At 59.9% G+C, this 230,686-nt stretch carries 191 protein-coding genes, 2 tRNA genes and 2 pseudogenes (1 of these 195 cut by a window edge); 93 read left to right on the top strand and 102 right to left on the bottom strand.

The annotated features are described in order from the left end of the window. The 5 genes in view from ACOQFT_RS16720 to ACOQFT_RS16700 are tightly spaced (each overlapping or abutting the next) and all read left to right on the top strand, a layout consistent with a single transcriptional unit that may run on beyond the window. A protein-coding gene (locus ACOQFT_RS16720; RefSeq protein WP_421599024.1) for an 8-amino-7-oxononanoate synthase crosses the window boundary here: on the top strand, positions 1-130 show its 3' end. It extends 1,004 nt beyond the left edge of the window; 130 of the gene's 1,134 nt are visible here — the last part of the coding sequence; its start codon lies beyond the left edge, outside the window; the stop codon is at positions 128-130. After that, positions 127-747: a dethiobiotin synthase gene (gene bioD, locus ACOQFT_RS16715; RefSeq protein WP_421599023.1), complete on the top strand. Its 621-nt coding sequence runs from the start codon at positions 127-129 to the stop codon at positions 745-747. Before ACOQFT_RS16720 ends, bioD begins: the two co-directional genes overlap by 4 nt. Continuing rightward, positions 744-2,030 (top strand): adenosylmethionine--8-amino-7-oxononanoate transaminase, encoded by a 1,287-nt coding sequence (gene bioA, locus ACOQFT_RS16710; protein WP_421599022.1) that lies wholly within the window; start codon positions 744-746, stop codon positions 2,028-2,030. The genes bioD and bioA overlap by 4 nt, the downstream gene beginning before the upstream one ends. Further along, positions 2,027-2,647, top strand: coding sequence for a pimeloyl-ACP methyl esterase BioG family protein (locus ACOQFT_RS16705; protein ID WP_421599021.1), 621 nt, complete (start codon positions 2,027-2,029; stop codon positions 2,645-2,647). Before bioA ends, ACOQFT_RS16705 begins: the two co-directional genes overlap by 4 nt. After that, positions 2,644-3,402: a methyltransferase domain-containing protein gene (locus tag ACOQFT_RS16700; RefSeq protein ID WP_421599020.1), complete on the top strand. Its 759-nt coding sequence runs from the start codon at positions 2,644-2,646 to the stop codon at positions 3,400-3,402. Before ACOQFT_RS16705 ends, ACOQFT_RS16700 begins: the two co-directional genes overlap by 4 nt. 6 nt (positions 3,403-3,408) lie before the next feature. Here the strand turns inward: ACOQFT_RS16700 and ACOQFT_RS16695 are convergent, their stop codons facing one another. After that, complete coding sequence (locus ACOQFT_RS16695) at positions 3,409-4,017, bottom strand: GntR family transcriptional regulator (protein WP_421599019.1); 609 nt, start codon at positions 4,015-4,017, stop codon at positions 3,409-3,411. A gap of 209 nt (positions 4,018-4,226) precedes the next feature. Here ACOQFT_RS16695 and ACOQFT_RS16690 point away from each other — a divergent pair, with 209 nt between their 5' ends. Next, complete coding sequence (locus tag ACOQFT_RS16690; RefSeq protein ID WP_421599018.1) at positions 4,227-5,468, top strand: acyl-CoA dehydrogenase family protein; 1,242 nt, start codon at positions 4,227-4,229, stop codon at positions 5,466-5,468. Between the two features lie 4 nt (positions 5,469-5,472). On the opposite strand, the gene ACOQFT_RS16685 is transcribed toward ACOQFT_RS16690, so the two are convergent. From ACOQFT_RS16685 to ACOQFT_RS16675, 3 genes are all read right to left on the bottom strand, one after another. Then, positions 5,473-6,252, bottom strand: a complete 780-nt coding sequence (locus tag ACOQFT_RS16685; RefSeq protein ID WP_421599017.1) for a carnitinyl-CoA dehydratase — start codon at positions 6,250-6,252, stop codon at positions 5,473-5,475. A gap of 3 nt (positions 6,253-6,255) precedes the next feature. Then, a complete protein-coding gene (locus ACOQFT_RS16680; RefSeq protein ID WP_421599016.1) occupies positions 6,256-8,271 on the bottom strand; it encodes an acetate--CoA ligase family protein in 2,016 nt (671 codons plus the stop codon). Positions 8,272-8,372: 101 nt separating this feature from the next. Beyond that, complete coding sequence (locus tag ACOQFT_RS16675) at positions 8,373-9,533, bottom strand: acyl-CoA dehydrogenase family protein (RefSeq protein ID WP_421599015.1); 1,161 nt, start codon at positions 9,531-9,533, stop codon at positions 8,373-8,375. Between the two features lie 98 nt (positions 9,534-9,631). On the opposite strand from ACOQFT_RS16675, the gene ACOQFT_RS16670 reads away from it, so the two are divergent. Continuing rightward, positions 9,632-10,549, top strand: a complete 918-nt coding sequence (locus ACOQFT_RS16670; protein ID WP_421599014.1) for a GlxA family transcriptional regulator — start codon at positions 9,632-9,634, stop codon at positions 10,547-10,549. A gap of 91 nt (positions 10,550-10,640) precedes the next feature. Then, positions 10,641-11,675, top strand: a complete 1,035-nt coding sequence (locus ACOQFT_RS16665; protein ID WP_421599013.1) for an NADP-dependent oxidoreductase — start codon at positions 10,641-10,643, stop codon at positions 11,673-11,675. Positions 11,676-11,742: 67 nt separating this feature from the next. Here ACOQFT_RS16665 and ACOQFT_RS16660 read toward each other — a convergent pair whose 3' ends face one another. The 8 genes from ACOQFT_RS16660 to napF are packed head-to-tail and all read right to left on the bottom strand — an operon-like array spanning position 11,743 to position 18,247. Next, on the bottom strand, positions 11,743-12,000 hold the full coding sequence (locus ACOQFT_RS16660) for a hypothetical protein (protein WP_421599012.1): 258 nt from the start codon (positions 11,998-12,000) through the stop codon (positions 11,743-11,745). A gap of 11 nt (positions 12,001-12,011) precedes the next feature. Then, positions 12,012-12,713, bottom strand: coding sequence for a NapC/NirT family cytochrome c (locus ACOQFT_RS16655; RefSeq protein WP_170446676.1), 702 nt, complete (start codon positions 12,711-12,713; stop codon positions 12,012-12,014). A gap of 29 nt (positions 12,714-12,742) precedes the next feature. Further along, entirely contained in the window at positions 12,743-13,180 is a 438-nt protein-coding gene (locus ACOQFT_RS16650; protein WP_421599011.1) for a nitrate reductase cytochrome c-type subunit, read from the bottom strand. Between the two features lie 12 nt (positions 13,181-13,192). Beyond that, the gene (napH, locus tag ACOQFT_RS16645) at positions 13,193-14,110 is read right to left on the bottom strand and encodes a quinol dehydrogenase ferredoxin subunit NapH (protein WP_421599010.1); all 918 of its coding nucleotides are present in this window, start codon (positions 14,108-14,110) and stop codon (positions 13,193-13,195) included. Continuing rightward, positions 14,107-14,925, bottom strand: a complete 819-nt coding sequence (napG, locus tag ACOQFT_RS16640) for a ferredoxin-type protein NapG (RefSeq protein ID WP_421599009.1) — start codon at positions 14,923-14,925, stop codon at positions 14,107-14,109. Before napG ends, napH begins: the two co-directional genes overlap by 4 nt. Positions 14,926-14,952: 27 nt before the next feature. Beyond that, entirely contained in the window at positions 14,953-17,445 is a 2,493-nt protein-coding gene (napA, locus tag ACOQFT_RS16635; RefSeq protein WP_421599008.1) for a nitrate reductase catalytic subunit NapA, read from the bottom strand. After that, a complete protein-coding gene (locus ACOQFT_RS16630; RefSeq protein WP_421599007.1) occupies positions 17,442-17,735 on the bottom strand; it encodes a chaperone NapD in 294 nt (97 codons plus the stop codon). Before ACOQFT_RS16630 ends, napA begins: the two co-directional genes overlap by 4 nt. Further along, positions 17,732-18,247 (bottom strand): ferredoxin-type protein NapF, encoded by a 516-nt coding sequence (gene napF, locus ACOQFT_RS16625; protein ID WP_421599006.1) that lies wholly within the window; start codon positions 18,245-18,247, stop codon positions 17,732-17,734. Before napF ends, ACOQFT_RS16630 begins: the two co-directional genes overlap by 4 nt. Positions 18,248-18,663: 416 nt before the next feature. Between napF and ACOQFT_RS16620 the strand changes: the two genes are divergently transcribed. The 3 genes from ACOQFT_RS16620 to ACOQFT_RS16610 are packed head-to-tail and all read left to right on the top strand — an operon-like array spanning position 18,664 to position 23,640. After that, positions 18,664-21,087 carry a DUF3141 domain-containing protein gene (locus ACOQFT_RS16620; protein ID WP_421599005.1) on the top strand — a complete coding sequence of 808 codons (2,424 nt, stop codon included), beginning with the start codon at positions 18,664-18,666 and terminating at the stop codon, positions 21,085-21,087. Next, positions 21,084-22,478: a bifunctional enoyl-CoA hydratase/phosphate acetyltransferase gene (locus tag ACOQFT_RS16615; RefSeq protein ID WP_421599004.1), complete on the top strand. Its 1,395-nt coding sequence runs from the start codon at positions 21,084-21,086 to the stop codon at positions 22,476-22,478. The genes ACOQFT_RS16620 and ACOQFT_RS16615 overlap by 4 nt, the downstream gene beginning before the upstream one ends. Continuing rightward, positions 22,471-23,640 carry an acetate/propionate family kinase gene (locus ACOQFT_RS16610; RefSeq protein WP_421599003.1) on the top strand — a complete coding sequence of 390 codons (1,170 nt, stop codon included), beginning with the start codon at positions 22,471-22,473 and terminating at the stop codon, positions 23,638-23,640. The genes ACOQFT_RS16615 and ACOQFT_RS16610 overlap by 8 nt, the downstream gene beginning before the upstream one ends. Before the next feature lie 6 nt (positions 23,641-23,646). Here ACOQFT_RS16610 and ACOQFT_RS16605 read toward each other — a convergent pair whose 3' ends face one another. The 5 genes from ACOQFT_RS16605 to ACOQFT_RS16585 form a co-directional block, all read right to left on the bottom strand. Further along, the gene (locus tag ACOQFT_RS16605) at positions 23,647-24,120 is read right to left on the bottom strand and encodes a hypothetical protein (protein ID WP_421599002.1); all 474 of its coding nucleotides are present in this window, start codon (positions 24,118-24,120) and stop codon (positions 23,647-23,649) included. 10 nt (positions 24,121-24,130) lie between these two features. Further along, positions 24,131-24,388, bottom strand: a complete 258-nt coding sequence (locus tag ACOQFT_RS16600) for a hypothetical protein (protein ID WP_421599001.1) — start codon at positions 24,386-24,388, stop codon at positions 24,131-24,133. Positions 24,389-24,503: 115 nt separating this feature from the next. Then, a complete protein-coding gene (locus ACOQFT_RS16595) occupies positions 24,504-25,175 on the bottom strand; it encodes a D-lyxose/D-mannose family sugar isomerase (RefSeq protein ID WP_421599000.1) in 672 nt (223 codons plus the stop codon). 16 nt (positions 25,176-25,191) lie between these two features. After that, positions 25,192-26,118 carry a carbohydrate kinase family protein gene (locus ACOQFT_RS16590; protein ID WP_421598999.1) on the bottom strand — a complete coding sequence of 309 codons (927 nt, stop codon included), beginning with the start codon at positions 26,116-26,118 and terminating at the stop codon, positions 25,192-25,194. Between the two features lie 18 nt (positions 26,119-26,136). Then, positions 26,137-28,116, bottom strand: a complete 1,980-nt coding sequence (locus tag ACOQFT_RS16585; RefSeq protein WP_421598998.1) for a family 1 glycosylhydrolase — start codon at positions 28,114-28,116, stop codon at positions 26,137-26,139. Between the two features lie 333 nt (positions 28,117-28,449). On the opposite strand from ACOQFT_RS16585, the gene ACOQFT_RS16580 reads away from it, so the two are divergent. The 9 genes from ACOQFT_RS16580 (at position 28,450) to ACOQFT_RS16540 (ending at position 39,387) form a co-directional block, all read left to right on the top strand. Beyond that, the gene (locus tag ACOQFT_RS16580) at positions 28,450-29,157 is read left to right on the top strand and encodes a sugar phosphate isomerase/epimerase family protein (RefSeq protein ID WP_421598997.1); all 708 of its coding nucleotides are present in this window, start codon (positions 28,450-28,452) and stop codon (positions 29,155-29,157) included. Continuing rightward, positions 29,157-30,203 carry a LacI family DNA-binding transcriptional regulator gene (locus tag ACOQFT_RS16575; protein ID WP_421598996.1) on the top strand — a complete coding sequence of 349 codons (1,047 nt, stop codon included), beginning with the start codon at positions 29,157-29,159 and terminating at the stop codon, positions 30,201-30,203. Before ACOQFT_RS16580 ends, ACOQFT_RS16575 begins: the two co-directional genes overlap by 1 nt. A 22-nt stretch (positions 30,204-30,225) precedes the next feature. Next, complete coding sequence (locus ACOQFT_RS16570) at positions 30,226-30,975, top strand: basic amino acid ABC transporter substrate-binding protein (protein ID WP_421598995.1); 750 nt, start codon at positions 30,226-30,228, stop codon at positions 30,973-30,975. 65 nt (positions 30,976-31,040) lie between these two features. Then, the gene (locus ACOQFT_RS16565) at positions 31,041-32,684 is read left to right on the top strand and encodes an amino acid ABC transporter permease (RefSeq protein WP_421598994.1); all 1,644 of its coding nucleotides are present in this window, start codon (positions 31,041-31,043) and stop codon (positions 32,682-32,684) included. Then, positions 32,681-34,645: a beta-galactosidase gene (locus tag ACOQFT_RS16560; protein ID WP_421598993.1), complete on the top strand. Its 1,965-nt coding sequence runs from the start codon at positions 32,681-32,683 to the stop codon at positions 34,643-34,645. The genes ACOQFT_RS16565 and ACOQFT_RS16560 overlap by 4 nt, the downstream gene beginning before the upstream one ends. Before the next feature lie 149 nt (positions 34,646-34,794). Continuing rightward, the gene (locus ACOQFT_RS16555) at positions 34,795-35,919 is read left to right on the top strand and encodes an extracellular solute-binding protein (RefSeq protein WP_421598992.1); all 1,125 of its coding nucleotides are present in this window, start codon (positions 34,795-34,797) and stop codon (positions 35,917-35,919) included. A gap of 118 nt (positions 35,920-36,037) precedes the next feature. Continuing rightward, the gene (locus tag ACOQFT_RS16550; RefSeq protein ID WP_421598991.1) at positions 36,038-37,150 is read left to right on the top strand and encodes an ABC transporter ATP-binding protein; all 1,113 of its coding nucleotides are present in this window, start codon (positions 36,038-36,040) and stop codon (positions 37,148-37,150) included. 12 nt (positions 37,151-37,162) lie between these two features. Then, a complete protein-coding gene (locus ACOQFT_RS16545; RefSeq protein ID WP_421598990.1) occupies positions 37,163-38,083 on the top strand; it encodes an ABC transporter permease in 921 nt (306 codons plus the stop codon). Beyond that, positions 38,080-39,387, top strand: a complete 1,308-nt coding sequence (locus tag ACOQFT_RS16540) for an ABC transporter permease (protein ID WP_421598989.1) — start codon at positions 38,080-38,082, stop codon at positions 39,385-39,387. The genes ACOQFT_RS16545 and ACOQFT_RS16540 overlap by 4 nt, the downstream gene beginning before the upstream one ends. Positions 39,388-39,400: 13 nt before the next feature. Here ACOQFT_RS16540 and ACOQFT_RS16535 read toward each other — a convergent pair whose 3' ends face one another. The 10 genes from ACOQFT_RS16535 to ACOQFT_RS16490 all read right to left on the bottom strand — a co-directional run bounded on the left by ACOQFT_RS16535 (position 39,401) and on the right by ACOQFT_RS16490 (position 50,685). Next, entirely contained in the window at positions 39,401-41,332 is a 1,932-nt protein-coding gene (locus tag ACOQFT_RS16535) for a beta-galactosidase (RefSeq protein WP_421598988.1), read from the bottom strand. Beyond that, complete coding sequence (locus tag ACOQFT_RS16530) at positions 41,329-42,189, bottom strand: SMP-30/gluconolactonase/LRE family protein (RefSeq protein WP_421598987.1); 861 nt, start codon at positions 42,187-42,189, stop codon at positions 41,329-41,331. Before ACOQFT_RS16530 ends, ACOQFT_RS16535 begins: the two co-directional genes overlap by 4 nt. Next, complete coding sequence (locus tag ACOQFT_RS16525; protein WP_421598986.1) at positions 42,186-42,791, bottom strand: 2-dehydro-3-deoxy-6-phosphogalactonate aldolase; 606 nt, start codon at positions 42,789-42,791, stop codon at positions 42,186-42,188. Before ACOQFT_RS16525 ends, ACOQFT_RS16530 begins: the two co-directional genes overlap by 4 nt. Then, entirely contained in the window at positions 42,788-43,681 is an 894-nt protein-coding gene (locus tag ACOQFT_RS16520; RefSeq protein ID WP_421598985.1) for a 2-dehydro-3-deoxygalactonokinase, read from the bottom strand. Before ACOQFT_RS16520 ends, ACOQFT_RS16525 begins: the two co-directional genes overlap by 4 nt. Positions 43,682-43,685: 4 nt before the next feature. Next, on the bottom strand, positions 43,686-44,453 hold the full coding sequence (locus ACOQFT_RS16515) for an SDR family NAD(P)-dependent oxidoreductase (RefSeq protein ID WP_421598984.1): 768 nt from the start codon (positions 44,451-44,453) through the stop codon (positions 43,686-43,688). After that, the gene (locus ACOQFT_RS16510; protein ID WP_421598983.1) at positions 44,453-46,159 is read right to left on the bottom strand and encodes an IlvD/Edd family dehydratase; all 1,707 of its coding nucleotides are present in this window, start codon (positions 46,157-46,159) and stop codon (positions 44,453-44,455) included. Before ACOQFT_RS16510 ends, ACOQFT_RS16515 begins: the two co-directional genes overlap by 1 nt. 58 nt (positions 46,160-46,217) lie before the next feature. After that, a complete protein-coding gene (locus tag ACOQFT_RS16505) occupies positions 46,218-47,558 on the bottom strand; it encodes an alpha-glucosidase/alpha-galactosidase (RefSeq protein WP_421598982.1) in 1,341 nt (446 codons plus the stop codon). Next, positions 47,555-48,403 carry a carbohydrate ABC transporter permease gene (locus ACOQFT_RS16500; protein WP_299948950.1) on the bottom strand — a complete coding sequence of 283 codons (849 nt, stop codon included), beginning with the start codon at positions 48,401-48,403 and terminating at the stop codon, positions 47,555-47,557. The genes ACOQFT_RS16505 and ACOQFT_RS16500 overlap by 4 nt, the downstream gene beginning before the upstream one ends. Before the next feature lies 1 nt (position 48,404). Continuing rightward, positions 48,405-49,328 (bottom strand): carbohydrate ABC transporter permease, encoded by a 924-nt coding sequence (locus ACOQFT_RS16495; protein WP_421598981.1) that lies wholly within the window; start codon positions 49,326-49,328, stop codon positions 48,405-48,407. Between the two features lie 97 nt (positions 49,329-49,425). Then, positions 49,426-50,685, bottom strand: coding sequence for an ABC transporter substrate-binding protein (locus ACOQFT_RS16490; RefSeq protein ID WP_421598980.1), 1,260 nt, complete (start codon positions 50,683-50,685; stop codon positions 49,426-49,428). A 150-nt stretch (positions 50,686-50,835) separates the two neighbouring features. Here ACOQFT_RS16490 and ACOQFT_RS16485 point away from each other — a divergent pair, with 150 nt between their 5' ends. From ACOQFT_RS16485 to ACOQFT_RS16450, 8 genes are all read left to right on the top strand, one after another. Further along, positions 50,836-51,642 (top strand): IclR family transcriptional regulator, encoded by an 807-nt coding sequence (locus ACOQFT_RS16485; protein WP_421598979.1) that lies wholly within the window; start codon positions 50,836-50,838, stop codon positions 51,640-51,642. After that, the gene (locus ACOQFT_RS16480) at positions 51,639-52,697 is read left to right on the top strand and encodes an ABC transporter ATP-binding protein (protein ID WP_421598978.1); all 1,059 of its coding nucleotides are present in this window, start codon (positions 51,639-51,641) and stop codon (positions 52,695-52,697) included. Before ACOQFT_RS16485 ends, ACOQFT_RS16480 begins: the two co-directional genes overlap by 4 nt. A gap of 159 nt (positions 52,698-52,856) precedes the next feature. Beyond that, positions 52,857-53,816 (top strand): dihydrodipicolinate synthase family protein, encoded by a 960-nt coding sequence (locus ACOQFT_RS16475; RefSeq protein WP_421598977.1) that lies wholly within the window; start codon positions 52,857-52,859, stop codon positions 53,814-53,816. Continuing rightward, entirely contained in the window at positions 53,807-54,739 is a 933-nt protein-coding gene (locus tag ACOQFT_RS16470) for a proline racemase family protein (RefSeq protein ID WP_421598976.1), read from the top strand. The genes ACOQFT_RS16475 and ACOQFT_RS16470 overlap by 10 nt, the downstream gene beginning before the upstream one ends. After that, positions 54,736-55,974 (top strand): NAD(P)/FAD-dependent oxidoreductase, encoded by a 1,239-nt coding sequence (locus ACOQFT_RS16465; RefSeq protein WP_421598975.1) that lies wholly within the window; start codon positions 54,736-54,738, stop codon positions 55,972-55,974. Before ACOQFT_RS16470 ends, ACOQFT_RS16465 begins: the two co-directional genes overlap by 4 nt. Positions 55,975-55,983: 9 nt before the next feature. Further along, the gene (locus ACOQFT_RS16460) at positions 55,984-57,009 is read left to right on the top strand and encodes a trans-3-hydroxy-L-proline dehydratase (protein WP_421598974.1); all 1,026 of its coding nucleotides are present in this window, start codon (positions 55,984-55,986) and stop codon (positions 57,007-57,009) included. Positions 57,010-57,083: 74 nt separating this feature from the next. Further along, complete coding sequence (locus ACOQFT_RS16455) at positions 57,084-58,205, top strand: tetratricopeptide repeat protein (protein ID WP_421598973.1); 1,122 nt, start codon at positions 57,084-57,086, stop codon at positions 58,203-58,205. A gap of 245 nt (positions 58,206-58,450) precedes the next feature. Beyond that, a complete protein-coding gene (locus ACOQFT_RS16450; RefSeq protein WP_421598972.1) occupies positions 58,451-60,664 on the top strand; it encodes an NADP-dependent isocitrate dehydrogenase in 2,214 nt (737 codons plus the stop codon). A gap of 272 nt (positions 60,665-60,936) precedes the next feature. Here ACOQFT_RS16450 and ACOQFT_RS16445 read toward each other — a convergent pair whose 3' ends face one another. From ACOQFT_RS16445 to ACOQFT_RS16390, 12 genes are all read right to left on the bottom strand, one after another. After that, on the bottom strand, positions 60,937-62,046 hold the full coding sequence (locus ACOQFT_RS16445) for a peptidoglycan-binding protein LysM (protein ID WP_421598971.1): 1,110 nt from the start codon (positions 62,044-62,046) through the stop codon (positions 60,937-60,939). 44 nt (positions 62,047-62,090) lie between these two features. Beyond that, positions 62,091-63,341: a peptidoglycan-binding protein LysM gene (locus ACOQFT_RS16440; RefSeq protein ID WP_421598970.1), complete on the bottom strand. Its 1,251-nt coding sequence runs from the start codon at positions 63,339-63,341 to the stop codon at positions 62,091-62,093. A gap of 22 nt (positions 63,342-63,363) precedes the next feature. Next, positions 63,364-64,149 (bottom strand): PP2C family protein-serine/threonine phosphatase, encoded by a 786-nt coding sequence (locus ACOQFT_RS16435; protein WP_421598969.1) that lies wholly within the window; start codon positions 64,147-64,149, stop codon positions 63,364-63,366. A gap of 3 nt (positions 64,150-64,152) precedes the next feature. After that, a complete protein-coding gene (locus tag ACOQFT_RS16430; RefSeq protein WP_421598968.1) occupies positions 64,153-65,175 on the bottom strand; it encodes an FHA domain-containing protein in 1,023 nt (340 codons plus the stop codon). A gap of 180 nt (positions 65,176-65,355) precedes the next feature. Continuing rightward, positions 65,356-67,482, bottom strand: a complete 2,127-nt coding sequence (locus tag ACOQFT_RS16425; protein WP_421598967.1) for a protein kinase domain-containing protein — start codon at positions 67,480-67,482, stop codon at positions 65,356-65,358. 339 nt (positions 67,483-67,821) lie between these two features. Next, positions 67,822-69,108 (bottom strand): dynamin family protein, encoded by a 1,287-nt coding sequence (locus ACOQFT_RS16420; RefSeq protein WP_421598966.1) that lies wholly within the window; start codon positions 69,106-69,108, stop codon positions 67,822-67,824. Then, positions 69,105-71,147: a dynamin family protein gene (locus ACOQFT_RS16415; protein ID WP_421598965.1), complete on the bottom strand. Its 2,043-nt coding sequence runs from the start codon at positions 71,145-71,147 to the stop codon at positions 69,105-69,107. The genes ACOQFT_RS16420 and ACOQFT_RS16415 overlap by 4 nt, the downstream gene beginning before the upstream one ends. A gap of 67 nt (positions 71,148-71,214) precedes the next feature. Then, positions 71,215-72,084, bottom strand: a complete 870-nt coding sequence (locus ACOQFT_RS16410; RefSeq protein WP_421598964.1) for a hypothetical protein — start codon at positions 72,082-72,084, stop codon at positions 71,215-71,217. 23 nt (positions 72,085-72,107) lie between these two features. After that, positions 72,108-72,509 carry a hypothetical protein gene (locus ACOQFT_RS16405; RefSeq protein ID WP_421598963.1) on the bottom strand — a complete coding sequence of 134 codons (402 nt, stop codon included), beginning with the start codon at positions 72,507-72,509 and terminating at the stop codon, positions 72,108-72,110. Between the two features lie 22 nt (positions 72,510-72,531). Further along, positions 72,532-74,262 (bottom strand): dynamin family protein, encoded by a 1,731-nt coding sequence (locus ACOQFT_RS16400; protein WP_421598962.1) that lies wholly within the window; start codon positions 74,260-74,262, stop codon positions 72,532-72,534. Positions 74,263-74,270: 8 nt separating this feature from the next. Beyond that, positions 74,271-76,280, bottom strand: coding sequence for a dynamin family protein (locus ACOQFT_RS16395; protein WP_421598961.1), 2,010 nt, complete (start codon positions 76,278-76,280; stop codon positions 74,271-74,273). 2 nt (positions 76,281-76,282) lie between these two features. Further along, positions 76,283-76,690, bottom strand: coding sequence for a hypothetical protein (locus tag ACOQFT_RS16390; protein ID WP_421599050.1), 408 nt, complete (start codon positions 76,688-76,690; stop codon positions 76,283-76,285). A gap of 741 nt (positions 76,691-77,431) precedes the next feature. On the opposite strand from ACOQFT_RS16390, the gene ACOQFT_RS16385 reads away from it, so the two are divergent. After that, positions 77,432-77,516 (top strand) — tRNA-Leu (locus ACOQFT_RS16385). 190 nt (positions 77,517-77,706) lie between these two features. After that, positions 77,707-77,904: a hypothetical protein gene (locus ACOQFT_RS16380; protein WP_421598960.1), complete on the top strand. Its 198-nt coding sequence runs from the start codon at positions 77,707-77,709 to the stop codon at positions 77,902-77,904. A gap of 49 nt (positions 77,905-77,953) precedes the next feature. Here ACOQFT_RS16380 and ACOQFT_RS16375 read toward each other — a convergent pair whose 3' ends face one another. Both ACOQFT_RS16375 and betI read right to left on the bottom strand, forming a co-directional pair. Beyond that, positions 77,954-79,057 (bottom strand): Hint domain-containing protein, encoded by a 1,104-nt coding sequence (locus ACOQFT_RS16375; protein WP_421598959.1) that lies wholly within the window; start codon positions 79,055-79,057, stop codon positions 77,954-77,956. A 172-nt stretch (positions 79,058-79,229) separates the two neighbouring features. Next, positions 79,230-79,961 (bottom strand): transcriptional regulator BetI, encoded by a 732-nt coding sequence (gene betI, locus ACOQFT_RS16370; protein ID WP_421598958.1) that lies wholly within the window; start codon positions 79,959-79,961, stop codon positions 79,230-79,232. Positions 79,962-80,057: 96 nt separating this feature from the next. On the opposite strand from betI, the gene ACOQFT_RS16365 reads away from it, so the two are divergent. From ACOQFT_RS16365 to ACOQFT_RS16355, 3 genes are read left to right on the top strand one after another with little or no spacing between them, the layout of a single operon-like run. Beyond that, a complete protein-coding gene (locus ACOQFT_RS16365; RefSeq protein WP_421598957.1) occupies positions 80,058-80,993 on the top strand; it encodes an ABC transporter substrate-binding protein in 936 nt (311 codons plus the stop codon). A 59-nt stretch (positions 80,994-81,052) separates the two neighbouring features. Further along, a complete protein-coding gene (locus ACOQFT_RS16360; protein ID WP_421598956.1) occupies positions 81,053-82,132 on the top strand; it encodes a quaternary amine ABC transporter ATP-binding protein in 1,080 nt (359 codons plus the stop codon). A gap of 4 nt (positions 82,133-82,136) precedes the next feature. Further along, positions 82,137-84,200, top strand: a complete 2,064-nt coding sequence (locus ACOQFT_RS16355; RefSeq protein ID WP_421598955.1) for an ABC transporter permease — start codon at positions 82,137-82,139, stop codon at positions 84,198-84,200. Between the two features lie 421 nt (positions 84,201-84,621). Here ACOQFT_RS16355 and ACOQFT_RS16350 read toward each other — a convergent pair whose 3' ends face one another. Then, a complete protein-coding gene (locus tag ACOQFT_RS16350) occupies positions 84,622-86,994 on the bottom strand; it encodes a 1-deoxy-D-xylulose-5-phosphate synthase N-terminal domain-containing protein (protein ID WP_421598954.1) in 2,373 nt (790 codons plus the stop codon). A gap of 14 nt (positions 86,995-87,008) precedes the next feature. Beyond that, the gene (locus tag ACOQFT_RS16345) at positions 87,009-88,208 is read right to left on the bottom strand and encodes a methionine gamma-lyase (protein WP_421598953.1); all 1,200 of its coding nucleotides are present in this window, start codon (positions 88,206-88,208) and stop codon (positions 87,009-87,011) included. A gap of 115 nt (positions 88,209-88,323) precedes the next feature. Between ACOQFT_RS16345 and ACOQFT_RS16340 the strand changes: the two genes are divergently transcribed. Further along, entirely contained in the window at positions 88,324-88,779 is a 456-nt protein-coding gene (locus tag ACOQFT_RS16340) for an Lrp/AsnC family transcriptional regulator (protein WP_421598952.1), read from the top strand. Positions 88,780-89,818: 1,039 nt separating this feature from the next. Here the strand turns inward: ACOQFT_RS16340 and ACOQFT_RS16335 are convergent. Beyond that, positions 89,819-89,895, bottom strand: a tRNA-Pro gene (locus ACOQFT_RS16335). A gap of 99 nt (positions 89,896-89,994) precedes the next feature. Continuing rightward, positions 89,995-91,110, bottom strand: a complete 1,116-nt coding sequence (locus tag ACOQFT_RS16330; protein ID WP_421598951.1) for a THUMP domain-containing class I SAM-dependent RNA methyltransferase — start codon at positions 91,108-91,110, stop codon at positions 89,995-89,997. A gap of 288 nt (positions 91,111-91,398) precedes the next feature. Here ACOQFT_RS16330 and ACOQFT_RS16325 point away from each other — a divergent pair, with 288 nt between their 5' ends. Genes ACOQFT_RS16325 through nqrF form a run of 6 tightly spaced genes read left to right on the top strand, consistent with a single transcriptional unit; the run spans position 91,399 to position 97,259 of the window. Next, complete coding sequence (locus ACOQFT_RS16325; protein WP_421598950.1) at positions 91,399-92,742, top strand: Na(+)-translocating NADH-quinone reductase subunit A; 1,344 nt, start codon at positions 91,399-91,401, stop codon at positions 92,740-92,742. A gap of 5 nt (positions 92,743-92,747) precedes the next feature. Continuing rightward, a complete protein-coding gene (locus ACOQFT_RS16320) occupies positions 92,748-93,956 on the top strand; it encodes an NADH:ubiquinone reductase (Na(+)-transporting) subunit B (RefSeq protein ID WP_421598949.1) in 1,209 nt (402 codons plus the stop codon). Further along, a complete protein-coding gene (locus tag ACOQFT_RS16315; protein ID WP_421598948.1) occupies positions 93,949-94,764 on the top strand; it encodes a Na(+)-translocating NADH-quinone reductase subunit C in 816 nt (271 codons plus the stop codon). The genes ACOQFT_RS16320 and ACOQFT_RS16315 overlap by 8 nt, the downstream gene beginning before the upstream one ends. Then, entirely contained in the window at positions 94,764-95,417 is a 654-nt protein-coding gene (locus ACOQFT_RS16310; protein WP_170326472.1) for an NADH:ubiquinone reductase (Na(+)-transporting) subunit D, read from the top strand. Before ACOQFT_RS16315 ends, ACOQFT_RS16310 begins: the two co-directional genes overlap by 1 nt. Next, on the top strand, positions 95,417-96,025 hold the full coding sequence (gene nqrE / locus ACOQFT_RS16305) for an NADH:ubiquinone reductase (Na(+)-transporting) subunit E (protein ID WP_039526851.1): 609 nt from the start codon (positions 95,417-95,419) through the stop codon (positions 96,023-96,025). The genes ACOQFT_RS16310 and nqrE overlap by 1 nt, the downstream gene beginning before the upstream one ends. A gap of 10 nt (positions 96,026-96,035) precedes the next feature. Next, complete coding sequence (nqrF, locus tag ACOQFT_RS16300) at positions 96,036-97,259, top strand: NADH:ubiquinone reductase (Na(+)-transporting) subunit F (RefSeq protein WP_421598947.1); 1,224 nt, start codon at positions 96,036-96,038, stop codon at positions 97,257-97,259. Positions 97,260-97,294: 35 nt separating this feature from the next. Here nqrF and tviB read toward each other — a convergent pair whose 3' ends face one another. The 3 genes from tviB to ACOQFT_RS16285 form a co-directional block, all read right to left on the bottom strand. Next, complete coding sequence (gene tviB / locus ACOQFT_RS16295; protein WP_421598946.1) at positions 97,295-98,578, bottom strand: Vi polysaccharide biosynthesis UDP-N-acetylglucosamine C-6 dehydrogenase TviB; 1,284 nt, start codon at positions 98,576-98,578, stop codon at positions 97,295-97,297. A gap of 14 nt (positions 98,579-98,592) precedes the next feature. Next, positions 98,593-99,606, bottom strand: a complete 1,014-nt coding sequence (locus ACOQFT_RS16290) for a GDP-mannose 4,6-dehydratase (RefSeq protein ID WP_421598945.1) — start codon at positions 99,604-99,606, stop codon at positions 98,593-98,595. A gap of 84 nt (positions 99,607-99,690) precedes the next feature. Continuing rightward, positions 99,691-100,215, bottom strand: coding sequence for a CBS domain-containing protein (locus tag ACOQFT_RS16285; protein ID WP_421598944.1), 525 nt, complete (start codon positions 100,213-100,215; stop codon positions 99,691-99,693). A 124-nt stretch (positions 100,216-100,339) separates the two neighbouring features. Here ACOQFT_RS16285 and ACOQFT_RS16280 point away from each other — a divergent pair, with 124 nt between their 5' ends. The 7 genes from ACOQFT_RS16280 (at position 100,340) to ACOQFT_RS16250 (ending at position 107,704) form a co-directional block, all read left to right on the top strand. Further along, complete coding sequence (locus ACOQFT_RS16280) at positions 100,340-100,525, top strand: hypothetical protein (protein WP_170401628.1); 186 nt, start codon at positions 100,340-100,342, stop codon at positions 100,523-100,525. A gap of 65 nt (positions 100,526-100,590) precedes the next feature. Next, positions 100,591-101,616 (top strand): FAD:protein FMN transferase, encoded by a 1,026-nt coding sequence (locus tag ACOQFT_RS16275; protein ID WP_421598943.1) that lies wholly within the window; start codon positions 100,591-100,593, stop codon positions 101,614-101,616. A 15-nt stretch (positions 101,617-101,631) separates the two neighbouring features. Next, positions 101,632-101,874, top strand: a complete 243-nt coding sequence (gene nqrM, locus ACOQFT_RS16270) for a (Na+)-NQR maturation NqrM (RefSeq protein ID WP_170326465.1) — start codon at positions 101,632-101,634, stop codon at positions 101,872-101,874. A 61-nt stretch (positions 101,875-101,935) separates the two neighbouring features. Next, entirely contained in the window at positions 101,936-103,615 is a 1,680-nt protein-coding gene (locus ACOQFT_RS16265) for a sulfatase-like hydrolase/transferase (protein ID WP_421598942.1), read from the top strand. Positions 103,616-103,712: 97 nt separating this feature from the next. Beyond that, a complete protein-coding gene (gene gpmI, locus ACOQFT_RS16260) occupies positions 103,713-105,230 on the top strand; it encodes a 2,3-bisphosphoglycerate-independent phosphoglycerate mutase (protein WP_421598940.1) in 1,518 nt (505 codons plus the stop codon). Further along, a complete protein-coding gene (locus ACOQFT_RS16255; protein WP_421598938.1) occupies positions 105,227-106,357 on the top strand; it encodes a murein hydrolase activator EnvC family protein in 1,131 nt (376 codons plus the stop codon). The genes gpmI and ACOQFT_RS16255 overlap by 4 nt, the downstream gene beginning before the upstream one ends. Before the next feature lie 6 nt (positions 106,358-106,363). After that, a complete protein-coding gene (locus tag ACOQFT_RS16250) occupies positions 106,364-107,704 on the top strand; it encodes a S41 family peptidase (RefSeq protein WP_421598937.1) in 1,341 nt (446 codons plus the stop codon). Positions 107,705-107,819: 115 nt separating this feature from the next. Here the strand turns inward: ACOQFT_RS16250 and ACOQFT_RS16245 are convergent, their stop codons facing one another. The 5 genes from ACOQFT_RS16245 to ACOQFT_RS16225 form a co-directional block, all read right to left on the bottom strand. Beyond that, positions 107,820-108,206 (bottom strand): type II toxin-antitoxin system death-on-curing family toxin, encoded by a 387-nt coding sequence (locus ACOQFT_RS16245; RefSeq protein WP_421598935.1) that lies wholly within the window; start codon positions 108,204-108,206, stop codon positions 107,820-107,822. After that, complete coding sequence (locus ACOQFT_RS16240; RefSeq protein ID WP_421598934.1) at positions 108,203-108,427, bottom strand: transcriptional regulator/antitoxin MazE; 225 nt, start codon at positions 108,425-108,427, stop codon at positions 108,203-108,205. Before ACOQFT_RS16240 ends, ACOQFT_RS16245 begins: the two co-directional genes overlap by 4 nt. Positions 108,428-108,523: 96 nt before the next feature. Beyond that, the gene (locus ACOQFT_RS16235; RefSeq protein WP_421598933.1) at positions 108,524-110,050 is read right to left on the bottom strand and encodes an MFS transporter; all 1,527 of its coding nucleotides are present in this window, start codon (positions 110,048-110,050) and stop codon (positions 108,524-108,526) included. Positions 110,051-110,128: 78 nt separating this feature from the next. Beyond that, entirely contained in the window at positions 110,129-110,488 is a 360-nt protein-coding gene (locus tag ACOQFT_RS16230) for a hypothetical protein (RefSeq protein ID WP_421598932.1), read from the bottom strand. An 11-nt stretch (positions 110,489-110,499) separates the two neighbouring features. After that, on the bottom strand, positions 110,500-111,261 hold the full coding sequence (locus ACOQFT_RS16225; protein WP_421598931.1) for a DUF6478 family protein: 762 nt from the start codon (positions 111,259-111,261) through the stop codon (positions 110,500-110,502). Between the two features lie 241 nt (positions 111,262-111,502). Here ACOQFT_RS16225 and ACOQFT_RS16220 point away from each other — a divergent pair, with 241 nt between their 5' ends. Genes ACOQFT_RS16220 through ACOQFT_RS16205 form a run of 4 tightly spaced genes read left to right on the top strand, consistent with a single transcriptional unit; the run spans position 111,503 to position 117,756 of the window. Continuing rightward, positions 111,503-114,610: an ABC transporter transmembrane domain-containing protein gene (locus tag ACOQFT_RS16220; protein WP_421598930.1), complete on the top strand. Its 3,108-nt coding sequence runs from the start codon at positions 111,503-111,505 to the stop codon at positions 114,608-114,610. Next, the gene (locus tag ACOQFT_RS16215) at positions 114,603-115,493 is read left to right on the top strand and encodes a CPBP family intramembrane glutamic endopeptidase (RefSeq protein ID WP_421598929.1); all 891 of its coding nucleotides are present in this window, start codon (positions 114,603-114,605) and stop codon (positions 115,491-115,493) included. The genes ACOQFT_RS16220 and ACOQFT_RS16215 overlap by 8 nt, the downstream gene beginning before the upstream one ends. Before the next feature lie 59 nt (positions 115,494-115,552). Beyond that, positions 115,553-116,485 (top strand): acetyl-CoA carboxylase, carboxyltransferase subunit beta, encoded by a 933-nt coding sequence (gene accD / locus ACOQFT_RS16210; protein ID WP_421598928.1) that lies wholly within the window; start codon positions 115,553-115,555, stop codon positions 116,483-116,485. Then, positions 116,482-117,756 (top strand): bifunctional folylpolyglutamate synthase/dihydrofolate synthase, encoded by a 1,275-nt coding sequence (locus ACOQFT_RS16205; RefSeq protein ID WP_421598927.1) that lies wholly within the window; start codon positions 116,482-116,484, stop codon positions 117,754-117,756. Before accD ends, ACOQFT_RS16205 begins: the two co-directional genes overlap by 4 nt. Positions 117,757-117,831: 75 nt before the next feature. Here ACOQFT_RS16205 and zapE read toward each other — a convergent pair whose 3' ends face one another. Continuing rightward, positions 117,832-118,890: a cell division protein ZapE gene (zapE, locus tag ACOQFT_RS16200; protein WP_421598926.1), complete on the bottom strand. Its 1,059-nt coding sequence runs from the start codon at positions 118,888-118,890 to the stop codon at positions 117,832-117,834. A gap of 148 nt (positions 118,891-119,038) precedes the next feature. Here zapE and ACOQFT_RS16195 point away from each other — a divergent pair, with 148 nt between their 5' ends. Further along, positions 119,039-120,277 carry an MFS transporter gene (locus ACOQFT_RS16195; RefSeq protein WP_421598924.1) on the top strand — a complete coding sequence of 413 codons (1,239 nt, stop codon included), beginning with the start codon at positions 119,039-119,041 and terminating at the stop codon, positions 120,275-120,277. Here ACOQFT_RS16195 and ACOQFT_RS16190 read toward each other — a convergent pair whose 3' ends face one another. The 6 genes from ACOQFT_RS16190 to ACOQFT_RS16165 all read right to left on the bottom strand — a co-directional run bounded on the left by ACOQFT_RS16190 (position 120,278) and on the right by ACOQFT_RS16165 (position 125,726). Further along, the gene (locus tag ACOQFT_RS16190; protein WP_421598923.1) at positions 120,278-121,186 is read right to left on the bottom strand and encodes an ornithine cyclodeaminase family protein; all 909 of its coding nucleotides are present in this window, start codon (positions 121,184-121,186) and stop codon (positions 120,278-120,280) included. It lies immediately after the preceding gene. After that, entirely contained in the window at positions 121,183-121,803 is a 621-nt protein-coding gene (locus tag ACOQFT_RS16185) for an HAD family hydrolase (RefSeq protein ID WP_421598922.1), read from the bottom strand. Before ACOQFT_RS16185 ends, ACOQFT_RS16190 begins: the two co-directional genes overlap by 4 nt. Before the next feature lie 144 nt (positions 121,804-121,947). Further along, positions 121,948-122,403, bottom strand: a complete 456-nt coding sequence (locus tag ACOQFT_RS16180) for a YaiI/YqxD family protein (RefSeq protein ID WP_421598921.1) — start codon at positions 122,401-122,403, stop codon at positions 121,948-121,950. Next, positions 122,400-123,857, bottom strand: a complete 1,458-nt coding sequence (gene sthA, locus ACOQFT_RS16175; protein ID WP_421598920.1) for a Si-specific NAD(P)(+) transhydrogenase — start codon at positions 123,855-123,857, stop codon at positions 122,400-122,402. Before sthA ends, ACOQFT_RS16180 begins: the two co-directional genes overlap by 4 nt. A gap of 3 nt (positions 123,858-123,860) precedes the next feature. Continuing rightward, on the bottom strand, positions 123,861-124,694 hold the full coding sequence (fghA, locus tag ACOQFT_RS16170; RefSeq protein ID WP_421598918.1) for an S-formylglutathione hydrolase: 834 nt from the start codon (positions 124,692-124,694) through the stop codon (positions 123,861-123,863). Between the two features lie 102 nt (positions 124,695-124,796). Next, positions 124,797-125,726, bottom strand: coding sequence for an AEC family transporter (locus ACOQFT_RS16165; protein WP_421598916.1), 930 nt, complete (start codon positions 125,724-125,726; stop codon positions 124,797-124,799). A 183-nt stretch (positions 125,727-125,909) separates the two neighbouring features. Here ACOQFT_RS16165 and ACOQFT_RS16160 point away from each other — a divergent pair, with 183 nt between their 5' ends. Continuing rightward, positions 125,910-126,527, top strand: coding sequence for a TetR/AcrR family transcriptional regulator (locus tag ACOQFT_RS16160; protein ID WP_421598915.1), 618 nt, complete (start codon positions 125,910-125,912; stop codon positions 126,525-126,527). Positions 126,528-126,813: 286 nt separating this feature from the next. Further along, positions 126,814-127,464: pseudogene (locus tag ACOQFT_RS16155) on the top strand (alpha-amylase); the annotation flags it as partial. On the opposite strand, the pseudogene ACOQFT_RS16150 reads toward ACOQFT_RS16155, so the two are convergent. The 5 genes and pseudogenes from ACOQFT_RS16150 to ACOQFT_RS16130 all read right to left on the bottom strand — a co-directional run. Beyond that, positions 127,448-127,816 (bottom strand): annotated as a pseudogene (locus ACOQFT_RS16150) (glycosyl transferase); the annotation flags it as partial. The pseudogenes ACOQFT_RS16155 and ACOQFT_RS16150 sit on opposite strands and share 17 nt — an antisense overlap. 229 nt (positions 127,817-128,045) lie before the next feature. Then, on the bottom strand, positions 128,046-128,771 hold the full coding sequence (locus ACOQFT_RS16145; RefSeq protein ID WP_421598914.1) for an HAD-IIB family hydrolase: 726 nt from the start codon (positions 128,769-128,771) through the stop codon (positions 128,046-128,048). A 99-nt stretch (positions 128,772-128,870) separates the two neighbouring features. Beyond that, positions 128,871-130,241 carry an HlyD family type I secretion periplasmic adaptor subunit gene (locus ACOQFT_RS16140; protein WP_421598913.1) on the bottom strand — a complete coding sequence of 457 codons (1,371 nt, stop codon included), beginning with the start codon at positions 130,239-130,241 and terminating at the stop codon, positions 128,871-128,873. Next, positions 130,238-131,968: a type I secretion system permease/ATPase gene (locus ACOQFT_RS16135; protein WP_421598912.1), complete on the bottom strand. Its 1,731-nt coding sequence runs from the start codon at positions 131,966-131,968 to the stop codon at positions 130,238-130,240. The genes ACOQFT_RS16140 and ACOQFT_RS16135 overlap by 4 nt, the downstream gene beginning before the upstream one ends. A gap of 62 nt (positions 131,969-132,030) precedes the next feature. Further along, complete coding sequence (locus tag ACOQFT_RS16130) at positions 132,031-134,589, bottom strand: beta strand repeat-containing protein (RefSeq protein ID WP_421598911.1); 2,559 nt, start codon at positions 134,587-134,589, stop codon at positions 132,031-132,033. A gap of 338 nt (positions 134,590-134,927) precedes the next feature. On the opposite strand from ACOQFT_RS16130, the gene ACOQFT_RS16125 reads away from it, so the two are divergent. The 7 genes from ACOQFT_RS16125 (at position 134,928) to ACOQFT_RS16095 (ending at position 142,761) form a co-directional block, all read left to right on the top strand. Then, entirely contained in the window at positions 134,928-135,848 is a 921-nt protein-coding gene (locus ACOQFT_RS16125) for a LysR family transcriptional regulator (protein WP_421598910.1), read from the top strand. 325 nt (positions 135,849-136,173) lie between these two features. Next, entirely contained in the window at positions 136,174-137,757 is a 1,584-nt protein-coding gene (locus tag ACOQFT_RS16120; protein ID WP_421598909.1) for an ABC transporter substrate-binding protein, read from the top strand. 65 nt (positions 137,758-137,822) lie between these two features. Continuing rightward, positions 137,823-138,917 carry a M24 family metallopeptidase gene (locus tag ACOQFT_RS16115; protein ID WP_421598908.1) on the top strand — a complete coding sequence of 365 codons (1,095 nt, stop codon included), beginning with the start codon at positions 137,823-137,825 and terminating at the stop codon, positions 138,915-138,917. Beyond that, positions 138,917-139,924 (top strand): ABC transporter permease subunit, encoded by a 1,008-nt coding sequence (locus ACOQFT_RS16110; RefSeq protein WP_421598907.1) that lies wholly within the window; start codon positions 138,917-138,919, stop codon positions 139,922-139,924. Before ACOQFT_RS16115 ends, ACOQFT_RS16110 begins: the two co-directional genes overlap by 1 nt. Continuing rightward, a complete protein-coding gene (locus ACOQFT_RS16105) occupies positions 139,924-140,826 on the top strand; it encodes an ABC transporter permease subunit (protein WP_170446482.1) in 903 nt (300 codons plus the stop codon). Before ACOQFT_RS16110 ends, ACOQFT_RS16105 begins: the two co-directional genes overlap by 1 nt. A 4-nt stretch (positions 140,827-140,830) precedes the next feature. Next, the gene (locus ACOQFT_RS16100; RefSeq protein ID WP_421598906.1) at positions 140,831-141,808 is read left to right on the top strand and encodes an ABC transporter ATP-binding protein; all 978 of its coding nucleotides are present in this window, start codon (positions 140,831-140,833) and stop codon (positions 141,806-141,808) included. Further along, positions 141,805-142,761 (top strand): ABC transporter ATP-binding protein, encoded by a 957-nt coding sequence (locus ACOQFT_RS16095; protein WP_421598905.1) that lies wholly within the window; start codon positions 141,805-141,807, stop codon positions 142,759-142,761. The genes ACOQFT_RS16100 and ACOQFT_RS16095 overlap by 4 nt, the downstream gene beginning before the upstream one ends. 6 nt (positions 142,762-142,767) lie before the next feature. On the opposite strand, the gene ACOQFT_RS16090 is transcribed toward ACOQFT_RS16095, so the two are convergent. The 9 genes from ACOQFT_RS16090 to ACOQFT_RS16050 all read right to left on the bottom strand — a co-directional run bounded on the left by ACOQFT_RS16090 (position 142,768) and on the right by ACOQFT_RS16050 (position 150,374). Further along, positions 142,768-143,442, bottom strand: a complete 675-nt coding sequence (locus ACOQFT_RS16090; protein ID WP_421598904.1) for a GntR family transcriptional regulator — start codon at positions 143,440-143,442, stop codon at positions 142,768-142,770. 257 nt (positions 143,443-143,699) lie between these two features. Beyond that, positions 143,700-144,542 (bottom strand): fumarylacetoacetate hydrolase family protein, encoded by an 843-nt coding sequence (locus ACOQFT_RS16085; RefSeq protein ID WP_421598903.1) that lies wholly within the window; start codon positions 144,540-144,542, stop codon positions 143,700-143,702. Between the two features lie 18 nt (positions 144,543-144,560). After that, a complete protein-coding gene (locus ACOQFT_RS16080; RefSeq protein WP_421598902.1) occupies positions 144,561-144,704 on the bottom strand; it encodes a hypothetical protein in 144 nt (47 codons plus the stop codon). Positions 144,705-144,712: 8 nt separating this feature from the next. Then, the gene (locus tag ACOQFT_RS16075; protein WP_421598901.1) at positions 144,713-146,215 is read right to left on the bottom strand and encodes an aldehyde dehydrogenase (NADP(+)); all 1,503 of its coding nucleotides are present in this window, start codon (positions 146,213-146,215) and stop codon (positions 144,713-144,715) included. 13 nt (positions 146,216-146,228) lie between these two features. Further along, positions 146,229-147,341, bottom strand: coding sequence for a fumarylacetoacetate hydrolase family protein (locus tag ACOQFT_RS16070; RefSeq protein ID WP_421598900.1), 1,113 nt, complete (start codon positions 147,339-147,341; stop codon positions 146,229-146,231). A 1-nt stretch (position 147,342) separates the two neighbouring features. Beyond that, positions 147,343-148,173: an amidohydrolase family protein gene (locus ACOQFT_RS16065; protein ID WP_421598899.1), complete on the bottom strand. Its 831-nt coding sequence runs from the start codon at positions 148,171-148,173 to the stop codon at positions 147,343-147,345. Beyond that, positions 148,170-148,598, bottom strand: a complete 429-nt coding sequence (locus ACOQFT_RS16060; protein ID WP_421598898.1) for an RbsD/FucU family protein — start codon at positions 148,596-148,598, stop codon at positions 148,170-148,172. Before ACOQFT_RS16060 ends, ACOQFT_RS16065 begins: the two co-directional genes overlap by 4 nt. After that, positions 148,588-149,640, bottom strand: coding sequence for an aldo/keto reductase (locus ACOQFT_RS16055; protein ID WP_421598897.1), 1,053 nt, complete (start codon positions 149,638-149,640; stop codon positions 148,588-148,590). The genes ACOQFT_RS16060 and ACOQFT_RS16055 overlap by 11 nt, the downstream gene beginning before the upstream one ends. Beyond that, positions 149,637-150,374 carry a GntR family transcriptional regulator gene (locus ACOQFT_RS16050; RefSeq protein WP_421598896.1) on the bottom strand — a complete coding sequence of 246 codons (738 nt, stop codon included), beginning with the start codon at positions 150,372-150,374 and terminating at the stop codon, positions 149,637-149,639. The genes ACOQFT_RS16055 and ACOQFT_RS16050 overlap by 4 nt, the downstream gene beginning before the upstream one ends. Before the next feature lie 82 nt (positions 150,375-150,456). On the opposite strand from ACOQFT_RS16050, the gene ACOQFT_RS16045 reads away from it, so the two are divergent. From ACOQFT_RS16045 to ACOQFT_RS16020, 6 genes are all read left to right on the top strand, one after another. Further along, on the top strand, positions 150,457-152,010 hold the full coding sequence (locus ACOQFT_RS16045) for a UxaA family hydrolase (protein ID WP_421598895.1): 1,554 nt from the start codon (positions 150,457-150,459) through the stop codon (positions 152,008-152,010). A gap of 41 nt (positions 152,011-152,051) precedes the next feature. Beyond that, the gene (locus tag ACOQFT_RS16040) at positions 152,052-153,578 is read left to right on the top strand and encodes a sugar ABC transporter ATP-binding protein (RefSeq protein ID WP_421598894.1); all 1,527 of its coding nucleotides are present in this window, start codon (positions 152,052-152,054) and stop codon (positions 153,576-153,578) included. Next, positions 153,575-154,582, top strand: coding sequence for an ABC transporter permease (locus ACOQFT_RS16035; RefSeq protein ID WP_421598893.1), 1,008 nt, complete (start codon positions 153,575-153,577; stop codon positions 154,580-154,582). Before ACOQFT_RS16040 ends, ACOQFT_RS16035 begins: the two co-directional genes overlap by 4 nt. A 36-nt stretch (positions 154,583-154,618) precedes the next feature. Beyond that, the gene (locus ACOQFT_RS16030; RefSeq protein ID WP_421598892.1) at positions 154,619-155,563 is read left to right on the top strand and encodes an ABC transporter substrate-binding protein; all 945 of its coding nucleotides are present in this window, start codon (positions 154,619-154,621) and stop codon (positions 155,561-155,563) included. A gap of 190 nt (positions 155,564-155,753) precedes the next feature. Continuing rightward, positions 155,754-156,398: a GNAT family N-acetyltransferase gene (locus tag ACOQFT_RS16025; RefSeq protein WP_421598891.1), complete on the top strand. Its 645-nt coding sequence runs from the start codon at positions 155,754-155,756 to the stop codon at positions 156,396-156,398. A gap of 143 nt (positions 156,399-156,541) precedes the next feature. Then, complete coding sequence (locus tag ACOQFT_RS16020; RefSeq protein ID WP_421598890.1) at positions 156,542-158,260, top strand: tetratricopeptide repeat protein; 1,719 nt, start codon at positions 156,542-156,544, stop codon at positions 158,258-158,260. A 69-nt stretch (positions 158,261-158,329) separates the two neighbouring features. Here the strand turns inward: ACOQFT_RS16020 and ACOQFT_RS16015 are convergent, their stop codons facing one another. The 5 genes from ACOQFT_RS16015 to ACOQFT_RS15995 form a co-directional block, all read right to left on the bottom strand. Then, on the bottom strand, positions 158,330-158,905 hold the full coding sequence (locus ACOQFT_RS16015) for a hypothetical protein (RefSeq protein WP_170446838.1): 576 nt from the start codon (positions 158,903-158,905) through the stop codon (positions 158,330-158,332). A 147-nt stretch (positions 158,906-159,052) separates the two neighbouring features. Continuing rightward, positions 159,053-160,345, bottom strand: a complete 1,293-nt coding sequence (locus tag ACOQFT_RS16010; protein WP_421598889.1) for a hypothetical protein — start codon at positions 160,343-160,345, stop codon at positions 159,053-159,055. Positions 160,346-160,388: 43 nt separating this feature from the next. Beyond that, complete coding sequence (locus ACOQFT_RS16005; protein WP_421598888.1) at positions 160,389-161,699, bottom strand: TfuA-like protein; 1,311 nt, start codon at positions 161,697-161,699, stop codon at positions 160,389-160,391. Next, a complete protein-coding gene (locus ACOQFT_RS16000; RefSeq protein WP_421598887.1) occupies positions 161,696-162,901 on the bottom strand; it encodes a YcaO-like family protein in 1,206 nt (401 codons plus the stop codon). The genes ACOQFT_RS16005 and ACOQFT_RS16000 overlap by 4 nt, the downstream gene beginning before the upstream one ends. Before the next feature lie 94 nt (positions 162,902-162,995). Further along, the gene (locus ACOQFT_RS15995) at positions 162,996-163,964 is read right to left on the bottom strand and encodes an aldose epimerase family protein (protein WP_421598886.1); all 969 of its coding nucleotides are present in this window, start codon (positions 163,962-163,964) and stop codon (positions 162,996-162,998) included. 589 nt (positions 163,965-164,553) lie between these two features. Here ACOQFT_RS15995 and ACOQFT_RS15990 point away from each other — a divergent pair. Next, entirely contained in the window at positions 164,554-165,867 is a 1,314-nt protein-coding gene (locus ACOQFT_RS15990) for a hypothetical protein (protein ID WP_421598885.1), read from the top strand. Between the two features lie 47 nt (positions 165,868-165,914). On the opposite strand, the gene ACOQFT_RS15985 is transcribed toward ACOQFT_RS15990, so the two are convergent. Beyond that, positions 165,915-168,620, bottom strand: a complete 2,706-nt coding sequence (locus tag ACOQFT_RS15985) for a DUF6493 family protein (protein WP_421598884.1) — start codon at positions 168,618-168,620, stop codon at positions 165,915-165,917. Continuing rightward, a complete protein-coding gene (locus tag ACOQFT_RS15980) occupies positions 168,617-169,951 on the bottom strand; it encodes an SWIM zinc finger family protein (RefSeq protein ID WP_421598883.1) in 1,335 nt (444 codons plus the stop codon). The genes ACOQFT_RS15985 and ACOQFT_RS15980 overlap by 4 nt, the downstream gene beginning before the upstream one ends. A 322-nt stretch (positions 169,952-170,273) precedes the next feature. Between ACOQFT_RS15980 and ACOQFT_RS15975 the strand changes: the two genes are divergently transcribed. Then, positions 170,274-172,004, top strand: a complete 1,731-nt coding sequence (locus ACOQFT_RS15975; RefSeq protein ID WP_421599049.1) for a type I secretion system permease/ATPase — start codon at positions 170,274-170,276, stop codon at positions 172,002-172,004. Next, entirely contained in the window at positions 171,994-173,310 is a 1,317-nt protein-coding gene (locus ACOQFT_RS15970; RefSeq protein ID WP_421598882.1) for an HlyD family type I secretion periplasmic adaptor subunit, read from the top strand. Before ACOQFT_RS15975 ends, ACOQFT_RS15970 begins: the two co-directional genes overlap by 11 nt. 15 nt (positions 173,311-173,325) lie before the next feature. Here ACOQFT_RS15970 and ACOQFT_RS15965 read toward each other — a convergent pair whose 3' ends face one another. Further along, complete coding sequence (locus ACOQFT_RS15965) at positions 173,326-175,365, bottom strand: dockerin type I domain-containing protein (RefSeq protein WP_421598881.1); 2,040 nt, start codon at positions 175,363-175,365, stop codon at positions 173,326-173,328. A gap of 156 nt (positions 175,366-175,521) precedes the next feature. On the opposite strand from ACOQFT_RS15965, the gene ACOQFT_RS15960 reads away from it, so the two are divergent. From ACOQFT_RS15960 to ACOQFT_RS15940, 5 genes are read left to right on the top strand one after another with little or no spacing between them, the layout of a single operon-like run. Further along, entirely contained in the window at positions 175,522-179,409 is a 3,888-nt protein-coding gene (locus ACOQFT_RS15960; protein ID WP_421598880.1) for an Ig-like domain-containing protein, read from the top strand. A gap of 60 nt (positions 179,410-179,469) precedes the next feature. Then, positions 179,470-180,288 (top strand): SapC family protein, encoded by an 819-nt coding sequence (locus ACOQFT_RS15955; RefSeq protein WP_421598879.1) that lies wholly within the window; start codon positions 179,470-179,472, stop codon positions 180,286-180,288. A 7-nt stretch (positions 180,289-180,295) separates the two neighbouring features. Continuing rightward, positions 180,296-181,639, top strand: coding sequence for a TolC family protein (locus ACOQFT_RS15950; RefSeq protein ID WP_421598878.1), 1,344 nt, complete (start codon positions 180,296-180,298; stop codon positions 181,637-181,639). Continuing rightward, a complete protein-coding gene (locus ACOQFT_RS15945) occupies positions 181,636-183,783 on the top strand; it encodes a type I secretion system permease/ATPase (protein WP_421598876.1) in 2,148 nt (715 codons plus the stop codon). Before ACOQFT_RS15950 ends, ACOQFT_RS15945 begins: the two co-directional genes overlap by 4 nt. Beyond that, positions 183,767-185,077, top strand: a complete 1,311-nt coding sequence (locus ACOQFT_RS15940) for an HlyD family type I secretion periplasmic adaptor subunit (protein WP_421598875.1) — start codon at positions 183,767-183,769, stop codon at positions 185,075-185,077. The genes ACOQFT_RS15945 and ACOQFT_RS15940 overlap by 17 nt, the downstream gene beginning before the upstream one ends. Before the next feature lie 60 nt (positions 185,078-185,137). Here ACOQFT_RS15940 and ACOQFT_RS15935 read toward each other — a convergent pair whose 3' ends face one another. The 4 genes from ACOQFT_RS15935 to ACOQFT_RS15920 all read right to left on the bottom strand — a co-directional run bounded on the left by ACOQFT_RS15935 (position 185,138) and on the right by ACOQFT_RS15920 (position 191,414). Beyond that, a complete protein-coding gene (locus tag ACOQFT_RS15935; protein ID WP_421598874.1) occupies positions 185,138-186,925 on the bottom strand; it encodes an ABC transporter ATP-binding protein in 1,788 nt (595 codons plus the stop codon). Between the two features lie 284 nt (positions 186,926-187,209). Beyond that, complete coding sequence (locus tag ACOQFT_RS15930; protein WP_170446807.1) at positions 187,210-187,911, bottom strand: response regulator transcription factor; 702 nt, start codon at positions 187,909-187,911, stop codon at positions 187,210-187,212. Beyond that, positions 187,911-189,806, bottom strand: a complete 1,896-nt coding sequence (locus ACOQFT_RS15925; protein WP_421598873.1) for a PAS-domain containing protein — start codon at positions 189,804-189,806, stop codon at positions 187,911-187,913. Before ACOQFT_RS15925 ends, ACOQFT_RS15930 begins: the two co-directional genes overlap by 1 nt. Before the next feature lie 75 nt (positions 189,807-189,881). Next, positions 189,882-191,414 carry a sulfatase-like hydrolase/transferase gene (locus tag ACOQFT_RS15920; RefSeq protein ID WP_421598872.1) on the bottom strand — a complete coding sequence of 511 codons (1,533 nt, stop codon included), beginning with the start codon at positions 191,412-191,414 and terminating at the stop codon, positions 189,882-189,884. 274 nt (positions 191,415-191,688) lie between these two features. Here ACOQFT_RS15920 and ACOQFT_RS15915 point away from each other — a divergent pair, with 274 nt between their 5' ends. The 4 genes from ACOQFT_RS15915 to ACOQFT_RS15900 are packed head-to-tail and all read left to right on the top strand — an operon-like array spanning position 191,689 to position 195,587. Then, on the top strand, positions 191,689-192,801 hold the full coding sequence (locus ACOQFT_RS15915) for an ABC transporter permease (protein WP_421598871.1): 1,113 nt from the start codon (positions 191,689-191,691) through the stop codon (positions 192,799-192,801). 1 nt (position 192,802) lies between these two features. Then, a complete protein-coding gene (locus tag ACOQFT_RS15910) occupies positions 192,803-193,618 on the top strand; it encodes an ABC transporter ATP-binding protein (RefSeq protein ID WP_421598870.1) in 816 nt (271 codons plus the stop codon). Positions 193,619-193,623: 5 nt separating this feature from the next. Further along, positions 193,624-194,940, top strand: a complete 1,317-nt coding sequence (locus ACOQFT_RS15905; protein WP_421598869.1) for an MlaD family protein — start codon at positions 193,624-193,626, stop codon at positions 194,938-194,940. Continuing rightward, complete coding sequence (locus ACOQFT_RS15900; RefSeq protein ID WP_421598868.1) at positions 194,937-195,587, top strand: ABC-type transport auxiliary lipoprotein family protein; 651 nt, start codon at positions 194,937-194,939, stop codon at positions 195,585-195,587. Before ACOQFT_RS15905 ends, ACOQFT_RS15900 begins: the two co-directional genes overlap by 4 nt. Before the next feature lie 48 nt (positions 195,588-195,635). Here ACOQFT_RS15900 and ACOQFT_RS15895 read toward each other — a convergent pair whose 3' ends face one another. The 3 genes from ACOQFT_RS15895 to ACOQFT_RS15885 all read right to left on the bottom strand — a co-directional run bounded on the left by ACOQFT_RS15895 (position 195,636) and on the right by ACOQFT_RS15885 (position 199,799). Next, a complete protein-coding gene (locus tag ACOQFT_RS15895) occupies positions 195,636-197,489 on the bottom strand; it encodes a vWA domain-containing protein (protein WP_421599048.1) in 1,854 nt (617 codons plus the stop codon). 128 nt (positions 197,490-197,617) lie between these two features. Then, positions 197,618-198,157: an RNA polymerase sigma factor gene (locus tag ACOQFT_RS15890; RefSeq protein WP_421598866.1), complete on the bottom strand. Its 540-nt coding sequence runs from the start codon at positions 198,155-198,157 to the stop codon at positions 197,618-197,620. Positions 198,158-198,218: 61 nt separating this feature from the next. Beyond that, positions 198,219-199,799, bottom strand: a complete 1,581-nt coding sequence (locus tag ACOQFT_RS15885; RefSeq protein ID WP_421598865.1) for an FMN-binding glutamate synthase family protein — start codon at positions 199,797-199,799, stop codon at positions 198,219-198,221. A 198-nt stretch (positions 199,800-199,997) separates the two neighbouring features. Here ACOQFT_RS15885 and ACOQFT_RS15880 point away from each other — a divergent pair, with 198 nt between their 5' ends. Together ACOQFT_RS15880 and crcB are read left to right on the top strand one after the other, a co-directional pair. After that, the gene (locus ACOQFT_RS15880; RefSeq protein ID WP_421598864.1) at positions 199,998-200,405 is read left to right on the top strand and encodes a fluoride efflux transporter FluC; all 408 of its coding nucleotides are present in this window, start codon (positions 199,998-200,000) and stop codon (positions 200,403-200,405) included. Next, complete coding sequence (gene crcB, locus ACOQFT_RS15875) at positions 200,402-200,764, top strand: fluoride efflux transporter CrcB (RefSeq protein ID WP_421598863.1); 363 nt, start codon at positions 200,402-200,404, stop codon at positions 200,762-200,764. The genes ACOQFT_RS15880 and crcB overlap by 4 nt, the downstream gene beginning before the upstream one ends. Here the strand turns inward: crcB and ACOQFT_RS15870 are convergent. The 6 genes from ACOQFT_RS15870 to ACOQFT_RS15845 are packed head-to-tail and all read right to left on the bottom strand — an operon-like array spanning position 200,761 to position 207,278. Then, complete coding sequence (locus ACOQFT_RS15870; RefSeq protein ID WP_421598862.1) at positions 200,761-202,284, bottom strand: DHA2 family efflux MFS transporter permease subunit; 1,524 nt, start codon at positions 202,282-202,284, stop codon at positions 200,761-200,763. The genes crcB and ACOQFT_RS15870 overlap by 4 nt on opposite strands. Further along, on the bottom strand, positions 202,281-203,264 hold the full coding sequence (locus ACOQFT_RS15865) for an HlyD family secretion protein (RefSeq protein WP_421598860.1): 984 nt from the start codon (positions 203,262-203,264) through the stop codon (positions 202,281-202,283). The genes ACOQFT_RS15870 and ACOQFT_RS15865 overlap by 4 nt, the downstream gene beginning before the upstream one ends. Before the next feature lie 22 nt (positions 203,265-203,286). Then, the gene (locus ACOQFT_RS15860) at positions 203,287-203,613 is read right to left on the bottom strand and encodes a cytochrome C oxidase subunit IV family protein (protein WP_170446781.1); all 327 of its coding nucleotides are present in this window, start codon (positions 203,611-203,613) and stop codon (positions 203,287-203,289) included. Further along, positions 203,606-204,238, bottom strand: a complete 633-nt coding sequence (locus ACOQFT_RS15855) for a cytochrome c oxidase subunit 3 (protein WP_421598859.1) — start codon at positions 204,236-204,238, stop codon at positions 203,606-203,608. Before ACOQFT_RS15855 ends, ACOQFT_RS15860 begins: the two co-directional genes overlap by 8 nt. Then, complete coding sequence (locus ACOQFT_RS15850) at positions 204,235-206,319, bottom strand: cbb3-type cytochrome c oxidase subunit I (RefSeq protein ID WP_421598858.1); 2,085 nt, start codon at positions 206,317-206,319, stop codon at positions 204,235-204,237. The genes ACOQFT_RS15855 and ACOQFT_RS15850 overlap by 4 nt, the downstream gene beginning before the upstream one ends. Then, on the bottom strand, positions 206,316-207,278 hold the full coding sequence (locus ACOQFT_RS15845; RefSeq protein WP_421598857.1) for a cytochrome ubiquinol oxidase subunit II: 963 nt from the start codon (positions 207,276-207,278) through the stop codon (positions 206,316-206,318). The genes ACOQFT_RS15850 and ACOQFT_RS15845 overlap by 4 nt, the downstream gene beginning before the upstream one ends. Before the next feature lie 173 nt (positions 207,279-207,451). Here ACOQFT_RS15845 and ACOQFT_RS15840 point away from each other — a divergent pair, with 173 nt between their 5' ends. From ACOQFT_RS15840 to ACOQFT_RS15810, 7 genes are all read left to right on the top strand, one after another. Beyond that, a complete protein-coding gene (locus ACOQFT_RS15840) occupies positions 207,452-208,687 on the top strand; it encodes a lytic murein transglycosylase (RefSeq protein ID WP_421598856.1) in 1,236 nt (411 codons plus the stop codon). 400 nt (positions 208,688-209,087) lie between these two features. Beyond that, a complete protein-coding gene (locus ACOQFT_RS15835) occupies positions 209,088-210,716 on the top strand; it encodes a peptide ABC transporter substrate-binding protein (protein ID WP_421598855.1) in 1,629 nt (542 codons plus the stop codon). A gap of 66 nt (positions 210,717-210,782) precedes the next feature. Continuing rightward, the gene (gene oppB, locus ACOQFT_RS15830) at positions 210,783-211,706 is read left to right on the top strand and encodes an oligopeptide ABC transporter permease OppB (RefSeq protein WP_421598854.1); all 924 of its coding nucleotides are present in this window, start codon (positions 210,783-210,785) and stop codon (positions 211,704-211,706) included. A 10-nt stretch (positions 211,707-211,716) separates the two neighbouring features. Continuing rightward, positions 211,717-212,646 (top strand): ABC transporter permease subunit, encoded by a 930-nt coding sequence (locus ACOQFT_RS15825; protein ID WP_421598853.1) that lies wholly within the window; start codon positions 211,717-211,719, stop codon positions 212,644-212,646. Between the two features lies 1 nt (position 212,647). Beyond that, positions 212,648-214,453 (top strand): dipeptide ABC transporter ATP-binding protein, encoded by a 1,806-nt coding sequence (locus tag ACOQFT_RS15820; protein WP_421598852.1) that lies wholly within the window; start codon positions 212,648-212,650, stop codon positions 214,451-214,453. A gap of 292 nt (positions 214,454-214,745) precedes the next feature. Continuing rightward, positions 214,746-215,639: a UTP--glucose-1-phosphate uridylyltransferase GalU gene (galU, locus tag ACOQFT_RS15815; protein WP_421598851.1), complete on the top strand. Its 894-nt coding sequence runs from the start codon at positions 214,746-214,748 to the stop codon at positions 215,637-215,639. 184 nt (positions 215,640-215,823) lie between these two features. Beyond that, the gene (locus tag ACOQFT_RS15810; RefSeq protein ID WP_421598850.1) at positions 215,824-216,897 is read left to right on the top strand and encodes a DUF2793 domain-containing protein; all 1,074 of its coding nucleotides are present in this window, start codon (positions 215,824-215,826) and stop codon (positions 216,895-216,897) included. A 31-nt stretch (positions 216,898-216,928) separates the two neighbouring features. On the opposite strand, the gene fcl is transcribed toward ACOQFT_RS15810, so the two are convergent. From fcl to ACOQFT_RS15795, 3 genes are all read right to left on the bottom strand, one after another. Then, on the bottom strand, positions 216,929-217,906 hold the full coding sequence (gene fcl, locus ACOQFT_RS15805; protein WP_421598849.1) for a GDP-L-fucose synthase: 978 nt from the start codon (positions 217,904-217,906) through the stop codon (positions 216,929-216,931). A 10-nt stretch (positions 217,907-217,916) separates the two neighbouring features. Continuing rightward, positions 217,917-219,041 carry a GDP-mannose 4,6-dehydratase gene (gene gmd, locus ACOQFT_RS15800; RefSeq protein ID WP_421598848.1) on the bottom strand — a complete coding sequence of 375 codons (1,125 nt, stop codon included), beginning with the start codon at positions 219,039-219,041 and terminating at the stop codon, positions 217,917-217,919. 206 nt (positions 219,042-219,247) lie between these two features. Next, on the bottom strand, positions 219,248-220,132 hold the full coding sequence (locus ACOQFT_RS15795; RefSeq protein ID WP_421598847.1) for a phytanoyl-CoA dioxygenase family protein: 885 nt from the start codon (positions 220,130-220,132) through the stop codon (positions 219,248-219,250). A 103-nt stretch (positions 220,133-220,235) separates the two neighbouring features. On the opposite strand from ACOQFT_RS15795, the gene ACOQFT_RS15790 reads away from it, so the two are divergent. Further along, positions 220,236-221,126, top strand: a complete 891-nt coding sequence (locus tag ACOQFT_RS15790; protein WP_421598845.1) for a LysR substrate-binding domain-containing protein — start codon at positions 220,236-220,238, stop codon at positions 221,124-221,126. On the opposite strand, the gene ACOQFT_RS15785 is transcribed toward ACOQFT_RS15790, so the two are convergent. The 3 genes from ACOQFT_RS15785 to ACOQFT_RS15775 are packed head-to-tail and all read right to left on the bottom strand — an operon-like array spanning position 221,099 to position 223,546. Next, on the bottom strand, positions 221,099-222,178 hold the full coding sequence (locus ACOQFT_RS15785; RefSeq protein ID WP_421598844.1) for a helix-turn-helix domain-containing protein: 1,080 nt from the start codon (positions 222,176-222,178) through the stop codon (positions 221,099-221,101). The two genes, ACOQFT_RS15790 and ACOQFT_RS15785, sit on opposite strands and share 28 nt — an antisense overlap. Before the next feature lie 58 nt (positions 222,179-222,236). Further along, positions 222,237-222,983 (bottom strand): hypothetical protein, encoded by a 747-nt coding sequence (locus ACOQFT_RS15780; RefSeq protein ID WP_421598843.1) that lies wholly within the window; start codon positions 222,981-222,983, stop codon positions 222,237-222,239. Then, positions 222,980-223,546 (bottom strand): RNA polymerase sigma factor, encoded by a 567-nt coding sequence (locus ACOQFT_RS15775; RefSeq protein WP_421598842.1) that lies wholly within the window; start codon positions 223,544-223,546, stop codon positions 222,980-222,982. The genes ACOQFT_RS15780 and ACOQFT_RS15775 overlap by 4 nt, the downstream gene beginning before the upstream one ends. A gap of 53 nt (positions 223,547-223,599) precedes the next feature. Between ACOQFT_RS15775 and ACOQFT_RS15770 the strand changes: the two genes are divergently transcribed. Beyond that, on the top strand, positions 223,600-223,737 hold the full coding sequence (locus tag ACOQFT_RS15770; protein WP_421598841.1) for a hypothetical protein: 138 nt from the start codon (positions 223,600-223,602) through the stop codon (positions 223,735-223,737). 93 nt (positions 223,738-223,830) lie between these two features. Continuing rightward, positions 223,831-226,137, top strand: coding sequence for a Tex family protein (locus tag ACOQFT_RS15765; protein WP_421598840.1), 2,307 nt, complete (start codon positions 223,831-223,833; stop codon positions 226,135-226,137). A 38-nt stretch (positions 226,138-226,175) separates the two neighbouring features. Here ACOQFT_RS15765 and ACOQFT_RS15760 read toward each other — a convergent pair whose 3' ends face one another. Then, positions 226,176-227,435 (bottom strand): replication initiation protein, encoded by a 1,260-nt coding sequence (locus ACOQFT_RS15760; protein ID WP_421598839.1) that lies wholly within the window; start codon positions 227,433-227,435, stop codon positions 226,176-226,178. A 581-nt stretch (positions 227,436-228,016) separates the two neighbouring features. Between ACOQFT_RS15760 and ACOQFT_RS15755 the strand changes: the two genes are divergently transcribed. Both ACOQFT_RS15755 and ACOQFT_RS15750 read left to right on the top strand, forming a co-directional pair. Then, positions 228,017-229,402 (top strand): AAA family ATPase, encoded by a 1,386-nt coding sequence (locus ACOQFT_RS15755; RefSeq protein WP_421598838.1) that lies wholly within the window; start codon positions 228,017-228,019, stop codon positions 229,400-229,402. Next, a complete protein-coding gene (locus ACOQFT_RS15750) occupies positions 229,395-230,480 on the top strand; it encodes a ParB/RepB/Spo0J family partition protein (RefSeq protein WP_421598837.1) in 1,086 nt (361 codons plus the stop codon). Before ACOQFT_RS15755 ends, ACOQFT_RS15750 begins: the two co-directional genes overlap by 8 nt. The last annotated feature ends 206 nt before the right edge of the window (positions 230,481-230,686 follow it).

Here is a 230,686-nt window from a genome sequence, read left to right as displayed (position 1 = left end):
GGGTATCCGCCCGCCGACGGTTCCGCGTGGCACCTCGCGACTTCGGATCTCGGTCACCGGCAATGTGACCAACGCCGATATCAGCGCCCTGTTCGAAACGCTTGCCCAGCATCAAAGTGAGGCCGCATGAGTACCGTTATTGTTGTCGGCACAGATACTGGCATCGGCAAAACCGTCTTTGCTGCGGGTCTGACTGCCGCCCTCGGCGCGCGGTATTGGAAGCCTGTGCAGTCGGGGCTGGAGGACGCAACGGATTCGGAAATCGTCGCCGAACTGACCGGGGCCGAGGTGCTGCCCGAGGCCTATCGTCTGAACATGCCCGCCTCGCCGCATCTGTCGGCCGAAGATATGGGCATCGAGATTGACCCGGCCCGTCTGACCCCGCCGAGTGTGTCCGGCCCTCTGGTGGTCGAAGGCGCGGGCGGGCTGATGGTGCCGCTGAACCGCAAGGTGTTTTTCCTCGACGTGATCGCGCAATGGCAGGCCCCGGTTGTGCTGGTGGCGCGCACCGCTCTGGGTACGATCAACCACACGACGCTGTCTCTGATGGCGCTGCGCAATGCCGGTTGCAATGTGGTCGGCGTGGCGTTTGTGGGCGATGCCGAGCCGGATGTCGAACAGACCATCGCCCAGATGGGCAACACCCGGCATCTGGGCCGTTTGCCCATTCTCGATACCCTGTCCCGCGACACGCTGACCGACGCCTTTACCGCCATCGACGTCGATACCATCCGGAGCGCCCTGTGACCCCGCTTGAGTTCGACGCCCGCCATCTGTGGCACCCCTATACCAACGTGCTGAAGCCTGGCCCGATGCACCTGATCACCGGGGCTGAGGGCGTTTGGTTAACGGCCGAGGACGGGACGCAGATGATTGACGCCATGTCCTCGTGGTGGTGCGCGGTGCATGGGCACCGTCACCCGGCCATCATCGCGGCGATGCAGGCGCAGTTGGATCAGATGCCGCATGTGATGTTCGGCGGGCTCACGCATTCACCAGCGATCGAGCTGGGCCGCAGAATGATCGACCTTCTGCCCGATGGGCTGGACCGTATTTTCTACAGCGACAGCGGCTCGGTGGCCATCGAAGTGGCGCTGAAAATGGCGGTGCAATACCAGATGGCGCAGGGCCGCACCGGGCGCACGCAGTTTGCCACAATTCGCGGCGGCTATCACGGCGACACCTGGAAAGCGATGAGCGTTTGTGACCCGGTCAACGGGATGCACGGGCTGTTCGCGGGGGCTTTGTCCGTTCAGCATTTCCTGCCGCGTCCGCAGATCGCCTTTGGGCAGGATTGGTCCGAGGATGGTGACCTGAACGGCCTGAATGCGCTGGAAGAATTACTGGAAACCAAGGCCGACCAGATCGCGGGTCTGGTCCTTGAGCCGGTCGTTCAGGGTGCGGGCGGGATGTATTTCTATCACCCTACATGGCTGCAGCGGGCGCATGAGCTGTGCAAAGCCCATGATGTGCTGATCATCTTCGATGAGATTGCCACAGGTTTCGGCCGTACCGGAGAGCTGTTTGCGCTGCATCACGCTGGGGTCGTGCCGGATATCCTGTGCCTGGGCAAGGCGCTGACCGGCGGACATATCACGTTGGCCGCCACCGTAACGTCCGAGACCGTCGCGCGCCGCATTGGCGAAAGCGAGGCTGGCGTCATGATGCATGGCCCGACCTATATGGCCAACCCGCTGGCCTGCGCGGCAGCAGTTGCCAGTCTGGAGCAGCTATTCGTCAGGGATTGGCGGACCGAAGTGGCCAGGATTGCCGACCAGATGGCGCAGGAACTGGCCCCCGCGCGCGGATTGCCCGGGGTCTCGGATGTGCGTGTTCTGGGTGCTATTGGCGTCATTGAGATGGAGGATTGGGTCGATCCGTCCGTTGCACATGGATTGGCACCAGAAACCGGCGTCTGGCTGCGGCCCTTTGCGCGGAACATCTATTGCATGCCGCCCTACATCATCTCTGTAGATGAACTGAGCCGAGTGACTTCGGCCATGGTTTCACTGGCGAAAGGCGCGTCATGAAACAGCAGTGGCTGTCCCGCTCGGGCACTGAAAAGGTGCTGTTGGTCTTCGGAGGCTGGGCGCTTGGACCCGCGCCTTTCAAAGGCCTTTCGGGCGATGCGGATGTCCTGTTCGTGGATGACTACACCCGGCTGGACAACCCGCTGAGCGACCTCGCGCAATATGACCGGGTCACCCTGATCGCCTTTTCCTTTGGCGTGGCGTCGGCCGCGCATTGGTTGTCGCAGACTGGGATTCAACCTGCGCGACGGGTCGCCGTCAGCGGCACCCTGTCCCCAGCCGACGCCGAACACGGCATCGCGCCGGATATGATCCGCGCTACGGCGGATCAGTTGAACACCGCCAGTTTCGCCAAGTTCTGCCGCCGTGCTGGGTTGGCGGGGCCAGCCCCCGAAATCGATATCGATGCCGCGCGGGCCGAGCTTTTTGCGGTGATCGCGCGCGGCGCGGCGCCGGACCACAAGTTCGACCGCATCTGGATTCCACAGCGGGACCGGATTATCCCCACCCGCGCGCAACAGGCCGCATGGGCCGGGCAGCAGGTTGCGGTGCGCGAGATTTCCGCGCCGCATGTTCCCTTTGCCGCCGGTCAAAACTGGAAGGAGTGGATCGCATGAACGCCCAGTTGACCGACCGCGTCCAGCGCAGCTTCAGCCGCAGTTTCATGACTTATCACGACTCGGCGGGTCAGCAGGCCAAGATTGCGGATCGTCTGGTGCAGGATTTGCGCGACGGCGGCGCGCCCCGGCACTTCGCCTCGGCGTTGGAGTTCGGCTGTGGCACCGGCCACCTGACGCAGCACCTTTGCGAGCATTTCGCGTTCGATACGCTCACGATCAACGACCTTTCGCCCGAGGCAGATGAAACCGCTTCCACCCATGGGGCCGAATTTCTATGTGGGGACGCCGAGACTGTCGCCTGGCCCGCGCAGCCGCATCTGATTGCGTCTGCCTCGATGATCCAGTGGCTGCCCGATCCCGCCGCTTTCCTGCGCCGGGCCGCGATGGCATTGGCGCCCGGTGGCTGGCTGGCCATTTCGGGGTTTGGGTCGCAGCAATACCATGAGTTGGTCCAAGTCGGCTCGGCGTCGAAAGCGCCCGGACTGTGTGGGCCGGACGTATTGACCGCTGCTGTCGAAGGGATCGTGGATGTTGTCTCTGCCGGAGAGGTGGAACAGCAAGTGCATTTTTCGTCGCCCCGAAAAGTGCTGGAACACTTGCGACGGACCGGCGTAAACGGGCGGGCGCAAAAAATCTGGACCAAATCAAGCCTTATGGTCTTTTCCAATGACTATGTCCGTCAGTTCGGGGGCGAGTCCGGTGTTTCGCTGACCTATCACCCGACATGGATCATCGCCCGCAAACCCGGCTGAACCGGTTTAGGCCAATCGTGTCAGGTGGCGCTGCATCACCGAATGGGCCTTGGCCGCGTCGCGATCCTTGATGGCGGCCAGAATGGCGGCATGGTCGGGATCGGCGCGCTGACGCCATTTGGCGGTGTGCAGATTGTTGAAATGCCACGTATACAGCACTTGCAGATTTCTGATCTCGGCGATCATGCGCGGCATGTTGCAGGCGGCGATGACGGCCATGTGAAAGCGCTGATTGGCGTCCTCCCAATCATCCGCCGTGGTAGCCCCGTCGCATTCGTCGTGAATCTGTTCAATCCGAGCGATCTGACGGGTAGTCAGGTTAGGCACGGAATGCAGCAACGCTACCGGCTCCAGCGCGCGCCGCATCACCCGAAGTTCCTGAATGGCGTTCTGATCCATCGGGGCCACGCACATCCCCCGGCGCGGAACGGCAACCGCCAGCCCTTTTGAGGCCAGGTTCAGAAGGGCTTCGCGTATGGTCACCTGACTGACTCCGAACTCACGGGCAATCAGGTCCTGCCGCAGCTTTTCACCGGGCTTCAACACCCCCTGAACAATTCGCGTTGACAGCTTGTCAGCGATGTCATCCGATTTCTTGATCTGCTGCTCGGACACCTGACCCTCGGTTCATTGCACGTGTTCACAGACGCTTACCGTTATGGAGAGGGTTGGGCAACAGAGCTGTGAACAGGTGGGTTTTTGCGGCGACCAAAGTGACCTCGCGGCACTTGCGGCTTAGACCCCGCACGTAGGTTTCACAAACGCCGGTCGCACGGCTAGGGTACGAGGGACAGTCTGCCGTAACAGCCTGAAAAGGGATCACCATGGATTTCGCCCCATCGCCGCGCGCTATGGAATTCCGCGACCAACTGAAACGCTTTATGGAGGCGCATATCTATCCGCGCATCCGCGACCACAAGGAAGAGATCGAGGCGGGTAATTTCCCGGTGTCCTTCATCGAGGACCTCAAGGCGCTGGCCCGGTCCGAGGGGTTGTGGAACCTGTTCCTGCCCTCTTTGCGCGACGACGAACCCGGCACGCGGCTGAGCAATCTGGAATACGCCCCGCTGGCCGAGCTGATGGGGCAGGTGACGTGGTCGTCCGAAGTGTTCAACTGCAGCGCGCCGGACACCGGCAACATGGAGCTGTTGCACATGTTCGCCACGTCCGAGCAGCGCGAGGAATGGCTGGTGCCTCTGCTCAATGGCGAAATCCGGTCGTCCTTTGCGATGACCGAGCCGGATGTAGCCAGCTCGGACGCGACCAATATCACCACCTCGATCCGGCGTGAGGGCGATGACTATGTCATCAACGGCCGCAAGTGGTTCATCACCAATGCGTGCCATCCGAACACAAAGATGTTCATCGTGATGGGCAAGACCGATCCGAACGCGGACCGGCACAAGCAACAGAGCATGGTGATCGTGCCCAAGGACACGCTCGGTCTTGAGATCGTACGCAATCCCACGATCCTGAACATGCACGATCCCGAGGGCCATGCCGAGCTGGTCTTCAAGGATGTGCGCGTATCGGCCACCAATCTGCTGGGGGAAGAGGGCAGCGGTTTTACTCTGGCGCAGGCGCGACTGGGGCCGGGGCGTATCCACCACTGTATGCGCTCGGTCGGCGCGGCCGAGATGGCGCTGTCGCTGATGGTCGAGCGCGCGCAGGAACGGAAGACCTTTGGTAAACAGCTTTCAGAGCAGGGCGTGATCCGGGAATGGATCGCGAAATCGCGGCTTGAGATTGATCAGGCGCGGTTGCTGACCCTGCAGGCGGCGTGGAAGATTGATCAGGTCGGCGCCAAGGCGGCACGGCGCGAGATTTCGCTGATCAAGGTGGTGGCGCCCAATGTGCACGCAACTGTGACCGACCGCGCGATGCAGGTCTTTGGAGCGATGGGCATGACGCCGGATACGCCACTGGCCAACAGCTATACCTGGGCGCGGGCACTGCGCTATGCGGATGGCCCGGATGAGGTGCATCTGCAGGCCATCGCAAAGCAAGAGCTGAAAGAGTCGAACTTCGGCATGTCGGCGCAATGGCTGACACCGCCGAAGCGTTGATCTCTTATTTGCCCTTCCAGACCGGGTCGCGTTTTTCCGCAAAGGCGCGGGCGCCTTCCAGCTGGTCTTCGCTGGCGTAAAGCACGTCGACGGTGCGCAACTGGCGCTTGGTGATGCGGTTCATCGCGTCCTGGAACTTGCTGTCTTCGGCATCGCGGACGACCTCTTTGATCGCGGCGTAGACCAGCGGCGGTCCCGAGGCCAGCAGACTCGCCAGCTCCCATGCGCGGTCCATCAGCTGATCGGCGGCAACGATCTCGTTCACCAGGCCCCAGCGGTTGGCTTCCTCTGCATCGAACCAGCGGCCGGTCAGCAGCAGCTCCATCGCGATGTGATAGGGGATACGCTTGGGTAACTTGACGCTGGCCGCATCGGCCACGGTGCCCGAGCGGATTTCCGGCAGAGCGAAGGTGGCGTGTTCTGCGGCCAGGATCATGTCGGCCGAGATCGCCAGTTCCAGCCCGCCGCCGCAGGCGATGCCGTTTACCGCCGCGATGACCGGCTTGTTCAGATCGCGCAGTTCCTGCAGGCCGCCAAAGCCGCCCACGCCATAGTCGCCATCAACCGCGTCACCGCCGGCGGCAGCCTTCAGGTCCCAGCCGGGGCAAAAGAACTTCTCGCCCGCGCCGGTCAGAATGGCCACGCGCAGGTCCGGGTCATCGCGGAATTCGGCAAAGACTTCGCCCATTCTGCGGCTGGTGGTCAGGTCGATGGCATTGGCCTTGGGCCGGTCCAGCGTCACCTCAAGGATCGCCCCTTCGCGGCGGGTTTTGATCGGGTCCATATCTCAGGCCTTTCTGATGAGGGCATCCACCGCAACCGCCTTGTCGGGCGTGCAGAGGAGCGGGTTAATCTCGACCTCGCCAAGCGTGTCGGCATTTTGCATGACATAGGCCTGAACGGCCTCTACGGCAGTGATGATCGCATCCATATCAGCCGCAGGTTGGCCGCGATAGCCTGCCAGCAGCGGTGCGATTTTCAGCTTGCCAAGCGCGGCGCGGATGTCGTCAGCGGAGCTGGGCACCAGCAGGGATGCGGTGTCGCGCAGAACCTCGGTCAGAACGCCGCCGGCGCCCAGGGTCAGCACAAAGCCGTGGGCCGGATCGCGAACCACACCCACCAGCAGTTCGGCGACGGTTCCGGTGACCATCTCTTCGACCAGAATCTCGTTGGTTCCGATGTCGGTGGCAACATCTGCCACATCTTCGGCCTGAATGCCCAGTCGTACGGCGGAGTGTTCAGATTTATGGGCAAGACCAACGCCTTTGACGGCGAAAGGAGCGTCCATTTCCTGTGCTGCCGCTTGGGCTTCCTCCGGGCCGCGTACGGTGCGATTTTGTGGGACGCGCAACCCGCAATCGGCCAGAGCTTGTTTGGATTCGCCTTCGGTCAGGGTCCGGTTGGCCTCGGCGATGCCCGGCAGCCAGATCGGATGCGTGGACGGTGCCCTGATCTGAGCCGCAGCGCGGGTGGCGGCCAGTGCTTCGCGCAGACCCATAAAGGGCACAACGCCCCCGGCCATCAGCTCTTGTGCGACGTCTTCAGGCAGAAGTTCCGGCAATGTCGCCGCGATCGCGAACCGCGCGCCGGTTTCGGCGCGGACTTTTATCGCCGCACGCGAGGCGCTGGCCCATTCGGTCGCGTCCGTGGTCGGGTAGTCGACGATCGAGAAGGTCAGGTCGATATCGTCGCCGGTCATGCCCGACCACGCCTTGGCCATCGCCTCTTCGTCGCGCCAGATATAGGTGTGATAATCCAGCGGGTTATTCAGCGCGACCATCGGCCCGAGCGCGTCACGAAGGTGGGCTTTCTTATCGTCGGTCAGTCGCGGGAAGGTCAGACCCGTGCCCATGGCCATGTCCGCGATCAGACTGGCCTCGCCCCCCGAACAGCTGATCGAGGCGATGTTGCTGCCCGGCAGCGGGCCATAGCAATGCAGCAGCTTCAGCGTTTCGAGAAAATCGGGCAGGGCCGACAGGCGCGGGATACCCAGACGTTCCAACAAGGCCTGAGCCCCGGCATCGCTGCCCGCCAGCGACGCGGTATGGGATATGGTCGCCGCCTGTGCCTGTTCCGATGCACCGACTTTGAGCGCCACCAGCGGGACGCCTTTGCTACGCGCTTTGGCCGCCAGCGCTTCCCATTCTCGAATATCCTTGAAGCCTTCGATATGGAGGCCCACGGCAGTCACACGCGGATCGTCGATCAGGGCCGAAGCGATCTCGGCCTGGCTGGTCTGCGCCATGTTCCCGCAGGTCACCATGTAAGCAATCGGCAGGCCGCGTTTCTGCATGGTCAGGTTGATCGAGATGTTCGAGCTTTGCGTCAGGATCGCTACGCCCTTTTCGACCGGGGTTGCCCCATGCTGATCCGGCCACAACAGCGCGCCGTCCAGCGCGTTGATGAAGCCATAGCAGTTCGGCCCCAGAATGGGCATGTCCCCGGCGCCTGCGATCAACCGGTCCTGCAGGTCTCCGCCCGTGTCATCCTCGGCCGCAGCCTCGGAAAAGCCCGAGGCAAAGCAGACGGCGCCACCAGCGCCCATGCTGGACAGGATATGAACCGCCTCGATCGTGGCGTGGCGGTTGATGCCGATGAACACCGCGTCGGGGGCTTCGGGAAGGTCTTCGAGGTGCCCATAGACCGAATAGCCCGCGATCTCCGTCGCCTTGGGGTGCACTGGCCAGATTTGACCCGCATAGCCCATGCGTTCCGATTGCAGAATAACCTGTTGGCACCAGGCGCCGCCCCCAATGACGGCAATGGTTTTCGGGCGCAACAGTCGGGTAAGATCTTTGTTCATCGACGATCCTGATCGTGTCTTTGGAAATAAACGACGGAGAGCGGACCCTGGTGGGGTGAGAGCATTTGATGCCAGAGCCCGCCCACCGCGGTAACGTGGTCTTACGCGCCGAGGGGACGCAGAAGATCGCGGCTGATGATGTGACGCTGAATCTCGCTGGTGCCGTCCCAGATGCGTTCTACGCGGGCATCGCGCCAGAAGCGTTCGATCGGGAAGTCATGCATCAACCCCATGCCGCCATAGATCTGCAGCGTGGTGTCGGTGACCCGTGCCAGCATCTCGGACGCGTACAGCTTGGCCGAGGCGATCTCGCGGTTCGACGGCAGGTTCTCGTCCAGACGCCATGCGGCGGACAGGGTCAGCCAATCGGCAGCGTCGATCTCGGTGATCATGTCGGCGATCTGGAAGCCGATACCCTGGAATTTTCCGATGGGCTGACCGAACTGTTTGCGCTCGGCGGCGTAATTCAACGCATAGTCAAAACACCTGCGCGCACGCCCGACCGAGAAGGCCGCAACCGTCAGGCGGGTGGCGTAGAGCCATTCGTTCATCACGGCAAAGCCACCATCGACCTCACCCAGAACCTGCGCGTCGGGCAGGCGGCAATTGTCGAAATACAGGATGTAGTTCTTGTAGCCCTTGTGGCTGACCGAGTTGTAGCCCTCGCGCACCTCGAAGCCGGGTGTGCCGCGATCGACCAGGAAAGTGGTGATACGCTTTTTGGGGCCTTTCGGGGTCTCATCCACACCGGTGGCGATGAAGACGATGAAGAAATCCGCGTGTTCCGCGCCCGAGATGAAGTGTTTGGAGCCGTTAACAACCCAGTCACCGCCATCACGCACCGCCTGACATTTCATACCGCGCACGTCTGACCCTGCGTCCGGTTCGGTCATTGCCAGCGCGTCCATTTTCTCACCCCGCACGGCGGGCAGCAGGTAGCGTTCACGCTGCTCGTCGTTACAGGCCATCAGGATGTTCTGCGGACGGCCAAAGAAGTGCGTCAGCGCCATCGAACCACGGCCCAACTCGCGTTCGACCAGAGTAAAGTCCAAATGCGACAGACCGGCGCCGCCGACCTCTTCGGGGAAGTTGCAGGCGTAAAAGCCCAAATCGATGCATTTCTGCTTGATCTGCTCGCCCAGCTCATGCGGAACCTGACCGGTGCGTTCAACCTCGGCCTCGTGCGGATAGATTTCGTTTTCGACGAAGCTGCGAACAGTCGAAACGATCATTTCCTGTTCTTCTGACAGACCAAACTGCATGGCGCGTATCCTTAGATAGGTGATTGACGCAGGAAACGGCATTGCGCAGTGTCGCGACATGCAGAGTTGGCGAAGAATCGTGCAGAGTTGGAAAAAATTTGACCCGGCAATACAACATTTTGCTGTTCGATGGGTTCTCGAACCACTGCTTGGCCAACATGGTCGAGCCGTTGCGCGCCGCAAATACATTGTCACGGCAGGCCCTGTACGCGTGGCGGTTCTGTTCGATTGATGGAGGGGTGGTTGAAAGCTCCAGCGGCCTTGCCGTCACGCCGAACGGTGCCTTGAGTGATCAGCGCGGGGATGTGCTGGTGGTTATGCCGTCTTATGGTTTTCTCGAACTGGATACGCGCGAAACCACCCGCGCGGTGCTGATGGCCGCGGGAAAACACACGCAGCTGGCGGGTCTGGACACGGGCAGTTGGCTGTTGGCGCGGGCCGGGTTGCTGAACGATCATCGGGCAACTATTCACTGGGATGAGCTGGTCCGGTTCGAAGAGACCTTTCCTTCCGTCGACGCGGTCCAGGAGCGGTTTGTCATCGACGGCGACCGGTTGACCTGTTCCGGGGCGATGGCGGCGTTTGATCTGGCCTCGGCCCTTATTCGCCGCGATCACGGGCCACTGCTGTCGATGGAGGTGGCGCATCTGCTGATGAGCCGGGGCGGTGCGGATCACTATGCGCTGCCGCTGAAATCGGAAGACACTGTGGTCAATCGGGCGCTGACCGTGATGCAGGCCAATCTGGAAACGCCGCTGCCGATCAAAGAGGTAGCGCGTAAGATCGGATGTTCCCAAAAGCGCATCGAGGCGCGGATTCAGGCCGAACTGGAAACCACGCCGCAGGCGCTGTACCGGCGTCTGCGCCTGAACCTTGCGCGCAAGTTGGCGGAAGAGACGGAACAGTCCATCGCCGAAATCGCCGGGCGCTGCGGTTATGAGAACGCCAGTGCCATGACCCGCGCGTTCAAGGCCGAGTTCGGGCAAACGCCAACCGCGTTCCGCAGCGGCAGTTGAAGTATAGGACGTTGCGGACCCTTACGCTTTCTGCACAGTAGCAAAGCAAACCGAAGTCGCAGAACGAGACCCAGAACAAAGGATTCAGAACATGGCCCAATCCCCAGACGTCAACCGACAGATCGTTCTGAACGAACGCCCCAGCGGCCAGCCCGACGAAAACACGCTGCGCCTGACCACGGCTGAGGTTCCGACCCCCGGACCGAATGAGATGCTGGTGCGTACGGTTTACCTGTCTCTCGACCCCTACATGCGCGGGCGTATGAACGATGCCAAATCCTATGCCGAACCCGTGGCCTTAGGTGGTGTCATGACCGCTCAGGTCGTGGGGCAGGTGGTGACGTCGAATTTGGATGGGTTCGAAGCCGGAGATTATGTCCTGTCGGGCAGCGGATGGCAGGACTATGCGATTTCCGACGGAACCGAGGTGATGAACCTTGGAAAATCACCGCAAAACCCGTCATGGGCATTGGGAATCCTTGGGATGCCCGGCTATACCGCCTATGCCGGTCTGCTGAAAATCGGTGAGCCAAAGCCGGGTGAAACCGTGGTGGTTGCGGCCGCTGCCGGGCCTGTGGGGGCCACCGTTGGGCAAATCGCAAAGCTCAAAGGCTGCCGGGTTGTCGGCGTCGCGGGTGGTGCGGAGAAATGCGCGCATATCGTTGAGAATTTGGGATTCGACGCCTGTATCGACCACAAGGCGCCGGATTTTGCCGAGCAGTTGAAACAGGCCTGCCCGGACGGGATCGACGTCTATTTCGAAAACGTCGGCGGCAAGGTGCTGTATGCAGTGTTGCCGCTGCTGAACCCGTTTGCGCGGGTGCCGGTTTGTGGCGTTGTCGCGTGGTACAATCTGCCGGGTTTGCCCGAAGGTCCGGACATGGGGCCCGCAATCATGGGCACATTGCTGCGCATGAAGGTGAAAATGCAGGGCTTTATCATTTTCGACAGCTTCACGCGCGAAGTTTATGAGGAATTCCGCCGCGACATGACCGGATGGATTGCCGATGGGTCGATCCAGTACAAGGAACACATGGTCGACGGGCTGGAAAACGCGCCGGACGCGCTGAACCAACTGCTGAGCGGCGGCAATTTCGGGAAAATGGTGGTCAATGTAGGGGCGTGATACTGCGCCCGGAAAACACGTTCACCCGACGCAGGGCGCCGGGTGAACAATTCTCGGGCCAGAAAATTTACGCGGTCGTGCCCTTGATGCGGATGGCCGAGCCCAGCGAACCGGCGCACAGACCGACAACCACGGCAATCAAAAGCTCGATCGTTTCGACATTGGCAAAGTTCCAATGGGCAAAGACCAGCGTTTCCATCACACCGACCGCACCGCCCATCAGGCCGCCCAGCCACACACGCCGTGTCATCATCCCCAGCGCAAGTCCCAGAATACCCGGCAGGCTGATGATGTTGGCCCCGATTGTTCCAAGAAATTCCAACATGTCTTGCCCCCTTATTCCGCCTGATCGGCCAGGAATGACCGGATTTCGGCGCTGCCATCCGCCACCTGTTGCTGCAGCTTGCCCGAGGGTTCGCCGGCCAGTTCCTCGGTAATTTCCTGATAGGTCTCAAGGTAGTTCGGCGGCAGAGTGTGCGCGATACCCTGGTGACAGTCGATGCAGGTCATGTTGTTGTCGATCGCGCGCTGGTGTTCAGACGCGGCGCGGGTTTCCTGAATGGTAAAATCCATATAGTCGAAGTTGTGGCAATTGCGGCATTCGCGGCTGTCAGACGCCTTCATCTTTTTCCACACGGCCGAGGCCATGCTCAGCCGGTGTTCTTCGTATTTTTCAGGCGTGCTGATGGTTCCGGCCAGCTCGTGATACACGTCCTTGACGGCCATGATCTTGGCCTTGATCTTGTGGTTCCACTCGTGCGGCACGTGGCAGTCGGAACAGATCGCGCGCACGCCCGAGTGGTTGTTGTAGTGGATCGTCTCGCGATATTCGCCCAGATTGGTTTCCATCGTGTGGCACGAGGTACAGAATTCCTCGGTATTGGTCAGTTCAAGGGTCCAGTGGAACCCGCCCCAGAACAGGATACCGGCCAGAAAACCTGCCAACACCAGAAAGCCCGAGCTGAACATGACAGCCGGTGTCCAGATTGCGTTCCAGATGCGGCCTATCCATCCGCGTTTTTCGGGGGAGTCTGCCATGTCGGTGCTCCTTTCAGACTTGCGTTGGATTAGTTGCCGGATGAGGGTTCAAACACGTTGTCGACCAACGCAGGAGCATCCGCCTGAGGCACGTGGCACTGATTGCAGAAATACCGGGTGCCTGCCACTTGGTCCAACTCGTTGCCGTCGCGATCCAGGTAGTGGGTCATCGACAGGGTTGGCGCGTTGCGGTCGCCGGCCTTGGTCCAGTCGTGGCAGGACAGGCACTGGTTGGTGCGCACATCGATCTGGTACTGCTCGACCGAATGCGGGATCAGCGGCGGTTGCTGGCGATAGTTGCGCTGCATCCGTCCTTCGATATTTCTGTGAATCTGATCAAGGGGAATGGGTTCATCCACCTCCGCCCCGCGCAGGGTTTCCACCTGGGCTGACTGGGCAAGGGCGAACCCGCTCAGGAGCAAAACGGGGATCAGGGCAATTCCGCCTGTCACGATTGATTTTTTCATCTTGGCACTCCCTTAGATAGGTCTGGCTTCGCGCGGCTCGGGCGCGGGAACTGGATCGGAAGGTGCGACGACATGATCGTCGAACCGGTGAGTAAATTGGAAAACATCGACGGCGCAGACATCGATGCAGCGGCCGCAATTGGTGCAGTCCGGCGACAGGATCAGCGGTGTCGTGCCGGGCTTGCCCTTCAATGCGGGCGAAATGATCTGGTTTTCGGGGCAAACTGCGTAGCAGTCCATGCAATCGTCACAGGCCGTCCGGTTGGCGGCGCTGACCCGCAGCAGGCTTTTGCTGCCGATCAGGCCATAGAAGGCGCCCACCGGGCAGATATGGCCGCACCAGCCGTGGCGCGCGACGATCAGATCAAAGATGAAGATTGCAGCAATCAGAGCCCAGACAAAACCGGCGCCAAAGATCAGCCCGCGGTGCAGCATGGTGATCGGGTTGACCAACTCCCACGCGATCACGCCGGTCAGGCCCGAGACGATCAGAACCGTCGCCAGTACCCAGAGGCGGGTGTTGCGTTTTGGCTGCCAGCCTTTTGGCAGGTCCAGCCGACGGTGCAGCCAGTTTGCCGCATCGGTCACCGGGTTGATCGGGCAGACCCAGGAACAATAGACCCGGCCGCCGATCAGCGCATAGGCGACGAGAACGATCACCCCGCCGATCAGCGCGGTCAGTTCGGGCCAATGCCCGGCCATAAGGCTTTGCAACAGAACCAGAGGATCTGTCAGAGGCAACGCGCCCAGGGTCAGAGACCCCGCCAGCGTGCCCTGAACGATCCAGATGCCGAACCAGGGGCCCAGCAGGAACAACGCCAGAAAGAACAGCTGACTTGTGCGGCGCAGCAGCAAGAAACGGTGCGCGCCGATCCAGCCTTTGGTGGCTACGGCCTCTTGTCCGACCGGCAGAAGGGTACGGGCGCTCATTGTCCCACCCCCGGCAGGTCGTAAGACGGCGCGAAACCGCCCGGAGTGGCCAGATTGTCCGTGCCCGGCCCCGGCAAACGGTCGGGCAGGTCGATCAGACCGTCCACAAGCGGACCGCCATGGCTTTCTTTTTCTTCCCAGCCTTTGCGGTAGTGATCTGCGCTGCTGCCGCGCGCCAGTCTGGCGGGCAGCACCTTGATCGCGGCTTCGGGCAGAACGCAGCTTTTCTCGCACATGCCACAGCCGGTGCAGCGGTCGGCATGGACGGTCGGGATGAACATCGCATGGTGACCCGAGCGGTTGTTGTGTGCGGTTTCCAGCGTGATTGCCTCGTCGATGACGGGGCAGACGCGGTAGCAGACATCGCAGCGCAGGCCGAGGAAATTCAGGCAGTTTTCCTGATCGACCAGAACCGCCACGCCCATCTTGGCATCGTCGATATTGTTCAGCCCCGGATCCAGAGCACCGGTGGGGCAGGCGGCGACGCAGGGTATGTCATCGCACATCTCACACGGCACATCGCGCGCCGTGAAATAGGGCGTGCCGGTCGCAACGGCATCAACCCCAAGTTCAGCCAGTTTCAAGGTGTCGTAAGGGCAGTCCCGCACGCAGAGCCCGCAACGGATGCAGGCCGACAGGAAATCCTCTTCCGGCAACGCGCCGGGCGGGCGCAATGCCTCGGCCGGCAGCGCGCGGGCATCGCGGGCCAACCAGGCCAGCATTGACCCGGCGACTACGCAGCCGCCAGCCGCACGCGCCGAATCCTGCAGGAACCGGCGCCGTTGCGGCGAAAGAGGAGTACCGGTCAGGGACATGGGGACTACCTGTGCGATCCTTCCCGGTTACGCGCGTTCAACCTTGCACGCGCATTTCTTGAAGTCGGTCTCTTTCGACAGCGGGCAGGTTGCGTCCAGAGTCAGCTTGTTGGTCAGCTGATGCTCGTCGAACCAGGGCATGAAGACCAGACCGCGCGGCACCTTGTTGCGTCCGCGGGTCTCGACCCGGCTGGTGACTTCGCCGCGACGGGTGGACAGAACGATCTCTTGTCCACGGCGCAGACCCCGATCCTTGGCGTCCTGCGGGTGCATGTAGACGACGGCCGACGGGAAGGCGCGGTGCAACTCTGGCACCCGGCGGGTCATCGAGCCCGAGTGCCAGTGTTCCAGTACGCGACCGGTGGACAGCCACAGATCATATTCTTCATCCGGCTCTTCAGCGGCGGGCTCATAGGGGGCAAAGATGATGCTCGCCTTGCCGTCGGGTTTGCCGTAGAACTTCACGCCCGCGCCTTCGGGCACATAGGGGTCATAGCCTTCGCGGAAACGATAGAGCGTTTCTTTCCCGTCCACGACCGGCCAGCGCATACCGCGCGCCTCGTGGTACATCTCGAACGGTGCCAGATCGTGCGCATGACCGCGACCGAAGTCGGCATATTCCTCGAACAGACCTTTCTGGACGTAGTAACCGAAATGCTCGGCATCGTCATTGTCGAAGCCCTCGGCTGTTTCGGACAGCGGGAACTGGTCGATTTTGCCGTTGGCATAAAGCACGTCATACATGGTCTTGCCGCGGTGCTCGGGCATCTTGGCCAGCAGCTCTTCGCCCCAGACCTCTTCGACGGTGAAGCGTTTCGAGAACTCCATCAGCTGCCACAGGTCCGATTTCGCCTCGCCCGGCGCATGCACCTGCTGCCGCCAGAACTGGGTGCGGCGCTCGGCGTTGCCATAGGCGCCTTCCTTTTCGACCCACATGGCGGTGGGTAGGATCAGGTCGGCGGACACCGCCGTGACCGTCGGATAGGGGTCGGACACGGTGATGAAGTTTTCCGGGTTGCGATAGCCGGGATAGCCTTCTTCGTTGATATTGGGCGCGGCCTGCATGTTGTTGTTGCACTGCACCCAATAGGCGTTCAGATCGCCGTCTTTCAACTTGCGATGCTGCAGCACGGCGTGGAAGCCGGGTTTCGCCGGAATGGTGCCGGCGGGTACGTTCCATGCGGTTTCGCAAATCTCGCGGTGCTTGTCGTTCATCACCACCATGTCGGCGGGCAGACGGTGGGCAAAGGTGCCGACTTCACGCGCCGTGCCACAGGCCGAGGGCTGACCGGTCAGCGAAAACGGCGAGTTGCCGGGTTCCGAGATTTTACCCACCAGCAGGTGGACGTTATACATCAGCGAGTTCACCCAGGACCCGCGGGTGTGCTGGTTGAAGCCCATGGTCCACAGGCTCATGACCTTGCGGTTGGGGTCGGCGTATTGCTTGGCCAGACGCTCCAGCTTGTCGGCGGGCACACCGGACAGTTCCGAGGTGTATTCCAGCGTGTATTTCGAAACCGCCTCGGCATATTCCTCAAAGCTGATCGGTTCCATCTTGCCGACATTGGGGTTTTCGGCAGCTTCCTGCAGCGGGTGGTTGTCGCGCAGGCCGTAGCCGATATCGGTGGCGGTTTTGGTGATGTTGACGTGGTTCTTGACGAACTCTTCGTTCACCGCACCGTTCTGGATAATGTAGTTGGCGATATAGTTCAGGATCGCCAGATCGGTTTGTGGCGCAAAGACGATGCCATTGTCGGCCAGCTCGAACGAGCGGTGTTCGAAGGTGGACAGGACGTGCACCTCGCAACCCGGCTTGGTCAGGCGGGTATCGGTCAGGCGCGACCACAGGATCGGGTGCATTTCGGCCATGTTCGACCCCCACAGCACAAATGTATCCGCTTGTTCCAGGTCGTCATAGCAGCCCATCGGCTCATCGATGCCGAAAGTGCGGATAAAGCCTACAACCGCCGAGGCCATGCAGTGCCGCGCGTTGGGGTCGATGTTGTTCGACCGGAACCCGGCCTTCATCAGCTTGGAGGCCGCGTAACCTTCCCAGACCGTCCACTGGCCAGAGCCGAACATGCCAACGCTGGTCGGGCCTTTCTTGGCCAGCGCCTCTTTCCATTTCTCGGCCATGACGTCGAAGGCTTCGTCCCAGCTGACCGGCTCGAATTCACCGTTCTTGTCGTAGACACCGTTCGATTTGCGCAGCAGCGGCGTGGTCAGGCGGTCCTTGCCGTACATGATCTTGGACAGGAAATAGCCCTTGATGCAGTTCAGACCGCGGTTGACCGGGGCGTCCGGGTCGCCTTGGGTGGCGACAACGCGGCCGTCCTTGGTGCCGACCAGAACCGAGCAGCCGGTGCCGCAGAACCGGCAGGCCGCCTTGTCCCAGCGGATATCGGGAGCACCGGTTTGCGCAACGGCCTGACCGGTGGCCAGAGGGATGCCTGCGGCGGACGCAGTGGCAGCGGCCGCTGAGGCCTTGAGAAAAGTCCGGCGAGATTCTGAAGTAGTCATAGCGTGAGCCTCCGGCTGGTGGTTTGGCTTGGGGCCTCGGGATGCGGAGCGCTTTCCGCGAGATCCTCGAAATGGTGATAAGTCAGCGTCAGTGAGATCACTCCGGGGATCTGATGCAGATCCATGATGATCTCGGACGCAAGGCGGTCGGGTGTATCTTCGACAACGATGACGAAACGGCCATCGTCGGCCTGGGCATGAACTTCGACGCCCGGCGTGTCCCGCATGGTTTGCGCCGCGGCGTCGGTCTGTTCTTGTGCAACATGTGCAAGGCAACCGCAGATATTCATTGAACCGTTTCCGTTTGAGTTATGGGCCGACGTTCAAACGCGACAGCATCGGCAGGGCAGAGCGCCACGCAGGCACCGCATCCGTTGCAGGTATCAGCATCCAGCGACGGTTCGGCCCGTCCGCCCAGCTGCAGCCTGAACCGGATGGCGTCCTGTTCGCAATTGTCCTGGCAGACGCGGCAGCTGACGCCGTTTGAGGACAGGCACGAGGCCTCCTGAATGGCGGCCCGCCATGGCCAGTCGGTCAGACGTTCGATTTGCAGAGCGTCCGTCGGACAGGCCTTGGCGCAATCGCCGCAGAACGTGCAGGGATCGTCGCCGGGTTGAAACACCGGGAAACCATCCTGGTCAATGGCGATCACGTTTTCGGGGCAGGCCTCGGCGCAGTCGCCGCATTTGGTGCACTGCTCCACAAAGCCCGGCACAACCGAGCCCGGAGGTCGGACGGTATTGCTGTCCTCCCGGAACATGCTGGCGCTTAGAAACGCCCTGCGGCTCGTCATCTGGCTCATGTGGCTGGACTGTTCGCGTTTGATTCTTCTTTTACGATACCTCATTAGCGCTTCTAAAGTTGATGAATTTTGATCCAGATCATAGATGAGAGCTTTATTTTTCATCGCTTTGCGTACCCCTGAATGATCAGAACAGCCAACCCGGCTGCGGGGACAGAACGGATCAACAGTTTGGCGCTGTTTTTAGGCGTAAAACGCACCAAATTGGCCCGTGCGGCGGGCCAAAGTCCTGTTGTTACATTTTCTTGCTATGCGGCGTTGCAGCACCGAAATTGAGTCCCATATCGAAACTCGGAACGCTGCACTGCAGAATTCGCGAGAGGATCGGCCCAAATGTTCAGTCTGGACGGGACCAATCATCCGACTGAGGCGCAAGCTGCCGATGCCGGGAATCAGGGTGGGTAAAGGACAGGATCATGTTCTCAAATGTTCAGAAGACTTCGCTTAAACTTGGTTCCGAGATGGCGCAGGATGCGGCCGCGGTTCAGGACCGGACGTTTGACATTGTGACCCGCGCGCTGGACCAGTCCGGCGTACAGTGGCACCTGCTGGCCCAATCGGCCCGATTGCAGTCGGAAAAGATCGCCGAAACCCACTCGGAACGCACCCGGTACCTGATGCAGGGGGTTGCCGATGCGACCCAACGCCTTATGCGGTCGCAGTCCATGGCGAAAGACTGGGCGAGCTACCTGAAGGACGCCTCGCAACGGGTGGTGCTGACCATGGATGCGCTGCGCGAACGCGGCGACGTGTTTCTGGAGCATGAGGCAGCGGGCTGCCCTCCGGTGCTGGTCTATGACGACGAGGTCATCGTTGATGGGAAGACCTTGAAACGCGCCTGCAACTACCAGTTGCTACGTATTCTGCCGCCCGAAGGTATGGCGGTGGATGACAAAAGACGCCCCTATATCATCATCGATCCGCGCGCGGGGCACGGCGGAGGGATCGGGGGTTTCAAGCCGGACAGTCAGGTGGGCGTGGCCCTGTCCAAGGGGCATCCGGTGTATTTCGTCAGTTTCGGACGTGATCCAGTGCCCGGCCAGACCCTTGCCGATGTCATGCACGCCGAGGCCGGGTTCGTGCGCACCGTGCGGGCGCGCCACCCGAACAGCCCGCAGCCCGTGGTGACCGGAAATTGTCAGGGCGGGTGGGCGACCTTGCTGATGGCTGCTTGCAACCCGGACCTGACCGGGCCGCTGATCCTGAACGGCGCACCGGTTGCACCGTGGTCGGGTGAGGTGGGTGAAAACCCGATGCGCTATAACGCCGGTGTCCTGGGGGGCACATGGCAGCCGATGTTCTGGTCCGATCTGGGCGCGGGCAAGTTCGACGGCGCCAATCTGGTGATGAATTTCGAACAGCTGAACCCCGGTCGCAACTATTTCGGAAAGTATTTCGATCTGTATCGCGACCCCGAAGCGGGCCGGAAACGCTTCATCGATTTCGAGCGCTGGTGGGGCGGCTATTTCATTCTGAACGAGGCCGAGATCCATTGGATTGTCGAGCAGCTGTTTGTCGGCAATCAGCTGGTCAAGAACACCGCTCAGCTGGAACCCGGCGTACCGGTGGATATCAAGGCCATCAAAGGTCCGATCTTTGTCTTTGCCAGCCAGGGCGACAACATCACGCCACCGCAGCAGGCGCTGAACTGGATTGCTGCAACCTATGCGGACGAAGAGGAAATCCGCCTGCGCGGGCAGCGGATCATCTACATGCTGCATGACGAGGTCGGCCATCTGGGCATTTTCGTCTCGTCCAAAGTGGCGCGGAAGGAGCATACCGAGCTGGCCTCGACCCTGGAAACGGTCGAGGCGATGGCACCGGGCCTTTATGAGATGGTGATCGAAAAAATCGAAGGCGAAGGTCAGAACAAGCGGTTCGAGGTCCGGTTCTATGACCGGAACCTTGACGACCTGGCCGCATTGGATGACGGTCAGGAGGACGAAGCCAGCTTTGCCGCCGTCGCGCATATGTCCGAGGTTCAGGCCAACATCTATGAAACCTTCGGGCGCCCCGTTGTGCGGTCCCTGTCAACGCCGATGGGCGCAAAAGCCCTGCGCGATCTGCATCCGCTGCGGGTTCAGCGGGTTGCCATGTCATCGGCGAACCCGGTGATGAAGGGCGTGGAGCATCTGGCCGATACGGTGCGCGAACAGCGCGCGCCCGCCGCGCCGGACAATCCTTTCCTTGGGCTTGAGAAACTGACGGCCGATTGGATCGAACAGGTCATGGACCTGAACCGCGACCTGCGCGATGCGTGGTACGAGGCCACGTTCTTCACGCTTTGGGGCGGGCCGCTGGCTGTGTGGTTCGGCAAGAAATACGCAGCGCACCGGACCTTGCCCGATCCCGAATCCCTGCGTTCTCTGCCGCAGGTCGAGGCCGCGCTGGCGCATATGAAACAGGGCGGGCTGCCCGAGGCGGTGATCCGTCTTTTGATCCTGCTAGGCAACAGCAATCAAAGCTTCAGGGCCGAGATTCTGCATCGCTGGGCGCATGTGTTCCGCAATGAGGCGCCTTTCAAGGACCTGACTGTCGAACAACGCCAGCGGCTGCTGCACGAACAGACCGTGATCGTGACCTTTGACGAACGGGGCGCGATGGGCTCGTTGCCCGATTTGCTGCCGCGCGCCTCGGAAAGAAAACAGGCGGTGGATCTGATCAAACGTGTCTTGGGCGATATCCCGAACCCGTCACCCGAACTTGTAGAGATGGCGCAGGCGCTGTACGAGACACTCGATCTTGCTGAGGTCGAACAGAAATCCGATGCACCGGCCAAACCTGCCCCCAAATCCCGGGCGCGCAAGGCTGCCGCAGTGAACAAGGCCAAGCCGCTATGAAGATAGAACAAAACCGCACTTACGCGCAGGTGGAGGTCGGGGACGAAGCGCAGGTGACACGCCTGTGCACAATCGACGATCTTTATGCCTTTGCGTCAGCCTCGGGTGATCACAACCCGTTGCATCTGGCGGGATATGACGGCGATGGCGATGGTCGCCCCGAGGCAGTCGCCCCGGCCCTGTGGCCAGCTGGTCTGATTGCGGCTGTTCTGGGCAATATCCTGCCCGGCGCGGGGACCCAGGCCCGTTCGGCCAATCTGACCTTCCATCTTCCCGTGGTGGCGGGTGACGAAGTCACCGCCTTTGTCACCGTGATCGAAAAACGCGCGGATGGTGACTTGCTGTGTGCCGCCAAGGTGCGCCGCGTCGGTGACAACGCGCTGGTCCTCAGCGGTGAGGTGCAGGTCACCCCGCCGGCCAAGCAGATGGTCTTCGATTCGGTCGAAGTTCCCGGCCTGATCGTCCAGCGCCACCGTCACTTCGACGCGTTGATCGCAAAAGCCGAGCCGATGGACCCGTTGCCCACCGCAGTGGTCGCGCCGGAAGAACCGAATTCGCTGGGCGGTGCGCTGCTGGGCAAGGCCAGGGGTATCATCACGCCGATCCTGTTGGGTGACCCGGACAAGATCGCCGCTGCTGCGGCTGAACTCGGCGCCGATCTGTCGGGGATCGAAATTATCAAGGCCGACAGCCACGAGATCGCCGCCCACCGCGCGGTCGACCTTGTGGTCGAAGGCAAGGCTGAGACCCTGATGAAGGGGCATCTGCATACGGATGTATTGCTGCACGCGGTATTGCGCCGGGACAGGGGGCTGCGGACCGGGCGGCGCCTGTCGCATGTGTTCGTGATGGACGTTCCGGGCATGTCGCGACCGATCATGGTGACGGATGCGGCGGTCAACATTGCTCCGGACCTCGAAACCAAGGCCGATATCGTGCAGAACGCCATCCATCTGGCGCATTCCATCGGGATCGAAACGCCCAAGGTGGGCGTATTGTCGGCGGTTGAGACGATCAACCCGCATATGCCCTCGTCCGTCGATGCGGCGCTGCTGTCGAAAATGGCCGAGCGGGGCCAGATCACCGGCGGTCTGGTTGATGGCCCTCTGGCGATGGACAACGCGGTCGATCTGAACGCGGCGCGCACCAAGGGGATCACCTCTGAGGTTGCAGGGGTGGCCGATATCCTGGTGGCGCCGAATATCGAGGCGGGCAACATGGTGGCGAAACAGCTGACATTTATCTCACATGCCGAGGCAGCTGGGATCGTTGTTGGCGCCACCGTGCCGATCATTCTGACATCGCGGTCGGATGACGATGCGTCGCGTCTGGCCTCGTGCGCGGTGGCGGCGCTGCACGTGCAGGCGAACAAAGGTAAATTTCATGGCTGACTATGTTCTGGCGCTGAACGCCGGATCTTCTTCGTTGAAATTCGGATTGTATGAACTGGCCGAAAGCAACCGACCCAGTATGCGCTGGCGTGGCCAGATTGAACGCCTTGGCGACGCGCCCAGGTTGCTGGCGCAATCTGCCGGAGGGCGCTCGGTCGACCGGCCGCTCACCAATGCCAAAAGCCATGATGAGGCCATTCAGGCCTTTTTGGAAATGGCCCAAGAGTATCTGCCGAACATCAACATCCGCGCGATTGGCCACCGGGTCGTGCATGGCGGGACGGTGTATTCCGAGCCTGTGCTGATCGATGACAAGGTCATTGAAACCCTGACCGGGTTCATCCCCTTTGCGCCGCTGCACCAACCCTACAGCCTGGCCGGTATCCGCGCCGCCAGCGCCGCCTTTCCCGGCACCGTTCAGGTTGCCTGTTTCGACACCGCGTTCCACCGCACGCATCCATGGGTCAACGACACATTCGCCCTGCCGCAAGGCTACTATGAAAAAGGCGTGCGCCGGTACGGCTTTCACGGTCTGAGCTACGATTTTATCTCGCAGAAACTGAAAGAGATCGCCCCGGGGCTTTATGACGGCCGCGTGGTCATCGCGCATCTGGGCAACGGGGCTTCGATGTGTGCTGTCTCAGGCGGCCGGGCCGTGGCGTCGACCATGGGCTTTTCGGCGCTGGACGGTTTGCCGATGGGCACCCGCAGCGGTCAGCTGGACCCCGGCGTTGTGCTGTATATGATGCAACAGGAAGGCATGTCGGCGGACGAAATCGCCGAGATGCTCTATCGCAAATCCGGCTTGCTCGGTCTTTCGGGTATTTCATCGGATATGCGTACCCTGTTGGCGGCTGACACGCCCGACGCGCGCAAGGCCATCGACTATTACGTGTTCCGCATCCGCCGCGAACTGGGCGCGCTGTCAGCCGCGCTGGAAGGCATCGACGCGCTGGTCTTTACCGGCGGGGTTGGCGAGAACTCGGCCCAGATCCGTCAGCAGGTTTGTGACGGGATGCGCTGGATCGGGATTGACATGGATCACAACAGAAATGCCGATGGCGGCACGGTTCTGTCGACCGATTTCAGCCGCGTTCGGATTCTGACGATCCCCACGAACGAAGAGATGGTGATCGCCCGCGCCGCGGCGCAGATGATGTAACCGCCGCTACTGGTCCGGCTTGTTTTTACGCCGCCGGGCATACCGGACCAACGTCCCCAGGATCGCGCTGATGACATCAGGCGTCAGCGCGCCCAGCGGATCGCGGCGGAGGCCCGTCACGGTGCCGCGCACCTCGGACAGGGCGTCTGTTACCTCGGTTTCGATGTCCTGCAGGGCCATGTCGCGCAGTTCAACTGCCGCTGTCGTATCGGCCTGTGCACTCTGCGTGTTGGCCAGCAGGGCAAGGATCAGCGCCAGCAGTAGGTTGGCCCCGGCCATGATCAGCGCCGCCAGCGGTTTCGACAGGCTTGCCGACAGCCAGAAGAACCCGGCCACGTTCAGCATGATGACAGCCAACCCGACGGCCAGCCCTGCAGCGGCGTAGAACCCGGTGCGCCGCGCAGCCACCGCCACATGGCGTTGCGCAATCAACCGTTCGGCGCGCAGGACGATTGAAATATTGCGGGAAATGCGGCTCATGATCGGGCTCCTACCGGGATCGGCCTAGCAGATAGCCAAGCGTGAAAATGCCAAGGGCAAACAGGATCGGCCGTTTGTGGGGCAGGTCTTCCAGCTCGGTCAGGGCTTCTTCCAACTGACCGGACCAGTTGTCGAAATTCTCGGCTATCTTGTCGGCCACCGTGTCATGCGGTTCGGGCTCGGGTGCCTGTCGGCTGGCCGCGGTTTGCTCGGCCAGCTGGCGGCGCAGTTCGGCGACCTGGGCTTCAAGCTCGGCTTTCGTGACCATTGTACCGGTCCTCTCACGGTTGTTGTCCCGGAGGGGTGAGGTCAGCACCTCACCCCCGGTATTGAGGACCATGTTAATGCGCTTTTCCGGTTTTAGAAAAGGGACTTATCTTTTTTCACGCATAGTAATCCGCAACCAACAGGAAATCGGGCGCGATGTCTTCCTCGATGGTGGCGTAACGGGGGATCGGGTCTTCGAAGACATTGTCGGTTCGGTCGTCATTCACGGTCGACACCTCGCCGATCAGGCAATCGCCCTTTTCGGCCCAGAACGCGTGCCAGATGCCGGGCATCAGGGTGACGCTTTCCCCAGGCTTCAGGCGCAGCAGTTCACCGGGTTTGATCGTGACCGGGCAGCCATCGCTGGGCACGACAACGGGGTTGTCGCGGTCTATGCCGCCTTCGGAGTCCGAGGCATAGATCTCCATCACCAGAGCGCCGCCGCCCCGATTGATGATATCCTCGGCCTTGACGATATGACGGTGCATCGGCGACAGCTGTCTGTCGCGCGAAACCAGCAGCTTTTCGGCATAGAGCATACCGCGACCGCTGTTCAAATCCCGCACATCGCCATTGCGCAGGGTGAACAGGAACAGACCCAGCTCGTCAAAGCGGCCCTGCCCATAATCGGTGATATCCCAACCCAACCCGCGTTCGCGAATGCCAGCGGCTTTGTCGCTGCGCATCTGATCCGGTGACCAGTTGGCAAAGGGTGGCAGCACCGCGCCGAACGAACGGATAAAGTCTTCGGCCTCGGTCTTGATGGCGTTGATGTCGGATCGTTTCATGTCGGTCTCTTATGGGTCAAAGCTCGTGCGACCAGGGCGGGTTTGCCCCGGCGCGGGAGACGGTAACGGCGGCAACCTCAGCCCCTTTGGCGAGGGCGGACCGCAGCTGGCCCGAGGTCAGGGCGCGCAGGGCAGGTTTGCTCAGATGCCCCGCGCGTTCGAGCTCTGCCAGAACGCCAGCGTTGAAGGTGTCGCCTGCTCCGACCGTATCGACCACTTCGACAGGTGGAACAGGGACCGACGTCTCGGACCCATCCGCCAGATAGCCGGACGCACCGTCGCTGCCCCGTGTCACGATGACAACCGCAGGCCCCGCCTGTAACAGCAGTGGTACTTTCTCGGCGATGGTTTCCGGGCCGGGGACGATCCAGTCCAGATCCTCATCCGAGACCTTCACGATATCCGCCTGCGCGATCATGCCGTTCAGACGGGTGCGATAGCGGGTCTGGTCCTTGATGAAATCCGGCCGGATATTCGGGTCGATCATCACTGCCCGATCCGCCCCATGCTTGTCCAGCAGCGCGGCATAGGCGTCGGCGCAGGGTTCACAGGCCAGACTGATCCCGCCGAAATACAGCGCCGACACGGCGGGCAACTGGTCGGGCATATCCTCGGGCATCAACATCCGCCCGGCCGAGTTCTCATCCATGAAGCTGTAGGTCGCGTGCCCATCCTTCAACTGCACAAAGGCCAGTGTTGTGGGGCGGTCCGCGCGGATCACATGGCTGTCTTCCACATGGCTGGCCTGCAGGGCCTCGGCCAACTGTTCCCCGAACATATCCGAAGACAGTCCCGTCAGCAGCCCGGCCGGAGCCCCCAATCGCCCCAACGCAATGGCCGTGTTAAAGATGGCGCCGCCGGAATGGGGCACGAACCCTTTTCCGCCCGAAACGGTCGGGGTGGGGATCATGTCGATCAGGGCTTCACCGCAGCACAGAATCATGCCGTGGTCCTTTCTGTTTCATGGGGTCGGGCGCGCATTCTGCCGCGCGAGCACACTTTTGCAGAAATTGTTAGCGCCAACAATGCCAAATTCTTCCTGTTCCGAGACATAGAGGTTGAACGATCGCCGCAAATCGCTGAATCGCCCTCCGGCGTTGAAAGCGTCGCGAAATGCATCCTTGAACAGCCAGCGGTTCTTTTCGGCGACGCCGCCCACAAGGAACACACCGCCCGAAGGTATGAGGACGACGGCCAAATCGCCCATCACCGCGCCCAGATGAGTGGTGAACATATGCGCTGTTTTCACTGCGACCGGGTCGGTTTGCGTGCGAGCGTCTTCCAGAATGTCCCGGGCGCTGCGCTGTGGTGTATTGGCCTGCCCGGCGGCCATTCCGGCGGCCTGATAGAGGATCGGTAGACCCGTGCCGCTGAGAAACATTTCGGCTTCAAGCACCAGAGTGTCGTCAAAAAAGCAATCCGGCGCGATGTGGCGGGCGGCGCGGAAAATCTCGACCTCATCCAGATGGCGGGGCGACAAGCCGACATGGCCGCCTTCGCCCGATGCGGTGTGGTAGCGGCCATCGGAAAAGAGCAGGGCGCCGACGCCAAGCCCGGTGCCAGGCCCCACCACCAGCCTGGTGCCGGGGGGCGGGGTTGCGATGCCTTGCAGAACCTCGACATCATTGCCGGTGACCTCGGCAACCGACCAGGCGGCGGCGGTGAAGTCATTAATTACAAAGGTGTGCTGCGCGCCGGTTGCCCTGCCGATATCACCCTCGGACAGATCGAGATTGGCGTTGGTCAGGCGGATCGTCCCGTCTTTTACCGGTCCGGCGCCGGCAGCAACCACGGCGCGCGGATCGGTGCCGATCTCGTCGCGCAGGCCGTGAAACGCCGCGAGCAATTCGGGCAGGGTCCCTGTCGGGTATTTGCGCAAGTCGGTCAGCTTACCATTCGAGATTACACCCAGCCGTGTATTGGTGCCGCCGATATCGGCAACCAGATTCCAATGCTCGCGCATGGCACCGGCAGGCTGCGCAAGGGGCAGAGACACCGTGCTTCCTCTCAATTTGGTTTCCATAGCAGGAAGATCTTCAATCCCTGATGCGTGGATGAACAGGGCTTTCAGCTGCACGCCCTGGTCCAGAGCCTTGTGCGCGGTCTGCAGGGTCTGGCTGAACCGGGCAGGATCCTTCTGGCGTTCCGAGTTGCCGTTTTCGATGAGATAAAGGGGCAGGTCTTTGGTGAAGCCTTGCGCGATGCGGGTCAAGACTGCGGCGTCAGTTGGTCCGCGGGCATCGCAATGCATACCGCACCAGTCAACCGAAGTACGGATGATGTCGAAATCGTCCTGCCAGCCAATCGGCAAGTATGGTTCCAATCGCCCCAACGCGTTTTCGGCGTAGGCATTGTTGAATAGGCTGCCTAACAGGTCAGCGGAACACGAGTCGTTCTCGGCCTTTCCCAAAGGGATTTCCACGCCCAGTTTGGTCATGCCCAGCCCGCGCATCGCCTCAATCGAGCGGCCATGGCCCAGTAGCATGTGATGCATCCTGCGTGTGGTGGTCCGGACGTCGCGCAAATTCGGGTCGCCCAGCCATGCAGGCCCGTCAATCGGGGCAACGCTGAACATGCGGTCACCGATACGGCTCATGAGGGTTTCGGCAAAATCGGCAAACCAGCCCGCAACATCGCGGTTTCGCCACCCACCCAGATCGTCCAGCGTCAGGGGAAGGTCGTGGCCACAAAGCGTTACACAAGGGCGCATACCATGCTCCAGCAAGGCATCGGCCAGCCGGTCGTAATGGTCCAGCCCGGTGTGGTTCACCGGTCCCCGGCCTTCGGGCAGGACATGCGCCCAACGGGTCAAAAAACGATAGCAATCAAACCCGGCCATTTGCACCGGACCAAGGTTCAGCGGTTCAGAAGCGTGATGACCGCCAGAGGTCGCAAAGCCAAAGAGGAAATCTTTGGGAAAATCAGCGCGGATATCTTGCATGATCAGTACCTGTTGGCGCGGGACCGGTAGGATCGCCACCTATCAGCTTGGCCTCCGGCATTCCAGTTTGATGCGGGTTTCGTGGCGTTATTGGGCAGTCCGGTTCTGTTTCATGAGAGCGGCGATATCAGGAAATGATAGCGCTAACAACACCTGAATCCTGACCGTTTGCCGGGTAAGGCGGGTCGCAAAGTGACGCTAAGTGTGTTGTTGAACCCTTTTCTTGACAAATGCGGTCGTGCTGTTTCAACCTGATTGAAACGTTTCAAATTGGGATAATTCCGGGATATGCGAATAGCGGCGCAGCTATATACCGTCCGGCAGGTTGGGGATTTGGCATCCCAGCTTGATCTGGTTGGCGCTTGCGGCTTTGCAGATATTGAGACGATTGGATTCCACGAGCTGACCCCTCGGGAGATGGCAAAACAGGTGGCGCGAACAGGTCTGGCCGTACAATCGGCACATTTCGACTGGGCCGAGTTTGAAAAGCGGTTCGACGATATCGTGGAGCTGTTGCGTCTTTTGCACTGCCCTGTGGCTGTCATGCCATGGCTGGAGCCCGAGGAACGGCCTGCCACGCCCAGGGAATGGGCTGCCATGGCGGATCGGTTGGCGGGCTGGGCGAGGCAGCTTGCAGCACGGGGTATTCGTCTGGCCTATCATAATCATGATTTCGATCTGGTGGGCGATCCCGGCGAAACGCCTCTGGACTTGATCCTGTCACATGACAACCTGTACTGGCAGCCCGATATCGGGTGGCTGCAGGTATCGCAGCAAGATCCGGAAAAGCTGCTGCTGCGCTATGCCGACCGAATCGTTTCGGTGCACGCCAAGGACGCGGACCCGTCAGCAGGGAAAGGCGACGAGCGCTGGCGCAACCTGGGTCAGGGCGTGGTGGACTGGCCCCGCGTGCTGCGCATTCTGGCTGGCAGCCCGTGCAGCGATCTGTTCGTCGAACATGACGAAACGCCCAACCACGCCGAGACCTTGCGGACAGGGCGGAGCTTTTTGATGCATCAGCTTGCGGCGGAGGTCGGATAATGGCGCGCGCGACGATCAAGTCCATCGCGAAAGAGACCGGCTATTCCGTCGGTACTGTCTCGAACGCATTGCGCAGGGCGGCGTCGGTCCGCGAAGAGACGCGGCAGGAGATTCAGGCCGCCGCCACCCGGCTTGGCTATCGCGTCAACATGGACGGGTTGAAGCTGCGCACCAACAAATCCTTCCGCATCGCGGTTCTGGTCAGCGTGTCGCCGGACGCGGCAGAGGAATGGGAAGGGGTCGAGTTCACCCGCATTCTGGCCGGAATCTCTGCGGCGCTGCAGGATTCGCGGTATGAAATGAGTGTGTTCAACGTGGCCGATATTCCGGACGCCATGACGGTATTGGCGCGGATCGTTCAGGATGGGCTGGCCGATGGGGTCATATTCTCGGGCACGCTGCACGATGATCCGCGCATCGCGTATCTGCAACAAAACGCGTTCCCCTTCGTGACCATGGGGATGAGCGACAGCGAAACGCCCCATGCCTTTGTCGATTTCGACAGTCAGGCCGCTGCGTTCGACGCCACTACGCGGCTGGTGCGGCTGGGCCACCGGCGCATTGCTTTGGTCAACCCTCCGACCGGGTTGATCTATGCGCGCCAGCGTCAAACCGGATACGAACAAGCGTTGGCCAATGCCTGGATTGCGCCGGACCCGGCCTTGATCTTCAACGGCCCGACTACGGCGCGCACCGGGCAGCGCAGCTTTGACGCGCTGATGCGGCTGCCGGACCGCCCCACGGCCTGTATCTGCGCGAATGAGGCAATGACATTGGGCGTGCTGTCCGCCGCCCACGCCGCCGGGGTTCGAGTTGGCCGCGATCTGGTGGTGATTTCCACCGACGATTTGCAGCTCAGCCGCTATTTCGTGCCGCCGCCCAGCACCTATTATGTGCCGATCGATGAGACCAGCCGCCTGCTGGGCGAATACATGTTGAAAGCTTTGGATGGGGCCGACCCGTCCGAGACCCAGAAAAAGATCAGGGCCACACTTATCGAGCGCCAACCTGACACCCCTGCGCCGCAAACGGCGCCCGTCAAATAGACCAACAGAAGGAGAAATGAAGATGTTCAAGAACCTACTGGCCGCTGCCGCTCTGACCGCGCTGGCCGCGCCTATGGCCTTTGCCGCCGACCTGGAAGGGCGGGTGCTGAAAATCGGAACCGACGCCACCTATCCGCCGATGGAAACGGTCGATGAAACAACTGGTGAGATCGTGGGCTTTGACGTCGATGTGATGACTGCGATCTGCGAAAAGGTAAATTGCGTTCCGAACTTCGTGAACACCGCCTGGGACGGCATCTTTGCCGCGCTTCAGCAGGGGGAATTCGACCTCGTGATCTCGGGCGTGTCGATCACGCCGGAACGCGAAGAGACGATGGATTTCTCGGAGCCCTACATCGTGGTCAGTCAGGCGATTCTGCTGCAGGTCGACAATAGCGACATGACGCTGGACGACTTCAAGGCCGGTGGTCAGAAACTGGCGGCGCAAACCGGCACCACCAACGCGCAACTGGCCGAGGATCTGGTCGGACGTGAGAATGTCAACCTGTACGACAATTTCTCGGCCGCCATCCTGGCGCTGCAGAACGCAGACGTGCAGGGTGTGATCATCGACGGCACCTCGGCCGCAGCCTATGAACAGGAATTCGCGGGTGAGTTGACCGTGGGGATCACCGGGCTGCAATCCGACCCGCTGGGCATCGTGTTTCAGGAAGGCGACGCCACCGTGGACGCCATCAACGAGGGGCTGGCGGCGATCCGGGCCGACGGCACTCTGGACACGTTGATCGGCAAATATTGGGGCACCGAATAACCCGGTCTGGCCCTTAACGGCCCGGCGCCACCGGTGGCCGGGCCGCATATCTGCAGAGAGGTACCATGTCGCGCCTAAGCTCGATCCGCCCGAGCAACCTTGTGTTGCTCGCCGCTGCTCCGTTCATCATCTACTTGTTTGCCACCTCGTCGAAATACCTGCGCTCGCTGATTGCGATCTTGGGGATCGGCAACAACGCGGGGCCGATCTTTGTCGGGTTTCTGATCATCCTTGCGGTGGCCATCTTGGGCTATCTCTGCGCCCGCAAAGCGCGGTTCCAGACCGCGCCGGGGTGGTTGCGCATTTCGGCGCGGGCGGCATTGCCTGCGGCTCTGGCCCTGATGGTTCTGGGTTTCGTTGCGCCGCAGGTGCTGATGCCATTCGCCGAATCCGCGTTTTTTCACGCGCTCAGCGAGAACACATCGACCCTGATTGACCGATCCGCGCAGACCTGGGTGCTGTTCCCGGAGGTGGTTGAGAAGGTTCAAACCGGCTTGCAGATCGTGCTGGTGGTCTACGCGCTTGTTATTGCCGCCATCCTTTTGTCTTTGCGCCTGCCGAATGGGTCGCAGGGCTATGTGCAGTTGGGGTTCGAAATCCTGACTGGCGCGGTGCTGTTCTACCTGATGTTCATGGCGCACTGGCAGTTTGCCACGGGCGTGGCGATCACGTTCCGCGCGGCCATCTTCGCCTATATTTTTGCGGCCATTCTGGGTCTGATCTGGGTTGGGCTGCAATCGTTCAAACCCAAGGCCCGCACGACCGTCACCTATGGCTGTATCAGCCTGACCTTGCTGGCCATCTCGGCGTTTTTCTTCATGCAGCCTCAAGTGAAATACGAACTTGTCGGTACGTTGGACGCCCGCATCGCCATCGTGCGCGGCACCCCGCAAGCGCAGGCCGACATGATCCGCTTTGGCGAGTTTCAGGAAGGCGAAAGCCAGCAATACCGCATCCGCAGCGCCCCGGACGCGGCCAGCGCGCTGGAACAGATAGAAACTGTGGACAGCGTGTCCGGTGCCTTTGTTCCAGTTGGCACCAACACCAAAGGGTATCCAGTGATCTGGCAGACACAATTCCTGCCGGACAAATACCGCAACCCGGCACTGGCTTTTGCCGTCTTTGGCTTTCTGCTGCTGACCCTGACGGTGGGCGGTGCCCAGCATAAATTGCACCCGCTGGCCGTGGGGGCCGAGTTCTTTGTCGACACGATCCGCGGCATTCCGATGCTGGTGATCATTCTCTATATCGGCCTGCCTCTGGCGGGGGCGGTCAAGGACGCCACCGGCGGCGGCATCGACATGACCAACATGACACGGGGGATCATCGCCATTTCCGTAGGCTATTCCGCGTATATGGCCGAGATTTTCCGATCCGGTATCGAGGCCATCCCGCGCGGGCAGATCGAAGCGGGCGGCTCTCTGGGTCTGTCGCGCTGGCAAACCGCGCGGCTGATCATCCTGCCGCAGGCGTTGCGCATCGTGACGCCGCCCCTGGGCAATGAATTCATTGCGATGATCAAGGACACCTCGCTGCTGTCGATCCTGTCGGTCCGTGACATGACCCAACGGATGCGAGAGTTTCAGGCGGCCAGCTTCCTGCCGTTTGCACCGTTTAACACCGCGGCCATCCTCTATGTCGTGATCACGCTGGGCTGCGCCAGCTTCCTGAAATGGATCGAACGCCGCACGGCAAGGGACGACCGATGAGTAAACTGGAACTGGGGGTCTGCTACTACCCCGAACAATGGGATCGGTCGCTTTGGCGCGAGGATGCGAAACGGATGGTCGAGATGGGCCTCGACTGGGTGCGCATTGCCGAATTCACCTGGGGCCTGATTGAACCCGAGCGCGGCCGGTTCCAGTGGGGCTGGCTGGATGAGGTGATAGACATTCTGGGCAACGCGGGTCTTCGTGTAATGATGTCCACGCCAACGGCCGCGCCGCCGAAATGGCTGATCGATGAGCACCCCGAAATTCTGCCGGTCGGCCCGGATGGGCGTGTCAGGGGGTTCGGATCCCGCCGGCACTATTGCTTTTCCAGCGAGGTCTATCTGGCCGAGTCGCGCCGGATCGCCACCGAATATGCCCGCCGCTATGGTGAAAACCCTCATGTCCACGCCTGGCAGATCGACAATGAGTATAACGATCACGACACGGTGCTCAGCTACTCGGACGCGGCGCGCGACGGGTTCAGGCGCTGGTTGGAACAGCGTTACGGCACCATCGACAACCTGAACCGGACATGGGGCACCGTGTTCTGGGCATCCGGCTATACCAGCTTTGACCAGATTGAGCTGCCCAATGGGCTGGTGGCCAGCCCCAACCCGACCCATGCGTTGGATTTCATGCGCTATTCCTCGGACCGGGTGCGGCTGTTCCACCGGGCGCAGGTGGACATCCTGCGGCAGCATTCTCCGGGCCGGGATATCACGCATAACTTCATGGCGGGCAGTTTCGAGTTCGACCATCATGCGGTGGCGGCCGATCTGGATATCGTGGGTTTCGACAGCTATCCGCTGGGCAATCTGCTGGGCTCGGCCCTGTCCGATGAGGACAAACACCGATACCTGCGCACCGGCGCGCCGGATTATCAGGGGTTTCACTGCGATCTCTACCGGTCACAGGGCAAAGGGCGCATGTGGGTGCTGGAACAGCAACCCGGCCCGGTGGATTGGGCGGAAAAGAACCCATCCCCTGCGGATGGCATGGTTCGGCTATGGGCTTGGGCCGCCTATGCGCATGGGGCGCAGGCGGTGATGTTCTTCCGGTGGCGGCAGGCCAAATGCGCGCAAGAGCAGTTTCACACCGCCCTGTTGCGCTCGGACGGCAGCCCGGATCAGGCGGCGCTGGAATTGGCTCAGGTGGTTGAGGAGCGGGCGGCATTGCCGCCGGCGGCGCGCCAGCGGGCGTCGGTGGCGATCCTGCTGGATTACACGTCTATCTGGGCTGCGGATATCCTGCCACATGATGACGCGTTCCCGAATGCTCAGATATTCCGTGAATGGTATGCCGGGTTACGGTCCCTTGGCGTTGATCTGGATTTTGTCGGGCCAGAGGATGATCTGACCGGCTATGCGCTGATCGTTTTACCGCAAAGCATGATCGTTTCACCGGATCTTGCGGAGCGGCTGCGGGACGGTCAGGCAAACCTGCTGATCGGGGCGCGCGCGGGCAGCAAGACCGCCGACATGCACACGCCGCATAACCTTGCCCCCGGCGATCTTGCCGATCTGGCTGGTGTCCGGGTACTGAGGGTCGAATCATTGCCCGATCTGGCCCGGGAATCGGTGCGTCTGCAGGACGGCACCCAGCATGAATTCACCGGTTGGCGCGAAATCATCGAGACCGCACATCCGGTAACAGCCCGTTTTTCCAGCGCTTACCGCGATGGCAGCCCGGCGATGGTGCAGTCGGATCGGGCGATGTACCTGGCGATGATCCCGCGCGGGCCTTTGTTGCAGGCTGTTCTGGCTGAGGCGCTGAACTGGGCGGGCATCACCGCGACGGAAAACAACCGGGATATGCGCGTCACGCGCCGGGGTGAGCTGTTTTTCGCCTTCAATTTCAGCGCAACACCGCAGGTCTTGTCCGGTTCTGAAGACCGGCAATATCTGGTTGGTGGTTCTGAAGTTGCGGCCTATGGTGTCTCAATCTGGGCAGAACCGTGACCTGATCCCGGTTCTGACGGACGTGATCGCAAACTGGACCTATTAAATTTGGCAACTGTCACTTTTGGACTGACAGCTCTGCATCGAAGGTCTAACCTGTATTTACAAAACAAAAAGAACACAAAGTCCAACAACGGGAGAAACGAAAAATGGCTGAACGGAAAACGCTTTCCAGACGCTCTGTCCTGAAAGGCGCAGGTGCTGCGGCGCTGGCGGCACCACTTTACAGCAAAAGCGCGCTGGCGTCTTCGGGTGAGATCAACATTCTGATGTGGTCGGACTACCTGCCGCCCAGCTTCATTCAGGAGTTCGAGACCCTGACCGGGATCAAGGTGAACTACACCGGTATCGGATCGAACGAAGAAATCATCAACAAGATGAAGGCCACCAAGGGTCAGGGTTTCGACATCGTGTCGCCGACCAACAACCGCTCGTTGCAGTGGGAGCCGCTGGAACTGCTGCAACCCTTCGACATGAACAAGGTTCCGATCGATCTGGTGAACCCGGCGATGGCTGCAATCGGTACGGATGCATGGAACTTCGGTGACAGCGGCGTGCACTGGCTGCCGCATATCTGGGGCACCGAGGGTATCGCCTATCGCACCGACCTGTGGCTGCCCGAGGGTGACGCGCCGTCTTATGGCGATGTCTGGTCCGAGGAAAACGCGGGCAAGACCATGGGCCGCGCGCATTCGATGATGCTGGGTGCGGGCCTCTATATGGAACGCGCCGGAGAGATGGAGCCGGGCTCGGTCTGGGCCGCGTATGGCGACGAAGAGACCATGCGCAAGGTCTGGGGTCAGATCACTGACTGGTGCATCGAACGCAAGAACCGGATCAAGCTGATCTGGAATGACGCCGACACCCAGAAAAATGGCCTGCTGAACGAAGGCGTTGTTGTTGGTCAGACCTGGGACGGCCCACCGCTTGCACTGAAATCTGCGGGTGAGCCGGTGCACTATCAGGCCCCGGTCGAAGGTGCGATGGCCTGGGTCGACGGTATGGCAATGCCGACGGGCGCGGCCAATATCGATCAGGTCTATGCCTTCATCGATTTCGCCTTTCAGGCGAAACCGGCCGGTGTGGCGATTGACAGCCACGGCTACAACTCGCCGGTTCTGGGTGCCGACCAGTATTCCGGTGACACCTACAAGAAGAACTTTGCCGAGGCCTATCCGGGAGACTCGCTGGCGAACCTCAACCCGTGGCCGGCCGAAGCGCCATGGTATGCGGAAACCCGTACCGAGTTCGTCAACAAGTTCAAAAGCGCCTGATTGCTTTGAAACGCTGCCCTCCGCCACTGTGCGGGGGGCCATCCATCCGCGCGCCGTTCCGGCGTGACGGACCCTATTGTGGTGCGGTCGGCAGCCGTGCCTGACGGAGATACCAAAAATGAGTGCAGGGGTCGGTGTAGATCTTGAAAATCTGTGGATCCGTTTCGGTGACTTTGTCGCCGTGCGGGACGCCAATGTGAACATCAACGGGGGCGATTTCTTTTCGTTCCTGGGCCCGTCGGGCTGCGGCAAGACGACGATCCTGCGCGCGGTGTCGGGCTTCCTGGACCCAAGCGAGGGCCGGGTTCTGATCGGTGGCAACGACATGCAGGGCATCGGCCCGAACAAGCGTCCGACCGCTCTGATCTTTCAGAATCTGGCGCTGTTCCCGCTGATGAAAGTGTGGGAGAACATCACCTTCTCGATGGAGATCAAAGGGGCCAGCTCTGCCGAACGTCGCAAGCGCGCCGATGAGCTGCTGGACATGATCGCTTTGCCCGGGCAGGGCAACAAGCTGCCCAGCGAATTGTCAGGTGGTCAGCGTCAGCGTGTGGCCATTGCCCGTGCTTTGTGCGCCGAACCGGATGTGCTGTTGTTGGACGAGCCCCTGTCGGCACTGGACCTCAAGCTGCGCCAGCATATGCGGACCGAGCTGCGGGAAATTCAGCAGCGTGTTGGCATCACCTTCATCTACATCACTCACGACCAGGGTGAGGCGCTGACAATGTCGGACAACATCGCCGTCATGCGGGCCGGGGTGATTGACCAGATCGCGGATGGCAAGACGATCTATAACGACCCAAACACGGCCTTTGCGGCCTCATTCGTGGGCGAAAACAACGTGTTCCGTGGTAAGATCAAGCAGGTCATGGGCGGTGAGGCCCTGATCGAGACCAACCGTTCGGGCGATCTGGTTGCGCGGATTTCGACCGCCAATCAGGGCAAGATGAAAGTGGGCGACGACGCCATGATGTTCATCCGCCCCGAAGCCCTGGCCATCGCGCCCGATGGGGCCTCTGGCGACCACTTTGTCACCGCACGGGTGAACCACGAGGAATTCGAAGGCAACGTCTTCAACATTTTCACCGAAGGTGAGGGCGGCAAAGAGATCAAAGTGTCGATCCCGAACCATGGTCAGTCCTTCAAGGATCACACCGGTCAGAACATCACGCTGGAATACGAGACCCACAATGCGGTTCTGGTCCCGGCGGGTGAACTGGCCGCGGAATAGGGGGACAAACACATGCCCCGCTTTCTGAAAGAGTTTTTCAACCGCAACGGCACCGGCATGGGGCTGGCGATATTGGGTTTGGTCCTGTTCTGGACCATCGGCCTGATCATTCTGCCACAGCTGTCGATGCTGGATTTCTCATTCCGTCCGAACCTGCCCCCGCCTGAGATCGGCGGGCCAAAGGACGTCTACACGCTGGAGAACTACAAATACCTGATTTACGGCCCGGAAGGCGGCAGTCAGGACTATAACGCGGTCGATCTGCGCGTGTTTTTCCGCACGCTGGTCGCAGCGGTCTGCGTGACGATCTTCAACCTGATCCTCTGTTATCCGATTGCCTATTATCTGGGTCAGTCCAAGGGCAGCCATATCCGCATTTTCGCGATCATGCTGATCATCCCGTACTGGATCAACGAAATCCTGCGGGCCTTTGCGCTGCGGATCATCTTTGGCGAAACCGGCGTTCTGAACACCCTGTTCATGGGGCTGGGCATCTGGGACACGCCGTTCGACTTCATCCGCAATGACATCGCGCTCTATGCGGGTCTGGGCTATGCCTACATCCTGCTGATGATCTTCCCGATCTATAACGTGATCGAAAGTCTGGACGGCAACCAGATCGAGGCCGCACGTGATCTGGGAGCGCCCTGGTGGCGGATTCATTGGCGGGTGGTCATTCCTTACGCCAAGCCGGGCATCAGCTCGGGCTGCACAATGGTCTTCATGCTGTCCGCAGGCGCGCTGGCCGCACCGCAAATTCTGGGCGGGCCGTCCAGCTTGTGGTTTACGCAACTGATCTACCAGCAGTTTAACGACAACAATGACTGGCCTCAGGGGGCCGCCTACGCCATCGTGCTGCTGGTGACCTGTATCCTGTTCGTGCTGGCGATGATGCGCCTGTTCAAAGTGAACATGGGGGATATCGGGAAATGAACAATTCCTTCCTTCGTGTAAGTATCTGGGTCTATCTGGCGATCTTCTTCCTGTACCTGCTGGGCCCGCTGGTGATCATGTCGGTCACGGCGTTCAACTCTTCGGCTTTCCCGAGGATGACGCCGTGGGAATGCCTGACCTTCCAGTGGTTCGGAGAGCTGTTTCAGGATCAGCGTATCCTGAACGGCATCAAGAACTCGCTGATCATTGGCGCCGGGACGGTTGTGTTGTCGGTGGCGATGGGATTGGCGGGTGCGCTGATGCTAACGCAGATCTGGCCCAAGCTGCGTGCGACATACTATACGGTGATCATTGCGCCGATCCTGATCCCGGGCGTGGTTCTGGGTATCTCGACGCTGGTGTTCTGGGACCGGATCAACCGGATGCTGGGGCTGGGCGCGGACAGTTTCCTGTCGAACGGGATTTTCCTGACGGTGATCGGCCAATCCACCTTTATCGCCAGCTATTGTATGCTGGTGTTGGTGGCGCGGTTGCAGCGTTATGACATAGCCCTGACCGAGGCTGCATTGGACCTCGGCGCATCTCACGCGCAGGCGTTCCGCAAGATCCTGCTGCCGTTCATGCGTCCGGCGATTGCGTCGGCGGCGGTGCTGGCGTTTCTCGCCTCGTTCGAGAACTACAACACCACCACCTTCACCTTTGGTGAGTATCCGACGCTGACCATCGAACTGGCGCAAAAGGTGCGGTACGGCATCACGCCATCGATCTCGGCGCTGGCCTTCATCATCGTGGCATTGACCGTGTTCTTTGCCCTGCTGAACGAGGCCAAGCTGAAACGGCAGGAACTGGTTTCCGCCGCGCGCAGGAATGCCACGGTCGAGGAACTGGCAGGCAAGATCAAGCTGCCCAGCTTTTTCTCGGGCAACATGGCCGCGGTTCTGGTGGTTGTATTTGCCGTGGCCACGATCACCGTGATCGGCACCGCGACGGCTTACAATCCGGGGCAATGCATCGCCAACGTGCGAGAGCAGAAGCAACTGGAAGCTCAGCAGCGTATCGACGAACTGCGCAAGCAGCGCGAAGAACAGCGCAGACAGCGTGAGGAAGAACGCAAGCAGCGCTTTGAAGGCGTGTTTGAGCCCGGTGATCTGCAACCCGGAACAACGCAAGAGGATGCGGAGCCCGACACCGGCACCGATAACTCAGGTTTCGGAAACGTGTTTGCTCCGAACACCTTGGGCGGTGACAGTGACGAGGGCGAACCGGAACCAGAAACACCGCCTGCCGGCAATGGCGGCTTCGGCGGGGCTTTTGACCCAAACAGCCTGCAAAAAGACCAGTAAGCTTAATGCCTGTCTAGAAATCTGCGCGCCCGGAGAGTTTCCTCTCTTCGGGCGCATGCTTTTGCAGAATGAGCACATCGCAGGCATCAATCTCATGGCCGTTCCATGATACGGGGGCAGAATTGTAGTTGATCAAAAACACGTGCTGTTCGGTCTCTCGCCGCCGCAATCCTTCGGGCAGCGGATGCAAGGTCAGCCCAACCTTTTGCGCCGCCAGTGCGATCACCCGGTCCCAAAGGGCCTCATCCGGGAAACCGGACAGATACCAGACCCCGTTTTCACCCTTCAGGGCAGATGTCCCGTCGGCATAGGTCAGCAGATCCGGGGCGCTGCCGGACAGGCGATCGATCCAGTGCTGAGCGGCGCCGCCGCCTATCACGTCACGTTGCACGTTCGGGGGCAGGGTCTCGACCAGGTCGACTTCGCAATCCAGTTCACGCAGGCCGGGGCGCGATTCCGGAATCTGAAAATCACGTGTGATGGCACCGCTGCGGGGACCATAGAGTGTCAACTCGCCCGCGCGCCGTTCTATCTCATCGTCCAACGTGGCCAGGCCGGGGGCGAGGATCAGTTTGTACGCAGCCTTGGGCGTTTCGGACGCCGAGAGGATATCTACCGACAACCCGGCCCGTCGCAGCGCCCGATAGGCCGAGAAGACCAGCCGGAAATAGTTGAATCCAGCCCCCTGCGGTTGCGTCGCCCACGCCCAATCCGAGGCATAATCGAACAGAATGGCCACATCCGCCTGTGTTTGGGTGACCGCGCCCAGTTCTGCCAGTTCATCGGCGGTCTGACGAGCCTCGGCCAAGGCCGGTGCGGGGGCGTTGTTCGGCGCCAGTAACCCTGCGTGCATTTGTTCCTGCGCGAAGGGGGCCTGCCGCCAGCGAAAGTAGCTGACCACCTCGGCCCCATGCGCCACTGCCTCAAGCGACCACAGGCGCACCATGCCGGGCAGGGGGGCGGGATTATAAGGTGCCCAGTTCACTGGGCCGGGCTGTTGCTCCATCACCCACCAGCGACCGCGTCCAACGGCGCGGTAGAGGTCGTGGTGAAAGGCCTGCATGTCCGGGTCGCCCTGCTGCAGGAACGCGGTTTTATGTGCCTCGTCGGCCTCGAGCCGGTCGGACAGGAACCCGATCGGATAGCTGTCCCACGTCGCAATATCCAGATCCTGACCGATCCTGAAATGGTCGAAATCCAGTACCCGCCCCATATAGTTGTGCAGCAGCGGCGCATCGGTCAGCGGCCGCAGCACATCCACTTGCGCCTTGTTGAACACCGCCACCTGACCCGAGCTGAAGCGGCGAAAGGCCAAAACATGGGCGGGGTTGGGCTCGGTCACCGTCAGGTTGGGCAGGTCAATCTGATCAAAGCTGTCGTATTCCATTGACCAGAACACATTGCCCCAAGCCGCATTCAGAGCGTCGATGAACCCATACTGATCAACCAGCCACTGCCGAAACGCCTGCAAGGCCGGTTGGCTGTAGCTGACCGTAGTCTCGTGGCAGCCATATTCGTTGTCGATCTGCCATGCCGCGATATGCGGGTTGCGCCCGTAGCGGCACCCCATGATCCGGGCAATCCGCTCACACTCGGCGATATAGCCCTGATGGCTAAAGCAATAATGCCTGCGCGACCCGAACTTGCGCGGCTGCCCCTGCGCATCCACGGCCAGCATGTCAGGGTGTTTGTCCAGCATCCAACGGGGCGGCGTCGCCGTTGGCGTGCCCAGCACCACCTTCAACCCCGCAGCCCCCAGCACCTCGATCGCACGGTCCAGCCAGTCGAATTGCAGATCGCCCGGCGTGGGCTCCATCCGGCTCCAGGCAAACTCGCCGATCCGCACCCAGCTCAGGCCGGTTTCAACCATGCGGGCGGCATCCTCGGCCCACATCTCTTCGGGCCAGTGTTCGGGATAGTAGCAGACGCCAAGTTCGGGCTTCATAGAAGGACTCTGTGTTCGGCCTGCCCCTTGCCTGCGCCGGGGGCGGCAAAGGTCATACCGTTGGTTGGGTGATTGTCCAAAGTCTCTGCATCCAGCCCCTCGCGTGCGGTGGTGCAGAACAAAGTTGTCAGGTCTTCGTCGCCGAATGCGGGGCAGGAAGTATGCGCGGCCTCAAAGACGACCGCCGTCAGGACCTGACCCGCAGGGGTATAGGCGGCCACACGGCTTGCGCCCCATTGGGCGATCCAGATGTTGCCGTCGATGTCAACGACCGCCCCATCCGGGTTCAGGCCATCGATGCGGAAGTCCAGAAAAACCGAGCTTTCGCCCTCGGGCCAGCCGGTTTCCGGGTTCAAAGGCCAGCGCATGACCTGTTTCGTGACCGTATCCGCGTAATAGGCGCAGGATCGATCCGGAGCGAAACAGATCGCATTCGAGATCGTGACATCCGGCACCAGATGCCGTAATTCGCCTTGCCAGTACCGATAAATCGCACCTGCGCCGGGTTCGGCATTTTTGCCCATCGTTCCGATCCAGAACCCGCCCCAGGGGTCCGCGCGCCCGTCATTCGAGCGGGTGATCGGGTTGCCCGCCTCAAGTGGCGAGATCAGGTTTTTCTGCCCGGTCTTCAGGCTGAACCGCCAAAGCCCGGTTTCAGAGGCGATCAACAGCGTGTCCCGGTCGACCCAGCCCGCGGCCGAGACATGTTCGTCGAACTGCCAGCTATGCTGTTCGCCGTTTTCCCGCGTCATCAGGCGTTTGCCGACGATATCAAACCAGAAAAGCTGTTGCCGCTCGGGGTGCCAAAGCGGCCCCTCGCCCAGCTCGCAGGGGCGGTTGTCGTAGACGATGCTCATCCGGCGGCCTCATCATAAGCGGCCACGACCCGCACGGCGAGGTCTGCGACCTCAGAGATGGCCATGCCGGGCTTGAACAAGGCCGATCCGATGCCGAACCCATCGGCGCTGGCCTTGATCCACTGGCCGAAATTCTCAGGCCCCGCGCCGCCGACAGCATAGACCAGCGTTCCTTTCGGCAGCACCGCACGCAGGGCGGCCAGCCCCGCCGGACCGGCCAGAGCGCCGGGGAACAGTTTCAGGCCAGTAGCGCCAGCTTTGAGGGCGGCAAACGCCTCGGTCGGGGTGAAGATGCCGGGCCAGCTTTCCAGACCCAGCCGGTGGGTGTGCGAGATGACATCCGGGTCGCAATTCGGCGACACGATCAGCCTGCCGCCAACGTTGGCCACCGCGTCCACCTGATCCGTGGTCAGAACGGTGCCTGCGCCGATCAGGGCGCGGTCGCCGAATTCCGCAGCCAGAACACCGATCGAATCCAGCGGATCGGGCGAGTTTAGCGGCACTTCGATCTTGTCGATCCCGGCGTTGACCAGGGCCTGACCGGTGGTGGCAGCGTCAGACGGGTGCAGACCGCGCAGAATGGCGATGATGGGACGGCTCATGCGGATTGCCTCGTCAGATTGCGGGCCTGCAGCAGGCCGGCCAGAGTGCAGTGTGTGCTGTTGGCGGTTTCGACAAACGCGCCTTGTTGTTGCAGGGCCTTGGTGTAGATGCCGGACAAACCCTCGGCTCCGATGATCGCCAGTTGCTGGCCCAGCCAATAGGGGCGGGTCGCAGCCAGTTCCGCGCCGATCAGAAAGCCTGAAAGCTGCGCCCTCGTGATACCGCCATCCTGACCCAGTAAAAGATCGGCGGCGCGCAAGCCAAACAGTCGCGCGGCCAGTTGTTCGGGTTTGGACAGGGTATCTGCGGCAGCCTCGGCAAAAGCGGCGTCGTCCCAGCCCTGACCAACCGAGTGCTTCAGCACTGATTGACCGGCCAGCAGATCGAACATCTCTCCGGTCATGAAGGTGCGGAAGCTGACGACCTCTCCGGCGCTGACCTGCACCCATTTGGTATGGGTGCCGGGCAGGCAGATCACGCCGTCCCAGTTCTGATGCGCGGCCAGAAACCCCGCGATCTGGGTTTCCTCGCCGCGCATGACATCCGGCGGTGCGGTCTGCTTCAGACCGGGCACCACGAAGGCGCGAATGCGGGGGTCGGTGCCGGGAACACGAAACGGCGCAACAGGCGTCGGCTCACACGGGACGGCGGAATAAGGGGCTTCGACCCAGCCTTGCCGCGCACCCACCATTCCACAGGCGATCACGTCAATCGGAGCGCTGCCCAGCCAGCCTTCGATCAGTTCGAACAATGCGGATTGAAACCCGTCCTTGTCCACCCGCGCCATGCCTTTGCCCGACTGCGCCTGATCCAGCACGGTATCGCCCTGCATGGCCCAGGCCCGCAGATGCGAGGTTCCCCAATCGACTGCAATCCATTCCGTACTCATGGCTTTACCCCGTTACGACAACGCCGCCATCGACGGCCATGCATTGCCCGGTCATTGCGCGGCTGGCGTCTGAGGCCAGGAACAAGGTCGGCGCGATCATGTCCTCGGGCGTCAGATGTTCTTTCAGGCACTGGCGATCCAGATGGGCGGCCAGATCCTCGGGCGTGGCCCACATGTCCAGCTGTTTTTGGGTCAGTACCCAACCGGGGGCCAGTGCATTGACCCGGATGTTCCGCGGTCCAAGCTCACGCGCCAAAGACCGTGTCATCCCGGTGATTCCGGCATTCGAAGTGGTGTAAATCGGATAGCCCGCATTGCCCATCATATAGCTGATCGAACTGAAATTGACGATCGCCCCGCCTTTGCCCTGCATCTGCCGGGCGGCCTCCTGACAGGCGAAGTAATAGGCCTTTAGGTTCACCTCGACCATCCAGTCCCAGAATTCGGTCGTGGTTTCCTCAAGCGAGTGACGTTTGTCGTTGGCGGCGTTGTTGATCAGTACCTTCAGGGGGCCATGCGCCTCGGCGGCCTTTTGCATTGTGGCGTGCAGCAGTTCGGTATCCGTCATGTCGCCCTGCATGAACAGCGGCGCGCGGCCGTGTTTGTCGCGCATTTCCTCGACAAACCCGCTGGCGTCGGACCGGCCGATAAAAGCAACATTGGCGCCTTGGGCCAGAAACCCATCTGTCAGTGCAGCACCAACGCCCGAGCCACCGCCGGTGATATAGACAGAAGCCCCGTTGAGATCGCGGAAAGTAGCGGGTTGATCCATCAGTGGCTCTCTCTGGTCACAAGGCGGGTGTCTTTGCCGACAAGGAAATCAAGGTCCGCGCCCTGATCGGCCTGCAGCACGTGGTCGATATAGAGTTTCGCATAACCCCGGGTATAGTGCGGGTCGTCCGGTTGCCACGCGGCGCGGCGGGCGTCCAGTTCCTTTTCATCGACCAACAGCTCCAGTTCTCCATTGCTGGCCGACACGCGGATACGATCACCGGTTTTGACCAACGCCAGCGTGCCGCCCGCCTGCGCCTCGGGGCTGACATGCAGGATGACGGTGCCATAGGCGGTGCCGGACATGCGCGCGTCCGAGATGCGGATCATGTCGCGCACACCTTCCTTCACCAGCTTGGCCGGGATCGGCATGTTTCCGACTTCGGGCATGCCGGGATAGCCCTTGGGGCCGCAGCCTTTCAGCACCAGAATAGTCTCGGGCGTGACCGGCAGGTCGTCGCGGTCGATATTGGCTTTCAGGTCTTCGATGTTTTCGAAAACATACGCCTCGGCCTCGGTTTCCAGCAGAGCGTTCGTCGCCGCCGAAGGCTTTACGATGGCGCCGTTTGGCGCGAGATTGCCACGCAGAACACGCAGCCCGGCTGCCGGTTTCACCGGATCATCAAAGGGGCGGATGACGTCGGTGTTGAAACACTCGGCCCCTTCGAAATGGGCCGATATGTCCTTGTTCAGCACGGTTTTTGCCGGGCGCAGGAAGGGTTTGAGTTCGTTCAGCACGACCGGCACGCCACCAGCGTAGCAGAAATCTTCCATCAGGTACTTGCCCGAGGGCATACAGTTGACGAGTAGTGGGATTTCCGACCCGATTTCGAAATCCTTCAGCGTCAGGTCCACGCCTACACGGCCCGCAAGAGCCAGCAGATGCACCACCGCATTGGTCGAGCCGCCCACGGCGGCATTGGTCAGGATGGCATTTTCGAATGCTTCCTTGGTCAGAATGTCCGATGGCTTGAGGTCTTCATCCACCATCTCGACGATCCGCTTGCCGGTCAGATGCGCCAGCGCCATGCGGCGGGCATCGACAGCGGGCAGAGCAGCGTTGGTGGGCAGGGACATGCCCATCGCCTCGACCAGTGAAGCCATGGTGCTGGCGGTCCCCATGGTCATGCAGACACCCGCGCTGCGGGACATGCCGGACTCGGCGTTCATGAAGTCCTGCAGGGTCATTTCTCCGGCCCGTACGGCCTCGGAGAATTTCCAGACATCCGTGCCCGAGCCGATATCCTTGCCGCGGAACTTGCCGTTCAGCATCGGGCCGGAGCTGACAACGATCGACGGCAGATCGAACGAAGCCGCGCCCATCAATTGCCCGGGGGTGGTCTTGTCGCAACCGCCCAGCAGGACAACGCCGTCGATTCCATAGGCGCGGATCGATTCCTCGACATCCATCGCCAGCAGGTTGCGGAACAGCATGGCGGTCGGCTTCATCTGGGTCTCGCCCAGCGACATGACGGGGAATTCGACCGGGAAACCTCCGGCTTCCCAAACACCGCGTTTGACGCCCTCGGCCAGATCGCGCAGGCCCGAGTTGCAGGGGGTGAGTTCCGACCACGTGTTGCAGATGCCGATGATGGGACGCCCGTCGAAGGCGTGGTCCGGAAAACCCTGGTTCTTCATCCACGAGCGGTGGATGAACCCGTCTTTGTCGAGCTTTCCATACCAGTGTTGTGAGCGGCGTTTTTTCATTTCTGGCTGTGCTTTTCGTGGCTGGGGTTGGAAATGAGTATTTGGAAAAAGATGAAGATCAGGCGGCGCGGGCGGGTCGGCACCAGTCAGGCAACCAGTCAGAATGTGCGGTCAGGAGGTCTGTCACCATACTGCGGATTTGGCGCAGATCCAGCTCGGCTGCGGTGTGCGGGTCCATCATCGCGGCGTGATAGATGTATTCCGGGTTCTGGTCGACCAGCGCCCGAACGGTCAGTTCCTGCACATTGATCTGGGTCCGTATCAAGGCCACCAGTTGCGGCGGGATATCGGTGACGACCGAGGGCTGCACGCCGTTGCCGTCCACCAGGCAGGGGGTTTCAACCGCTGCGCCCAAGGGCAATTGCGGTATCTGTCCTGTATTCGGCAGGTTGCCATAGGCGACGTAGGGCGCGTCGGTTACGATGGCATTCATCAGATCGGCAGCGAATTCATGGCTACGCGTCACCTTGATTTCGCGACCGTCAGTCAGGGTCTTGGCCTGTTCCTTCCAATTGGCGACCTGTTCCACGCAGCGGGTCGGGTATTCGTCCAGCGGAATCGAGAACTGTTCGATCAGGTCCTGCCGTCCGTCCTTGATGAACCACGGGACGTATTCGGCCAGATGTTCCGAGCTTTCGGTGCAGAAATAGCCCAGATGGTCCATGACCTCATAGCGCACCTTGTTGGGGCAGCGTGGCATCAGAAGCGGGGCCTTGGGGAACTGGCCGCTGGCATATCCCTGCCGCAGCGCGGGGTAGAGATCGCGGCCCTGATGTTCGAGCCGCAGGAAGAAGGCGACGTGATTGACGCCCGCCACCCTGTAGCGGATGTCTGCCTTGGGCAGGTCCAGATCGTGGGCCAGTTCCTCGACCGTGTTCTGGACCGAATGGCACAGGCCCACATGTTTCAGCGCCGGAAATCGCTCGGCCAGCGCCCAGGTGTTGATTGCCATGGGGTTGACGTATTGCAGCAGCGTTGCGTTGGGGCAGAGCTGCATCATGTCCTGTGCTACGCCCCACAGAACCGGAACCGTGCGCAGGCCGCGCATTATTCCTCCGATCCCCAACGTATCGGCGATGGTCTGGCGCAGGCCGTACTGTTTGGGGATTTCGAAGTCGGTCACCGTGCAAGGTTGATAGCCACCGACCTGAAAGGCAGTAATGACGAAATCAGCCCCGTCCAGCGCTGCGCGGCGGTCGGTATGGGTGGAAACGGTCGCGCCCGTTCCAACCGAGCGGATCATGGTGCGGGCCACGGTCTCGCTTTCGGCCAGACGCTCGGGGTCGATATCCATCAGCGCAAAGTGGCTGTCGGCCAGGGCCGGGGTCAGCAGGGCATCGCCCAGGATGTTCTGCATGAAGATCGTGGAGCCTGCGCCGATAAAGGAAATTTTGGTCATTTGACAGCTCCGAGGGTCAGACCCGCGATGAAGTGTTTCTGCATCAGGAAGAACATGGCCACCGGCGGCAGTGCTGCAACGATGGAGCCCGCACTCATCAACTGATAGGCGGCCCGGAATTGGGCGTTGAAGCTGGTGATCCCTGCGGTGACGGGTTGGCTTTCGGCGCCCTGGGTCAGGACCACGGCCCAGAAATAGTCGTTCCAGATGAAGGTGAAGATCAGCACGCTGAGCGCGGCGATGGCTGGCTTCATCAGCGGCAGGACCACGTACCAGAAAATGCGCCATTCGCTGATGCCTTCGACGCGGGCGGCCTCGATCAACTCAAAGGGCAGCGCGCGGATGAAGTTGCGCATGAACAGCGTGCAGAATCCGGTCTGGAAGGCGATGTGGAACAGAACCAGACCTGTTTTGGTGTTGTAGAGGCCAAGCTGCAGGGTCAGGTCGCGCACCGGCACCATCAGAATCTGGAAGGGCACGAAGTTGCCTGCCACGAACATGAAGAAGATCCAGAGGTTCGATTTGAACTTGTAGATGCCAAGCGCGAAGCCGGTCATGCAGCTAAGCGCGACGGCTCCGATCACGGTCGGCACGGTGATCAGGAACGAGTTCAACAGATAGCGCGGCATGTCCGAATTGAAGAACACTTGCCCGTAGTTGAACGCGCCTTCAAAGCTGGACGGCATCCCCCAGTAGTTTGCATTGGTGAAATCCGCCGCCGGTTTGACCGAGAACAGCGCGACCGCCAGCAGCGGCCCAAGCCAAAGCAGCAGCGCGAGAGGCAGCATGGCCTGATAGGTGATTTGCGCCGCGCGCGGTTGTTTTTCGATGGGTTTGGGAAACATCTCAGTGCCCCTTCTCTTCGCGATACATCGACCGCAGGAAATAGGCGATGAAGCAGAGCATGATCAGGAACAGGATCACCGCGATGGCGGCGCCGTAGCCCATGCGGAAACCGTATTCGGACAGGGCGACCTCGAACATGTAGTAGGCCAGTACGCGAGATGAACCGAACGGGCCGCCCTGGGTCATGATCGAGATCAGGTCGAAGCTGCGCAGCGCGCCGATGATGGTCACAACAAAGGCGATGAAGGTGGCAGGGCGCAGTTGCGGCAGGATGATGTGCCACAGCATCCGCAGGCCCTTGGCACCGTCCAGACGTCCGGCCTCGATCTGTTCGGGGTCCACCGCGTTCAGGCCGGTGAGGTAGAGGATCATGCAATAGGCTGTTTGCGGCCAGAGGCCTGCGAAGATGATGCCATAGGTCACAAAGCGTTCGTCGCCCAAGACATTCAGCGGGCCCATGCCGAACAGGCCGAGGAATTCGTTCAGCAGGCCGAAGGTCGGGTCGTAGAACCAGGTGAACACGAGGCCGACAACGACCTGAGAAATAACGAAGGGGAAGAAAAACAGTGATTTATAGAGGCGAATCCCCCAGACCGTCTGGTTCAGGAAAAGTGCGATGAAGAGGCCCGCCGGGATCGCAGCGAGGTAGAGGATCAGCCAGATCAGGTTGTTTTTCAGCGAGATGTAGAATGCATCCCGGTCCACCCATTCCCAATAGAGATCTTCGTAGTTGCGAACACCGACATATTCGGCGGCCCCAAGCCCGTCCCATTCGTACAAAGACAGGTTGAAGGACTGGAACACCGGAATGATCACATAGACCATGAAGAACAGCAGGCCGGGGGCCAGAAACAGCCAGGGCGCGATACGTTGTTGGTTGCGGTGGAACCAGCTTTCGTGTTCGGGGGCTTCTACAGCTGACATGCGGACACTCGGGGTTCAGGTAAAAGGGGTAAGACGGGTTATCACCCGCCTTACGCAGGATGAGGTGCAGGCCGGGCTTGTGCCCGGCCTGACCGAATTAGTTCTCGTAGATACGCTGACGGGCGCGTTCCAGCTTGGCCAGGATGCGATCCAGATTGTCGGGCTTGACCATGAACTCCTGGAACCCCTCCATCGACACTTTGGCCATTTCGGCGGGCGCGTCGCGGTCCCAGAACTGGGCGACGCCGCCGGGGCTGTTGGACGACAGCATCGCAAAGCCCTGCTGCAGGAACTTGTCGTCGCCCACGGCCGAATTGGCGTTCACCGGCAACTGGCCTAGATTTTCGCCGTTGTTGATCACAGTCTGTTCGTCCGCCGAGACGACGAAGCGCAGAAACTCACGCGCGGCTTCCTTGTTCGATGCGTTGGCCGGAATGTGGAACGTGTCGGTTGGCGCGTCTTCGGCCAGTTCAACGTCGGGGTTGATGGCGACGAATTGGTAGAAGTCCAGTTGATCGTCGGTCAGGCCAGCCTCGCGCAGCGGAGCGACGGCGAAGTTGCCCATCAGGTAGGCCGTGGCATCGCCGTTGACCATGAAAGGCAGGGCCTCTTGCCAGCTGTAGGTCTGGTGGTTGTCGATGAACGCACCCATGTCGATCAGCTGTTTCCAGTTGGCGAAGGTCTGCTTGACGCGATCGTCCTCCCAGCTGATTTCGCCATTGGCAAGTTGGTTGTGGAAGTCGAAGCCGTTGGTGCGCATGTTCAAGTAGTCGAACCAGCCGCCTGCGGTCCACAGGAATTTGGTGCCGATAGTATAGCAAGCACGGCCGGAATCGACGATCTTCTGGCAGTTGGCGAGCTCTTCTTCCCAGGTGGTCGGCTCGGTCAGGCCCAGTTCGTCAAAGATGTCTTTGCGGTAGTAAACACCCCATTGGTAGTAGGTATAGGGTACGCCCCATTGCTTGCCGTCGATGGTCAACGCACCTTTGGTCGATGCGAGGTTGTCGGCAATTTCAGGCTCGGCCCACAGGTCCGAGACGTCTTCGAACAGGCCGGCCTCGACATAAGGTTTCATGCGGTTGGCCGCGTACCAGTTGGCAACGTCCGGCGTGTCCGCGGTCAGAAAATTGCGGATTTGTGTCTTGTAGGCTTCGCGGTCGATCACGGTGGTTTCGATCTCCAGCCCCGGGTGCTGGGCCGCGAACCGCTCGATCATCGCTTCCATCGTCGCGCGTGGCGCCGGGTTCGATGTGTCGAGGAAAATTCGCAACTCGCCGGTCAGTTCTGCCGCAACAGGCGCGGCAAGTGCCACACTGGCCGCCAGCGCCACCGCTGTGCGCTTGAACATGGAATGCATGGTTTCCTCCCTTAGCTTCCATTTGTAGCTAAAAAGGTTCCAAATAATGAAACCGTGTTTTACATATTGAAAACTACACATCGTTTCGGTTAGTCTTGTCAAGACCCTCGTTGCGATGGCGATGGGTCAAAGGGAGGAGAACAGGCACACGTGGCTGGTGACGGAACAATAGGAAAAGCATGTGACGTGCTGGATCAGGTGGCGGCTTTTGCCCGCCCGGTCCGATTCGCGGAACTGTTGGACAGCAGCGATTTTCCCAAGGCGACGCTGTATCGGTTCCTGCAGACGCTGACCAATCAGGGGATGCTGTCTTATGATCCCGAGCGGCAGACATACGCGCCGGGATTGCGGTTGGTGCGGCTGGCCCATGCGGCGTGGACGCAAAGTTCTCTGGCGCCGATTGCGCGGCCGTTCTTGGATGCGCTCAGCCGGGAGACAGGGGAAACGGTGCATCTGGCGCAGCTTGATTCCAGCCAGGTGCTGTATGTCGACAAGCGTAACGCTGCCCAGCCCGTCGAGATGTATTCGCAGGCCGGCAAGGTTGGCCCGGCCTATTGTACCGGTGTGGGCAAGGCGATGATGGCGTTTCTGGACGAGGCGGCGCTGAACCGCGCCGTGTCGCAGCAGAGCTATCACCGGTTTACCGACAAGACGCTGACCACAGAGGTTGCGCTGCGCACTGACCTCGAACTGATTCGCAGCCGCGGCTATGCCATCGACGATGAAGAGCATGAGCCCGGTATCATCTGCATTGCCTGTCCGATCCTGACTTCGGGTGGGCGGATGCTGGGGGCGATTTCCGTAACCGGATCGACCGAGCGGATGAATTTCGAGCAATTGGAAACCTGGGTTCCCCGAGTTCGCCGTGTGGCGGAACAGATCGGAGCCGAAGCACAGGCCTGGCGGTTCCCCGAGACTTGTCCAAGCGCCGATACAGACAGGATGCAAGCAACATGACGGGTGTGACTCTGAACCAGGCAATCAAGCGGTACGGTGAAACGCAGGTGATTCACGGCGTTGATCTGGACATCGAGGATGGAGAGTTCTGCGTCTTCGTTGGCCCTTCGGGGTGCGGCAAATCCACCTTGCTGCGGATGATCGCAGGGCTGGAAGAGACCACTGAAGGGCAGATCCATATCGGCGCCCGCGACGTCACCCATATGGACCCCGCCAAGCGCGGCGTGGCGATGGTGTTTCAGACCTATGCGCTGTACCCGCATATGACCGTGGCCGAGAATATGGGCTTTGGCCTGCGCATGAACGGGGTCGCCAAATCCGAGATCGATCAGAAGGTGCAGCAGGCGTCGAATATCCTGAAACTGGATCAATACCTCAAACGCAAGCCCAAGGCGCTGTCCGGCGGTCAGCGTCAGCGGGTGGCCATTGGGCGTGCCATCGTGCGGGGGCCTGAGGTGTTTCTGTTCGACGAACCGCTGTCCAACCTCGACGCTGAACTGCGCGTCGAGATGCGGGTTGAGATCGCGCGGCTGCACAATGAAATCGGTGCCACGATGATCTATGTGACCCATGATCAGGTCGAGGCGATGACCATGGCCGACAAGATCGTGGTGCTTCGGGATGGCCGGATCGAACAGGTCGGCGCGCCGATGGATCTGTATCGTGATCCGGACAACCGGTTTGTGGCGGGGTTCATTGGCTCGCCGGCGATGAACTTCCTTGAATGCGATTTTGCGGACGGGAAGGTCTCGCACCCGGCGCTTGGCGCACCACTGGAGGTGACGGCCAATGTGCCTGCAGGGCAGAGCAAGGTCACGCTGGGCATCCGCCCGGAACATATCGAGGTCGACCGCGCGGGTGACACCTGCACCGTTGATTTGACCGAGGCGCTTGGTGGGGTGAGTTATTCATACCTTCTGACGCCGAATGGCGACAAACTGATCGTCGAAGAACGCGAAGATCAACGCAGCAAGCAAGGGGAGCGGATCGGTCTTGTCGTTCGACCGGAACGCGCGATGCTGTTCGATTCGGAGACCGGTCAGCGGTTCCGATAGCCGACACACAACAACCCAAATCAAGCGCGCCGATCCTTCGATCTGGCGCGTTTTTTCTTGGCTTCAATTTTTCTGGATTTTGTATCCAATATCCGTTATGGCGGGTTGAAAGGGCCCATTCCGCCCGTCCCGACCCTGCATTTTCAAAGGATAGAACCGATGTCGAACAACGTTTTCACCGGCACCATGCCTGCGCTCATGACCCCATGTAAGGCGGATCGCACTCCGGATTTCGATGCGTTGGTGCGCAAGGGGAAACAGATGATCGACGCGGGCATGTCGGCGGTCGTCTATTGCGGATCGATGGGCGACTGGCCGCTCTTGACCGACGAGCAGAGGATGGAGGGCGTCGAGCGGTTGGTCGCTGCTGGGTTGCCCGTTGTGGTCGGCACCGGAGCCATCAACACCAAATCCGCTGTGGCCCATGCGGCACATGCGCAGAAGGTTGGCGCGGTCGGCCTTATGGTGATCCCACGCGTGCTGTCGCGCGGCACGTCTCCGGGCGCGCAAAAGAACCATTTCAAGGCGATCCTGTCCGCCGCGCCGGATGTACCTGCGATCATCTACAATAGCCCGTATTACGGTTTTGCCACCCGCGCTGAACTGTTCTTTGCCTTGCGTGCCGAACACCCCAACCTGATCGGCTTCAAGGAATTCGGCGGCAAGGATGACCTGCGCTATGCGGCCGAAAACATCACCTGTCAGGACGATCAGGTGACCCTGATGGTCGGCGTGGACACCGAGGTTTACCACGGCTTCGTCAATTGCGGCGCGACCGGGTCGATCACCGGCATCGGTACCGCCTTACCGCGTGAGGCGCTACTTCTGGCCACGCTGTCTCAAAAAGCCGCTCAAGGGAATGCCGAGGCGCGTCAACGGGCGCAGGAACTGACCGAGGCGATCCAGGTGCTTTCCAGCTTTGACGAAGGCCCCGATCTGGTGCTGTATTACAAGCATCTTCTGGTGCTGAACGGGGAACAGGAATACCGTCTGCACTTCAACGAAACCGATGAGCTGACCGATGCGCAGCGCAACTATTGCGAACAGCAATACGACCTGTTCCGCACATGGTTCGCCGACTGGTCAAAACAGGGTGGAGTGATCGCTGAATGCATGTGATCGACAGCCATACCGGGGGTGAACCGACACGGGTCATCCTCGACGGCGCGCCGGATCTGGGCTCTGGCCCCTTGGCTGAACGCGCCCGCAGGCTGGCGACCGAACATGAAGGGTTTTATCGGTCGATCATGCTGGAGCCACGCGGCCAACCCGCCATGGTCGGCGCCCTGCTGGTCGAGCCGGTTGATCCGTCCTGCGTGACCGGTGTGATCTATTTCGACGTGGACGCCGTGCTGGGCATGTGCGGCCATGGCACCATTGGCCTGACGGTGACGCTGGCGCATATGGGGCGGATTGGTGCCGGCCGTCACAAAATCGAAACCCCCGCCGGGGTCGTGACGGTTGAGCTGCACGATGCCAATACCGTCACCGTCACGAACATCGAAAGCCGCCGGGTCGACAGTGATGTGACATTGGATGTGCCGGGCTATGGCGCGGTGACGGGGGATGTTGCCTATGGTGGCAACTGGTTCTTCATTGTCGATCCCAGCCCGATCCCGGTTGAGAGCGGCAATATCGGCGAGTTGACCGATATGACGATCGCGATCCGTAAGGCCTCGATCGCGCAGAGCATCGGAGGAGAGCAGGGGGAGCCAATCGATCACGTGATCTTTCAGGACGCCTCCCCCGATCCAACGATCCACAGCCGCAACTTTGTGCTGTGCCCAGATGATAACTACGACCGTTCGCCCTGTGGCACCGGCAGTTCAGCGCGGCTGGCGTGTCTGGCAGCGGACGGTGCGCTGGCCCCCGGAGAAGAAATCGTCCAGCACAGCGTCATCGGCAGCGCCTATCGCCTGTCCTATCAATCGGGGCCGAACGGAGGGGTCATCCCCTCGATCACCGGGCAGGCGCATATCATGGCCGAGGCAAAGCTGTTTTTTGACGCAAACGATCCTTTCAAAGAAGGCATAGAGCTATGACCAAGCATGTCGTTGTGATCGGCGCCGGTATCATCGGCATCACAACGGCGCTGGAATTGCAGCGCCGGGGCCACTCCGTTCTGGTTCTGGATCGCGAAGGCGTCGCCGCGCAGGCCTCGGCCGGAAACGCGGGCGCCTTTGCCTTTTCCGAGGTGGAGCCGCTTGCAACCCCAGGCATCATGAAAAAGGCACCGAAATGGCTGCTGGACCCGCTGGGGCCGCTGTCCATTCCACCCACCTATGCATTGAAAATCGCGCCGTGGATGTTCCGCTTTTGGCGCGCCAGCCGTCCAGGCCGTTACAAGGATCTCTTGCGCGCCCAGGCCAGTCTGATGGAACTGTCCAGCGCAGCCCTGACCCGGCTGCTCGCATCGGTGGACGGCGAGGCGATGATGCAGCGCGACGGCCAGATGCAGCTTTACGAAAGCGAGGTCGAGTACCGCGCCAGCCTGCCTACGTGGGAGCTGCGCCGCCACCATGGGATTGAATTTGACCTGTTGGAAAGCCGCGAAGCGATTGCCGAGAGACAACCCGGCCTTAGCCCTCGGTTCACCCATGCCGGGTTCACGCCCAACTGGATCAACACCGTCGACCCGAAGAAATGGGTCGAGCACCTGGCGAAAACGTTTCAGGACCGAGGTGGCCGGATTAACCGCCAGGAAATCCGCGCACTGACTCCCACCGACAGCGGTATGCGGATCACGCTGGCGGAAGGTGGGGTTGAGGCGGACAAGGTCGTGCTGTGCGCCGGTGCATGGTCTCATCACCTTGCGCGAACACTCGGCGATCACATCCCACTGGAAACCGAACGCGGCTATAACACAACCCTTCCCGAAGGCGCGTTTGACCTGCGGATGCACCTGACATTCTCGCGCCACGGCTTTGTCGCCAGCCGGATCAATGGCGGCGTTCGGATCGGCGGCGCGGTTGAGCTGGGGGGGCTGGAACTCCCCCCGAATTTCGAACGGGCTGATACGCTGTTGCAGAAAGCCACGCAGTTTCTGCCCGGTCTGAACACCGAGGGCGGCACGCAATGGATGGGGTTTCGTCCGTCGCTACCCGATAGTCTGCCGGTGATCGGGGCCTCGCCTCAGGCAAGGGACGTGATCTACGCATTCGGCCACGGCCATCTGGGCCTGACCCAATCGGCAGGAACCGCTGAACTGGTCGGCGCGCTGATTGACGATCAACCGGGCCAGATTTCACTGATCCCCTTCTCGGCTTCACGTTTTTGAGGGCAGGTCATGCGCAGCATCAAAACCATTCACGTGATCTCGGCCCATGCTGAAGGTGAGGTAGGCGATGTCATCGTCGGGGGTGTTCAACCGCCACCCGGCGCGACCATCTGGGAGCAACGCGCCTTTGTCGCGCAGGACCAGACCCTGCGAAACTTCGTGCTGAACGAGCCGCGCGGGGGCGTGTTTCGACACGTCAATTTGCTGGTGCCGCCGAAACACCCCGAGGCCGACGCCGCCTTTATAATCATGGAGCCGGAAGACACGCCGCCCATGTCCGGCTCAAACTCGATCTGCGTGTCCACCGTTTTGCTGGATGGCGGGATCATTCCGATGCAAGAGCCCGAGACGCGGATGACGCTTGAGGCCCCCGGTGGGTTGGTGAAAGTCCGGGCCGAATGCCGAAACGGCAAGGCCAAGCGTATTTTCGTGCAGAACCTGCCCAGTTTTGCTGACAAGATATCGGCCCCGCTGGAGGTTCCGGGCATCGGCACCCTGACCGTGGACACGGCCTATGGCGGGGACAGTTTCGTTGTGGTCGATGCGGCGGCGCTGGGGTTCGAGATCGTCGAAGACGAGGCTCGCGACATCGCGCGCATGGGTGTGGCAATCACCAACGCGGCCAATGAACAGCTTGGGTTTGCCCACCCGGAGAACCCGGATTGGGATCACATCTCCTTCTGCGCCTTTTGCGGGCCGCTGGATAAAACCGAAACCGGCCTGACCGGCAAATCCGCGGTCGCCATTCAGCCAGGCAAGGTTGACCGATCCCCCACCGGCACGGCGGTCTCGGCCCGAATGGCCCTGATGGCCGCAAAGGGTCAAATGAGCGTCGGCCAGACCTTCGAGGCGGTCTCGATCATCGGCTCGCGCTTCACCGGACGGATTGTCGGGCAAGCCCAAGTCGGCGACCGCCCCGCCATCATCCCCGAAATCAGCGGCCGAGGCTGGATTACCGGCACGCATCAACACATGCTGGACCCGGATGACCCCTGGCCCGGCGGGTATCGGTTGAGCGACACATGGGGCGTGTAACCGGTTGGGATAGCTTGAATTCGTGGGCGGCGGTTTCTACCTATAGAAGAGCAGATTTCCAAAACCGAGCCTTCATGAAGTTACGCCTTGCCGCCCTGATCATCGTGATTGCGACCGCGATATGGTCGCTGAACCCCATGCCCGACTATGCGGAGATGTCCGCGACCTGCATGGGGAACAAGGGCAGCATGGCCGGCGTTGTTGCCACCTGCTCGGCGCTTATGAAGATCGACGACCTTACCCCGGCGCAGCAGAGCAGGCTGATCTCTGCCCGCGGCTGGGCTTTTTATTCCGGCAAACGCTATGACGAGGCGATCGCGGATTACACTGCGGCGTCCGCCCTTCAGCCCCTGGATGCAACTCCGGTCTTACGGCGGGCTTTGGCGCTGGAGGCCGTAGAGGATGTGGCCGGCTCTGATGCAGCCTATTCCAAAGCGGTCGCCCTTAATCCCAGCAGTGCGCCATCCCGGTACCACAAGGCGCGGTTCGATCAGCGTCAGGGCAATTTTGCGGATGCGATAGAGGGATATGAGAAAACTCTGGAGATTGATCCGGCTTATAACGAAGCGGGTTGGGACCTGGCAAACACGTATTTCGAAGTGGATGGGCTTGGCGCAACGGAAAAGTTTCTGACTCAGGCGGAAAAACGTTGGCCCGATCAGATGTGGGTGCACCTTGGTCGTTTATTGCTTCACCTGAACGGAACAGGTGACGCCGAAAAGGGTCTTGCGGCTGCGAACGGAGTGTCTCGTTTGGAGTCGAACGGAGTCACCAATCTGTTTTTCCCGGCCATGGTTCATCTGAAGATTGGTGATGAGGAGAAAGGCGTGGAATTCGTTGAAGACTACGCCCGATGGACCGCGCAAAGATCCTATGACCGAAAGGGGATTGTCGAAAGATGGGGTCAGAGGGTCGATGAATGGTTGGGCCTGCGCGGGAATCAAGAATGGATAACCCGTGCCCAAACATATGCGGAATTAGGAAGAACTGATCTGGCTCAGCACGAGATTAACATCTTTCTGAAAGATGCCCGGCGTTTTGATCGAGAGTATTTCTTTTGCCTCATTCGAGAAACCGGTGTGTCAGTGTCTCCAGAGGCTGAGGCGGGTTCTGCCAATCATTTGAGTCAAACGATCACGGATTATGTCCAGCAGCTTGCGGCTTCCGGCGGGTATGCGGATTTTGGAGTCCAGTAGAAAAACCCGGACTGCGGTCGGAACGGCCTATCAAACTGGAATTGGCTTGACCCCAATCGTCAACCCCGTGTCAATTTGCGCCCCCACTAGAGGATTGATCCGAAACGCAACCTGATTTATGGGAGGCCCTGTCAAATCAGAGTCACCCTTGGGGCGGTAGGATTCTCGCGCCCCATCCGCAGCCACGAATACGTGGCACACTCTTGGATCGCACGCCCCGAAAGGCTTAAAAAAGGTAAAAGAATATGGCAGAAAAATCGAACTTCGATATATTGTATACCATTGTAGACGAAGCGCCCGAGCTGGCCAGCGCGTCGTTCCTGCCGATCATTCGCAAGTTCGCTGGCGCCGCGGGCGTCAGCGTTGGAACCAAGGATATTTCGCTGGCGGGCCGTATTCTGGCGACCTTTCCGGAAAACCTGACCGAGGCACAGCGTATCACTGACGATCTGGCCGCACTGGGTGAGCTGGTGAAAACGCCCGAGGCCAACGTGATCAAGCTGCCGAACATCTCGGCCTCGGTCCCGCAGCTGGTGGCCGCGATCGAAGAGCTGCAGGCGCAGGGCTACGATATCCCGAACTACCCTGAAGAGCCCGCGAACGACGCCGAAAAGGCGATCCGCGCGCGTTTCGATGCCATCAAGGGCTCGGCCGTGAACCCGGTTCTGCGCGAAGGCAACAGCGACCGCCGCGCGGCAAAGGCCGTTAAAAACTACGCTCAGAACAACCCGCATTCTATGGGCGAGTGGTCCGCAGACAGCAAAACCAAAGTCTCGTCGATGTCGGATAACGATTTCTACGCAAACGAAAAATCGGCGACCATCACTGCGGCGCAGGCTGGTAATGCAAAGATCGAATTCGTCGGCAAAGACGGCAGTGTGACCGTACTGAAAGACGGTTGGACGCTGGACGAAGGCACCGTGGCGGACGCGACCTTCATGTCGGTCAAGGCCCTGTCGGCGTTCCTGGCCGATGCCATCGAAGACACCAGGAAAGACGGCACCATGTTCTCGCTGCATATGAAAGCGACCATGATGAAAGTGTCGGACCCGATCATCTTTGGCTATGCGGTCAAAGCCTGGCTGGCCCCGGTGTTCGAGAAATTCGGCGCCGAGCTGGATGCGCTGGGTGTGAACCCGAACTCGGGTCTGGGTGACCTGCTGGACCGCGTCAAGGACAATGCCGAGATCGTGGCCGCCATTGACGCGCTGAAAGGCGACCGTCCGTCGATGTATATGGTCGACAGCGACAAGGGCATCACCAACCTGCACGTGCCGTCGGACGTGATCATCGACGCCTCGATGCCCGCCGTGATCCGCGCAGGTGGTAAGGGCTGGGATGAGACCGGTGCCAAGGGTGACACCAACTGTGTGATCCCCGACCGCTGCTATGCCGGTGTCTATGACGAGACCGTCAACTTCTTCAAAGCCAATGGCGCGCTGAACCCGGCCACCGCCGGTGCCGTCGCCAACGTTGGTCTGATGGCGCAGAAGGCCGAGGAATATGGCTCGCACCCGACCACGTTCCAAGCGCCTGCCGACGGGACTATCCGTGTCGTCCTGGCCAATGGCGAGACATTGCTCAGCCATGACGTTGAAAAGGGCGATATCTGGCGGTCCTGCACCGTCAAGAAAGCGCCGATCGAGAACTGGATTCAACTGGCGATGGACCGCCAGCGACTGACCGGGTCCGAGGCGATCTTCTGGCTGGACGCAAACCGCGCCCACGATGCCGAGCTGATCAAATACGTCAAACCGGCGCTTGAGGCTGCGGGTGTGGCCGACAAGTTCCAGATCATGGCGCCGCGTGAAGCAACCCGTCAATCGCTGGAAACCATCACAGCTGGCAAGGACTCGATTGCGATCACCGGCAACGTGCTGCGGGATTATCTGACCGACCTGTTCCCGATCCTGGAGCTGGGCACATCGGCCAAGATGCTGTCCATCGTCAAACTGATGAAAGGCGGCGGTCTGTTTGAAACCGGTGCGGGAGGTTCGGCGCCGAAACACGTGCAGCAGCTGGTCGAGGAAAACCACCTGCGTTGGGACTCGATGGGTGAGTTCTGTGCGCTGGGTGAATCGCTGAACTTTTTGGCCGACAGCAAGGGCAACGCCAAGGCCGGTGTTCTGGGTGCCGCGGCCGAGGCCGCAACGCAGGGCATTCTGGACAACAACAAATCGCCCAGCCGCAAGGTAGGCCAGCCCGACAACCGTGACAGCCACTACTGGTTTGCGCGTTACTGGGCCGAAGCTCTGGCGGCACAATCCGACGATGCGGAACTGGCGGCCGAATTCGCGCCCATCGCCAAGGAGCTGGCCGACAACGAAGAGCAGATCCTGGGTGAACTGGCCGCCGCACAAGGCGCGCCTGCCGATCTGGGCGGGTACTATCACACCGATCCCGCCAAGACCGCAGCGGTGATGCGCCCCAGCGCAACTTTGAACGCGATCATCGGCTGATCCGTCAAGGCCACGCCGAAAGGCGTGGCTTTTTGCATTTCAGATCAGTGTGTTGATTAGAAAAAGGGGCTGACCCCCAAAGTCAGCCCCTTTTTGAGTGAGTGGAGAGGCAGAGCCTCACCGGTTAGTTGCTTACAGAATATCACCTCCAGCGCGGCTGGATATTGGGGGATTCCCGTAGGTGCTTTGATTGGTTTGCAGAAACGCAGGGTTCTGGACAAAAAAGGGCCGGTCCTGAGACCAGCCCCTTAGTTGTCAGCTGAACCGAGGGATCAGTTCGACGCTGCCATCAGTTTCTCGTTATGCTCGCGCAGCGTGTCCGAAACGATGGCGTACCATTCGCCGGATTCCCGCATCTCGTTCAGGCCTTTGTTCAGCATCGCCAGATATTGTTTTCCGAACGGATTGCTGCGGTGGCTGATGAAACGCAGTGAGGACAGCGAAGTTACAAACGGGTTTTCCACCAGATCGTTCGAGGTGAGGCCCATTTCCACCATAGTGTCAGAGAAGAGCTGAACCTCGAAGGTTGCAATATCAGCGGTGCCGGTCAGAACAGCGTCAAGGCACTCACGCGCAGTGATCGGCTGCATGAGGGTCATGGTGTCGCCGTTGTGCAGACCTTCTTGTTCGAGGTCGTGGATGAACCACCCATCCATACGGCAGATCGTTGCGCCTTCCAATTCAGTGAACGTGGTGGCGTTTGCGTAGTCGCTTTCCGGCAGGGTGTAGAAACCCACAACGATGTCATAGACGGGCACGGATGCGTCGAACTGGGTGCAGCGCACTTCGGTTTCCCATGACCACTCATAGGTGCGGTTGGTGCAGTCCGGCATGTTCCACGCCATCGACACGTCAAACGCGCCCAACGGCAGCAGCGTTTCCAGGTGCGAGTTCCAATCGTCCACGAAGCTGATCGAATAGTCGCGCGCGTTGCCACCACGCTGCAGCGCTGTTGTGCCCAGACGGGTGATCGCGCCGCCGCCATTCAGCGATTCATCGGCGAACGGCGCCCAGCCATTGCCGGTCACCAGCTTGATCGGCGGCTCGTAGACGCTCGACCGCTTGACGCTGGCGGCGCGTGCTTCCTCGGCCGCGATGATTTCCTGTGCGGACTGGCCATTCGGCAGGCTGCCGTCTTCACAGGGCAGGGCCAGCACAAGACCGGGGGCCAGGGCGTTCGGGTTGGTGATGACGTTGCGGTTTGCGTTGAAGATCGGCTGATAGTTCGAGGTGCCATAGGCCGCGATTGCGATGGTGGCCATCGTATCGCCGTCTTCGACGGTATAATTTGTACAGGCTTCCTGCGCGGCAGCGGCTCCGGCGCTAAGGGCAGTGACGGCGGTGGCCGACATCACGACTTTCTTCAGGTTGAATTCTAACATGTCCACTTCCTCCAGACATTTTTGTTGTCAGGCCGGTTTGGGCCTTAGCCATTTTCCATTTGATGACGCAGAGCGGTTGAAACGATGTCTCGCCACTCTCCAGATTGCTGCATGATCGCCAGACCCTGGTTGAGCGTCTCAAGGATCGCTTCCCCATCCGGATTATCTTTGTGGGTCATGACGTTAAGCGACTTGATCGCCGCCAGGTTGGGGTTTTCGATGATGCGGTGTTCGTATCCCAGCCGCCCGATTGCCTCGACCGCCAGATGGGCCTCGATCGCCACGATATCGGCCGTGCCGTCCATGACCGCATGAAAGCAGTCATCCGGTGAAACCGGGCGCATCAGAGTGATCGCGGGTTCGTAAAGGCCCACCGCGTCCATATGCGACAGCGACCAGCCCTCGGGGCGGCAGATCGTGGTGCCGGCAAAATCGGCATAGGTCAGGGTCTGTTCATAGCCCGAGCCATCACGGGCAAAGAACGTGTCCACAACCTCGTAGAACGGGTTCGAGAAGTTGTAGGTTTCACAACGCTCGCGGTCTTTTTCGGACAGCGCTGCGGCCTCGTCGCAATTCGGGCGCGACCAGGGGAAAGTGGCGTCAAAGGCCAGTGTCGGCATCAGCAGGTCCAGATGCGAGGACCAGTCGTTGACGAACTGGATCTTGTAGTTCTGTTCCGGCGCGGCGCGCAGCATCGCGGTTTCCACCAGATTGGTATAGAGGCCGCGATGGGGCAGGTCCTCGTCGGTGAAGGGCGCATAGTCGCCGCCGGTGATCAGCAGCAACTGGCGGTCCCGGATCTCTGGGCGTTCACCTTCATCCGCGTTGCGGATCAGGGCGGCCCCTTCGGCACGGGCGGCTTCGATTTCCTTTTTGGCCTCGGCTCTGGCTGCGATCACGGCGTCTTCGCTGGCCTTTCTGGCTTCGGCTTCGGCCTCGGCAACCCTGGCTTCGGCGTCGGCGATTGCCTTTTCGGCGCGTTTTTCCGCAGCCTTGACAAGTTCTGCGGCCATTGCTTCGGCTTCTGTTTGCGGCGCTGCCGGCGCGCGCCCGATCTCTTCGAGACAGGGCAGGGTCAGCACATCACCCACCCGGATGACGTTCGGGTTGTTGCCGATCACATCGCGGTTGGCGTCAAAGATGATGCGGAAATCTTCGGTCGAATACACGTCGATGGCCAGCTCGCGCAGGCTATCGCCACGCTGGATTTCATAGGTCGAGCATGCCTCTTGCGCCGAGGCGGCGCCGGCCGCAGCAGCAAGTGCCAGGCTGGATATGAACAGATGGGGTTTCATGGGTCCTGTAGCTTTGCCTTTGTTAGTTTCTTGTAAGTTTCACAACGCCGATCGAGGTATTGTCCTGATCCGGGTCGCCTTTGGTCCGAAGGGCCTGCCACAGCGCGTCGGCGATATCCTGCGCCCAGGCCTGTGCGTTGCCCTGCACGATGGTCTGAATTTCTGCGTCACTGAGGTATTGCAGCCCGTCACTGCCCTGGATCAATACGTCCGATGCGGTCAGTTCCAGCGGTTCTTCGGGGCAATCGACCTTGGGGATCGCGGCCCCCATGACAACCGAGGTCAGTTGGTTGCGATCAGGATGTGCCTGTGCTTCGGCTTCGGTCAGTTTGCCCTCGGCCACCTGTGCGTCGATCACCGGCGCCATCGAGTGATCTTCGTTGATCTGGCGCAGAACCCCGTCGCGGAACAGGTACAGTGGGCTGTCACCGATTGAGATCCAGAACGCGCGGCGACCAAGCAACAGCAGCCCCAACAGGGTCGACCCCATGTTGAACTTGTCGCCTTTGCCTTCGCAATGGGCCGCGATCGCTGCGTTGGCCTGCATCGCCGCCAACGGCAATGCATCGACCGCTGCGGCTTCGGACAGGGGGGTATTTTCAAGTTCGGCGTCCAGGGATTCACGCCAGGCTGCGACGACAAGATCCGAGGCGACCTCGCCCGCCGCGTGGCCGCCCATACCGTCCGCAATCACGACATAGCCTGCATCCGCTGCATCGAACATGCGCGCGGCAATCGCGTCTTCCTGCGTGTCGCGCTGACCCTGATCCAGGATCAGCGCAATATCATATGCCGGTTGCGCCAGCATCTATCAGGCATCCCGCCAGTCAAAGCCGTCATCGCAGAAGGCGGCAAAGCGGATTGAGGTTTCGCTGATGCGGATGAGGTCGCCGCTGGACAGTGCAACAGTGCTGAGAACCGGTTTGCCGTTCAGGCGCACCAGATTGGCCTTGCCGCCGTGTCCCAGATAGCATTTTCGGTCCTCGGGGTCGTAAGCGATCACCGCATGGCTGCTGCGCGAGATGCCGGTGTCGCCAAAGTCCAGCTGAATGGCCTGATCGTCGTTGCGGCCAATCTGCATCAGGCCCTCGGTCAATGTGACACATGCGCCCCGACCCGGACCAGCGGTGACAACCAGCCAGCCAACCGGAAAGGTCTCTTGCGCGGTCTCGGTCTTGGCGACCGGTTCCGTGCTTTCGATCAGGTCCTGAACATGTGTGTCCGCGCGTTCGAACCCCAGGAAGGTGGTCTTGACGCGACCGCGACGGTCTTCGGCAGGGGCTGGGTCTGCGACTGGCTGTTGCGGCTCGGGCTGAACTTCGGGTGTGGGCTCGGCCTGTGCCACAGGTTCCGGTTCCACCGTTTCAACGACCACCTCGACAACCGCTTCGTCCTGAGCGGGCGGTTCCACCGCGGCGTCTTCCTCGGTGGCGACGTGCAGGGTTACGACAGGCTCTTCCGGTTCGGGCTGCGCTTCGGGGGCCTCGAAAATATTGTCGTGATCTTCGGCGACGACCTCGGTCAGAACAACCTCGTCATCTGCGTCGTCGGCTACATCCTCCGAAAACTCGCGCATCCCCTCTTCAGGGATCAGGTCGTCACTGTCCTCGTAGCTTTCGGAAGACATGTTTCCGCCACCCAGGGCGGCGCGCAATGCGTTGAAATCGGCAATCGGCTGGGGCTTTTCAGCCTCGGGCGCGGCGGATTCTGCGACCTCGGTTTCGGTGATTTCGGTTTCGGCTTCGGGTTCCTTGGCTTTGCCAGCACCTTCGAGAAGCCGACTGAGAGGGCTTTTGTACTTGAACATGATGTCGATACCTTTGCTGTCTTTCACAGAACCTGCGTCCTGCGGGGCTGCTATTCACCTCTGCGCGCATCGGCACAACGGCACTTATGATACGGAAATCAAACCAACTTCTATCTGCCGTGGCGGGCCGGTCCCCGTCAGGGTGGCGGATTTCCGGGCACCACCCTCAGCTTTCACATAGCGGCAGATCACTTGCGACCGGTCAGATTACTCCTGCGTCAGCGGCATAAAGGCATCCGTCGGGGTGCCGTCGCGCATCACCGTCAGGCGGGCCTGAGACTGTTTTTCCGCAACCAAAGCGTTCAGCATGGCATCCAGGCTTTCCTGGCCGTCGATGGTCGTCCCGGATTGCGCTTCCGAGATCAGAACATCGCCCCGCTTCAGGCCACCGGCCGCATCGGCAGGCACGGTGGTGACAAGAGTTGTCCAGTTCTGACCATCCTCATTGCGAACGGTAAAGCCGTAGCCGTTTTCCAGCCCGACAACGCGGATTGCAGGCAGCGCCAGCAACCCGTTCTGAGCAAGGGTTTTGCCCAGCGGGCGGTAGCGGGCCGTCACGCGGATATACCCGTCGGGATCAATTGCCAGATCGTCCAGCACCTGTGCAGCAAAGCTTGTGTTTTCGCGGATGGGTTCGCCGTTCAGCGTATAAATCGCGTCACCGCGTTTGACCCAGTCACCGATCACCGACATGTCCTGCGCCGGATTAACTCCGGTCACGGCGATGATGCTGCCGGTCGATGCACGACGTCTGGAGGTCTGGAACGGAATCTCGACATCCCAATGCGAGAACGCAACCTGCGTTTCGGCCGGCGGGGCTGATGCAGCCGGGGCCGGTGAGGTTGGCAGAGTTTCGGCTGTCCGGGCCTGTTCCGGATCAGCCGATTGGTCCTGTGTCTGCTCGACAGGCGCCTGAGTTGGTTCTGCCTTTACTGGTGCCGGATCAGCCTGTTCCGGTGCGTTGTCGGTGGCGGCGACCTGCTCGACAGGTTCTTGCGTTACTGCCACCTGTTCTTCTGTTTCCGGGACTGCAGGTGCTGATGCAACTGCAACATCCTGTGCCGGTTCGTTCTTTTCGCCGGACATCAGGAAATAACCGCCCGCTGCCAGACCAACGGCGATGACAGCTGCGCCGGCAATCAGTTTGCCGCTGCCACCCGATCCGCTTTTGACCACGGTATCGACGGCGACAGCGGCTTCTTCTTTGGCCGTGAACTTGGCAAGTTCATCTTCGTTCTTGTCTTCATTGCCCAAAGCAAGATCGGCATTTCCGGCCAACAGGGCAGTGACCACGGCTTCGGCGTTTTCGCTTTCGGCCTTGATCCGGGCCTTTTCGGCCTCTTCATCTTTGCGGTCCATACCCACGATGACCGAGACCGGGCGATAGTCGAACGTATCGAACATGACGCTGGGGCCGCGGAACATGCGCAGCCAGTCCAGCGCGCTTTGCAGGCGGTCAGTGACGTGCACCTCCATCGCCTTGTCGATCGCCTCTAGGAAACCATCGGGATAGCCTTTGAACTGTCCGGCCAGCGGGGCGTAAGGGTCTTGCCGACCGTTGTTGAAGGCGTTCAGGCGGGTCTGACCGTCAATCGGACGCTCGCCGCTGATGGCGTGATACAGCGTTGCGGCCAGCACATAGAGGTCGCTGCTCGGGCCTTGTTCGGCACCGCGTACGTAGAACTCATGCGGCGAATATCCGTCTTTGATCACGCGCAGGGTCAACAGCGCAGCGGATTGGTTCGCGGCCTGTTCGCGCGCGGCACCAAAATCGATCAGAACCGGATCGCCGTTTTCATCAATCAGGATGTTATCGGGCGAGATATCCCGGTGCAGCATTCCGCTCTGGTGGATGAAAGACACCGCGGACAGCATCTTTTCGGTGACCTGAACGATGAACTCGGGGCCGGTTTTGTTGTCGGTGTTTTCGACATAGTCCAGCAGGTCGCAACCCTTGATGAAATCCATCGCGATATAGGCGGTGTTGTTGTCCTCGAACACCTGATGGACGTCGACGATATTCGGATGGACCAGACGCGCGTGATTTCGGGCTTCTTGAATGAACAGGTCGATGATCGCGCGCAGATCGTCCGTGTGGCCGGGATCGGCCGGTTCGACCAGATCGCCGTTGCGATGACACAGCGCGCCAGGGAAGCACTCTTTGATCACCACGTCCCGGTCCAGACTGTCACGCGCCAGATAGGTAATTCCGAAACCGCCATTGCTGAGGAAACGCAGGATTTCGTACTGTCCGCGCAGCAGCTTTGCGCCGGGTTGAAGTCCTTCGATTTTCGGTTCGTCGTGCGATGCACCGACCGCCTGGTTGTGGCTCATTTCTTTCCGCCCGTTCTGATCGTTTTGCGGTTTTCTTAACTGGGCAAATTCGCCCCTGAACTCGCAACCAAACACAACCGCAGGACACTTGAGACGGTTAGACGTTTCAATTTTGACTTTATTGGGGCCGCCTGATGGCTTCACTATGGATCGTTTTTATGGAATGACTATATATTGTGATTTAGCCCTGCATTGCGTCTATATATTGAAAAACGCTCTGCACAAAATACAGAGGGAACGGCTCTTTGTCTCTGCTTGGTCAACGGAGTCGATACGTTCGAGACCCGATTCCACGGGTCTCGAATCGCCGCATAGCGGCGCAATCTTAACGAGAAGTTGTCAGGTTCCGGTTTTCGGCTGAACCGAATCCACCCGGCTGCCCGCCCAGGCCAGGTTGTCACTGAGCTGCGCCAGAATGCTGATCGCGTCCTTCAGAGGGGCGTGGCCGCTTTCGAATTGCAGCAGCAATAGCAGATCCGTGGCCTTTTCAAACTCGCCCGGTATCCAATCGGCCTTGGGGTCGATCTCTCCGCCTTGCTCAAGACGCTCGGCAAAATCCTCGACGATTTCCTGACACGAATGCAGGAAGGCCGAAGGTTCGATATCGGACGACTCGCGCAGATCTTCGTAGATGCTGGCAATCGCGGCCAGCCAGTCTTCGAGGATCGGATTTTCCAACGGCGGCAAGGCGGATTCCAGCGCGGCGTGTATGGACGCGGTATCCGGCTGCTGCAGATCGACTTCGGGGCCGGACAGCGTTTCCAGAAATGGCAGGAAATCCTGTTTCAGATCGGCGCGTGCGGCCTCCAGATCGGCCAGGCGGCGGTCGGATGCGAGCTGCAGGACCTGTTCGGCCAGATTCTGGCCGCCGCAGGTTTCCCAAAGGGTGAAATCCGGCTCGGGCTCTTGCGCCATGGCGCGCACAGCCACCGGAGTGCCGATCGGCACGACCGTGCGGAACAGGTCACCTTTTTCCTTGTTGAGCCGCGACACAACCCGGTCCAGCGCATCGCGAACCGGTGGCAGGTCGGCATGGGTGACGGCCAGCAGGCTGTTGGCACGCAGCTCCGGCGGGACCCGTGACCAGAGATGCCGTTCGGTCTCGCGCCAGGCGTTGGTGCCGTTGGTGCACCAGATCGCGCAATCCACGAATTTCAGCAGATCGAGCGTTTCCTTGTAGGTATCGTCCAACGCCCCGGTTCCGGGCAGGTCGAACAGCGATATTTCCTGCAGGGCAGGGGTGTTCAGCCCGACCGAGATGAAATCAGGCGCATCCGCGGCGGCTTTTTCCAGCGCGATGCCAGAATAGATCTTGGGTTCTTTGTCCCACCAGCCGACGGTGGTTTCCGGAGTTTCGGAATAGGCGACGATCACCAGAGGCAGCTTCAGGTGCTGCGGTCCGGTGGGCAGAATATCCGCCCCGGCCAGCATGTTGGCGAGGCTGGATTTGCCAGCCCCGAATTCCCCGGCGAAACCGATATTGACCGCGTTGGACAGCCGCCCGGCATGGGCAAGAGCGCGCTCGCGCATCTCGTCCAGCGCCGTGTCGGCTGGCAGGTTTTCGGTCGCGGTCAGAAAGCGCTCAAGTTGTCTGACTTCCTGTTCGGTTCCGGGAAATTCGATCATTCCGCAGCCTCTGTTAATCGTTTGTCTAGTTCATCAGGGCCAAAAATGGCGCCCAGCTCTTCGGTGATGCGCTGCGCGTGGTCAAAGGCCTCTTGTGCCTGTGCGCGCTCATTGGTTTCACCGCTTCCGGCCCGATGTTCAAGATGCCCAGCGAGCAGCGCCAAATAGTGATCCAGAACCGTGTTCAGACGTTCCAGCAGATCGCTGCGCGCGGTGTCCACCAGATCGTCGCCGATCATCTCGAACTCCTGCACGATCATGCGTTCGGCCCGGCTCACAACGCTCTTGCGTGAGATCAGACGCGACAGCCAGGTGACCCGAAGTTCCACCGTTATGCCGCGGGTCAGCGCCGTGGTGTCCGGGCGGAACCAGCGCACGGCGCTGGTGTTCATGCGGTTGTCGGTCGGGTCCTGCCAGCCGGGCAGGGCGCGCAGGGCCGCGTTGCTTTGCATATCGACCGAATACAGCTCGCTCAGCATCCGTTGGCGCACGACCTGCGTGGCACCTTGAACAAGCTCGCGCATACGGTCGCGCAGCGGGGTGAAGTTCAGCTCGGTTTCGCCGCCCTTCGCCAGCAACGGAGAATCCCCGTTCGGACCCCGCACCACGGACGATACGGCCTCGGCCACGGTGTCGTCCATGACGCCGCGCAGATTGGCCAGAATATCGTCCATGTCGTTGACGATTCCGCCCATCTTCTCGGCAACAAGCGCGCGCAGATCCGCCAGGGTCTTGTCATTCTCGTCATTGTTTTCGGCTGTGGGCGTGGATTCGTCCTCGATTGCGCGCAGATGGGCCCTGCTACGCTCGACCTCGCCTTGCGCGAACGTGTTGAGGTGCTGCCACGCCATCCGCAGCTGTTCGTTGCGCGGGCCCTCGGTGAGGGCGCTGGTCACGTGGCGGCGCAGGTCCGGCAGGCCCGAGGCGATCATTGCGGCAAAGCGCAACACGCCCTCGCGGCTGATCGGGCCGGGGCCCTGTTTGATCTCTTCGACACCGTCCAGATATTGCTTCATCTGTGCCGGGTGCGCCCGCAGCCAGGCCAGGACTTCGTCGTGATTGATGCCGGTTTCGTCACCGGTCAGGGCGTAATGCGCCCATTGCGCGCTGCCCATCAATACGTCGATATCCGAGTTTCCAAGGGCTTTTTCCAGGCCGTCCATGACATCGGCCCGGACTTTGCCGGCATCTTCGGCGCCGCCGCCCAGCTCATCGACGCGGTTGATGAAGACCACGATCTGACCCAGTTCCAGCGCCTGCATCAGGCGGAACAGTTTCAGGTCGGCCCGCGACAGGGCCTGATGCGCCGACAGAACCACCACAAAGAAATCGGATTCCTTGAGGTACTGGCGCGAGATCTCTTCGCGAATCAGAAGCGGGTCGTTGACGCCCGGCGTGTCGGTCACCGTCAGCGGATACGGGAAATGGCCGATGTCGAAATAGACCTCGGCCTTGCGGGTGATGTCGCTATAGAGGCCGCGATCCGAACCCGGATCGTGCTCGCCTGCTTCGGTGGGATCATCCCCGGCACAGACATAGCGCGCCAGATCGTCCGAAGTCAGCTCGTCAAGGTCGTGATGCTGCCCCAGCAGGTGTTTGTAGCTTTCGCCCAGGCGCAGCTTGGCGCGGGTTTTCATCGCCTCGACCTGCTCTTCGATCATCTCGCGCTTATAGCTGTCCTCGTCATCGGGGAACATGTTGCGCAGCTCTTCGCCCTCGGCGATCAGCGCCTGCCACTGGCGGTTGTCGAAGAAATGGAACTCGGCCCCCGAGGTCCGCCCCGAGGGGTGGCCGAAATGCATGTCGGTGATCACCGTTGTCCAGGGGTTCACGTCCGACGGCAGGTATTCGGCCTGACCAGTGAAGCCGTTGATCAGACGGGACTTGCCCGCCTTGATCTGCCCGACAAAGGCAATCGAAGGTTTCAGGTTCGTCAGGTCGCTGACGATGCGTGAGATGAACTGGCGGGTCTCATCATTCGAGGCGCCGTTCATGTCTTCGGCAATACGGATTAACTCGCGACGATTGTTTTCACTCATAAACCTTACCCTGGTAACCTGTAATCACGGATCGAATTCATCGAAAAATTGAACGAAAGGGGCGCAATCATCCATCCGGCCTTTTCAGTGTGGCCCACAGATTGACAACGGCGCCCAGCTTGCGTGCCTCGTGTACGGCGATGGCAAAACTCTTACCATCGTTCAGAATGGCCAGCCCGGCGCCCTTGCCGCCAGAGGGCCGCATGACAATCAACTGCGGGTGGTCCATCACGTTGGCCGAGTCGCCATCCCAACCCGCAAGGTCACGGGCGAACCGGGCCAGCAGATCGGAATTCGGGTACAGCGGTTCCCCTTCGTCACAGGTTCCGTCCATGCGCGACGACGCCCCGTTTACGCCTTGGGCCAGAACCCGACCCTGGGCAAACCGTTCCGAACCGTCATAGAACCGCTGCGCCAAGGAGTCGGCGGGTTCTTCTGCCGCTTCCTCCTTGGGGGGGGCAGAGTCCTCGGGTTCGTCCGGGACGATGGAAATGACCGGGTCCGCAGGCAGTTCGATTTTCCCGCAAGCGCTTTCAAGCTCGCTGTAGGTGATGCCCACATCGTCGGCCTCAAGCGCATTGTCGGGCTGTAGCGAAATCATCTCCAACGGTGCAGGGGCCGCCGCAATGTCGGTCACAAGCTGTGCCAGCTTGGCGGCCAGTTCCTCGCGGGGTTCGGTTTCGAAATCCGGAGCGATGCCGGACTGAACCCGGAACACATCGGTGATCCGGGAACTGTTGACCTCGATGGCGAGGCAATCGCCATTGGCAGCAGTGAATTCCAAACGGCGCGGTAGAATGGTGCCGCGAATGGTATCCAACACCTTTTCGCGCCGACCCCGGGCCGTTTCCCCGGGGACCGTGACCGCCGGGTTCAGACGTGCCACAGACAAGCGCCCGATGTCGTCGAGCATCTCGAGTATGTTCGTATCCACCATGCCGTGACCCCCTCTGGTCCCGTCTAAACTGCGGCCGCGACCGGCCCCAGGCTGAGATGCGATTTTGTCAGCGCCAACCCGACATTGGCGCTGCTGCGACAGATGTAGCAGACCACATGATCGGGATATTCCCGGGTCCGCAGAAAGATATTCAGCCGATCATTCGAAAACACCGCGATTTCCCCAAATCCCGGATTTTCGACCTCTTCGGCGCCAGCTTCGCGCAGCAATTCCTCAAAGGCTTTGACACCGCGACCCTGAAACAGGTTAGCCACGGCAAGGGCGAGACTGTCCAGAACGTCGGCGCTGTCTTGGTCCTGGGTGTTGGTCCCAAGCAACATCCCGGTTTCCATATCGACATACCCGGCTGCAATACAGTCGGGTATGGTTTCCATCGCGGTGTTCAGTGCGGCTTCGATCGTCATCGCTTGCTACCTGAGTTTCTGGTCATAACACACGGAATTCTGCCCCGCTGTTTTTCGCTGCATTCGGCACCGGGCGAACCGCCCCCTTGGCATAGCGCGCGAAATGCTCGGCTGCGATCTGGTCGAATTCCTCAAGGAACGCCCCGAACACTCTGGTCATGCCTTCGACATCTTCCGGCAAATCCTCACCGGCGGTGATGTCGCGCCACATGGAGGCCGCGCTGAGCGGTGCGTCGGTCGGAACATTCACCAAGATTTCCTGGTTTTCATCCGTGTCGTCCGACGAGGCGGACTCGTCACTGGCGGAGCCATTGGACATGGGCACAACCTGCATGTTCACGAGACCGCTGGATTCGGGTTCCGGTTCGTATTCATCCTGAGCGCCACTCGACTGTTCAGTCAGCAAGGCGGCAATTGAGGATACCGAAATTTCGGCGCGCTGGTCTTCCGGCTCTTCGACCGGTGCCTGATCCTGTTCGGGCGTGTCTGCCAGCTTGCCTTCCAGCGACGCCATGAAAGGGTCGGAGTCTGCCGGGGCGGGTTCTTCCAAAGTCTCAACGGGTTCTGCCGTCAGGTTGACACCGTCGTCTTCCAGATCGTCCTCATCCAGCAGGTCGAACGGGTCTTCGTCTGCCGGTGTTTCCTTGTATTCCGCCAGATTCAGACTGTTGCTTTCCGTATCCCTGAAAAAGGCGCGCAGATCGTCGCCTTCGGCCTCTGGTTGCGGTTCTGACACCGGCGTTTCGGTGCCCATCTCGGCGCGCAGACGCTCGGCCTCTGCCGCGTCAATGCGCTCTTCGCGGTCGGCATCCTCAGAGCGGCGCTCGACACGGGTCGGGCGCACGGGGAAGCTGGTGACGACCTCGTCTTCCCGGGGGGTCTCGGGAACGGGGTTGACCAGTTTCAGGGGGGCCGGTTGCTCGGCCTGCTCCACCATGCGTTTCGGGCGGATCGGTTGCACGGGTGCGCCGCCGGCCAGACCATTGTCGATCTGATAGCGCGTCAACATATCGGCGCGGTTGTCCATGATCTGTTCGGTGATCTGCAGGAAGCTGTCGACCATTTTGCCGCCGCCGCTGCGCGCCCACTGTTCCGCATCACCGCTCTTGTCGCGGGCAATGATGGCGTCACGGGCCGAGAACAGGATCGACCGGTTGAACAGGTGGCCCGCTTCGCGGTTGACTCGGCGCAGCACCTTTTGCCGATCTTTCGGACCCAGCACGTCGGCCCGGGTCACCAGCAGCAGAGAGTTATGCTGCAACCGTTCCGGCAAAGACACCCAAGTCGCACGTTCGGTCTCGCGCCAGGCCTGGGTCGCATGGGTGCACCACAGAACCCCGTTGGCCTGTCCAACCGCACGGCGCCAGACGTCGTTTGAGATCTTCGGATCAGAGATACCGGGGGTGTCGATCAGGTCCACGGCTTCCAGAATATCGGCCTCAAGAAAGATGCGCACAAACTGGACGTCGTTGACACCGACAGATTCCAGCTGATCCAGAGTGATGTTTTCGCGGGTTCCATCGTGGCGTTGCACATAGGCCGATTTCTTGCCCCAGCTGAACCAGACGGGTGGCAGCTGCGTGGCCGTTACCTGCGTCGGCAGCGCCTGCGAGCGCAGCAAAAAGTTCATCAGCGTCGATTTCCCGGCGCTGAACTCTCCCATCAGCGCAAAGATCGGCTTGCGCCGGGACCACTGCTCGATGCGTTCCCAAGCCTTAGGAGAGACGAAGCGGGTTTGTGTATCTTTTGCCATGTCGCTACTTATGCTGCCTCGTTACTAAGATCTTTCAGGATGTCGCCCAGGATATCGTCGCGCGATTTCTTGGGGGTCATGCCCGCCATCAAAGCCGCCTGGCCCGGATCCTGCTCGGCCGAGGCCGAAATGTTCAGCAGGGTTTCTTTCTGCTCGCGCAGAAAGTCGGACAGGCCCGCCCGAACGTTTTCCAGAACGGCTGCGATCTGGTTTTCCTCAAGGTCCTTGGTGATCGAGTTCGCCTCGGACGCGATCAGGCGCGTGTAGTCCGCGGCATAGGCCTCGAACCCTTTGCGGCGTTGCCACCAGCGGCGCCACCAGGTGCTTTGCAAATCCAACGCGATGGTGCGGCCGATGCCCAGCGGCGGCGGCACGCGGGGCACGATGGGCGCCTCGATGCTGAACTCGCCCAGATGGTTGCCCAGCAGCTTTTGATACAGCGCTTCGACATCTGCTGCAGCAGCGCTGTAAAGCGCCCCGGCGTCTTTGCGCATTGCACGGGCAAAGCTGAAATAGGCGGCCTTTTGCAGGGTGCGCAGACCCGCCGGATCATATTGCCAGGTGCCTTGTTCGCCATTCTGTTCCAGATGCGAAATCAACGAGTCCGTGGCCCGTTTGACAAAGTTCTTCTCGGCTGAATTCAACCGCTCCAACACTTTGTCACGCAGAGAAGTCGCCAATTCGGCGGCCTTCTTTTCATACTCTTCGGTCACCTTGGCGATGGCCTCTTCCGGCGCAACACCGTCAAGATCGCGCACCACGCCCTGACCGTCGGACAGGTTCTTGGCCACCGCGGTTGCCCGAATCTGGCTGGCAATGTTGCGGGCCCGGTGGCGGACGCGGTCCAGCAGGCGATTGCCCGCCCCTTCGGCGATACGTTCATTCATGGCCAGCAGCAGGTCGGGCAGACCCGACAGTGCCCAGATCTTGTCGAGCGAGGGCGCCTGATCACCAAACCCGGCGGCCAGATAGAAGGTGTTCAGGGCCTGACGGGATTCTTCCGACAGGATATCGGGGTTCCCGGTCAGGGCCGCCTCGGCCCAGAGTGCGCTGCCGAACACGACGCTGGTGTTGGTGTCGATATTGTTCTGCTTCAGCGTGTCCTGTATCCGGTCGCGGATCTCGGGCACCTGGTTCACCGGATCGGACAGCTCGTCGATCCGGTTCACAAACAGGATGATCTGGCGGTTTTCGAACTGCGCGATGATCCGCATCAGCGCCATGTCCATTGTGGTCAGCGCCTGGCTCGCCGCAAGCACCACAACGCAAACCTCGGACCCGCGCAGGCTGCGCAGGGTGATCTGCTCGCGCACCATGAAGGTATCGTTGACACCGGGCGTATCGCACAGCTTCAGCGAGATCGGATATTGCGGAATGTCCATGAACAGTTCCGCCGATTTGGTGACATCGGCAAAGCGCCCGGTCTTGGGGTTGATATCCGGGTCATCGTCGTCGCCCAGGCAGACATAGCGCTGGATCAGTTCGTCGTCGAAATAGTCATACTGGTGGCTTTGCCCAAGGATCAGGTCGAAATGCTGACCAAGGCGCGCTTCGGACTTGGCCTTCATCTCGCCGATCTGGCGGCGGATGTCTTCCATCTCGTCATCGGCACCGGCCCGGTTGGCCAGTTCACCCAGACGGCCACCGCCGACCATCAGGTTGTCCCACTCTTCTTGTTCAAAGAAAGTGAATTTGGCCTTTTTGTCGCCTTCAGTGCGGGTATTGATATTCAGCGTGGTCACCACCGAAGTCCACGGGTTCACATCCGAGGGCAACAGGGCAGGGCGCCCCGCAAGGATGTTCACGATCGAGGATTTACCGGCCTTGACCTGCCCGACCAACGTTACGCTGGCCGTGAAGTTCTCCATCCGTGTTTTGAGCGTCGCAAGCCGCGCCGAGGACCGTGCATCTGCCACCTCTGTCAGCTGGTCGATCTGCGTCGTCAGCGCCGTCATCGCCGAAGTCATCGGCGTCAGTGCTTCGTTCCCTACGGACAGAAGGTGGTCGTTACGGGCCATGCTCAGCCTCCGGTTCCAGTAGCAGCGATGTGGGGTTGCACCTGACCATCAGCGGAACTGGTCAGGATATCGATCCGGGCGATCAGGTTCAGCGCATTGCCCAGAATCGCAGCCTCGGCACCCGGCGAAATTTCTTCGTAGGCACCGGAATCGGCAAGCACTTCGATCGAGCTGAACTGTTCACTGTTTTCCAGCAGCGCCAAACGGCGCCCGGTCGGAAAGCCCTGGGATTTGGTTTTCGGCAGTGGCATCCGGGAATTGGCGAGCAGGTAGTGGCCCCCCGAATGCGTGCGTAACGAAACGCCAAAGCCCGTGTTCGGGTGGTCCTGATTCAAGGACTTCAGTTCACCAAGGAAACTTTCACGTGCAAGACCAACAGCGTCTTGCTCAGCAGCAGCAGAGTTCATCATATTGGTCACGGCTAAGACCCCTGTGTTCGAGTTGAGCAAAAAACTCTTACGGCGCCCGAAGGCGGGAAAGACTCATTAATTCCCGCTCTCCATAAATTACTGGCAAGGCGGTGTTATTTTGACGCGAATAAGATATTTTGGCGTTTGAAATGTGGCGCAAATATGGTCGCAGTCCTGCGGCGGCTTTCAACCCATGGTCGCAAGATCAGAGTTCCGGTTATAAACGACCCCGAGCGATGAGTGATTGCGCCGCGTTGCCGAGGCATGGTTCTGATCAAATGCTGTGGGCTAATGTTTTGAATAATAAACAAAAAAAATCCAATTTGGAAGAATTGCGCTGAACCAAATCGATGGGCACTCTGATGTGCTGTTCGTAAAAACAGTTTCAGTGCTTTTTTCGGATCTACGCGTTACTCAACGTAGACGCGTTTAACGTGTGGTGGGTTTTTCCGTGACGTGCCGGGCGGAAAAATCATGCGTCAGGCGGCGTATTCCGAGCATGACACCCTAGCGCTAAAATGCTGGCGGACACGGTTCAGGCAGAATCGGGGGTCGGGGCGCTGGTCATAATTCCGACCGTGATTCCGGGGCCTGATGCTGCGTGCCGGTCGCCACCAATACGTCAGGTTCGATTGCCATGGGGCCGCGCTCAATAATCTTGCGCCCAAGTGAATTTCCCTCTCGCACTCGACCACAGGCTTTGTTATTGAGCACGTCAACCCGGCACTCAGGGCCGGTACTGCGGGTGTGGCGAAATTGGTAGACGCACCAGATTTAGGTTCTGGCGCCGCAAGGCGTGGGGGTTCAAGTCCCTCCACCCGCACCACTATGATTTTCAGCGGAAAAACTGATATTGAAACGGATGCAGCCTTGACACTCTCGGGGATTTCTGTTTGGTCACGGCTCTCACTGTTTTTTGCCGCCATCCGGCTGCGCATCGGCAAGAACTTGATAAACAGGGGGAAAAATCCGGAAACTCGGCTATACTCCTAGTCATCAGTAGACAGGAGATTGCCATGCTTTACCCACTTGCAACGCTTGAGGCCGACAAGCTCAACGCGGTTCAGGCGCTTGAACAGGAAATTGGACGCCCGGTTGTCGCGCTTGCCGCAGTTGAGGCCGATACGGCCAATCTGCCGAAAGACGACCTGAAAAAGTTGCAGGCCCTGGAAGATGAACTTGACGTCGTTCTTGTCGCAGTTCGGCCAAGTTAGGGGTTTTGAAGAACCCGGACGCTTGTGGCCGCGTGCCGTTGCGCAGTCTTTAGGCGGCCCCGACCAATGTGTCAGGTTTCTTGGCCGCCGTTTGCGTGACCAACAGTGACGCCTCAAATGATTTGAGAACCGGGCGGGAGGCTTCATGGCCTTGCCCCGAGGCCAGATCGAGTTCCGGGAACAGGGTCTGAATCTCTGCAATGCTGTCATCATCAAGTGAGGCCATGCCCGTTTTCCCCAAAAAGAGGCTTTCAGACGCGACGCCGTTGGCCCAGACGACCTGATGCTGGTCAAAGAGCATATGGAAATACTCGACTTCTCCACCTTCCCGCACGGACACCCCGCCGCCGTCAACCAGATGAGTGGCGGCGGCAAAAACCTGCGGGCAGGCGAATTGCAACTCGACTTCGACCCCCTGTAACAGGATGCGATGCTGCGGGCTGACTTCCAGCGTCTCCTGCGCGCCAAGAACACCCGCCCGAATTCTGACCGGCGCAAATTTTCCGATGGCGGCCATGGTACGACGACCAATCCAGCGGATCGGTTGCGCGCCATTGTCCATCGTCAGCACCAGATCTCCGGCTTGCAGGTTTTCGATCGCTCGCGGACCGTCGGGGCAGGCGATCATCGCGCCCCGTGCAAAACACAAGGGATTGGAATCGACCCTTACCCCGGTCAGTGAATATCCGGTGTTGAAACCGTTCGCATAAATCGGCGACACCAGTTGAATCGACTGGATCGCGCTTTCCTCGATCGCGTCCTGGTCCGCGTTTTCCTCGAATTCCGGTGCCCAATAGGTGTTGCCGTTGGTGTCTTGAAAAACAACGGCCGTTATGTTGGCGGTGGTGCCGTCGTTATATGTGATGACCGCGTTGAAAATCATCGAGGCGTCAAAGGTCTGGGGCGGGCCTCCATCGATGCTGAACTGATCGTTCGAGATATTGTTGTTCAGATCGTAGGTGTTCGCGTCTCCGCCGCCGAAACCCGCACCCGCCTCGGAAAAGGTCTGCCTGCTGTCATAGAGCGGTTCGCCAGCAGAGCCATAGGTGCCAAGGGCCGCATTAACATTACCGGTCGCAAGGGTTTGGTTGCCTTCGACAGTATCCCAGATCGGCAGGGATCCGAGAGAGAAAACGGTAAAACTGGTCGCCATTATTTACTCTTGAAACAGAAAAATCGTACGGCGTGCACTTAGCCGTCAAGTTCCGGAAATTTCAAGTTTAAATTAGAAAATGGGCACTTGGCAGGTCAAAAGACCCCACACGACCAGCAATCGCGGCGCCTGACCACGGGCGAAACTGCCGCAACCCCCCTGCTGTCTTGCCTCAAATTTTGAAAAGGATTCCGCTGACCTGCGCAATTTTTTCACGCGCCGCCTGCAGGTTCGCACTGTCGACCGCCGTATCACGAAACAACCGATTCAGCGCAAATTCCATATGAGACACGGCCTCGGCCGGGGAAATCGGTTTTGCCTGCAAGGCGGTCCGCATCCATATCCCGTCGATCAGCGTTGTCAGGTTAAAGGCAATCTGTTCGGCCAAGGCCGGTTCAACCAAATGGCGCAGGGCGCTCATCAGGTTGCTGTGCGTTCGGGAATGGATGGCATTTTGTACGCGTAAGTATTGGGCGTTCTGCGGCACCTCTGCGCATAAACTGACCCAGGCACAGCAGAATTCATGCTGAAAAAACGGCGGAGCGAAATAGCCGTATAAGATTGCGTATAGCCGCTCTGACGGTGTGTCACTATGGGCAAGTAACGCGGTCACACAGCGGCGGGCTTTGGCGTTAGTCTCACGCAAAACAGCCTCGAACAAGGCTTCTTTTCCTGGGAAATAGTGCTGCACCACGCCTTTGGATACACCTGCCTCTTTGGCGATCCTGTCAATAGTCGTCCCCGCGATTCCATGAGTTTTGAGAATTTCAAACGCCGCCTCGGTCAATTGCTTGCGACGCATGTTCTTGATGGTCTGCTTTCTCATGTTAGGATCGCTTTCATGCTCAGCGTAATGGATACAAAAGTACCATTCGGGAAGGTGAAAAACAAACGCAGTTGACATAAAATGGTTCAATGCATCAAATTACCTGCAGCTGTACTGTTTTTCGATGCGGGCACAAAAGGCCGAAAACGGCCAACGCACCAACGGAGGTTTACCATGAAATTCTCACGCAAACTGAGGCCCGCTTTGCTGGCTTCCGCTACGCTTATGTTGACGCAGGGCGCGGCGCTTGCTGATCCGATCAAGATTGCCGTCAACGAATGGACGGGCCAGCATATCTCGGCCCATTTCGCGGGCGCACTGTTCGAAGAGCTGGGCCACGAGGTCGAATACGTTACCGCCGGTGCCGTGCCACAGCTGGCTGCGATTGCCGAAGGCAGCCTGCATTATCAGCCCGAACTGTGGACCAATAACGTGGGCGACATCTACCCCAAGGCTGTCGAAGCCGGGGACATCATTGTTGTCGGCGGTCTGGGGCTCGAACCGCAGGAAGGTTGGATTTATCCCCCCTACATGGCCGATCTCTGCCCAGGTCTGCCCGCCTATGAGGCGCTTTATGACTGCGCGCAGGCCTTTGCTGCCGCCGACACATTCCCCGATGGCCGTCTGATCACCTATCCGGCGGACTGGGGGACCCGTTCAGCCGATCTGGTCAAACTGATCGACCTGCCGTTCAAGCCGGTACCCGGTGGCTCGGAGGGCGCGATGCTGGCCGAACTCAAAAGTGCCGTTGCCGCAGAGCAGCCGATTCTGATGATGATGTGGCAGCCGCATTGGGTGTTCGCGGATACCGAGGTTGAATGGGTCGAATGGGACACGCCGCACGGCACCTGCGACGAGGCCAGCCAGAAACGCGGTGAGGCCTGTGGCTTTCAGCAGGCGACCGTCGACAAGATCGTCGCCAAGGATTTCGCCTCGACCTATCCGGATGCGATGAAGATGGTCGAACTGATGAGCATGACCAACGACGTGCAGAACGCCCTGATCCTGGAAGTGGACCAGAACGGGCGCGAAGTGAAAGAGGTCGTGGCCGAGTGGATGGGTACAAACCAGGACGTCTGGCAGCCCTGGGTTGAAGCCGCAAAGCAATAAACACCAACGCTTCCGGTGGAGCGCCATATGCGTGCTCCACCTTTTTCAAGGCTGCCGAAATGACCACACCCTCCCCGACCACCACCCCGAAACTGTCCTGCAAGCATGTCTGGAAGCTTTACGGCAAAGGGGCGGACCAGCATCTGAGCAACGTCGATGTCGCCGGGCAGGGGCCCGACGAAGCCAAGGCGATGGCGCAACGTATTCGGGACAATGGAGGTATCGTCGCTTCGACCGACGTCAGTTTTGACGTCATGCCGGGCGAAATTTTCGTGATCATGGGGCTGTCGGGCTCGGGCAAGTCCACCATCGTGCGCTGCCTGTCCCGTCTGGTCGAACCCACCGCCGGAGAGATTCTGCTGGATGGAGAGGACCTGCTGAAAGTGTCCTCGAAGGAATTGATCGACATTCGACGTCACAAGATGGGGATGGTGTTCCAGAGCTTTGGCCTGATGCCGCATCTGAACGTTCTGGAGAACGTGGCCTTTCCGCTGAAATTACAGGGCCTGGACGACAAGGAACGCTTGGAGAGGGCCGAGCGGGTGATCTCGCTGGTCGGTCTGGAAGGGCGGGAAGACAGCTTCCCCAGCCAGCTTTCCGGCGGACAGCAACAGCGTGTCGGTATTGCCCGTTCGTTGGCTGTAGAGCCCGAGGTCTGGTTCCTTGATGAGCCCTTCAGTGCGCTGGACCCGCTGATCCGGCGCCAGATGCAGGACGAATTCCTGCGGCTTCAGCAGGAACTGCACAAATCCATCGTTTTCATTACCCACGATTTCCTCGAGGCGTTGCGCATCGCCGACCGGATGGCGATCATGAAGGACGGCGCGGTTGTCCAGATCGGCCGTCCGGTGGATCTGATCCTGAACCCGGTCGATGACTATGTCCGCGAATTCACCAATGATGTCCCGTGGGAGCTGATCCTGACCGCAGGCGATGTGGCCTCGGACAACTCGCCGCCCGCCGGGATCAAAGAGGTTCCGGCCTCGACCAATGTGGCCGACCTGCTGCCCTATCTGGCCTCGCATGACACCGGTGTTGCGGTGCGCCGGGACGACAACGCGCTGGTGCACATGACCAGCCAGAACGTGATTGCCGCTTTGGCCAGTGGTGTCTCGGACGCCTCTGCGGTCAAGGACTGACACTATGGGCACAGCTTCGAACAGATCGCTGGTGGTCTGGCTTGCGGTCACGATTCTGGTGGCGGTTTGTGTCGTGTTTGCCAAAAGCCTCGGGCCGCTGGTGACCTATCCCGACGCACTGGTTCTGCCGGTGACCGATCCGATGAACACTGCGATGCGGTGGTTCGTTGTGACCTTCGGGTGGTTCTTCAAGGCCATTTCATGGCTTTTGGACTGGCCGATCCTGCTGGCCAAGACGGTTCTGCACGCGGTGCCCTGGGCGGCTTGGTTTGTTCTGTGGGTATTTCTGGCCTTGCGCGCCGGGGGCAAAGGGCTGGCGATCTTCACCGCGGCCAGCCTGCTTTACATGGTGACGTTTGGGTTCTGGACCCAGTCGATGAACTCTTTCGCTCTGGTGTGTGTATCGATTCCGATGGCGGTTGCTTTGGGGTTCGCGCTGGGAACATGGGGATTTATGTCAGAGCGGGCCTATCGGATCATCATGCCGATCCTCGACCTGATGCAGACAATACCCGCCTTTGCCTATCTGCTGCCGATCCTCTTGCTGTTCGGCTTTGGCACAACGGTTGGTCTGGTCGCCTCGATCCTATTTGCCTTTCCTCCGATGGTGCGCAACACCATCGTCGGCCTGCACGGTGTCCCGGATGAGGTCATCGAGTCCGGCCTCATGAGCGGCGCCACCCCGCCGCAGCTGTTCTGGGGCGTGCGGGTGCCGACGGCACAGCGGCAAATTCTGCTGGGGGTCAACCAGACGACAATGGCATCCCTGTCGATGGTCATCATCGCCTCGATCATCGGGGGCACCAACGATATCGGTTGGGAAGTGCTGTCGACCATGCGCAAGGCGCAGTTCGGAGAAAGCCTGCTGGCCGGGATCGTGATCGCGTTGATGGCGATGGTTCTAGACCGGATCACTTGGGGATTTGCGGTGCAGTCCAACTCGACGCAACGCAAGGCGTCAGGTTGGATAACCTGCGCTGTCCTGTTTGGTGCGGCCTGGTTGCTGGCCCTGGTCTTTTCGCCGCTCAAGGACTGGCCCGATGCATGGGTCCTGAACCCGGCCCCGGCGATGAATGCTGGTCTTGAGTGGGTCTTCGTCGAGTTCCGCACCGTGCTAGAGGCGATCAAGCGGGCGGCGCTGTTCTATCTGATGTTGCCGATCAAGATAGGCCTGACCAAGGCCGTCAGCCCGTTCACCTGGGGCTTTGCCATGACCCCGGCTGTAACCAAGGGTTACGCGCTGATTGTCGCGCTAGTGGCCGGGTATCTGGTCTTCAAACGGCGATTGCTGCCGGCGCTTTGGGTGATCCTGTTTGCTCTGGTTCTGTACTCCGGGCTGACCGGTCTGGCCTGGGTTGCGCTTTGCGCGATCATCATCGCTTTGGCCTGGCAGGCCGGTGGCACGAACCTCGCGCTGTGGGCGCTGGCCGGGGTCGCTTTCCTGTTGCTGACCGGGATATGGCAGCCGTCGGTCGTTTCGCTCTATCTCTGTGGGGTCGGGGTGCTGCTGTCTTTCCTGTTCGGCAGCGCCATCGGCATCTGGGCGTCCGAGAATGACACCGTCTCGCGCATGGTGCGACCTGTCATCGACACGCTGCAGACCATGCCGTTGTTCGTGATCCTCATCCCCTTTGTGATGGTGTTCAAAATCGGTGAGTTCACCGCGCTGCTGGCCATCATCGTCTATGCTATCGTCCCCGCGATCCGCTACACCGAGCACGGTCTGCGCAATCTGCCCCATGACGTGATCGAGGCCGCGACCGCCATCGGGACAACACCCCGACAATCACTTTGGCAGGTAAAGCTGCCGCTGGCGGTGCCGTCGATCATGCTGGGGCTGAACCAGACGATCATGTTCGGTATTTCGATGCTGGTTATCACCGCATTGGTGGGCACGGATGATCTGGGTCAGCAGATTTATATCGGGCTTGGGGACGGTGACTTCGGGGTTGGCATGACCGCCGGGATCGGTATGGCCATCATCGCCATGATTGCCGACCGCATCACGCAAGGCTTCAGCCACCAGATTCAGGCCCGCCACGGTGTGAAACTGGACAACACTATCTGACAATAGGGTAACGCAACGGCTAATCTCGCTACTTCACAAGAAACGCCGGAAAGAGTTTACCGGTCCGGTAGTTCCGACGCGCTAAAGAAAGCCGTCGGGATTATGGGCTCGGAGGTTTGAGGTGGGGTTGCGGTGTTTGGATTCAATGGGTGGAAACGAAATGAGCGCGTGGGGGATTTAAACGTTGCGAAGATCATTTCGTTCAAAAATCCAAAAACAAACAAAGGCGCCCTTGGGCGCCTTGTTTTATTGGTCGGAGTGAGAGGATTCGAACCTCCGACCCCTGCCACGCGAAAATCGGTGCTGGCAGCCAAGTTATTGGTTTTCGTCTATGAAGCACTGTCCACATACCCCTGTAGCTACTTAGGTCTAAGTTCAGGGCTGGTTTGTTCTCTGTTTTCTCTACCCAAATCCAACCCACTTATGCACGGTGAAGAGTCCGGCCATGGGTCAGGCCATTCACTTTCTCCAGGATAGCGTCTGCATCAATGCAATGGTGGCGATATAGATCGCCGATTGTTCCGGTCTGGCCAAAATGCTCGACGCCCATGGGGATGGTCTGATGTCCAAGCACCGCCCCGAGCCAGGAAAGAGTCGCAGGATGACCATCGATAACGGTGACAAGCTTGCAGTGCGGCGGAAGGTCGGACATCAGGGTTTCGATGTGGGAGCGTGCCGCCCGATTTCCACGCGAACGCGCGCGTTGAGCGGCGGTCCAACCGGCATTCAGGCGATCTGCGGATGTCACGGCCAATACACCTATGTCGCGACGGCCTTCGCCGATCATACCGGCGGCCTTGATTGCCTCCGGCGCGACTGCTCCTTGATAGGCGACCACAACTTCGCAATTGGGTCCGGGTTTCCGCAACCAATAGGCCCCATCAATGGCACCTTGGCGGAACTCGTCGTCGACACGTTTGCCGGGCTGTTCAATCGGGTTGGTGGTCAGGCGCAGGTAGACGGACCCTCCGGTTTCATCGCGCAGCCATGTGCGCTCGTCGGGCTGACCTTCGCCATCGCGCTGCAGGTAGTCGAAGGCCCACTCCATGATCACCGCCAGCTCGTCGGCAAAGGCGGGTTCAAATGCGGCCAGCCCGTCCTGGCTCATCCCGATCAGCGGTGTTCCAACGGATTGGTGTGCTCCACCTTCGGGTGCGAGTGTGACACCCGAAGGTGTGCCAACCAGCATAAAGCGCGCGTCCTGATAACAGGCGTAATTCAACGCATCGAGGCCGCGGCTGACAAATGGATCATAGACGGTGCCAATTGGGATCAGCCGCTTACCGAACAGGGAATGCGACAGACCCGCTGCGCCCAGAAGCAGCATGAGGTTCATTTCGGCGATACCAAGCTCGACATGCTGGCCTTCCGGCGTGAATTCCCATTTCGCCGTCGAAGGGATACGGTGTTCTATGAAGGCGTCGGATTGTTCGGATCGGGCAAATAGCTTGCGCCTGTTCACCCAAGGACCAAGGCTTGTCGTGCCTGTCACATCCGGGGAGGTCGTCACTATGCGTTCGGCCAATGGGCTGTCGCCTTTAGACAGATCGTCAAGGATCTTGCCAAACGCCATCTGGGTCGAGATTTCGCGACTGGTGTCGATCCCGATTGGCGGCACATCCAACTTGTCATCAAAATAGCGGCGCGGACCTTTGGCAAAGAAAGGCGTATTTGCAAGGAAACCCTTGAGCTTTTCTGGGTTCTGCACTGTCGCAAGCGGTTCCCATTCTTCGCCCTTCGGCACACCCATATGCGACTGCCACGCGGCGAATTGGCTATTGTTCATCAGCCCGCCGTGATTGTCCTTGTGGCCTGCAATAGGGGTGCCCCATCCTTTGACTGTGTAGGCCAGGAAACATGTTGGGCGATCATGGTCGATGGCAGCAAATGTCTGGGCCATTGTTTCGACGCAGTTGCCGCCGAGGTTCTCCATAAGGGCTGCAAGCTCTGCATCCGTGCGCCGTTCGATCAGAGCGGTCACATCCCCCTGATCCCCCAGATCGTCCAAGAGACGCTGTCGCCAGTTCGCGCCGCCCATGAAGGTCAAAGCGGAGTAGTCCTGGTTGGGGCAGGCGTCGATCCAATCACGCAGGCGGTTGCCGCCGGGCTCCTCAAAGGCCGCGCGTTGCAAGACACCATATTTCACACGAACGACATCCCAACCGAACGCATCGAAAATTTTCTCGATCCGTTCAAACAGCCCTTCCCGGACGATACCGTCCAGTGACTGTCGGTTGTAATCGATAATCCACCACGTGTTTCGCAGGTCGTTCTTCCAGCCTTCCTGCAACGCCTCATAAACGTTGCCTTCGTCCAGTTCGGCATCGCCAACGAGGGCCACCATACGCCCCATTGGGGCGTCGGAGCACCAGCTTTTGGCCTTGATGTAATCCTGAATGATCGAGGCAAACGAGGTGATCGCGACACCCAGACCCACCGACCCGGTCGAGAAATCAACATCGTCGATATCCTTGGTCCGGCTGGGATAACTTTGCACACCGCCAAATCCGCGAAAATTTTCCATCTTTTCACGCGTTTGATTGCCCATCAGATACTGCATCGCATGGAAAACCGGAGAGGCATGGGGTTTGACCGCAACCCGGTCCTCTGGACGCAAGGCCGAGAAATAGAGCGCGGTCATGATCGATACCATCGAAGCAGACGAAGCCTGATGGCCGCCGATCTTGATCCCATCCACCTTCGGTCGGACGTGGTTGGCATGGTGAATCATCCAATGCGACAACCAGAGCAGGCGCTGCTCCACGATCTTCAGTTGGGTGGGATCAATGTGCATGGCGGTCTCCGGGTTCAGGCGGCGCTGCGGGCAGGGTAGGGCAAAGCTTGCTCCAGGTCTGCAAGGATATCTTCGACATCCTCCAGCCCGACGGACAGGCGGATCAGGCCATCGCTGATCCCATGCTCGGCCCGTTCCTCCGGCGTATACGTCGAATGAGTCATCGATGCGGGGTGCTGGATCAGTGTTTCGGCGTCGCCCAACGACACCGCCCGCTGGATCATGTTCAGGCGGTTCATGAATTCAATCCCACCGGACAGGCCGGACTTGATTTCAAACGCGATCATGGCGCCGGGCTGGGACATCTGGCGCTGCGCGACATCGTGCTGGGCGAAACTCTCAAGACCTGGGAAATAAACTTCGCCGACGGCGGGATGTGCTTCGAGGAAGTCCGCGACGACCTTGGCGGACGCGCAGTGACGATCCAGACGCAGGTTCAGTGTCTTCAGACCACGCAGGATCAGCATCGCGTTGAAAGGGGCCATTACCGCGCCGGTCATGTCCTTCATCCCAACAAGGCGAATCTCAGCAATCTGTTCGGCGGTTCCGACAACCAGACCAGCGACCACGTCGCCATGCCCGCCGAGGTATTTGGTCGCGGAGTGCAGAACGATGTCTGCGCCGTGCTCGATCGGGCGGGTCAGATACGGGCTGGCATAAGTGTTATCGACGACAACCGTTGCACCGACCGAATGCGCAATTGCGGCGCTCGCGGCGATGTCCACCAAGCGCATATTCGGGTTGGCCGGAGTTTCGAAATAGACAACGCGGGTTTTGTCGGAAACGGCTGCTTTCAGGTTCTCGGGGTCTGTCATGTCGACATGCGTGATCGTGACCCCCCATTTCGCCAAACCATGACGCATAAAGGCGAAGGTGCAGCCATAGAGCGTTTTGTCCACGATGACTTCGTCACCTGGAGACAGCAGGGTCCAAAACACTGCCGTGATCGCCCCCATGCCGCTTGAGAGAGCTAGCCCAGCCTCGGCGCCTTCAAGCACGGCAATGCGTTGTTCCAGAAGGTCACATGTGGGGTTTGAAATACGGCTGTAGATATGACCTTCACGCTCTCCAGCGAACATTTCTCCACCGGCCTCTGCGGTTTCGAAGGTAAATGTGGACGTCAAATGCAGCGGTGGTGTCAGCGCGCCGTCATTTTCCAGAGGGTTATAAGCGTGGTGAATGGCGCGGGTGGCAAATCCGGTTGAACGAGTCATTGCAAGCTCCTGATACATGTTGGAGCCAGATTGCGCCTTTACTTTGGGCTAATGGTTGCGAATTATACCAATTAGAACGGTGAAATTGGCATATTCTGCCAAGCAAGAGGGTGAAATGGACGCCAAGGACAGGCAAATCATTCGAGCGCTGCAGCGGGACGGGCGCATGACGAACCAGGATCTAGCCGAAGAGGTGAACCTGTCCCCCTCGCCGTGTTTGCGCCGGGTCAAAAACCTGGAAGCCAACGGAGTGATAAAGGGATACAGCGCCGACGTTGACGCTGCCGCGTATGGGATGGCCATTACCGTCTTCGTGCGTATCCGGTTGGAGCGGCACAATGAAACGGACGTTCAGAACTTCGAGAAGCGCGTTCGGATGATCGATGAAGTTCTTGAATGCCACGTGCTGACCGGGGCAATGGACTACCAGTTGCGGGTATTGGTATCGGACCTTGAGGCCTATGAGGAATTTATTCGTCACCGAATTCATCCGATCGGCGGGATAGCCTCAATCGATACCAGCTTTGTCTATGGAACAGTAAAAAAGACCGCTGTTTTTCCGCCCGAATAGATCGACCGAGTTGGAATGGGTTGTTACCATTTGGCTAAACATTTTGGCTGACTAATTTTTTCTCGCCGCAATTTCCCGTTGTCAGCATCGCTATAGAGAAAACATACAGCACGTGCCGTGTCACTTTCGAGAAATAGCGATGGCCAAGAAACCATTCGAAAAAACAAGATTGGCAAAATACGTCGAGCGCCGGGTGCTCGAATTGAAACCGACCTAGAGCAAGGCTGAGATTGTCGCCCAGGCCGACTATGTGAACCAAAACATGATCCCGATGATCAAGCGGGGTCGCTCCAATGTGTGCCCGTTCGCGTCCCGGTGCTGGCGGCTGCACTGGAGACGGGCCCTGCTTTCGTGATGCAACTCGCACTGGAGCAGGCAAATGGTCCGGCGGCAGCAGAATCAGTCGTGGAGGTATTCGGAGAGCCCGTCACAACAAACGAAGTTGGCTGGCTGCAAGCGATCCGTGAGGCTTCCAATAACTCCGACCCCAGGCTGACGAGCAGGTAACAGGCCGCGAACAACGCGATCTCCGGGGATAAAACCATGTGTGGCAAGTATGACGTTCCGACACCTAACGAACGCGCCGGGCTGCGCTTCCTTCGTGATGTTAGCAACGACAGCGACCCCGGCATTACGGCCACGTCCGCCCATCGCCTGGCCATCGAATTTAGCAACTTATGATGCAAAAAATCTAGGAACGCCGATCCGATTTCGCATGATGGCCGGCCAAATGAAGTCTTTCATGGGCCAGATTGGCGGGTTTTGGGCCAGGAACGCACTGATTGGTAAGTTCGGCGCGGTCTTGGCATCACCGAGTTCGCAACACGGTGGGCGTGGCAGAGGCAGGCATCTCGATGGAGGAGATTGCACCGTTTCTCGGCCATTCAGATACTCGGATCATCGCGTTGGTTTTGCGCGCTACAGCCCGGAGCATCTGCGCAAGGCCGCCAGTGCGTTGGAGTTCGACTAACGTTAGGTTCAATGAACCTCTGACACTGTCTTAAAAACAACAAAGGCGCCCTCGGGCGCCTTGTTTTACTGGTCGGAGTGAGAGGATTCGAACCTCCGACCCCTGCCTCCCGAAGACAGTGCTCTACCAGGCTGAGCTACACTCCGACCGTGGCGGGTGATCTATACCCGGGGATTTGGATGTGCAAGAGGGTTTTTGACGCCCCGCGCATGAATTCCAGACGGGCGAGCGACACTGATTTCCCATCAGGGCAAGGGATCGGTTCGGTATAGCCGGATTTTCGTGCCGCCATGATCTACCACGGGTCCCGGAGCCAGCATAGGCAGGCGGGTTGAGCGGGCGAGCGACTGATTGCTGGTCACAATTCCGACACGCCAGCCGCTGAACCGTGAGATCAGAACTTTGCCCAGACTGCCGTACAGAGAGCGCAGACGCTTTTCGTCTCCGATTCTGGCGCCATAGGGCGGGTTGACGATGACCAAACCTGCAGGACCCGCCGGAGGCTTGATGTCACTGACCGACTTGCACTGAAACCGGGTGTGTGCGGCAACTCCGGCCCGGTCGGCGTTGGTGGTGGCTGCGTCCGCAGCGCCGGCGTTTCGGTCTGAGCCATGGAACACCATGTCCGTTTCTGATCGCGCGTCGGTCTGTTGCATCGCGGTCCAGGCTTTCGAATCGAACCCATGCAGGTCTTCGAAGGCAAAATGACGGGACCGGCCGGGGTTCAACCCCAAAGCGATCTCGGCCGCCTCGATGACGAATGTACCCGAACCACACATCGGGTCCAAAACGGGTTCTGACCCGTCGAAGCCGCATTCCCGCAGGAACATCGCCGCCATCGTTTCGCGCATCGGCGCCTTGGCTACTGCCGGTTTATGGCCGCGTTTGTGCAGTGGCTCGCCCGAGGTGTCGACGGACAAGGTGCAAATGTCCTTTTCGATGCGCAGCAAGACGCGCAGGCCCGCATCAGATGAAATCGGTGCCCCCAGCGTTTCCGAGATCGCCCGCTCGATCCTCTGACGGGCGGCGCCAGCGTGATAGATACGCGACTTGCGGCTGGTGGCCTCGACCTTGACCGGAATATCGGGGCGCAGGATATCGGACCACGGAAACTTGCGCGCCCGCTTGTCGAGCTGCGCCAGATGAACCGCGGGAAAGCTGCCCAATCGGACCAGAACCTTGTTGGCCCCCCGCAGACACAGGTTCGCGCGCCAGACTTCGGTCCAGTCACCACGGCAGCTGACCCCGCCGGGTACGATTTTGGCAGCTGCGAATCCCTTCTCGACGGTCTCGGCGTGCAAAGGCGCCTCAAGCCCCGGGGTGGCCACCAGAAAAATCTCAAGATCGCTCGTCTGTTCCATTGGATTTGCTTACACTGGAAGCTTTCCGGGTGCGACACGCAAATTGAGCTGCGACAAAACGTAAATCTTCCGCGGAAAGTGCCATTCAAAGTGCAGTTTTGACGGTAACAGGTTTGCTTTTAGCATCATCCCCGCGTAAAGGGGCCACAATCAGAATTACGCCCGCGGAATTCGGACGCATTTCGACGCTTTTGCGACGACGGTTTGGAAATCCCGCGTTATTGTCTGACCCTGAAAAGGTGTCGGCATGGCTGGCGCAGGTAAAGAGGCTTGGAAGACAGTAGCGACATGCAAACTTTCAAACTGAAAAAAGGGTTGGAGTTGCCGGTGCAGGGCGCACCGGAACAAACCATCCATCCGGGACCGGAATTCAAAACTGTCGGAGTGTTGGGGGGCGATTACCTCGGCCTGAAACCGCGTATGCTGGTTCAGGAAGGTGATGCGGTCCAGCGTGGAACACCGCTGTTTTGCCACAAGGATGTACCCGAGGCGATGATGGTTGCGCCGCTCAGCGGTAAGGTCGTCGCCATCAACCGTGGCGCCCGCCGCGTGCTGCAGAGCGTCGTGATCGAAGTTTCGGACCCGAACGACACGGGTGTTGATTTCTCGGGCGTCGGCAACGGTGACAGTGCCGAAGGTGTGGCCGAGAAGTTGTGCACGGCGGGTCTGTGGACGGCTTTCCGCACGCGCCCCTATTCCAAGATGCCTGTGCCGGGCACCAAACCGGCGGCGATTTTCGTGACCGCGATGGATAGCGAACCGCTTGCGGCCGACGCGGCCGTGATCATTGCCGATGCGGGTGAGGCGTTTGCTGCGGGTCTGGATGTGATTTCCAAGCTGACCGACGGCAAGACCTATTTGTGCCACAAGGAAGGCGATGCCATTCCGGGCGCGGATGTGGCGGGTGTTGAGGCCGCGGCCTTCTCGGGCCCGCACCCCGCAGGTCTGGCTGGCACGCACATCCACTTCCTCGAGCCGCTGGTAGGCGACAAGCAGGTCTGGACCATCGGTTATCAGGACGTGATCGCCATTGGCCGGCTGTTCCAAACCGGGCACCTGGACCCCAACATTGTGATTGCCCTCAGCGGCCCCGGCGCGCGGCAACCGCGTCTGATCCGCACCGTGATGGGCGCCTCGACCGGTGATCTGACCCGCGATGAGGTCGATGTGGACGGCACCGCCCGGATCATTTCGGGCTCGATCCTGTCCGGAACGCAGGCCGACGGTCCGACCGCCTATCTGGGGCGCTTCGCCCGTCAGATCAGCATCATTCGTGAGGATCACGATCAGATCACGATGGGTTGGATTCTTCCGATGCCCTCGAAATTTGCGGTCCAGCCGGTGCTGGGCTCGGCCTTTGCGCGCAAGCTGTACAAACTGACCAGCAACCTGAACGGTGGCCGCCGGGCGATGGTCCCCACGGGCACGTTCGAAGAGCTGATGCCGCAGGATTATCTGCCGACACAGCTGCTGCGGGCGCTGCTGGTGATGGACACCGATACCGCTCAGGCACTGGGTGCGCTGGAGCTGGACGAAGAGGATCTGGGCCTTGTCGGCTTTGCCTGTCCGGCAAAATATGAATACGGGCTGGCGCTGCGCGACTGTCTGACCAAAATTGAAAAGGAGGGCTAATCCGAATGGGTTTGCGCAACTTCTTTGACCGGATCGAGCCGAACTTTACCAAGGGCGGCAAGTACGAGAAGCTTTTCCCCATCTACGAGATGGTCGAAAGCTTCATTTACACTCCGAAAACCGTAACCACCGTCGCGCCACACGCGCGGTCATATGTGGATATGAAGCGAATCATGACTTACGTCGTGATCGCAACGATCCCGTGCATACTGTGGGGGATGTGGAACACCGGCTATCAGGCGAACTCGGCGATCGCTGCCATGGGCGCGGATGCCGCCACTGGTTGGCGGATTGCCCTGTTGCAGATGTTCGGCATTTCTCTGGACTCGTCCAGCATCTTTGCCAATGTCATGCACGGGCTGCTCTACTTCCTGCCGATCTATATCGTGACGCTAGTCGCAGGTGGTATTTTCGAGGTCATCTTCGCCACCGTACGCGGGCACGAGGTAAACGAAGGTTTCCTTGTGACCTCAATGCTATACACGCTGATCATGCCGGCCACCACACCCCTGTGGCAGGTGGCATTGGGCATCATCTTCGGCGTTGTGATCGGCAAAGAGGTGTTTGGCGGCACCGGCAAGAACTTCCTCAACCCCGCGCTGGTGGGCCGGGCGTTCCTGTACTTCGCCTATCCGGCGCAGATGTCAGGTGATGCAGTCTGGACCCCGGTTGACGGGTTCTCGGGCGCAACGGCGCTGGCCGTTTCTGCGGCTGACGGGATGCAGGCGCTGGCCGCCGAGGGTATCACCTGGTGGAGCGCCTTCTACGGCACCATTCAGGGCAGCTTTGGCGAGACCTCAACGCTGGCCTGTATCATCGGTCTGGCCTTCCTGCTGATGACCAAGATTGCCAACTACCGCCTGATCGTGGGCTGTCTGGCCGGGACGATCGTGTTCACCTGGCTGCTGAATCTGATCGGGTCGAACACCAACCCGATGTTTGCGATGCCGTGGTACTGGCATGTTGTGTTGGGCGGCTATGCGTTCGGTCTGGCCTTCATGGTCACCGAACCGGTATCCGCAAGCCACACCAATCTGGGCCGCTATATCTATGGTGCGCTGATCGGTGTCATGGTTGTTCTGATCCGCGTCCTCAACCCGGCTTTCCCCGAAGGCATGATGCTGGCCATCCTGTTCGGCAACGTCTTTGCACCGCTGATCGACTATTTCGTCGTTCAGGCCAACATCAAACGGAGGGCGCGTCGCCATGTCTGATACGCAATCCCAAGAACCCAAGGGCGCGATTGCCAAGTTTCTGGCGGCCTCGCCGGATTCGGTTGGCAAGACGATCTTCATCGCCGTGGCCGTCTGCCTTGTGGCCTCGATGGTTGTGTCCGCCGCTGCGGTCAGCCTGCGCCCGGTGCAGGAAGCCAACGCGCTGAAGGACAAGCAGGTGAACGTTCTGCAGGTGGCGGGCGTTTATGAGCCCGGCATCGACGTCTCCGAAGCCTTCGCCGCGTTCGAGCCGCATGTGCTGGAGCTGTCCACCGGTGACTTCGCCGATGATCAGTTCGACCCGGCTACGTTCGACGACATCGCTGCTGCCAGCGACCCCGAACTGAGCGTCGCACTGGATGATGACCCGGCAGGGATCGGCCGCAAGGCCAAGTACCGCGTGATCTACCTGTTGCGCGACGATGCGGGCGCGCTGGACAAGGTGATCCTGCCGCTGCACGGTTATGGCCTGTGGTCCACTCTCTACGGCTTTATCGCACTGGAAAACAACGGCAACGACATCTACGGCCTGCAGTTCTATCAGCACGGAGAGACCCCGGGCCTCGGCGCCGAGGTGGACAACCCGCGCTGGAAAGCGCTGTGGAGCGGCAAGAAGCTGCGCGATGAGGCTGGCGATCTGCAGATCACCGTCGCCAAATCGCAACCGGCAGCCGGGCCTGATTTCTACGTCGATGCGCTGGCAGGGGCCACGCTGACGTCCGTGGGTGTCGATAACCTGGTGAAATTCTGGATGGGTGACGCGGGCTACGCTCCGTTCCTGGCCAAACTGCAAGCAGGAGAACTCTGATGTCTCAGACCAAGAAAGAGATGCTGGTCGACCCGCTTGTCGACAACAACCCGATCACGCTGCAGGTTCTGGGTATCTGTTCCGCACTGGCGGTGACCTCGTCGCTGCAGGTGGCCTTTGTGATGGCGTTGGCGGTGACCTTCGTGACCGCTTTCTCGTCGATGTTCATCTCGATCCTGCGCAACCAGATCCCGGGCTCGATTCGGATCATCGTGCAGATGGTGATTATCGCCTCGCTGGTGATCCTGGTGGATCAGGTTCTCAAGGCCTATGCCTTTGAGATTTCGAAAACCCTGTCGGTTTTCGTCGGCCTGATCATCACCAACTGTATCGTGATGGGCCGCGCCGAGGCGTTTGCGATGAAGAACCCGCCGATGGCGTCCTTCATCGACGGTGTCGGCAACGGTATGGGCTATGGCCTGATCCTGATGCTGGTTGGCTTCATTCGTGAGTTGTTCGGCGCCGGGTCGCTGTTCGGTGTCACCATTCTGGAGACCATCAACAACGGTGGCTGGTATGTGCCCAACGGCATGCTGCTGCTGCCGCCGTCGGCGTTCTTCATCATCGGTCTGATCATCTGGGCCTTCCGCACATGGAAGCCGAACCAGGTGGAAGAACGTGAATACAAAATTCAGCAGGTAGAGGCCCACTGATGGAAGGTCTGATTTCTCTGGCCGTAAAGGCCATCTTTGTCGAAAACCTTGCGCTCAGCTTCTTCCTGGGGATGTGTACCTTCATCGCCGTGTCGAAAAAGATTTCGACCGCGCTGGGTCTGGGCATCTCGGTCATGGTCGTTCAGGCGATCACTGTGCCTGCCAACAACCTGCTGCTGAACTATCTGCTGAAGCCGGGCGCGCTGGCCTGGGCCGGGTTCCCGGATGTGGACCTGACCTTCCTTGGCCTGATCTCGTATATCGGCGTGATCGCGGCGATGGTTCAGATCCTCGAGATGGTTTTGGACAAGTATTTCCCGCCGCTCTACAACGCTCTGGGGATCTTCCTGCCGCTGATCACGGTGAACTGCGCCATTCTGGGTGGTTCGCTGTTCATGGTGGAACGTGACTACAACTTTGCCGAGGCCACCACCTATGGCCTGTCCTCCGGCTTTGGCTGGGCTCTGGCAATCACCGCGATGGCCGGGGTTCGGGAAAAGCTGAAATACTCGGACATTCCCGACGGGCTGCAAGGTCTGGGCATCACCTTCATCACCGCGGGGCTGATGGCGATGGCCTTCATGTCCTTCTCGGGCGTGAAACTGTAAGGAGGGGCCCATGGAAACGTTTAGCCTTGGCGTAATCCTTTTCACGCTGATCGTTCTGGCGCTGGTCGCCATCATCATGGCCGCGCGCTCGCGTCTGGTCTCGACCGGCAATGTCAACATCACCATCAACGGTGAGAAAACCATCTCGGTGCCCGCAGGCGGCAAGCTGCTGCAGACGTTGGCGGCCGAGAAACTGTTCGTCCCCTCCGCCTGCGGCGGTGGCGGCACCTGCGCGCAATGCCGGGTGAAAGTGCATTCCGGCGGCGGCTCGATCCTGCCGACCGAGGAAAGCCACATCACCAAGCGCGAAGCGTCTTGCGGCGACCGTCTGTCCTGTCAGGTTGCGGTCAAGCAGGACATGGATATCGAAGTTCCCGAAGAGGTCTTTGGCGTCAAGAAGTGGGAATGCACCGTTCGCTCGAACGAGAACGTCGCGACCTTCATCAAGGCGCTGACGCTGGACCTGCCCGAGGGCGAGGATGTGAATTTCCGCGCCGGTGGCTACATCCAGATCGAAGCCCCCGCGCATGCGCTGAAATACACCGATTTCGACGTGGAAGAGGAATACCGCGAGGACTGGGATCGCTTCAATCTGTGGCAGTATGAATCGGTTGTGAACGAACCGATCGAACGCGCCTATTCGATGGCCAACTATCCGGACGAAAAAGGCATGATCATGCTGAACGTCCGCGTGGCCTCACCGCCTCCGGGGTCCGAGGGCATCCCTCCGGGTCAGATGTCGTCGTACATCTTTAACCTGAAGCCGGGCGACAAGGTCACGATCTCGGGTCCGTTTGGCGAATTCTTCGCCCGCGAGACCCAGAAAGAGATGGTATTCATCGGTGGTGGCGCCGGTATGGCGCCGATGCGCAGCCACATCTTTGACCAGCTCAAGCGCCTGGAAAACCGCGATCGCAAGATCAGCTTCTGGTACGGTGCGCGCTCGAAGAAAGAGATGTTCTTTGTCGAGGATTTCGACACCCTGGCCAAGGAATTCGACAATTTCGAATGGCACGTCGCCCTGTCGGATGCGCAGCCCGAGGACGATTGGAAAGGCTATACCGGCTTCATCCACAATGTCCTGTTCGAAGAATACCTCAAGAACCATCCCGCGCCCGAGGATTGCGAGTTCTACATGTGTGGCCCGCCGATCATGAACCAGTCGGTCATCAACATGCTGCTGGATTTGGGCGTGGACCGCGAAGACATCATGCTCGACGATTTCGGCGGGTAAGGAACAAAGAACCGGCGCACCACGCGCCGGTTTTTTTACAGGCGCAGGTCGCTGGCTTCTTTGGGAAGGCAGGATTTGACGTCGAACACGACGCTCTGACCTTTGCCGTAGGCGCGCACCTGCGCAGGATCGAGGTCCAGAAATTCCCGATGCGCCACCGCCAGCACCACGCCATCATAGGTGGCGTTCTGGGGGTCATCGATCAGTGATATCCCATACTCGGCCTCGGCGGCGCGCGGATCGGCATGAGGGTCATAGACGTCCACGGTAACGCCGTAATCCTGCAGCTCTTCGATGATATCAACGACGCGCGTATTGCGCAGGTCCGGGCAGTTTTCCTTGAAGGTCAGCCCCATCACCAAGACCCGCGCCGCGCCCACGTTGATCCCGTCGCGCATCATCCGCTTGACCAATTGTGAAACCACATAGCTGCCCATGCTGTCATTCAACCGCCGCCCGGCCAGAATGATCTGGGGGTGATGGCCGACGGCCTCGGCCTTGTGGGTCAGGTAATAGGGATCGACACCGATACAGTGCCCGCCAACCAGACCGGGCCGGAAGGGCAGGAAGTTCCATTTGGTACCGGCGGCGCGCAAAACGGCGTCCGTGTCGATATCCATACGGCCAAAGATCATCGCCAGCTCATTGACCAGCGCAATGTTCAGATCGCGCTGCGTGTTCTCGATCACCTTTGCGGCCTCGGCCACGCGGATGCTTTCGGCCTTGTGGGTGCCCGCCGCGATGATCCGGGCATAGAGCGCGGCCACCAGATCGGCCACTTCTGGGGTCGAGCCGGAGGTCACCTTGCAGATATCGGATATCCTGTGCGTCCTGTCGCCGGGATTGATCCGCTCGGGGCTGTATCCGGCAAAGAAATCGCGGTTGAAGGTCAGGCCAGATGCGCGTTCCAGAACCGGCACGCAGTCTTCCTCGGTCGCGCCGGGATAGACGGTGGATTCATAGATCACCAGATCACCCGGCTTCAGCAACCCGCCGACCATTTCAGACGCTGCAAGCAAAGGGGACAGGTCCGGCTGCTTGCCGTCTGTGATCGGCGTAGGGACCGTGACGATGTACGTGTCGCATTCGGCCAGGTCGGACCTGTCGGTTGTGAAGACCAGCCCGGAGGCTGCCGTCAGGTCTTCCGGCTCGACCTCTTGCGTTGCATCCAGCCCCACGCGCAAAGCTTCGATCCGGTCCGGGTTGATATCATAGCCCACAACCGGGCCGATCTTGCCGAAGGCCACGGCCAGCGGCAGGCCAACATAGCCCAGTCCAATGACAGCGATCCGACGGGAATTCGGGTTGGTTTCAAGCATCGCAGCCCCTCGGGTCACTTTTGGTGGTAGTCGCGGAACCATTCGACAAAACGTGCGATCCCGTCTTTGAAATCCGTCTGCGGCCGGTAGCCGGTCAGCCGTTGCAACAGGTCGTTGTCGGCCCATGTCGCCGGCACGTCGCCCATCTGCATCGGCATATAGTTGCGGATGGCCTTTTTCCCCAGCGCCTCTTCGATGGCTTCGACAAAGTCCATCAGCCGCACCTTATCGCCGTTGCCGATATTGACCACACGCCACGGCGCCGCGGGGGAAAGGCTGTCGCCTTCCTCGATTTCCTCGGCGCTGGCCGGACGCGCGGGCGGGACATCAATCAGCAGCCTGATCCCGCGCACGAGGTCTTCCACATAGGTGAAATCCCGATGCATGTCGCCGTGGTTGTAGATGTCGATGGGTCGCTCATCCAGAATGGCGTCCACAAACTTGTACAACGCCAGATCGGGCCGGCCCCAGGTTCCGTAGACGGTGAAAAACCGGAACATCGTGGTCGGCAGGTTCCACAGATGGGCATAGGAATGGCCCATCGCCTCATTCGCCTTTTTGGTCGCGGCGTAGATGGTCAGGGGGGTGTCGGCCTTTTCCACTTCGGTAAAGGGCATAACCTCGTTGGCGCCGTAAACCGAGGAGGTGGACGCCATCAAAAGATGCTCGACCTCATGCTGCCGGGCGGCCTCCATCACGTTGAAAGTGCCGACCACGTTCGAGCTGACATAGCTGCGCGGGTCTTCAAGGCTGTAGCGCACCCCGGCCTGCGCAGCGAGGTGGACGATCACCTCGGGCTGGAACTCATCGGCGACCTGCATCAGGCGTTCGTGGTTTTCCAGCAAATCCTCGGTCGCGGAAAAACCCGGCGACTGCAACAGCATCTGGTGGCGGCGCTGTTTCAGGGTGACGTCATAGTAATCCGTCATCCCGTCATACCCATGCACGCGGAACCCTTCGGACAGCAGCAGCTTTGCCAGATGGAACCCGATAAATCCCGCCGTGCCCGTGATCAGAACCCGTTTCATGCAACCCTCGACCTTAACGCAATCTTTGACGCATCAGGGATACTGTCACCGGGGCAAGGTCAAGGGGTTTCTGGGCGAAATCGGTTAGCCGACGATCATCTGCTTCATCCGAAGCGCTTCGTATTCCAGCTCTTTCAGGCGGAAATGCACAACGTCGCCGATGGTGATGATGCCGCAAAGGTTCCCGTCGCGCAGAACCGGCATATGGCGGAACCGGCCTTCGGTCATGGATTTCAGAACATCGTTCAGATAATCATCCGGCGTGCAGGTCTTGACCTCGCGCGTCATCAGGTCTTCGACCGCCTGTGGCAGGGTCTGGCCGGGCGTGTCCGCCATGCGCCGCACGATGTCGCGCTCGGACAGGATGCCCTGCAAAGTGCCGTTCTGGTCGGTCACCAGCACCGCACCAATCCGCTTTTCCTTGAGTGTGTTGACCACGGAATGGATCGTCTCGTTCGGTCGCACCGAAAACACCGCATCCCCTTTACCTTCCAGCAACTTGGCCACGGTTGTCTGCGAGTGCGACAGGTTCGACTCGGTCGATTGGCTGTACGTGGTCTTGTCAGCCTTGTCGCCACGCGATGGCGATTGGTAAGAGGTTGGGGCCATGGGCAATCTCCTTCATGGTTATTGCAAAGTCTTTCCCTTTCACCTTAGCGCAGCTAAACGACCTGTATAGGGTGCATTTGCACTGATCGGCGGAATCCCTCGCCAGCGGAGGAACCTTAAGCCTTTGAACGAGCTGTATCTTACCCCACCCGTGGCCGCGTTGATTTTCTTTGCGGTGGTCGTGTGCGGCCATAATTTCCGCATGGCGTGGAAACAGCAGGCGCCGGGATGGCAGAAACGAGCGTGGCTGTTCGGGGTGCCGGCGGGGATCGGCCTTTTGGTTCTGGGCTTTTTGCCGCTGAAGCTGTGACGCCGGTTTGACTCCGGCATGGGTGGCTGGCATATGCCGGGCACTGAATTTTCGGAGACCACCCCATGCGTCTTGTGCCTGTACTGGCCTTTGCCACACTTCTGTCCGGCTGCCTGTTCGACAAGGAGCCCGAAGTGGTTCGCCTGTCGGGCGAAACGATGGGCACGACGTTCAACATCACCGCCATTGGCGAGGATCTGGACGAGGACGCCTTGGCCGCTGCGGTTCAGGAAACTCTGGCCGAGGTCAACGCCAAGATGTCGAACTGGGACCCGAATTCCGAGGTCTCGACCTTTTCCGCCGCAACCAGCACCGATCCGATGCCGGTATCCGCCGAGTTCGCGCAAGTGATGATGGCGGCGAATGACGTGCATGAGAAAACCGGTGGCATTTTCGACGTCACCCTTGGCCCGCTGATCGAACTGTGGGGCTTTGGCCCGCGCACGCCGGAAGACCCGGTGCCTTCGGATGCTGATATTGAGGCCGCGCTGAGCGGTGTCGGCCAAACCCGGTTGCTGTCCCTGGATGCCGAGGCGGGCACACTGGCGAAATCCGTCCCTGGTGTGGGCATTAATTTGTCCGCCATCGCCAAGGGTTTTGGAATCGACGCCGTCGCCGAGACCCTGCGCGAAGCGGGGATCGAGGACTATCTGGTCGAGATTGGCGGCGATCTGGTCACCAAGGGTCAGAACGACAAGGGCGAAACCTGGCGGATCGGCATCGAAAAACCGCAGGCCGGTGCGCAGACCCCGCAGTTGATCGTATCGGTGGGCGATCTGGGCATGGCCAGCTCGGGCGACTACAAGAATTTCTTCGAACAGGACGGCGTGCGCTATTCGCATATCATCGACCCGACAACGGGCCGTCCGATCACGCACCGGACCACATCGGTCACCGTTCTGGCGGAAACCGCGATGATGGCGGATGCCTGGGCCACGGCGATGCTGGCGCTGGGTCAGGAAAAGGGCCTTGAACTGGCGGAAAAGCATGAACTTGCCGTGTATTTCATCTCGCGGGATGTGACAGGCGGCGAAGAAGCCTATATCACCGTACACAGCACCGCATTCAAAGACGCGCTTGGCGCCAACTAACCGGTAGGACCCACGATGAGCACCTTTATTCTGGCCTTCATTCTGCTGACCCTCGTTGTGGTGGGCATGTCGCTGGGCGTGATGCTGATGGGCAAGACCATCAAGGGCAGCTGCGGTGGTCTGAACGCGATCTCGGGCGCGGACAAATGCGTGGTCTGCCAGAAGGACGTCGATCCGAACTCGCCGCTGCGCGACAAGCTCCAGTGCAAGCGCGCCAGAAAGATGCAGGAGCAGATGGAACGTCAGGCCGAAGCGTAATTTGCACTTCGCCCTAAGCCGGGAATTGGCTAACTAGGTCCCTGAATACTGGGGGTACCGCATGGCCAAAGCCAAAAACATCCTGTTCATCATATTCGACCAGCTGCGCTGGGATTACCTGAGCTGCTACGGCCATCCGCATCTGCATACCCCCAATATTGACCGTCTGGCCGCGCGGGGCGTGCGGTTCGACCGGGCCTATATCCAATCTCCCATCTGCGGCAGTTCGCGAATGTCCACCTATACGGGGCGCTATGTGCATTCGCATGGGGCCTCGTGGAACGGCATCCCGCTGAAGGTGGGTGAGATCACCATGGGCGACCATCTGCGCAAAGCGGGCATGGATTGCTGGCTGGTCGGTAAAACCCATATGAAAGCGGATGCCGAGGGGATGGCGCGGCTGGGGTTGGAGCCCGACAGCCTGATCGGCGCCCGCGTGGCGGAATGCGGGTTCGATGTCTTCGAACGCGACGACGGGATGCGCCCCGAAGGGCCGGATGGGTTCTATGATCCGGGCGGGGCGAAGAACTACAACAAGTACCTCACCGACAAAGGCTATGACAGTGACAACCCGTGGCACGACTTTGCCAATTCCGGGCTGGATGCGGATGGCAACGTATTGTCGGGCTGGTTCCTGAAAAACTCGTCCGAGGCGGCGAATATCGCCGAAGAAGACAGCGAAACCCCCTATCTGACCGGTCGTGGCATTGAATTCATGGAAAGCCATGACGCTCCGTGGTGCTGTCACCTGAGCTTTATCAAGCCGCACTGGCCTTATATCGTGCCGGAACCCTATGCCTCGATGTATGGCCCCGAACATGTGCTGCCGGTCGTTCGATCCGAGGCCGAGCGTGAGAACGCCCACCCGGTTCTGCGCGCATTCATGGACACGAAAATCGGTCAGACCTTCTCGCGTCAGGACGTGCGCGAGGCGGTGATCCCCGCCTATATGGGCCTGATCAAACAGGCCGACGATCAGATGGGCCGCTTGTACGACTGGATGGAGAAAGCCGGACGGATGGAGGACACGATGATCGTGCTGACCTCGGATCACGGCGACTTTCTGGGCGACCACTGGATGGGCGAGAAGACCTTCTTCCACGACGCCTCGACCAAGATACCCCTGATCATCTGCGACCCGTCGCCAGAGGCCGACGCGACGCGCGGCACCGTCAGTGATGCACTGGTCGAATCCATCGACCTCGCCCCGACCTTTGTGGACGTGGCGGGCGGCGATGTCGCCCCTCATATCCTCGAAGGGTATTCGCTGCTGCCGATCCTGCATGGGCAGCAGGATGAAACGCCGCGTAACGTGGTGATCTGCGAATATGATTACTCCGCCTCACCCATCGCCGACATGCTGAACGCCTCGGTCCGGGATGCGGTGATGTTCATGGTCGCCAACAAGAAGTGGAAGCTGATCCATTGCGAAGGCGGCCACCGGCCTATCTTGTTTGATCTGGAAAACGATCCAAACGAGTTGGCCGATCTGGGCGACAGTGCCGACCACGTGAATGTCATCGCGGAAATGTACGACCACCTCTTTGCCTGGACCCGCCGCCCCTCGCAACGCACCACCCGGTCGGAACAGCAACTGATCGAGATGCGCACGAAAAGCCGGGGCAGAGGGGTTGTCTTGGGGATATATGACGAAAACGACGCCCCTCTGGACCTGACTGTCAGATACCGGGGGCGCAAAGCCCGGCCATTTTCTGAATATCTAAGCAAGGGCAAACCCTAGCGTCATTAATTCTGCCCGGCGCAAGCCAAAAGGCGGTTCACCCGCCGTTGGTCAGGCGATACAAGACGGGCCAAGAGCAGAAACCCGGAGAGCCGAAATGACCGCCCCCAAACCTGTTGTCCTGTGCATTCTTGATGGTTGGGGCCTGTCCGAGGACACCAAGGCCAACGCGCCTTATCTGGCCAATACACCGACCTTCGACGCGATCATGGCCGGAGGTCCACACGCAACCCTGATCACCCACGGGCCGGATGTGGGCCTGCCCAGCGGTCAGATGGGCAATTCCGAGGTCGGCCACACCAATATCGGTGCGGGCCGCGTTGTCGCCATGGATCTGGGGCAGATTGACCTGGCCATCGAGGACGGCTCGTTCTTTGACAACGACGCCTTGCAGGGTTTCATTGCCAAGGTGAAGGCTGTGGGTGGCAAGGCGCATCTGATGGGGCTGGTGTCGGACGGGGGGGTACATGGTCACCTGAACCACATCGTTGCGGCGGCCAAAGCGATCACCGACGCGGGCGTGCCGGTCGCACTGCACGCGATCACCGACGGGCGCGACGTGGCGCCAAAATCGGCATTTACCTATATCGCCGAGCTGGAAGATCGCCTGCCTGAAGGCGCACGCATTGTCACCGTTAGCGGGCGCTATTTCGCGATGGATCGCGACAATCGCTGGGAGCGCGTCAGCGAGGCTTATGAGGCGATGATCAAGGGTCAGGGCCGGACAGCTGCGTCTGCGCATGGTGCGATTGACCATGCCTACAACCAGTCGGAAACCGATGAGTTTATCGTGCCCACAGTTCTGGATGGTTTCGACGGCGTGAAAGACGGCGATGGGGTTTTCTGCCTCAACTTCCGCGCCGACCGTGCGCGAGAGATTCTGCGGGCAATTGGCGAGCCCGGTTTTACAGATTTCGACACCGGCCCGCGCCCGCAATTGTCTGCGCTATTGGGCATGGTCGAATACTCGGACGGTCACAATGCCTATATGACCACCGTGTTTCCCAAGCGCGATATCGTAAATACTCTGGGCGAATGGGTCGCCAAACAGGGCCTGCGTCAGTTCCGCCTGGCCGAGACCGAGAAATACCCGCATGTCACATTCTTCCTCAACGGCGGCAAGGAAACGCCCGAGGAGGGCGAGGACCGCTACATGCCGAAATCGCCCAAGGTGGCGACCTATGACCTTCAGCCCGAAATGTCCTCGGCCGAGGTGACCGCCAAATTCGTCGAGGTAATCGAGGCGGGCTATGACCTGATCGTCACCAACTATGCCAACCCGGATATGGTTGGTCACACGGGCGATTTGCGGGCGGCAATCAAGGCCTGTGAGGCCGTGGATCAGGGGTTGGCACAGGTGGTTGCCGCCCTGAAAAAGGCCGGTGGCGCAATGATTGTCACCGCCGACCACGGCAATTGCGAGCTGATGGTCGATCCGGAAACCGGCGCGCCGCATACCGCACACACACTTAACCCGGTCCCCGTTGCATTGGTTGGCGGGCCAAAGGGTGCCACTCTGCGCAACGGGCGTCTGTCCGATCTGGCACCAACCCTGTTGCAACTGATGGGTCTGGAACAGCCGCCGGAAATGACTGGAAAGAGCCTGCTGTCATGACCATGCGCGCGCTTGTTCTGGCGCTGCTGTTTGCGGCCCCGGTCCACGCACAGACCGACCCGTCCACAGCCGCGCTGAATGCGGCGCAGATGCTCGAGGACGCCTCGGTCGCATTGACTGAGGCCGACAGCGCCCGTGATCGTGTACGCGCCCTGACCGAAACCATTCAGGCCTATGAGGCCGGTCTGACCGCCATGCGCGAGGGCCTGCGCCGCGCCGCCACGCGCGAGGCACAGCTGACCGCCGAGCTGCGCACCCGCGAAAAGGATATCGCGCAGTTGCTTGGGGTGTTGCAGACCATCGAAACGACCGCCCCGCCGGTTCTGATGCTGCACCCGTCGGGGCCGCTGGGCTCAGCCCGGGCTGGGATGATGCTGTCCGAAGTCACACCCGGCCTCAACGCACGTGCGCAGGCTTTGGCCCATGATCTGCAAGAGGTGCAGACCCTGCGCCAATTGCAACAGAGTGCCGCGGAAACCCTGACCGAAGGGCTGACGGGCGTCCAAACCGCTCGCACGCGGCTGAGCACCGCGATCGCTGATCGCACGGATTTACCAAGCCGTTTTGTCGAAGACCCTGTGCGGACCGCAATCCTGATCTCGTCCACTGAGACTCTGGAAGGGTTTGCCAGCGGCCTGTCCGAAATTTCCGAAGGCGAAATCACTGAAACCAATGCAGACATCTCGGATAGCAAGGGTGAGATTGCGTTGCCCGCGCAGGGCGTTCTGCTGCACCGCGCAGGGGAAACGGATGCGGCTGGTGTCAAACGCCCCGGTGTGATCCTGGGCACGCGACCCCGCGCGATTGTGACTTCGCCGACAGCCGCCACGATCCGTTATCGCGGACCGCTGCTGGATTTGGGGAATCTGGTGATACTTGAGCCTCAACCCGGGCTTTTGTTCGTGTTTTCGGGCCTGCAAGAGGTTTACGGCAACACCGGACAGGTGATCCCCGAGGGCACTCCGGTCGGGTTGATGCCCGGTGAAACGCCCGAAATCGGCGCTATTTTGTCAACAAGCGGTGATGGCACTGGAACTGACCGGTCAGAAACGCTCTATATAGAGGTAAGACAGGATAACAGCCCCGTGGACCCGGAATCGTGGTTTCGGACCAGCAAGGATGGATGAGTACGTATGAAGAAATTTGTGATGGCCGCTCTGGCCGGAACCGTGGCAGGCGTAATCGCAACCACTCAGATCGCAGGCCCTCTGCTGGCGCAGGAGGCCGAGAACAATGCCACCGTCTATGAGCAGCTGGATCTGTTCGGCGACATTTTCGAACGCATTCGTGCGCAATATGTCGAAGAGGTCGAGCCCGAGGAACTGATCGAAGCCGCGATTGACGGCATGCTGACGTCGCTGGACCCGCATTCCAGCTATCTTTCGCCCGACGATGCCGAGCAGATGCGCGTGCAGACCCGTGGTGAGTTCGGCGGGTTAGGCATCGAGGTTACGCAAGAAGAGGGCTTTGTGAAGGTCGTCTCGCCCATCGACGATACGCCCGCAGATGCGGCCGGGATCGAAGCCGGCGATTTCATCACCCATGTCGATGGCGAAAGCATTCTGGGCCTGACGCTGGACAAGGCGGTTGATCTGATGCGCGGCCCGGTCGGGTCCGAAATCGTGATCACGGTCGTGCGCGAAGGTGAACAGGAACCGTTCGACGTCACCATCATCCGCGACACCATCAAACTGACCGCCGTGCGCGCCCGCACCGAAGGCACCAGTGTCGTGCTGCGGGTCACCACGTTCAACGATCAGACCTTCCCCAACCTTGAGGAAGGTTTGAGCGCTCAGATCGAAGAAGCTGGCGGCATCGAAAAGGTCAACGGCTTTGTTCTGGACCTGCGCAACAACCCGGGTGGTCTGCTGACGCAGGCGATCAAGGTGTCGGATGCGTTCCTGAACGAAGGCGAGATCGTCTCGACCCGCGGTCGCGATCCGGGTGAGGGCGAGCGGTTCAACGCCACCCCCGGCGATTTGGCCGAAGGCAAGCCGATCGTGGTTCTGATCAATGGCGGGTCGGCCTCAGCCTCCGAGATCGTGGCTGGCGCGCTGCAGGATCACCGCCGCGCCATCGTTGTCGGCACCAAGAGCTTTGGCAAAGGCTCGGTGCAGACGGTGATGCCCCTGCGCGGAGACGGTGCGATGCGCCTGACCACATCGCGGTATTACACGCCGTCGGGCCGCTCGATCCAGGCGCTTGGCGTCAGCCCCGACATCATCGTCGAACAGCCGCGCCCGGCACCTGCGACAGATGACGAGGACGCGAACAGCCCGGCCCGGTCCGAAGCTGACCTGCGCGGCAGTCTGAACAATGACAGCCTCAGCGAGGATGAAATCCGTCAGATCGAAGAAGACCGTGCCCGCGCCGAAGCAACTGCGGAACTGCGGGAAGAAGATTATCAGCTGGCCTATGCCATCGACATCCTAAAGGGTCTGTCGGCATTCAACCCGAACGGGCCGTCTCAGTGATATACCGAGGCCGCCTCATGAGGGGCCTCTGATACAGGATATTGAAAGCCCCGCTCGTTTTTCGGCGGGGCTTTCCGTTTGGCTTGGTTTGTCCGGGACGCGTTCTCTGACAGGCTCAGATCGGCTTCCAGCCTGCTTTAACCCAGTTTGCAAACTCTGCTTCATCAATTCGACCTGCCGCCAGACCTTCCATCATCAATACACCCTTGGTTGGATCCGGAAGAAAGGCATGCCCGTTAAGTCGCAGGAAAGTAAGGGCGGTCACAAACGCCGTTCTCTTGTTGCCGTCGACGAAAGCATGCGCCTTGGCGATGCCAAAAGCGTAGGCGGCTGCAATTTCGGCAAGATCGGCATCGGCATAGGCCGCAAGGTTCATGGCCCTTGCGCAGCCCATCTCCAAAAGGGCGCGATCCCGCATTCCGGGGGCGCCGCCATGTCGTGATATCTGTCTGTCGTGAATAGCGACAACCGCCGCCAGAGGGACCCAGGTCAGGGGCTTCACGCAAGCGCCTGAAGCAGATCGCGGTTCTCATCCATGACAACCTCTGCGGCCTCAAGCGCCTCGGCGACCGAAGGGTCATGGGCCATGATTTTCAGCGTGCCATCATCACCGCGCAAGACGAAAAGGGTATCACCCTCTTTGGCATCGAGGATGGTCAGCATCTCGGTGGACAGCGTCATGACGGCCGAGTTTCCGACCTTGCGGATCTTGGTTTCGATCATTGGGTTCTCCCGGTATATATTAATGTATATACCCTTCTGAGGTGAAACTGGCAAGTTTCAACTGACTCATCCGGAATTGACCTTTAGCCAATGGGATCAGCCTTCCACCTTATGCAGCTTTTCCTCATCCAGCATTATTGCCAGCAAGACGCCGACCGAAACGGAAATGGTCGCAAAGATGAAGGCCATGTTCATTCCGGCATCAAACGAAGCGGCGATGGCGGATTTGACCTTTTCGACCTCGGCGGGACTCAGTTTTTCCATAACGGCCTTGGCAGAGGGTGTGGTCAGCGTTCCCCCGTTTATGGCCCTCTGGTTGGCTTCCGAGAGGTCAATCCCGGCGGATGCCAGCCGCTCACCCAGGCTGCGCAGGCTGACAAGGTACATGATCGCAGTGGCGCAGGCGACCGAGATGGCGCCATAGACCAGATGGGTCATGAAACTCAGCCCACCGACCAGACCCGCCCGTTCCGGTTTCACCGCACAGACGGCGGCGGTGCCGGATGGCCCGACCGTCAGCGTCGCGCCCAAACCGATCATCGCCATGCCCGGCAGGATCTGGAAATATCCGAGCCCTGCGGGCATCACCACAACGCTGGCGGCCCCGACTGTGGCACAGAGATACCCCCAGAGCAAAAGCCGTTTGGGGCCGAAATCGTTATACAACCGGCCCGACAGGATGGACCCAACCGCCAGAAGAACCGTCAGCGGTGCCAGCCCAAAAGCCGACTGCAAGGTCGACCAGCCCAGAACCTTTTGCATGTATTGCGGGAAATACATCAGCCCGACAAAGGCGGCCGACACGTTGAACATGTTCAGCCCCAAGGTGATGCGAAATTCGCGGTTCGCCATCATCTGCGGCAGTAACAGCGGCTCTTTCACCCGTTTTTCCACCTGCGGGAATAGAACGAACAACACCGCGCTGACAAAGAACAGCATCAGCAACGGGGCCGAAGTCCAGCCCCAGTCCGCGCCCACATCCAACCCGTAAAGCAACAGCAAGACGGCAAAGGACAGCACGCCCATCCCGGCAAAGTCGATATGCTCCCCTTGCTTGTGCTGGGTTTCGCGCTGCATCAGCAGCAGGGCAGTCACCATCGAGATGGTCGAGAACACCACGTTGGCCAGGAAAAACAGCCGCCAGTCTCCCAGATTGACCACCATTCCGCTGATCAGAGGCCCAAAGACGTTGCCGCAAGTGACGCCCGCCAGGATCAGCCCCATGATCATGGCCCGATGTTCGGGCCGCGAGACCTTAGTCGCACCGAACGCCAGCGTGCAGGGCCAGACGCATCCCGCGCCGATCCCCTGCAAGGCACGGGCAGCAATCAGGAAGTCCAGACTGGGCGAGACAAAGCACATGACGGACGAGAACAGAAAGATCGACAGTCCGATCAGCATCATCTTGCGGTGACCGAACATATCGCCCATGCGCCCTCCGGCGACCATGGTCATGGCGAAGAACAGGGCGTAGATGTTCAGAACCCATTGCGTGCTGGTGATATCCGCATCGAAACTGTTTTCAATGGCCGGAACCAGGATCAGCGCGCCAGTAAAGTCGATGCCGATCCCGAACCCCGTCACCATCAATGCAATGACTTTGACGATGCTGCTGCGATCCATGAGTTTGCCCAGGCTGCTGCGGGTCACCCTAGGATGCACGGAATTCCGGTGAAAAGATAGGGACTTGCCCCGGGCGGATCACTCGGCGCCGCTTTGCGTTCGGCGAAAGGCGCGTTTCAGCATGTCCAGCTCGGCGCGCAAAAGTTCGACCTCGGCGCGTAGGTCATCCGCCGCGGGAGAGCCTGCAATGATGGTGAAATCGCCAAGCTTTTCCGAGGTCGCCGCACCCACGATCACAAAGCAATGCACTCCGTCGGAAAGTGCGGCCACGGGTACGGGAACGCTCAGGTTCCAGCCGTCGTCAGATGCCGAAACCCGCACACCGTCTAGGGTTTCACCCAGATAGCGCACTTCGACCTGGGGCTCGCTGTCGGCCTGCAGATGCCCTTGCCAGAGACCGTTTTCGAACCGGATCGGCGTCAATGTCGGAAGCGTCATGGTCGGAACTCTTATAAATCGGCGCGGTGGTGGCGGCAAAAGGTCAGATCGTGCAGCGTGGCACGGTTCATATGTGGATTGTCAAAGATCAGGTCCAGCCAGATCTTCTCGATCCGCTGCTCGTTCAGGGGCAGGTGGGCCAGATCGAAGTCAACAGAATTGGACGGGGTGGACAGGTCCAGCTTGCGCAGCACCTGTTCGGTATTGGGGCCGTGCTGGATGTTGAGCCGGGCAAACATCTCAAGCGGCTGTTCCAGCTCAACCTGCACGTCAACGCGCATCAGATGCTGCTTGGTCAGCCCCTGCGCGGCCTCGGGCGGCAGCGCAACGGACAGGGACAGGAACGAGCCTGAAAACCCGAACACATCGACCGTCAGTCCGAATGCGGCCAGATCCTTGTCGCGGGAATTCCGGGTCTGCCGCATCCCGATCTCGGCCAAGGGGCAATCGTGGAACAGCGTCACCTGCCGATCCATCTGCGCCCTGCGCGGGGCCGAGGCCACACCGGGGCGCGGCAGCGGCCCACGCCACATATCCGGCCGCCAGCACCAATCCGTACCCAGAGGTTTGGGAAACTGCAGCGACCCGATTCTGGGGCGGGCCAAACGGCCATCGGCTTCATGGATCAGCATGTCCAGCTGGGTGCGCAGCTTGCGGGCTTCGTCACGCTGCAGCCGCAGCTGCGGCTCGGGTGCTTCGTCCGCGCCACTCAGCGCCGCGCGCCAACGCGCTACAACCCGGCGATGAATATAGCGATCCAGAAGTCTGCCCATGGCCCCATCATTCAGAATTTGACCCTGTTTAGTCAAAGACGACACAGGGATTAAAGGTGAATAAACGATTTTGCGGATCAAAATTTTCAAATTCGTGAATGGCTGGGCGGGTGGCCAACCGGGTCGCAATCTGTTACCCCGCCGCATTCTTGCATTCGCCGGAGTCAGTGCGTACCGTCTGTCACCGGATTGCACTGGCTGACCCAAAACGCATCCAATAAATCTGAGGCACGACCGGGGCATGGAACCCACTCTGTTCGCATTCATCTGGAAACATTCCAGGAAACAACAGCTTGTCTTGCTGTTGTTGACGATCCTGTCGTTCCCGTTTCTCTACGCCTCGCTTGAACTGCCCAAGCAGATTATCAACGGTGCCATCGGTGCCCCCGGTGACTCGGTCACAGTTCTGGACTTCACGGTGACCCAGGTGCAGTATCTGATGATCCTGTGCTTTGCCTTTCTGGCCACGGTGATTGCCAGCGGTCTGATGAAGATGCGCATCAACACGATGAAGGGCATTCTGGCCGAGCGTATGCTGCGTCGCCTGCGCTTCACCCTGATCCACCGCACCATGCGATTCCCGAAATCTTATTTCGCCACCACCAGCCAAGGTGAGCTGGTGTCGATGATCACCTCCGAGGCGGAGCCGATGGGCGGGCTGATGGGCGACGCCATCGCCCAACCGGTGTTCCAGTTCGGCCAGATGATGACCATCGTCACCTTCCTGTTCATGCAGAGCGTCTGGTTCGGGCTGGCCAGCATCGCGCTGATCCCGCTGCAGGCATGGTTGATCCCGAAACTGCAACGCCAGATCAACCTGCTGAACAAGGAACGTATTCAGGAGGTGCGCAACCTCAGCTCCGAGATCGGTGAAAGCGCCGCGGGCATCAGCGATCTGCGCACCAATGGCGGCTGGCGGTATCGGCTGGCGCAGTTCAGCCACCGGTTGGGGCTCTTGTTCGAGATCCGGTTCAAGATCTACAACAAGAAATTCTTCATGAAATTCCTCAACAATCTGATCACGCAGATGACACCGTTCCTGTTTTACTCGGTCGGCGGTTATCTGGCGATCAAGGGAGAGGTGACGGTGGGCGCTCTGGTGGCGGCGCTTGGGGCCTACAAGGACCTCAGCGGCCCGTGGAAGGATCTGCTGACCTATTACAATCAGGTTCAGGACATGTCCCTGCGGTGGGAGGTGGTGACCGAACGCTTTGCGCCTTCGAACATGATCCCGGAAGAGCTGTTCGTGGGCAAGCCCGAAGTGATCCCGCATCTGAACGGCGAAATTAAGCTGCGCAACGTGACCGTGCGCGACGAGGACGGCAAGACAGTACTGGAAGATATCGACCTGACCATTCCAAAGGGCGCCCGCGTCGCCATCCGGTCCGGCCAGGCCTCGGAACGCAATGCGCTGGCGCAGGTGCTGACCCGCGAAGTCCTGCCGGTGCAGGGCGAGGTCATCATGGCCGGTCATAACCTGAAAGACCTGCATCAGACCGTGATCGCGGCGCGCATCGGATACGCTTATTCCCGGCCGTACCTGTTTAACGGCACCCTGGGCGACAACCTGTTGATGCCGCTGCGTCCGCATCCGCAACACGAGGCTGAGGCGGAAAAAGCCCCAAAACGTTGGCAAATCGAAGCAGCCCGGGCAGGCAATCCTACGGATTCGCTGGCCGATGAATGGATCGATCCGGATTTGGCCGGGCTGGACGATATCGACGACATCCGGGACTGGTGGTTCAAACTGGTCGAGGCGATGGGGATCGACGAGTTTATGCTGCGGCGCACCCTGCGCACGCGGTTTGACCCGAAACTGCACCCGGTTTTGGCGCAAGGGGTCGTAAATCTGCGCGAAACCGTGGCCCTGCGATTAAAGGAAAAGGGGCTGGACCGCCATGTCTACCGCTTCGACCCTGACCGCTTTAATCCGGCTGTTCCGCTGGGCGGCAACCTGTTGTTTGCCACCCCGTCGCGGGACATCACGCCCGAGACGCTGGCCAGTGACACGCGGTTCAGGAACATGTTCGGAATGCCTGATCTGGCCGGCGATGCCATGACGATGGGCACCACCGTTCTTGAAACCCTGGATCAGGCTTTTGGCCGCGACGGAACGGATCACCCGCTGTTTCTGCGTCTGGGGATGACGAAAGACATGTACCACCGCCTGCTAGACATCAAAGATCGGCTTAAATCCAAAGGGGACGGCGGGATCAGCGACTCGGAACGGTCGCTGCTGCTGACCATCCCGTTCCTGCTGACAGCCGAGCAGATCGGCCCCGATTTCCCCGATGAATACAAGGACAAGATCCTCTCCATCCGCAAAAACCATTCCGAGAGCCTGCGCCGGGCGCTGGGTGAGATGTTCGTGCCGCTGTCTCCGGACAGTTATTTGCCGCGGCTGACGGTGATGGAAAACGCGCTGTACGGGCGGGTGTCGCTGATGGCGGGCGCCCATGCCGAGGAAATCGAGGACGTTGTGGCGCAGGCCATCAACGAGGCCGGGCTGCGACGCCGGGCTGCCTCCACCATGTTCGACCTGCCCACCGGTTTGGGCGGAAACAACCTGCCGACCGTATTTCAGGAACGCGCGGCGTTTTCGCGGGCGGGGATCAAGCGCCCCGATATTCTGATCCTCGACAAGGCGCTGGCCAGCCACGATTCCCAAAGCCGCCTGCGCACGCGTCTGCGACTGCGCGAATTGCTGCCGGATTCGATCATGATCTTCATGGAGGATCACTTTGCCCACCCCGAGGCCTATGATTTGTTCATCGAAATCAAGGATGGGCGCATCGACGGTGTTGCGCGGACCCAAGGCCACCACGAAGAGGGAACCTCGGCCGATCTGAGCCGGAAGTTGCAGATTATCGCCTCGACCGAGCTGTTTTCGGGCATCGACGCGCGCAACCAGCGCCTGCTGGCGTTTTCGGCACAATGGTACGAGGCGGGCGAGGGACAGATGATTTTCTCCCGCGGTCAGGCGCCCGATGCGGCCTATCTGTGCATCAAGGGGCAGGCCAATCTGATCTGGACCGAAGAAGGCGGCGGCACGCGCCCCATCTCGATTGTCGAACCCGGCCGCCTGATCGGTGATCTGTCGATCATCACCGGCGATCTCCGTCAACTGGATCTGGAAGCCATCACGGATTGCACCTTCCTGCGCATCGGCGCCGAGGAATTGCGTGCGGTGATCGAAAGCGACGCCTCGGTCGCGGTTCAGCTGTTGCAGACCGTCGCGGGATATCTGACCACTTTGTCGACTAGGCTGAACGAGGTCCAGAAAACCGCCGATGTCTTCCCGGATTTGCCGCAATCCATCGAAGGCGAGAGCACCGGCAACAATGCGTGAACCCGCCGCCTATTCCGCCCATGAACTGCTTGTGGCCAATGCCCGCGCCCGGCCCGAGCTTTGGCGTCTGCTGGTCGGACTGGTCATTGTCGGCGTGCTGTATGTGACGCTGAATTCGGTTCTGTTCGCTCTCATCGGCGGTCTGATCCCTCCGGATCAGGCGCAGGGTTTTCTGCGCGGCACGTCTGTGGTGGCAACGCTGGTCTTGCTGATGAGTTTCGGATTTCTGACGCTAGGGGTCGCTGTTGCCGCCCGGCAAATGCAACAGCGGTCGCTACGGGCGATTCTTGGGCCGCGCAACCTGTTCCGACAGCAATTTGTTCTTGTGGCGCTGGCCCTGACGGTTCTGGGCGTGGTCATGGCCGTTTTGCCGCCATACGGGATGGGGAAACCGCTGACCCAAAACCTCGCCTTGCCCACATGGCTGTTACTCCTGCCGGTGTCGGCATTTGCAGTACTGATTCAGACCAGCGCCGAGGAAGTGTTGTTTCGAGGGTATATCCAGCAATCCCTTGCGGCCAGATTTCGGTCTCCGGTGATCTGGATGGGCCTGCCCTCGGCTTTGTTTGCCGCCGGGCACTACGCGCCGGGTGTGACCGGGGATAATGCGCTTCTCGTGACGATCTGGGCCTTTGTGTTCGGCCTGCTGGCGGCAGATCTGACCGCAAGATCCGGAACTCTGGGGCCTGCTATTGCTTTGCATTTCCTCAACAATACTGTCGCACTTCTGTTCATTTCGCTGCCTGACACCCTCAGCGGGCTAGCGCTGTACCTGCTGCCATATGAGATGACCGAGACAGGAATGCTGCGACAATGGCTGTTCGTGGATTTCGCGGTGATGATTGTCTGTTGGCTGACAGCGCGTCTTGCGCTCAGGCGTTGATTGCATTTCCTTCCGTTGCGTCTTATTTGACGTCAACGCCGCTCAAGCAAGGTTCCGACATGAACTGGATCACAAACTACGTCCGCCCCCGGATCAACTCGATCTTCTCGCGCCGGGAGGTGCCCGAAAACCTTTGGCACAAGTGCGACGAATGCGGCACGATGCTGTTCCACCGCGAGTTGGCCGAAAACCAGAATGTGTGCACCCAGTGCGATCATCACATGGCGATCACCCCGCGCGATCGGTTCAAGCACCTGTTTGACGGTGGCATTTTCGCCGAAGTCGAGGTGCCCGCACCAAAAGACGACCCGCTGCAATTCCGCGACCAGAAGAAATACCCTGACCGGATGAAAGCAGCGCAGAAAAAAACCGGTGAGAAAGAGGCGATGCTGGTCGCCAGCGGTGAAATTGGCCGCACGCCGATCATCGCCGCCGCGCAGGATTTCTCGTTCATGGGCGGGTCGATGGGCATGTATGTTGGCAACGCCATCATCGCCGCCGCGCAAGAGGCGGTAAAGCTGAAGCGCCCGTTGATCCTGTTCTCGGCCGCGGGCGGCGCGCGGATGCAGGAGGGCATCCTCAGCCTGATGCAAATGCCACGCACCACCGTAGCCGTCGAAATGCTGAAAGAGGCAAACCTGCCTTATATCGTCGTGCTGACTCACCCCACCACCGGAGGCGTTACCGCGTCCTATGCAATGCTGGGTGACGTGCATATCTCGGAACCCAACGCGCTGATCTGTTTTGCCGGGCCGCGCGTGATAGAACAAACTATCCGCGAAAAACTGCCCGAAGGGTTCCAGCGCGCCGAATACCTGCTGGATCACGGGATGCTGGACCGCGTCACCAAACGCACCGAGATGCGCGAGGAGCTGATCACCATCACGCGTATGCTGATGAACCAGCCTCCGGCGGTCAAAGGCGACCTGCCTGCGCCCGAGCCCGAAGAATCCTCTGCTGACGCACCGGCCGAGGACGCGGGCGAGAAATGACCGGCCAGACATCCGACCTCATCCTTGACCGGATGATGGCGCTGCATCCCAAGATCATTGATCTGACCTTGGATCGTGTCTGGCGTCTGCTGGACGCTTTGGACAACCCGCAGACCAAACTGCCACCGGTGATCCATATTGCCGGAACCAATGGCAAAGGCTCGACCCAGGCCATGATCCGGGCCGGTCTTGAAGGGGCAGGGCTGTCAGCCCACGCCTATACCTCTCCGCACTTGGCACGGTTTCACGAACGCATCCGTTTGGCCGGAGAACTGATCTCGGAAACTGACCTGACGGCGGTTCTGGATGAGTGCTACGCCGCGAATAATGGCGAGAACATCACCTATTTCGAGATCACAACCTGCGCTGCCCTGCTTGCCTTTGCCCGGGCGCAGGCGGATTTCACGTTGCTTGAGGTCGGCCTGGGCGGTCGTCTGGATGCAACCAATGTCGTCCACCAACCCGCTGTTACGGTGATCACCCCAATCTCGATCGACCACGAACAGTTTCTGGGCAACACGCTGGGCAAGATTGCCGCAGAAAAGGCAGGCATCATTAAGCCCGGCGTCCCCTGCATTGTCGGCCCGCAACAGGACGAAGCCTTGGAGGTCATCGAGTACACCGCCGCGCGCCTAGGGGCACGGCTGCTGGTCCACGGCCAGCACTGGCACGTGCATGAGGAAAACGGACGCCTGATCTATCAGGACGAAACCGGCCTGCGCGACCTGCCGCTGCCGAACCTGTTGGGCGCGCACCAGATCCAGAACGCCGGCGCCGCGCTGGCGGTTCTGCGCCACCTGAACATGGGCGATGACGCCTATGAGGCCGCCGTGACCAAGGCCGAATGGCCCGCACGGATGCAACGCCTGAAAACTGGACCTCTGGTCAAGGCCGCCCCGCAGGCCGAGCTCTGGCTGGACGGTGGCCACAATGCCGCCGCAGGGATCGCGTTGGCTGACGTACTGGCCAAGCTGCCAGACCGCCCGACCCATATGATCTGCGGTATGCTCAACACCAAGGACGTCACCGGCTATCTGGCTCCGCTGGCGAAGCGCGCCCAAAGCCTGACCGCCGTCTCCATCCCCGGAGAAGCCGCCACGCTCAGCGCCAAGGACACCGCCGCAGCCGCAGCCAGGGTCGATTTGCCCGCCACAACCGCTGACAGCGTCGCTGATGCGCTGGAAACAATAGTGGCGGAAAACCCGCAGGCCCGCGTGCTGATTTGCGGCTCGCTTTATCTGGCTGGCAACATCCTGCGCGAAAACGGCTGAACAAAATCCGCGCAGATTCACCTTTTGAAAAATACTCCGGGGGAGGCGCGCAAAGCGCGGCGGGGGCAGCGCCCCCTATTTCCCCCAATCCTGATCCTGCATTTCCCGAAGGCGCGAGGCGGTGCGTTCAAATTCAAACCTCCCTTCGCCCTCGACATACAGCATTTCGGGTTCGGCTGCGGCAGAACAGATCAGACGCACCTTTGCTTCATACAGCGCATCAATCAGGGTCACGAACCGCTTGGCTTCGTTGAAGTTGTTCCGCGACAGGCGCGGAATATCTTCCAACACCAGAACCTTCAGTTCCTCGGCAATCGCCAGATAATCCGCAGGCCCCAGCATCCGTCCGCACAGATCATAGAACGACGCCCGCGCGACGCCGTTGCGAAAGGCGGGCAACTCAACCGCGCGACCCTTGACCTGCAGGATCAGCGGCTCGGCCTTGCCTCCCGATAGATCGTTCCAGACGCTCCGAACGCTCTGCCGCGCTTCGGGACCGATTGGCGTGAAATAAACCGGCGCCCCTTCCAGCCGGTTCTGGCGATAATCGGTGGGCGAGACCAGCTCCCATACCCGTAGCTGGTCCTTGATATGGGCGATAAAAGGCAGGAACAGCTGCCGGTTCAGCCCGTCCTTATAAAGATCGTCGGGATGCCGGTTCGAGGTCGTCACCACCACAACCCCACCTTCGAACAGCAGGTCGAACAACCGCCCCACGATCATCGCATCGGTGATATCGGTGATCTGCATCTCGTCAAAGGCCAACAGCTTGACCGTCTTAACAACCTCCTGCGCTACCGGGGCCAGTGCATCCTCGACCCCCTCCTGACGGGCCTTGTGCATACCCGCATGGATTTCCTGCATGAAAGCGTGGAAGTGTACGCGCCGCGCGGGCACATCCTGCAACGCATCAACGAACATATCCATCAGCATCGACTTGCCGCGCCCGACACCCCCCCAAAGATACAACCCTTTCGGCGGCGGAGGCGCTTTGCGAAACAATCCGCGCTTGACCGGGGCGGCAAGGGCTGCACGAATGCGCTCGAAATGGGGCAGCACCGCCTCTTGCGCGTCATCCCGTGTCAGGATGCCCTGTGCAACCCGGTCGTTATAAAGCGAAATTAAATCCGTCATGAACCCGAGCCATAGCGCGCCCTTTGAAGCTTGAAAAGCAGCCAAATTGTCGACGCATCAAATTTCCTTAACCCAGACCGCAAATCTGCTGATTTGACGCGGTGTTCAAAACCGCTAATTTTCGCCAAATCCATTCCCCGAGGCCCGAATGCCGCAATCTGCTCGCCTGCTGAACCCGATCCTGATCGTTGGATGTATCATCATCGCGGTCAGTTTCGCCGTGCGCGCCTCATTCGGGGTGTTCCAGATCCCGATTGCCAGCGAGTTTGGCTGGCTGCGCACCGATTTTTCGCTGGCGATTGCGATCCAGAACCTCGCCTGGGGGATCGGGCAACCGATCTTTGCCGCGATCGCCGAAAAGGTCGGGGACCGCAAGGCGATCATTCTGGGCGCGCTGACCTACGCCGCCGGGATGGTGCTGTCGGCCTGGTCGGTCACGCCGTTTGGTCACCAGATGTATGCTTGGCTGGTGGGCTTCGGCATCGCGGGCACCGGGTTCGGCGTGGTGCTGGCCGTGGTTGGGCGCGCATCGTCGGACAAGAACCGCTCGATGTCTCTGGCCATTGTGACGGCGGCGGGCAGTTTCGGTCAGGTGATCGGTGCACCAACGGCCGAGTGGCTGCTGACCTTCCTGCCATGGCAACAGGTTTTCATCGTTTTCGCCGCCGCAATCCTTGCCCTGGTGCTGACGCTGCCCTTCATGCGCGCGCCGCAGCCGGTCAGCAAGGCGGAACTGGAAGAGAGCATGAGCCAAATATTAGGTCGCGCCTTCCGTGACCCGTCTTACGCCATGATCTTTCTGGGCTTTTTCAGCTGCGGTTATCAACTGGCCTTCATCACCGCGCATTTCCCCGCCTTCGTGACCGAGATGTGCGGCCCGATCCAGCCCGGCGGCGTTCTGCATTCGCTGGGCATCACAACCACATCCGCCTTGGGCGCCGTGGCCATCTCGTTGGTGGGATTGGCCAATATCGCCGGTACGCTTCTGGCAGGCTGGGCGGGCAACCATTTCCCCAAGAAATACTTGCTGGCAGCCATTTATACTGGCCGCACTCTTGCGGCCGCCGTCTTCATCATCATGCCGATCACCCCGATGTCGGTCATCGTGTTCTCAATCGTCATGGGCTCGCTCTGGCTGGCCACAGTTCCGCTGACCTCGGGCCTCGTCGCGCATCTCTATGGGCTGCGCTACATGGGCACGCTCTATGGCTTTATCTTCCTCAGCCACCAGATCGGAGGCTTCCTCGGAGTCTGGCTGGGCGGTCGTATGTATGACGTCTACGGCGACTATACGATGGTCTGGTGGATCGGTGTGGCCGTCGGCGCCTTCAGCGCCATCGTCCACCTGCCCATCCGCGAGAACAGACCTCAGATGGCCGTCGCCTGATCACGTCTGGTATTTGCTGATAATGTACTGGCTGGTCATCAGGTCCAGATGCGCCCCGCCGCCATTCTTGAACAGCGTGATCGCGGTTGGATCGGGGGCAAACCGGTCCAGATTGTAGTAGTCGGCCACCAAGTCGCCATGCGTGATCACGCCCTTTTCAATCGGTATCTTGATCTCACCAATATGATCAACGGTCGAATCAAAGCTGTCCATGTAGATACGGGCGCGTTGCAGCGCCAGGTCTTCGGCCTCGCGCATTTCGGGCCGAAAGGCGCCGACAAGATTCAGATGCTGACCCGGGCGCAACCATTCGCCCTTGATGAAAGGCTGGGTGCTCATTGTGGCGGTTACGATAACGTCGGCCCGATCCACCGCATCGGCCAGATCATATTCAACGTCGACGTGTTCCAGCTTCGCGGCCAAAGCCTCGGCGTTGGAATTCGTCCGGTTCCACAACCGAATTGCGGCCTGCGGGAAGCCGGCGGCAAAAGCTTCGCACAGGGATTCGGCAACCGGGCCCGCGCCGACAATCAGAATGTCGCGGCTGTCCGGGTTGGCCAGCCGCAGCGCACCCAGCAGACTATCCGCCGCGGTCTTCCACTTGGTCACCAGGAAAAAGTCGACCAGCGCCGCCAATCGCCCATCTGCGTCGTCATAAACGCATACAGACCCATCGATCGCAGGACGCCCGGCCTGCACATTGCCCGGAAAAATGGTGGTGGATTTCACGGCGATGCCCAACCCATCGACCCAGGCAGACCGCGACAGGAGCGTATCCGCGCCGCGATACAGGAACGTATCTTCTATCTGAGCCTTGGGCCATTGATGTCCTTCGGCGATGGCACGGGTCAGTTCCAACCAGTCCAGATTTGCCTCTCCGTCAGCAAACGGGATCTGTAGCACATTCACCGCGCCTCATCCTCGGTCAACAGGCCCTCGGCGACCAGGCGGTCTGCCCAACCTTGCGGGTCAGTGAAGTGATGCGTCTGCCACCCGCGCGCCCGCGCCGTTTCGATATTGTCGATCCGGTCATCCGCGAACAGAAGAGCCCCGGGTGCGACCCCACAATCAGCCTCGACCATTTCATAGATCGGAACATGCGGTTTTACCGCCTTCATACGACCCGAGACATAGTGGCGATCGAATTCGTTCAGGAACGGATAGACCGTGGTGGCATAGTCGAAATTCTGCACCCCGAAATTGGTCAACGCGAAAACCGGGACATTCCTGGCGCGTAAGGCCCGCTGTAGGCGAACCGAGTGCGGGATTTCTGGTGCGGCTAGCTCGATCCACTTGTCATGCCACATGCGAATCTCGTCGCGCCAATCGGGGTATTTCTCGGCCCAGTCATAGATCGTGTCGGTGAAATGATGCCCCTGATCCACCAGATCGTTCATCCCGTGCAGATCGACCTCGGCGAACATGGCACGGCGGCGCTCTTCCCCGATCACCTTGTCGTAATAGCGTTCGGGCTGCCATTCGATCAGAACGTTCCCGATGTCGAAAATCACGGCTTCAATCGGCATGATGTGCCCCTGTCAAAACAATCCAGCTAGCGCCGACTGAACCAATCCCCGCCCGGATTTACAAGGGCCGAACCGCAGCGCGCAGCGCTGCCCGGCCCAACCGGAGGAGGCGCATCTTTGATGCGTCTCTGACGGGCGGGAGGGTTACGCCCGCAGGGCTGACCTGAGTTCCCGCTCCAGCGCATCCAGAAACCGAGACCGATCTGCCTTGCCAAAGGGTTTGCCACCACCGCCAGCCCCCAACGGGTTGGCCGCCCGCAGATCGGCCATCAAGTCGCGCATCGCCAGTTGTTGGCCGATGTTGGTCGCCGTGAACGCCTCACCATTGGGGCGCAGCACCCGCGCTCCGGCCTCGACACATTTCGCAGCCAAGGGAATGTCCGAGGTCACCACCACATCCCCAAGCCCGCAGCGTTCCGCGATCCACTTGTCCGCCTCGTCCGCGCCTTCCGCCACGATGACGACCTGCACCAGAGGATTCGCCGATGGCCGCAGCCCGCCATTCGAGACCAGGGCCATCGGCACCTTGTGCCGACTCGCCACGCGCTCGGCCTCGGCCTTTACCGGGCAGGCATCACCATCGACATAGAGCGTGGTCACGCCTTCTTGACCTGTTTCTTCGCAGGCTCGGCGGAAGTCTTGCGCACCTTGAACTCTTCGGGGATCGGCATCCGGTTGAATGCGTCCAGACCCGCGATCTTGTAGGCCTCGGCCAGCGTAGGATAGTTAAACGTGTTCTGCACGAAGTAGTCCACCGTACCCTTCAGGTTCAGCACCGCCTGCGCGATGTGGATCAGCTCGGTCGCGCCTTCGCCGACAATCTGCACTCCAAGAACCCGGCGGGTTTTCAGCGAGAACAGCATCTTCAGCATGCCGTGCTCCAACCCCATAATGTGCCCGCGCGAGGTTTCGCGGAACCGCGCCACACCGACCTCATAGGGAATACCGCGTTCCTGCAACTCTTCCTCGGACATGCCGCAGGTGGAGATCTCGGGCACCGAGTAGATGCCGTAGGGATACCACGGGCTTTCGGGCAGAGTGGGCGTCTCCAGCGCGTGACAGGCGGCGACGCGGCCTTGCTGCAGCGAGGTCGAGGCCAGCGACGGGTGCCCGATCACATCACCTGTGGCGTAGATATGCGGTACAGCCGTCTGATAGGTCTTGCGATCCACCTTGATCCGGTTGCGGTGATCCGTTTCCAGCCCGACGGCATCGAGATTCAGCCGGGACGTTGCGCCCATCCGCCCAGCAGCAAACAGCAACATCTCGGCCCGGACATGACGGCCATTTTCCAACGTCAATTCGACATGAGCGCCCGCATCTTCGATCCTTTCGACCGCAGACCCCAACCGCAGGTCAACGCCGTTTTCGCGGATCTGGTGGGTGAAATCATGAATCAGGCGGCTGTCAATGAAATCGAGGAACGTTTCGCGCGGCTCAACCAGCGTTACCCGGACATCCAGCGCCGAAAACATGGTGGCATATTCCACCCCGATCACCCCGGCCCCGATCACGACCAGCGAGCGTGGGATTTCGGCCATTTCCAGAAACTCATCTCCGTCCACGATCGTCTTGCCGTTGAAGGGCACATATTCCGGGCGATAGGTCTTGGTTCCCGTCGCGATCAGGAACTTGGCCGCCGTCAGGCGCGTGGTTTCTCCGGCATCCGTCGCGACCTCAACCTCATGCGGGCCGGTGAATTTGGCCAGCCCGTCCAGCGTTTCCACGTGATTGCGGTTGAACTGGTGCTCTAGCACGTCGACCTCGTGGTCCAGCGTCATGTGCAGGCGCGCCTTGAGGTCCTCGGCGCGGATCTGATCCTTGACCCGGTAGGAGCGGCCGTAAAAGCTGCGCTCGCGCCAGCCGGACAGGTTCAGCACCGTTTCGCGCAGGGTCTTGGACGGGATCGTTCCGGTATGCACCGACACGCCACCGAACCGGTCCTTGCGGTCAATCACCAGAACCCGGCGTTTTAGCTTACCCGCCTGAATCGCCGCCGAACGCCCCGAAGGCCCGGACCCGATGATAATCAGGTCATAGTCGTATTTGCTCATGCCTCAGTCCCCGTACAGTGCTTCGGCGTGGAAGGTGATGTGGTCTTCCATGAAGGTCGACACAAAGAAGTATGAATGGTCATAACCGGGCTGCAGACGATAGGTGGCCTGTTGGCGACGTTCGGCAATTGCTTGCGCCAGTGCCTCGGGGCGCAGAAGATCGATGAACTGGTCATTTGCGCCGGTGTCGATCAGGATGGGGCCGTCGAAGCCCTTTTCCTTCATCATCACCGATGCGTCATGCTTGGCCCACGCGGCCTCATCCCCGCCCAGATAGGCGCTGAGTTGCTTGCGCCCCCAATCCGCCCCGGTCGGGTTCGAAATCGGCGCAAAGGCCGAGACAGACCGGAACCGCCCCGGCAGGTTCATCGCCAGCGTCAGCGCGCCGTGCCCACCCATCGAGTGGCCGGTGACGGCCTGACGGTCCATGTCGATGGCAAAGTTTTCAGCCAGCAGGGCTGGCAGTTCCTCGGCCACGTAGTCCCACATGTTGAAATGCGGCGCCCAAGGGGTTTGCGTTGCGTTCACATAAAACCCCGCGCCCTGGCCCAGATCGTAATCTTCGTGATCCGCCACGCCCTCGCCACGCGGCGAGGTGTCTGGGAACACCACGGCGATGCCCTGTTCCGCCGCCCAGGCCTGCGCGCCGGCCTTGGTCATGGCGTTTTCGTGGGTGCAGGTCAGGCCGGACAGGTACCACAGAACCGGAACCGGGCCATCCTTGGCTTCGGCGGGAAGAAACAGGCCGAAAGTCATGTCGCATTGGCAGGCTGCGGAGGTATGGCGGTAAACGCCCTGCACGCCGCCAAAACAGGCGTTTTCCGAAAGGGTTTCCATCTGGCAGAGTCCTTTGCTTTGGGTCGCGACATGGCTAACCCTCCAACGACGCGGCGTAAAGCCCGCGTGCCTTCGGCGAGAGTATTTTTTAAAAGATGAAGCTCAGAGTGTTGCGACCCAGGCGATCACAACTGGCACGGTCAGGATGCTGGCCGCCGTGGACAGCAGGATGGCGGCGGATGCCCGATGCGGGGCCACGCCGTAGTGGGCGGCCAGCATATAGACATTCCCCGCCACCGGCAGAGCCGCTGCTGAAATGGCGACCGCAGCCGGAAACGCAGCCACCGGGATCAACCAAAGCAGCACCACGGCAACACAGGCCGGATGGATGACCAGTTTGCAAAAGCTCAACCAGGCGGCGACCTGCACGCGTTCGGCCGACTTGGAAGCCAGCGAAGCGCCGATTGCAAACAGCGCCCCCGGTGTAGCGGCCCCGCCCAAAATAGTCAGAAAGTCGTTCAGAGGCCCCGGAACCGGCACCTGAAACGCCGACCACAACATCCCGGCGGAAATTGACACGATCATCGGGTTCTTGATCAATCCCAGCCCGATCAACCGCAGAGTCGCAGGTGTCAGCCGCCCGTCGCGCCCGGCATTGATCAAAATCACGATCAGAGATGAAAACACCACCAGATCGACCGTCAAAACCAGCATCACCGGTCCAATGGCGGCCTCGGACAACAGCAGGGCCAGCATCGGCAGGCCCAGAAAGCCGACATTGCCGATGGCGGCGCATTGGGCCTCGACCGCGGCGGTGGGAATGTCGAGCCCCCGCATCCAGGCCACCAGTGTCGCCAGCACATATACAACGACCGTGCCCAGCAAATAGCCCATGACAAGGCGGCCGTTGAAAATCTCGGCAAAGGGCAGGGTGGCGGCAAAACGGAACAGCATCGCCGACAGCGCAAAGAAGAACACGAATTTGGTCAAGTAGGCCGTTGCTTCTTCGGTAAAAAACCGGCTGCGCCCGGCCCAGTATCCCAGGCCGATAATCGCAAAAAACGGAAGCGTGCGTAGAAAGATATCGACCATGGCCAGAGTGTTAGCATTGTTTGACGGCGCGGCAAGCGTTTAGCTAACGCAGTCATCAAGCACTAGGTTCTGACGGGATAATGAACGGATTTCACCACGTCCCACCCGTGGAAGTAACGCGAATCGTTGTATCTGAACCGAACGGTTTATAGTTTTAGGGGATCATTCAACCAAGGAGTGCCCATGACAGAGACAGCCGCCATCCTTCGTACGGGTCGCAAATTCGATCAGGTTTTGCATGGCGCCCGAGAGGTTTTCATGGCGGATGGGTTCGAAGGTGCAAGCGTCGATGACATCGCGCGCGTCGCCGGTGTGTCCAAGGCAACGCTCTACAGCTATTTCCCCGACAAACGGCTGCTGTTCATGGAAGTCGCGCAGACCGAGTGCAAACGTCTGGCCGAAAACGTCATCTCGATGATCGATGATTCCAAACCGGCGCGCGAAGTCCTCACGATCACCGCCACGCAACTGACCGCCTTTCTGGTGTCGGATTTCTCGCAACAGGTCTTTCGGATCTGCGTGGCCGAACGTGACCGGTTCCCCGAGCTGGGCATGGCGTTTTTCGAAGCCGGGCCTCAGAACGGCCAGCGCCACATGGTCGAATATCTGGAAAAGGCGGTCCAAAAGGGTGAGCTGGCCATCGAGGACGTCCAGATCGCGGCGGAACAATTCTCGGAATTGTGCAAGGTGCGTATCTGGACCAAGGCGGCTTTGGGCATCCAGACCAGTTTCAGCGAGCCGGAAATCGACGCAATTGCCCTGCAGGCTGTGGACATGTTCATGGCCCGCTACGGGGTCTGATCAAGATTTGGGCACACGCACGGGCATTTGCCTAAAGCAAGGCCAATCAAACTGTTGATGTTTGACAGCTGTACTGGAAAACCATCAGGCGGATACAGCGAAGGCCCTGTGAATCTTGACCAGTGCGAACACCAGCTTTTCCCGCCGACTGACCGATCTGCGCGGTCAGATCTATCCTGATCATGACCAAGCCGAACTGGCCAATGAAATCACCGAGGCCTTTTGGCGTGCGGGGACGCGCCGGCGCAAACCGGGCAACAAGATATGGTCAGCGAAAGACAGCGACCTGATCGACACCGTGCGGCGGATCGGCGGGCTGGTGTCGATGCGGGCACTGCCGGACGGGCGCGAGGAGCCCTATGAGCGGAACTGCAGGTATTTCGAGGCGATGTCCCAGACCTTCCAAGGTCCCGATCAATACCATCTGGCCCGGTTCATCTGTTCCCAGACCATCGTCATGTCACTTGAGGGCATACCCTCCTTCTACATCCACTCTCTGCTTGCCACGCCCAACGATCACGAGGCCGTGGAACGGCGCGGCATGAACCGGGCGATCAACCGGCACCACTGGCATTACCCTGATCTGTTGGCCCGGCTGGCCGATCCGGGCTCCAATCAGGCAATGGTGTTGTCGGAATTGTCCCGCCGCCTGCGCCCGCGGGCGCGGCAATCGGCGTTCCATCCCAATGCAACGCAGTTCACCCTTCGTCTGGACGACCGTGTCTTTGGCATCTGGCGACAGAGCCTGAACCGCATCCAGTCGATCTTTGCGCCGCACAACGTTTCGGCCGAACCGGTCCATGTCAGCCCTGCCGAGATCAACATGATCGCCGAGGAGGTCTGGACCGATGCGCTGACCGGAGAAATCCTTGCCACCAACGGCCCCGATATCGTGTTGGCGCCGTTTCAGTGCCGCTGGATCACGAACGCGGCGTGAATTGCGCCAATTCTTCGGACACCGCCGCTTTTAAACGCGACAAGAATTCAGGGTCCGCCGAATGCACGCGGTTCCATGTCGGGATGAAGGGCGTCTCGTGCGGGTTATTGAGGAAAACCTGACCGGCGCGGATGATGTTTTCGGAAAATATTTCGATGGGCTTCTCTTCCTTGTGTCGGCCCATTTCCAGCCCGTTCATCTTGGCGTCGGAGTAGTAGTCCTACAAAAGGTCAAGTGCTGAACGGTAGTAGGTGGCCTTGAGCGTGCGGAAGGTGTTGGGTGTGACCACGGCGCCATCAGCCGCCAGCTTGCGGAAGATCGCCTTGCAGATATCGGTGGACATGCGCGACAGTGCCGGGTCTTCCAGTTCGGAATAAAGGCGCAGCAGAATCAGGGTGATCTTGCGCGTTTCTGCCTAAACCAAAATCTCATGCGCCAGTTGACCAGCCGGTCTGCTGCGCAGGTTGCGCAGGGTGGTGACGTTTCGTTCCGGTGAAAATCTGCCATGTCTGAAGCCTTTTCCGGGTCAGAGCCCTGCCGTCAGCGTCAGAATCGCTGCGGACCAGCCGCGCGGGCCGCTGTTAGTTGTTCTGAGAATCCGCGCCTCGGCTTGGGGCGGGAAGCGGGGGATGGAGGGGCCCGTCCGGATTGGCGATGATCACACCCTGATCGGTCGCGCGGATCATTTCGCTGTCATTGGGCGCATCACCCAGAGCCAAGGTACGGGCAGGTGTCAGATGGCCGATAATATCCTTCATCGCATCCGCTTTGGTCTTGCCGCAGGAAAGGGTTAGAAACCGCCCTCCGTGCCGAGCATTTAGCGCCGCACCGGCAACAGCCGAAAGGAACGCCTGCAAACCGTCTTCCGAACCGGTCCAAAGCCCCGGCTCACTGAACCTGCGCTGCTTGGCGAGGGCGGCCTGTTCAAGGCTCAAACCGGTTTTCTGCGCCACTTCCTGATCGGTCAGATCAACAAAGCCCACGAAACCAGGCGGCAAGGTGCTAAGCATGGACCGAAGGCGCTGATAGCAATCACCACCCTCTTCAATCGCATTGGGCCAAAGCACCCCGGCCCCGTTTTCGACGATGGCGGGCCTATGGGTCAGGCCCATGTCCTGCTGCAACGGCCGTATTTTTGCAGCTGTCTTGCTGCTGGCCAAAACCAGCCCTGCGCCCAGTTCCTTCAGACGGGCCAGCCCCGGTCTGGCCGCTTCGCAGCCATAATCGAGGTGGTCCAATAACGTGCCATCCGGATCGGAAAACACCAGAACGGGCAGGGCAGGGGCGGCGGCATTGATCATTTCCATCAAAGTAGAAATCTGCCGATGCGCGATGTAGATCCGTGCCGACGAAAACTCCGCCAAACCGAATGCCTGTGCCCATTTATTAGGCACAGGCGACCGAACTCATTCGATGAACGTTCTGGCCAGCCGGTCGCTGATCGGTTGCGACAGATAGCTGATCACCGCACGTTCGCCGGTATTGACGAACAGATCGGCAGGCATACCGGGCACCAGTTCCAGCGCGGCTACGTCCTGCGGTTGCTCGACATCCAGCTTGACCCGCGCTTTGTAGTAAGGCTCTCCAGTACGTTCATCCTCAAGCGCATCCGCCGAAATGTCGAATATCCGACCAGTGGCCTCGGGCACATCCGCCTGCGCAAAAGCCGAGAGACGGATGCGGGTGGACTGACCGATCCGCAGCTTGTCTATGTCTCCGGTCTTGACCCGCGCCTCGACGATAAGCGCCTGATCGGCGGGAACGATATCCATGATCGGCTCACCCGGGCGGATCACACCTCCGATGGTCGATACACCAAGGTTCACGACCCGCCCGCTGGTGGTCGCCAGAACCCGTGTCCGCTTCAGGCGTTTCAGAGTCCCGGCAAATTGCGGACGAACCAGATCAAGCTGAGCCTCAACCACAGCCAGTTCCCCGGCGAGGACCTCATCGCGCAGTTTGTTCTGGCTGAGCAGCGACAGCTCCAATTCCCGCATCTGATCCTCGGCCTGCGCGATCTGGGTGCGCAACGAGGCGTCTACCCCGCCAAGCCGTTCCAGTTCGATTTGCCGTGTACTGACCCGCGTCACGGCCACCAAACCCTTGGCCAACAAGGCTTGCAGGTTGGTCAGTTCGGTCCGCGTGATCTCTTGCTGGTTCTGAGCGGCCTTTCGTTGCTCGTTCAGGCCCGCGATCTGATTGCGCAGCCCGGTGATGCGTTGCGCATTGATCTGTGCCTCGGTCCGGCGGGCTCTCGCCTCGGCGTCGAACAGTTGCTTTTGCGTCAAGTACGGGGACACCCAGTGCAAACGCTCCATCCCTTCGCGGAACCCGGACAAAGCGGTGGCCTCGTCAAATTCGGCCTGCCCGCTCATCTGCGCCAACAGGCGCGCACGGCGGACGGACAATTCGCCAAGCTGGCTGCCTTGCACGCTGAGATCGACGTCGATCTCGGTCGTGTCGAGCTGCACCAGAGGCTGCCCGGCCTCAACGAACTGCCCGTCTGCCACCAGAATGGACTGGATGATACCGCCATCCAGATGCTCGACCGTCTTGCGGTCACCTTCCACCACGAAAGAGGCGGGCGCAACGACTGCCCCGTCCAGCTTCGAGGCGAAAGCCCAATAGGCGCTGCCCCCAACGAACACCGCCAGAGTGAACAGACCAAACAGCACATACCGCCCGATGCTTGAGGACGTATCGGCGATCTCCTGCAACTGCGCCTCGTGGAAACCGACAGCGTTGCGGGAAGGTTTATACTTGATCAGGTCCGTCATTGGGCCGCTCCTGCGATCTGAGTTTCATTTGCCGGGCGTTGAGCAGTCTGCAGCACGTTACGGCTGTTCACCTTCAACACGTCCTGTTTGTCGCCAAACTGTGTCTGGCTGCCATTGCGCAGAACCAGTACCTTGTTGGCGGCCTGCAACGTTGCCGGGCGATGGGTCATCACGATCGCAATCGCGCGCCGTTCGTGAACGGCCAGCAGCGCGTCACGCAGGGCCTGCTCGCCCTCGGCATCCAGATCCGAGTTCGGTTCATCCAGAACCAGTACAAACGGATCGCCATACAGCGCCCGCGCCAGAGCCAACCTCTGACGCTGACCGCCGGACAGAAAGAACCCCTGACCGATCCGGGTTTCGTAGCCATCAGGCAAGCTGCTGATCAATTCATGTACACCGGCTTCCCGGGCCGCGCGCAGCACTTTGGCATCGTCGATGGCCGTTGAAAACCGGCCAATGTTTTCGCGAATGGTGCCGTCGAACAGCTCTACATCCTGCGGCAGGTAACCGATCTGATTGCCCAGATCTTCGGCGTTCCATTTCGACAAAGGGCTGCCATCCAGCAAAACCTCGCCCCGTTGCGGATGCCAGATGCCGGCCAGCATCTTGCCCAAGGTGGTCTTGCCCGACCCGCTCTGGCCGATGACGGCCAAAATGTCACCGGCTGTCAGGCTGAAATCGATCCCGCGCAGCGTCGCCCTCAATGCCCGCGGGGGTGCCGCCTGCGCGATACGGACGTCCATAGATTTGAACGCACGCGGCAGATGCAGGTTGGGCAGTGTTTCGGCAAAATCCTCGGTCAGCCGTTTGATCTTGCTGTACGATCCGCGCGCAGCCAAAAACGAGCGCCACTGGCCGATCAACTGATCGATCGGAGCCAGCGCACGGGCCAGAACGATGGTCGCGGCGATCATCACACCTGCGGTGGACTCTCCGGTGATCGCCAACGCAGCACCAAGGCCCAGAGCCGCAGATTGCAGCCCCATTCGAATAGTCTTGGACATCACCGAAAAGCTGGCAATCCGATCTGCGGCGCGGGTTTTGTGGTTATGCGCGTCCGCCTGCAGGGCCGTCCAGCGACGCAACAGATCGCCTTTCATTCCCAGCGCGCGAACAACTTCGGCGTTTCTGTCCCCGGTCTTGAACAAAGCATCTGAACGTCCGCGCGCCTGCGATGCTTGCCGCATCGGTTCACGGGCGCGGGTGTTGTTGATCAGCGCCATTGTGGTCAGGGTGAGTGCCCCGGCTAGGCCCAACAGTCCCAGAAACGGGTGCAGAACATATAGCACCAACAGGTAAATCGGTATCCACGGCGCATCGAAGAAAGCGGTCAGAGTTGTGCCCGAAATGAACTCGCGAAAGCCGTTCACATCCTCAACCAGGTTTTCTCCGGCCTCGCTTTCACCCTGCACCCGACGTTGCATGGCGGCACCAAGAACGGGTGCGCCCACGCTCAGCTCGAACCGGGCGGCCAGACGGCAAAGGATGCGCATCCGCATCAGGTCAAGGCAGGCGATTACGACAAAAACCCCAGCCAGCAGCAGCGACAGGGCAATCAGAGTGTCGGCGTTTTGACTGGTCAGCACGCGGTCGTAAACCTGTAGCATATACAGCGGTCCGGCCAGCATCAGAAGGTTCAGAAACAGGCTGAAGACCGCAACCGCAACAAAGCCTTTACGCAGCGACCCCCAGGCGGATTTGACGGGATTGGTGTTCTGGAACATGTCATGGGCCCTTTCCGGTATGGCAAACGGGGCGACCGAAAGACCGCCCCGTTGTTGCTTGTTTATGCGACGAAGTCGTCTTCATTCAGGTCAGCGCTGTTGACCCCGGCCAGAAGGACCGAACCTGCGTCTCCAAAGGAGATCAGCGCATCTTCGCCATCCTGCGAGACGTTGACGTTGCCGCCAAAGTCAGGACCGAAGTCACCGAATTGCAGCTGGTCAATGCCAACCTCAAAGTCCTGAATGACGTCGTCCCCGAAATTGCCCGCAAAGACGAACGTGTCCTGGCCCGCGCCGCCGATCAGTATGTCATTGCCACCCTCACCGTTCAGCACATCACCACCGGCCTGACCGTTCAGGGTGTTGGCCCCTGAGTTGCCCGACAGGATATCATTGCCGCCATTCGGGCTGCCTGCATTGTTCGAGCCGTTGATGTTTTCGAAGCCGAACACCTGATCCAGCGTGGCCCCGTACGGTGCGTTGACCGTGGCGACACCGTTGCCGTCTTCGTCAAGGTCCAGAACAACGCCCGGCCCTGCGGTGAACAGCGCAGTATCGATGCCTTCACCACCGATGATGATGTCGGCCCCACCGAAAGAGTGGATGGCATCATTCCCGGCACCGCCATCGAGCACGTTGAACTCGTTGTTGCCCAGGATCAGATCATCCCCGCTGGAACCGACAACATTTTCGAAGTCATCGACTTCGGCGACGATCTGACTGTCGACGATAACGGCACCGTCCTGTGGACCTTCATCGCCATTGCCCACCGCGTTCGGTGCAGGGCCGCTCAGGTCCAGATCAACGGTCACACCGTCAAAGCCGGACATATCGAGCGTGTCGCTGTCATCCGAGCCGACTACCCGCTCGATCGAGCGCAGAACGTCGACCTCAATCTGGTTGTCGATGACGTCCTGGCCGATGACACCGGCACCGCCTGTGGCTTGGGTATCCAGCGTGGCGCCTGCGTCGACCAGCGTGTCCTGCACGACCGCGCCATTCTGACCGGCAGGTGCATTGTGCAGGTGGATGGCCGAGACAACACCCGGGATCGGCGTGCTCAGGTCGGCCTCGTTCAGGCCAACAACGCTCAGTTCGCTGGAATAGGTGACGACACCCGTGTTCAGGTTCTGAGTGATGACGACCGTGGCCTGCCCGGTGGCTTCGCTGTCCGACAGCGGGCCCGGTTCCTGCGACGCGTCCAGACCACCGCTGAGCGTGACCGTCCGGATGCCGTTCACGGTTTCAACGCTGTCCACCAGCAGTTGCCCGCGGATTTCACCGCCCGGGAAGTCCGAGGTGTGGATGTTGTAATACAGGTTGCCCAGGATGGCTTCCTCAACAAACCAAGACGGGTCCGGGATGTTCGACCCAAACTGGTCCGGGTCATCAACCACCGCATCGGTGACCGTGACGGTGAAGCCGGTGTCACGGGTTGCAGTGCCATTGCCGTTGGCGTCCAGAGATACCTCGACCGCGACATCCAGATCCGAGAAATCGGCCGTGTCGATACCGTCGCCGCCATCAATGACGTCATTACCCAGGCCACCGGTCAGAACATTGTCAGCTTCGCCTGCTATCAACACATCATCGCCCGCGCCACCGACGATGTCGCCGTTGGTGGTGCCCAGATCAACAAAGATGTCATCGCCCGCGCCCAGAAGAACGTTGCCGTTGATCACGCCTTTGTCGTCATTGACGATGGTCACAGAGCCGGCGTCCGACGCTTCGATTGCATTGACCGAGCCGCGTATCTCACCGTCGTTCAGGATTGCACCCAGAAGGTTCACACCGCCATCCACGCGAATACCTGCGGCGGCGTCCGAATCTTCGGACCCGGCGATCAGGCCTTCGTTGACGACCACACCTGCAAAAGCCGCGTCATCCTGGCTGGTGAACAGGCGCAGACCGTCGCCGACCTGATTGCCTTCGACCGCGTCGCCACGACCTTGCAAGGTGCCTTCGTTCAGCACGGCAGCCGACACCACGTCACCCGAGACATCACCGGTTTGCAGCGAAACGGCCGAACCGTTATTGCCTTCGCCCGCATCGACAAGGCCGGTGTTGGTGAAGCTGTAATTGTCAGCCGTGCCATCGGCATAAACGGTGCCGTTGCGCTGGTTTCCTGTGCCGAGGATCTCGCCTTCGTTCACCACCTCAAGCCCGTCACCGTCAATGTTCAGCGCGCGGCTGTTCGAGCTGATCACACCGCCGCGGAAGTTATCGAGGCTGCCCGAACTGCCAGCACCCGCAAACTGCACGCCGTTGAACTTACCCGCGATCTCGCCGAAGTTGCGGACCGAAGCGCTGCCGGTAACCTGAACCCCGGTTGCCAATGCGTCGAGGCCAGAGTTGGCCTCGATCCGGCCCGAGCGGAAGTTGAAAACATCGACATCCTGACCCTGTGCCAGAACCGCCGCGACCGCGCTATTGGTGACGATTTCTCCGAAGTTCAGCAGACGCGAGAAATCATTGGCCAGAACAAAGGCCGGAGTGTCATCGACAACAGTGCTTTGGAAGAAGTTGTTGATAAGGGTTTGGCCATCGCGGGATGTCTCTTGCGCCAGTGAGGACGTGGTCAAAAGACGGGCACGTAAATCTTCAAGGAATTGGGGCAGCATGGGGAACTCCATCATGGGTTTGCAATTTGCGGCCCGCCCGCTGGTCTGGGCGTTCCACGTAGCAAAGGGGTAGTCACCGCTGCCGGTCAGCTAAAATTCATCCTGCGAATTGGGGGTATAACCAAAGCAAATAGTCACGGCTTCCGTGATATCAGGTTTCAGCGCAATGCGTGTTTTCAACAGGTTACGTGACCTCCGGCAAACACGCAGAGCTATTCAGTGGCACGTTTTGACGGTTTTGTCAGTGATTGTGATCCGGATTTCCTTCTGCTGTGTCCAGGTCGGCGTATGTTAAGACCATCCCCGCAGGGTCGAAAAAGCAGCACCGGTTTACGGCCATGAATTTCAGAGATTTGGAATATGTCCTCGCCATCGCCAAACATGGCCAGTTCAGCCAGGCCGCCGTGGCCTGCAATGTCTCACAGCCCGCCTTGTCCAATCAGGTCAAAAAGCTCGAGCAGGATCTGGGTACCGACCTGTTTCTGCGCCTCAACAACGAGGTACGCCCGACCGCCTGCGGTGATCGGGTTATCGCAATTGCCGAGCGCATCCTAAAAGACGCCCAGCACATCCGGGACACCGCGACCCAGTTCCGCGACCCCGAGGCCGTCCCGTTCCACGTGGGTATGACCCCGACACTGGCCCCATATCTGACGCAGTATTTCTCGGAGTTGTTCAGCACACTGTTCCCCAACATGCGGGTCACGATGGTTGAAGACCTGCCGCAGAACATGTTGCAAATGGTCGAAGATCACGATCTGGACGTGGCGCTTGTGGCCAAGGCCAATACCGCGTCGACGCTTGATTTCACTTCGATCTGGACCGAGCCCCTGTTTCTGGCCGTCCGCGAAGGGCACCCGCTGTGCCATCTGCCGTCCATCGCGCCCGAGGACGTGCCCGCCCATGATTTTATCCGGTTACCGCACAGCTTTGGCTATGAGCTGGAAGACCGCCTGCCCAAATCGGACCCCTCGCGCCGGGTCAGCAAACGGTTCGACCTGAGCGCCCTGCGGTTTGAAACAATCTGCCGCCATATCTGCCACTCGGACGATTGCACCATTGTCTCGGCGCTGGCGGCAGAACAGTTCCGGCGTGACAGGTGGCCGCTGTGCTTTGTGCCCTTCGATGCGCCCGGAAACATGCGCGATCTGGGGGCGGTAACGCGCCGCGGCTGTCCGCGCCGGCCGCTGCTGGACCGCATTGGTGCCTTTATCAATGAAAAACCGCCCGTTGGTGTCACACCAACCTTTTCCGGGTGATATCCCGCCGAAAGTCGTGACCTCGCCCGGCGGGCACACAACTGACAACCCAAAACCTGCATCTTAAACACTCGTTATCAGAAAGGTTTGTGCAGGTCGTCGGTCTGAAATTCTTCTTGCCCATATGTTCCAAAAGGCCGAACTTATCAGAGTATCCAGCCTGTTTTCCGACGGCCCGCAGCTACGCGCGCAAGCCGGTTGACAATGGATTTTGTATTTTGGATACATTGGCCAGAGATTTCGCGGCGAACAGAGTCGTACAAGAATGCTCTGGCCACAAAGAGCAACGCGAATGTCTGAATTAAATCATTTCTGGGAGACCCACATGAAACTGAAATTAATGGCCGCAACTGCTGCGATCGCCCTGTCGGCTGCCGCAGCACAAGCGAACACGCTGGTCTATTGCTCGGAAGGCTCGCCCGAAGGGTTCGACCCGGCGCTGTTCACCGCCGGCACGACCTTTGATGCCTCTTCGCACCCGATCTACAACCGCCTGCTCGAGTTCGAAACCGGTACCACCAACGTTGTTCCCGGTCTGGCGGAAAGCGTCGAGGCCAGCGATGACGGTCTGGAATACACCTTCAAGCTGCGTCAGGGCGTCAAGTTCCATTCGAACGACGAATTTACCCCGACCCGTGACTTCAACGCCGATGACGTGATCTTCTCGTTCATGCGTCAGAAGGACGAAAGCCACCCGTACAACCAGATTTCGGGCGGCACATGGGAGTATTTCAAGGGCATGGGCATGCCGGAACTGGTCGAGTCCATCGAGAAGGTCGACGACTACACCGTGAAATTCACCCTGACCAAGCCCGAGGCGCCTTTTGTCGCCAACATGGCGATGGATTTTGCCTCGATCCTGTCCGCCGAATACGCGGATGCGATGATGGCCGCGGGCACGCCTGAAAAGCTGAACACCGCGCCGATCGGCACCGGTCCGTTCTCGTTCGTGGCCTACCAGAAGGATGCGGTGATCCGCTATGCGCAGAATGCCGACTACTGGAAAGACCCGGCAGCGGTTGAGAACCTGATCTTTGCGATCACGCCTGACGCTTCGGTGCGCTATCAAAAGCTGAAGGCTGGCGAATGCCACATCATGCCCTATCCGAACCCCGCCGATATTCAGGCGATGAAGGATGACGGCGACATCAACATGATGGAGCAAGAGGGCCTGAACGTCGGCTATCTGGCCTACAACACCACCATGGAGCCGTTCGACAATCCGAACGTCCGCAAGGCACTGAACATGGCGATCGACAAGAACGCCATCATCGACGTGGTGTTCCAGGGCTCGGGCCAGGTTGCAAAGAACCCGATCCCGCCGACCATGTGGGGCTATAACGACGCCATCACCGACGACGCCTATGATCCCGAAGCGGCCAAGGCAATGCTGGAAGCCGAAGGCGTATCCGATCTGTCGATGAAAATCTGGGCGATGCCGGTTCAGCGTCCGTACAACCCGAACGCACGTCGTATGGCCGAACTGATCCAGGCGGACTTCGCCAAGGTTGGTGTGGACGTCGAAATCGTCTCCTATGAATGGGGCGAGTACCTGTCGCGCTCGAAAGAGCTGAACCGTGACGGTGCTGTTCTGCTGGGCTGGACCGGTGACAATGGCGACCCAGACAACTTCCTGGCCGTGCTGCTGGGCTGTGACGGTCGCGAGGCTTCGAACCGCGCACAATGGTGCCACCAGCCGTTCGATGACCTGATCCTGCAGGCCAAGCAGACCACCGATCCCGCAGAGCGCACCAAACTGTACGAAGACGCTCAGGTGATCTTCAAAGAGCAGGCGCCCTGGGCGACTATCGCTCACTCGGTTGTCTTCATGCCGATGCGCAATGAAGTGCAGGGCTACAAGGTGCACCCGCTGGGCGGCCACATCTTCTATGATGTAAGCGTCGAGTAAATCACCACTCACTGACCGGAGCCGCCCTTGGCGGCTCCGGTTTTCTATTTTGGAGGTCGGCGTCAATGCCGGATTTGTCCGAGTACCGTCAACTGGCAAAGGACATGTCAGTGGATGCCGTGGCGCTTGTGCCCGGTCCGAATTTCACCCGCGCTTTGGAAAAACCCTTCATGAGCCACGAACGGCCCTTTGTGGTCGTGATCCCGGCCGAAGGGGCGCCTGCTGCGGTAGTCCCCAATCTTGAGCTTGGTTCATGGGAACTGGTCGGGTTCGAAGGCGCTGTCTTCGACTGGTTCGATCAAACCGGCTATGATGATGCATTTGCCGCGCTGGCCGATCACATGCCGCTGACATCGCTGGCCGTCGAAGGGCAGGTGATGCGGGTCTTTGTGTCCAAGGCTTTCACCAACGCGCTGCCGGACTTGCGCATTGTCGATGCCGAGCGTGAGATTTCCGGCCTGCGGATCTGTAAAACCGACGCCGATATCGCGGCGATGCAGGCCGCGGTAGATATCTCGGAACGCGCCCTGGAGCGTGTGATCGCCGATATACGCGTGGGTCAGACCGAAGTTCAGATCGAGCAAGCCCTCGTTCAGGCCCTGTTTGCCGAAGGCGCGGCCTCGCTGGCCTTTGCGCCGATCGTTGCGGCTGGGGACAACTCGGCGCGGCCCCATGGCAAGGCACGCGCGGATTACCGGATCAAGCCCGGCGACGCGCTGCTCTTTGATTTTGGTGCCCGCAAACACGGGTTCGCCGCCGACATTACCCGGACCTTCTTTGTTGCCGAAGCCTCGGACGAGGGCAGGGACGTCTACGACACCGTACTGCGCGCCAATCTCGCCGGATTCGCGGCTTGTCGCCCCGGCGTTACCGCCCATGATATCGATGACGCGGTGATCGGCGTGCTCGAGGCCTCGCCCTATGCAGACCGCATTCGCACCAAAACCGGCCACGGGTTGGGCCGCGACGTGCACGAAGCACCGTACATAATGCGCGGAAATAACCAGAAAATCCTGCCCGGCATGGTCTGGACCAATGAACCGGGGCTTTATGAACTGGACAATTTCGGCGTTCGCATAGAAGATGTAGTGCTTGTAACGCAGGATGGCTGCCGGTCTCTGACCAGCTTTCCCAAAGATCTCACAATCATAGGTCGCTGATGTTTGGCTACTTACTCACACGCCTTGGCATGTTCGTTCCGACATTTCTGGGCGTAACGCTGATTTCCTTCATGTTCATCCGGGTCCTGCCGGGCGATCCCATCATCGTCATGGCCGGTGAACGCGGCATGACCGAAGAACGCTATCAGGAAATGGTCGAGAAGCTGGGCTTCAACAAACCGGTCCTGCAGCAATACTGGGATTATCTCGTCGGCGTCATGCACGGCGATTTGGGTGAAAGCTTTGTCACCAAGAAACCGGTCTGGGACGAGTTCTTTGCCCTGTTTCCTGCGACGCTAGAGCTGTCGATCTGCGCGATGATCTTTGCGGTGGCGCTTGGATTGCCTGCCGGTGTGATCGCAGCGGTCAACCGCGGCAAGTTCTTTGACCGGGCGCTGATGTCCTCGGCGCTGGTCGGATATTCGATGCCGATTTTCTGGTGGGCGCTGCTGCTGATCATCGTGTTCTCGGGCAATCTGGGCTGGACGCCGGTTTCAGGCCGGATCGACCTGCTGTACTATTTCCCCAGTGTCACCGGGTTCATGCTGATTGACAGTCTGCTGTCAGGGCAACCGGGTGCATTTGGCTCGGCCGTCCGTCACCTGATCCTGCCGACCATCGTTCTGGGCACCATCCCGCTGGCGGTGATCGCCCGTCAGACACGCTCGGCCATGTTGGAGGTGCTGGGCGAGGATTACATCCGCACCGCCCGCGCCAAAGGCCTTTCACCATCACGGATCAACGGCTTGCACGCACTGCGCAACGCTCTGATCCCGGTGATTACCGTGATCGGCCTGTCTGTCGGCACTCTGCTGGCGGGCGCAATCCTGACCGAAACGATCTTTAGCTGGCCCGGCATCGGCAAGTGGATGGTCGACAGTATTTTCCGCCGCGACTATCCCGTGGTTCAGGGCGGCCTGCTGATGATCGCCGTGATCGTGATGCTGGTAAACCTGCTGGTCGATGTCCTTTACGGCATCATCAACCCCAAAATCCGGAGGCGGTGATGGCTGAACTGTCTGCAAACGCACCTAAAACCGAAGACCGCCCCAGCGCCCTGCGCGAGTTTTGGTACTATTTCAGTGAAAACCGCGGTGCGGTGTTCGGGTTGTGGGTGTTTACGGCCTTTGTCTTCTGCGCTGCTTTCGCACCGCTGCTGGCGCCCTATGACCCGACCGAGCAATTCCGCAACCACATTCTGCAACCACCGGCGTGGCAGGAAGGCGGCAGCTGGGCTTTCCCGCTGGGCACCGACCCACTGGGCCGGGATATGCTGTCACGTCTGATCATGGGATCGCGCTATTCCTTCTTTGTCGGCATCGTCGTGGTCTGTGTGGCCGTGACGGGCGGCGTGATCATTGGCCTGCTGTCCGGCTTCGCTCCGAAATGGGTCGATACGCTGATCATGCGGGTGATGGATATCATTCTGTCCTTCCCCTCGCTGCTGCTGGCGCTGGTGCTGGTGGCCATCCTTGGCCCGTCGCTGACCAACGCGATGATCGCCATCGCCATCGTGTTCCAGCCGCATTATGTGCGCCTGACCCGCGCCTCGGTGCTGTCGGAGCGGCAGAAAGACTACGTCACCTCGGCGCGCGTGGCCGGCGCAGGCAAGGCGCGGCTGATGTTCAAAACCGTGCTGCCGAACTGTCTGGCGCCGATCATCGTGCAGGCTGCGCTGTCATTCTCGACCGCCATTCTGGACGCCGCCGCCCTTGGCTTTCTGGGCATGGGCGCACAGCCGCCAACGCCGGAATGGGGCACCATGCTGGCCGAAGCGCGCGAGTTCATCCTGCGCGCCTGGTGGGTGGTGACCTTCCCCGGCCTTGCCATTCTGGTCACGGTGCTGGCCATCAACCTGATGGGCGACGGTCTGCGCGACGCGCTGGACCCGAAACTGAAGCGGAGCTAACGACATGAGCCTGTTGGATATCCGAAACCTCACCGTCGAATTCGCCACCGCTTCGGGCAAATTCCGCGCAGTGGACGGGGTGGACCTGTCCGTCGACAAAGGCGAGTTGATGGCCATCGTCGGCGAAAGCGGCTCGGGCAAATCCGTGTCGATGCTGGCGCTGATGGGCCTGCTGCCCTGGACCGCCACGATCACCGCCGATCAGCTGAGTTTCGAGGGCATCGACCTGACCAAAATCTCGGCCCGCGACCGGCGCAAGATCATCGGCAAAGACATCGCCATGATCTTTCAGGAGCCGATGTCGTCGCTGAACCCCTGTTTCACGGTCGGCTTCCAGATCAAGGAAGCGCTGCGTATCCATCTGGGTTTGAACCGCAAAGACCGACACCAGCGCGCGATTGAGCTGTTCGATCAGGTCGGCATCCCCGCCCCGGAAAGCCGTCTGAACACTTTTCCGCACCAGATGTCGGGCGGGATGAACCAGCGGGTGATGATCGCCATGGCCATCGCCTGCACCCCCAAGCTGCTGATCGCGGATGAGCCGACAACGGCGCTGGACGTGACCATTCAGGCGCAGATTCTGGACTTGCTGGTCCGGCTGCGCGATGAGCAGGGCATGGGGCTGGTGCTGATCACCCATGACATGGGTGTGGTTGCTGAGACGGCCGAGCGGGTACAGGTTCAATATGCCGGCCAAAAGGTTGAGGAACAGCCCGTCAAGGACCTGTTCCGCACGCCGCGCCATCCCTACACCTCGGCGCTTCTGAGCGCATTGCCCGAGAGGGCAACATCCAAGATGCTGCCAACCATTCCCGGCGTCGTGCCGGGGCAGTTCGACCGGCCCAAAGGCTGCCTGTTCAGCCCCAGATGTCAGTACGCGGACGATCTCTGCCGGTCCTTGCCGCCAACCCCGCACAGCGCCGATTTCGGCAAGGCCCGATGCCACCATGTTGAAAAGATAACCGCCGGAGAAATGGCATGACCGCACCTATCGTTCAGGCCAATGCATTGGCCCGACACTACATTGTCAAGGGCGGGCTGCTGTCGAAACCGGCGACGGTCAAGGCCCTGTCCGGCGTGGATTTCGACCTGAAACCGGGCAAGACGCTGGCCATTGTCGGAGAATCCGGTTGCGGAAAATCGACCCTTGCGCGCGTGGTGACAATGATCGAGGAGCCGACCTCGGGCCATCTGACCATCGATGGCGTCGATATCACGCCGACGAAATGGGCGCAGATGCGCGCAACAGTGCAGATCGTGTTTCAAGACCCTTACGGCTCGCTCAATCCGCGCCAGCGGATCGGACAGATCCTGCAGGAACCGCTGATCATCAACCGACCCGACATGTCCGCCGCCGACCGCGAGGCGCGGGCACGCGAGATGATCGACCTCGTCGGCCTGCGCCCCGAACATTACGACCGCTATCCGCATATGTTCTCGGGCGGGCAACGCCAGCGAATCGCAATCGCACGGGCACTGATGCTGAATCCCAAGGTTCTGGTGCTGGACGAGCCCGTCTCGGCGCTGGATGTCTCGATCCAGTCGCAGATTCTGAACCTGCTGGTCGAGTTGCAGGAGCGTCTGAATCTGGCCTATCTGTTCATCTCACATGACCTGTCGGTGGTGAAACACTTCGCCGACGACGTGATCGTCATGTATCTGGGCCGGGCCGTCGAAAAGGCCCCAAAAGAGCAACTGTTCGCAGCCCCCCGGCATCCCTATTCCAAGGCGCTGCTGTCAACGACCCCGCGCGCCGATCCGGAGGCGCGGAAAGATCGGATCAAGTTGGAAGGTGAGTTGCCTTCACCGATGAACATCCCCCAAGGCTGCGCCTTTGCGCAACGCTGTTGGCTGGCGACCGAGGAATGCCGTGCCGCCCCGCCCGAACTGAGCGGTGAAACCCATCAGGTGGCCTGTCTGCATCCTCTGGATTGACCGGGCTTATTCGCCTCCGCGCGTGGCAATGACCATGTCCAGCAACTGGTCCTTGGTGCGCTGAATATGCCGGGTCAGCAGGGCGCAGGCGTCCTCGACCCGGCCGTCGCGGGCCAGTGACAACAGTTCTCGATGGTCTTTCTTGGCCGGTTCGCGCTGTTCCATGACACTGAGATGCATCCGGACATACCGGTCGGACTGCACATTGACCCGTTGCAGGATTTCATTGCTCAGACCGCGCCCGGCAGCCGCATAAAGCGCCATATGGTATTCGTTGTTGAGGCTGCCCCATCTGCCGACATCATAAGCATCATAGGACGTTTCCATGTCATCCAGAATCCGGTCGCATTCGATGAAATCGGCAGCGCTCATCATTGGGATAGCGCGTTTGAACAGGTCCACTTCCAGCAGCACGCGCAGATCGAAAATCTCACCGATTTCCGACAGGGAATGTTTGGTGACCGATGCCCCGCGATTGTTGGTCAATTGCACCAGGCCTTCGGCGTCCAGCCGCTTCAGCGCCTCGCGGATCGGCATGCGAGAAACGTCATAATCCTCGGCCAGCGCTTCTTGCCGGATGGTCTCGCCTTCGGCCATTTCACCGCTCAGAATCCGCTCGCGCAGGTCGTTGGTGATGACTTCGGGCAGGCTTTGTCGGGGGATCGCGCGGGTTCTGGGCATTCGGTCAGTCTCGGGTGCAGGCAACTTGTATCCAAAATACAAAATGAGTGATGGATTTCCAAGTCCCTTGCACGCCACGATTGCAATCAAGTGAGACACCGCATCTGGTGGCATGGCGGACGAAACTTCATCCCTGTTTCACGTCCCTTGTCCAAACCGGTTTCAGGCGCTGGCCGAAATGGCCGGGATGTTCGCTTGGTTGCAAACAAACGAAAACCCCGGTTATCTGACCGGGGTCTCGGTTTCAGCCCGGCAGGTCAGCCCTGCACGACGTTCTGACGCTGCACACCCAGCCCTTCGATGCCCAGCTCCATCTTGTCGCCGGGCTGCAGATAGGTCTGCGGATTCTGCCCCATACCCACACCCGGAGGTGTTCCGGTCGAGATCACATCACCCGGTTGCAATGACATGAAATGCGACAGGTGCGAGATAACGGTGGCCACACCAAAATGCATCGTGTTTGTCGACCCGTCCTGATAACGGTGGCCGTTGACCTCAAGATACATCGGCAGGTTCTGCGGATCGGCGATTTCGTCCCGCGTTACCAGCCAAGGCCCGATTGGGCCGAACGTGTCTGCTGACTTGCCTTTGACCCACTGACCCGAACGGTGCAACTGGAAGTCACGCTCCGACAGATCGTTGACGACGCAATACCCGGCCACATGGTCCAGCGCCTCGGCCTCGGACACGTATTTTGCCTCTTTGCCGATCACGACCCCCAACTCGACCTCCCAATCGGTCTTGACCGAGCCGCGCGGGATTTCGACGGTGTCGTTCGGACCAACGATAGCAGAGGTGGCTTTGAAAAAGATCACCGGTTCGGCGGGCAGTTCCATTCCACTTTCGGCAGCGTGATCGGCATAGTTCAGACCGATGCAGATGAACTTGCCGACGTGACCGACACAGGCACCGATACGCGGGTTGCCTTCAATGACCGGCAGCCCGGCCAGGTCGAGCCCGCGCAAGCGCGCCAGCCCCTCCTCGCTCAGCACATCGCCCGCGATATCGCCTACAACGCCGGACAGATCGCGGACATTGCCATTCTCGTCCAGCACTCCGGGTTTTTCCGCGCCAACCGGACCATAGCGTAAAAGCTTCATTTCCTGTTCCTTTTCAATTCAGGTGGTCCAGCCGCCCTCGATGGCAAAGGGCTGTCCTATGGTGTAGTTGCGGGCGTCGCTTGCAAGATACAGCGCTGGTTCTGCCATTCCCTCGGCGGTTCGACTTAGGCCCATCGACTGGCGTGCGATGAAATCCGTCATCGCGTCTCTCACACATGTTCCGGCATAAGATCGGTCGGCAGGTTCTGGTAACAGACCGGCCGCAAAAAACGCCGGATCGACAGGGTGCCGACCGAGCTTGCGCCGAAATTAGTCGAGGCGGGATAGGGGCCGCCATGCACCATGCTGTCACAGACCTCGACACCGGTGGGGAAGCCGTTGGCCAGCAGCCGGCCGGCCTTGCGTTCCAGCACAGGCACCAGTTTGCGCGCGGTGTCCGCATCCTCGGCGTCCAAATGCAGGGTGCAGGTCAGTTGCCCTTCGACTGCGCGGGCGACGTCGGTCATCTGATCGACGTCACGGGTTCGCACGATGATGCCGGTGGGGCCAAAGACCTCGTCATGCAGGCTGTCATCGGCCAGCCAATTGTCGCCGGAAACGACGAACAGGTTCGGGGCGGCGCTGCGGGGCGCGCTGTCTTGGCTGACGATCTGGGTGACCCCGGCGCCTTCAGCGAATTGCGCCACGCCCTTGCGATACGCGTCCGCGATACCGCTGGTCAGCATCGTTTGTTCCCCCGTCTCGGCCAATGCGGACTGCGCTGCTGCCTGCAGGGCATCCGCGCCCGATCCATCAACCACAATGGCGATGCCGGGGTTGGTGCAGAACTGGCCCGCGCCCATGGTCAATGAACCGGCCCAGCCAGTGCCGATCTCGGCGCCCCGCACCGCGGCGGCTTTGGGCAGAACGAACATCGGGTTGACCGAGCCCAGCTCACCAAAAAACGGGATGGGTTCGGGGCGTTGGGCGCAGATATCGAACAGTGCGCGACCGGCGCGCAACGACCCGGTGAACCCCACCGCCCGGATCAGCGGATGCTGGGCCAAGGCTGTTCCGACCCCAATCCCGTCGCTTTGGATCAACGAGAACGTACCAGCGGGGGTGCCGGTTGCCTTGATCGCGGCATCAATCGCTTGCGCCACGATCTCACCGGTGCCGGGATGCGCCGGGTGGCCTTTGACAACCACGGTACAGCCCGCAGCTAAGGCCGCCGCCGTATCCCCGCCCGCGACCGAGAACGCCAGCGGGAAGTTCGACGCCCCAAACACCGCAACCGGGCCTATCGGGCGCTGGATCATGCGCAGGTCGGGGCGGGGCAGGGGCGCGCGATCCGGCAGGGCGGGATCATGGCGTTGATCCAGATACTCTCCGGCTTCGATATGATCCGCAAAAAGCCGAAGCTGGCCGGTGGTGCGGCCCCGCTCGCCCTGCAGCCGCGCCTCGGGCAGGCCGGTTTCCTGGCACCCGATCTGGGTGATCGCATCGCCGCGCGCGTCAATCTCGTCCGCGATTTTCCGCAGCAACGCGGCCCGGTCAGCCCGCGTGGACCAGCCGAATGTGGCAAAGGCCTCTTCTGCGGCCTGAACGGCGGCGTCCACATGCGCAGGCGTCCCCACAGAGAAATCATGGCTTGGTCCATGTGCAGGGTCCGACGCGAAAGTGGCCTCGGTCCCGACCCATTCGCCAGCGATCAGGTGTTTTCCGGTCAACATGTTCAAATCTTCCTTAAATCAGCCCGCGCCGGGCGAGGTTTCGCATCAGGTGGGACGCCCCGAACTTCCATTCCGGGCATTCGGTCGACAGGCGCACCCTGTTGGTCAGCGTGCCCAGCTTGTCGCTTGAGATCGTGACGATATCACCCAGTTTATGGGTGAACCCACCCCCCGGAGTATCGCGATCCTGGGTCGGTGCAAAGAGGGTTCCAAGAAACAGCATCAGCCCGTCGGGATATTGGTGATGCCGCCCGATGGTCTGGGCCACCAGATCGACCGGGTCGCGGCTGATCTGCGCCATCGAGGAATGGCCTTGCATGTCAAACCCGTCGGGTCCTGTCACGGTCAGCGTCAGTTCAGCCGCGCGCACGTCATCCAGCGTGAAACTGTCATCGAACAGCCGGATCATCGGCCCGATCGCGCATGAGGCGTTGTTGTCCTTGGCCTTGCTCAGCAACAGGGCCGAGCGCCCCTCGACATCCCGCAGGTTGACATCATTGCCCAGCGTTGCGCCCTTGATTTCACCCTGTGAGCTGACGGCCAGAACGACCTCGGGTTCGGGGTTGTTCCAGGTTGAGTTCGGGTGCAAGCCGACATCCGCACCATACCCGACCGAAGACAAAACCTGCGCTTTTGAGAACACCTCGGCATCCGGGCCGATCCCGACCTCCAGATATTGGCTCCACAGCCCTTCGGTGACCAGAGCCTGTTTGACCTGTGCGGCCGCGTCAGACCCCGGCACGATATTGGTCAGGCTGCCACCGATGCGGGCGCCGATACGGGTGCGGATCGCGTCGGCCTTGGCCGGATCACCGGCGGCTTGTTCCTCGATCACCCGTTCCACCATAGAGCCCGCGAAGGTGACGCCGCAGGCCTTGACCGCCTGCAAATCACATGGGGCCAGCCAGTGATGGCCCGCGTCCAGCGAGCCTATCGCCTCACCCGGTGCGTGACACGTGTAATTGGCGGCATCCTTGCGTTCGAGGATATCGCGTACGGTTGGCGCTTCTTTGGATGTGATATCAATCAATTGCCCGTCGCGCAGGGTCACAATGCAAGGGCCAACACCCTCGCGATCAACCCGCCCCAGCCAAAGCCCGCCGGTGTCCAGCTTCGGAAATGTCATCTCAACCTCTGAGGTCATAGGCCCGGGCGGCATTGCCCCCCAGAACCGCATTGCGTTCGGTTTCGGTCAGCGCGCTCAACAACTCGCCCGTGGTATCCAGCCAGTGCTGATAGCTGCTGGCCAATGTGCAGACCGGCCAGTCACTGCCCCAGATCAGGCGGGACGGGCCGAACGTGTCCAGCAGGTGTTCAACATAAGGGCGGAGGTCGTCAGCCGTCCAATCCGGCGCGGCCTCGGTGACCAGACCAGACAGTTTGCACCAAGCGTCAGTACCACGAGCAAGCGCGGCCATGTCTTCGGCCCATCCCGAGATCAACCCGTTCTTGATAAGGGGCTTGGATCCGTGATCGATTACCACCCGCATCCTCGGGTGCCGCGACAGAAGTTGGCGCAACGGACGCAAATGTTGCGGCAGGGTCAGGGCATCAAAGGTCAGATCGTGGCGCTGCATCGCCTCAAATGCCTGAGTCAGATCGTCCCCTATCATCCAATTGGGGTCAGGGATGTCCTGAATCATCGGCCTCAGCCCAACCAGCGCCGGGTGCACGGACAGCGCGTTGATCTGTGCAGGCGCATCGGCGGCTTCGAAATCGACCCAACCGACCACGCCTTTGATGAACGAAGTTTGATCGGCCAGAGACAACATGTACTCCGTTTCAGCGACCGTTGGGGCGGCCTGCACCAAAACCGTACCGTCAATCCCGGCGGCCCTGATAAGGGGCGCCAAGTCGTCCGGCGTGAAATCCCGGTAAATCGCGGCAAGTTCCGGCGTCAGCCAATCGTAGTCACCCCGCGCCAAAGCCCAGAAATGCTGATGTGCGTCGATCCTCATCCAATGACGCCTTTCTTGAGGATGATGTTGCCATAGAGCCTGCGCTCGCCTGTCTGGACGATGACAAAGGCGCTGGCGGCGCGGTCGTAGAAGGCGAACCGTTCCAGCCCCTGAATGCGGCTGGGATTGTCTGCCGTGGCATCGATGATAGTTTGAAAATCGGCCACGGCTTCGGGCACTTTGTCCGGATCGCCGACCACCTGCATGGTTAGCGCCGGGTCAGGTGCGAATGTGTCCAGCGGCATGACAGACAGAACCGCCCGCAATATCTCACTGGCCGATGACCCATCGGCGCGAATGCATGTCGGGCCAATGCTGGAGCCGGGAAAATTCGCATCCGCGATGACGATCTCATCTCCGTGTCCCATTGCGCGCAGCGCGTGCAGCAGCGCGGGCAAGAGGATCGGGTCGATGTTACGCAGCATTGGCGGCCTCGGCGGGCAGAGGTGCATCGGGGCGGATCAGGCCCTCGGACCGCAGATCAGACCAAAGCCCCGCCGGGATGTCGCGGTTCAGCAGGGCGACATTGGCCTGAACCTCGGCGGCACTGACCGCACCGGGGATCACGGTTTTCACGCTGGGATGGCCCAGAACGAACTGCAACGCGGCCGCGATCAGTGGCGTATCATGCGCGGCGCAAACAGCCTCGATCTTGCGCACCCGGTCAAGAATATCCTTGGGCGCGTCGGCGTAATTGTATTTGGCTCCGGGCACCGCTCCGGTGGCCAGAATGCCCGAGTTATAGGGCCCGCCCAGAATGATCCCGACATCGCGTTTTTCACAAAGCGGCAGGAAACTGTCCAATGCCTCTTGTTCCACCAGCGTGTACCGGCCAGCCAACAAAAAGCTGTCAAAATCACCCAGCCCCAGCAATTTCTCGCAAACTTGCCATTCGTTCACGCCAGCGCCGATAGCGGCAACCTCGCCCCCGTCGCGCAGCTCGGTCAGCGCCTTATAGCCGCCGCCATCGAACAACTCGCGCACTTTGGCGTCCGACATTTCCTGACTGCCTTGACTGAAGACACAGACATCATGCACCAGCAGGATATCGGCGCTGGCCACACCAAGACGGTCCAGGCTTGCTTCATAGGACCGCATCACCCCGTCATAGGTGTAATCAAACACGATGCGTTTCTGCGGCACGTCCACAAAGGCCTCGGGCGTTACTTCATGCGGCTCGCAATCCAGCAGCAGGCGCCCGATCTTGGTTGACAGCTGGATGGTCTCGCGCCCGAAGCGCGCGATTGCCTGGCCAAACCGATGCTCGGACCGGCCTAGCCCGTATTGGGGCGCGGTGTCGAAATACCGGATGCCCGCGTCATAGGCGGCCTGCAACGCCGCCTGTGCGTCCTGATCCGAGACTTTGCGATAGAGATTGCCCAAAGGTGCGCCACCAAAACCCATGCGGGTCAACGGCACAGGCCTTTTGGTGCGATGGTTCAAGAGTTCGGTCTGCGCAACGGTCATCCTGCTTCCCGTGTTGGCTGAATGGTGATGTTGAAGAGGTGCGGCTGTTCCTGAATCAGGACCTCGATCCGCGGCATGAGCTGCCCCAGATGGCGCCGCATGGCCGCCTGCGCCGCCTGTTCGTCGCGGTCCAGAACCGCGGTGTGAATGGCGCGATGCTCTTGCATAGTTTCCGCGATACGCCCCGGCGTGGGCAGCAACAGCATACGGGCGCGGCTGACTTGCAGCGACACGGTTTTCGCCACGTCGCCCAGATGTTTGAAACCGGTGAATTGCATCAGCAAGGCGTGGAATTCCTCATCCGCCTGGTAGAAGCCGGGAATATCGTCATCTTCGATCAGCAACTCTTGCAGACGCATGTTGCGGCTGAGTTTCTTGCGCTGATCCTCGGTCAGGTCGCGCGCCACCTTGGCGACGGTTGCCAGTTCCAACGCCTCACGCAGGAACATGCCTTCACGGATTTCCGGCATCGAAAAATATGAGACCCGCGTTCCCGATTGCGGCACGACATCCACCAGCCCTTCGGCTGCCAGCCGGGCAATCGCCTCGGTCACGGGTGCGCGCGACACGCCCAACCGCTCGCAGATCGGCGCCTTTCTGAGCGTCGCCCCGGGCGGAAAGTCCAGCGACAGAATGGCTTGCTTGATCGCCTGATATACCCGCTGCGCCAGCGAGCCCTCATCCGACGCAATATCGCGCAACAGCTGCGCGTCGATGTCTTGTGGTTTGGTCATGATCTCCACCTATCATACTAACATGTTAGTTGACAAGTATGTGATCGCGCTTTAGCAATCAGGTCAGGCAAGCGGGGATCGGATGCAAGCTAGTCAGGAAAATAAGGCGTCTGGGACGGCGACTCGGGACACGGTCAAGCTGAACCCTGATGATAATGTCGTGATCGCGCTGCGCGATTTGCATGCCGGAGACCGGCCTTTCGGACTGACCTCGCCGCTGCCTGGCCCCGTTCTTCGCGGACACAAGATCGCCGTCACTGCCATTGCCGCCGGTGAGAATGTCATCCGCTACGGGCAGATCATCGGACAGGCAAAAAGTGACATCGGCCCCGGCGACCATGTCCATGTGCACAACCTTGGGATGGGGGCGCATCAACAGGATTACGCCCATGCCAGCGCCAACACGCCCTTGGCGCCATTGAATGAGGACCGCACCTTTCAGGGGTTTCACCGGGCCGACGGAAAAGTTGGAACACGCAACTATATCGGCATTCTGACCACGGTGAACTGTTCGGGCTCGGTCGCGCGCTTCATTGCCGAAGCGGCCCAGAAGTCCGGCCTCTTGGGCGACTATCCGAATGTGGATGGCGTGGTGCCGATCGTGCACGGCACCGGCTGCGGCATGTCCGGCAAGGACGAAGGTTATGCGACCCTGTTCCGCACTCTGGCCGGATATGCCCAGCATCCCAACTTTGCGGGCATATTGCTGATCGGGCTGGGTTGCGAGGTCATGCAGGTCGCCGATCTGGTCGGCGGTCGTCCGATCCGTCAGGACGGCGCGCTGCGCTACATGACCATCCAAAACGAAGGCGGCACCCGCCGCACCATCGAACGCGGCCTGGAAGAATTGCGCGGCATCGCGGAACTGGCCAATCAGGCGGTTCGGCAGCCTGCGCCGATCAGCGCGATCACGGTCGGAATGCAATGCGGAGGTTCGGATGGCTATTCCGGGATCACCGCCAATCCGGCATTGGGATATGCGTCAGACCTATTGGTGCGCCACGGCGGCACAACAATCCTGTCGGAAACCTCAGAAGTTTATGGGGCCGAACATCTGTTGACCCGTCGCGCCGAGACGCCCGAAGTGGGCCGGAAACTAATAGAGCGCATCCACTGGTGGGAAGACTACACTGCCCGCAACGGCGGCGAGATGGACAACAACCCCAGCCCCGGAAACAAGCGTGGCGGGCTGACCACCATTTTGGAGAAATCGCTGGGAGCTGTCGCCAAGGGCGGTACTGCACCAATGCGGGATGTCTACAAATTCGGTGAGATGATCGACAAAAAGGGCTTTGTCTTTATGGACAGTCCCGGATTTGACCCGTGCTCTGTTACGGGGCAGGTGGCCTCGGGCGCGAACCTGATCGTGTTTACCACCGGGCGGGGCTCGGTGTCCGGCTATCAGCCGACGCCCTGCGTGAAGCTGGCGACCAATTCCGAAATGTACGCGCGGATGGCGGACGACATGGACCTGAACTGCGGCGACATCGTCACCGACGGGATCAGCATCGAAGCCAAGGGTGAAGAGCTGTTTGAAATTTTGATCCGGGTCGCATCCGGCGAGAAAACCAAAAGTGAGGAACTGGGTTTTGGGGGCGTCGAGTTCGTACCCTGGCAAATCGGTGCGGTGATGTAACCGGCGCAGCCCTTGGGGAGACGGGCGGTATGGGAGGAAAAATGACAAAACTGGTCGACATGACGGGGATCGACAAGCACTTCCCCGGTGTGCACGCGCTGAAATCCGTGCAGTTCGATCTGTTTCCGGGTGAGGTTCACGCGCTGATGGGCGAGAACGGGGCCGGGAAAAGCACGCTGATGAAAATCCTGTCGGGGATCTACCAGCGCGATGGCGGTGATCTGGTGATCGAAGGTAAATCGGCCAGCCCAACCACCCCGCGTGAGGCGCAGGATCTCGGGATCGGCATCATTCATCAGGAACTGAGCCTGATGAATGACCTAACCGTGGCACAGAACATCTTTATCGGGCGTGAACCCCGCAAAAGCTTTGGCCGTCTGGACGAGGCCGCGCTGAACGCGCAGGCCGCCGAGATTTTCGCCTCGATGAACCTGTCACTGGACCCGAAAACGCTGGTTGGCAGCCTGACTATCGCCAAACAGCAGATGGTCGAGATCGCCAAGGCGCTGTCCTACCGATCCAAGGTTCTGATCATGGACGAACCCACGGCGGCGCTGAACGATGCCGAAATTGCCGAATTGTTCGTGATCATCCGTCGCCTCAAGGCCGAAGGTGTCGGCATCGTCTATATCAGCCACAAAATGGATGAGCTGAAACAGATCGCCGACCGCGTCACCGTCATGCGCGATGGCGAGTATGTCGGCACCGCGGATGCCGCCGACACACCGATCAGCCGGATTATTGCGATGATGGTTGGGCGCGAGGTAAACGAGGAACCTCTGGACGTGCCGGATCTGGGAAACGCCGAGGTCTCGTTGCAAGTCTCGAACCTGTCGCGGGGCAAGGACATCCACCAGGTCAGTTTCTCGGTTCAAAAGGGCGAAATACTGGGATTTGCCGGGCTGATGGGGGCCGGGCGCACCGAAGTGGCACGCGCCATTTTCGGAGCCGACCCCAAAGATAGCGGTGAAATCCACGTCCACGGAAAAGCGGTTTCAATCAAGTCCCCCAAGGATGCAGTGCGCGCAGGGATCGGGTATCTGTCGGAAGACCGCAAACACTTTGGTCTGGCGACCGGTATGAACGTGCGGGACAATATCGCGCTGGCCTCGATGGACCTGTTTACCGCGACGGGTGGCGTTCTGAATGATGGTGAGATCAGTACCACCGCGAAAAGCTATATCAAGCTATTGGGCATTCGCACCCCGTCCGATGTTCAAGAGGCCCGACTGCTGTCGGGTGGCAACCAGCAGAAGGTTGTCATTGCCAAATGGCTGCTGCGCGACTGCGATATTCTGATCTTTGACGAACCCACCCGCGGCATCGACGTGGGGGCGAAGTCGGAAATCTACAAACTGCTCGAAGAACTGGCCGAGCAGGGCAAGACGATCATCGTGATCTCATCGGAACTGCCCGAGATCATGCGCCTCAGTCACCGTATCGCGGTGATGTGCGAGGGCCGGTTGACCGGCATTCTGCCCGGCGGGAAAGACACCACCCAGGAAGACATCATGCATCTGGCCACCCAACGCGCGCCGGCGATGCAGATAAGAGGGACAGTGCAATGACCACAGCCACGGATATCGACAAGAAGAAGCCCCTCGCGGGTCTGTCGGAAAGCGGCGCCTATCAAAAGCTGCTGGCGTTCGCCAGTCTGATCGCCTTGCTGATCGGGTTCTCGATCGCATCGCCGAATTTCATGCAGACCTCGAACATGATCGCCATTCTGCAGGCCACTTCGGTCAATGGGGTGCTGGCCGTGGCGGCGACTTTGATCATCATTACAGGCGGCATTGACCTGTCGCTGGGCACGTTGATGACATTCTGCGCGGTGATCGCGGGGGTGGTGCTGACCTATCTGGGAATGCCGCTGCTGCTGGGTGTCGCGGCCGCCATTGGGGCAGGGGCGCTGTGCGGGCTGTGCTCGGGCACGTTTGTCGCCAAGATGAAAATCCCGCCCTTCATCGCCACGCTGGGCATGATGCTGATCCTCAAAGGCTTATCGCTTGTGATCTCGGGCACGCGACCGATCTATTTCAACGACACGCCGGGTTTCGACCAGATCTCGCGCGGGTCCCTGATCGGAGAGGTTTTCCCCGCACTTCCCATTCCCAACGGCGTGCTGATCCTGTTCCTTGTGGCCATCGCGGCCTCATACATTCTGGGCCGCACGGTCCTGGGGCGCTACACCTTTGCCTTGGGTTCGAACGAAGAGGCCGTTCGGCTTTCGGGCGTGAATACAGACATGTGGAAGATGCGCATTTACGCGCTGGCCGGAGCGATCTGCGGCATCGCCGGTATCCTGATCGCCTCGCGCCTGAACTCGGCGCAGCCCGCGTTGGGTCTGGGCTATGAGCTGGAGGCCATCGCGGCCGTGGTGATCGGCGGCACATCCCTGTCCGGTGGGCGCGGCACGATCCTGGGAACCCTCATCGGGGCGCTGATCATGGCTGTTCTGACCAACGGGTTGCGTGTGCTGTCGGTGGCGCAGGAATGGCAGACCGTCGTGACCGGCGCGATCATCATTCTGGCCGTCTATGCCGACATGGCGCGGCGGAAGAAGACCGGTTGAACCAACATACAAACAACCAACAAGGAGGAGATAAACATGTTTACACGTCGTTTCATTCTGGGGGCGCTGAGCGCGGCCACCCTTGCGGCCCCGGCCTCGATGGCTGCGGCCGAGGACATCTACATTCCATTGGTGTCCAAAGGCTTCCAGCATCAGTTCTGGCAGGCGGTGAAATCCGGTGCGGAACAGGCGGCGGACGAGTATGGCGTGACCATCACCTTTGAAGGCCCCGACAACGAAACCATGGTGGACCGTCAGATCGACATGCTGGCCGCAGCGCTGGCCAACAACCCCAAGGCAATTGGCTTTGCCGCGCTGGACAGCCAAGCCGCCATCCCGCTGTTGAAACAGGCTGATGAGAAGGGCATTCCGATCATCGCCTTCGACAGCGGCGTCGACAGCGATATCCCGGTGTCCACAGCAACCACGGACAACCTGGCCGCAGCAGGTTTGGCCGCAGACAAGATGGCCGAAATGCTGGGCGGAAAAGGCAAGGTCGCCGTGGTCGCGCATGACCAGACCAGCCGCACCGGCATCGACCGCCGTGATGGTTTCGTGGACCGCATCGCGGAAAAATACCCGGATATCGAGGTCGTGACCGTGCAATACGGCCAAGGCGACCATCTGAAATCGACCGAGGTCACCAAAGCCATCCTGACTGCGAACCCAGACCTGAACGGCATCTTTGGCACCAACGAAGGCTCGGCCATTGGTGTGGTGAATGGTGTGCAGGAACTGGGCACCGAAGGGCTGGTCATCATTGGCTATGACAGCGGCAAAGCCCAGAAAGATGCGATCAAAAGCGGGCTGATGGCAGGTGCCATCACCCAGAACCCGGTTGGAATCGGCTATGAGACGGTCAAAGCCGCCGTTGCCGCACTGAACGGCGAAGAGGTTCCGGCCCTGATCGACACCGGCTTCTACTACTACGATGCGTCAAACATGGACGACCCGAAAATCTCGACCGTTCTTTACGACTAACACGCGCACCGCTCACGGCGAACCGGCCGTTTATTTCAGGCGGGTCGGTTTCCGTTTGGCTCGTTCAGCTACACACAGCCCCGTCGGAGCATATCCGCCGGGGCGGACGCATTCTCGTTTCATATTTGTTGAACAAGTGTGTTAGGGTCCGGAATGTATTTTCTGACTTTTATTAAAGGTAGTTGATCCATTGCCAGACAAATCCAACAGCGTATTCAAGCTGCGCCCCCTAGAGAAGGCGGATCTGGAGGTCATCACTCCCTGGTTCCAGGATATTGAGGACCTCGCCCGATTTGACCGCACATCGCGCATTCCATTCAACCTGATGCAGTCTGAAGAAGTCTGGAGCGAGGTTTTCAGCGCCTCCGGAAACAACTGCAAATGCTGGTTCGCTGTCGAATCCGACAGCGGGCAGATTCTGGGATTGGCAGGGCTGGAGGCCATATCATCGGTCAACCGGGACGCAGTTGTTGCAATGTTCGTTGAAAAGTCAGCCAGACGGTTAGGTCTGGCCATCAGGGCGACCGCTCTGGTTGTGGATTTTGCGTTCCGTCAGCTTGGCTTGAACCGACTTACCTCGTATTATCGGGATGATAACCACATAAGCCGCGACCTCGTTGAAAGACTGGGGTGCAAGGTCGAAGGGACCATGCGGCAAGCCTGGTACGCGGACGGAGCATTTCACGACATGATCGTCGTTGGCGTTCTCAGGCAGGATTGGATGGACCAGCGCCCCATCCTGGCAAAAGAGCTTGACCCGGGGACCATCGTAACCTTCGGGTCGGATGGTATCTCAGGCTGGTCCTGGCCACCGCAAGTTGATGAGTGTGAGTAACGGGGTGTGATTTCGCTTTCAGAGCGCAAATGCACATTTTGCAATAAACTGACGATAGGGTTCGAACGCAGCCCCCGAGACGAGTATTGAATGTGAACACCACAAGTCCAAATCCTTCCATTACGCAGAAGCTGGGCGCAATCTTGTTTGCCGACGTCGTCGGCTATTCGCGCCTGATGAGCGAGAATGAGCTGGATACATATAATGCTTTGAAATCACTGTTGTCTCAGCTCGAAGAAACCTGCGCCGCGTTTCAGGGCCGGGTGGTTGAGGTACGTGGCGACGGTATTCTGGCCCTGTTCGAGACCGCCACCAGCGCGGTTGAGTTCGGGGTCGAGCTGCACCGTATTGCCAGTCAGCACAATCAGGAACGGACGGATAATCAGCGGCTCAAGTTCCGCGTCGGCGTCCATCTGGGCGAGATTCTGATCGACGACCGCGGCATCCACGGCGACAACGTCAATATCGCCGCGCGTCTTCAGGAAATTGCCGAACCTGAAAGGGTTTACGTCAGCTCGGCCGTTTATGATCAAGTCTGCAACCGCCTGCGCTATGGCTATGAATTTCTTGGGCCAAAAAAGCTTAAGAACATCCTGTCTCCCATCTCGACCTATTGCGTACGCAGTGAGGTTGCCGGGGCGACAATGGCAGGGACGATGCGGCCTGAAATCCTTGGGGACGTGCTGGAGCGCCCCGATACGCCTTCGGTCGCCATTCTCCCGTTCAGCAGTCAGGGCGGGGACGAGTCGGACAGCTGGATCGCCGAAGGCCTGACCGACGACATCATCATGAACCTGTCCAAGTTCCGCAATCTGTTCGTGATCGCGCGGAATTCGTCTTTTTTCTTCAAAACACAGTCGATGCCACCGAAAGAAGCCGCGCAAAAACTGAATGTGCGCTATGTGGCCCGGGGCAGCGTGCGCCGATCGGCCAGCCGCATCCGGATCACGGCGGAACTGATCGATGCCACGACCGAACGCACCATCTGGGGCGAGCGGTTTGATCGCAAGATCGACGATATTTTCGATATCCTGGACGAAGTGACCGAATGCATCGTGGCCGCCACCGCAGTGATGATTGAATCGCATGAAAAGCGGCGCATGATTCAGGCAATCCCATCGGACCTTGAGGCCTATGGGTCCGTGCTTCAGGGCCAGCACCACATTTTCAAATACACGCGGAACGACAACCGCAAGGCGCAGAACTTCTACCAGTCCGCGCTTGACCGGGATGAAGGCTATGCCCGCGCGGCGGCGGCACTGTCCCGCACCCTGAACATCGACTGGCGCTATTCCTGGAGCAAGGATCCCTCGACTGCGCTGGATCAGGCGCTGACCTTTGCGCAGCGCGCCATCGAACTTGACCCCACCGATGCGCGTGGCTTTGGCGAATTGGGCTATGTCCATCTGTATCGCAAGGAACACGACGCGGCGCTGCAATCCTATCGCCGTGCTTTGGCGCTGAACCCGAATGACGCTGACATGCATTCCGATTTCGCCGATGCGCTGGCGCATTATGGCGACAACGAAACGGCCATCACCCATCTGCAACAGGCAATGCGGCTGAATCCATACTTCCCGGATCAGTACCTGTGGCACCTGGGTGGAGCATATTTCAACCTAAAGCGCTATGGTGACGCCATCGAGGCCGTCAACAAGATGAACAACCCCACTGAAGGACAGCGCTTGCTGGCCGCAAGTTTCGCGCATCTCGATCAGCTGGACGTCGCGCGTGACATTGCAGAGCGCCATCGCAAGGCGCATCCCAACTTCTCTCTGAAACGGTGGGAGAACGTGCAACCGGACCGTCTGCCTGAGGACACGCAACACTTTGTTGAGGGCCTGAAAAAGGCGGGATTCTGAACGAGAAAGACCCTGCGAAGCAGGGCCTTTCGCAAATCTTTCCTGACGTGAGCCGGGTTTCTGCCCGTGTTAGTCTTCCGAGCCCCGCGCACGAGCGCCGCTGACCCTGGCCCCACTGACACGCGCACCGCTTACGCGGGCACCGCTGACCCTGGCCCCACTGACACGCGCACCACTCACGCGGGCACCGCTGATCGCGGGACTGTCAAAACCGAAATAGATGTCCAGCAGAACCTGTTCGAACATGCCCGAGGTGACATCCATACGCATGGTCTGATCGGCCTTGTCGTAGTTCCAGTACATGATGTCGTTGGCCATCTGATAGTCGGCGGCCGCAACACCGCTTTTCGACGGATCGTTGGGCGCACGGGACGCAAGGTTGCCCGGCAGGTTACCATCCGTGGCGCTTTTTCCCTTGCCATGAACAAGGAAAATCGCGGGCTCGGGAAGGTCGTAATACGTACCTTCATAAGCAAAGCCGTATATCTTGGCGAACCGGGGCTCATCTTCGCCGTCCTTGGCAAATTGCTTGTCCAGTTGCTTGTTATTTCCTTGTCCGCGTTTGTCGGTGACGACGTATTTCATATCTTCAAGGACGCGTCCGAAAATCAACACTTCGGAAAAACTGAGCAAAGTCTCTGGCATAAACTCATCTCCTGATTGCAGGCTTGACGACATGGGACGCCTCGCCCCCCCTAACGAAAACCCGAAAATTCGCGGGTCAAATTGTTCCTTAAAATCACCTTTCGTTTGAATGCCACAAAACCGTTTAAAAATAAAGGATTTTAGGCGCTAGCCCGGCACCTGCGTGCGGACCGAATTCGAATGGCTGTCTTCCTGGGGATCGGGCAGGCGCGGCCCTGCGGTGGTCAGACCGATATCGCGCATCCGGAAGTTGCCTTCGATGATATTGCGGAAGGCACCGCCTGTGATCTCTTGATCCACCGCCAGCAGGGCCTTTTCCACCCCGAAATAGCTGAGCATATCCGCGTCCAGCATCTCCCACGCGTCGGCCAGATAGGTGCCCAGATAGTCGCGCGCCTCAAGCAGGGCGATGCGGAACCCTTCGGGGTTTTCGGCGTACCGCTTGTCGAAAATACCCTGCATCACCCGGCTGTAATCGGGCGAGCCCTCCAACTGATCCGACAGGTGTTCCTCCTCGGGCGAGATCAGGCCGTGCACCAGCAAACGCTCGTGATAGATATCGACAAAGATATCGAACATCGCACCGGTCAGGGGTTCGGACAAAGCGTGTTCGCTGGACCAGCCGGCAGCGAATTCCGACAAGGACCGGTCATTGGCCGCAAGCCGGATCTGTGCATTTTCCGACAATTCGGCAAAGCGGCTGAGGCGGTTGAAGGTGTAGAGGTTCCCCCGCGTGTTCTTAAGCAGGTCATCAACCACCGAACCGAAATGCAGCGACGCCAGCAAAGCCACCAGATCAGCCGCGGATTCATGAAACCCGTAATACTCGCCCGAGGCATCACCATCCGAGGGCATCCCGATCACGCTATAGATGATGGCATGGCCGATCTCATGCGCGACCACGTCGAAGTTCAGACTGTAGGGGCGGTATTCGCCCCCGTGTTCATGGGTGCCGCCTGTTTCCAGAAACCCCCAACCGATATGTGCGTTGTCCAAACTGGGCAGCAGCGACAGTTCCAGCCGGTCAAAATCGCGGGCGAAATGCCATGGGATCGGGCGGTCGAAATAGCCCTGCCAGACATCCATGGTGAAATGGGCCGAGCCGAACAGATGTGCGGCTTCAAACGCGGGGTTGGCGGGGTCGATATGGATGAAATTGCCGAATTCATCCGGCATCGCCGGCGGCTGAATCTGGCCGTCCCAGGGCGGCAGATACATGCCTGGCCCGTTCGGACCCGGTACGATCGCACCGTAAGGGGTGGTCTTTCCCACCGGATCGACCGTGTACATGCGCGGCCCGGACGGCCCCGGCCCGATGCTGCCTTGTGGTGCCGAAATCTCGACCAGTTCCAGTTGGGCGTCAGGCTCCAGAAACGGAGACTGCGGGTACAGCAAAAACCGGGTACCGGGTTCTTCATCAAGCTGATCGGGTAAGTTCACAAAACGCCCTCCCGTGTCGTGCCCGGTCAAATCCGGCAGCCTTTCATTCGGCGGCTCCGGTGTCGGCACCCCTGTGGCAATACAAAAACTCGGCTTCTATCATCTCATAAAACGCATCGCGCCCGGCCAGACCCAGCGCCACTGCGTATGAGTCAAGATCATCGGGCACCGTCTGGTCAAGACGAGATTCAAAATACCATATCAGCACCCGCAACCGATCCACGCCGGACTGGCCTGTCGGAAAGGCCTGTTCCGCCTTGCTGACGGCCCTGTCCCGCAGAAGGGTGTATTGATCCGACCGGTGCAGTTCCGACAGCAGCTGAGCGTCCAGACGGCCCGCCCGCGATGCGGTGGCGGCTTCGATTCTCGCTGCATCCGCCAGCATCGTCTCGTAACCCTCGGGGCTCAGATCATTCGCTTCAATCCACGCCATCAGGTCAGACCGCCGTGACAGGCCCGCACTGGCCCGGTGGGCCTCCATCTGACGGACCAGGTCGGCGCGTTCGAGGGTGTGATCCTGTCTCGACGCCTCTTCGCGCGACAACAGAGTCAGAACCGCACGGTCCCGCACTCTTGCGTAAAGCTCGGGCTGTAACCGCAGTTCGTCGATCACGCCTCGGTCGGTGGGTGGATCCCCGGCATCGATCCGCGCGCGCAGCGCCTTCCACATCAGGGTGTGCTCGGTTCGCACGGTATCTGAAGGGGGCAGGGGGGTTCCGGCCAGATGTTCCGACATGCGCTCCAGCATGGCGACGGCATCCCGGGCCTTGGCGTCGATGCGACCCGTCGGCAGCCAATCCGCAAATTCGGCGATACCCGGCAACTCCGGCAGCGCGTTGAGGATGTCCGGCCAGATACGATGATGGTAATGCATCGCCTTGGCGCAGCGCAGCACTTCGGCGGACGTGTCCGGCGGCAGAATCCCGGCGCTCCGGGCCTGCGCTACGGTCGCCCGGATCGACACCATCGGCTCGCTCAGCGGCTGGAAACCCAATTCGGCCGGGCTGTGCAGCACCGCGACTTCGTCGTCATCCTGCAGGGTGCCATCACGGTAATCCTCGAAGATGCGCCCAACACCGATCATTCCGAAATCGGCCAATTCGGCTGCGCGCAAGGCACCCATGCTGGCGCTACCGAAAACCGGGATACCCTGTTCGATCGCCCACAGGATTTCCTTGTGCCAAACCGAGGGCACGCCTTCGAAAAACCCGTCGATTATACCGATTGCCGTCGGTTTGTCGCCCACAACGCGGTACACGTCCCCCTGCCGGACAGGGGGCAGGATCGTGGCGTCCAGACGATCCGAGACCGCCTGTGGTGCAAGTGTCGGGCCAACAAAAACCACCGCCGTCATGTCAGGCATTCCCTGACGCGCTGCGCCCGCTGGCCGGGGATGTAATCCGGTTCGTCATGGGGCGCCTCAAGCCCGGGAATGACCGCCCGAACCACCCCGATGTCATATTCCGGGCGGGACAGATCGACCGTCACCACTTGCGGGGCGCCCACAGCAGCAAGCCGCTGCAGCAACAGTTCCAGATCCTCGTCGAAGGAGTTGGTTACATGCGACGGGCAGTCGCCAAAGCTCTGATCCGCCGCCGTTCCGTCAATCAGGTCGCGCACATATTGGCCGCGTTCCATTTTGGCCTGATCGGTAAATTCCTCGGGGTCGAGGTCATCCCGCGCGCCCGAGATATAGGTCAGCCGCGTCTGCGCCGCCTCGGTCAAAGCACGCAGCAAGGCGATCGCGCGGTCCGGGTGGCATCCATCCCCGATACCGATATGACCGGGTCGCCCGCCACCCTCGCAAATCGCGCAGCGAAAACTGGCGATGTCGACGTCCGACGTCGTGTTCCACAGCCCAACTTCCAGCCCCGCAACAGTGATCATCTCAATAGCCTGGCGACATCGCGGATCATCGATACTGTCGGGATCAAGACGCGATGATCCCGGTTGGTGATGCCACAGGGTTGTGGCATCCCGTTCGATCAACTCGCAAATGGCGTGGCAGCTGGCCTCGGCCAGATTGTTGCCCGATGCCAGCCCATTGGTTGTGCGGGGAAAGGCGGCCTGACCGCCGACCGGCGCGCTGGTGTAATCGGTATCGACCATCTCAAGCGGAACCCAGCATGGTTCACCCTTGAGCAAATCACGGCCCTGAACCCACAGCATGTTGGCGTGCGGGTCAAATCGCCCTCCGGTCACTTGCGGCAGGCCGGTCACATCGACCACCGCGGTTTCTTCGGTCAGGTCAGAATACCTGGCCAGACGCTGTGGAAGCTGAACCCGTTCAGCGTACCAGGATTCAATCGCCTCCATCACGCCCGAAGCCTCGGCCGCGCGCAAGGACAACCCCTTGCCCAGCGACACCGCAACCGATCGCGAATTGGGCCGCGCAACCATCACCGTGGGCAATCCGATCCGATCCAGCCCGGTCAGGTTCGCAATCCGGGTGATGCCCATGTCTTTCAGAAACGGTTTGACGATCTGCAGGGTCTGCTCGGGGTCGCGCAGCCGATGCGTGTCCAGCACATATTGCTTCTGCGATGCATCGGGCATGTTTCGGACCTTGCTAGAATAAGTGACCGCAATGAAAAATAACCGCGCCGGGCCAGCCTGTTACGCCGCAGGATGCTGGATCGGGTCCTTTCGGTCAACCGTTCCGGTGCGTTGCGTGGCTGAAGCTGAGGCGGGATACGTGGCGATACCGTTCCCCGGCCTGCAGGATCACGCTGGGATAGGAGGGATTGTTCGGCGCATCTGGCCAACCTTGGGGCTCAAGCGCCAAGCCTGAACGGGCCTTGTAGGGATCGCCAGACAAAGTCCGACGATCCGGGTGGTTCAGATACGTTCCGGAATAGACCTGCAAGCCCGGTTCGGTCGAAGACAACGCCATCCGAACCCCCGCCAGAGAGGATCCCAATACCGCCACAGGTTTTTCGGATGTCCGTTGGTCGGAAATGCAGAAATTGTGATCGAACGGGAAATCGCCAACCGCCCTGGGCGTGCGGAAATCAAACTCGGTGCCCTGAACCGGCGCGGGGTCCCCCAAGGGGATAAGGTCACCATCAACGGGCAGGTATCGATCTGCCGCGATCTGCAGATTGTGGCCGGTTATATCTCCGCCGCCGTTCAGGTTGAAATACCAGTGCGGCGCAAAATTGCAGACCGTGGCGCTGTCCGAGTGCGCCTCGATCTCCAGACGCAACGCCGCCGGGTGTTCCACGCTGTATCGGGCTGACACGAACAAATCTCCACCAAACCCCATGTGCCCGTCAGGCAAATGCAGAGTGAATGTCACGCTGGTCGCAGAACATTGCGCAGCCTCCCAAAGCTGCATCGCAGTCCCATCCTGTCCGCCATGCAGGCAGTGGCGGTCGCGAAAATTGCGGTTCAGGTGAAACGTCTTGCCGTTGAGATGATAAGACCCGGACGAAATTCTGTTTGCACAGCGTCCGACGACAGGCCCCAAATACTCATCCTTGCGCAAATAGTCTTCCGGATCATGCCACCCAAGCACCAACGGGTGTCCGACACCATCAAGCCGAAGGTCACACAACGTGGCGCCCAGCGGGAACAACGTCGCTGTCAAAGCCCCGTTTGAAATCGTGATCGTCCGCATTGGGCGCCTGAAGGTTGGGTGCATTTCGACCTCTTGGAACATGATACCGATGGTGGCATTGACCGATATGGCTCCCAAACTGGTTGAAAAACAAATGGTTTAACAGGAGGCGTTCTGATCAGCATTTTTTACATAACCATGATTACACGCTTCACCTGCTTACGCCGCGAGTTGGCAAGAAAATGCAGGAAGAAAAGCGCACGCTTGATTAGAACAACTTTGCTGGCGTAGTTTTGTACTAGGACTCAAACAAAAAAAGGAGCAAACTTCCACATTTGCTGCCCCGTGTCAGTTTTTTCGGGATAGCAGGGTTTGTTTTTCTCCTGCTCGGTCTTCCGGCGGTTTGCGCGTCTGGCCAGCGATTTGTGTTGAAGTTGTAATGAGGGCCTCGTTGTTTGAGGCAGTATTGGCGGAGGATTCTTCCTGCAATGCAAAACATAAAATACGCGGTCCTTCCAGCTCTGCCCCAACCGGCCTGGCTCAGAAATCAAAGCACCCATCCTTTCGCCACACAGTACACGACCCCGGCCACATTTGTGATCGCGGGCTGCGCCACACGACTGTTTCTGCAGGGCAATAGGGTCGAGTGATGCGTGTTTTCGATATTGCATTGATTGGCGCAGGGCCTGCCGGTTACGCCGCACTGACCGCTTTAAGGGGGTTTTCGGGGTCGTTGGCCGTGATCACCGGTGCAACACCGGACCCGTGGCAGGGTGGGCCTGCCAAAGTGGTTTCGGTCGCTTTTGAACGGCAAAAGCCTGCCTGTTTAGCGGACCGTATGCCCGTGTCCGGTGACGCGCCACCCATGTATGCAGCCGCCGAAGTGGGCGGCCTTGCCAATTACTGGGGCAAGCAGCTTCAGGTTTACGGCAGCGATGACCCGTGGGGGCACGGCCCGTTTCTAAAAACCTGGAACGCGTATAAAGCCGCCTGCGACGCGGTGCAGGCTGACCTTGAGGTGATCGGCGGCACCCAGCTGAAAAGCCTGGACAGCGATTTCGAGGCCTGCGCCCCACGCCTTTTGGTCGGCACCAAGGACGCGCCGGGCAGCCAGTTGAATGCGATGGCACTTGCGGTCGAAAAACGGCTGCAACAGATCCCGAATCTTGAAGTTCTGTCCGGGCGCGTGCAACGGATCGAACAGGAACAGGGCAATTTGCGTCTTGACTTGGGCGGAGGCACGCAGGTGCGCGCTCGCCGTGTTTTTCTGGCGGCCGGCGTGCTGGGGACAGCGACCACCTTGGCGCGCAGCATCCCCAATATCTCGGAAATCGGATTTCGCGATCACGCCCCTTATACCATCAACTGTTTCCGGCTGGACCGCATCCTTGGACCAACGCACACCTATGCCAACAGTGGCAATTTCAACGCCCTCACCGTGACGATGAAAAACGGGGGGCGCTGTGATTTGTTCGCCTCGGTCTATGCGGTGTCACAGGCCCCCATCAGCCTGTTGACGACCAATTTCGGACTGGGCCCGCGGTTGCGCGGCCGCCGGGTCGGTCGGATATTTGATTTCGTGCAACCGATCCGTCTTTGGACGCCGAATACCCAGGTTCAGTTTCGACATAACCCCACGGGCAGCCAAACCGAGGCCACCCCCACCCTGGATCAAGAGCCCGACCCGAGCCTGCGGTGTTTTCTGGATTGGCTGGTCGCCCATGGCGTTCGCAACAAGCTTGGCCAGACCGCACCGGGACAAGGGTTTCACTATCACAGACTAACCCTCGGGCCCGACCGACGCGCCGTCGATGACGTGGTTAAATCCGTCTTTGACGGGCAATTGCGGGTGATTGACGCCTCTTGTCTGAATAAGATCGGCTGCCCGCCGCACACTCTGACAGCAATGGCGCAGGCTTATGCCCGCGTTAGTCACGATCTGGAAAGCCCGGAATACCACTAAGCTCTCCAAAGTCACGCCCTGGCCTTTCGGCGCATTCAGAGATGAATTCAATTCACGGTTTGGCCATAGACAGCAAGCTTGCGCGCGAACCTCCCGGTTTTGCCGCCGGCCTTGATTGCCTGAAAAGCTGCCTGAACGTCCGAGGGCCCCACTGCCTCATCAGAAGTCACGCACAGCTCGTAGAGCAGTTCCAGAATGCCGCCCAGATCACGCGGAAGATCGTACGGCAGATCGATCATCATGCCCGCTAGCGCAGTTTTTATTGCCCGCGCATGGGTGTTAGAGAGCCCGGCCACCTCGGTCAATCGCTTGGTCCACCGGCGCAACGGCAAGCCCGCGTGAAACACAAGCGAATGCGCGGCGGATGCAAACGCGCCTGGATCGAAAACCTGCTGTGCCATCAACGCGTCCATGGCATCGATTGTGGTCGTTCCGACGCCCTCATCGGCGCTGGCCAGAAACCAGGCGAGCATGGCGTGTGCCATCGGGCCGGGCCTGGGGTCAGGGCGGAAAAGCGGGTCCAGGAACATCAGACAATGATGATTGGTCAGCTTTTGATCCAGTTCCAGTTCGAAAATCCCGGTGGCAAAGAACAGTTCGGAATGCACTGGACGGATCAGCCCCACCCACGGGTTCGCGTGCATCATCCAACTGCTGCCTGGATCGCTCATGTAACTGTGTTCGGACTTGGCTGGCAGGGCAAAGCCCAGAGCGGCGTCAACGTCGTCGGGAATTGGCGGAGAGATGCGGATTTTTGGCCTCGGCCAGGCATATTGATCTACCCGCCGGATATCCGCGTGGAATTCGAAATGTGCCGGGTATCCGACGCCCGGCACCGGTCCGCCAACCAGGTTTTCAATGCGTGGGTCTGCGCGCAGCGGCAGGGTCGAAGACCACGCAATTGCCCATAGCTGTTTGTCCGTCTCTGGCGGCAGGTCAGCCCCCAGCGCATAGGCCAGCGCCCTTTCCGGTTCAGATCGCGGCTGCAGGTCGTTCAACGCAGCCTTGCGCCCTTCGGGTGCCAACCGCATGAGCGCCAGTTTGAAATCCGTGTCCCCCGGTTGGACGCCTATCTTTCGGTATTCCGCCAACCGATCACTCAACTGCTCGGCTGCCAGATATCCGCGATTGTCAGAGGGGGTCGACAGCATGGGTACGGCCTGCCCTTCCCGCACAAAAGCCAGCAACTCTTGCGCCCGGGCTACAAACATCCCTTCGAAACTGTTGCGATCAATCTCAAGCGGTGTGTTCCCGGAATACCGTGGCGTGAGAAACGGCTGCAGTTCAGTGTCAAAATCCGTCTCATTGGCCCATGCCAGCGCGGTCGCCAGAATTGGTTTCTCGAAGTTCCCTACTCCGCTGAACGCGTCTTGTACCACTCGGTTCCTCAACTGGGTTGCCCGTTTCGCCAGTGGTGACAACAACGGACCAGCCGCCGCCCCGTACCGGGTCAGACCGTCATATGCGCGTTCCGTCAAAAAAGGATCGTTGCCGTCTTCCAAAAGCTCCAGAAACACCGCCACGGCTTCTTCGACCGAAGCCACAGGATGAAGTGCCTCAATCCGGGCCACCGGGTCATGCACATCAGGCGGCGGGGCCGGATTACCGCCTCCGACAATCCCTGAAAGCCGTCCTTGAACGGTCGGAGCCACCAAATCCGCATAGTCGCGCAGCTTGTTCTGAACCTCTGGCACAGAGAGCTGATCAACGGCTTCGATCAAATCCAGCGCCCTTGCCTGCACATCTCCGGCCTCGGAAATCAGGGCTGATGCGGCTATCAGAGCCACGTCAGATGCCCTGCCAGGATGGCGCTTGGCGCAGCTTTTCAGCAATTGCAAGGCCATGACGGCGCTGGACTTCTGACGGGCTTGCAACGCGGGATCGATCGAAACCAGCAGCGCAGCAGGATCAATCCCTTGCAGTTTGTCGATCCGTTTCAGCACTTTCAACGCAAAAGCCACGGTGGGAGGTACAGAACTGCCGAGCAAATCCAGATACCGCCCGGTCCGGTGCAGAATCTCGGCATCCGTAGGGCAAAGCCTGGCGTGAAACCGCGAGTACCACCCGGCCCGAAACTGTCCGAAATCCCGCTCAAGCGCGTCCAGTGAAGCGTCCAGCAGCCGGTCTCGGTCCAACGTGCCGTCGTCGCACAGGCCGCTCAGGCAATCTGCCCAAGACACCCCCGGCCCGCAGTATTTGTCATGTGCAGCAAGGCTCAGGTCACCGCCGCCTTCAACCTCGAAGAACCGCCAGACATCATGCGTCAGAAACTGGTCGCGCGCGCGCTCGGGAACAGCTGCCTGATGGGCATAGTAGCCCAGTATGTAGGCGTCCGTTTGCGGGATGCTGCACTGCCCTTGCGCATACAACGCATGGACAACTTCGATCAGGCGCGGGTTGTCTTCGACCGCAGCCACGGCCCAATCGTTCATCCAACTGAGGTTCAGCGCACTGAACACATCCGCCAGAGGGATCGATTGTGGCAGGATGCGCCAGTCTCCGCAGCTGTATTCGGATGGGCGCGCCGTTGCCAGAACCGCAACACCAAGCGCGTCACCGTCCTCGGCCAAATCCGAGGCCTGTTTTCCGCCGCTGAATTGGGCTTCCCAATACGCTTTGTCATACGCTTTCTGCGTTTTCACAGCGATCGGAGCAAAAGCGCGACGGTTGGCTTCGGGAATGGCGGCAAGCGCCTTTAGCACGTGACGCGCCCGCTTTTTCGTAATCAGCTTGAGGAATTCCGCTTCGGTCACTGCAAACGCTCCGTTTCCATTTCCACGGCCAGAATGTGCTTGCAGGGGCCGCGCGCGTTTTTGTTTTTGGCATACCAAGGGCAGGTACAACTTGGCGCTCCATCGCCAAAACGCACTCGATGAACCGCTGCGTCGCTGATCACCTCGGCCACGCCTTTTTCAAGTGTCACCGCCCGGGCATCCACCAGGTTCCGGGCCGCTTTCAGCCGGGGGTTCATAGCCTCGACCCGGTCCATGTCAAACGGCAGGACCCTGTGAAACCAAGTGGAATCGGCAAGGTCGAACCCCACTAGACCCAAGGCTGCCAGATGTGCCATGGCCGTATTGACCTGATCCTGCGACAGGTCGCTGCTTTGGGCCAAAGAAGACAGGTCCAACCTGTCCTGCCAGTTCAACTGGGCCCGCAAGGCGGCAATATCTGCTTCATTCCGCGCCAGATCGGACAGCAGCCGGCCATCACCGGAAAATCCGCGCCAGGGTTCGGCATTCAGCACCAAGGTCAAACGCTGTGATCCAAAGTCCAGCACCCAGGCCGAGCTTTCCAACGCGGGATTGCCATAGACATGAAGAGCCCTAGCCCTGCCAATCAGTGTTTCGAACACGCGCAGGCGATGCCCGCCGCGCAACGGCACACTGCCGGGTGCCGGACGGGTCGTGGTCCTGACCCTCGGGCCTGCGGCCGCCACCCAGATCCGATGATCTGATTTCGAGCGTGGCAGACTGCGGAGAAACCGCTGCGCCGACACTGGCGGCAGCGAGAACGCTTTCTCCATTCCCGACAGATGTCCCTGCACTTCGCCAAAGCCTTTGATCCAACGCACGGGCAATGGCACCTTGCGCTCGGTAACGCTGGCACGCTCATGCGCCAGTCCGACCGCACGCGGGCCGATTGTGACTTCCAGACGACTGTCCGGCTTGGTCTGTGCCAACAACGCCCGCAATTCGGCCCCGAAATCCACGTTTGTGGTCCCTTTGCTGCGATGTGCGACCTCAAGAGCGTCTTCGTCGACATCCAGACGGATATAAGCACTGCAACAGGCCGAGAAGCCTTCGAACCGGACTGTTGCCGGACCAACGGTCGCAACCGGATCGGCTTCGCGCAATATCCGCGCCAACTGGGATGGCGGCACATAAAACCGTGACCCCACAATTTCGGATACCGCCCGCAGAGCTTTGGCCGTCACGTCAGGCTCATTCGCAAAAGCCGTCAGAAAAGCTTGCGGCTCATTATTGCCGGTTCGATCCCCAACAAGAAACAATGAGCGGTCTTGATCCTGCCCGACCAGAGAGGAGCAGCCCGCATAGTGGAAAACGTGGTCAATTGCGTTCAATTCGGTCTTCCTGAAATCTACCCCAATGCAGCATGAATATTCAATGATCCCGGCGCCAAACTGACATGGTGAAAGTGTCACCAATGAGGCCCCCGCCGCGACCCTTTTTGGGCGCCGCATTAGGTCTCATTTCGGGAAACACTCGAGCGCCCAGACATCCAACCGGCGATCGTTGGCTTGACGGCAAGTCGCTTTTCGCCGATCCATCAACTCTCGTATTTTCAGCACACCGCCATAGTTTTAGGATGCGGCCCATCGCAATCGCCCGAACCCAGACGACAAACCGTTACCAAAGGCCCCATACGTGAATATCGAAAACCGCATGATGATGCCGCCGCGCCACGAGCTGCGGAAAGTGCGCAATCAGGGCATGACCTTTCTGGCTCTGGCGTTTCTGTTCAGCATATTCGTCAACATCCTGATGCTGACCGGACCCTTGTTCATGTTGCAGGTCTATGACCGGGTGCTGGGGTCGAGGGCGGTGGAAACCCTGACAGCGCTGTTCCTGCTGGTGACGCTGCTATACGCGCTCATGGCGATGCTGGACTATGCCCGCGGCCGAATCGTCGCGCGGTTCGGGGCGCGCTTTCAGTCGCAACTGGACGAGCGTGTGTTCGATGCGACTCTGCGCCGGTCACTGTACCCTCAGGCGCGGTCAGCTCCGGCAACGGCACTGCGCGATCTGGAATCGATTCAGAACCTGTGTTCCTCGCCCGTTTTGCTGGCTGTGATGGACATCCCGTGGACTCCGGTCTTTCTGGCAGCGATCTTTCTGTTCCATCCGCTGCTGGGCTGGCTGGCCGTGGCAGGCGGATCGCTGCTGATCGTGATTGCGCTGCTGAACCAGGGCCTGACGCATCGCAAGGTGGCCTCGGCACAACGGGCTTCGGCGCAGGCCAACGCCTTTTCGGAACATGCCAGACAGGCCGCCGAGGTGGTGCGATCACAGGGCATGCAGGACGACATTACCCAGCGTTGGCAACGCCAGCGCACCAACGCCCTGCGCCAGACCATTGCCGCCAGCGACTGGACCGGCAGCTTTACCTCGGTGACCAAGTCTCTGCGACTGTTCCTGCAATCGGCAATGCTGGCCCTTGGCGCCTGGCTGGTGCTGCGCAACGAGCTGACGCCCGGCGCAATGATCGCCGGATCAATCCTGTTGGGACGCGCGCTGGCGCCAGTAGAACAGGCGGTGGGACAATGGGGCATGGTCGAACGGGCGCGAACGGCCTGGGCCTCACTGAACCGGTTTCTGGATGCGACCCCGCCCGAAACACCGCGCACCAAACTGCCGGTTCCCGAGGCCCGTTTGACCGCCAAAGGCCTGACGGTCATCCCACCGGGCGCAGAGAAACCGACATTGCGGAATGTGTCGCTGCAGCTTGAACCGGGCCGCGCGCTTGGTGTCATCGGGAAAAGCGGGTCGGGGAAATCGACGCTGGCCAAAGCACTGTTGGGTCTGTGGCAGCCGGCCGCCGGGGAAATCCGGCTGGGCGGTGCGACGCTCGATCAATACGACCCCACCGATCTGGGCCAGCATATCGGTTACCTGCCTCAGGAAGTGACGCTGTTCAACGGAACAGTGGCCGAGAACATCGCCCGCATGTCGGAAAACCCGGATCCCGAAGCCGTTGTGGCAGCCGCGAAAAAAGCCAAGGCGCATGAGCTGATCCTGACCCTCAGCAAAGGGTACGACACGTTTCTGGAAGGCAATGACAGCCAGTTATCCGGTGGTCAGAAACAACGGATCGCCCTGGCGCGCGCGCTGTACGGGGACCCGGTCATGCTGATCCTGGACGAACCGAACTCGGCCCTGGATGCCGAAGGAACAGAGGCGTTGAATGCCGCTGTCCGGGGCCTGAAAGAAGCTGGCAAATCGGCCATCATCATGACACACCGTCCGCAGGCGATCTCGGAATGTGACGATCTAGCGGTCGTTGAAAACGGGCAGGTGGTGAAAACCGGCAGCCGGGACGAGGTGCTGGCCGCCATGGTACAGAATGCCGGTGCGATCAAACGGGGCCTCAGTCAGGTGAAAAAAGATGCTGGATAAGGCGGCTCAGGATACGCGCCCGGTGTGGCGGATCACGATACCGGCCTTTGTCGGCTTTGCGGCGCTGATCATTCTGGTTGGCGGACTGGGCGTCTGGGCGGTTCAGACCCGTCTGGCCGGGGCTATTGTCTCGCAGGGGATCATCGAGGTTCAAAGCAATCGTCAAGTGGTCGAACATCCCGATGGTGGCGTCGTGGGCGAGATTTACGTCCGCGATGGTGACGCGGTGACCGACGGCGACTTGCTGGTGCGTCTGGACGATACGTTCTTGTCCTCGGAAAAGACCATCGTCGAATCTCAGCTGTTTGAATTGCTGGCCCGCCGGGTCCGCCTTGAGGCTGAACGCGACGGAGGGAATGCCGAAGCCCTGGCGGTGCAACTGGCCTATGTGCAAAAGCAGGACGGCATCGACCCCGACCTGATCGCGGGCCAGCAGCGCCTGTTCGAGGCCCGTTTCGAAACCATGAGCCAACAGATCGAACAACTGCGCAAGCAGCGGATTCAGATCGAAAGCGAGATTGAAGGCACCGAGGCACAGCTTGTTTCCCTGCGGCGTCAGGTTGAACTGATTCAGGATGAGCTGAAAGACCAGCAGAGCCTGTTTGACCGTGGCCTGACCCCGGCCAGCCGGGTTTCTGCCCTGCAACGGGAAGAGGCCAGCCTGACCGGTGAGATCGGGCGCCTGGAAGCCGCGGTCGCGCGTCTTACGGGCCAGATCGCGGCGACCGAGATCGAAATTGTCGAACTGACCTCGACCCGGCGCGAAGAGGCGATCACCGCATTGCGGGATGTACAGACACAGATATCAGAACTGGCCGAGCGCCGCCTGTCTTTGGATGTGCGGCTGTCGCGGCTGGATATTCGCGCGCCGGTCGCCGGAACGGTCTATGGCAGCCAGGTCTTTGCGCTGCAGTCGGTGATTCAACCGGCAGAGCCGATGATGTATGTGGTGCCGCAGGACACTCCGCTGCTGGTGGCGGCGCGCGTGGATGCGATCCATGTGGATCAATTGCATATCGGTCAGCCGGTCTCATTGCGTTTTCCCGCCTTCAACCAACGGGAAACCCCCGAGATTGACGGCCGCGTCGTCACCGTATCCGCGGATACCTTCACCGATGACAACACCGGCCAGACCTATTACCGCGCCGAAGTTGCCCCCGAAGACGATCAAATCGAGCGGCTGAACGGACAGGCCCTGCTGCCGGGTATGCCGGTGGAAACCATGATCAAAACCGACGAAAGAAGTCCCTTGTCCTTTTTGATCAAGCCATTGGCCGACTATTTCAACCGGGCCTTCCGCGAGTAACAGTGACGGCGAATTTCAGACCTGCTCGACATTCCCCAGCAGGATCGCGGTCATATCGGTGGCAATCACATTGTCCACCGCCGTCACGTTTACTCCGGTTTCGTAACTCACATTCGACTCGGTGATGCCGGACAGGTCTGCATTCTTGTCCAGGAAAACCCAATCCGCGTCATGCTCGGTAGGAAGGCCGACAGAAAGCTGAAGGATAACCAAAGCGTCCAACGCATTGACCGTTCCATCCTGATTGATATCTGCCGCGATCAGGTTTTCCGGCGTCGCCGGACCCCAAGTCGGATCGAGCCCGACCGAGAGGCGCAAGACTTGCAAAGCGTCCATCGCCGAGATTTTGTCACTGGCCAGAGAATAGGTTTTGACGATATCCAACTCGCCCTCGAACGTGCCCGACGGCAAGCCCAAATCAAAGCGCCCCTCATCATCCGCACGAACGCTGATGGTCCCGCCCCCATCCGGGGTGAAGTGAATCTCGGCATCGGACAAGGCCGGGTTCGCGGTTCCCGAGTTGATCGAGACATCACCCAGAACCCCGTCCGAACTGCCGGGTTTCAAACCACCCAAATCTCCGAAATCCACAGGAATGTGATCCGGGCCGCCAAACCCCGCGCCGAATATTTCGGCGCTGGTCAATGGACCTCCGGTAGAAGAGTTGATGACGATCACCTCGTCGATGAATTCGATCTGCGCCCCTTGCGCCGTGGCCGTAAATGTCAATTGCCCGGGCGTGCGCAGCAACGGATAGTCGAACAGGTCCAACCGGTCGATACCGGCCTGAAAGCCGTTGATCGTCGTCGGGTCACTGCCATATTGCATGACAAAGATGTCCGCACCGGCTCCGCCATCCATCGTGGTGGCGCCGATCCCTGCGACCAGAATGTCATCCCCTGCCCCGCCCAACAAAGTGGTATCAAGGATACTGCCGCTGAGCATATCATTCTGCGCCGATCCGGTGACCGTGCCGTACCCGTCCCGCACAATCCCCAGATCGTCGATCGACACGCTAAGTTGCGTCAGTCCCGCATCCTGTTGCGAACCAACGAGGATCTGCAACTCGTCCCCGACATAGGCGACGCTCAGCGTTTCGACATTTTGCAGGCCGCTGTGCACGGTGTCGGCGAAACTGTCCAGATGCACCAGCTGACCACCCGGCGTCAGGGTAAACAAGGTTACACCGTCATCACCGCCGCCCGCCACGACAAACACATGCCCGTCGGCTTCGATCACAGCCAGATCCTGCACTGTTTCAAATCGCGTATGCAGAGAATCCAGAACGTGGTCTGTTGCAATCAGGCGCCCATCAACCGTCAGTCTCATCACGCTGAGCGAGTTGCTGTCCGCCCCTGCCACAACGACCCACGACTGACCATAAGCCTGCACCACCTCGACCGCTGTCGGCGTCGCAATCCCCAGCGTAGCCAACGCGTCGCTGTTATCGACCGCGGTCAGGGCGCCGGTATTCTGATCGACATTATAGGTGCTGACTGTACCGCTGACGGCATCGGCCGCAATCACGAAATGACCCGCCCCAACTTGCAGCACCTGCATCGAATCCGCCTGCCCGGCGATCGAAGCTGCAAGACTCAGTGAGCCATCGCCATTCACGGTATAGGTTGCGATCTGCCCTGTCGCCTCATGTGCGATGGTCAGAACATCCCCAAACTGAACAAGGGCCGAGATATCCCCGCCACCAACAAGCGAATCAGTTTCCTGCAGCGCGCCTACGGTCCCGTTCGGGTTCAGCTCATACCCGACCAGCCCGGTCGCCGTGCCCACATCCAGAACAAGCTGGTCGTCCCCGGCCAGCGCCACGGGCATGGCGCTGTCGCCGACCTGATAGGTGATCGAGCCGCTGAAATACTCGGTGTCCTGCAACTGCGGCAGAGCGCCCTCGACCAGCTTCCACACCGCAATTCCGCCGCCCGGGCCGGTCACGCTGTACAGATACGTTTCGCCATTAAGCGTTTTTAAAGCCGTATCGCCGATACCTGAATCGAGCGCTGCGCTCCCTGTTGCAACCACACCTTCGAACTGAAGCACCATATCAAATCACCCCACGCCAAATCTGGCACCGACTACAGGATGATCCGATGCCCAGTTCGAAACCAAAGCGGGAATGTGGAGAAAACGAGGAGTTCGGCTTCAGTTTAACTCAATTTTTTCTGGTCCGACCGCATGAGTCACCGAAGGGACAGACAGATGAACAAAACCTGGACCCCTCGGGCCGACGCGGCAACCACATGTGAGGGCAAGATGACCAAAGAACCCGAATCCAAGATCAATCCGGCTGAGGATCAGCCTGATTTCGAGCGTAAGCAGAACATCCGCCGGTGGATCGACGGCAAAATGCGCCGTTGGGCCGGTCGTGGCATTGCTGGTGGACTCGGGTCGACAATCCTGGCTCTGCCTGCACTGGCGCAAGCCACTGTCGAAGAGCTTTATGCCTTCCAGTTCGCGGAAACGATTCCCGGGGTACGCTCGGTCAAGGTGTTGGACAATGGCGACGTTCTTCTGAAACTGGCCGATGGTCGGAAACTGGTTGTGGCCGCCGAAAACGTACAGGTGCTGGACAGCGGTGCGGTCATGATTGCCGAGGGCGTCGTATCCGAGATCGCTCAGTTTAGCCTGGCCGAAGCTGGCGGTGCCGCTGCAATCGGGGGAATTAGTGGAACCGGGGCCGCTTTGGGTGGTCTGGGTCTGGCGGGTGCCGCAGCCGCTGGCGGTGGCGGCGGCGGTGGTGGTGGAGGGGACGACGATGCCGCCCCCGCGCCGACGCCCGCGCCCAACCATCCGGTTCTCAATCTGGCCGGATCGCAAGCCAACACTTTGAGCAGTGCCAGTATGAACCTGACCGCTCCGGAAGGTACGGACACGGTAAAAGTGACCATCGGCTCGTTCACCAAGACCGTGACGCCCGAAGCTGACGGATCCTGGAGCCTTTCACTGACCCCGGCTGAAGCCGCTTCCCTGCCGCAAGGCGTGCAAACCGTGACGATCCGCAATCTCGATGCCGACGGTGCGGAACTGTCGTCTGAGACAGTTGCATTCGATGTGGATACCACCCCCCCGACTCTGACAATTTCGGGGTTCTCCGACGGCGCGGTGATGAATGCGGCTGAGCAAGGCACGGACCTGACCATCACGGGTTCGACCACGGCCGAAGATGGCCAGACGGTTACCGTCTCCATCTACGGGCAGATCTACGAAGGCACGGTTTCCGGCGGACAGTGGAGTGTAACAGTCCCTGCCGCAGGGCTCGCCGTCATGCCGGATGGCGCGACGATTGCCGTCACCGCTGATGTCACCGATCAGGCGGGCAACCCGGCCACCCAAGCCGGTGCCAGTTTCGACACGGATTTTACCGCTCCGACAATTTCGCTGGACCCGGTGGCCGGCGGGTCGATTGAATTGATCGATGTCAGCGCAGACCTGACGCTGACAGGATCGACCACAGCGATTGACGGTCAGCCTGTTACTGTGACGTTCGACGGCCAAACCTATTCGACCACGGCCTCGGGCGGCGGTTGGAGTGTGACGATCCCCAGCGCCGATCTCGCGGGCCTGTCTACCGGCGTTCCCGCCGCATTCAACGTCACTGTTTCCGACGCGGCTGGTAACATCTCTGTTCCGGCCTCAGCGTCCGTCCCGGTTGATTTGACCGGCCCATCCGTCGCCATCTCTCCGCTGTCCGTCGGCGCAGTTCTGAACGCGGCCGAAGTGGGGTCCGACCTGACGATCTCGGGCACGACCGGCAATGTACAGGACGGTCAGCAGGTCACGGTCAGCCTGAACGGCCAGACCTATACCGATACCGTCTCGGGCGGTATTTGGACCGTGACAGTCCCGGCCGTCGATCTGGCCGCCCTGCCTGACGGAGGGAATTTCTCAGTCTCTGCGGACGTTTCGGATGCCGATGGTCTGCCGGCGCCTCAAGCCAATGTACCTTTGGCTAAGGACGCGACCGCCCCGGCGCTGTCGGTTGACAGTTTCTCGGGCGGAGCCGTGCTGAACGCGGCTGAGCAAGGCACGGACCTGACCATCACGGGTTCGACCACGGCCGAAGACGGCCAGACCGTGACCGTTTCGATGAATGGTCAAACCTACACCGGTGCAGCATCCGGTGGTGCGTGGTCCGTCACCATTCCTGCTGCAGATTTGGCAGCCTTGTCGGACGGGGCCACCATTGCGGTCACTGCAGATGTGACCGACCAGGCAGGGAACCCGGCGATCCAGGCCAGCAACAGCTTTGATACCGACTTCACCGCACCATCGGTGAGCATCACAAACCTGTCGGATGGCGCCATCATGAACGCCGCGGAACAGGGCACTGACCTGACGGTGACCGGTACCTCTGACGCTGACGATGGCACGGTGGTCACGGTCCAAATCGCCCGCCCCGACGGGACTGTTGACGTCACCGGCACCGCCACGGTCAGCAGCGGCACCTGGAGCTACACGGCCCCGGCTGCGGACTTGGGCGCACTGCAGGATGGGGTCGCTTACGAAGTGGACGCGTCGGTGTCGGATGCGGCTGGCAACTCCGCCCAAAACAGCGCGAGCTTTGACACCGATTTCACTGCGCCGACCGTAACACTCGACCCCTTGTCCGTAGGTTCCGAACTGGACGTGACCGAGCAAGGCAGCGACCTGACGATCACGGGCACAACCAGCGCCGAAGACGGGCAAACTGTATCTGTCATCCTGAACGGCCAGACCTATTCCGGTGTCGCCTCGGGCGGTGCGTGGTCGGCCACTGTTCCAGCAGTCGATCTTGCCGCTTTGTCTGACAGCACCGGCTATCCGATCTCGGCCAGCGTCGCCGATCAGGCCGGCAACCCGGCAACACCGGCCATGACCACTCTGACTACGGATTTCCGGCCGGTTTTGACGCTGAACCCTGTCGGCACGAACAACGCTGTTTCGCTGGCTGACGCTCAGGCATCCGGCGTTACCGTTTCGGGAACATCAACCGGTCTGAGTGCCGGCCAGGCGGTTGATATTTCCCTCAACGGAAGCCCGATTGGAAGCACGACCGTGGCAGCCGACGGCAGCTGGTCTCTGGCGGTCCCGGCCTCGGACTTCTCGGGCATCGACTCGGGTGATGCCCTTGATTTTTCGGCGGACGCAACGGTTTCTGGCGGACCGGACCCGCTGACCGCAACCGACGAAAACACGGCGCACGAACCCGCAGGCTATGTCATCACACAGGCTGGGATTTCCGGGAGCACAGTGACCTTCGAGGTCTACGCCGACTCGGACATGGATATTTCGGGCGGGCTCGCACTGGACGTGAAGCTGGGTTTCGATCCTTCGGTCACGACCTATGACCTCGGTTCCGAGATCCCGAACAGTGGTATCTTCGGTTTCTTCGCCAATCCGGACGGGGCCTCGTTGATCCGTTTCTCCGGTATCTCGAACACCATCACAGACCTGAGCCAACCCCTGATGACCTTCGACATGACTATTGTCGATGCAAGCAAACCCATTGAACTGACAATCGCGACCTCTGTTGGCGGGCATTCCGTCTTTCAGCTTGGCACCAATGGTGATGACACGCTGGTTGCAACCAACGTGGACAACATTATCCGTGGGCAGGATGGCAACGATGCGATTGATGTTTCGGCCGCAGGACGCGACGTTGTCCTGTTCGAGGCGGACCCGGCAGCCAATGGCATCGACACGGTGACGGGCTTCACAATCGGCCCCGCAGCCGAGGTGACCGACGCCATTATGTTCAGCGGTCTGAGTGTCGGAACCCTGCGCGGGGACGGAACGGATGTCGAAACTCTGGCTGCTGGAGATGCGATTGGTGCCGATACCGGTTTCGTCGGTCTGACAACAGTTTTGGGTGATTTGTCCCAAAACACGATCGAAACCGCGGTTGAGAGCTTTACCGGACTCCAGACGGGTGACGAAATCTACGTCATGGCAACGGACGGGACTGACAGTGTGCTGGTCAAGGTCGATTACAGCGCTCCCAATGCCGCGTCGGTTGAAACCGTCGCGCAATTCACCGGTCTGGACGATCTGACCGGTCTGAACGCAGACAACATCCTGCACACCGATCCCACCGGGGCAACCGCCTAAACAATGAAAGGGCTGCCGCTTGAACTGAGCGGCAGCCATCCTGAAAAGCATGGGGCAACAATGGCGCAGAACGGCCTGGTTCCAGTCACCGCCGCACGGCATGGGCATCAGTACTGGAAACGTTTCACCACTTACAGATTTGCAATCAATCGCACTGACTGCGCGATTGTGTTGCAGGAAGTACCGCAAACTGCCGGTGCCTTTCCGATCGTTTTCCGGGAAACCGGCGAAGGCGTCGAACCCACGGCCATCTTGTCCCTGGCTGCGGATATGCCCACACCTTTTGTTTCCCCGAAGGGGCAGTGGTTGGCAGCCTATGTTCCATCCGACCTACGCTGCCACCCCTTTCAAGCACAGCCCATCGGACAAAACACGCCCGACAAATCTGCGCTGTTTCATTTGAACGTGGATGAAACTTCCGGTCTTCTCAGCACAAACCCCAGAGATGAGTCCTTCTTTGACGGGGCTGGAAACCTGTCACCAGCATTGCGCGACGTTCAACGCTTTCTTCAAACCCGCGTTGCTGCCCGCGAGACGACTCTGGAGCTATGCCAGAAGATCAAGACCATGGGGCTATTTGAACCCGCTGACTCCCATGATGGAATCGCTTTGCCCTCCGGGACATTGGGCATTTCAGCCCTGCGGCTAAAGAAACTGTCCAAGGCGGAAAAACTCGATCTGGTGGATTCGGGCGCGTTTCTGCTGATCCACGCCCACCAGATCTCGCTATGCCATGTCGCCTGGCTGTCGCGTGCGCAAAACCAGCAGGCAGAGCAAATCTCGCAACGGAAATACACCGAAAATTCAGACATTTCCGGTTTTCTGAGTGCAATGGCCAACGCGCAGAATGACGATTTCCTTGGAACCAGTGGGGTGTGAAACACCTATGCCAATACTCAACCGCAGACTCGGATTTGCACCATTACTCTTCTTTGCCGCCGTGTTGTCGGCCTGTACGCCCACGCCCGATCTGACGGGCGTTGCGATGTCCCTGTCCAGCGGGTCCGTCGGGGCCGGCGCAAGCGAACCTGCGCCTCGGCTGGCGCAGAGCGCGTTTGGTCAGCGGATCAGGGCGGCTGTGGACTCAAACCCAGACCTCGCGCAAAGCGCAACGCGGTTGGAGATTGCTGCAGCCAACGAGGATGCCGCCAAGGGGGCCTTTCTGCCCCGGCTCTCCGTTGGCGTAAACGCGCGATCCGAACGAATAGACTCCGACATTGCCGATGTCACGCCGTATCTGCGCATTTCACAATTGGTGTATGATGGTGGGGCTGCATCGAATGATTTGGCGGCGGCAAAGGCGCGCGTGCTGCAAAGCCGCGGAGATCAGGTACAAACCGCATCAGCTGTCGCGCTATCGGCAATCGAAGCCTACGTCGTGGTTCTGGACCGGCGGAAAGTTCTGGAAATAGCGACCAGAAATGTTGCGGTTCATGAAGAACTGGTGCGGCAGATCACGGAACGCTCGGTTCAGGGTGTGGGGTCGAATGCTGACGTTCTGACGGCGCGCTCTCGTATGGCGGATGCGCAGACGCGGCTGGCAGATGCCAGGGCGCGTTTGGACCGTGCAGATGCCCAATACCATGAATTCTTTGGCGCGGCCCCCGGGGCTCTTCCACCGGCTGTCCCGGCTCCGAAACTGTCACGGACAGATGCTCAGATCGTGCTGGATAGCCCGCAAGTCAGACGAGCCGACGCAGCCTTGCTGTCTGCAAAAGCGGAACAGGCGGCCGCGCATGCACGGCGCCAGCCCGGTGTTGAAATTGCAGCTTTTGCCGACCGGGATGACAGCAACGACGCAAATTTCGGGGTCGATCTGTCATTCAACTACGAAATCGACAGTACGGGGCAACGTCGGGCCGCCATTGCGGCCGCAGAAGCACAGGTCAAGGAGGCGGAATTCGCGCGTGACTCGGTCATCCGGGACATTCGTCGCGAGCTGGAGTTCGTCCGCTCTGACCAGCAAGCCGGCGCAGTTCGCCTTCAGGCGGCCCGGGTTGCCGTGCAGGCCAACGCCGCCAGTGTTACCGCCGCACGCGAACAGTTTACCATCGGCAGGCGCAGCCTGATCGAGATACTGGATGCGCAGCGGGATTATGTGAACGCTCAGGAAAGACTGATCCTGGCCGAACAGAGTTTCTTTCTGACCAACTATGCCGCGCTGAGCCTGACCGGCGACATCTTGGATCTGCTGGGCGTCTCAACGGTGAAATGGGATGACGGTCTATGACACAGCTTTTGCCAATTTCGCGCGCGCCGTCGCTCTCTGCTCTCGAGGCTTGTCTGTTGCATGTCGCGGCCCAATTGGACCGCCCCTTGACGGTGGCCGCCTTGCATGCCGCCCAAACCGGCGCATCAGATGAGCTTACTCTTCGCGATGCCATTGAGGTGGCTCAAAGTTCTGGATTACAGGCCGGTTACGGCAAGCGCAGGTTGCAGGATTTCGACACAGACCTGTCACCAGCGCTGTTGATTTTGGAGGATGACAAAGCTGTTGTCTTCCACGGCCGCGCGCGAGATGGCAGCCTTCTGATTTTCGACCCGGACCTCGGAGACGGGATCGGCGAAGTGTCCGAGAGCAAACTGTGCCGCACTTACACCGGATACGCGATCCTGTTTCGCCGCAACCATCGGGCCGAGGTCTCGGGTAACGAGAACCCTACGTCCGGTCATTGGTTCTGGTCTGCTATGGCGGCGAACCGGTGGTCCTATACGCAAGTGATCCTGGCGGCGGCGCTGGCGAATTTGCTGGGCCTATCCACCTCGATCTTCATCATGGTCGTCTATGATCGCGTTTTGCCAAATGAGGCTACAGAATCCCTGATTGCCCTGACTGCGGGCGTCGGCCTCGCCCTGGGCTTTGACTTCCTTCTGAAATTGTTGCGCGCTGGGTTCATCGACCGCGCCGGACAAAAGGCCGATATGCAGATGGGACGGCGCGTGTTCGATCAGGTGCTGAACATCCGCATGAAGTCTCGCACCGGATCAACCGGCGCTATGGCGAGCACAGTGCGCGAATTCGAAACCCTGCGAGAGTTCTTTACCTCGGCAACGCTGGTCGCGTTGGTTGATCTGCCGTTCATTGCCCTGTTCGTTATTGTCATCCATCTGGTCGGCGGCCCGCTGGCTCTGATCCCTGCTCTTGCGGTTCCGGTTGTGTTACTGGCCGGCGTGGCTGTGCAGCCGGTGTTGTCGCGCTTGGCCGAGAAGAGCTTTTCGGACGGCCAGTCCAAGCAATCTGTTCTGGTGGAAACCGTTTCGGGGCTTGAGACGATCAAGACCACAGCGGCGGCCAGACCCATGCGAACCCGTTGGGAAAACGCGATCGAGCGTCAATCCGCGCACGGTGCACGCAGCCGTATGGTGACCCAGTTCGCCCTCAACCTGACTGGTTTCACCCAGCAGGCCGCGCAGGTTCTGATCGTTTTTTACGGCGTGTTTCTGATCACCGATGGGCAAGCGAGCATGGGGGCGTTGGTTGCCTCGGTGATGCTGACCGGGCGCGCGCTGGCTCCATTGGGACAGCTTGCCCAGACCCTGACCCGCGTCAATCAGGCCCGCAGCGCGTATCGCAACCTGAACGCATTGATGCAGGCCGAGAGTGAACGGCCGCCTGGGCGCAGCTGGATTAGCCGAAACAGCTTCGACGGGCGCATCAGTTTCAAGAATGTCCATTTCGCCTACCCGGATCAGGCCGAGGACACATTGGCGGGTGTGTCATTCTCGATCGAACCCGGTGAAAAAGTTGCGATTTTGGGGCCGATCGGGTCCGGAAAAAGTACTATCACTCGTCTGTTGCTTGGGCTTTACGAGCCGCGAACCGGTTCTGCCCTGCTGGATGGCGTCGATATTCGCCAGATTGATCCGGGCGATCTGCGCCGCAATGTCGGGTCCGTGTTGCAGGACATCTGGCTGTTTTCCGGGACCGTGCGCGAAAACATCAGCAGCGGCACCGTTCGGCCACGTGATCAGGATCTCATCCGCGCAGGAAAAGTGGCCGGAGTGGAAGACTTCGTCGCCCGCCACCCCAACGGCTACGACCTGAAACTTGCCGAACGCGGCGAGGGCCTGTCCGGGGGGCAAAGACAGGCCATCGCGCTGGCCAGAGCCCTAATCGGACACCCGCCGGTTCTGCTATTGGATGAACCCACCAGTGCGATGGACGTGAAAACCGAAGCCGAGGTGATCCGGCGCCTCAAACAAGCAACTCAGGACACCACGATGGTCATCGTCACCCATCGCACCAGCCTGTTGGAGTTGGTCGACCGAGTCATTGTCATCGAAAGCGGGCGCGTGGCTGCCGATGGTCCCAAGAGTATGCTCGCTCAACACGCCCGCAATGCAGGGAGGCATCTGAATGTCGCGGCATCCTGACCTCGCCACCCTCGCGCGCGAGATGCGCGGACGCTCACCGATACGCGGCTCCCTGCTTTTGCTGGTGATCGCCTCATGCCTGATCGCACTGGGCCTTTGGGCGCATCTGACCGAGTTGGACGACGTGACCCGGGTGGATGGGCGGATCGTGCCTTCGGCCGACGTTCAGGTAATCGAAGCCACGGAACCCGGTGTTCTGCAATCGCTGGAAATTCGCGAAGGACAGGTGGTCGACAAGGGCATGTTGCTGATGGAATTCGAAACAACCCAGATCGACAGCCAGTTCAGTCAGGAGCAGCAACGCGCCTTCGGCCTGATGGCGCGAACGCAACGCCTACAGGCCGAAATCGACGGTACTGACCTGAGTTTTTCGTCGGAGTTGATCAAAGGCGCCCCCGAGGTCGTACGATCAGAAGCCGCTCTGTACCAGGGACGGCAATCTGAGTTGCACGCCGAAATCGCCATCCTTGAACGCCAGCGCCAACAAAGGCAGCAGGAATATGAAGAAGGCCTTGTGGACCGGATCACCGCAGACGAAACGCTCAGGCTTTTGGCGGAAGAGCGCGCGATGATGGAGCCCTTGGTGGAAAAACGGATGGAACCCGCAACAACACTTTTGACGCTGCGCCGGGGAGAGGCCGAGTGGGAAGGTCGGAAGACCAGAGCTGTGGCCGCGACCAACAGGCTGAAGACCGGGCTGGACGAGATAGACGACCGCATCCGCGCGACCCGAAGCCGGTTTCGCAGTGCCGCGCTGACCGATCTGGCGGTGGCGACCACCGAGCTTGCCGCGTTGCGACCCGTCTTGCCTGCGCTTCGGGATCGGGCCGACAGGGCGCAGGTGCGGTCTCCGGTGCGTGGCATCGTCAACCGGGTGCATCGCAGCACAATCGGAGGAATGGCGCGCAGCGGGGAGGAATTGATTGAGATCGTACCCCTGAATGACACGCTGCTTGTCGAAGCCTACGTTCGTCCGGAGGACATCGCATTCCTGCACGCGGGGCAATCGGTCAAGGTCAAGATTACGGCCTATGATTTTGCCCGGTACGGGGCGCTGGACGGCCAGATCATGCGGATCGGCGCCGACACAATCACGCGATCCGAGCGCAATGACGAAGAGGTTTTCGTCGTGGAAATCGAGACCAGTAACGCGATGCTGGATGCCGATGGTGTCGCCGTCGAAATCATTCCCGGCATGGTCGCCGAGGTTGATATACTGTCAGGCCGCAAGACGGTTCTGGATTATCTGCTGCAGCCCGTGGTCAAAATCAAAAACAGGGCTTTGCGCGAATAAGGATATTTATGGGCGCCACAGGCCTGCTTGTGCCGACTGCATCCCTGTGGCGCCCACACGCTATTGCGAAGAGGAAACCCCTTCGGACGCTGGCTGTTTGAACTGATGGTCGAACAACTGGCGGAACACCCCGTCCTTCTCGATCAGGGTTTCAAGATTGCCTTCTTCAAGAACTTCGCCTGCCTGAATGACGACGATCTTGTCCGCCTCAAGCACGGTCGACAATCGGTGGGCAATGACAATCGTGGTCACATTCTCGGTCAGCCGGTCCAATGCCTTTTTCACAAGCGTCTCGGATTCCGCGTCAAGAGCACTGGTGGCCTCGTCCAGCAACAGAATTTCCGATTTGCGCAGAATTGCACGTGCGATGGCGAGACGTTGTTTTTGCCCACCGGACAAGAACGACCCGTTCTCTCCGACAGGCGTATCGTAGCCATATTCCAGTTTGCTGATGAAATCATGGGCATGGGCGGCGCGGGCGGCCTCCATCACTTCTTCATCGGTGGCATCCGGGCGCGCATATCTCAGGTTATCCATAACCGAGGACGAAAACAAAAATGTATCCTGGCCTACATAGGAAATCTTCTGGCGTAGTGAAGCAAAGCTCACGCCCTGCAAGTCCTGATCATCGATCTCAACAGTTCCGGAATCGGGATCATAGAAACGCATGATCAGACCGAAGATCGTTGATTTACCACCGCCGGACTGACCGACCAGAGCCGTCGTCTTGCCGGCCTCGAATGTCAGGTTCATATTCGAAAGCACCGGTGTGTCGCCTTTGTACCCAAACGTCAGATCCTTGAGACGGATTTCACCCGCCCCCGTGACCAGGGTTTTGGCGTCAGGGCTTTCCCGCATCTGATCTTCTTCGTCCAGAAGCTCGAACATCATGCTGATCGGGACCAGGGTGGTTTCGATGATAACACGCATTTTCGACAGGCGTTTAGCGGGCTCGTAAGCCATCAGCAACGCTGTGATAAAGGACATCAGCTGACCTGCCGAAGTTGGTTCGCTGCTACCGAAGCCGATGGTGCTGATCACCAGAATGCCCGCAATCGCAAAACCTGCCAGAAGTTCCATCAACGGACTGGCGATCGACTGCAGCTTGGAAATCGAGTTTGCACGTTCCTCGACCGTCCGTATGGCCCCGTTCATGCGATTCGTCATGTGGTTTTCAAGGGCAAAGACTTTGATGATCGTGATCCCGCCCGACGTTTCCTGCAGAACCTTGATGATTTCGGACAGTGCCATCATCTCGGATTGCATGATCGCTTTGACACGTTTCAGCAACATGCGAACGCTGATCAACGCAACCGGGCCGACGACGAAAAACAGCACCGATAGCATCGGTTGCTGGTAAATCATGACAAATATCAGACCGATCAAGGTCAGCAGGTCGCGCACAAAGCTTGTCACGACGACATCAACCAGTCGCCTGGCCGCCTGCGCACCCTGTGTCACGCGCAGCAACAGGCCCGAGGATTCGTTTCTTGAGAAAAAGCCGACCCCGCGTTTGATCAGCTTGGCGTAAAGACGCTCTTGTTGAACAGCGATGATGCGGTTGCCGGCGCGCGCCAGAAAGACGGCCTGAATGTACGAAGCAAGCGCCTTGCCAAGAAACAGTCCAATCACGGCGGCGGCGATCAGCGCGACCTTGGATCGCATCTCTGGTTCGGTCATCGCGTTGACGATGTTTTCCATCATCCACGCGGTACCCGCCGTTGTTCCGGCAACACCGACCATGGCCACCATCGCGATCCCGTACAACCAGCCCTGATTTCTGAGACTTTCGAACAGCAAGCGGCCAATATTACCGGATTTCCATTTGGCCCAGGTTTTTTTGATCATTCTATTCTCCAAAACCCTCAGCGGTTCCGATGCCTGACAGCGTCACGGTCTTACCCCGATCCCAAACCGCACGATTGCGGCAACGGTCGGATGCGGTGCTGTTAGTTATGCGCGACTGCGCCAAGAATCCATAGGCAGCGCGCAGATATTGGAGCTGATGTGTCCCGGTTGACATCAGGAGCAACCTTTTTCGGTTTGGTTTGCGTGTAACAATATGTAATTGCTTGTCTATTTCATCAATGTGGCAACAATAACAACATCCGCCCCAGATATTGATCGGCGTTTTATCGCCACTCGACATCCCCAAGGAAAATATATCCCGCCCCATAGATCGTCTTGATAAGGCGCGGATTTTTGGGATCTTCGCCCAGTTTTGTCCGCAGCCGGGATATACGCACATCCATCGCCCGGTCGAAACTGTCACCTGCGGCACCGCCCAGTGCTTCTTGCATCTGCGCCCGGCTGATCAGGCGTTTGGGGCTTTCCAGAAACAGCCGCAAAACTTCGCCTTCCGCATGGCTGAACGGTGTTTCCGCGCCGCTGCCGTCTTCCAACACATAGCGGTCAAAATGCGCGATCCAGCCATTGAAACGCGCCACGTCCGATTGCGACACCTGCGTGCGCGGGGACCGCAACCTGGCCCGGATGCGGGCCACGACCTCGGCGGGGTCGAACGGTTTGGTTATATAGTCATCGGCCCCAAGTTCCAGCCCGGTGACGCGATCCTGCACCTGAGCCCGACCCGAGATGATGATCACCGCCGCCCCCTGTTCCAGCGCCAACCGATGGACAAGCGCCAGACCGTCGGTATCGGGCAGGGAAAGATCGACCAGGCACACATCCGGTGTCACGCGTTTCAACGCAGCTTCGAATTCCCGAGCCCGGGCGAAGCACTGGGTGCGAAACCCCGCCTCTTCCAGCGCATCGGTCAGAACACGCCGGATTTCGGGTTCATCATCAACAATAGTGACCAGCGGTTGTGTCATCAGGCGGCCTCGGTTCTGATCAGGGCGGACAGTTGCGCCCGGGTAAACGGTTTGCTCAGCACCGGAGCCAGCGTCAGCGCCTGCCGATGCAGCGGATCGGAATAGGGCAAAGAGGTCATCAGAATGCACGGCAGCGCAGGCTTCAGTTGCGCCAACAAATCCAGCCCTGTCCCCTGCCCCTCCAGCCGAATGTCCGACAGCACAAACACGATATCGTCGATATCCGCCGTCAGCGCCAGCGCTTCATCGGCCGACGTCGCCTCGATCACCGAAAACCCGAGGTCGACCAGCATTTCCCGGAACTGCCAACGCAGGTCGTCACTGTCCTCGACCAGCAAAACCAGACCTTCCTGTATCGGCGGCGCCGGGCGATAGGGCAAACGCATGGCCACCGTCGCGCCCGAAGGGGTATTGCGCAGATTCAGATCTCCGCCCGCAAGTTTTACGGTATCATAGACCATGGGCAGGCCCAGCCCCGACCCCTTGCTGCCTTTGGTGGTAAAGAACGGGTTCAGCGCCTTTTCCAACCCTTCCTTGGAAAAGCCCGAGCCGGTGTCCGAAACCGCGATCTCGATCCAGATATCGCCGATCTTATGCGCGCTGATGGTGATCTGACCGGACCCGCCGCAAGCATCGCGCGCGTTCAGCACCAGATTCAGCAGAGCATCCTGAACCATGCCCGGATCCAGCATCAACGCCTCGTCGGGCAGTGTGTTCACCACCGACAACCCCACGCCACGCGGCAGGGAGGGCGAGGCCAGAACACGCAGGTCCTCGAGCAATCCGCGCATATCGGTCGCTTTCGGCTGAAAGGTGCGGTTGCCAGTCATGTCCGCGATCCTGTTCAGCAACTGACCGCCTCGACGGGCGGTCTGCTGGGTGGCAGCCACCAATTCCCGCGCCTCGGCGGACAAGTCCATCTTTTCCAGCCGCGACTGCATCCCCAGAATGATCGTCAGCAGGTTGGAAAAGTCATGCGCCAGCCCGCTGGTCATCTGCGCCGCCATGGCCCGGCGTCGGGTCTGTTGCAGGGCAACGCGCGCCTGGGTTTCCTCGGTGATGTCGACCGACATCACATAGACGCCGCCTTCGCCATCCGGAGAGAACGACACGCGGATACGGCGGGAATCCTGATCTTCTGTAAACTCGAACACCGAGGCTTCGCCGCCATAGGCTTTTTTCAGATGGGGTTCGACGCGCGGGAAGGCCACAGCCCCCAAAGCCTGAGAAACATGCATGCCCAGAATTTCTGACGGGCGGCCCGGCATAACCGAGCTGAGACGCCGGTTCGAATAATCATACCGCCAGTCCGGATCCAGATGCGCAATATGGGCCGGCATCATCTCGGTCGTCATGCGCGTGCGGGCTTCGATCTCGGTCAGCTGGCGCTTGGCCTCTTCCAGCGCAGAGTTGGTGGCGGCGAGTTTTCGGTTGGTGGCCGAAAGCTCTTCGGCCCGGTCCAGCAACTGACCCGACAATTCCTCGGACCGGGCGCGCAGCAGGGCCTCGGCCTGTTTGGTGTTGGTGATATCGGTGTAGACCGAAACCCAGCCGCCTTTGGGCAGCGGCGCCCCTTCGACCGAAATCACCCGTCCGTCGGCCCGGACACGTTCCATATAGTGCGGCTCAAACGTCAGCGCCTGTTGGACCCGCAAATCCACGATGGCCTCGACATCTGCGTCAGCGCCGTATTCGCCACGCGCCGCCAGATAGCGGATCGTGTCCCGGAACCGTGCCCCCGGCTGGACCAGTTCATCCGGCAATTCGAACATTGCCTGAAACGGCCGGTTGCTGACAACCAACCGCAACTGACTGTCATAAATCGACAATGCCTGCCCGATCAGGTTCAGACCGGCGGTCGTCATCTCTTTTATGTGCTGTTCGGTAATGTCCAAATTTGCCCTCTCCTTAACACATGCGTAACACCGGATTTGTCACAGGTGTAGAGGGCACGGACGCGACAGATTGGGCTAGTATCGCGGTTTGGTCTTCGCCCCGTCCGGCGTGAGAGAGCACAATGACAGCGTATGATCCATATTGCGCATCCGGTGCCGCAGCATCATCCGACCCAGGCGTGCAAGGTCCGTGGCATAGTCAGGGTTTTCCGCAACGTTCTCCATTTCGCCTTTACCCTGTTGATCGAACAAAAGCGGCGGCAGGTCGGCGGCGAACTCGACCAGAGTGAACCGCTCGTCCCGCAGGATACCCAGACACGAGTCGCTGTTGCCCGTACCGAGATGCTGTTGCCACAAGCTGGGTTTTTCGGGGGCCGAGAAATCCAGTTCACTGAACGAATAGCTGCGCCAATCCTCCGGGACCTCTCCTTGCAGCAACGGCATCAGGGACCGCCCGTCCATCGCGTTCGGAATAGGCAACCCGGTCCAGTCCAGTATCGTCGGGGTGATGTCGATGGACTCTGTCGGCGCCGTCACCACGGTTCCGGCCTGATCCTGATTGCCGGGCATCCGGATCATCAACGGCGTATGATAGGCCGCGTCATAGACTGTCATCTTGCCCCAGGTGTGGCGATCGCCAAGCATCTCTCCATGGTCGGCGGTGATCACCAGCAGGGTATCGTCATATTGACCGCTGTCCTTGAGGAACTGGATGACACGGCCGACATGATGATCCACCTCGGTCGCCAGTCCCAGATAGACCGAGCGTAACATCCGAACGTTTTCGGGTGTCGGGTCCAAGGTATCGAACCCTTCGACGAAATCCTTCGCCGACTGTTTTTCCATCGCCGGGCCAAAGAAGGGATGCATCGCGCGTTCGTCGGCTATGTCTGCAAACCCGGCTGGCATAAGCAAAGCACCAGGATCATACATGTCATTGTAGGGCGCCGGGGCAACCAGAGGCGGATGCGGCCGGATATAGGTCAGATGCGCAAACCAGCTCTGATCCTTGAACGGCGCCATGCTGCTGAGGAACGCGTCGGTCAGAAAGGCGGTGTCGCTGTCCTCGGCCCGGTACAAGGCCGGGTCGTTCAGACGCGGGGTACCACCCTTTGGCGAAACCGGTTTGAATACGTCCCAATATTCGTCGAACTCGTACCCCTTTTGTATCAGATAAGACCGCCAGGGATAGGATTCCTCCAGCCGCATCTCGATGACCTCGTGAAACCCGGCCATCGGGTTTTCATAGGATTTCAGGATCGGATCACCCGGATCGAAAACGCGTGGATCGGCCGAGGTATCGGTGTAGCCGTACAACATGGGCAGGTAGCCGGCCTTGCGCATCTCGGTCGCGATATTCGGCGTGTCGTGCCGCAACGGCGTACCGTTGCGAATTGACCGGTGGTTCATCGCATACTGCCCCGTCAGGATCGAGGCACGCGACGGCCCGCAAGGGTTGGTCACTGAAAAGTGCCGATCAAACGTCACGGCCTCAGCCATGAACGCGCGCAGGTTGGGCAGATCGACATGGGCCGCAAGGGCCCCATTCAGGCAATCCGCTCGCAACTGATCGATGATGACGAACAGGACATTTCCGGGTTTTTGCATGTTACGTAACCTGATTCCACCGAGGCGTTTCAGATGTGATCTTTGTCGCGGTTCGCCCCTTCCGCAACCACTTCGTGACGTTGGGTTTTGATCAGGCATAAAAAACTGAACTTAAACGAAAAGCAGGGTTGATGCGCGCAATCCGCCGCGCCGAGGCCCGGTCGATCCGAAATTGTCACACTGCTGCTATTGTGCGGCGACAATTCCCGGTGGTGCGCAGAAATCCGTTGCAGCGCTACCCGGTTTCACATCTCATACGGCCATGACGCAGCCCATGATACATTCGGACCCTGACGCCGACGGCGTCTGCCTGCGTATTTCGGGCGAAATGCTGACTCAGTCTCTGGAGAAGGTGGAACAGGCGTTTGCGGCTATTAAACCGCAAGGAAGCAAGGTCACCTTTGACCTGTCCAAGGTCGAGGCGCTGGATACAGGTGGTGCTTGGCTGATTGCCGATCTGGCGCGCCGGGTGCGCACCGTCGGGGCCGAGGTCAGGTATGAAGGGCTGAGCCCCGCGCATTCCGCACTACTTGACACCGTGGCTGAAAACATACCCGACGATCCGGGGATCGAGGCCGAGCACCGCAGCTTTGTTGACTGGGTCGCCAGCATTGGCAAGCGTACGGTCGGGGCATGGAAAGACACTCTTTCGATGTTGGGTTTTCTGGGTCTGACGCTGCACCGCCTTGTCCGCACCGTCGTCATGCCATGGCGGCTGCGCCGCGCGGCGCTGGTGTCACAGATGGAAGAAGTCGGGTTCAAGGCGATCCCGATTGTGGCCCTGATGGGGTTCCTGATCGGTGTCGTGCTGGCCTTTCAGGGAGCAACTCAGCTGAAACAATTCGGGGCCGAGATTTTTGTCGTCGAGCTGATCTCGATCTCGGTTCTGCGTGAGTTGGGCATTTTGCTGACGGCCATCATTGTTGCGGGTCGGTCCGGCTCGGCCTTCACCGCCTCGATCGGCTCGATGAAAGTGCAGGAAGAAATCGACGCCATGCGCACGCTGGGTCTGGATCCAATCGAAGTGTTGGTCATTCCGCGGGTCGTTGCCCTGTTGATCATGCTGCCGATCCTTGGATTCATTTCCGATATGGCCGCCCTGTTCGGTGGCGGCTTGATGAGCTGGATCGATCTTGACATCAGCCCCGGCATGTTCGTGACCCGTTTGAAGGAAAGCACCGGTATCTGGCATTTTGCCGTCGGTATGATCAAAGCCCCGTTCTTTGCGCTGGTGATCGGGGTTATCGCCTGCTGGCAGGCAATGCAGGTCAAGGGATCAGCGCAGAGTGTCGGCCAGAGAACGACCGCATCCGTGGTGCAGGCCATCTTCATGGTCATCGCGCTGGACGCTCTGTTCTCGATCTTCTTCTCGGCGTTGGATGTCTGACATGGACGGAACCGTGCTGGAACAGACCTCGGACACCAACGCCCAGCGAGAGGCGGTGATCCGCGTGCGCAACCTGACCAACCGGTTCGGACCACAGGTCGTGCATGAAAACCTCAATCTGGATGTCTGGCGCGGCGAGGTGCTGGGCATCGTTGGCGGCTCGGGTACCGGCAAATCGGTGCTGCTGCGGACGATTGTCGGGCTGAACAAACCCGCCGCCGGCAGTATCGAGGTGCTGGGCGTCGACGTGCTGAATGGCCCGGAACAGGAACGTCGTCGCATTGAGAAACGCTGGGGTGTTGCGTTTCAGGATGGTGCGCTGTTTTCCTCGCTGACTGTTTTGCAGAATGTCATGGCGCCGCTGCGCGAACATACCGGGATCAGCGAAAGGCTGATGCAGGCCCTGGGCAGCCTGAAAATCAGCCTTGTTGGCCTGCCGCAACTGAGCTGTGGTAAATTCCCCTCGGAACTGTCCGGCGGGATGCGCAAACGCGCAGCGCTGGCCCGCGCTTTGGCGCTCGACCCCGAGATCGTGTTTCTGGACGAACCCACCGCCGGGTTGGACCCGATCGGGGCTGCGGCCTATGACGAGTTGATCGGAGAATTGCAGCACGCGCTGGGGCTGACCGTGTTCATGGTCACGCATGATCTGGACAGCCTTTATGCCATTTGCGACCGCATCGCGGTTCTTGCGGAAAAACGCGTTCTGGTCGAAGGTCCGATTGAAGAAATGACCAAAGTCGATCATCCTTGGGTGCAGGAATACTTCACCGGCCCCCGGGCGCGCGCAGCGCAAGAGAAGGGGCAGGACAGGTAGAGGCAATGGAAACCCGAGCGAATTATATCCTGATCGGCGCCTTCACCCTTGCGGGGATCCTTGGCGCATTTGGCTTTTTCCTGTGGCTCGCCAAGTTCGAAGTCTCGCGGCAATACGCCTATTATGACGTGCTGTTCGACAATGTCTCGGGCCTGTCGGCTGCGGGCGGTGTCAGCTATAATGGCCTGCCGGTTGGACAAGTGATTTCACTGCAACTGGACGATGAAGATCCGTCTAAGGTGCGGGTCAAACTTGAGGTCGACGCCGATATCCCGGTAACCGATGATACAATCGCACAGCTGCAATCCCTGGGCGTAACGGGCGTCAGCTATGTCGAACTGACCGGTGGATCGGCCAGCGGCACCAAATTGCCGGAAAACAGCGTAATCAAAAGCAAACGCAGTGCGATCCAGTCGCTGTTCGAAGGCGCGCCGAAAGTGTTGGACGAGGCCGTCACCTTGTTGGAAAACCTCAATGCCGTGGTCGATGACAAGAACCGAAAGTCGGTCAGCGACATCCTGGACAACGTCGCCTCGGCGTCCGGCAAGCTGAACAAGACACTCACGGATTTTGAGAACCTGTCAACGGATCTGGGCGGCGCAGCCAAGAAGCTTGGCGATTTTACGGATCGGCTGGACAAGTTGGCGGATACCGCCGAAAGCACTCTGACCGCAGGCACGGACACGCTGAACAGCGTGAAATCAGCCTCGGAATCCGCAACGGCCGCGCTGGACAGCGCCAAAACCACCATCGAAACCGCCGACCGCGTCATTCAGCAAGATATCCGCCCGCTGATCGAGCGGGTGACGACATTGGCCGATAACCTGAACGGCCTTTCGGGTGAGGCTGACGTGGCCCTGGCAACGATCTCGGAAACCTTCCTGAATGCCAACAAGACCCTGGGGTCGATCACCGGCACGATGGAGACCGCAAAAGGTACCCTGACCTCGGCAGAGCGCGCCTTTGACTCGGCCAACAAGGTCATAAACGAAGATGTCGGTACGGTTATGAATGACATCCGCACTGCGGCGAACGAAGTGTCGTCGACCGTGAAAAACGTCACCAAGCGGCTCGACGATATCTCGGCCGATATCCTCAGCGCCTCCCAATCCGCCTCAGAGCTGTTGGGCACCATCGACGGCATCGTGCAGGCCAACCGCCGCCAATTGTCGGACTTTCTGCGGGTCGGCCTGCCCCAGTTCACACGTTTTGTCGAAGAGTCACAGCGTCTGGTCATCAGCCTGGATCGGCTGGTGGACAAGGTCGAACGTGACCCCGCGCGCTTCCTACTTGGAACCCAGGCATCGGAGTTTCGTCAATGATCAGGTTTCTTCTTTTGGGTCTTGCCCTTGTGTCGCTGGGGGGGTGCGCGGGCCTGGGAACGCTGCGGCAGGCGTCCAAGCCAAACGATCTGTACCTGCTGACGCCTAAAAGCACGTTTTCTGCGTCCTTGCCGCGCGTTCAGAGGCAGATCGTGGTGCAGGAGCCGACGGCTACGGCTGCGGTCAACACCGATCAGATCGCCATCCAACCCACGCCGTTGCAGGTTCAGTACCTGCCGCGCGCACGCTGGGTGGACCGGGCCCCGCTGATCGTGCAGGCACTGCTGGTCGAAAGCTATGAAAACAGTGGCAAGGTCGCCGCCGTTGGCCGATCCACTGTTGGTCTGCGTGCGGATTACGTCATCGTGCCCGACCTGCGGGAATTTCAAGGAATAGTAATCAATGATGTTGACGGCAAACAAACCATCCGGGTGGAAGTGCGCATCAACATCAAGATCATCGACGAGTTCGAAGACAAGATCATCGCCTCGGACTCGTTTCAGGAATACGTGATCGCGGCCAGCGATCAGACACCGGATCTGGTTAAGGCTTTTGACGAGGCGCTTGGCAAAACCATGCGGGATGCAGTGGAATGGAGCGTGCGTAGAATCAACACTCACACCGCCAACACTCCGCGACAGTTCTAGGGCTCGGCGAACTGGGCGCTGACAGATGCCAGCACCCAGAAGCCAAAGTTATTGCGCCAGCGTTTCGGCCAGTCGCATCAGAGTGACGGCCTCGGCCCGGTAGCCGAACGGGTCCTGGCCCTTGGCGCCATTGGCCAAGGCGATTGCATCCTCATAAGACCAATCGCCCAGATATTCCCCGCCACGCAGCAACTGGCCAAACCCTGCGATGGCATATGAGAACCGGACATCCCCGGTCGGCTGTCCCTGCCCCGGCAGGATCGGTTCTTCAATCAACTGGCTTTCGGACGCTCCGGGCTGTTTGTAGCGCATCTTGAAGAACCCGATCTCATCGGACCCATCGGATGCCGATTGTTCGGCATAGCGCAGCGGACCATTTCGGATTGCATCCGAGCCCACGGGCGTTACCTCGTAGATCGCCGTCACCGTATGACCGGCGCCGATGTCGCCAGCATCCACCTTGTCGTTCGAGAAATCCTCGCGCCGCAGGGCACGGGTTTCATATCCGATCAGGCGATATTCGGCGATTTGCGCCGGGTTGAATTCGACCTGAATTTTTACGTCATTGGCAATCGGGAACAGGGCACCGGTCAGCTGATCGACCAGCACTTTGCGCGCCTCGCCCAGCGTATCGATATAGGCCGCCTGCCCGTTGCCGTTCTGCGCCAGCGCCTGCATGGTCGCATCATCCAGATTGCCGCGGCCAAAGCCGAGAACGCTCAGGAAGGTACCGCTGTCTCGTTTGCGGGCGATGAAGTCTTTCAAGGCGTCTGGATCCGACAGGCCGACATTGAAATCCCCATCGGTGGCCAGAATGACGCGGGTTACTTCACCATCCTTCGCCATGCTTTCCGCCACCTGATAGGCTTGTTGCAGCCCGGCCTGCCCAGCCGTCGAGCCACCGGCCTGCAACTGATCCAGCGCAGTCAGGATCTTGGTTTTCTCCGCCGCCGCCGTCGGCTCCAGCACCTGCCCGGCGCTGCCCGCGTAAGTGACGATCGAGACCTGATCCTCGGGCCGCAGTTCCGACAGCAACAGGCGGAAGGACTGTTTCAGCAATGGCAGTTTGTTCGCATCCTGCATCGACCCCGAGGTGTCGATCAGAAAGACGAGGTTCAGCGGCGGGCGATCTTCGACCTGCGGAAGCGCCCCCTGAATGCCGATATGGACCAGTTGCGTGCCCTCGTTCCACGGCGTTGGAGAAACGGTAATGGTCGGGCGGAACGGTGCATCCCCTTCGGGCGCGGGATAGCTGTAGGGGAAATAGTTCACCATCTCTTCCACCCGCACCGCGTCTTTCGGCGGCAAATGGCCCTGCATCAGCGAAGACCGTATGATCGAAAAAGAGGCGGTATCGACGTCAATCGAGAAGGTCGATACCGGGTCTTCGGCCGTGACCTTCAGCGGGTTGGTGTCGGCATTGGCGAAGGTTTCAGTGTTCTGTTCGGGGACTAAAAGAAGATTGTCCTGAACCGCTGCGGGCGCCATTGAGGCCGTGCCGCCGTACAATTCAGCACGCGCCAATGGCTCTGTGGTGGCACCCAGGCTACTTTCCTGCTGTTTGTTCAAAGCACGGGTGCGCGGTGCCGGCGCGGCAGGTGCTTCAATCATCTCTGGCGCTTCAACCACCGGCTCCGCCAAAGCATCCTGCAACGGATCGTGTTCAACCGCAGCCTCCTGATCTGCTTCCATCGTTTGAACCGGTGCCTCGGCCCGGCGGGATTCGGTCCAGGATGTCGGGTTCACCACGTAATCGCGGGTCTGCGGCAGGATCACGACCAGAGCCACAGCGGCGATTGCGGTTGTCGCGGTCAAAGCACCGCGGTGCGAGAGGGCATTCAACATGGATTTCGCTCCTTCTGTCATGCGGGCCATCAGGCCTCGCTTGACAGTCGGACGCATGTCGGCGCGCGATCCTTGGGCGTGGGCGAAAACTTTTTGCGCCTGTTGCAGATTTTCTGCCCGCCGCTGCGCGCCCGGCGCGGGGGTCGCGGCGTCCATCAGGGTTTTGAGGTCTTCAAGATCGTCTGTCATGGGGCCAGCTCCTCTTGCCGCAGCACACGCAAGCGCTTGCGGATATCCGACATACGCCAGGACACCGTGCCTTCGGACACGCCCAGCACTTCGGCGGCTTCGGCATGGGTCATTTCGTCTTCCAGCGTCAGGGCCAGCGTGTCCTGCAAATCCTGCGGCAGGGATCGCATGGCCCGTTGCAGCCAATCGACTGCTTCGGCGGTTTCCGCAGCTTCGGCCCGCCGCATCTGTTCGACATCACCCCATCCCGCAGCAGCGCGGCTGTGGCTGGCCCGACGACGGCGCGCGTCTTCGGCGGCATTGACGACAACCCGGTACAGCCAGGTGGTGAATTTGGCCTGTGCCCGGAACCCGGCGATCTTGGCTGGAAGGGCCGCGCAGATATCTTGCGTCAGGTCCTCGGCCTGATCGGCCCGCCCGGTAAGGCGAAAGGCCAGACGGAAAACCCGATCATAATGCCGCGCCAACAGGGCAGCAAACGCGTCAGCGTCCCCTTTTGCGGCGGCTTTGGCCAGGTCCTCATCCGATGTTGTCATGCGCATCACGATGGGTATGACGGATCGGAAAGGTCAATCCTTGGCGGCATAGTGAAAAAAATCAGAAATGATCCGCCGAGGCCATTTTCCAGTCCGTTGCAAACTCATCCGGGATCGCGTCCGTCAGCAGAACACCTTCGTCGATGAACGTGTAGAGATCGGCATAGGACCATTCCCGTTCATTCGCCGTACGGCGGCGAATATCGCCCGGGCGCAGGTCCGAGACCTTGTCCTTGCCCATGGCACCCAGAAGTTCGCGAAAGCTCTCGAGTGTAGCGTCGTGAAAACGATGAACCCGTTTGCGTTTTTGCGGCACGTGTACCGCGCGTCCACGGATCGGATCCTGCGTCGCCACGCCCGAGGGGCAGCGATTGGTGTTGCAGTGCAGCGCCTGAATGCAACCAACCGCGAACATCATCGCCCGCGCGGCGTTGCACATATCGGCGCCAAGCGCGAATTTCTCGACCATATCATAGCCGGTGGCCACCTTGCCCGAACAAATGATCCTGATCTTGTCGCGCAGGCCCACGCCGCGCAGGCAGTTGTTGGCGAAGATCAGCGCCTCGTTCAGCGGCATCCCGAGACGGTTGGTGAACTCGACCGGTGCCGCGCCGGTGCCGCCCTCGGCGCCGTCGATTGTGATGAAATCGGGCAGAATGCCGGTTTCCAACATCGCCTTGCAGATCGCCATGAACTCGGACGGTCTGCCAATACACAGCTTGAACCCGATGGGTTTGCCGTCCGACATCTCTCGTAGATGTTGCACGAAATGCAACAAGCCGGTCGGCCCTTCAAAGGCCGAGTGTATGGGCGGAGAGATAACATCCTGATGCTCGGGCACGCCACGGATTTCCGCGATTTCCTTGTCGACCTTGGCCGCAGGCAGCACCCCACCGTGGGAGGGTTTCGCGCCTTGCGACAGTTTGATCTCAATCGCTTTGACCACGTCCTTTTTGGCCCTTTCAGCGAACAAGTCCTTGTCGAACCCTCCTTCCGGTGTGCGGCAGCCGAAATACCCGGTGCCGATCTGCCAGATGATATCGCCACCTTCGGCCAGATGGTGCGGGGACAGGCCGCCCTCGCCGGTGTTATGCGCAAAGCCGCCATCCTTGGCACCGCCATTCAGCGCCCGGATCGCATTGGCGCTAAGCGCACCGAAGCTCATGGCCGAAACGTTCAGACGCGAGGCGCTGTAGGGTTTGCTGCATTGCGGACCACCCAACATGATCCGTTCTTCGCTTTCCGGAACCTCCTTGGGCGCAAGCGAGTGATTGGCGCGGTGATACCCCACAGTCAGGATATCGTATTGCGTGCCAAAGGCCTGCGTATCCACCTGCCCTTTGGCCCGAGAATAAACCAGGCTGCGAATGATCCGGTTGTAAGGACGCCCGCTTTCGTTGGTCTCCACGAAATACTGCCGGATTTCCGGGCTGACGAATTCCAGCATGTACCGGAAATGGCCCAGAACCGGGTAGTTGTTCAGCACGTTGTGCTTGGTGGTCAGCATGTCATACAGACCAACCACGGCATAGGGGATCAGGATCACCAGCAACCAATGGGCCGGCGGCCAGAAAAAACCCCACAGCAAGGTCAGAGGCAGACACACGTAGCTCAGAATGTAATAGAGTCTGCGTACAATCATTTCGTGCTCTCCCAACGTGCTGCCAAATCAACCTTGTAGCAACCGTGGATCAAATCGGCATTTGATTGCAAGCGTTTGCGCCCGGGTTCACGCGATCCGGCGAGATTGTGAGCCTGCCGGGAAATTTGGCGACAGTTGATCCGGGCTTCGGCAGTAGGTATGCCGAAACAAAGGTAAACTTGGGCAGGACAACCGGCCGTGACACAAACCCGACCCGCCGTCCGGACCACGGCCATCATGTTCACCGCCGTATTTGTGGGCGGCGCGGCGGGATCGCTGCTGCGCGAGGCGTTTTCGACCCAGATTCCCGGTGCTCCGGTGCTGACGGCGACCTTCGGGATCAATGTCATGGCCTGTTTCGTGCTTGGTTGGCTCTATGCGGTTCGGAACCGCGTTCACGCGCATGTGCTGCATCTGGGGGCGGTGGGGTTCTGCGGTGGGCTTTCGACCTTTTCCTCTTTTGTGGCCGAACTGGAACGAATGGCCGAAGCCCACCTAATGAGTGCGATTTCAGCCGCTGCACTGGAAATTGCCGTCGGCCTTGCCGCTGCCGTTCTGGGTGAGGCCATCGGGCGGCGGCTACACGGCCCGAGGTCGGCGGGATGAGTGCACTCTATCTTCACGTGATGTTCGGACTGGGCGGCGGATTGGGCGCGGTGCTGCGGCACTGGATCGCTTTGCGGGTCCACCATGACCTGCCCTTTGCAACGCTGATCGTAAACATCCTGGGCAGCTTTCTTCTGGGTCTTTGGGTTGGATACCTCGGCGGCCCGGTCGATCTGGGTGAGGAGGAAAGACGGCTGGTATTCGGCTTCTGCGGCGGCTTCACCACGTTTTCCAGCTTTGCGTATCAATCGCTGGAACTGCGGCGGGAACGGACAATCGCGCTGGCAGCGGGGAACATCTTGCTCAGCCTCGCCCTTTGTTGGTTTGCCCTTTGGTTGGGGTTGGTGCTGACACGCTAATGCGCGGCAACGGTTGCTTGAGCACCAGGTTTCGGTGCTTTGCAGAACAGCAGCAGCGGTATCGTCGCCAGGGCCAGCAGGCCGAGGTTGTTGAACACCGTCAGATAGGAAATCAACTCGGCCTGCTGGCTGATCACCTGCCCCAGAATGGCAGCCCCTTCGGCACTTTCGGGTGTCAGGCCGAGCGGTTGCAGATAGGCCTGCGCCGCCGGATTGTACGGCGTCACGTTCTGACTCAGCACCGCCGTATTTGTCTGCAACCCACGCACGACCCATGTGCCCACCAGCGAAATCCCCACCGATGACCCCAATTGCCGGGTCACATTGAACAGGCCCGAAGCTTCGTCCTGCCGGGATTTGGAGATACTCTCAAAGGCCAGAATCGACATCGGAACAAAAACCAGCCCCATGCCCAACCCGCTTACAGCCCCCGGCCAGGCCAGTTCCCAGAACCCGGCATTCATGTTCAGAGCGCCCATCATGAAGTTGCTTATGGCCGTCAACAGCATCCCCACCCCGGCCAGAAGACGCGGATCGAACCGCGACACCAGCACCGCTCCGGTCACAACCATCGATAGCCCGGCGGTGATGCCACGCGGAATGAACAGGTGCCCCGAGGCGATAACGGGATAGTCCAGCAGGTTCTGCACAAAGGTCGGCAGGATCGCGATGCCGCCAAACAGCGAGATGGCAAAACCCGCGATGACCAGATTGCACAGGGCAAAATTTCGATCCGCGAAAAACCGCAGGTCCACTACCGATCTCTTGGTTGTCAGCGCATGAACGATGAACCCCAATGCTCCCAGAACCGACGCGATCAACGCCACCTGTATCACGCGAGACGACAACCAGTCCTTGGTCTCACCCTGGTCAAGAATGAATTGCAGACACCCGATGCCAATTGCCAGCAGGGCAAGGCCTGCCCAATCGATCCGCACCTCTTCGGTTTCATCCTCTGGCAGCTCGCCAGCCAGCAGCAGCAGCGCCATCGCGGCCACCGGGAGGTTGACGAAAAACACCATCCGCCACGAGAAATACTCGGTCAACAGTGCCCCAACCGTCGGCCCCAGAACTGGGGCCACCACGACGCCCAGTCCAAATACCGCCATCGCCTGTCCACGTTTTTCGCGGGGGAAGGCATCGAACAGGATGGATTGGGACAGCGGGATCAGGAACGCACCGAACATGCCCTGAGCAAGACGAAAGATGACAATGGTCTCAAGGCTCCAGGACAGGCCGCACATGACCGACATCGTGGTGAAACCGGTGATGGCCGTCAGGATCAGCCGCCGACGCCCGACCCGGCGGGCAACAAAGCCGGTCAGGGGCATGACGACAACCGCCGAGACGATATAGCTGGTCAGAATCCACGTCGCCTGATCGGTCGTGGCCCCGAACGCCGCCTGAATATGGGGCAGCGCGACGTTGACGATGGTGCTGTCCAGCACCTCGAGAATGGCGCTGAGCACAACGGCGACAACAATCACCGGATTGACGCGGCTGGCCGCCGGATCGGTCATTTCCCGGACTGATCCGCTGTAGTGTCCACGGTCACTTTGCTGCTGCCGCCCACGCGCAGCGGCACATTGGTCGGATCAAGCTCCACACGCACCGGGAACCGGCGGGTCACCTTGACCCAATTGCCGCTGGCGTTTTCAGACGGCAACAGCGAAAACGTATCCCCGGACCCACGCCCGATCGAGGCCACTTTGCCGGTCAGCGTCACCCCCGGCAGCATATCAACCTTCACCGTGACCGGCTGTCCGGGCCGAATACGCGGCAGGGCGGTTTCCTTGAAATTCGCATCTACCCACCACTCCGAAGCTTCGACGATGGAAAACTGTGGTGCGTTGGCTGAAACCGCCGATCCGGGACGCAGGGACAGGTTGGCGACCCAGCCATCCGCAGTGGCGTAGACCTTGGTCCAGTTCAGATCGGCCTGTGCAATCTCAAGCTGTGCGCGTGCGGCCAAGACTTCGTCCTGCTTCGCGGCAAGCCCGCTTTTCAGCGCCAACAGTTCGGACTGGCTGGTGGTCAGGCGGGCCGAGGCCTCGGCAAACGCCGTTGTCGCCTGATCCAGCGAGACCTGCGCCACATCGCCGTCCGCAAACAGCGCTTTGGACCGTTCAAAATTGTTCTTGGCGGTGTTGTAGGCCGATTGAGATGATCGGACCGCAGCCTCAGCTGCGGTGATCTGATTGGAATAGGATTGCGCCTGTTGAAGCGAGCTGTCCAGATCGGCCTGTGCCTGATCCACAGAGGCCTTGAATTGCGTAGCGTCGATCGTGAACAGCAGATCACCCGCCTTGATCGGTTGGTTGTCGGTGATCGGAACCTCGGCGACCTGCCCGGTCACCTGCGCCGCCACGTTAATGATGTTGGCGCCGACATAGGCGTCTTTGGTCGAGGGATACCGTTCCTCGTGCCGCCAATACAGAAACAGCCCGGCGGCGATGGCGATCAGCATGGCTGCGACGGCGGCGATTTTGAAGGACTTCATGCTTCGGGCCTCTCGCAGGTCACTACATCGGATAGGTGTGCATCCGCACCGCCAGGTTTCCCATGATCCAGACGGTCCCGAGTATGATGATCAGCAGCACCAGCGTCGAAAACAGGATCAGATCGAGGTCTTCGCGGCTGCTGCGACGGCGGTCGATATGCAGGAAATAGACCAGTTGCACGATCAGTTGCGCCAGCCCCAGCAATGCGATCGAAAGGTAAACCCCCTTGGTTTCGATGCCGTATTTGTAGGCGATGAGGAACACCGCCGCCGTCAGCAAAAGCGAGCCGCCATAGCCGATGACATACCGCCGACGTTCGCGCCGGTGCATCTCGCTGCGCTTATCCATAGGTCAGCCCTCCGAAATAAACGATGGTGATGATGCCGATCCAGATCAGATCCAGGAAGTGCCAGAACAACGCCAGCCGCACCACGCGCGACATCAACAAGTCGGTCAGGCCAAACACCCGCAACTGGATGCCCAGCACGATCAGCCACAAACACCCCGCCGCGACATGCAGCCCGTGCAGCGGAACCAAACCATAAAATGCGGACAGGAACCCACTGCGCTGGGGGATGCCACCCTTTTCAGCCATGGCCAGGAAGTCGCGGATCTCCAGCACCAGAAAACTGAGGCCAAGCACCAGTGTCACACAAAACCAGAATACGATCCGCCATCGGGGCAGGTTATATTTCAGCGCCAGCATCGCCAGACCCACGGTCAAACTGCTGGTCAGCAAGATCAGCGTTTGGGCAAAGATGCTATGAAGTTCGAACAGCTCATGCGGCCCCGGCCCCCCCGCCTGTGCGTCGATCATGGTGATGTAGATCGCGAACATCAGGCCGAAATAGACCAGATCGCTCATCAGAAAGACCCAGAAACCGAAGGTGACGACCTCGGTGGCCCGGTGGGCGCTTTCGTGGCGCCGCCCAAGGTTCAGACCGGGATAGCTATGGGTGGGCGCGCGCTTCATGTCGCAGCCTCCAGATCGGGACGGGCAAGGCCGCGATTTTCCGGAGCCGTTTCATGGTCGCGGTCGACAGCTTTGGCGTTGCGCACCAGATCAAGCCAGGCTTCGTGCTGCTTGCGCACTTCTTCGGCGGGGATGACCTCTTCAAAGTCGATGTTGAAGGTCCAGACGATAAGGGCCGCAAGCATCAGAACCGTCATCAAGGCCGCCAGCCACCAGATCCACCAGACCAGCGCGAACATCCAGACACCGCTGAGCACACATAGGGTAAACCCGATCGCGGTATTGCGCGGCATCGTGATGTCCTCATAGGCGTCGGGGCTGGGGTAGGCCTCGCCCCGCTCTTTGGCGACGGCGAAATTGTCCCGATCGGTCACCTGCGGGATGATGGCAAAGTTGTAGGGCGGTGGCGGCGACGGGATCGACCATTCCAACGTGCGACCATCCCATGGGTCGCCAACAGGGGCGCGGGTTTTCTCACGGTCCCGGATGCTGACCCAGAGCTGGACGAGGATGGACAGCAATCCGCAGGTGATGATCAGAGCACCGACAATCGCGACGATCATGTAGGGATGGAAAGAGGCGTCGCTATAGCTGAAGGACCGGCGCGGCATCCCCATCAGGCCCACGAAATAGAGCGGCATGAAGGTCAGCAGGAACCCGACCGTCCAGCACACAACCGATACACGGCCCCAAAACTCGTTCAGGCGAAACCCGAAGGCCTTGGGGAACCAGTAGTTATAGGCCGCCAGCAGGCCGAACAGCACGCCCGGTAGCAGCGCATTGTGGAAATGCGCCACCAGGAACAGCGTATTGTGCACCTGATAGTCGACCGTCGGATTGGCAAGGATCACGCCCGACAACCCGCCGATGACAAACAGCATCAGGAAGGCCAACCCGTACAGCATCGGAACCGAAAACCGGATGCGCCCGCGATACAGGGTGGCCATCCAATCATAGACCTTCACACCGGTCGGGACGGCGATCAGCATCGTCGCAATGCCAAACACCGCATTGATCAGCGCGCTTTGACCCATGGTGAAGAAATGGTGCAGCCAGACAGTAAAGGACAGAACAGCGATGCACATGGTGGCAATGACCAGCGAGTTGTAGCCGTACAACCGCTTGGCCGAGAAGGTGGCGAACACCTCGGAATAGATGCCATAGGCAGGCAGCACCAGCAGGTAGACCTCGGGGTGGCCGAACAGCCAGAACAGGTTGGCATAATTCATCATGTTGCCGCCAAGGTCGTTGGTGAAGAAGTGGAAATCCAGATATCGGTCCGCCGCCAGCATCAGCGCGGCAACGCCAAGCGGCGGCATGGCAAAGATGATCAGGATCGAGCTGCTGATAATCGTCCAGCAATACATCGGCAGCCGCATGAACTTCATCCCCGGTGCCCGCAGCTTGTAGATGGTGACGGCAAAGTTGATGCCGGTCAGCGTCGTGCCGATGCCCGAGACAACGATGGCCCAGATCCAGTAGTCCGGCCCCACCCCGGGATTGAACGCTGCACCGGTATAGGGCGGGTATGCCGTCCAGCCTCCGGTCGAGAAATTGCCCACCACCAGCGACACCATCAGCATCATGCCGGCCGAGACGGTGAGCCCGAGGCTGATCTGGTTCATCACCGGAAAGGCCACATCCCGCGCGCCGATCATCAGCGGCACCAGATAGTTCGCGACGCCAAAGACAAAGGGCACAGCCACAAAGAACACCATGATGGTGCCATGGGTGCTGAACAGCTCGGCGAAATGTTCGGCCTCTAGGAAACCATCGCCCGGCCCTGCCGCCTGCTGCGCGCGCATGACCACGCCCTCGAGCACGCCCCGCGCCAGCATGACGATGGCAAACACGATATACATGATGCCGATCTTCTTGTGATCGGCGCTGGTTAGCCAGTCGCGCCACAGCGGCCCCCACAGGCGGAACCACGTGAGCAATCCGACCACGACGATGACACCCACCACCACGATGCCTGCGGCCGCGTTCGCCACGATTTCGTTGGTGTTAGGTGTCTGGATCAGACCGGCAATCGGAAACGCGTCCCAGCTCAGGCGGCCAAAGAACCCGGTATCGGTCATTGCGCGGCCTCCTGTCCGAACTCAACCGTCCCCGGTTGTTGATCCACCGGCAGAGGTTTCCCGCCATGGTAACGGTGCAAAATGGACTGGAACAGATCACCCTCCTCCAGCGTGAAATACAACGCGTTGAGCGGCATAAGGGCAGTACCCAAAGCCGCCTGTACTTCATCCCGATCCGTACGCATCGCGAGCGTGCGATAGGTGTCTTCGGTCAGCGGGATGCCATGGGCGCGGACACTTTCAACCCAGGCGTTGAAGTCCTCAGGCTGCATGGCCTGGGTCAGGAACTTCTGCTTGGTGAAACCACGGCCATTGTACTGCGTGTTTTCGCCCTGCATCGTTTCGGGCGCGTCCGCCACCAGATGCAGTTTTGTCGTCATTCCCGGCATGGCGTAAATCTGCCCGGCCAATGCCGGGATCATGAACGACTGCATGACCGTGTCCGTGGTCAGCGTCATTGCAACCTGCTGTTTGACCGGAATGCCCAACTCGCCGACAGTGGCGATACCGAGGTCGGGGTAAATGAACAGCCATTTCCAATCGAGACCGACAACCTGCACGTTCAGCGCCGGGGTCTCGCCGAAAGCTGCCGAATAAGGGTCAAGCCGATGCGTCGCTTTCCACAGGTAGAAGGACAACAGCGCCACAATCACCACCGGCACGCCCCACATAACGAATTCCAGTTTGGCGGAAAAATCCCATTTCGGCCGATAAGCAGCCGAGCCGCCTTTGCGCCGCCGATATCGCAGCGCGATCAACGGCACCAGAACCAACACCGGCAGCACCGCCACCATGATCAGAACGGTTGCGCGCAACATATGCGTTTTCTGGATCGCGGCAATCGGCCCCTGCGGGTCCATGAAACTGCCGCTCGCCCATGCCATCTGTGCCGAAGCCGCCACAAGCGTGACTGCAACCGGTAATGCACGTGACAGATATGAAGGTCTGAGCAAAGCCACGCCTGGTTGTCCTCTTATCCTTCGTTTCGGCCAACTATCGGCAGAGTCAGGAAATTTCTCAAGGTTTTTTCTAAAACCACCAATTGTAACAGGCACCGCCCCATCAACCGGGCCTCAACATACGCAGGCGCCGCTGTTGACTTAACATCACGGGCGGGCGAGACATTTCGGTGATGCGTCGGATATTAATCGCTCTCAGTCTCTGGTGCCTGTCAACAGGTGCATACGCGCAGGACCGCGCGGCGGTCGAACGGCAATTCAAGGCGTGGCTGCAAGACACGGTTTGGCCACAGGCCAAGGCCAAAGGCGTCTCACGCAAGACGATGAAACGGGCTTTTGACGGGGTGACGCTGAACTGGAAGCTGCCGGACCTGATACCGCCGGGCCAAGCACCGCAGACACCCAAACAGCAGAAACAGGCAGAGTTCGGGTCGCCTGGGCGCTATTTCAACGCGGGCTCGGTTCAGGGGGCTACGGCCACCGGGCGGCAGATGGCGCGCCGCCACGCGGCGACTTTGGCTCAGGTCGAAGCGCAAACCGGCGTGCCCGGCCGCATCATCCTTGCCATCTGGGGTCGCGAGAGCGGATATGGTCAGGTCCCCATCCGCCATAACGCGTTTCAGGTGCTGGGCACAAAGGGCTTCATGAGCACCCGCGCCGGATATTTCACCGAAGAACTGATCGCCGCATTGCAAATTGCCGAGGCCGGGCACGCCCCGTCCCGCACTTTGAAAAGCAGCTGGGCCGGGGCATTGGGCCAACCGCAATTCATGCCCTCGAATTTTCTGACCTATGCGGCGGATGGCAATGGTGACGGGCGGTCCGATATCTGGGCGTCGCCCGAGGATACAATCGCATCCATCGGGAATTTCCTGTCGCAACACGGCTGGATCGCCGGGCGCGACTGGGGGTTCGAAGTGACCATCCCGCCCTCGGTTTCCTGCGCCATGGAAGGGCCGGATCAGGGCAAGCCCATTCGGGACTGGGCCGCGATGGGCATAACCCGCGTGTCGGGCAAACCGTTTCCGAACCATGAACTGCCGGGCGAAGGCTTCCTGATGATGCCCGCGGGGCGCAATGGCCCCGCCTTCATCGTCACGCCGAATTTCTACGTTCTGAAGGATTACAACAAAAGCGATCTCTACGCCCTGTTCGTAGGCCATGTCGGAGACCGCATTGAATATGGCGTCGGAGATTTCAGCGCCCGCTGGGGCAAGGTCGGCAATCTCTACCGGTCTGATGTGGCCGCCATGCAGAGAGCGTTGGAGCGCCAGGGCCATGATGTCGGCGGCGCGGACGGGTTGCCGGGGTTCAAGACTCGCCGCTCGATCGGGCGCTGGCAACAGGCCACGGGGCGCACCCCGACCTGCTTTCCCGAAGCCAGCATGAAAGCCGCCCTGAAACCTTAGCGATTCGCCCTTCGCCTTACCTCATTGGGGCGACCAAACCCGCCTCCAAGGGCCAGCGCAAATTGCACCCTTCACAAAAGTGTTACGCAGCCCGGCAGTTTCAACATTATATTTCGGAACCACCCCGGGTTTCATTCACAATCCACCTATAGCGTCCTCTTTTTCAGGCAAAGGCTTTATCCTTTATTGAAATAGTGCCACCTTCGGCGGCAGTGAAAGGCGACTTTCGCAAACACGTTCCCGACTGCAAACCAAAAGACAGCGACACGGTGTTCATTGCGATCTGACAGAGCAATCCTTGAACCATCGGCGATCTTTTCTGGGTCGGACAACATAGCGGTCGGCAGCCATCCTGAACTGATGCGGGCGCCGTGCCGCCAAAAAATGGGAGTAGAAAAACATGAACAAGTACATTCGGACATCTCTGGCGGGGTTGCTGACCTCGACCATGATCACCGGTGCCGCATTTGCCGCCGGGACCCATCCTGACACCGGCGAAGCGCTGGCGGATGACCAGACCTTTACCTATCGCCTGGGGGATGAACACTCCTCGGTCGACCCCCAGGTTGTCGAAGACACGTATGGCGCAGAAATCGTCCGCGACCTGTTTGAAGGCCTGATGAACCAAGACGAAGACGGCAACCTCGTGCCTGGCGTGGCTACTGGCTTCACAACAAATGACACCAAAGACGTTTACACGTTTACGCTGCGCGACAACGCCAAATGGTCGAACGGAGATCCGGTCACAGCAGGCGATTTCGTATATGCCTGGAAGCGTGCCGTCGATCCCGCACTGTCCTCACCCTATGCATGGTTCATGGAGTTGATGTCGATTGAAAACGCTGCTGAGATCATTGCGGGCAACGCACCCATCGACGATCTGGGCGTCAAAGCTGTCGACGATCACACTCTGGAAGTCCGGCTGAGCGCACCTCTACCGTACTTCCCTCAAATGACCACACACTCGACCACGTTCCCTGCCCCGCAGAAAGTGATTGAAGAATTCGGCGACGCCTGGACCAAACCCGAAAACATTGTTTCGAACGGTGCGTATGTTTGGACCGAACACCTGCCACAGGAACGCTCGGTACGTGAACGCAACGAAATGTACTGGGACAACGAAAACACGATCCTGGACAAAGTCGTGACGCTGGTCATCAATGATGAAAACGTTGCTCTGACACGCTATCATGCCGGTGAGCTGGACCGTACGGAAATCCCCGCTGGCCAGTTCCCTCGCCTGACGCAGGAACACCCGGAAGAGGCGATCAGCTTCCCGCGTCTTTGCAACTACTATTATACTTTCAATTTGACGGAAGATGGCCCTGAAGCGTTCAAAGACCCCAACGTTCGCCAGGCACTGTCATTGGCAGTTGATCGAGCAATTATCACCGAAAAAGTGATGGCTGGCGGACAGCCCCAAGCCTATACATTTGCTCCGGAAGCCACGGCAGGCTTTACTGTGCCAGAAGTAGAAATGGCTTCGATGACTCAAGCTGAACGCGATGAGCTCGCGAAAGAACTTCTGGCTGGTGCTGGCTATGGACCAGACAACCCACTGAGTTTCGATATGGTCTACAACACCAACGAGGACCACAAGAAAGTCGCCGTTGCCCTCAGCCAGATGTGGAAACAGAAGCTGGGCGTGAATGTCGAGCTGGCCAACATGGAATGGAAAGTGTTCCTGGAAGAGCGCGGCAACCAAAACTTCGATCTGGCGCGAGGCGCATGGTGTGGCGACTACAACGAAGCCTCCACTTTCCTAGACCTGCTGCAGTCAGATTCCGGCTACAACGACGGCAAATACAACAACGCCCGCGTTGATGAGCTGCTGGCTGAGGCCAAAACGTCTGATGATCCGGCTCCGCTATACACCGAGGTCGAGCGTATCATCGCGCAGGAAACTCCGGTGATCCCGATCTATCACTATGCCGGCGTTTACATGATGGACACCGATGTCGGAAACTGGCCGGTCAACAATGTTGAGCAGAACTGGTACTCGAAGAACCTCTACAAACGCGCCGAGTAATCGTCTTTGAACCACGCCCTGTCCCGGATGCAACCGGGGCAGGGCCAATATACATGGGGGCATGAAATGCTTGCCTATAGTCTGCGGCGACTGCTGGTCGCCATACCGACGATCCTGTTGCTGATCGTCGCCTGTTTCTTTCTGATGCACTTCGCGCCCGGTGGGCCTTTCACGTCAGAGCGGCCTTTGCCGCCGGCGGTTCTGGCCAATATCGAGGCCCGCTACGGGCTGGATCAGCCGCTGTGGAAGCAATTGTGGGATTATCTCTACAACATCGTGGTGCATTTCGACTTCGGCCCGTCCTTCAAGTTCAAGGACCGGGATGTGAATGACATCATCGCGCAGGGCTTCCCGATCTCGCTGACCTATGGCTCGCTGTCCTTCCTTGTTGCGACCGTCATCGGCGTGGGTCTGGGGATTGCCGCCGCAATCAAGCACAACAGCTGGATCGACTATTTCGCCGTCGGCCTCGGGATCGCTGCGCAGGCACTGCCGAACTTCATCATGGGCCCGATTCTGATTCTGACCTTTACGCTGTGGTTGGGATGGCTGCCTGGTGGTGGTTGGAACGGTGGTCAATGGCAATATCTGATCATGCCGGTGATTGCGCTGGCGACCTCCTACATGGGGTCGATCGCGCGTATTACGCGGTCGTCGATGCTTGAGGTTCTGAACTCGAACTTCATCCGCACCGCCCGCGCCAAGGGTCTGCCGACCAGAACCGTGATCTGGCGCCATGCGCTGAAACCCACGTTGCTGCCGGTTGTGTCCTATCTGGGTCCGGTCTTTGTCTATGTGCTGACCGGATCGGTTTTCGTGGACATCTATTTCTCGACCGGTGGTCTGGGTCAGGCCTATGTCGGCTCGGCCCTGTCGCGGGATTATGCAGTGCTGTTGGGGGTCACGATCCTGTACGGCGCACTGACCGTTATCGTGAACCTGCTGACCGACCTGGCCTATGCCTGGTTCGATCCGAAAATCCGCTACTGAGGGGCTGGCAATGCTTGGAAAATCACAAAAAGCCGCCCAGCTGGCCGAAGATGTCACCGACTACACGGTCATTCAGGGGCGCTCGCTGTGGCAGGACGCACGGTTGCGATTCGTCCGCAACAAGGCCGCGATGGCCAGTGTGTTCATACTGGGACTGATCGTGCTGTTCACCATAGTCGGCCCGTATTTCGCCGTTTGGAGCAACGAGGAAATTGACTGGAACGTCATGGGTGACGTGGCTGGAATGGGGATGCCCTCAATCGAAACCGGTCACTTTTTCGGAGTCGATGATCTGGGGCGCGATCTTTTCAGCCGCGTCATTCAGGCCACCACGACATCGCTGCTGGTCGGGCTGATCGGGGCGGCAACCGCGCTAATTGTCGGCACCTGCTATGGTATTGCCGCCGGATATATTGGCGGGCGCACCGACAGCGTCATGATGCGGTTTGTCGATATCCTGCTGGCGATCCCGGCCACGTTGGTCGTCATCCTGCTGCTCGTCGTCGCGGGGCGGTCGTTCTTCATGTTGTTCATCGCTCTTGGCGCGGTCGGCTGGCTGACCATGGCGCGGATCGTTCGGGGTCAGACTCTGACCTTGAAGAACCGCGAGTTCATCGAAGCTGCCCGCGCCGCCGGTGTCAGCGAATTCACCATCATGTATCGCCATATTTTGCCCAACCTACTGGGTGTGGTGATCGTCTATGCTTCGCTGCTGGTGCCGGAAATGATCCTGATGGAAAGCTTCATCTCGTTCCTTGGGCTTGGCATCTCGGAACCCTACACGTCTCTGGGTCGTCTGATTGCCGAAGGTGCAGGAACAATGGCTTATGGCACGCTGTGGCAGTTGATGTACCCCCTGACAATCTATGTCGCCATCATCATCTCGATGTTCTTCATCGGCGATGGTTTACGCGACGCTCTGGACCCGAAGGATCGCTGATATGAGCCTGTTTTCTGTAAAAGACCTGAGCGTCCAGTTCGATACCCCCGATGGCGTGGTCGACGCGGTCAAAGGCATCAGTTTCGACATCAATCCGGGCGAATGCCTTGGCATCGTCGGCGAAAGCGGGTCAGGCAAAAGCCAGACCTTCATGGCCGCGATGGGGCTGTTGCCGTCGGCCGGGCGGGCCTTGGGATCCGCCACGCTGAACGGCGAGGAAATCCTGAACCTGCCCATCAATAAGCTGAACAAGATTCGCGGCGACGACGTCGGCATGATCTTTCAGGATCCGCTGACCGCGCTAACCCCGCATTTGCGCGTCGGCCAGCAAATGCGTGAGGTTCTGCAGGTCCATGAAGGGCTGCAGGGTTCTGCTGCACGGGCGCGGTGCCTGGAATGGCTGGAACGTGTCCGCATCCCCGAGGCGAAGCGGCGTTTGAACCAGTACCCGCACGAGCTGTCGGGCGGGATGCGTCAGCGGGTGATGATTGCGATGTCGATGCTGTGCAATCCCAAGCTGCTGATCGCGGATGAACCGACCACGGCGCTGGACGTGACCGTTCAGGCCGACATTCTGGACCTGATGGTGCGCCTGCAAAAGGATGAAGGCACAGCGATTGCTCTGATCACCCATGACATGGGCGTTGTCGCACGAATGTGCGACCGCATTCAGGTCATGCGGTTGGGTCAGTTCGTCGAGGCCGGGGACACGCGCGAAATCTTCCGCGCGCCGCAGCACGAATACACCCGTACGCTGCTGGAGGCGATGCCGCGCATCGATGCAGGCGACGCACCAAAGGCATTGGCCAAGGTCGATGAGCCGCTGCTAAAGGTCGACAACGTCAAGGTGCACTTCCCGATCCATGTCTCGGGCGGGTTGTTCGGGCACAAGGTACCGCTGAAGGCCGTCGATGGGGTCAGCTTTGACATCCGCAAGGGGGAAACACTGGGCGTCGTGGGCGAGTCCGGCTGCGGCAAGTCCACGCTGGCGCGGGCGGTGTTGCAACTGATCGAACCCAGCGCAGGCAACGTCAGCTGGCTGGGGCACCCAATCGTCGGGCTGAAGCGGGCGGAACTGAACAAGTATCGCAAGGATCTTCAGATCGTGTTCCAGGACCCCCTGGCCAGCCTTGATCCGCGGATGACAATTTCGGCCTCGATTGCCGAGCCGCTGAAGACCTATCGTCCCGACCTGACCGATCGCGAACGCAAGGACTTGGTCGCGCAGATGATGGAGAGGGTCGGCCTGAAGGCCAACATGATCAACCGCTATCCGCACGAGCTGTCCGGCGGTCAGAACCAACGGGTCGGAATTGCACGGGCGATGATCAACAAACCCAAGCTGATCATCTGTGACGAGGCGGTTTCGGCGCTGGATGTTTCCATTCAGGCGCAGATCGTGGAACTGCTGCGCGAGTTGCAGCAAGAGTTCGGTCTGTCGATGATCTTCATCAGCCACGACCTGTCGGTGGTGCGGGCGGTGTCGAACCGGATCATGGTTCTGTATCTGGGCCGGATCGTTGAACTTGGTGACGGAGAGGTGATCTGTTCCGATCCGATCCACCCTTACACGAAGTCCCTGATTTCAGCGGTGCCGATCCCTGACCCAGAGGTCGAACGGACCCGTCAGCGGTTGAAGCTGCCCGGCGAATTGCCCTCGCCCATGGACCCGAAAGCTGCGCTTCGGTTCCTGCCCAGCCGGCTAGCCGCAGGGGAAACCAACTATGTTCCGCGGCTGAGCGAGGTGAGGCCCGATCATTTCGTGGCCGAGCATGACCCGCTGGACGCTATCATGAACCCGGCCTGACCCCCTTGCCCCGAAGCCTTTTACCCGGCTTCGGGGCAGGTCGCGGAACCACGTCCGACCGCTGCTCGGGCGGTCACCAGCCTAACGGCACATTTCGCTGCAGAGGGCGCAGAAAACCGCAAGGTTTGAGCATGCACGGCCCGATCGTTTTGACTTATCCCCCCCCGGGTGGCACCATCCCGGGAAATCGCGGCCTGATTACCTGTCGGCGTTGAATGTTCATGCCACAGGCCCTAAGAGGTCCGCGTAGTAAACAACGGTCACACATTGATTTAGTAACTTGAGAGGTCAAATGGCACGTAAGGTCACAAAGGCGATCTTCCCCGTCGCAGGACTTGGCACCCGGTTCCTGCCGGCAACAAAGTCGGTCCCGAAGGAGATCATGACTTTGGTCGATCGCCCGCTGGTGCAATACGCCATCGACGAGGCGCGCGCCGCCGGTATCACTGAATTCATCTTTGTAACGTCACGCGGAAAATCCGCTCTTGAGGACTATTTCGACCACAATCTGGTTCTCGAGCAGGAATTGAAAGCCAAAGGCAAGGATCAGCTGCTGGAAACGCTGAACGCGACCAACATGGAAAGCGGCGCGATTGCCTATATCCGCCAGCACAAGGCCCTGGGTCTGGGTCACGCGGTCTGGTGTGCCCGCCGTCTGATCGGCGATGAACCCTTTGCGGTCATGCTGCCCGATGACGTGATCGCCGGCAACAAGCCCTGCCTGAAGCAGATGGTCGAAGCCTATGAGGAAACCGGCGGCAACATGGTTGCGGCCATGGAAGTTCCGGCCGACAAAACCAGCGCGTACGGCATTCTGGATGTGGGGGAAAACATCGGCTCGGTCGTCCGTGCGCGGGGTATGGTCGAAAAACCGAAACCCGAAGAGGCACCGTCGAATCTGGCCGTCATCGGGCGCTATATTCTGGGCCCGTCGGTTCTGTACAATCTGAACCAGATGAAAAAGGGCAGCGGCGGTGAAATCCAGCTGACCGACGCCATTGCCGAGGATATCGGGAACGGTGTGCCGGTCTTTGGTTACAAGTTCGATGGTCAGCGGTTTGACTGCGGGTCCAAATCCGGCTTCCTGCAGGCCACGGTCGCCTTCGCACTGGCCCGCGATGACCTGCGCGAAGACCTGAGCCAATATCTGCATGACATCGTCGCCACAGGGCAGGCCGCGCAGTAGCAGGCTGCTTTCAATTCATTTTTTGGTTAGTGGCCGGGGCGTGCAGCGTCCCGGCTTTTTTGTGCCCTCCGAAGGTTAGCAAATGGTTTTTCGGGCGTCCGGCCCGGTCAGACAGGATTCAGGCACCGCACGGCAATGTGGCGCGTAATTCAATTGTCGGACCGACAGCCTCAGGAGGACGCCCGTGTCACAGAACTCACCCCGATTGAACCTGCCTTTTCTGCAACCGTCGCAGGCGCAAAAACACGTCACCCATAACGAAGCGCTGCGGCAGCTTGACCTGATCACGCAACTGAGCGTGGCCACGACAAACGCAACGACCCCGCCCGCCGTACCGGATCAGGGCGAGGTTCACGCGTTGGGCGCGGCCCCCACGGGGGACTGGACCGGGCAGGCCGGGAAGCTGGCCGCGTGGCTGGACAATGCATGGCATTTCGTGACGCCGGGCACGGGTTGGCGTGCCTGGGACGAGAGCACCGGGCAAATGAAAATCTGGGACGGCGGCGCTTGGGTTGATCCGCCGGTCGCGACGCAAAATCTGGACGGTGTGGGTATCGCCACCGGCTATGACAGCACCAACCGTCTTTCGGTGCGGTCTCCGGCGACGCTGCTCAGCCATGACGGCGGGCATCAGCTGAAGATCAACAAGGCCAGTGTCGGCGACACCGCGTCCTTGCTGTTTCAATCCAACTGGACCGGACATGCCGAGATGGGCCTGTCCGGCAACACTGGCTTTGCGATCAAAGTTTCGCCCGATGGCGGAAACTGGACCAACGCGCTGAGCTTCGACCCCACGACCGGAACCGCCAGCGGCGCGGCGGTTCAGGCCAGCGCCGATGACATTACCGCCGGTCGCCTGATGCGGGCGGATTACGGCTATGGCCCCGGCAACCTGCTGGGTGTCGCGGCACAGAGCGGCGGCACTCCGACCGGGGCAGTCATCGAACGCGGGTCGAACGCAAACGGCGACTATGTGCGCTTTGCCGATGGCACCCAGATTTGCACCGTCTCTCTGGCGGCCACAGGTTGCACGAATGCAGAAGGTGCCTTGTTCGCAAGCGGCGCGGCGGACTGGGATTTCCCGGTGTCTTTCGCTGTGGGTTCAACCATTGCGGTGTCCGGCAGCGGAGGCGCAAGCACCCGATTCATGGGGTTCGACGTGCCAACTGACGCTCAGGTGGGGTTCAAAGTACTGGCCGTTGCAAGTGATGCGACGGCGCTGGTACCAACGGCCACTGCAATTGGCCGCTGGTTCTGATCTCTAATTGCCCGGGTTCGCGCCCGGGCTTTTACTTGGCGCGCAAATCCGCGTCTGCCTGATCCAGAAACCAGGCATAGGTTTCGCGAATTCCGTCTTCCAGACCGACACGCGCGCGCCACCCCATATCGGCCAGCCGAGACACATCCATCAGCTTGCGCATGGTGCCGTCCGGTTTGCTGACATCCTGCGTTATCTTGCCGGTAAATCCGGTGGTTTTCGCCACCAAAGCCGCCAGTTCCGCGATCGACACGTCCTCGCCACAGCCCACATTGATATGGCTCAGCATCGGCTGGGTGTTTGCCTCATAGACATCGCGGGGCAGGTCGAGCACGAACAGCGACGCCTCGGCCATGTCATTCACATGCAGGAATTCGCGGCGGGGTTTGCCGGTGCCCCAGATCACGACCTCATCCAGCCCATCCCGCTGCGCCTCGTGGAAGCGGCGGATCAGAGCAGGCAGCACATGACTGTTTTCAGGGTGGAAATTGTCACCCGGCCCATAGAGGTTGGTCGGCATGACCGAGCGGTAATCGACACCGTGTTGCCGGTTGTAGCTTTCACATAGTTTGATCCCGGCGATCTTGGCGACGGCGTAGGGCTCGTTTGTCGGCTCCAGCACACCGGTCAGCAGCGCATCTTCCCGCATCGGCTGCGGTACGGCGCGCGGATAGATGCAGGAACTACCCAGCTGCAGCAGATGCTTCACCCCGGCGGCAAAGGCCTGATGGATCACGTTACATTCGATCATCAGGTTGTCGTAGATGAAATCCGCAGGGTAGGTGTTGTTGGCGTGGATACCGCCCACCTTGGCCGCGGCCAGAATCACGACGTCCGGGCGTTCGGTCTGCATGAAGTCGCGCACGGCGGCCTGATCGGTCAGGTCCAACTCGGCATGCGTGCGGGTGACCAGTTCAAGCGCTTCGCCCGCATCCTTGCGATCCTGCAAGCGGCGCAGGATTGCGCCACCGACCATGCCGCGGTGGCCTGCTACGTAGATCTTGCGCATGGCGCCCTCCTCAGCCGTTTTCCAGAGTTACCGGCAACTCGTAGCCATGCTCTTTCAACAGCGCATGCCGTTTCGCGGTCTTGAGGTCCTCGACGACCATCTCGGCGCACATTTCCTGAACGGTCAGCTCAGGCTCCCAGCCCAGCTTGGTTTTGGCATTTGACGGATCACCCAGCAGCGTTTCCACCTCGGCCGGGCGGAAATATTGCGGATCGATCCGCACGATCACGTCGCCCGGCTTCAGGGCCGGTGCGTTATCGCCCTCGATCGATTTGACCGTTGCAATCTCATCGACGCCTTCGCCCGAGAACTCCAGCGTGACACCCAGTTCCGCCGCCGACCATTCGATGAACTGACGGACCGAGTACTGCACGCCGGTCGCGATCACGAAATCTTCGGGGTTGTCCTGCTGCAGCATCAGCCACTGCATCCGAACATAGTCTTTTGCGTGGCCCCAATCGCGCAGACTGTCGATGTTGCCCATGTATAGGCAGTTTTCCAGACCCTGCGCGATGTTTGCCAGACCACGGGTTATCTTGCGGGTCACGAAGGTTTCGCCACGACGCGGGCTCTCGTGGTTGAACAGGATGCCGTTGCAGGCATACATCCCGTAGGCTTCGCGATAGTTCACCGTGATCCAGTAGGAATACAGCTTGGCCACCGCATAGGGTGAGCGCGGGTGGAACGGCGTCGTCTCGCGCTGCGGGATTTCCTGCACCAGACCATACAGCTCCGAGGTCGAGGCCTGATAGAACCGGGTTTTCTTCTCCAGCCCCAGGAACCGGATCGCCTCCAACAGGCGCAGCGTGCCGATAGCATCGACATCGGCGGTGTATTCCGGAGATTCAAAACTGACCGCCACATGGGACTGCGCGCCAAGGTTGTAAACCTCGTCCGGCTGCACTTCCTGAATGATTCGCGTCAGGTTCGACGTGTCGCTGAGGTCACCGTAATGCAGGTGCAGTTTCGGGTTGGGAACATGCGGGTCCTGATAGATATGGTCGATCCGCTGCGTGTTGAACGAGGACGCGCGGCGCTTAATCCCATGAACTTCATAGCCTTTTTCCAGCAAGAATTCGGCCAGATAGGACCCGTCCTGTCCGGTAATACCGGTAATCAATGCCTTTTTTGTCATCGTTTTTTCCCACGGAATACTGTGTGCATCTTTGACGCCTCAGAAACAGCAAGAAATCGCGGAATGCAACCCAAGGCAAGAAATCGCTGAGAAAACCGGCGGCAGGTTCCTGCCTGCTCACCGGTCCGGGAAATCAAACGATAACAGAGGTTTTGCACCAGGCAGCGGTACAGGAGCGGTCAACCGCCAACCACTGTCTGGTTCGGTCAGCTTGCCCCGTACAATGGAACCGCGCTTTTGGCCCCATCTGCCAGCGCCTTGCTCTGATCCCGGCGCACCTGTTCGTAAAGGGCCAGCGCCCGATCCGAGAACAGGTGGCTCGGTGGCTCGACATGCACAAAGTTGGACTGCTCGTTCTGTCCGCGCGCCAGCATGGCATAGTCACGATCCGCAACGAACTGTTTCGCATTGGGGTTCAGGTAACGGATGGCCAGACCGATCCTGCGATCCCCGGACCGGTTCGGGCCCGAGCCGTGAATGGTCAGCCCGTGATGCAAGGACATTTGCCCCGGAGCAAGTTCGATATGGGTCTTGTCGTCCTCTGCCACATCAACGGCAATCTCCTGTCCTCGCGACAGCAGGTTGGTTTCGGAATAGGTGTCGTTATGCGGCAGGATCGGGTTCTTGTGGCTGCCCTGCACAAAATCCATGCAACCGCTTTCGACCGTGGCCGGAGACAACGCAATCCAGGCGGTGACCTGATCCGGCGTCTCGCCCATGCCCCAATAGGTCAGGTCCTGATGCATACCCACGGTGTGATCGGTACGCGCCTCTTTGATGAAAAACTCGGCGGACCAGATCATGATGTCCGGGCCAAGAACGCCCTCGACCGCATCCAATACTCGGGGGTCCAGCGCGATCCTGGCCGCCAGCGGGATCACCAGATGCGCGTTCACACGCTTGTAGGTGTTCAGCGGCAGGGGCAAATCCGCAGCCAGCCAATCCTGTTCAAGCTGTTCCAGTCCCGCACGTATCTCGGCGGTTTCCTGGGCTGAGAAAATCGTCAGCGGGAAAAGAAACCCGTCTTCCCAGTACTGTGCGGATTGGGCTGCGGTCAGCGCGGTTTCAGACAAGGGGGCGGTTTGCTGCATGGCGTACCTCTGGGATGTGTTTCACTGCAGGATAGGGCACAAACCCATCGGGCCAGCGCGCAACCTCTTGCCCGTGAGAATAAGTTCAGCTTAGCCTGCGCCCATGTCGTCCCGCATCCCCTCTCTCAACTGGCTGCGCGTGTTCGAGGCCGCGGCCTGCACCGAAAGCTTTGCCCGCGCCGCCACCCAGCTGAACATGTCGGCGGCGGCCGTCAGCCAGCAGGTCAAAGCGCTTGAGACACGGCTGGGCACGCCGCTGTTTCACCGCCACGCCCATGCGGTGACCCTGACCGAAGCAGGTCGGGCCTATCTGCCGTCGGTTCAGCAATCCCTGCTGATGTTGGAAACGGCGACAACGGGGTTGTTTGGTGAAACCCGGGCGCAACGGTTGTTTGTGCAATCCATCCTGTTGTTTGCGCATGGGGTTCTTGCTGGCGGCTTGCCAGAGTTCCAGTCGGCGCATCCCCAGATCAACCTGTCGCTCACCACCGGCAATCTGGTGTCGGATTTCGCCAATCAATTCACCGACCTACAGATCGTGTTCGGCAATCCGGCCGCATATGGCGCCGAAGGGGATCCCTTGCTGCACGAACGCCTGTATCCCGTGGCACCGCCGGAGATCGCCGCGCAAATCCGCCATCCTCAGGACCTGTTCAGGTTCCAACTGATCGAGGTCTCGACCCATCGCGCAAGCTGGCTGCACCTGTTCGAAACCCTGCGTCTGCCCGCCGGTCAGGCGCGTTATTTCTTTGCCGACAATTCGCTGATGGCGGCCGAGCTTTCGGCCAGCGGCGGTGGCATCGCGCTGGCCCGCGCGCCTGCCTCGGATCGTATCATGCAACTGTCGGGCCTGGTCCCCTGCCTGCCGGACATTCAGGTTGCCGGGCAGGAAGCCTATCATCTGGTCTATCCCTCGCGCGCTGCGCTACGCCCGCCTGCGCGTGCGTTTCGCGACTGGCTGCTGGATTACAGCGCCGCAGTCCAGACGCGGTAACGCCCCTGCCCTGTCACCTCGCGGATCAACCCGCGCCGGGTAAAGCGATCGATATTGCGCTGCACCGCCGCGCGTGAGGCCTTCGTCAGTTCTTCGGCCAAGGGTGCGGACACCATGGGCCAAGCCGTCAGAACGTCGATCAACAGAGGTGGCGTTCGCCCGCTGAGCCCGCTGGTGGCCTCGCGCGCGCGCTGCTCCCAGGCGCTGACCCGGTCCAGATGCATCAACGCGGCCAGCGCCGCCTGCCCTGCCCCCCGGACCCAGGCCGATAGCTTCTCGTCCACCTCCCCCGCCCCGCGCAAGGCACCCGGGCCGGACAGGGCCAGCGGCATGAACATCGCCCCACCCCGCCCCATTGTGGCCGCATGGCGTGCCGCAATGATCGCAGCCTCGGTATCCTGCCCAATGCCCTGCGACAGCGCGCGCCAGGCGTGAAAAGCCATTGCCGCCTGCGTGACCGGGTGCAGCCCTTCGGAATTGCGCATCACTTCGGCCAGATCGGCAATTGTTTCGGGGATGTCTTCAATCCCCTGTGCCATCCGGTCCAGAAAGGCGGTCAGCCCGGTCTCCCACCCACCCTCAGAGGGGCCTGGACCCGCTGTCAGCCGCCGCACCGCCCATCCGGCGCGGAACAGCGCCTGAACGTCGTCTCCGGTCGCACCGATGCGCAGACCGGTCCACAGCGCCAAACGGTCCACACTGATCCGATCACCGGTCCACCAGCCCAGATCGGACACATCCATAAGGGCCAGCCGATGGGTCCACCCATCCGGCCCCGCACGCAGACGTTCGTCCAACGCTCCAAAAATCGCAGCCAGATCGGCGAGTTCATAAGACAGCTCGGCCTGCGCCGCGCGCCAGTCCCGCGGGTCGAACAACAATCGGCGATCCGCCTTCGGACCGGGGATCAGGAAATCCTCGGTCGCCTCTTCATCCTCGGGCGGCAGAAACCACAGATCGTCGTCTTCGGGCGGGTCCGTGTCATAGATACTCGGAGGACCAACCGCATCGGCGTCCTCATCCGGATCAGGTATGACAGGTTTTGTCGTCATATCCGGTATATTTCGGGGAATTGCCGCGGTTCACAAGGCGTTTTTGCACCCCGCGCCCTCAGCCCGGGAAACTTGTGGTCAGAACGTCCAGCTGCCCGGCCAGATCGGTCTGATCCCTGGCGCCAATCAGCATGTATCCATACCCGTCCTGTGCCCAGGTGGCCGTGGCCAACCCGCTGAGAACCGCCTGTTTCAAATCCCTTGTCGGCGCGCCTTCACCCTGCCGGATCACACAAAAAGCAAAAGGCTGGCCCTGTTCATCGGCAAACACGACCTGAACCAGCGGCTTGCCCTTGAAGGACAGGATTTGCGCGCGCTTCAGCTCTCCGCCCGGCAGCGCCTCCAGCACCGCGCGGTTGAGCGACCGCCCCAGCTGTTCCTCGGCCATCGCAAACTGTTCGTCCAGCGCCTGAGGCGAGCTGTCCAACGATGCAACCGTGACCGGCGTATAAAGCGACTGATAAATCGCCGCCTGCGCGGCCCAGCCCAGAGGTTCCGGACGCGTGGCCCAGTAGGTTGCCGACACCGCCACAATTGCAACCGAGGCCGCAACGGCCAGCAACCGCAACCCGACACCCGCAGGCTGCACCGGGACAACAGCCGCAGGTGCGGGCAAATCCACCGCAGGCGTTTCGGCGGGGACACGTTCGAACACCGCCTGCACCACAGGCGCAAACGGATCCAGCGCCATCAGGCGCTGCTCAAGCTCGGGGTCGGCTTCAACCGCGCTTTCGATGGCGCGGGCCTCGGCCTCTTCCAGTTTGCCTTCCAGATACGCTGTCAGCGTCTCGTCGGAAAACTTCATTTGCCACTCCGTCGAACGGCGTCTGCCGCCTCATGCTGCATCACGGTTTTCAGTTTCTGCCGGGCGTTGGACAGCCGGCTCATGATTGTTCCTATCGGCACTTCCAGCAACGCCGCGGCCTCGCGGTAGCTATAGCCTTCGACGAACACAAGCATGACCGTCTCCCGCTGCGCTTCCGCCAGTTGCATCACTTGAGTAAACACTTCAGCGGCGAAAATATTCGTTTCCGCGTCCGGTCCGGTGGCGATTAATTCCGCTTCGGGCGTGACCGACAGCGCCTGCGCCTTGCGGACCGAGCGCGCGCGCACCTCGTTCAGCCAGATCGAGCGGCAGATGGTGATCAGCCAACTGTCCAGCCTGTCATAGGACGTCACCTGATGATGACGCTCCAACGCGCGCAGACATGTGGATTGCAGCAGGTCGTCGGCCACATCCGATGCGCCGGACAAAGCCAGCCCAAACCGCCAGACACGCTTTGAATGCATCTGGATCGCGCCGCGCACGGCCTGTTCCGAGCTTGTTTCACCACCCATCGAAATTTTCGAGACCTGTTTGTTTGTCATTCACGGACCGGGATCCGCAGGCTCAGGATTGACATATCCCGAGGAGGAAAGAAATGAAACGTCTGATCCGGGCCGTAACGATTGCGATGGCAATTGTTGCAACACCGGCGCGTGCGACCAGCCGGATTCTGCCACCCGAAGGCAAGGAACTCGGGCGGACATGCCAAAATCGCAAAAACTCTGCAAGATGAACCGCAGCGGCCTGCCTGACGGATCTGATCCCCCCTTCCCCTTGGTGAAACGGCTGGCTAAGAAGTTCGTCCAGACATATTTAGGAGGCCTCCTTGGACCGCATTGCCCGCACCATCGCCACCGAGATCAGCGCCCGGCCCGAACAGGTTGGAGCTGCGGTGAAACTGCTGGATGAAGGGGCCACCGTCCCCTTCGTCGCCCGCTACCGCAAAGAGGTGACCGGAGGGCTGGACGATACCCAACTGCGGACATTGTCCGACCGCCTGACCTATCTGCGCGAGCTTGAAGCACGCCGCGAGACTATTCTGGGTTCGATCAAGGATCAGAGCAAGCTGACCGACGATCTGGCCAAATCCATCGCGCAGGCCGACACCAAGGCGCAGTTGGAAGACATCTATCTGCCCTACAAACCCAAGCGCCGCACCAAGGCGATGATCGCACGGGAAAACGGGCTGGAGCCGCTGGCCGATGCCATTCTGGACGACCGGTCCGCCGACCCCGAAGCTTTGGCGCAGGGCTATGTGACCGAAGCGGTGCCGACCCCCAAAGACGCCCTGAATGGCGCGCGGGATATCATCACCGAGCGGCTGACCGAAAACGCCACCCTGCTTGGCGAGCTGCGCGACTTCATGCAGCGCGAGGCGCTGCTGACCTCGAAAGTGATCGACGGCAAGGAACAGGAAGGCGCAAAGTTCAGCGACTATTTCAGCCACACCGAGCTTTGGTCCAAAACCCCGTCGCACCGCGCGCTGGCGATGCTGCGGGCCTCGAAAGAAGGGATCGTGACGCTGGATATCGCACCTGAGCCCGAAGCGGGTGCAGCCCGCGCCGAATCCATCGTCGCAGCCCATCTGCACACGCGCGGCGAAGGCCCCGGCGATGCCTGGCTGCGCAAAGTGGCCGGATGGACCTGGCGGGTGAAACTGTCCCTGTCGATGATGGTTGAGCTGATGGCGGACCTGCGCGGCCGGGCGCAAGACGAGGCCATTCAGGTTTTCTCTCGCAATCTCAAGGACTTGTTGTTTGCCGCACCGGCCGGAGCGCGGCCGACGCTGGGTCTGGACCCCGGAATTCGCACCGGCGTCAAAGCGGCCGTTGTTGACGCCACCGGGAAGGTGGTCGCAACCGATACACTTTACCCGTTTCAGCCAAAGAATGACATGCGCGGTGCACAGGCCACCATTCTGAACCTGATTGCCACACATAAGATCGAACTGATTGCCATCGGCAACGGCACCGCCAGCCGCGAAACCGAAAAGATGGTGGCCGACGCGCTGAAGCTGCTGCCCAAAACCGTTAAAGCTCCGACCAAGGTGGTTGTGTCCGAAGCTGGTGCCTCGGTCTATTCCGCCTCGGAACTGGCCGCGCGCGAGTTTCCCGATCTCGACGTGTCCTTGCGCGGGGCCGTGTCCATTGCCCGGCGGCTGCAGGATCCGCTGGCCGAACTGGTCAAGATCGAACCGAAGTCAATCGGTGTCGGCCAGTATCAACATGACGTGGATCAGCACCGGCTGTCGCAATCCCTCGCCTCGGTGATCGAAGACGTGGTGAACGCGGTCGGCGTCGATCTGAATACGGCTTCTGCCCCCCTGCTCTCTCATGTCTCGGGTCTGGGGCCCGGGCTTGCCGAAGCAATTGTGCTGCACCGTGACGTGAACGGCGCGTTTCAATCGCGCAAGGAGTTGCTGAAAGTGGCCCGCCTTGGCCCCCGCGCTTATGAGCAATGTGCGGGTTTTTTGCGCATTCGCGACGGTTCGGAACCTTTGGATGCCTCCTCGGTTCACCCCGAAGCCTATGACGTGGCGCGTCGGGTTGTTTCCGCCTGCGGACGCGACATCCGGCAGATCATGGGCCATGACGGCGCTTTGAAAGGGCTGCGAGCCGAGCAATTCGTCAACGACACATTTGGCCTGCCGACCATACGGGACATCTTTGCCGAATTGGAGAAACCCGGCCGCGACCCAAGACCGAGTTTTGTTACCGCCTCGTTCACCGATGGCGTCGAAGAGATCACCGATCTGAAACCGGGTATGGTTCTGGAAGGTACTGTCACCAATGTCGCCGCCTTTGGGGCATTCGTGGATATCGGCGTGCATCAGGACGGGTTGGTGCATGTCAGCCAATTGGCCGACAGGTTCGTCAAGGACCCGCATGAGGTGGTCAAGACCGGACAAGTTGTCAAAGTCACCGTGGTCGAAGTGGATGTTCCCCGCAAACGGATCGGCCTGACAATGCGCAAAGATGGCGGTGCCTCGGCACGCGAGGATCGGGCCAATCGTGGACCAAAAAAGAGCTTTGGCGCCACAAAAGCCAAAGGAGCGCAACACGCAAAATCCGACGGTAATGCGCACAACAGCGCATTCGCGGATGCGCTTAAGTCGGCGATGAAAGACCGTTGAGGCTCTGAGGGGCTGTTCGCAGCCCCTTTTTCAAACGTTCAGGAAAATGCGTCCGGCTCAAGTTCTTCCCAGAAATCAAATATAGCGTTGGCGTTCAAACCCGAACGCCAGCCATGAGCGCGGAAATGTTCCCGGTCCAAATCGTTGTCGAGCCCAGCCAGGAACAACCGTTTGTCAGCATCTCTCTGCGTTGGGTTTCGCCGCGAAACCAGATCCTCGACGATAGACAACTTGCGCGACCGCTCCGCTCGCTCCGCTGAGCGCGCGGCATAGGCCTGATCTTCCAGTGCCTTCTCGGCCTCTCGTACACGCGCGGCTTCAACGGCTTCGGGGCTGGGTTCAGCCGGTGCTTCCTTTTCCGGCGGCTGGTAATCGTCACGCAAAGCCGCGGACAGATACCCGACCGTGGACTTCACGTCACCCTGCCCGCTGACGTAGTCGAGCTTCTGTTGCACGTAGTCTTCGCCGTGTTCGGCAATCCATTGACGTGCAAGCCGGTCCGACACCCCCTGTTTGCGCAGCGTCTTGTAGACCTGCAGATTGCGAACGCCGTCGCTGTCGTCGATTTCGAACATCGCCTTTTGCGGGTTCCCCTTGATCAGAAAGCGGATATCGGTGACGGTGCGCCCCTTTTTTTGAAACTCGGGTTCGATCAGAATGTCCGAACTTTTGTTCACCTCGGCAACGGCCGGCTTGATGATCTTCGCGTTGAGGTGCTTGAAGCTGCTGTAGTAGTCGCTGCCATCCACCCCCATGAGCTTGCGAAACACATCCAGCGCCCACCATCCGGTCGAGCCGGTCCGTACGAAACGATAGCAATTCTCATAAAGCGCCAGGCCATGGCCCGAACTGAAGTTCCTTTGAATCTGGACGTTGATCAGGGCATAGATTTTAGGATCATACAATTTCTGCGCCAGAGCCGGAGAATAGGCATATTCGCAAATTCCGTTCTTCAGCTTGGCAAAACTGAGCAGCGAAGACACGCCCCATTCCTGTCGCCCCTGTTCGTCCAGCATATCCCATTCTGCGACGGTTTCAGCCAACGCCCGCAGGCTCGCGCGCAACGTGTCAAAATCATTCGAGTTGTACCCAACCATCATCGCAAGGGTTCGTGCGTCAATCGTGTGCGTCGGCGCAGAGGTCAGTGCGTCATAGGCATTCAGCAACAGAACGTTGGACAGCTTACGCTGCAACAACGTAAGCTTGCCGCTGATGTGAATCGCGGCGACGTTTTTCTTGACCGTCTCCCGGCGCAAAGCACCAGAGAGCTGATCCATATCCAATTGGGTATCCGGCATGATTCTGCCTGACTGCTCATTTTCCGTATTTCTGACATGAAAAGTACCTGCGGATCAAATCAAATTGGGTACCCAAATACAGGAAGACCGGAATCCCGTATCCGGGTACCTCATGTGAAATTTACCCGAGTTATCCACAAGATTGATACATACATGCGCTTCAAATGGACTCTGCCGTCGAGCTCGCACCAACAGAAGGTCCGGATTTAGGGTCTAAACTCGCTGAAAATTCAAAGCCCTGCGAATCGGCTCCCTTCTTCCCGATAACCGGGACCCTCCATCCTGTGTACGGGTTCCTTTGGTACCGGAATCGGGTTCCTTTGGTACCGTATTCAGGCCCCCAAACCATGCTTACACATTGTTTTATTTAGGTTTTCATAGCGCAAAGATTCTAAAACCTCTAAAAATAATAAACTCTTTGTTGGTCCGCGTGTTCATTTTCCTTTTAGTTTCGTGGCGAAACCCAAAGCGGATACCGTATTCTGTGGAAAACCTTCTTTCAAAGGATAGCCTCAACGCTAAATGTTCGCTATGTTGGGCAATATACGCCGATAAGGCGAACATTATCTGAGGCATCGACAGTGAATAAATCTACCCAACCTCCCCTGCCGCCCTATTTGAATCTGGACCCCGAGCTTGCAGCGGAAAAGCTGCCTGATCCTATCGGCACCTCTCGATTCGCAAAAGCGGCTACATTTTGTGCCAAAGGACGCGAAGACCTGGCTCGTCGCGGTTATGCTCCGGATGGAGAGAAACGACTTCGCCGTTTCTCGATTTGGGAAATCACCAAATACCTTATCCCGGTAGCTCCGGCCCATTTGCGCCGGGTGTTAAAGGCCAACCCGGACCTGCCCCAAGGCGAGGGCGAGGCCGGTTCGAAATGGTTCACGCTTGAAGAGGTGCTCACACTCAGAAAGTACTTTGCTGCCGAGGGCGTCAGCACCAAAGAATATTTGCCCTACCGGCCCGAAGGATTACCGGCAAAAGTTGTGGCCGTTGCCAATTTCAAAGGCGGTGTTGGCAAAACGTCGACGGCCGCGCATCTGGCCATGTCGGCCGCGCTGGACGGGTACAAAGTGCTGGTCGTCGATCTGGACAGTCAGGGGTCGATGACCTCTATCCTGGGGGGAAATGTTGCCGACGAATGGCAGACGGTGTTCCCGCTGATAGCCAAGGATTATGCACGGGCCGTGCAGGAAGAGAACCGGGTCCGGGTTGCGGCAGGCCAGCCAGAGATTCCTCTGGATGAAACACTGCAAGAGGCTCTGAACACCCTGCCCCGGGATGTTATCCAGAAAACGCACTGGCCAAATATCGATCTGATTGGCGCCCAGCTGAACCTGTATTGGGCCGAATTTCAGATTCCAGTCTGGCGCATGGGCTTGCGCAGCTGGCCACTGTGGGACGGATTGACCAATTTCCTGCATGACGAGGGCGTTCTGAACGATTATGACATCGTATTCCTCGATACGCCTCCTGCACTTGGGTACCTAACGATCAATGCGCTGGCGGCGGCGGATATTCTGTTGGTTCCCTTGGGTGCGTCATTCCTTGAATTTGACTCGACGGGTCGGTTCTTTGATATGCTCTACACCACTTTCGCAAGCATTGAAGACGGTGAGAACGCGGCGCAACGGGCGGCGGGTTTGCCCGAACTTAAGTTTGAATGGGATGTAGTGCGGGCGATCATTACCCGGTTCGATGCCAGTCAGCAGACAGATATGGCCAATGTGATTCAGGCCTATTTCGGCGATTTCATGAATGCGTACCGGCAGGACTACACCGCGTTGGTTGGGCAGGCCGGTGAGCAGGTCAACGGCATCTATGAAGCTGACTACAGGGATTTTAACCGGGATACATACGTCAGGGGGCGGGAAACATTTGACCGCACCTACGCCGAATTCAAACAGGTTCTGATCGGCTGCTGGTGGCGCGACGCTCAGATGGGAGGAGAAGCAGATGGCTAAACGCAGAAGACTGACCGCTCCGGACACGTCAGAATTGGAACAGCTTGAGGCCGGTTTCGCCGCGAAACCTTCGATCAGCCCGTTTGAGACTAAGTCATCGACGCCTCCGATTGCTCAGGTCGCGGCAGAAGCTGCGACTTTGAACGGCATGACCGCTGTTACGGATCGCCTTGCATTGGCGCAGGACCAGGGGGATGCCGCCCGGTGGCGCGACGCACAGGATGCGGGATTGGTGGCGGAGCGTTTGCCGCTGGATCAGATCAATGCGGATTTCATTCGCCGTGACCGTATGGTCGAAGACGAAGAGGCCATGTCCGAACTGTTGGAATCGCTGCGCGTCCATGGCTTGCGTACCCCGATTGAGGTGACACGGGACGGAGACAGCTACGGGTTGATCTCGGGATTTCGGCGTCTGAACGCTTTTCGGCGCCTTGCGGGAACGGATCCGCGTTTTGCGGATATCCCTGCTTTCATTCGCGAGGCGGGCTCCGGTCAGGGTGCCTATGTCTCGATGGTCGAGGAAAACGAACTCAGGTCGAATCTCAGCCCTTATGAACGCGGTCGCATTGCGGTGCTGGCTGCGGGGCAGGGCGTGTTCGCGTCGACCGAGGCCGCCGTCGACATTCTGTTCGCGGCAGCGTCCAAGGCCAAACGGTCCAAGGTTCGCAGCTTTGCGATGGTGCATGAGGCGTTGGGTGACCTGTTGCAACATCCCATTGCCCTGTCCGAGAAATCTGGCTTGAAACTGGCTTCGGCGTTGCGGGACGGTGCGCAGACCAAACTGCGGCAGGCGCTGGCCGGGGTAGGGGAACTGGACCCGAAATCGGAATGGGCTTTGCTGGAAGCTGCTTTGAAGACGTCGCCTGCCCATGCGAAAGACAAGACGCGCGGCGGGCGGCCACAGCAGGTTCAACGACTTTCACCCGTCGCACTGTCTGGGGGGGGCGATATTGTAGCCGAGGTTTCCGCCGGAGAGCTACGCATTCGCATTCGCGGAAAAGATGTCTCTGCCGAAGACGCACAATTGATCGTCGGGCAGCTCGCTGAATACCTCGGAGAGTTTCGCGGCGAAACCTGAGCTTGGACAAAAGCACCTAGCGCTGCGGTTATAGTGCTGGTGATGTGCAAAATTGTCATTTTTTGCGCATACCAGTGATTGAACCCAATGCAGCTGGTCACTGGGATGTGTCGCAAACATTTGGAACGGCCAAAGCCAGCGACTTACTGGATACACCTATCCTGCTATCTTTGCGAATAGCTGAAAGCCGGAAGTCGTATCAATAG

It is taken from the genome of Ruegeria sp. MALMAid1280, assembly GCF_049195285.1.
GTDB lineage: Bacteria > Pseudomonadota > Alphaproteobacteria > Rhodobacterales > Rhodobacteraceae > Ruegeria.
The sequence above is the reverse complement of the archived record's forward strand: the minus strand, read 5'-3'. Positions and strand labels throughout refer to the sequence as shown.

What these genes read in the sequence shown, in the direction of transcription:
- napF (WP_421599006.1), bottom strand. Translation starts at nt 18,247, where the DNA reads ATGAGCCAGATGACGAGCCGCAGGGCGTTTCTAAGCGCCAGCATGTTC.
- ACOQFT_RS16525 (WP_421598986.1), bottom strand. Translation starts at nt 42,791, where the DNA reads ATGAGCCGTCCCATCATCGCCATTCTGCGCGGTCTGCACCCGTCTGAC.
- ACOQFT_RS15920 (WP_421598872.1), bottom strand. Translation starts at nt 191,414, where the DNA reads ATGCAAAAACCCGGAAATGTCCTGTTCGTCATCATCGATCAGTTGCGA.
- ACOQFT_RS16535 (WP_421598988.1), bottom strand. Translation starts at nt 41,332, where the DNA reads ATGAAGCCCGAACTTGGCGTCTGCTACTATCCCGAACACTGGCCCGAA.
- ACOQFT_RS16050 (WP_421598896.1), bottom strand. Translation starts at nt 150,374, where the DNA reads ATGACCAAACCACAAGACATCGACGCGCAGCTGTTGCGCGATATTGCG.
- crcB (WP_421598863.1), top strand. Translation starts at nt 200,402, where the DNA reads ATGAGTGCACTCTATCTTCACGTGATGTTCGGACTGGGCGGCGGATTG.
- ACOQFT_RS16495 (WP_421598981.1), bottom strand. Translation starts at nt 49,328, where the DNA reads ATGTCAGCTGTAGAAGCCCCCGAACACGAAAGCTGGTTCCACCGCAAC.
- ACOQFT_RS16195 (WP_421598924.1), top strand. Translation starts at nt 119,039, where the DNA reads ATGCCGCAATCTGCTCGCCTGCTGAACCCGATCCTGATCGTTGGATGT.
- ACOQFT_RS16090 (WP_421598904.1), bottom strand. Translation starts at nt 143,442, where the DNA reads ATGCCCAGAACCCGCGCGATCCCCCGACAAAGCCTGCCCGAAGTCATC.
- ACOQFT_RS15780 (WP_421598843.1), bottom strand. Translation starts at nt 222,983, where the DNA reads ATGAAGTTTTCCGACGAGACGCTGACAGCGTATCTGGAAGGCAAACTG.
- ACOQFT_RS16250 (WP_421598937.1), top strand. Translation starts at nt 106,364, where the DNA reads ATGAAGAAATTTGTGATGGCCGCTCTGGCCGGAACCGTGGCAGGCGTA.
- ACOQFT_RS15905 (WP_421598869.1), top strand. Translation starts at nt 193,624, where the DNA reads ATGGAAACCCGAGCGAATTATATCCTGATCGGCGCCTTCACCCTTGCG.
- ACOQFT_RS16255 (WP_421598938.1), top strand. Translation starts at nt 105,227, where the DNA reads ATGACCATGCGCGCGCTTGTTCTGGCGCTGCTGTTTGCGGCCCCGGTC.
- ACOQFT_RS16560 (WP_421598993.1), top strand. Translation starts at nt 32,681, where the DNA reads ATGAGTAAACTGGAACTGGGGGTCTGCTACTACCCCGAACAATGGGAT.
- ACOQFT_RS16000 (WP_421598887.1), bottom strand. Translation starts at nt 162,901, where the DNA reads ATGCCCGATGCATCGCAGAAGCAATATGTGCTGGACACGCATCGGCTG.
- ACOQFT_RS15895 (WP_421599048.1), bottom strand. Translation starts at nt 197,489, where the DNA reads ATGCGTCCGACTGTCAAGCGAGGCCTGATGGCCCGCATGACAGAAGGA.
- ACOQFT_RS15775 (WP_421598842.1), bottom strand. Translation starts at nt 223,546, where the DNA reads ATGACAAACAAACAGGTCTCGAAAATTTCGATGGGTGGTGAAACAAGC.
- ACOQFT_RS16665 (WP_421599013.1), top strand. Translation starts at nt 10,641, where the DNA reads ATGGCCCAATCCCCAGACGTCAACCGACAGATCGTTCTGAACGAACGC.
- ACOQFT_RS16600 (WP_421599001.1), bottom strand. Translation starts at nt 24,388, where the DNA reads ATGGTCACGAAAGCCGAGCTTGAAGCCCAGGTCGCCGAACTGCGCCGC.
- ACOQFT_RS15945 (WP_421598876.1), top strand. Translation starts at nt 181,636, where the DNA reads ATGACACAGCTTTTGCCAATTTCGCGCGCGCCGTCGCTCTCTGCTCTC.
- ACOQFT_RS15855 (WP_421598859.1), bottom strand. Translation starts at nt 204,238, where the DNA reads ATGAAGCGCGCGCCCACCCATAGCTATCCCGGTCTGAACCTTGGGCGG.
- ACOQFT_RS16135 (WP_421598912.1), bottom strand. Translation starts at nt 131,968, where the DNA reads ATGTTCCAGAACACCAATCCCGTCAAATCCGCCTGGGGGTCGCTGCGT.
- ACOQFT_RS16205 (WP_421598927.1), top strand. Translation starts at nt 116,482, where the DNA reads ATGACCGGCCAGACATCCGACCTCATCCTTGACCGGATGATGGCGCTG.
- ACOQFT_RS16405 (WP_421598963.1), bottom strand. Translation starts at nt 72,509, where the DNA reads ATGACGATCGAAGCCGCACTGAACACCGCGATGGAAACCATACCCGAC.
- betI (WP_421598958.1), bottom strand. Translation starts at nt 79,961, where the DNA reads ATGTCAACTGCGTTTGTTTTTCACCTTCCCGAATGGTACTTTTGTATC.
- ACOQFT_RS16400 (WP_421598962.1), bottom strand. Translation starts at nt 74,262, where the DNA reads ATGGCAAAAGATACACAAACCCGCTTCGTCTCTCCTAAGGCTTGGGAA.
- galU (WP_421598851.1), top strand. Translation starts at nt 214,746, where the DNA reads ATGGCACGTAAGGTCACAAAGGCGATCTTCCCCGTCGCAGGACTTGGC.
- ACOQFT_RS15860 (WP_170446781.1), bottom strand. Translation starts at nt 203,613, where the DNA reads ATGGATAAGCGCAGCGAGATGCACCGGCGCGAACGTCGGCGGTATGTC.
- ACOQFT_RS15835 (WP_421598855.1), top strand. Translation starts at nt 209,088, where the DNA reads ATGAACAAGTACATTCGGACATCTCTGGCGGGGTTGCTGACCTCGACC.
- ACOQFT_RS15950 (WP_421598878.1), top strand. Translation starts at nt 180,296, where the DNA reads ATGCCAATACTCAACCGCAGACTCGGATTTGCACCATTACTCTTCTTT.
- ACOQFT_RS15750 (WP_421598837.1), top strand. Translation starts at nt 229,395, where the DNA reads ATGGCTAAACGCAGAAGACTGACCGCTCCGGACACGTCAGAATTGGAA.
- ACOQFT_RS16470 (WP_421598976.1), top strand. Translation starts at nt 53,807, where the DNA reads ATGCATGTGATCGACAGCCATACCGGGGGTGAACCGACACGGGTCATC.
- ACOQFT_RS16015 (WP_170446838.1), bottom strand. Translation starts at nt 158,905, where the DNA reads ATGCCAGAGACTTTGCTCAGTTTTTCCGAAGTGTTGATTTTCGGACGC.
- ACOQFT_RS15940 (WP_421598875.1), top strand. Translation starts at nt 183,767, where the DNA reads ATGTCGCGGCATCCTGACCTCGCCACCCTCGCGCGCGAGATGCGCGGA.
- nqrE (WP_039526851.1), top strand. Translation starts at nt 95,417, where the DNA reads ATGGAAGGTCTGATTTCTCTGGCCGTAAAGGCCATCTTTGTCGAAAAC.
- ACOQFT_RS16310 (WP_170326472.1), top strand. Translation starts at nt 94,764, where the DNA reads ATGTCTCAGACCAAGAAAGAGATGCTGGTCGACCCGCTTGTCGACAAC.
- ACOQFT_RS16345 (WP_421598953.1), bottom strand. Translation starts at nt 88,208, where the DNA reads ATGACTCGTTCAACCGGATTTGCCACCCGCGCCATTCACCACGCTTAT.
- ACOQFT_RS15890 (WP_421598866.1), bottom strand. Translation starts at nt 198,157, where the DNA reads ATGACAACATCGGATGAGGACCTGGCCAAAGCCGCCGCAAAAGGGGAC.
- napG (WP_421599009.1), bottom strand. Translation starts at nt 14,925, where the DNA reads ATGTCCCTGACCGGTACTCCTCTTTCGCCGCAACGGCGCCGGTTCCTG.
- ACOQFT_RS15910 (WP_421598870.1), top strand. Translation starts at nt 192,803, where the DNA reads ATGGACGGAACCGTGCTGGAACAGACCTCGGACACCAACGCCCAGCGA.
- ACOQFT_RS16380 (WP_421598960.1), top strand. Translation starts at nt 77,707, where the DNA reads ATGCTTTACCCACTTGCAACGCTTGAGGCCGACAAGCTCAACGCGGTT.
- ACOQFT_RS16075 (WP_421598901.1), bottom strand. Translation starts at nt 146,215, where the DNA reads ATGTTGACCGGAAAACACCTGATCGCTGGCGAATGGGTCGGGACCGAG.
- ACOQFT_RS16420 (WP_421598966.1), bottom strand. Translation starts at nt 69,108, where the DNA reads ATGATCGAATTTCCCGGAACCGAACAGGAAGTCAGACAACTTGAGCGC.
- accD (WP_421598928.1), top strand. Translation starts at nt 115,553, where the DNA reads ATGAACTGGATCACAAACTACGTCCGCCCCCGGATCAACTCGATCTTC.
- tviB (WP_421598946.1), bottom strand. Translation starts at nt 98,578, where the DNA reads ATGCTTGAAACCAACCCGAATTCCCGTCGGATCGCTGTCATTGGACTG.
- ACOQFT_RS16545 (WP_421598990.1), top strand. Translation starts at nt 37,163, where the DNA reads ATGCCCCGCTTTCTGAAAGAGTTTTTCAACCGCAACGGCACCGGCATG.
- ACOQFT_RS15760 (WP_421598839.1), bottom strand. Translation starts at nt 227,435, where the DNA reads ATGCCGGATACCCAATTGGATATGGATCAGCTCTCTGGTGCTTTGCGC.
- ACOQFT_RS16220 (WP_421598930.1), top strand. Translation starts at nt 111,503, where the DNA reads ATGGAACCCACTCTGTTCGCATTCATCTGGAAACATTCCAGGAAACAA.
- ACOQFT_RS16130 (WP_421598911.1), bottom strand. Translation starts at nt 134,589, where the DNA reads ATGCTGCCCCAATTCCTTGAAGATTTACGTGCCCGTCTTTTGACCACG.
- ACOQFT_RS16105 (WP_170446482.1), top strand. Translation starts at nt 139,924, where the DNA reads ATGGCTGAACTGTCTGCAAACGCACCTAAAACCGAAGACCGCCCCAGC.
- ACOQFT_RS16675 (WP_421599015.1), bottom strand. Translation starts at nt 9,533, where the DNA reads ATGCAGTTTGGTCTGTCAGAAGAACAGGAAATGATCGTTTCGACTGTT.
- napH (WP_421599010.1), bottom strand. Translation starts at nt 14,110, where the DNA reads ATGAGCGCCCGTACCCTTCTGCCGGTCGGACAAGAGGCCGTAGCCACC.
- ACOQFT_RS16410 (WP_421598964.1), bottom strand. Translation starts at nt 72,084, where the DNA reads ATGGTGGATACGAACATACTCGAGATGCTCGACGACATCGGGCGCTTG.
- ACOQFT_RS16005 (WP_421598888.1), bottom strand. Translation starts at nt 161,699, where the DNA reads ATGACGGCGGTGGTTTTTGTTGGCCCGACACTTGCACCACAGGCGGTC.
- ACOQFT_RS16585 (WP_421598998.1), bottom strand. Translation starts at nt 28,116, where the DNA reads ATGCAAGATATCCGCGCTGATTTTCCCAAAGATTTCCTCTTTGGCTTT.
- gmd (WP_421598848.1), bottom strand. Translation starts at nt 219,041, where the DNA reads ATGACAAAAAAGGCATTGATTACCGGTATTACCGGACAGGACGGGTCC.
- ACOQFT_RS16550 (WP_421598991.1), top strand. Translation starts at nt 36,038, where the DNA reads ATGAGTGCAGGGGTCGGTGTAGATCTTGAAAATCTGTGGATCCGTTTC.
- gpmI (WP_421598940.1), top strand. Translation starts at nt 103,713, where the DNA reads ATGACCGCCCCCAAACCTGTTGTCCTGTGCATTCTTGATGGTTGGGGC.
- ACOQFT_RS16395 (WP_421598961.1), bottom strand. Translation starts at nt 76,280, where the DNA reads ATGGCCCGTAACGACCACCTTCTGTCCGTAGGGAACGAAGCACTGACG.
- ACOQFT_RS16685 (WP_421599017.1), bottom strand. Translation starts at nt 6,252, where the DNA reads ATGGACCCGATCAAAACCCGCCGCGAAGGGGCGATCCTTGAGGTGACG.
- ACOQFT_RS16620 (WP_421599005.1), top strand. Translation starts at nt 18,664, where the DNA reads ATGTTCTCAAATGTTCAGAAGACTTCGCTTAAACTTGGTTCCGAGATG.
- ACOQFT_RS16100 (WP_421598906.1), top strand. Translation starts at nt 140,831, where the DNA reads ATGAGCCTGTTGGATATCCGAAACCTCACCGTCGAATTCGCCACCGCT.
- ACOQFT_RS15770 (WP_421598841.1), top strand. Translation starts at nt 223,600, where the DNA reads ATGAAACGTCTGATCCGGGCCGTAACGATTGCGATGGCAATTGTTGCA.
- ACOQFT_RS16185 (WP_421598922.1), bottom strand. Translation starts at nt 121,803, where the DNA reads ATGCCGATTGAAGCCGTGATTTTCGACATCGGGAACGTTCTGATCGAA.
- ACOQFT_RS16515 (WP_421598984.1), bottom strand. Translation starts at nt 44,453, where the DNA reads ATGGATCAACCCGCTACTTTCCGCGATCTCAACGGGGCTTCTGTCTAT.
- ACOQFT_RS16375 (WP_421598959.1), bottom strand. Translation starts at nt 79,057, where the DNA reads ATGGCGACCAGTTTTACCGTTTTCTCTCTCGGATCCCTGCCGATCTGG.
- ACOQFT_RS16570 (WP_421598995.1), top strand. Translation starts at nt 30,226, where the DNA reads ATGTTCAAGAACCTACTGGCCGCTGCCGCTCTGACCGCGCTGGCCGCG.
- ACOQFT_RS16565 (WP_421598994.1), top strand. Translation starts at nt 31,041, where the DNA reads ATGTCGCGCCTAAGCTCGATCCGCCCGAGCAACCTTGTGTTGCTCGCC.
- ACOQFT_RS16165 (WP_421598916.1), bottom strand. Translation starts at nt 125,726, where the DNA reads ATGGTCGATATCTTTCTACGCACGCTTCCGTTTTTTGCGATTATCGGC.
- napA (WP_421599008.1), bottom strand. Translation starts at nt 17,445, where the DNA reads ATGACTACTTCAGAATCTCGCCGGACTTTTCTCAAGGCCTCAGCGGCC.
- ACOQFT_RS16705 (WP_421599021.1), top strand. Translation starts at nt 2,027, where the DNA reads ATGAAACAGCAGTGGCTGTCCCGCTCGGGCACTGAAAAGGTGCTGTTG.
- ACOQFT_RS15870 (WP_421598862.1), bottom strand. Translation starts at nt 202,284, where the DNA reads ATGACCGATCCGGCGGCCAGCCGCGTCAATCCGGTGATTGTTGTCGCC.
- ACOQFT_RS15995 (WP_421598886.1), bottom strand. Translation starts at nt 163,964, where the DNA reads ATGCGGACGATCACGATTTCAAACGGGGCTTTGACAGCGACGTTGTTC.
- ACOQFT_RS15935 (WP_421598874.1), bottom strand. Translation starts at nt 186,925, where the DNA reads ATGATCAAAAAAACCTGGGCCAAATGGAAATCCGGTAATATTGGCCGC.
- ACOQFT_RS16540 (WP_421598989.1), top strand. Translation starts at nt 38,080, where the DNA reads ATGAACAATTCCTTCCTTCGTGTAAGTATCTGGGTCTATCTGGCGATC.
- ACOQFT_RS16030 (WP_421598892.1), top strand. Translation starts at nt 154,619, where the DNA reads ATGTTTACACGTCGTTTCATTCTGGGGGCGCTGAGCGCGGCCACCCTT.
- ACOQFT_RS16060 (WP_421598898.1), bottom strand. Translation starts at nt 148,598, where the DNA reads ATGCTGCGTAACATCGACCCGATCCTCTTGCCCGCGCTGCTGCACGCG.
- ACOQFT_RS16215 (WP_421598929.1), top strand. Translation starts at nt 114,603, where the DNA reads ATGCGTGAACCCGCCGCCTATTCCGCCCATGAACTGCTTGTGGCCAAT.
- ACOQFT_RS16510 (WP_421598983.1), bottom strand. Translation starts at nt 46,159, where the DNA reads ATGAAAAAACGCCGCTCACAACACTGGTATGGAAAGCTCGACAAAGAC.
- ACOQFT_RS16680 (WP_421599016.1), bottom strand. Translation starts at nt 8,271, where the DNA reads ATGAACAAAGATCTTACCCGACTGTTGCGCCCGAAAACCATTGCCGTC.
- ACOQFT_RS15785 (WP_421598844.1), bottom strand. Translation starts at nt 222,178, where the DNA reads ATGACGACAAAACCTGTCATACCTGATCCGGATGAGGACGCCGATGCG.
- ACOQFT_RS16085 (WP_421598903.1), bottom strand. Translation starts at nt 144,542, where the DNA reads ATGAAGCTTTTACGCTATGGTCCGGTTGGCGCGGAAAAACCCGGAGTG.
- ACOQFT_RS16055 (WP_421598897.1), bottom strand. Translation starts at nt 149,640, where the DNA reads ATGACCGTTGCGCAGACCGAACTCTTGAACCATCGCACCAAAAGGCCT.
- ACOQFT_RS15900 (WP_421598868.1), top strand. Translation starts at nt 194,937, where the DNA reads ATGATCAGGTTTCTTCTTTTGGGTCTTGCCCTTGTGTCGCTGGGGGGG.
- ACOQFT_RS16040 (WP_421598894.1), top strand. Translation starts at nt 152,052, where the DNA reads ATGACAAAACTGGTCGACATGACGGGGATCGACAAGCACTTCCCCGGT.
- ACOQFT_RS16160 (WP_421598915.1), top strand. Translation starts at nt 125,910, where the DNA reads ATGACAGAGACAGCCGCCATCCTTCGTACGGGTCGCAAATTCGATCAG.
- ACOQFT_RS16460 (WP_421598974.1), top strand. Translation starts at nt 55,984, where the DNA reads ATGCGCAGCATCAAAACCATTCACGTGATCTCGGCCCATGCTGAAGGT.
- ACOQFT_RS15865 (WP_421598860.1), bottom strand. Translation starts at nt 203,264, where the DNA reads ATGAAGTCCTTCAAAATCGCCGCCGTCGCAGCCATGCTGATCGCCATC.
- ACOQFT_RS16575 (WP_421598996.1), top strand. Translation starts at nt 29,157, where the DNA reads ATGGCGCGCGCGACGATCAAGTCCATCGCGAAAGAGACCGGCTATTCC.
- ACOQFT_RS16650 (WP_421599011.1), bottom strand. Translation starts at nt 13,180, where the DNA reads ATGAAAAAATCAATCGTGACAGGCGGAATTGCCCTGATCCCCGTTTTG.
- ACOQFT_RS16595 (WP_421599000.1), bottom strand. Translation starts at nt 25,175, where the DNA reads ATGAAACGATCCGACATCAACGCCATCAAGACCGAGGCCGAAGACTTT.
- ACOQFT_RS16315 (WP_421598948.1), top strand. Translation starts at nt 93,949, where the DNA reads ATGTCTGATACGCAATCCCAAGAACCCAAGGGCGCGATTGCCAAGTTT.
- ACOQFT_RS16095 (WP_421598905.1), top strand. Translation starts at nt 141,805, where the DNA reads ATGACCGCACCTATCGTTCAGGCCAATGCATTGGCCCGACACTACATT.
- nqrF (WP_421598947.1), top strand. Translation starts at nt 96,036, where the DNA reads ATGGAAACGTTTAGCCTTGGCGTAATCCTTTTCACGCTGATCGTTCTG.
- ACOQFT_RS16285 (WP_421598944.1), bottom strand. Translation starts at nt 100,215, where the DNA reads ATGGCCCCAACCTCTTACCAATCGCCATCGCGTGGCGACAAGGCTGAC.
- ACOQFT_RS16140 (WP_421598913.1), bottom strand. Translation starts at nt 130,241, where the DNA reads ATGACGGACCTGATCAAGTATAAACCTTCCCGCAACGCTGTCGGTTTC.
- ACOQFT_RS16080 (WP_421598902.1), bottom strand. Translation starts at nt 144,704, where the DNA reads ATGACGGATTTCATCGCACGCCAGTCGATGGGCCTAAGTCGAACCGCC.
- ACOQFT_RS15915 (WP_421598871.1), top strand. Translation starts at nt 191,689, where the DNA reads ATGATACATTCGGACCCTGACGCCGACGGCGTCTGCCTGCGTATTTCG.
- ACOQFT_RS16605 (WP_421599002.1), bottom strand. Translation starts at nt 24,120, where the DNA reads ATGAGCCGCATTTCCCGCAATATTTCAATCGTCCTGCGCGCCGAACGG.
- ACOQFT_RS16070 (WP_421598900.1), bottom strand. Translation starts at nt 147,341, where the DNA reads ATGACATTTCCGAAGCTGGACACCGGCGGGCTTTGGCTGGGGCGGGTT.
- nqrM (WP_170326465.1), top strand. Translation starts at nt 101,632, where the DNA reads ATGAGCACCTTTATTCTGGCCTTCATTCTGCTGACCCTCGTTGTGGTG.
- ACOQFT_RS16700 (WP_421599020.1), top strand. Translation starts at nt 2,644, where the DNA reads ATGAACGCCCAGTTGACCGACCGCGTCCAGCGCAGCTTCAGCCGCAGT.
- ACOQFT_RS16475 (WP_421598977.1), top strand. Translation starts at nt 52,857, where the DNA reads ATGTCGAACAACGTTTTCACCGGCACCATGCCTGCGCTCATGACCCCA.
- fcl (WP_421598849.1), bottom strand. Translation starts at nt 217,906, where the DNA reads ATGCGCAAGATCTACGTAGCAGGCCACCGCGGCATGGTCGGTGGCGCA.
- ACOQFT_RS15955 (WP_421598879.1), top strand. Translation starts at nt 179,470, where the DNA reads ATGGCGCAGAACGGCCTGGTTCCAGTCACCGCCGCACGGCATGGGCAT.
- ACOQFT_RS16290 (WP_421598945.1), bottom strand. Translation starts at nt 99,606, where the DNA reads ATGAAACGGGTTCTGATCACGGGCACGGCGGGATTTATCGGGTTCCAT.
- ACOQFT_RS16530 (WP_421598987.1), bottom strand. Translation starts at nt 42,189, where the DNA reads ATGAGCATCGTCTACGACAACCGCCCCTGCGAGCTGGGCGAGGGGCCG.
- ACOQFT_RS16425 (WP_421598967.1), bottom strand. Translation starts at nt 67,482, where the DNA reads ATGAGCCACAACCAGGCGGTCGGTGCATCGCACGACGAACCGAAAATC.
- ACOQFT_RS16115 (WP_421598908.1), top strand. Translation starts at nt 137,823, where the DNA reads ATGCCGGATTTGTCCGAGTACCGTCAACTGGCAAAGGACATGTCAGTG.
- ACOQFT_RS16365 (WP_421598957.1), top strand. Translation starts at nt 80,058, where the DNA reads ATGAAATTCTCACGCAAACTGAGGCCCGCTTTGCTGGCTTCCGCTACG.
- ACOQFT_RS16455 (WP_421598973.1), top strand. Translation starts at nt 57,084, where the DNA reads ATGAAGTTACGCCTTGCCGCCCTGATCATCGTGATTGCGACCGCGATA.
- ACOQFT_RS16555 (WP_421598992.1), top strand. Translation starts at nt 34,795, where the DNA reads ATGGCTGAACGGAAAACGCTTTCCAGACGCTCTGTCCTGAAAGGCGCA.
- ACOQFT_RS16520 (WP_421598985.1), bottom strand. Translation starts at nt 43,681, where the DNA reads ATGAGTACGGAATGGATTGCAGTCGATTGGGGAACCTCGCATCTGCGG.
- ACOQFT_RS16125 (WP_421598910.1), top strand. Translation starts at nt 134,928, where the DNA reads ATGAATTTCAGAGATTTGGAATATGTCCTCGCCATCGCCAAACATGGC.
- ACOQFT_RS16045 (WP_421598895.1), top strand. Translation starts at nt 150,457, where the DNA reads ATGCAAGCTAGTCAGGAAAATAAGGCGTCTGGGACGGCGACTCGGGAC.
- ACOQFT_RS16225 (WP_421598931.1), bottom strand. Translation starts at nt 111,261, where the DNA reads ATGGGCAGACTTCTGGATCGCTATATTCATCGCCGGGTTGTAGCGCGT.
- zapE (WP_421598926.1), bottom strand. Translation starts at nt 118,890, where the DNA reads ATGACGGATTTAATTTCGCTTTATAACGACCGGGTTGCACAGGGCATC.
- ACOQFT_RS15975 (WP_421599049.1), top strand. Translation starts at nt 170,274, where the DNA reads ATGATGATGCCGCCGCGCCACGAGCTGCGGAAAGTGCGCAATCAGGGC.
- ACOQFT_RS15965 (WP_421598881.1), bottom strand. Translation starts at nt 175,365, where the DNA reads ATGGTGCTTCAGTTCGAAGGTGTGGTTGCAACAGGGAGCGCAGCGCTC.
- ACOQFT_RS16500 (WP_299948950.1), bottom strand. Translation starts at nt 48,403, where the DNA reads ATGTTTCCCAAACCCATCGAAAAACAACCGCGCGCGGCGCAAATCACC.
- ACOQFT_RS16230 (WP_421598932.1), bottom strand. Translation starts at nt 110,488, where the DNA reads ATGACGCTTCCGACATTGACGCCGATCCGGTTCGAAAACGGTCTCTGG.
- ACOQFT_RS15970 (WP_421598882.1), top strand. Translation starts at nt 171,994, where the DNA reads ATGCTGGATAAGGCGGCTCAGGATACGCGCCCGGTGTGGCGGATCACG.
- ACOQFT_RS15825 (WP_421598853.1), top strand. Translation starts at nt 211,717, where the DNA reads ATGCTTGGAAAATCACAAAAAGCCGCCCAGCTGGCCGAAGATGTCACC.
- ACOQFT_RS15990 (WP_421598885.1), top strand. Translation starts at nt 164,554, where the DNA reads ATGCGTGTTTTCGATATTGCATTGATTGGCGCAGGGCCTGCCGGTTAC.
- ACOQFT_RS15840 (WP_421598856.1), top strand. Translation starts at nt 207,452, where the DNA reads ATGCGTCGGATATTAATCGCTCTCAGTCTCTGGTGCCTGTCAACAGGT.
- ACOQFT_RS16505 (WP_421598982.1), bottom strand. Translation starts at nt 47,558, where the DNA reads ATGACCAAAATTTCCTTTATCGGCGCAGGCTCCACGATCTTCATGCAG.
- ACOQFT_RS16660 (WP_421599012.1), bottom strand. Translation starts at nt 12,000, where the DNA reads ATGTTGGAATTTCTTGGAACAATCGGGGCCAACATCATCAGCCTGCCG.
- ACOQFT_RS16490 (WP_421598980.1), bottom strand. Translation starts at nt 50,685, where the DNA reads ATGCATTCCATGTTCAAGCGCACAGCGGTGGCGCTGGCGGCCAGTGTG.
- ACOQFT_RS15795 (WP_421598847.1), bottom strand. Translation starts at nt 220,132, where the DNA reads ATGCAGCAAACCGCCCCCTTGTCTGAAACCGCGCTGACCGCAGCCCAA.
- fghA (WP_421598918.1), bottom strand. Translation starts at nt 124,694, where the DNA reads ATGGAAACCCTTTCGGAAAACGCCTGTTTTGGCGGCGTGCAGGGCGTT.
- ACOQFT_RS16355 (WP_421598955.1), top strand. Translation starts at nt 82,137, where the DNA reads ATGGGCACAGCTTCGAACAGATCGCTGGTGGTCTGGCTTGCGGTCACG.
- ACOQFT_RS15885 (WP_421598865.1), bottom strand. Translation starts at nt 199,799, where the DNA reads ATGATTGTACGCAGACTCTATTACATTCTGAGCTACGTGTGTCTGCCT.
- ACOQFT_RS16615 (WP_421599004.1), top strand. Translation starts at nt 21,084, where the DNA reads ATGAAGATAGAACAAAACCGCACTTACGCGCAGGTGGAGGTCGGGGAC.
- ACOQFT_RS16340 (WP_421598952.1), top strand. Translation starts at nt 88,324, where the DNA reads ATGGACGCCAAGGACAGGCAAATCATTCGAGCGCTGCAGCGGGACGGG.
- ACOQFT_RS16630 (WP_421599007.1), bottom strand. Translation starts at nt 17,735, where the DNA reads ATGAATATCTGCGGTTGCCTTGCACATGTTGCACAAGAACAGACCGAC.
- ACOQFT_RS16655 (WP_170446676.1), bottom strand. Translation starts at nt 12,713, where the DNA reads ATGGCAGACTCCCCCGAAAAACGCGGATGGATAGGCCGCATCTGGAAC.
- ACOQFT_RS16480 (WP_421598978.1), top strand. Translation starts at nt 51,639, where the DNA reads ATGACGGGTGTGACTCTGAACCAGGCAATCAAGCGGTACGGTGAAACG.
- ACOQFT_RS16450 (WP_421598972.1), top strand. Translation starts at nt 58,451, where the DNA reads ATGGCAGAAAAATCGAACTTCGATATATTGTATACCATTGTAGACGAA.
- ACOQFT_RS16325 (WP_421598950.1), top strand. Translation starts at nt 91,399, where the DNA reads ATGCAAACTTTCAAACTGAAAAAAGGGTTGGAGTTGCCGGTGCAGGGC.
- ACOQFT_RS16275 (WP_421598943.1), top strand. Translation starts at nt 100,591, where the DNA reads ATGCGTCTTGTGCCTGTACTGGCCTTTGCCACACTTCTGTCCGGCTGC.
- ACOQFT_RS16110 (WP_421598907.1), top strand. Translation starts at nt 138,917, where the DNA reads ATGTTTGGCTACTTACTCACACGCCTTGGCATGTTCGTTCCGACATTT.
- ACOQFT_RS16390 (WP_421599050.1), bottom strand. Translation starts at nt 76,690, where the DNA reads ATGATGAACTCTGCTGCTGCTGAGCAAGACGCTGTTGGTCTTGCACGT.
- ACOQFT_RS15930 (WP_170446807.1), bottom strand. Translation starts at nt 187,911, where the DNA reads ATGACACAACCGCTGGTCACTATTGTTGATGATGAACCCGAAATCCGG.
- ACOQFT_RS16415 (WP_421598965.1), bottom strand. Translation starts at nt 71,147, where the DNA reads ATGAGTGAAAACAATCGTCGCGAGTTAATCCGTATTGCCGAAGACATG.
- ACOQFT_RS16320 (WP_421598949.1), top strand. Translation starts at nt 92,748, where the DNA reads ATGGGTTTGCGCAACTTCTTTGACCGGATCGAGCCGAACTTTACCAAG.
- bioD (WP_421599023.1), top strand. Translation starts at nt 127, where the DNA reads ATGAGTACCGTTATTGTTGTCGGCACAGATACTGGCATCGGCAAAACC.
- oppB (WP_421598854.1), top strand. Translation starts at nt 210,783, where the DNA reads ATGCTTGCCTATAGTCTGCGGCGACTGCTGGTCGCCATACCGACGATC.
- ACOQFT_RS16360 (WP_421598956.1), top strand. Translation starts at nt 81,053, where the DNA reads ATGACCACACCCTCCCCGACCACCACCCCGAAACTGTCCTGCAAGCAT.
- ACOQFT_RS16465 (WP_421598975.1), top strand. Translation starts at nt 54,736, where the DNA reads ATGACCAAGCATGTCGTTGTGATCGGCGCCGGTATCATCGGCATCACA.
- ACOQFT_RS16235 (WP_421598933.1), bottom strand. Translation starts at nt 110,050, where the DNA reads ATGGATCGCAGCAGCATCGTCAAAGTCATTGCATTGATGGTGACGGGG.
- sthA (WP_421598920.1), bottom strand. Translation starts at nt 123,857, where the DNA reads ATGAGCAAATACGACTATGACCTGATTATCATCGGGTCCGGGCCTTCG.
- ACOQFT_RS16035 (WP_421598893.1), top strand. Translation starts at nt 153,575, where the DNA reads ATGACCACAGCCACGGATATCGACAAGAAGAAGCCCCTCGCGGGTCTG.
- ACOQFT_RS16590 (WP_421598999.1), bottom strand. Translation starts at nt 26,118, where the DNA reads ATGATTCTGTGCTGCGGTGAAGCCCTGATCGACATGATCCCCACCCCG.
- ACOQFT_RS16690 (WP_421599018.1), top strand. Translation starts at nt 4,227, where the DNA reads ATGGATTTCGCCCCATCGCCGCGCGCTATGGAATTCCGCGACCAACTG.
- ACOQFT_RS16440 (WP_421598970.1), bottom strand. Translation starts at nt 63,341, where the DNA reads ATGAAACCCCATCTGTTCATATCCAGCCTGGCACTTGCTGCTGCGGCC.
- ACOQFT_RS16265 (WP_421598942.1), top strand. Translation starts at nt 101,936, where the DNA reads ATGGCCAAAGCCAAAAACATCCTGTTCATCATATTCGACCAGCTGCGC.
- ACOQFT_RS16435 (WP_421598969.1), bottom strand. Translation starts at nt 64,149, where the DNA reads ATGCTGGCGCAACCGGCATATGATATTGCGCTGATCCTGGATCAGGGT.
- ACOQFT_RS15960 (WP_421598880.1), top strand. Translation starts at nt 175,522, where the DNA reads ATGAACAAAACCTGGACCCCTCGGGCCGACGCGGCAACCACATGTGAG.
- ACOQFT_RS16330 (WP_421598951.1), bottom strand. Translation starts at nt 91,110, where the DNA reads ATGGAACAGACGAGCGATCTTGAGATTTTTCTGGTGGCCACCCCGGGG.
- ACOQFT_RS16065 (WP_421598899.1), bottom strand. Translation starts at nt 148,173, where the DNA reads ATGAGGATCGACGCACATCAGCATTTCTGGGCTTTGGCGCGGGGTGAC.
- ACOQFT_RS16120 (WP_421598909.1), top strand. Translation starts at nt 136,174, where the DNA reads ATGAAACTGAAATTAATGGCCGCAACTGCTGCGATCGCCCTGTCGGCT.
- ACOQFT_RS16240 (WP_421598934.1), bottom strand. Translation starts at nt 108,427, where the DNA reads ATGATCGAAACCAAGATCCGCAAGGTCGGAAACTCGGCCGTCATGACG.
- ACOQFT_RS15850 (WP_421598858.1), bottom strand. Translation starts at nt 206,319, where the DNA reads ATGACCGATACCGGGTTCTTTGGCCGCCTGAGCTGGGACGCGTTTCCG.
- ACOQFT_RS16610 (WP_421599003.1), top strand. Translation starts at nt 22,471, where the DNA reads ATGGCTGACTATGTTCTGGCGCTGAACGCCGGATCTTCTTCGTTGAAA.
- ACOQFT_RS16445 (WP_421598971.1), bottom strand. Translation starts at nt 62,046, where the DNA reads ATGTTAGAATTCAACCTGAAGAAAGTCGTGATGTCGGCCACCGCCGTC.
- ACOQFT_RS15820 (WP_421598852.1), top strand. Translation starts at nt 212,648, where the DNA reads ATGAGCCTGTTTTCTGTAAAAGACCTGAGCGTCCAGTTCGATACCCCC.
- ACOQFT_RS16350 (WP_421598954.1), bottom strand. Translation starts at nt 86,994, where the DNA reads ATGCACATTGATCCCACCCAACTGAAGATCGTGGAGCAGCGCCTGCTC.
- ACOQFT_RS15790 (WP_421598845.1), top strand. Translation starts at nt 220,236, where the DNA reads ATGTCGTCCCGCATCCCCTCTCTCAACTGGCTGCGCGTGTTCGAGGCC.
- ACOQFT_RS16145 (WP_421598914.1), bottom strand. Translation starts at nt 128,771, where the DNA reads ATGGAAATGATCAATGCCGCCGCCCCTGCCCTGCCCGTTCTGGTGTTT.